At 42.9% G+C, this 230,686-nt stretch carries 220 protein-coding genes and 7 pseudogenes (2 of these 227 only partly in view); 65 read left to right on the forward strand and 162 right to left on the reverse strand.

Annotated elements, in window-relative coordinates; genetic code table 11:
* A protein-coding gene (locus tag UJ203_RS11100) for a TIGR00730 family Rossman fold protein (protein WP_024122955.1) crosses the window boundary here: on the reverse strand, positions 1–416 show its 5' portion. Its footprint begins 160 nt before the window's first position; 416 of the gene's 576 nt are visible here — the first part of the coding sequence; the start codon lies at positions 414–416; its stop codon lies beyond the left edge, outside the window.
* 116 nt (positions 417–532) lie between these two features.
* On the opposite strand from UJ203_RS11100, the gene UJ203_RS11105 reads away from it, so the two are divergent.
* Positions 533–853, forward strand: a complete 321-nt coding sequence (locus UJ203_RS11105) for a MazG nucleotide pyrophosphohydrolase domain-containing protein (RefSeq protein ID WP_003219846.1) — start codon at positions 533–535, stop codon at positions 851–853.
* 27 nt (positions 854–880) lie between these two features.
* On the opposite strand, the gene UJ203_RS11110 is transcribed toward UJ203_RS11105, so the two are convergent.
* The 3 genes from UJ203_RS11110 to UJ203_RS11120 form a co-directional block, all read right to left on the reverse strand.
* The gene (locus UJ203_RS11110) at positions 881–2,491 is read right to left on the reverse strand and encodes a SulP family inorganic anion transporter (RefSeq protein ID WP_105953976.1); all 1,611 of its coding nucleotides are present in this window, start codon (positions 2,489–2,491) and stop codon (positions 881–883) included.
* An 18-nt stretch (positions 2,492–2,509) separates the two neighbouring features.
* Positions 2,510–3,094: a carbonic anhydrase gene (locus UJ203_RS11115; protein ID WP_322010762.1), complete on the reverse strand. Its 585-nt coding sequence runs from the start codon at positions 3,092–3,094 to the stop codon at positions 2,510–2,512.
* A 261-nt stretch (positions 3,095–3,355) separates the two neighbouring features.
* On the reverse strand, positions 3,356–3,523 hold the full coding sequence (locus UJ203_RS11120; protein ID WP_322011469.1) for a hypothetical protein: 168 nt from the start codon (positions 3,521–3,523) through the stop codon (positions 3,356–3,358).
* Between UJ203_RS11120 and UJ203_RS11125 the strand changes: the two genes are divergently transcribed.
* Positions 3,498–4,475, forward strand: coding sequence for a 2-hydroxyacid dehydrogenase (locus tag UJ203_RS11125; RefSeq protein ID WP_095712950.1), 978 nt, complete (start codon positions 3,498–3,500; stop codon positions 4,473–4,475). The two genes, UJ203_RS11120 and UJ203_RS11125, sit on opposite strands and share 26 nt — an antisense overlap.
* A 37-nt stretch (positions 4,476–4,512) precedes the next feature.
* Here UJ203_RS11125 and UJ203_RS11130 read toward each other — a convergent pair whose 3' ends face one another.
* From UJ203_RS11130 to UJ203_RS11145, 4 genes are all read right to left on the reverse strand, one after another.
* Positions 4,513–6,453 carry an FtsX-like permease family protein gene (locus tag UJ203_RS11130; protein WP_105953978.1) on the reverse strand — a complete coding sequence of 647 codons (1,941 nt, stop codon included), beginning with the start codon at positions 6,451–6,453 and terminating at the stop codon, positions 4,513–4,515.
* Positions 6,428–7,207, reverse strand: a complete 780-nt coding sequence (psdA, locus tag UJ203_RS11135; protein ID WP_322010767.1) for a lantibiotic ABC transporter ATP-binding protein PsdA — start codon at positions 7,205–7,207, stop codon at positions 6,428–6,430. Before psdA ends, UJ203_RS11130 begins: the two co-directional genes overlap by 26 nt.
* An 84-nt stretch (positions 7,208–7,291) precedes the next feature.
* A complete protein-coding gene (locus tag UJ203_RS11140; RefSeq protein ID WP_322010768.1) occupies positions 7,292–8,362 on the reverse strand; it encodes a HAMP domain-containing histidine kinase in 1,071 nt (356 codons plus the stop codon).
* A complete protein-coding gene (locus UJ203_RS11145) occupies positions 8,356–9,069 on the reverse strand; it encodes a response regulator transcription factor (RefSeq protein WP_322010769.1) in 714 nt (237 codons plus the stop codon). Before UJ203_RS11145 ends, UJ203_RS11140 begins: the two co-directional genes overlap by 7 nt.
* Positions 9,070–9,217: 148 nt before the next feature.
* On the opposite strand from UJ203_RS11145, the gene UJ203_RS11150 reads away from it, so the two are divergent.
* Positions 9,218–9,427 (forward strand): hypothetical protein, encoded by a 210-nt coding sequence (locus tag UJ203_RS11150; protein ID WP_010331995.1) that lies wholly within the window; start codon positions 9,218–9,220, stop codon positions 9,425–9,427.
* A 35-nt stretch (positions 9,428–9,462) separates the two neighbouring features.
* Here UJ203_RS11150 and UJ203_RS11155 read toward each other — a convergent pair whose 3' ends face one another.
* From UJ203_RS11155 to UJ203_RS11255, 21 genes are all read right to left on the reverse strand, one after another.
* A complete protein-coding gene (locus tag UJ203_RS11155; protein ID WP_322010774.1) occupies positions 9,463–10,218 on the reverse strand; it encodes an arylamine N-acetyltransferase in 756 nt (251 codons plus the stop codon).
* A 10-nt stretch (positions 10,219–10,228) separates the two neighbouring features.
* Positions 10,229–10,486, reverse strand: a complete 258-nt coding sequence (locus UJ203_RS11160; protein WP_024122965.1) for an HPr family phosphocarrier protein — start codon at positions 10,484–10,486, stop codon at positions 10,229–10,231.
* Positions 10,487–10,509: 23 nt separating this feature from the next.
* Positions 10,510–11,460, reverse strand: coding sequence for a DNA-binding protein WhiA (gene whiA, locus UJ203_RS11165; protein WP_024122966.1), 951 nt, complete (start codon positions 11,458–11,460; stop codon positions 10,510–10,512).
* A 22-nt stretch (positions 11,461–11,482) separates the two neighbouring features.
* Positions 11,483–12,436 (reverse strand): gluconeogenesis morphogenetic factor, encoded by a 954-nt coding sequence (mgfK, locus tag UJ203_RS11170; protein ID WP_105954130.1) that lies wholly within the window; start codon positions 12,434–12,436, stop codon positions 11,483–11,485.
* 1 nt (position 12,437) lies between these two features.
* Entirely contained in the window at positions 12,438–13,325 is an 888-nt protein-coding gene (gene rapZ / locus UJ203_RS11175; RefSeq protein WP_105953982.1) for an RNase adapter RapZ, read from the reverse strand.
* A 24-nt stretch (positions 13,326–13,349) separates the two neighbouring features.
* Positions 13,350–13,826 carry an 8-oxo-dGTP diphosphatase gene (locus UJ203_RS11180; RefSeq protein WP_105953983.1) on the reverse strand — a complete coding sequence of 159 codons (477 nt, stop codon included), beginning with the start codon at positions 13,824–13,826 and terminating at the stop codon, positions 13,350–13,352.
* A gap of 318 nt (positions 13,827–14,144) precedes the next feature.
* Positions 14,145–15,095, reverse strand: a complete 951-nt coding sequence (gene trxB, locus UJ203_RS11185; RefSeq protein WP_044159317.1) for a thioredoxin-disulfide reductase — start codon at positions 15,093–15,095, stop codon at positions 14,145–14,147.
* A gap of 218 nt (positions 15,096–15,313) precedes the next feature.
* On the reverse strand, positions 15,314–16,726 hold the full coding sequence (gene cwlO / locus UJ203_RS11190) for a peptidoglycan DL-endopeptidase CwlO (RefSeq protein ID WP_322010781.1): 1,413 nt from the start codon (positions 16,724–16,726) through the stop codon (positions 15,314–15,316).
* A gap of 381 nt (positions 16,727–17,107) precedes the next feature.
* Positions 17,108–18,562 (reverse strand): tetratricopeptide repeat protein, encoded by a 1,455-nt coding sequence (locus tag UJ203_RS11195; RefSeq protein ID WP_322010783.1) that lies wholly within the window; start codon positions 18,560–18,562, stop codon positions 17,108–17,110.
* Between the two features lie 126 nt (positions 18,563–18,688).
* Positions 18,689–20,452, reverse strand: a complete 1,764-nt coding sequence (locus tag UJ203_RS11200; RefSeq protein ID WP_227598865.1) for an ABC transporter ATP-binding protein — start codon at positions 20,450–20,452, stop codon at positions 18,689–18,691.
* 178 nt (positions 20,453–20,630) lie between these two features.
* Entirely contained in the window at positions 20,631–20,990 is a 360-nt protein-coding gene (locus tag UJ203_RS11205) for a hypothetical protein (protein WP_044159330.1), read from the reverse strand.
* A gap of 14 nt (positions 20,991–21,004) precedes the next feature.
* Entirely contained in the window at positions 21,005–22,915 is a 1,911-nt protein-coding gene (locus UJ203_RS11210; protein WP_322010787.1) for a DUF6792 domain-containing protein, read from the reverse strand.
* A 1-nt stretch (position 22,916) separates the two neighbouring features.
* Complete coding sequence (locus tag UJ203_RS11215; protein WP_322010789.1) at positions 22,917–23,645, reverse strand: lipoprotein YvcA; 729 nt, start codon at positions 23,643–23,645, stop codon at positions 22,917–22,919.
* A 249-nt stretch (positions 23,646–23,894) separates the two neighbouring features.
* Entirely contained in the window at positions 23,895–24,515 is a 621-nt protein-coding gene (hisIE, locus tag UJ203_RS11220; protein WP_105953987.1) for a bifunctional phosphoribosyl-AMP cyclohydrolase/phosphoribosyl-ATP diphosphatase HisIE, read from the reverse strand.
* Entirely contained in the window at positions 24,512–25,270 is a 759-nt protein-coding gene (gene hisF / locus UJ203_RS11225; protein ID WP_305934996.1) for an imidazole glycerol phosphate synthase subunit HisF, read from the reverse strand. Before hisF ends, hisIE begins: the two co-directional genes overlap by 4 nt.
* Positions 25,267–26,004 carry a 1-(5-phosphoribosyl)-5-[(5-phosphoribosylamino)methylideneamino]imidazole-4-carboxamide isomerase gene (hisA, locus tag UJ203_RS11230; RefSeq protein ID WP_229149404.1) on the reverse strand — a complete coding sequence of 246 codons (738 nt, stop codon included), beginning with the start codon at positions 26,002–26,004 and terminating at the stop codon, positions 25,267–25,269. Before hisA ends, hisF begins: the two co-directional genes overlap by 4 nt.
* Positions 26,001–26,639: an imidazole glycerol phosphate synthase subunit HisH gene (hisH, locus tag UJ203_RS11235; protein ID WP_202852905.1), complete on the reverse strand. Its 639-nt coding sequence runs from the start codon at positions 26,637–26,639 to the stop codon at positions 26,001–26,003. Before hisH ends, hisA begins: the two co-directional genes overlap by 4 nt.
* Positions 26,640–27,224 (reverse strand): imidazoleglycerol-phosphate dehydratase HisB, encoded by a 585-nt coding sequence (gene hisB / locus UJ203_RS11240; protein WP_322010799.1) that lies wholly within the window; start codon positions 27,222–27,224, stop codon positions 26,640–26,642.
* Positions 27,221–28,504: a histidinol dehydrogenase gene (hisD, locus tag UJ203_RS11245; RefSeq protein WP_322010801.1), complete on the reverse strand. Its 1,284-nt coding sequence runs from the start codon at positions 28,502–28,504 to the stop codon at positions 27,221–27,223. Before hisD ends, hisB begins: the two co-directional genes overlap by 4 nt.
* On the reverse strand, positions 28,501–29,142 hold the full coding sequence (hisG, locus tag UJ203_RS11250) for an ATP phosphoribosyltransferase (RefSeq protein ID WP_322010803.1): 642 nt from the start codon (positions 29,140–29,142) through the stop codon (positions 28,501–28,503). Before hisG ends, hisD begins: the two co-directional genes overlap by 4 nt.
* Entirely contained in the window at positions 29,135–30,310 is a 1,176-nt protein-coding gene (locus UJ203_RS11255; RefSeq protein WP_105990914.1) for an ATP phosphoribosyltransferase regulatory subunit, read from the reverse strand. The genes hisG and UJ203_RS11255 overlap by 8 nt, the downstream gene beginning before the upstream one ends.
* Positions 30,311–30,557: 247 nt before the next feature.
* Between UJ203_RS11255 and UJ203_RS11260 the strand changes: the two genes are divergently transcribed.
* Together UJ203_RS11260 and pelC are read left to right on the forward strand one after the other, a co-directional pair.
* Entirely contained in the window at positions 30,558–31,307 is a 750-nt protein-coding gene (locus tag UJ203_RS11260) for a C39 family peptidase (protein WP_322010806.1), read from the forward strand.
* A 249-nt stretch (positions 31,308–31,556) separates the two neighbouring features.
* Positions 31,557–32,222: a pectate/pectin lyase PelC gene (pelC, locus tag UJ203_RS11265; protein ID WP_010332018.1), complete on the forward strand. Its 666-nt coding sequence runs from the start codon at positions 31,557–31,559 to the stop codon at positions 32,220–32,222.
* Between the two features lie 19 nt (positions 32,223–32,241).
* Here the strand turns inward: pelC and UJ203_RS11270 are convergent, their stop codons facing one another.
* From UJ203_RS11270 to hprK, 5 genes are read right to left on the reverse strand one after another with little or no spacing between them, the layout of a single operon-like run.
* Positions 32,242–32,763: an acyltransferase gene (locus UJ203_RS11270; RefSeq protein ID WP_069486864.1), complete on the reverse strand. Its 522-nt coding sequence runs from the start codon at positions 32,761–32,763 to the stop codon at positions 32,242–32,244.
* Between the two features lie 3 nt (positions 32,764–32,766).
* The gene (gene ppaX, locus UJ203_RS11275) at positions 32,767–33,417 is read right to left on the reverse strand and encodes a pyrophosphatase PpaX (protein ID WP_322010812.1); all 651 of its coding nucleotides are present in this window, start codon (positions 33,415–33,417) and stop codon (positions 32,767–32,769) included.
* On the reverse strand, positions 33,414–34,352 hold the full coding sequence (locus UJ203_RS11280) for a nucleoside recognition domain-containing protein (RefSeq protein WP_322010814.1): 939 nt from the start codon (positions 34,350–34,352) through the stop codon (positions 33,414–33,416). The genes ppaX and UJ203_RS11280 overlap by 4 nt, the downstream gene beginning before the upstream one ends.
* Positions 34,353–34,375: 23 nt before the next feature.
* Positions 34,376–35,185: a prolipoprotein diacylglyceryl transferase gene (lgt, locus tag UJ203_RS11285; protein ID WP_105953995.1), complete on the reverse strand. Its 810-nt coding sequence runs from the start codon at positions 35,183–35,185 to the stop codon at positions 34,376–34,378.
* Between the two features lie 13 nt (positions 35,186–35,198).
* On the reverse strand, positions 35,199–36,131 hold the full coding sequence (gene hprK, locus UJ203_RS11290) for an HPr(Ser) kinase/phosphatase (protein WP_010332023.1): 933 nt from the start codon (positions 36,129–36,131) through the stop codon (positions 35,199–35,201).
* 182 nt (positions 36,132–36,313) lie between these two features.
* Between hprK and nagA the strand changes: the two genes are divergently transcribed.
* Genes nagA through UJ203_RS11305 form a run of 3 tightly spaced genes read left to right on the forward strand, consistent with a single transcriptional unit; the run spans position 36,314 to position 38,974 of the window.
* Positions 36,314–37,504 (forward strand): N-acetylglucosamine-6-phosphate deacetylase, encoded by a 1,191-nt coding sequence (gene nagA, locus UJ203_RS11295; protein WP_322010817.1) that lies wholly within the window; start codon positions 36,314–36,316, stop codon positions 37,502–37,504.
* The gene (gene nagB / locus UJ203_RS11300) at positions 37,501–38,229 is read left to right on the forward strand and encodes a glucosamine-6-phosphate deaminase (RefSeq protein ID WP_322010819.1); all 729 of its coding nucleotides are present in this window, start codon (positions 37,501–37,503) and stop codon (positions 38,227–38,229) included. Before nagA ends, nagB begins: the two co-directional genes overlap by 4 nt.
* 13 nt (positions 38,230–38,242) lie before the next feature.
* Positions 38,243–38,974: a GntR family transcriptional regulator gene (locus tag UJ203_RS11305; RefSeq protein WP_322010821.1), complete on the forward strand. Its 732-nt coding sequence runs from the start codon at positions 38,243–38,245 to the stop codon at positions 38,972–38,974.
* Between the two features lie 19 nt (positions 38,975–38,993).
* On the opposite strand, the gene UJ203_RS11310 is transcribed toward UJ203_RS11305, so the two are convergent.
* Complete coding sequence (locus UJ203_RS11310) at positions 38,994–42,869, reverse strand: metallophosphoesterase (RefSeq protein ID WP_322010823.1); 3,876 nt, start codon at positions 42,867–42,869, stop codon at positions 38,994–38,996.
* A gap of 603 nt (positions 42,870–43,472) precedes the next feature.
* Between UJ203_RS11310 and UJ203_RS11315 the strand changes: the two genes are divergently transcribed.
* Positions 43,473–43,982, forward strand: a complete 510-nt coding sequence (locus tag UJ203_RS11315) for a MarR family transcriptional regulator (protein WP_322010825.1) — start codon at positions 43,473–43,475, stop codon at positions 43,980–43,982.
* Positions 43,983–44,000: 18 nt separating this feature from the next.
* A complete protein-coding gene (locus tag UJ203_RS11320; protein WP_322010827.1) occupies positions 44,001–45,215 on the forward strand; it encodes an MFS transporter in 1,215 nt (404 codons plus the stop codon).
* 26 nt (positions 45,216–45,241) lie between these two features.
* Here UJ203_RS11320 and UJ203_RS11325 read toward each other — a convergent pair whose 3' ends face one another.
* The 4 genes from UJ203_RS11325 to UJ203_RS11340 are packed head-to-tail and all read right to left on the reverse strand — an operon-like array spanning position 45,242 to position 47,252.
* Positions 45,242–45,601 carry a phage holin family protein gene (locus UJ203_RS11325; protein ID WP_010332033.1) on the reverse strand — a complete coding sequence of 120 codons (360 nt, stop codon included), beginning with the start codon at positions 45,599–45,601 and terminating at the stop codon, positions 45,242–45,244.
* Position 45,602: 1 nt separating this feature from the next.
* Positions 45,603–45,800 carry a PspC domain-containing protein gene (locus tag UJ203_RS11330; RefSeq protein ID WP_024122997.1) on the reverse strand — a complete coding sequence of 66 codons (198 nt, stop codon included), beginning with the start codon at positions 45,798–45,800 and terminating at the stop codon, positions 45,603–45,605.
* A 4-nt stretch (positions 45,801–45,804) separates the two neighbouring features.
* Entirely contained in the window at positions 45,805–46,902 is a 1,098-nt protein-coding gene (locus UJ203_RS11335) for a DUF4097 family beta strand repeat-containing protein (protein WP_248338558.1), read from the reverse strand.
* 23 nt (positions 46,903–46,925) lie between these two features.
* A complete protein-coding gene (locus UJ203_RS11340) occupies positions 46,926–47,252 on the reverse strand; it encodes a hypothetical protein (protein WP_322010833.1) in 327 nt (108 codons plus the stop codon).
* Between the two features lie 218 nt (positions 47,253–47,470).
* On the opposite strand from UJ203_RS11340, the gene UJ203_RS11345 reads away from it, so the two are divergent.
* Positions 47,471–47,701: a hypothetical protein gene (locus UJ203_RS11345; RefSeq protein ID WP_322010835.1), complete on the forward strand. Its 231-nt coding sequence runs from the start codon at positions 47,471–47,473 to the stop codon at positions 47,699–47,701.
* A gap of 43 nt (positions 47,702–47,744) precedes the next feature.
* Here the strand turns inward: UJ203_RS11345 and uvrA are convergent, their stop codons facing one another.
* From uvrA to UJ203_RS11360, 3 genes are all read right to left on the reverse strand, one after another.
* The gene (gene uvrA / locus UJ203_RS11350) at positions 47,745–50,618 is read right to left on the reverse strand and encodes an excinuclease ABC subunit UvrA (protein WP_322010837.1); all 2,874 of its coding nucleotides are present in this window, start codon (positions 50,616–50,618) and stop codon (positions 47,745–47,747) included.
* Between the two features lie 7 nt (positions 50,619–50,625).
* Positions 50,626–52,611: an excinuclease ABC subunit UvrB gene (gene uvrB, locus UJ203_RS11355; protein WP_044445651.1), complete on the reverse strand. Its 1,986-nt coding sequence runs from the start codon at positions 52,609–52,611 to the stop codon at positions 50,626–50,628.
* Positions 52,612–52,793: 182 nt separating this feature from the next.
* Positions 52,794–53,024 (reverse strand): CsbA family protein, encoded by a 231-nt coding sequence (locus UJ203_RS11360; RefSeq protein ID WP_003228053.1) that lies wholly within the window; start codon positions 53,022–53,024, stop codon positions 52,794–52,796.
* Between the two features lie 583 nt (positions 53,025–53,607).
* On the opposite strand from UJ203_RS11360, the gene UJ203_RS11365 reads away from it, so the two are divergent.
* From UJ203_RS11365 to UJ203_RS11375, 3 genes are all read left to right on the forward strand, one after another.
* Positions 53,608–56,103: a PEP/pyruvate-binding domain-containing protein gene (locus UJ203_RS11365; protein ID WP_322010842.1), complete on the forward strand. Its 2,496-nt coding sequence runs from the start codon at positions 53,608–53,610 to the stop codon at positions 56,101–56,103.
* Between the two features lie 76 nt (positions 56,104–56,179).
* Complete coding sequence (locus UJ203_RS11370) at positions 56,180–56,749, forward strand: TetR/AcrR family transcriptional regulator (RefSeq protein ID WP_105954006.1); 570 nt, start codon at positions 56,180–56,182, stop codon at positions 56,747–56,749.
* A gap of 29 nt (positions 56,750–56,778) precedes the next feature.
* Positions 56,779–58,113: an MFS transporter gene (locus UJ203_RS11375; protein WP_101859876.1), complete on the forward strand. Its 1,335-nt coding sequence runs from the start codon at positions 56,779–56,781 to the stop codon at positions 58,111–58,113.
* A 49-nt stretch (positions 58,114–58,162) separates the two neighbouring features.
* Here UJ203_RS11375 and UJ203_RS11380 read toward each other — a convergent pair whose 3' ends face one another.
* The 30 genes from UJ203_RS11380 to degS all read right to left on the reverse strand — a co-directional run bounded on the left by UJ203_RS11380 (position 58,163) and on the right by degS (position 84,278).
* The gene (locus tag UJ203_RS11380) at positions 58,163–59,359 is read right to left on the reverse strand and encodes a S1C family serine protease (protein WP_322010847.1); all 1,197 of its coding nucleotides are present in this window, start codon (positions 59,357–59,359) and stop codon (positions 58,163–58,165) included.
* Between the two features lie 78 nt (positions 59,360–59,437).
* Entirely contained in the window at positions 59,438–59,791 is a 354-nt protein-coding gene (swrA, locus tag UJ203_RS11385; protein ID WP_015251121.1) for a swarming motility protein SwrAA, read from the reverse strand.
* A gap of 383 nt (positions 59,792–60,174) precedes the next feature.
* Positions 60,175–61,617, reverse strand: a complete 1,443-nt coding sequence (locus UJ203_RS11390) for a S41 family peptidase (RefSeq protein WP_202852887.1) — start codon at positions 61,615–61,617, stop codon at positions 60,175–60,177.
* A gap of 142 nt (positions 61,618–61,759) precedes the next feature.
* Positions 61,760–62,650 (reverse strand): permease-like cell division protein FtsX, encoded by an 891-nt coding sequence (gene ftsX / locus UJ203_RS11395; RefSeq protein WP_024123007.1) that lies wholly within the window; start codon positions 62,648–62,650, stop codon positions 61,760–61,762.
* Positions 62,643–63,329, reverse strand: coding sequence for a cell division ATP-binding protein FtsE (ftsE, locus tag UJ203_RS11400; RefSeq protein ID WP_010332047.1), 687 nt, complete (start codon positions 63,327–63,329; stop codon positions 62,643–62,645). The genes ftsX and ftsE overlap by 8 nt, the downstream gene beginning before the upstream one ends.
* A 232-nt stretch (positions 63,330–63,561) precedes the next feature.
* Entirely contained in the window at positions 63,562–63,900 is a 339-nt protein-coding gene (gene cccB / locus UJ203_RS11405; protein ID WP_322010854.1) for a cytochrome c551, read from the reverse strand.
* Between the two features lie 48 nt (positions 63,901–63,948).
* Positions 63,949–64,794, reverse strand: a complete 846-nt coding sequence (locus UJ203_RS11410) for a YitT family protein (RefSeq protein ID WP_024123009.1) — start codon at positions 64,792–64,794, stop codon at positions 63,949–63,951.
* A gap of 171 nt (positions 64,795–64,965) precedes the next feature.
* Positions 64,966–66,067 (reverse strand): peptide chain release factor 2 gene (gene prfB / locus UJ203_RS11415; RefSeq protein ID WP_099043490.1). Its coding sequence is split into 2 segments (ribosomal slippage): positions 64,966–65,994 and positions 65,996–66,067, totalling 1,101 coding nucleotides; the frame shifts between segments, so codons are not numbered across the junction.
* A 68-nt stretch (positions 66,068–66,135) separates the two neighbouring features.
* The gene (secA, locus tag UJ203_RS11420) at positions 66,136–68,661 is read right to left on the reverse strand and encodes a preprotein translocase subunit SecA (RefSeq protein ID WP_213418032.1); all 2,526 of its coding nucleotides are present in this window, start codon (positions 68,659–68,661) and stop codon (positions 66,136–66,138) included.
* Between the two features lie 168 nt (positions 68,662–68,829).
* Positions 68,830–69,399, reverse strand: a complete 570-nt coding sequence (hpf, locus tag UJ203_RS11425) for a ribosome hibernation promotion factor (RefSeq protein WP_044159437.1) — start codon at positions 69,397–69,399, stop codon at positions 68,830–68,832.
* Positions 69,400–69,590: 191 nt separating this feature from the next.
* Entirely contained in the window at positions 69,591–69,968 is a 378-nt protein-coding gene (locus UJ203_RS11430) for a hypothetical protein (protein ID WP_024123013.1), read from the reverse strand.
* A gap of 9 nt (positions 69,969–69,977) precedes the next feature.
* Positions 69,978–70,319 (reverse strand): flagellar protein FliT, encoded by a 342-nt coding sequence (locus UJ203_RS11435; protein WP_024123014.1) that lies wholly within the window; start codon positions 70,317–70,319, stop codon positions 69,978–69,980.
* Positions 70,316–70,717, reverse strand: coding sequence for a flagellar export chaperone FliS (gene fliS, locus UJ203_RS11440; RefSeq protein ID WP_305935015.1), 402 nt, complete (start codon positions 70,715–70,717; stop codon positions 70,316–70,318). Before fliS ends, UJ203_RS11435 begins: the two co-directional genes overlap by 4 nt.
* Before the next feature lie 21 nt (positions 70,718–70,738).
* A complete protein-coding gene (locus UJ203_RS11445; protein WP_322010863.1) occupies positions 70,739–72,235 on the reverse strand; it encodes a flagellar hook-associated protein 2 in 1,497 nt (498 codons plus the stop codon).
* Between the two features lie 17 nt (positions 72,236–72,252).
* Positions 72,253–72,582, reverse strand: a complete 330-nt coding sequence (gene flaG / locus UJ203_RS11450) for a flagellar protein FlaG (protein ID WP_105990893.1) — start codon at positions 72,580–72,582, stop codon at positions 72,253–72,255.
* Positions 72,583–72,810: 228 nt separating this feature from the next.
* A complete protein-coding gene (gene hag / locus UJ203_RS11455; protein ID WP_322010866.1) occupies positions 72,811–73,644 on the reverse strand; it encodes a flagellin Hag in 834 nt (277 codons plus the stop codon).
* 147 nt (positions 73,645–73,791) lie between these two features.
* The gene (csrA, locus tag UJ203_RS11460) at positions 73,792–74,016 is read right to left on the reverse strand and encodes a carbon storage regulator CsrA (protein WP_010332059.1); all 225 of its coding nucleotides are present in this window, start codon (positions 74,014–74,016) and stop codon (positions 73,792–73,794) included.
* On the reverse strand, positions 74,010–74,441 hold the full coding sequence (gene fliW / locus UJ203_RS11465) for a flagellar assembly protein FliW (protein ID WP_322010869.1): 432 nt from the start codon (positions 74,439–74,441) through the stop codon (positions 74,010–74,012). The genes csrA and fliW overlap by 7 nt, the downstream gene beginning before the upstream one ends.
* A gap of 20 nt (positions 74,442–74,461) precedes the next feature.
* A complete protein-coding gene (locus UJ203_RS11470; protein WP_322010871.1) occupies positions 74,462–75,037 on the reverse strand; it encodes a DUF6470 family protein in 576 nt (191 codons plus the stop codon).
* Between the two features lie 46 nt (positions 75,038–75,083).
* A complete protein-coding gene (flgL, locus tag UJ203_RS11475) occupies positions 75,084–75,980 on the reverse strand; it encodes a flagellar hook-associated protein FlgL (RefSeq protein WP_095712912.1) in 897 nt (298 codons plus the stop codon).
* Between the two features lie 9 nt (positions 75,981–75,989).
* Entirely contained in the window at positions 75,990–77,513 is a 1,524-nt protein-coding gene (gene flgK, locus UJ203_RS11480; protein WP_322010876.1) for a flagellar hook-associated protein FlgK, read from the reverse strand.
* Positions 77,514–77,531: 18 nt separating this feature from the next.
* On the reverse strand, positions 77,532–78,014 hold the full coding sequence (flgN, locus tag UJ203_RS11485) for a flagellar protein FlgN (RefSeq protein ID WP_322010878.1): 483 nt from the start codon (positions 78,012–78,014) through the stop codon (positions 77,532–77,534).
* Positions 78,015–78,028: 14 nt separating this feature from the next.
* On the reverse strand, positions 78,029–78,295 hold the full coding sequence (gene flgM, locus UJ203_RS11490; protein WP_101859867.1) for a flagellar biosynthesis anti-sigma factor FlgM: 267 nt from the start codon (positions 78,293–78,295) through the stop codon (positions 78,029–78,031).
* A 79-nt stretch (positions 78,296–78,374) separates the two neighbouring features.
* Positions 78,375–78,794 (reverse strand): TIGR03826 family flagellar region protein, encoded by a 420-nt coding sequence (locus UJ203_RS11495; RefSeq protein ID WP_024123026.1) that lies wholly within the window; start codon positions 78,792–78,794, stop codon positions 78,375–78,377.
* A 73-nt stretch (positions 78,795–78,867) separates the two neighbouring features.
* Complete coding sequence (locus UJ203_RS11500; protein WP_142396176.1) at positions 78,868–79,590, reverse strand: double zinc ribbon domain-containing protein; 723 nt, start codon at positions 79,588–79,590, stop codon at positions 78,868–78,870.
* Positions 79,554–79,850 carry a late competence development ComFB family protein gene (locus UJ203_RS11505; protein WP_322010902.1) on the reverse strand — a complete coding sequence of 99 codons (297 nt, stop codon included), beginning with the start codon at positions 79,848–79,850 and terminating at the stop codon, positions 79,554–79,556. The genes UJ203_RS11500 and UJ203_RS11505 overlap by 37 nt, the downstream gene beginning before the upstream one ends.
* A 56-nt stretch (positions 79,851–79,906) precedes the next feature.
* Complete coding sequence (comFA, locus tag UJ203_RS11510; protein ID WP_322010904.1) at positions 79,907–81,301, reverse strand: ATP-dependent helicase ComFA; 1,395 nt, start codon at positions 81,299–81,301, stop codon at positions 79,907–79,909.
* Positions 81,302–81,406: 105 nt separating this feature from the next.
* A complete protein-coding gene (locus UJ203_RS11515; RefSeq protein WP_322010906.1) occupies positions 81,407–82,252 on the reverse strand; it encodes a DegV family protein in 846 nt (281 codons plus the stop codon).
* Positions 82,253–82,348: 96 nt separating this feature from the next.
* Positions 82,349–83,038, reverse strand: coding sequence for a two-component system response regulator DegU (degU, locus tag UJ203_RS11520; protein WP_003219701.1), 690 nt, complete (start codon positions 83,036–83,038; stop codon positions 82,349–82,351).
* A gap of 82 nt (positions 83,039–83,120) precedes the next feature.
* Positions 83,121–84,278 (reverse strand): two-component sensor histidine kinase DegS, encoded by a 1,158-nt coding sequence (degS, locus tag UJ203_RS11525; RefSeq protein ID WP_322010909.1) that lies wholly within the window; start codon positions 84,276–84,278, stop codon positions 83,121–83,123.
* A 216-nt stretch (positions 84,279–84,494) separates the two neighbouring features.
* Between degS and UJ203_RS11530 the strand changes: the two genes are divergently transcribed.
* Entirely contained in the window at positions 84,495–85,148 is a 654-nt protein-coding gene (locus UJ203_RS11530) for a YigZ family protein (RefSeq protein WP_322010911.1), read from the forward strand.
* Complete coding sequence (locus UJ203_RS11535; RefSeq protein ID WP_024123032.1) at positions 85,148–86,326, forward strand: LCP family protein; 1,179 nt, start codon at positions 85,148–85,150, stop codon at positions 86,324–86,326. Before UJ203_RS11530 ends, UJ203_RS11535 begins: the two co-directional genes overlap by 1 nt.
* Positions 86,327–86,401: 75 nt before the next feature.
* On the opposite strand, the gene UJ203_RS11540 is transcribed toward UJ203_RS11535, so the two are convergent.
* The 12 genes from UJ203_RS11540 to UJ203_RS11595 all read right to left on the reverse strand — a co-directional run bounded on the left by UJ203_RS11540 (position 86,402) and on the right by UJ203_RS11595 (position 100,865).
* Complete coding sequence (locus UJ203_RS11540) at positions 86,402–87,478, reverse strand: glycosyltransferase family 4 protein (RefSeq protein ID WP_010332075.1); 1,077 nt, start codon at positions 87,476–87,478, stop codon at positions 86,402–86,404.
* 143 nt (positions 87,479–87,621) lie between these two features.
* Positions 87,622–88,812 (reverse strand): teichuronic acid biosynthesis protein TuaH, encoded by a 1,191-nt coding sequence (gene tuaH, locus UJ203_RS11545; RefSeq protein ID WP_322010913.1) that lies wholly within the window; start codon positions 88,810–88,812, stop codon positions 87,622–87,624.
* 28 nt (positions 88,813–88,840) lie between these two features.
* Positions 88,841–89,599, reverse strand: a complete 759-nt coding sequence (gene tuaG / locus UJ203_RS11550) for a teichuronic acid biosynthesis protein TuaG (protein WP_044159485.1) — start codon at positions 89,597–89,599, stop codon at positions 88,841–88,843.
* A gap of 23 nt (positions 89,600–89,622) precedes the next feature.
* On the reverse strand, positions 89,623–90,303 hold the full coding sequence (gene tuaF / locus UJ203_RS11555; protein ID WP_101859863.1) for a teichuronic acid biosynthesis protein TuaF: 681 nt from the start codon (positions 90,301–90,303) through the stop codon (positions 89,623–89,625).
* Between the two features lie 29 nt (positions 90,304–90,332).
* Positions 90,333–91,799 carry a teichuronic acid biosynthesis protein TuaE gene (gene tuaE, locus UJ203_RS11560; protein WP_322010917.1) on the reverse strand — a complete coding sequence of 489 codons (1,467 nt, stop codon included), beginning with the start codon at positions 91,797–91,799 and terminating at the stop codon, positions 90,333–90,335.
* A gap of 84 nt (positions 91,800–91,883) precedes the next feature.
* Positions 91,884–93,269, reverse strand: coding sequence for a UDP-glucose 6-dehydrogenase TuaD (gene tuaD, locus UJ203_RS11565; protein WP_322010919.1), 1,386 nt, complete (start codon positions 93,267–93,269; stop codon positions 91,884–91,886).
* Between the two features lie 61 nt (positions 93,270–93,330).
* Positions 93,331–94,500 (reverse strand): teichuronic acid biosynthesis protein TuaC, encoded by a 1,170-nt coding sequence (tuaC, locus tag UJ203_RS11570; protein ID WP_322010920.1) that lies wholly within the window; start codon positions 94,498–94,500, stop codon positions 93,331–93,333.
* Entirely contained in the window at positions 94,497–95,948 is a 1,452-nt protein-coding gene (gene tuaB / locus UJ203_RS11575; protein WP_095712899.1) for a teichuronic acid biosynthesis protein TuaB, read from the reverse strand. Before tuaB ends, tuaC begins: the two co-directional genes overlap by 4 nt.
* Before the next feature lie 49 nt (positions 95,949–95,997).
* On the reverse strand, positions 95,998–96,654 hold the full coding sequence (locus UJ203_RS11580; protein ID WP_105990881.1) for a sugar transferase: 657 nt from the start codon (positions 96,652–96,654) through the stop codon (positions 95,998–96,000).
* 229 nt (positions 96,655–96,883) lie between these two features.
* Entirely contained in the window at positions 96,884–98,374 is a 1,491-nt protein-coding gene (gene lytC / locus UJ203_RS11585; protein WP_322010923.1) for an N-acetylmuramoyl-L-alanine amidase LytC, read from the reverse strand.
* A gap of 41 nt (positions 98,375–98,415) precedes the next feature.
* Positions 98,416–100,533, reverse strand: a complete 2,118-nt coding sequence (locus UJ203_RS11590) for a SpoIID/LytB domain-containing protein (RefSeq protein ID WP_322010925.1) — start codon at positions 100,531–100,533, stop codon at positions 98,416–98,418.
* Positions 100,534–100,556: 23 nt separating this feature from the next.
* Entirely contained in the window at positions 100,557–100,865 is a 309-nt protein-coding gene (locus UJ203_RS11595; protein WP_305935026.1) for a hypothetical protein, read from the reverse strand.
* A gap of 183 nt (positions 100,866–101,048) precedes the next feature.
* On the opposite strand from UJ203_RS11595, the gene lytR reads away from it, so the two are divergent.
* Positions 101,049–101,969, forward strand: coding sequence for a transcription antiterminator LytR (gene lytR, locus UJ203_RS11600; protein ID WP_322010928.1), 921 nt, complete (start codon positions 101,049–101,051; stop codon positions 101,967–101,969).
* Positions 101,970–102,009: 40 nt separating this feature from the next.
* On the opposite strand, the gene wecB is transcribed toward lytR, so the two are convergent.
* The gene (gene wecB, locus UJ203_RS11605) at positions 102,010–103,152 is read right to left on the reverse strand and encodes a non-hydrolyzing UDP-N-acetylglucosamine 2-epimerase (protein WP_322010930.1); all 1,143 of its coding nucleotides are present in this window, start codon (positions 103,150–103,152) and stop codon (positions 102,010–102,012) included.
* A gap of 249 nt (positions 103,153–103,401) precedes the next feature.
* Between wecB and galU the strand changes: the two genes are divergently transcribed.
* Positions 103,402–104,280: a UTP--glucose-1-phosphate uridylyltransferase GalU gene (galU, locus tag UJ203_RS11610; protein ID WP_044159515.1), complete on the forward strand. Its 879-nt coding sequence runs from the start codon at positions 103,402–103,404 to the stop codon at positions 104,278–104,280.
* Between the two features lie 110 nt (positions 104,281–104,390).
* Here the strand turns inward: galU and UJ203_RS11615 are convergent.
* From UJ203_RS11615 to tagD (UJ203_RS11640), 7 genes and pseudogenes are all read right to left on the reverse strand, one after another.
* Positions 104,391–105,334, reverse strand: a pseudogene (locus UJ203_RS11615) (transposase); the annotation flags it as partial.
* A 142-nt stretch (positions 105,335–105,476) separates the two neighbouring features.
* Positions 105,477–108,179 carry a poly(glucosyl N-acetylgalactosamine 1-phosphate) glucosyltransferase gene (gene ggaB, locus UJ203_RS11620; protein ID WP_322010933.1) on the reverse strand — a complete coding sequence of 901 codons (2,703 nt, stop codon included), beginning with the start codon at positions 108,177–108,179 and terminating at the stop codon, positions 105,477–105,479.
* Positions 108,180–108,314: 135 nt separating this feature from the next.
* Positions 108,315–109,652, reverse strand: coding sequence for a glycosyltransferase family 2 protein (locus UJ203_RS11625; protein WP_101861409.1), 1,338 nt, complete (start codon positions 109,650–109,652; stop codon positions 108,315–108,317).
* Positions 109,653–109,675: 23 nt separating this feature from the next.
* The gene (locus tag UJ203_RS11630; RefSeq protein WP_322010936.1) at positions 109,676–109,825 is read right to left on the reverse strand and encodes a hypothetical protein; all 150 of its coding nucleotides are present in this window, start codon (positions 109,823–109,825) and stop codon (positions 109,676–109,678) included.
* Positions 109,826–109,846: 21 nt separating this feature from the next.
* Positions 109,847–109,930: pseudogene (locus tag UJ203_RS20905) on the reverse strand (hypothetical protein); the annotation flags it as partial.
* Positions 109,931–110,095: 165 nt separating this feature from the next.
* Positions 110,096–110,230, reverse strand: a complete 135-nt coding sequence (locus tag UJ203_RS11635) for a CDP-glycerol glycerophosphotransferase family protein (protein WP_322011454.1) — start codon at positions 110,228–110,230, stop codon at positions 110,096–110,098.
* 406 nt (positions 110,231–110,636) lie between these two features.
* Positions 110,637–111,024, reverse strand: a pseudogene (gene tagD / locus UJ203_RS11640) (glycerol-3-phosphate cytidylyltransferase).
* 524 nt (positions 111,025–111,548) lie between these two features.
* On the opposite strand from tagD (UJ203_RS11640), the pseudogene UJ203_RS11645 reads away from it, so the two are divergent.
* Positions 111,549–112,113 (forward strand): annotated as a pseudogene (locus UJ203_RS11645) (UTP--glucose-1-phosphate uridylyltransferase); the annotation flags it as partial.
* A gap of 39 nt (positions 112,114–112,152) precedes the next feature.
* On the opposite strand, the gene tagH reads toward UJ203_RS11645, so the two are convergent.
* The 5 genes from tagH to tagD (UJ203_RS11670) form a co-directional block, all read right to left on the reverse strand.
* The gene (gene tagH / locus UJ203_RS11650) at positions 112,153–113,736 is read right to left on the reverse strand and encodes a teichoic acids export ABC transporter ATP-binding subunit TagH (protein WP_322010938.1); all 1,584 of its coding nucleotides are present in this window, start codon (positions 113,734–113,736) and stop codon (positions 112,153–112,155) included.
* Between the two features lie 19 nt (positions 113,737–113,755).
* Complete coding sequence (gene tagG / locus UJ203_RS11655) at positions 113,756–114,583, reverse strand: teichoic acids export ABC transporter permease subunit TagG (RefSeq protein ID WP_024123051.1); 828 nt, start codon at positions 114,581–114,583, stop codon at positions 113,756–113,758.
* Between the two features lie 166 nt (positions 114,584–114,749).
* Positions 114,750–116,918 carry a CDP-glycerol glycerophosphotransferase family protein gene (locus UJ203_RS11660; RefSeq protein WP_305934359.1) on the reverse strand — a complete coding sequence of 723 codons (2,169 nt, stop codon included), beginning with the start codon at positions 116,916–116,918 and terminating at the stop codon, positions 114,750–114,752.
* 90 nt (positions 116,919–117,008) lie between these two features.
* On the reverse strand, positions 117,009–119,030 hold the full coding sequence (locus UJ203_RS11665; RefSeq protein WP_322010942.1) for an alpha-glucosyltransferase N-terminal domain-containing protein: 2,022 nt from the start codon (positions 119,028–119,030) through the stop codon (positions 117,009–117,011).
* A gap of 157 nt (positions 119,031–119,187) precedes the next feature.
* A complete protein-coding gene (gene tagD / locus UJ203_RS11670) occupies positions 119,188–119,577 on the reverse strand; it encodes a glycerol-3-phosphate cytidylyltransferase (protein ID WP_010332101.1) in 390 nt (129 codons plus the stop codon).
* A gap of 418 nt (positions 119,578–119,995) precedes the next feature.
* Between tagD (UJ203_RS11670) and UJ203_RS11675 the strand changes: the two genes are divergently transcribed.
* The 3 genes from UJ203_RS11675 (at position 119,996) to UJ203_RS11685 (ending at position 123,393) form a co-directional block, all read left to right on the forward strand.
* Positions 119,996–120,766, forward strand: coding sequence for a WecB/TagA/CpsF family glycosyltransferase (locus UJ203_RS11675; RefSeq protein ID WP_024123055.1), 771 nt, complete (start codon positions 119,996–119,998; stop codon positions 120,764–120,766).
* 32 nt (positions 120,767–120,798) lie between these two features.
* Complete coding sequence (locus UJ203_RS11680; protein WP_322010946.1) at positions 120,799–121,941, forward strand: CDP-glycerol glycerophosphotransferase family protein; 1,143 nt, start codon at positions 120,799–120,801, stop codon at positions 121,939–121,941.
* A 129-nt stretch (positions 121,942–122,070) separates the two neighbouring features.
* Positions 122,071–123,393 carry a teichoic acid biosynthesis protein gene (locus tag UJ203_RS11685; RefSeq protein ID WP_322010948.1) on the forward strand — a complete coding sequence of 441 codons (1,323 nt, stop codon included), beginning with the start codon at positions 122,071–122,073 and terminating at the stop codon, positions 123,391–123,393.
* Between the two features lie 105 nt (positions 123,394–123,498).
* On the opposite strand, the gene UJ203_RS11690 is transcribed toward UJ203_RS11685, so the two are convergent.
* Positions 123,499–126,141 (reverse strand): glucosaminidase domain-containing protein, encoded by a 2,643-nt coding sequence (locus UJ203_RS11690; protein WP_322010950.1) that lies wholly within the window; start codon positions 126,139–126,141, stop codon positions 123,499–123,501.
* A 130-nt stretch (positions 126,142–126,271) separates the two neighbouring features.
* Complete coding sequence (gene manA, locus UJ203_RS11695) at positions 126,272–127,222, reverse strand: mannose-6-phosphate isomerase, class I (protein WP_322010952.1); 951 nt, start codon at positions 127,220–127,222, stop codon at positions 126,272–126,274.
* Positions 127,223–127,491: 269 nt separating this feature from the next.
* On the opposite strand from manA, the gene UJ203_RS11700 reads away from it, so the two are divergent.
* The 3 genes from UJ203_RS11700 to UJ203_RS11710 are packed head-to-tail and all read left to right on the forward strand — an operon-like array spanning position 127,492 to position 131,176.
* Complete coding sequence (locus tag UJ203_RS11700) at positions 127,492–128,943, forward strand: spore germination protein (protein ID WP_322010954.1); 1,452 nt, start codon at positions 127,492–127,494, stop codon at positions 128,941–128,943.
* Between the two features lie 5 nt (positions 128,944–128,948).
* Entirely contained in the window at positions 128,949–130,055 is a 1,107-nt protein-coding gene (locus tag UJ203_RS11705) for a spore germination protein (protein WP_322010956.1), read from the forward strand.
* Entirely contained in the window at positions 130,052–131,176 is a 1,125-nt protein-coding gene (locus UJ203_RS11710; protein ID WP_322010958.1) for a Ger(x)C family spore germination protein, read from the forward strand. The genes UJ203_RS11705 and UJ203_RS11710 overlap by 4 nt, the downstream gene beginning before the upstream one ends.
* A 46-nt stretch (positions 131,177–131,222) precedes the next feature.
* Here the strand turns inward: UJ203_RS11710 and UJ203_RS11715 are convergent, their stop codons facing one another.
* Positions 131,223–132,596, reverse strand: a complete 1,374-nt coding sequence (locus UJ203_RS11715) for a sugar porter family MFS transporter (RefSeq protein WP_322010960.1) — start codon at positions 132,594–132,596, stop codon at positions 131,223–131,225.
* Between the two features lie 330 nt (positions 132,597–132,926).
* On the opposite strand from UJ203_RS11715, the gene UJ203_RS11720 reads away from it, so the two are divergent.
* Both UJ203_RS11720 and UJ203_RS11725 read left to right on the forward strand, forming a co-directional pair.
* Positions 132,927–133,895 (forward strand): LCP family protein, encoded by a 969-nt coding sequence (locus UJ203_RS11720; RefSeq protein WP_322010962.1) that lies wholly within the window; start codon positions 132,927–132,929, stop codon positions 133,893–133,895.
* A gap of 155 nt (positions 133,896–134,050) precedes the next feature.
* Positions 134,051–134,911: a Cof-type HAD-IIB family hydrolase gene (locus tag UJ203_RS11725; protein WP_322010964.1), complete on the forward strand. Its 861-nt coding sequence runs from the start codon at positions 134,051–134,053 to the stop codon at positions 134,909–134,911.
* Positions 134,912–134,946: 35 nt separating this feature from the next.
* Here the strand turns inward: UJ203_RS11725 and UJ203_RS11730 are convergent, their stop codons facing one another.
* The 5 genes from UJ203_RS11730 to pgsB all read right to left on the reverse strand — a co-directional run bounded on the left by UJ203_RS11730 (position 134,947) and on the right by pgsB (position 139,334).
* The gene (locus UJ203_RS11730; protein WP_322010966.1) at positions 134,947–136,188 is read right to left on the reverse strand and encodes a C40 family peptidase; all 1,242 of its coding nucleotides are present in this window, start codon (positions 136,186–136,188) and stop codon (positions 134,947–134,949) included.
* A 157-nt stretch (positions 136,189–136,345) separates the two neighbouring features.
* On the reverse strand, positions 136,346–136,513 hold the full coding sequence (gene edmS / locus UJ203_RS11735; RefSeq protein ID WP_010332114.1) for an extrachromosomal elements maintenance protein EdmS: 168 nt from the start codon (positions 136,511–136,513) through the stop codon (positions 136,346–136,348).
* A gap of 14 nt (positions 136,514–136,527) precedes the next feature.
* Complete coding sequence (gene pgsA, locus UJ203_RS11740) at positions 136,528–137,670, reverse strand: capsular polyglutamate synthetase PgsA (protein WP_101861396.1); 1,143 nt, start codon at positions 137,668–137,670, stop codon at positions 136,528–136,530.
* A gap of 18 nt (positions 137,671–137,688) precedes the next feature.
* The gene (gene pgsC, locus UJ203_RS11745) at positions 137,689–138,138 is read right to left on the reverse strand and encodes a poly-gamma-glutamate biosynthesis protein PgsC (protein WP_010332116.1); all 450 of its coding nucleotides are present in this window, start codon (positions 138,136–138,138) and stop codon (positions 137,689–137,691) included.
* Positions 138,139–138,152: 14 nt separating this feature from the next.
* Complete coding sequence (gene pgsB, locus UJ203_RS11750; protein ID WP_019715925.1) at positions 138,153–139,334, reverse strand: poly-gamma-glutamate synthase PgsB; 1,182 nt, start codon at positions 139,332–139,334, stop codon at positions 138,153–138,155.
* 798 nt (positions 139,335–140,132) lie between these two features.
* On the opposite strand from pgsB, the gene UJ203_RS11755 reads away from it, so the two are divergent.
* The 8 genes from UJ203_RS11755 (at position 140,133) to UJ203_RS11790 (ending at position 146,893) form a co-directional block, all read left to right on the forward strand.
* On the forward strand, positions 140,133–141,122 hold the full coding sequence (locus UJ203_RS11755) for a LacI family DNA-binding transcriptional regulator (protein WP_322010972.1): 990 nt from the start codon (positions 140,133–140,135) through the stop codon (positions 141,120–141,122).
* Entirely contained in the window at positions 141,115–141,996 is an 882-nt protein-coding gene (gene rbsK, locus UJ203_RS11760) for a ribokinase (protein ID WP_202853585.1), read from the forward strand. Before UJ203_RS11755 ends, rbsK begins: the two co-directional genes overlap by 8 nt.
* On the forward strand, positions 141,993–142,388 hold the full coding sequence (gene rbsD / locus UJ203_RS11765; protein WP_322010977.1) for a D-ribose pyranase: 396 nt from the start codon (positions 141,993–141,995) through the stop codon (positions 142,386–142,388). Before rbsK ends, rbsD begins: the two co-directional genes overlap by 4 nt.
* Positions 142,389–142,402: 14 nt before the next feature.
* Positions 142,403–143,884 carry a sugar ABC transporter ATP-binding protein gene (locus UJ203_RS11770; protein WP_322010979.1) on the forward strand — a complete coding sequence of 494 codons (1,482 nt, stop codon included), beginning with the start codon at positions 142,403–142,405 and terminating at the stop codon, positions 143,882–143,884.
* 1 nt (position 143,885) lies between these two features.
* The gene (gene rbsC / locus UJ203_RS11775; RefSeq protein WP_059292403.1) at positions 143,886–144,857 is read left to right on the forward strand and encodes a ribose ABC transporter permease RbsC; all 972 of its coding nucleotides are present in this window, start codon (positions 143,886–143,888) and stop codon (positions 144,855–144,857) included.
* An 11-nt stretch (positions 144,858–144,868) separates the two neighbouring features.
* The gene (gene rbsB, locus UJ203_RS11780) at positions 144,869–145,786 is read left to right on the forward strand and encodes a ribose ABC transporter substrate-binding protein RbsB (protein ID WP_322010982.1); all 918 of its coding nucleotides are present in this window, start codon (positions 144,869–144,871) and stop codon (positions 145,784–145,786) included.
* Positions 145,787–145,894: 108 nt separating this feature from the next.
* Positions 145,895–146,431, forward strand: a complete 537-nt coding sequence (locus UJ203_RS11785) for an SH3 domain-containing protein (protein ID WP_322010984.1) — start codon at positions 145,895–145,897, stop codon at positions 146,429–146,431.
* A gap of 165 nt (positions 146,432–146,596) precedes the next feature.
* Positions 146,597–146,893, forward strand: coding sequence for a DUF3892 domain-containing protein (locus UJ203_RS11790; protein WP_322010986.1), 297 nt, complete (start codon positions 146,597–146,599; stop codon positions 146,891–146,893).
* A 41-nt stretch (positions 146,894–146,934) separates the two neighbouring features.
* Here UJ203_RS11790 and UJ203_RS11795 read toward each other — a convergent pair whose 3' ends face one another.
* The 3 genes from UJ203_RS11795 to alsS form a co-directional block, all read right to left on the reverse strand.
* Positions 146,935–147,462 (reverse strand): NAD(P)H-dependent oxidoreductase, encoded by a 528-nt coding sequence (locus UJ203_RS11795; protein WP_044159591.1) that lies wholly within the window; start codon positions 147,460–147,462, stop codon positions 146,935–146,937.
* A 98-nt stretch (positions 147,463–147,560) separates the two neighbouring features.
* Positions 147,561–148,328 (reverse strand): acetolactate decarboxylase, encoded by a 768-nt coding sequence (gene budA / locus UJ203_RS11800; protein ID WP_024123078.1) that lies wholly within the window; start codon positions 148,326–148,328, stop codon positions 147,561–147,563.
* Positions 148,329–148,390: 62 nt separating this feature from the next.
* The gene (gene alsS / locus UJ203_RS11805) at positions 148,391–150,103 is read right to left on the reverse strand and encodes an acetolactate synthase AlsS (protein WP_322010990.1); all 1,713 of its coding nucleotides are present in this window, start codon (positions 150,101–150,103) and stop codon (positions 148,391–148,393) included.
* 158 nt (positions 150,104–150,261) lie between these two features.
* Between alsS and alsR the strand changes: the two genes are divergently transcribed.
* Positions 150,262–151,170, forward strand: a complete 909-nt coding sequence (gene alsR / locus UJ203_RS11810) for an acetoin biosynthesis transcriptional regulator AlsR (RefSeq protein ID WP_024123080.1) — start codon at positions 150,262–150,264, stop codon at positions 151,168–151,170.
* Positions 151,171–151,380: 210 nt separating this feature from the next.
* Positions 151,381–152,709, forward strand: coding sequence for an arsenic transporter (locus tag UJ203_RS11815; RefSeq protein ID WP_322010993.1), 1,329 nt, complete (start codon positions 151,381–151,383; stop codon positions 152,707–152,709).
* Positions 152,710–152,774: 65 nt separating this feature from the next.
* Here UJ203_RS11815 and UJ203_RS11820 read toward each other — a convergent pair whose 3' ends face one another.
* The 3 genes from UJ203_RS11820 to cotH form a co-directional block, all read right to left on the reverse strand.
* Positions 152,775–153,452 (reverse strand): DUF2642 domain-containing protein, encoded by a 678-nt coding sequence (locus UJ203_RS11820; RefSeq protein WP_216393931.1) that lies wholly within the window; start codon positions 153,450–153,452, stop codon positions 152,775–152,777.
* A 62-nt stretch (positions 153,453–153,514) separates the two neighbouring features.
* Complete coding sequence (locus UJ203_RS11825; protein ID WP_322010997.1) at positions 153,515–154,840, reverse strand: spore coat protein CotH; 1,326 nt, start codon at positions 154,838–154,840, stop codon at positions 153,515–153,517.
* Positions 154,841–154,967: 127 nt separating this feature from the next.
* A complete protein-coding gene (cotH, locus tag UJ203_RS11830) occupies positions 154,968–156,056 on the reverse strand; it encodes a spore coat protein CotH (RefSeq protein ID WP_322010999.1) in 1,089 nt (362 codons plus the stop codon).
* A gap of 138 nt (positions 156,057–156,194) precedes the next feature.
* On the opposite strand from cotH, the gene cotG reads away from it, so the two are divergent.
* The 7 genes from cotG (at position 156,195) to UJ203_RS11865 (ending at position 162,584) form a co-directional block, all read left to right on the forward strand.
* Positions 156,195–156,782, forward strand: a complete 588-nt coding sequence (gene cotG, locus UJ203_RS11835) for a spore coat protein CotG (protein ID WP_322011001.1) — start codon at positions 156,195–156,197, stop codon at positions 156,780–156,782.
* 163 nt (positions 156,783–156,945) lie between these two features.
* Positions 156,946–157,566: a flavin reductase family protein gene (locus UJ203_RS11840; RefSeq protein WP_322011003.1), complete on the forward strand. Its 621-nt coding sequence runs from the start codon at positions 156,946–156,948 to the stop codon at positions 157,564–157,566.
* A 224-nt stretch (positions 157,567–157,790) separates the two neighbouring features.
* Complete coding sequence (locus tag UJ203_RS11845) at positions 157,791–159,878, forward strand: BglG family transcription antiterminator (protein WP_322011005.1); 2,088 nt, start codon at positions 157,791–157,793, stop codon at positions 159,876–159,878.
* Between the two features lie 11 nt (positions 159,879–159,889).
* On the forward strand, positions 159,890–160,156 hold the full coding sequence (locus UJ203_RS11850; RefSeq protein ID WP_024123087.1) for a PTS sugar transporter subunit IIB: 267 nt from the start codon (positions 159,890–159,892) through the stop codon (positions 160,154–160,156).
* Positions 160,157–160,189: 33 nt separating this feature from the next.
* A complete protein-coding gene (locus tag UJ203_RS11855; RefSeq protein ID WP_322011009.1) occupies positions 160,190–161,455 on the forward strand; it encodes a PTS ascorbate transporter subunit IIC in 1,266 nt (421 codons plus the stop codon).
* A 15-nt stretch (positions 161,456–161,470) separates the two neighbouring features.
* Positions 161,471–162,169: a D-allulose 6-phosphate 3-epimerase gene (alsE, locus tag UJ203_RS11860; protein ID WP_322011010.1), complete on the forward strand. Its 699-nt coding sequence runs from the start codon at positions 161,471–161,473 to the stop codon at positions 162,167–162,169.
* Positions 162,170–162,242: 73 nt separating this feature from the next.
* Entirely contained in the window at positions 162,243–162,584 is a 342-nt protein-coding gene (locus tag UJ203_RS11865) for a DUF4181 domain-containing protein (RefSeq protein ID WP_322011011.1), read from the forward strand.
* Positions 162,585–162,588: 4 nt separating this feature from the next.
* On the opposite strand, the gene ggt is transcribed toward UJ203_RS11865, so the two are convergent.
* The gene (gene ggt / locus UJ203_RS11870; protein WP_322011013.1) at positions 162,589–164,166 is read right to left on the reverse strand and encodes a gamma-glutamyltransferase; all 1,578 of its coding nucleotides are present in this window, start codon (positions 164,164–164,166) and stop codon (positions 162,589–162,591) included.
* A 213-nt stretch (positions 164,167–164,379) separates the two neighbouring features.
* Between ggt and chrS the strand changes: the two genes are divergently transcribed.
* From chrS to UJ203_RS11885, 3 genes are read left to right on the forward strand one after another with little or no spacing between them, the layout of a single operon-like run.
* Positions 164,380–164,856, forward strand: a complete 477-nt coding sequence (gene chrS, locus UJ203_RS11875; RefSeq protein ID WP_024123092.1) for a chromate efflux transcriptional regulator ChrS — start codon at positions 164,380–164,382, stop codon at positions 164,854–164,856.
* Between the two features lie 13 nt (positions 164,857–164,869).
* Positions 164,870–165,463: a chromate efflux transporter subunit ChrB gene (gene chrB, locus UJ203_RS11880; protein WP_024123093.1), complete on the forward strand. Its 594-nt coding sequence runs from the start codon at positions 164,870–164,872 to the stop codon at positions 165,461–165,463.
* Positions 165,460–165,996, forward strand: coding sequence for a chromate transporter (locus tag UJ203_RS11885; RefSeq protein ID WP_095712855.1), 537 nt, complete (start codon positions 165,460–165,462; stop codon positions 165,994–165,996). Before chrB ends, UJ203_RS11885 begins: the two co-directional genes overlap by 4 nt.
* Positions 165,997–166,022: 26 nt before the next feature.
* Here the strand turns inward: UJ203_RS11885 and UJ203_RS11890 are convergent, their stop codons facing one another.
* A complete protein-coding gene (locus UJ203_RS11890; RefSeq protein ID WP_322011016.1) occupies positions 166,023–166,247 on the reverse strand; it encodes a hypothetical protein in 225 nt (74 codons plus the stop codon).
* Positions 166,244–166,789, reverse strand: a complete 546-nt coding sequence (locus tag UJ203_RS11895) for a flavodoxin family protein (RefSeq protein WP_322011018.1) — start codon at positions 166,787–166,789, stop codon at positions 166,244–166,246. Before UJ203_RS11895 ends, UJ203_RS11890 begins: the two co-directional genes overlap by 4 nt.
* Positions 166,790–166,911: 122 nt before the next feature.
* On the opposite strand from UJ203_RS11895, the gene UJ203_RS11900 reads away from it, so the two are divergent.
* Entirely contained in the window at positions 166,912–167,793 is an 882-nt protein-coding gene (locus tag UJ203_RS11900) for a LysR family transcriptional regulator (RefSeq protein ID WP_322011020.1), read from the forward strand.
* An 89-nt stretch (positions 167,794–167,882) separates the two neighbouring features.
* Here the strand turns inward: UJ203_RS11900 and UJ203_RS11905 are convergent, their stop codons facing one another.
* From UJ203_RS11905 to UJ203_RS11925, 5 genes are all read right to left on the reverse strand, one after another.
* On the reverse strand, positions 167,883–168,596 hold the full coding sequence (locus tag UJ203_RS11905) for an endonuclease V (protein ID WP_322011022.1): 714 nt from the start codon (positions 168,594–168,596) through the stop codon (positions 167,883–167,885).
* A 131-nt stretch (positions 168,597–168,727) separates the two neighbouring features.
* Positions 168,728–169,081 (reverse strand): hypothetical protein, encoded by a 354-nt coding sequence (locus UJ203_RS11910; RefSeq protein ID WP_105990839.1) that lies wholly within the window; start codon positions 169,079–169,081, stop codon positions 168,728–168,730.
* Positions 169,082–169,093: 12 nt separating this feature from the next.
* Positions 169,094–170,959 carry a ribonuclease YeeF family protein gene (locus UJ203_RS11915; RefSeq protein WP_322011026.1) on the reverse strand — a complete coding sequence of 622 codons (1,866 nt, stop codon included), beginning with the start codon at positions 170,957–170,959 and terminating at the stop codon, positions 169,094–169,096.
* A gap of 18 nt (positions 170,960–170,977) precedes the next feature.
* Positions 170,978–171,238, reverse strand: coding sequence for a YwqI/YxiC family protein (locus UJ203_RS11920; RefSeq protein ID WP_105954069.1), 261 nt, complete (start codon positions 171,236–171,238; stop codon positions 170,978–170,980).
* Positions 171,239–171,247: 9 nt separating this feature from the next.
* Positions 171,248–171,670, reverse strand: a complete 423-nt coding sequence (locus tag UJ203_RS11925; protein WP_322011029.1) for a YwqH-like family protein — start codon at positions 171,668–171,670, stop codon at positions 171,248–171,250.
* Between the two features lie 329 nt (positions 171,671–171,999).
* Between UJ203_RS11925 and UJ203_RS11930 the strand changes: the two genes are divergently transcribed.
* Entirely contained in the window at positions 172,000–172,287 is a 288-nt protein-coding gene (locus UJ203_RS11930) for a hypothetical protein (protein WP_322011030.1), read from the forward strand.
* Here the strand turns inward: UJ203_RS11930 and UJ203_RS20910 are convergent.
* From UJ203_RS20910 to UJ203_RS11960, 6 genes and pseudogenes are all read right to left on the reverse strand, one after another.
* A pseudogene (locus UJ203_RS20910) lies at positions 172,255–172,419 on the reverse strand (DUF1963 domain-containing protein); the annotation flags it as partial. The gene UJ203_RS11930 and the pseudogene UJ203_RS20910 sit on opposite strands and share 33 nt — an antisense overlap.
* A 168-nt stretch (positions 172,420–172,587) precedes the next feature.
* On the reverse strand, positions 172,588–173,910 hold the full coding sequence (locus UJ203_RS11940) for a UDP-glucose/GDP-mannose dehydrogenase family protein (protein WP_322011031.1): 1,323 nt from the start codon (positions 173,908–173,910) through the stop codon (positions 172,588–172,590).
* 182 nt (positions 173,911–174,092) lie between these two features.
* Positions 174,093–174,857 (reverse strand): tyrosine-protein phosphatase, encoded by a 765-nt coding sequence (locus UJ203_RS11945; protein ID WP_322011033.1) that lies wholly within the window; start codon positions 174,855–174,857, stop codon positions 174,093–174,095.
* A gap of 52 nt (positions 174,858–174,909) precedes the next feature.
* Entirely contained in the window at positions 174,910–175,623 is a 714-nt protein-coding gene (locus UJ203_RS11950) for a CpsD/CapB family tyrosine-protein kinase (RefSeq protein WP_322011034.1), read from the reverse strand.
* Positions 175,613–176,359 carry a YveK family protein gene (locus UJ203_RS11955; protein WP_024123106.1) on the reverse strand — a complete coding sequence of 249 codons (747 nt, stop codon included), beginning with the start codon at positions 176,357–176,359 and terminating at the stop codon, positions 175,613–175,615. The genes UJ203_RS11950 and UJ203_RS11955 overlap by 11 nt, the downstream gene beginning before the upstream one ends.
* 223 nt (positions 176,360–176,582) lie before the next feature.
* Complete coding sequence (locus tag UJ203_RS11960; RefSeq protein ID WP_010332161.1) at positions 176,583–176,726, reverse strand: hypothetical protein; 144 nt, start codon at positions 176,724–176,726, stop codon at positions 176,583–176,585.
* 203 nt (positions 176,727–176,929) lie between these two features.
* Here UJ203_RS11960 and UJ203_RS11965 point away from each other — a divergent pair, with 203 nt between their 5' ends.
* Together UJ203_RS11965 and UJ203_RS11970 are read left to right on the forward strand one after the other, a co-directional pair.
* Positions 176,930–178,540, forward strand: a complete 1,611-nt coding sequence (locus UJ203_RS11965; protein WP_322011038.1) for an SWIM zinc finger family protein — start codon at positions 176,930–176,932, stop codon at positions 178,538–178,540.
* The gene (locus UJ203_RS11970) at positions 178,527–181,301 is read left to right on the forward strand and encodes a DEAD/DEAH box helicase (protein ID WP_322011040.1); all 2,775 of its coding nucleotides are present in this window, start codon (positions 178,527–178,529) and stop codon (positions 181,299–181,301) included. The genes UJ203_RS11965 and UJ203_RS11970 overlap by 14 nt, the downstream gene beginning before the upstream one ends.
* Positions 181,302–181,423: 122 nt before the next feature.
* Here UJ203_RS11970 and UJ203_RS11975 read toward each other — a convergent pair whose 3' ends face one another.
* The 4 genes from UJ203_RS11975 to UJ203_RS11990 form a co-directional block, all read right to left on the reverse strand.
* Positions 181,424–182,281, reverse strand: coding sequence for a Cof-type HAD-IIB family hydrolase (locus UJ203_RS11975; RefSeq protein ID WP_322011042.1), 858 nt, complete (start codon positions 182,279–182,281; stop codon positions 181,424–181,426).
* A 5-nt stretch (positions 182,282–182,286) separates the two neighbouring features.
* The gene (locus UJ203_RS11980; protein ID WP_322011456.1) at positions 182,287–183,063 is read right to left on the reverse strand and encodes a DeoR/GlpR family DNA-binding transcription regulator; all 777 of its coding nucleotides are present in this window, start codon (positions 183,061–183,063) and stop codon (positions 182,287–182,289) included.
* A gap of 227 nt (positions 183,064–183,290) precedes the next feature.
* The gene (ssbB, locus tag UJ203_RS11985) at positions 183,291–183,632 is read right to left on the reverse strand and encodes a single-stranded DNA-binding protein SsbB (RefSeq protein ID WP_024123111.1); all 342 of its coding nucleotides are present in this window, start codon (positions 183,630–183,632) and stop codon (positions 183,291–183,293) included.
* 77 nt (positions 183,633–183,709) lie between these two features.
* Positions 183,710–184,093 (reverse strand): hypothetical protein, encoded by a 384-nt coding sequence (locus UJ203_RS11990; protein WP_024123112.1) that lies wholly within the window; start codon positions 184,091–184,093, stop codon positions 183,710–183,712.
* Between the two features lie 175 nt (positions 184,094–184,268).
* Between UJ203_RS11990 and UJ203_RS11995 the strand changes: the two genes are divergently transcribed.
* Together UJ203_RS11995 and blaOXA are read left to right on the forward strand one after the other, a co-directional pair.
* The gene (locus UJ203_RS11995; RefSeq protein WP_059292379.1) at positions 184,269–184,679 is read left to right on the forward strand and encodes a YwpF-like family protein; all 411 of its coding nucleotides are present in this window, start codon (positions 184,269–184,271) and stop codon (positions 184,677–184,679) included.
* 53 nt (positions 184,680–184,732) lie between these two features.
* A complete protein-coding gene (blaOXA, locus tag UJ203_RS12000; RefSeq protein WP_322011046.1) occupies positions 184,733–185,536 on the forward strand; it encodes a class D beta-lactamase in 804 nt (267 codons plus the stop codon).
* A gap of 100 nt (positions 185,537–185,636) precedes the next feature.
* On the opposite strand, the gene UJ203_RS12005 is transcribed toward blaOXA, so the two are convergent.
* The 3 genes from UJ203_RS12005 to UJ203_RS12015 all read right to left on the reverse strand — a co-directional run bounded on the left by UJ203_RS12005 (position 185,637) and on the right by UJ203_RS12015 (position 193,784).
* Positions 185,637–186,296 carry a class A sortase gene (locus UJ203_RS12005; RefSeq protein WP_322011048.1) on the reverse strand — a complete coding sequence of 220 codons (660 nt, stop codon included), beginning with the start codon at positions 186,294–186,296 and terminating at the stop codon, positions 185,637–185,639.
* Between the two features lie 93 nt (positions 186,297–186,389).
* Positions 186,390–192,371, reverse strand: coding sequence for a SpaA isopeptide-forming pilin-related protein (locus tag UJ203_RS12010; protein WP_322011050.1), 5,982 nt, complete (start codon positions 192,369–192,371; stop codon positions 186,390–186,392).
* A gap of 336 nt (positions 192,372–192,707) precedes the next feature.
* Positions 192,708–193,784, reverse strand: coding sequence for a response regulator (locus UJ203_RS12015; protein WP_322011051.1), 1,077 nt, complete (start codon positions 193,782–193,784; stop codon positions 192,708–192,710).
* Positions 193,785–194,586: 802 nt separating this feature from the next.
* On the opposite strand from UJ203_RS12015, the pseudogene UJ203_RS12020 reads away from it, so the two are divergent.
* Together UJ203_RS12020 and UJ203_RS12025 are read left to right on the forward strand one after the other, a co-directional pair.
* Positions 194,587–195,849: pseudogene (locus tag UJ203_RS12020) on the forward strand (ATP-binding protein); the annotation flags it as partial.
* Between the two features lie 228 nt (positions 195,850–196,077).
* Positions 196,078–197,058 (forward strand): histidine kinase, encoded by a 981-nt coding sequence (locus tag UJ203_RS12025; RefSeq protein ID WP_322011458.1) that lies wholly within the window; start codon positions 196,078–196,080, stop codon positions 197,056–197,058.
* 56 nt (positions 197,059–197,114) lie between these two features.
* Here UJ203_RS12025 and mscL read toward each other — a convergent pair whose 3' ends face one another.
* Positions 197,115–197,507 carry a large conductance mechanosensitive channel protein MscL gene (mscL, locus tag UJ203_RS12030; protein WP_105954080.1) on the reverse strand — a complete coding sequence of 131 codons (393 nt, stop codon included), beginning with the start codon at positions 197,505–197,507 and terminating at the stop codon, positions 197,115–197,117.
* A 71-nt stretch (positions 197,508–197,578) separates the two neighbouring features.
* Complete coding sequence (gene fabZ / locus UJ203_RS12035) at positions 197,579–198,004, reverse strand: 3-hydroxyacyl-ACP dehydratase FabZ (RefSeq protein WP_105954081.1); 426 nt, start codon at positions 198,002–198,004, stop codon at positions 197,579–197,581.
* A 193-nt stretch (positions 198,005–198,197) separates the two neighbouring features.
* Here fabZ and UJ203_RS12040 point away from each other — a divergent pair, with 193 nt between their 5' ends.
* On the forward strand, positions 198,198–199,262 hold the full coding sequence (locus UJ203_RS12040; protein ID WP_322011055.1) for a tetratricopeptide repeat protein: 1,065 nt from the start codon (positions 198,198–198,200) through the stop codon (positions 199,260–199,262).
* 21 nt (positions 199,263–199,283) lie between these two features.
* Here the strand turns inward: UJ203_RS12040 and UJ203_RS12045 are convergent, their stop codons facing one another.
* From UJ203_RS12045 to UJ203_RS12065, 5 genes are all read right to left on the reverse strand, one after another.
* Entirely contained in the window at positions 199,284–200,093 is an 810-nt protein-coding gene (locus UJ203_RS12045; RefSeq protein WP_322011057.1) for a flagellar hook-basal body protein, read from the reverse strand.
* Positions 200,094–200,125: 32 nt separating this feature from the next.
* On the reverse strand, positions 200,126–200,938 hold the full coding sequence (locus UJ203_RS12050) for a flagellar hook-basal body protein (protein WP_105990828.1): 813 nt from the start codon (positions 200,936–200,938) through the stop codon (positions 200,126–200,128).
* A gap of 159 nt (positions 200,939–201,097) precedes the next feature.
* Entirely contained in the window at positions 201,098–202,099 is a 1,002-nt protein-coding gene (gene mbl, locus UJ203_RS12055; RefSeq protein ID WP_014115458.1) for a cell shape-determining protein Mbl, read from the reverse strand.
* Between the two features lie 178 nt (positions 202,100–202,277).
* Positions 202,278–202,559 carry a sporulation transcriptional regulator SpoIIID gene (gene spoIIID, locus UJ203_RS12060; RefSeq protein ID WP_010332180.1) on the reverse strand — a complete coding sequence of 94 codons (282 nt, stop codon included), beginning with the start codon at positions 202,557–202,559 and terminating at the stop codon, positions 202,278–202,280.
* A gap of 14 nt (positions 202,560–202,573) precedes the next feature.
* Positions 202,574–202,684: a protein usd gene (locus UJ203_RS12065; RefSeq protein WP_082687840.1), complete on the reverse strand. Its 111-nt coding sequence runs from the start codon at positions 202,682–202,684 to the stop codon at positions 202,574–202,576.
* Positions 202,685–202,908: 224 nt separating this feature from the next.
* Here UJ203_RS12065 and UJ203_RS12070 point away from each other — a divergent pair, with 224 nt between their 5' ends.
* Both UJ203_RS12070 and UJ203_RS12075 read left to right on the forward strand, forming a co-directional pair.
* On the forward strand, positions 202,909–203,322 hold the full coding sequence (locus tag UJ203_RS12070; protein ID WP_044159667.1) for a MarR family winged helix-turn-helix transcriptional regulator: 414 nt from the start codon (positions 202,909–202,911) through the stop codon (positions 203,320–203,322).
* A gap of 20 nt (positions 203,323–203,342) precedes the next feature.
* Complete coding sequence (locus UJ203_RS12075; protein WP_044159669.1) at positions 203,343–204,539, forward strand: MFS transporter; 1,197 nt, start codon at positions 203,343–203,345, stop codon at positions 204,537–204,539.
* A gap of 91 nt (positions 204,540–204,630) precedes the next feature.
* Here UJ203_RS12075 and UJ203_RS12080 read toward each other — a convergent pair whose 3' ends face one another.
* The 5 genes from UJ203_RS12080 to UJ203_RS12100 all read right to left on the reverse strand — a co-directional run bounded on the left by UJ203_RS12080 (position 204,631) and on the right by UJ203_RS12100 (position 210,368).
* The gene (locus UJ203_RS12080) at positions 204,631–206,040 is read right to left on the reverse strand and encodes a right-handed parallel beta-helix repeat-containing protein (RefSeq protein WP_322011064.1); all 1,410 of its coding nucleotides are present in this window, start codon (positions 206,038–206,040) and stop codon (positions 204,631–204,633) included.
* Between the two features lie 95 nt (positions 206,041–206,135).
* Positions 206,136–207,608: an allantoin permease gene (gene pucI, locus UJ203_RS12085; protein ID WP_095712834.1), complete on the reverse strand. Its 1,473-nt coding sequence runs from the start codon at positions 207,606–207,608 to the stop codon at positions 206,136–206,138.
* A gap of 181 nt (positions 207,609–207,789) precedes the next feature.
* Positions 207,790–209,151: an MFS transporter gene (locus UJ203_RS12090; protein ID WP_322011066.1), complete on the reverse strand. Its 1,362-nt coding sequence runs from the start codon at positions 209,149–209,151 to the stop codon at positions 207,790–207,792.
* Complete coding sequence (locus tag UJ203_RS12095; protein ID WP_322011068.1) at positions 209,148–209,714, reverse strand: hydrolase; 567 nt, start codon at positions 209,712–209,714, stop codon at positions 209,148–209,150. The genes UJ203_RS12090 and UJ203_RS12095 overlap by 4 nt, the downstream gene beginning before the upstream one ends.
* A 186-nt stretch (positions 209,715–209,900) precedes the next feature.
* Positions 209,901–210,368 (reverse strand): hypothetical protein, encoded by a 468-nt coding sequence (locus UJ203_RS12100; RefSeq protein WP_305934321.1) that lies wholly within the window; start codon positions 210,366–210,368, stop codon positions 209,901–209,903.
* A gap of 282 nt (positions 210,369–210,650) precedes the next feature.
* Here UJ203_RS12100 and amtB point away from each other — a divergent pair, with 282 nt between their 5' ends.
* From amtB to bcrC, 3 genes are all read left to right on the forward strand, one after another.
* The gene (gene amtB, locus UJ203_RS12105) at positions 210,651–211,865 is read left to right on the forward strand and encodes an ammonium transporter AmtB (RefSeq protein ID WP_322011071.1); all 1,215 of its coding nucleotides are present in this window, start codon (positions 210,651–210,653) and stop codon (positions 211,863–211,865) included.
* An 11-nt stretch (positions 211,866–211,876) separates the two neighbouring features.
* Entirely contained in the window at positions 211,877–212,227 is a 351-nt protein-coding gene (locus UJ203_RS12110) for a P-II family nitrogen regulator (RefSeq protein WP_010332189.1), read from the forward strand.
* Between the two features lie 183 nt (positions 212,228–212,410).
* Complete coding sequence (gene bcrC / locus UJ203_RS12115; protein WP_105954088.1) at positions 212,411–212,992, forward strand: undecaprenyl-diphosphate phosphatase BcrC; 582 nt, start codon at positions 212,411–212,413, stop codon at positions 212,990–212,992.
* Between the two features lie 36 nt (positions 212,993–213,028).
* Here bcrC and UJ203_RS12120 read toward each other — a convergent pair.
* Together UJ203_RS12120 and spoIIQ are read right to left on the reverse strand one after the other, a co-directional pair.
* Positions 213,029–213,450 (reverse strand): annotated as a pseudogene (locus UJ203_RS12120) (VanZ family protein).
* A 109-nt stretch (positions 213,451–213,559) separates the two neighbouring features.
* Positions 213,560–214,432, reverse strand: a complete 873-nt coding sequence (gene spoIIQ / locus UJ203_RS12125) for a stage II sporulation protein spoIIQ (protein ID WP_024123130.1) — start codon at positions 214,430–214,432, stop codon at positions 213,560–213,562.
* Positions 214,433–214,566: 134 nt separating this feature from the next.
* Here spoIIQ and UJ203_RS12130 point away from each other — a divergent pair, with 134 nt between their 5' ends.
* Both UJ203_RS12130 and UJ203_RS12135 read left to right on the forward strand, forming a co-directional pair.
* Entirely contained in the window at positions 214,567–215,064 is a 498-nt protein-coding gene (locus UJ203_RS12130) for a GNAT family N-acetyltransferase (RefSeq protein ID WP_044159687.1), read from the forward strand.
* Complete coding sequence (locus UJ203_RS12135; RefSeq protein WP_105990822.1) at positions 215,061–215,579, forward strand: DUF5362 family protein; 519 nt, start codon at positions 215,061–215,063, stop codon at positions 215,577–215,579. Before UJ203_RS12130 ends, UJ203_RS12135 begins: the two co-directional genes overlap by 4 nt.
* 27 nt (positions 215,580–215,606) lie before the next feature.
* On the opposite strand, the gene UJ203_RS12140 is transcribed toward UJ203_RS12135, so the two are convergent.
* Positions 215,607–216,044, reverse strand: a complete 438-nt coding sequence (locus tag UJ203_RS12140) for a DUF5392 family protein (RefSeq protein ID WP_024123133.1) — start codon at positions 216,042–216,044, stop codon at positions 215,607–215,609.
* A gap of 243 nt (positions 216,045–216,287) precedes the next feature.
* Between UJ203_RS12140 and cls the strand changes: the two genes are divergently transcribed.
* Entirely contained in the window at positions 216,288–217,736 is a 1,449-nt protein-coding gene (cls, locus tag UJ203_RS12145) for a cardiolipin synthase (protein WP_024123134.1), read from the forward strand.
* Between the two features lie 297 nt (positions 217,737–218,033).
* The gene (locus UJ203_RS12150; RefSeq protein WP_024123135.1) at positions 218,034–218,423 is read left to right on the forward strand and encodes a DUF5362 family protein; all 390 of its coding nucleotides are present in this window, start codon (positions 218,034–218,036) and stop codon (positions 218,421–218,423) included.
* Between the two features lie 37 nt (positions 218,424–218,460).
* Here UJ203_RS12150 and UJ203_RS12155 read toward each other — a convergent pair whose 3' ends face one another.
* The 15 genes from UJ203_RS12155 to fdhD form a co-directional block, all read right to left on the reverse strand.
* On the reverse strand, positions 218,461–219,102 hold the full coding sequence (locus UJ203_RS12155; RefSeq protein ID WP_322011079.1) for an NAD(P)-dependent oxidoreductase: 642 nt from the start codon (positions 219,100–219,102) through the stop codon (positions 218,461–218,463).
* Between the two features lie 67 nt (positions 219,103–219,169).
* Positions 219,170–219,571, reverse strand: coding sequence for an Rrf2 family transcriptional regulator (locus UJ203_RS12160; protein ID WP_024123137.1), 402 nt, complete (start codon positions 219,569–219,571; stop codon positions 219,170–219,172).
* A gap of 133 nt (positions 219,572–219,704) precedes the next feature.
* A complete protein-coding gene (ureC, locus tag UJ203_RS12165) occupies positions 219,705–221,414 on the reverse strand; it encodes an urease subunit alpha (RefSeq protein ID WP_069486802.1) in 1,710 nt (569 codons plus the stop codon).
* Positions 221,411–221,785 (reverse strand): urease subunit beta, encoded by a 375-nt coding sequence (gene ureB / locus UJ203_RS12170; RefSeq protein ID WP_024123139.1) that lies wholly within the window; start codon positions 221,783–221,785, stop codon positions 221,411–221,413. Before ureB ends, ureC begins: the two co-directional genes overlap by 4 nt.
* Positions 221,782–222,099, reverse strand: coding sequence for an urease subunit gamma (gene ureA / locus UJ203_RS12175; RefSeq protein WP_024123140.1), 318 nt, complete (start codon positions 222,097–222,099; stop codon positions 221,782–221,784). The genes ureB and ureA overlap by 4 nt, the downstream gene beginning before the upstream one ends.
* A gap of 101 nt (positions 222,100–222,200) precedes the next feature.
* Positions 222,201–222,902 (reverse strand): urea ABC transporter ATP-binding subunit UrtE, encoded by a 702-nt coding sequence (gene urtE / locus UJ203_RS12180; protein ID WP_322011085.1) that lies wholly within the window; start codon positions 222,900–222,902, stop codon positions 222,201–222,203.
* A complete protein-coding gene (gene urtD / locus UJ203_RS12185; protein ID WP_322011087.1) occupies positions 222,899–223,648 on the reverse strand; it encodes an urea ABC transporter ATP-binding protein UrtD in 750 nt (249 codons plus the stop codon). The genes urtE and urtD overlap by 4 nt, the downstream gene beginning before the upstream one ends.
* Positions 223,623–224,693 carry an urea ABC transporter permease subunit UrtC gene (gene urtC / locus UJ203_RS12190; RefSeq protein ID WP_322011089.1) on the reverse strand — a complete coding sequence of 357 codons (1,071 nt, stop codon included), beginning with the start codon at positions 224,691–224,693 and terminating at the stop codon, positions 223,623–223,625. Before urtC ends, urtD begins: the two co-directional genes overlap by 26 nt.
* 11 nt (positions 224,694–224,704) lie before the next feature.
* Positions 224,705–225,607: an urea ABC transporter permease subunit UrtB gene (gene urtB / locus UJ203_RS12195; protein WP_322011091.1), complete on the reverse strand. Its 903-nt coding sequence runs from the start codon at positions 225,605–225,607 to the stop codon at positions 224,705–224,707.
* 32 nt (positions 225,608–225,639) lie between these two features.
* On the reverse strand, positions 225,640–226,896 hold the full coding sequence (gene urtA, locus UJ203_RS12200) for an urea ABC transporter substrate-binding protein (protein WP_322011094.1): 1,257 nt from the start codon (positions 226,894–226,896) through the stop codon (positions 225,640–225,642).
* A 198-nt stretch (positions 226,897–227,094) separates the two neighbouring features.
* Positions 227,095–227,283 (reverse strand): CsbD family protein, encoded by a 189-nt coding sequence (locus tag UJ203_RS12205; RefSeq protein ID WP_024123146.1) that lies wholly within the window; start codon positions 227,281–227,283, stop codon positions 227,095–227,097.
* Between the two features lie 73 nt (positions 227,284–227,356).
* The gene (locus tag UJ203_RS12210; RefSeq protein ID WP_024123147.1) at positions 227,357–227,836 is read right to left on the reverse strand and encodes a hypothetical protein; all 480 of its coding nucleotides are present in this window, start codon (positions 227,834–227,836) and stop codon (positions 227,357–227,359) included.
* 201 nt (positions 227,837–228,037) lie between these two features.
* Positions 228,038–229,171: a tetratricopeptide repeat protein gene (locus UJ203_RS12215; protein ID WP_059353697.1), complete on the reverse strand. Its 1,134-nt coding sequence runs from the start codon at positions 229,169–229,171 to the stop codon at positions 228,038–228,040.
* Positions 229,172–229,349: 178 nt separating this feature from the next.
* The gene (gene moaA / locus UJ203_RS12220; RefSeq protein WP_322011097.1) at positions 229,350–230,375 is read right to left on the reverse strand and encodes a GTP 3',8-cyclase MoaA; all 1,026 of its coding nucleotides are present in this window, start codon (positions 230,373–230,375) and stop codon (positions 229,350–229,352) included.
* A protein-coding gene (fdhD, locus tag UJ203_RS12225; RefSeq protein ID WP_322011099.1) for a formate dehydrogenase accessory sulfurtransferase FdhD crosses the window boundary here: on the reverse strand, positions 230,372–230,686 show its end. Its footprint extends 492 nt past the window's final position; only the last 315 of its 807 coding nucleotides appear in the window; its start codon lies beyond the right edge, outside the window; its stop codon occupies positions 230,372–230,374. Before fdhD ends, moaA begins: the two co-directional genes overlap by 4 nt.

A 230,686-nucleotide genomic window follows, 5' to 3' on the forward strand; every position in this document is an offset into this window, starting at 1 on the left:
AAATATCCGTTGACATTATACAGTCCGATCGGCTTTTGATGAATGCCGATCTGCGCCCAGCAAAGCACTTCAAATAATTCTTCATATGTACCGAAACCGCCCGGCATGGCGATATAGCCGTCAGCCAGTTCGCTCATTTTTGCCTTCCGTTCATGCATGCCGTTGACTTCAATCAGCTCTGTCAGATTTTGATGGACAACCTCTCCGCTGAACAGGCCGCTTGGCATCACGCCAATTGCGGTGCCGCCGTTTTCCATTAACGCATCGGCAATCGCGCCCATCAACCCTACACGAGAGCCCCCGTATACCAGGCCGATTCCCTGCTCTGCCATATACACGCCAAGCTCTGTCGCTTTTCTTTTATACGCTTCATTTCCCCCCGGGTTTGAGCCCGCAAATACACAAATTGTTTTCATCTCGTCATCTCCGCATCTATATATCGTGTCAACATTCAAAAAACACACTATATATTGTCCCACCTTCATGTGATAATATCAATATGAAATACATAAAGAATGCAGGAGTGATGATGTTGCAGCTGGCTGATGCTGAAAAATGGATGAAAGAGTTTTACGAAAAAAGGGGCTGGACGGAATACGGACCATTTATTCGAGTCGGGTTTTTAATGGAGGAAGCCGGAGAGCTGGCACGGGCTGTCAGAGCGTATGAAATCGGCAGAGACCGGCCGGATGAGAAAGAATCGACACGAGCTGAGCAAAAACAAGAATTGATTGAAGAAATGGGAGACGTCATCGGAAATATCGCCATACTTGCTGATATGTACGGCGTTTCTTTAGAAGACGTGATGAAAGCCCACCAAGAAAAACTGACAAAGCGATTTGAGCATGCATAAAAAAACGGCCGTTAGTCGGCCGTTTTTTCATCCTGTGATTTCATCATGATGATCAAAGAAATGCTGCTTTCCTATTTTGTGAAAGAGGCCTGTTTTATGCAGGAGCTCTTTAGGCTGAGACTGCAGCCCTACGATCATCAGCTTTCCGTTGTGGCGCTTAATTCTGTTCATGATGTTCACAAGCACCGCTTCTGCGGACGTATCCATGTAATGCACTTTATTCATGAGTAAAATGAGGGTCTTCGGCTTTTTCTGTACATGCTCTAACAGTGATGATTCAAGCGAATCAATCGATCCGAAAAACAGCGGTCCTTCTATGGAGTACATGCTGACGGAAGGATCTGTCCCCTGCTCCCTCTTAGCCGCTTTCGCAAGAGCTGGATGAGACTCCTGATTGTGAATACGAGTCGCTTCACTCATTCTTCTGATGAAGAACACAAATGCGAGCAGCAATCCGGTCGCCACACCGACGATTAAATCAAACAAAACCGTCAGGGCAAAGGTAGCGGCTAAAATGAAGGAATCGGCGTTTTTCAGTCTCAGCATATTTGCGACTTCCTTCCGCTCACTCATATTCCATGCGACAACCATCAATATCGGCGCCATACTTGCAAGCGGAACGTGGGAAGCATAAGGCGCGAATACAAGCAGTACAAGAAGAACCACGACGCCGTGAACGACACCTGAGACAGGTGAAACCGCTCCGTTTTTAATATTGGTTGCCGTCCGCGCAATCGCTCCGGTAGCCGGGATTCCGCCAAACAGCGGCGCGGCCATATTCGCAATCCCCTGGCCGACAAGCTCTTTGTTGCTGTCGTGCTTTGACCCTTTCATATTATCGGCAACCATCGCGGATAATATTGACTCGAGGCCGCCAAGAAGCGCGATGACAAGCGCTGCCGGAAACAGCATGACCATTTTATCTATTGTCAGCTCCGGAAACTGAAATTCCGGCAAATGGCGAGGAATTTCTCCATAGGTTGAGCCAATCGTTGCCATACGATCAGGGAAAAACACAACTGCAACAAGCGTAGAAATGAGAAGAGCCAATAAAGCTCCGGGTATCTTTGGCATCACTTTGGCGGATACAAGCAAAATGACAAGTCCGATGACTGCTGTCAAAATGGCATATCCGTTAAAGGTGCCGAGCTTCTGTGCAATTTCAAACATGTTGTGATGAAAGTTCTCATGTTTTTCTACGTTTTTCAAACCGAGAAAATTAGCGATTTGTTCAGTGAAGATTAACACGGCAATTCCAGCCGTAAACCCGACGATAACTGGCTTCGGCACGTACTTCATAATTTTGCCGAGCTTAAACAATCCGAACAGCACCAGCATGACGCCTGCCATAAACCCCGCTATCAGCAGATTTTCCAGCCCGTACTGCATCACGATACCGAATAAAATCGGGACAAACGCGCCTGTCGGACCGCCAATTTGATATTTAGATCCCCCGAACAAAGAAATACAGATCCCCGCCACGACAACAGTATACAGCCCGTATTCAGGCTCGACTCCCGAGGCAATGGCAAACGCCATCCCTAAAGGAATTGCCACGACTCCTACTACGATACCTGCAATTAGGTCTTTCTGAAATTTCTGCAAATTATATCCCTTGAATCTCCCAGAGAATCGCATATTTTGTTAAAACCTCCCTTATGAATTAGTCTTTATGAACTCAGTTTCATAACCGTTAATCACGACATTAAGTTTGCCTGTCTCCGGGTGTATCACAAGCCCGTGAACCGGCAGCTTTTTTGGCAGCAGCGGATGATTCTTGATCATATTGACACTATGGGAAACGCTTTCTTCCACACTGTGAAAGCCGGTCAGCCAAGTTTTTAAATCTAATCCGGCGCTATCAAGCAAACTCAGGCAGCTTGCTTCTACCCCGCGTTCCTTTGCTTTTTCAAGAATCGAGGCCGCATTCAGGCCTGACATCCCGCATTCATGGTGGCCGATAATGCAAACCTCTTCAGCCTGCAATTCATAAATGGCGACCAATATGCTGCGCATGACACTTCCAAATGGGTGAGAAACGATGGCTCCCGCGTTTTTTACAATCTTAGCGTCGCCGTTTTTAAGCCCCATTGCTTGCGGAAGAAGTTCTGTGAGTCTTGTATCCATACAGGTAACAATAACGAGCTTTTTTGAAGGAAATTTTGTCGTTTTGTAGGGTTCGTACTTCTTCTCTCTGACAAACTGCTGATTGTGTTCCAAAATTGATGTTAAAGAAACCATTCTAATTCATCTCCCATCCATATGATTTTGCAAGCCTTCTTACCCAGCTTACAGTAAGGAATTATAGCATAGGAACAGGCCGCGAAAAGGCTTTCAACAAAAGACGATCTAATTGGACTGTAAAATAAAAACTCAAAAATTTATATCTTTCAAAGATAATAAAATTTATATTTATTGAATCCTATAATCCAGGTTCTGCTGATATTTTGGTGATTTGTCTGACAAAAAATATAGGCGAATTCAGATAATTAAAAAACTTATTTAAGCAGAGGCTGCTATTTTTTCAATCACCGCGATCATTTTAAGTTCAAAAGAACCAGAAATTCCAACAAACGCAGCAATATTTCTAACTTCTATTTCTTTCCGATATAATAAAATAGACAACAGCCATAAAGGGGGAGCCTTGTTGAAACCATTTGTATTTATCACCAAACCGATTCCTGAAGAGATTGAAAACATGATCAGTGAGCATTGCCGTTATGAGATATGGCAGGAGGATACACTTCCGCAAGAGGTGCTATTCGAAAAAATGAAAGATGCTGAAGGGCTTTTAACTACTGGAACATCTGGGCCATCCATCAACAGTGAGCTGCTTGAACATGCTCCTAAGCTGAAGGTCGTCAGCAATCAATCCGTCGGCTACGATAATTTTGATATAGAAGCGATGAAAGAAAAAAGCGTCGTCGGCACTCATACGCCTTATACACTGGATGACACAGTAGCCGATCTGGCCTTTTCTTTAATTCTATCATCGGCCAGACGTGTTGCTGAACTGGACCGTTTCGTCCGGGCCGGTAAATGGGGTACGGTTGAAGAAGAAGACCTTTTCGGCATTGACGTCCATCATCAAACATTAGGCATTATCGGCATGGGCAGAATCGGCGAGCAAGCGGCCAGACGCGCCAAATTCGGTTTCGATATGGACGTGCTTTATCATAACCGCCATCGCAAACAAGAAACTGAAGAAAGCATCGGCGTCAAATACGCTGAGCTTGACACACTGCTGGAGCAATCAGATTTTGTTCTGCTGATTACTCCGCTGACTGACGAAACGTATCACATGATCGGGGAACGTGAATTTAAACTGATGAAGGATTCCGCAATTTTCGTCAATATTTCCCGGGGAAAGACGGTTGATGAAAAAGCCCTCATCCGCGCTCTTCAAGAAGGCTGGATTCGCGGTGCCGGTTTAGACGTGTACGAAGAAGAACCTGTCGCAAAAGACAACCCGCTCTTGCAGCTCGACAATGTCACCCTACTGCCGCATATTGGGTCAGCAACAGCGAAAGTGCGCTTCAATATGTGTAAACAGGCCGCTGAAAACATGATCGCAGCTATCAAAGGGGAAACACCGAAAAATCTGACAAGAGAATTTCAGTAAATTAAAAAATCCGGTCTGATGAAGACCGGATTTCATATTACATATGCTGGAGAACAGCACGCTTATAAATATGACGAGTGACGATATAATAAACAGCCTGGAACACAAAATAAATGAAGATGACAATCACGGCCTCAAGAAATAAGTTAGCATTCAGCATGTTGCTTAACGCCACATACGCAAAACCGGCGTGAATCGTGCCCGCGATAAACGGGATGAAGAACAAAAATCCAATTTGTCTTCCAAGGATGGAGTGAATCTCTTTGTCCGTAATCCCCATTCTCTTTAATGCTAACACTTGCACTCTCGTATCTTCTATTTCAGTAAACATCCGCAAATACAGCATGCTTCCTTGAACGATAAAAAACAGCACGCTGACAAACAAACCGATAAACAGCATTAATGCGACTCCCTGCTTCACAACTTGAAAACTCGGAGCACGCGTTTGAAAATCAGATGTATGTTCTTTCGGCACCATGTTTTCAAGCTTCTCAGAGACGTCCACCGTCTCCTGCCAATGCTCAAGCTCGTAGCCTACCACTCTCGTCTGATCCTTCAGCGGCACCTCCTGTGTCAGGCTGTCAAAGCTTTTTTCGCTGACAACCAATAAACGGCTGACTCCTCCGACTGACATCAATATCCCTTTGTTTTGCTGCTTTTTCATGACATAGGAAAGTGATTTTCCTGACTTCATATGAAACGCTGCTTTTTCCCCTTCCCCGAACGTATCTTTCACCATCATTTGAAACGGAACATTGATAAACGCTTCATTTTCTTGTAAATGAATAACGGGAAAACCTTTTTCCTTTGCGACTTGATTATAGATTTTCTCTGAGATCAGCAAGGCCTCTGCTTCCGCTTTCCTGTTTCCATACGGCAAGTCTGATTGAAATGTAACAGGAATACCTGTGGCATTCACCTTATATTTAATCTCAGCATCTGCTCTTTTCAATGTATTCTCAGCCGTCTCAGGCTTCATAACCTGAAAGCGGGAAGCGTCCTTTTCCACCCAGGCAACAGATTGAGGAATGCTCTGCTCCTCCTGCCTTTCTAAATCAGCATAAAACATATAGATCACACCTGTAGCGGTTAAAATGACTGCTGTAATCACAGAGGTTAAAAACAGCATGCGTGCGTGATCTTTCAGCCTGAATATCATGTTGGAACGCACAATGATATTGGTTCCTTTGTAAAAGCTGTGTTTCTTTCTGTACAGCATGCGGAAAAACGCGACACTGCTTTGTGTAAAAAAGAAATACGTGCCGATTAACACTAAAATCAAAATCGGAAAGACACGAAACATCATGTCGATCGCATTGGCTGTGGCAGACAGATAATAACCGCCAGCCAGACAAAGCAAAGACAGCACAGTGAGCCATTTTGAATAGGCCGGTAAATTTTTAGGTTTTTGAGCTGATTTAATCAAATCTATGATTTCGAGCTTGCGAATCTGCCCCAGCGATAAAATAAGCAGGACTTGAAACAATATGAGAAAACCGACCGCCGTCAGCACAAATGCTTTCGGTACAATCGCAAACGAGATCGGCACCTTCACACTGAGCATCCATGTCATGACCATAAAAAAAAGTTTTGAAAATAACAGCCCTGTGCCGATACCGGCCGCAATCGCCGCAAGAGAAATCAGCGACTGCTCATAATAAATCATCTTTCGGAGCTGCTGCTTTGATGTCCCGAACAGCGTAAACAAGCCAAATTCTTTCTTTCTCGCTTGTAAAAATGCTGAATTTGAATAAGAAATAAAGAATATACAAAACACGATAATGACGATAAGAGCCGCGCTCAAACACGTTTTCACAAGGCTTCCGCCATATACATTGTCTTCCGTCACATCCGGGTGAAAAATAAAAGATGTGAAGACGAAAAAAACCGAGACGGCAAACACACAGCTTAAAAAGTAAGCAACATATCTTTGCAGATTCCCAATAATGTTCTTACGGGCGATGGTTCTCAAATTCATGAAAATCGCCTCCCAACACACTCAGGGTATCTAGGATACTTTGATAAAACACCTGCTGATTCGTTCCCCTGCGGATCTCTGAAAAAAATCTTCCGTCTTTAATAAAGACGATCCGTTTACAGAAGCTTGCCGCTGTGGCATCATGCGTAACCAATAGTATCGTTGCTTCCTTTTCTTCATTTAGCTGAGCCAGCGTGTTCATGACCTGTTTTGCAGATTTTGAATCAAGGTTGCCTGTCGGTTCATCCGCCAATATCAGAGCCGGATTATGAATAATGGCTCTTGCACAGGCCGCACGCTGCTGCTGGCCTCCGGACACTTCGTATGTACGGTGGTCCAGAATATGTTTGATTTGCAATGTATCTGCCAGTTCATCTAAGCGGTTTTCCATTTCACTCAGCTTTACCTTGTCCAACGCGAGCGGAAGCAGGATGTTTTCCCGAATCGTCAGCGTATCAAGCAGGTTAAAGTCCTGGAAGACAAAGCCCAGCTCTCTTCTGCGAAACAGAGCCATCTCTTGATCCTTTAACGTTTTCGGTTTTATGCCGTTGATCATCATCTCGCCCTGGGTCGGCTTATCAATGGTGGCCAGCAAATTCAGGAGCGTGGTTTTTCCGCTTCCCGACGGCCCCATGATGCCGACAAATTCTCCTTTATTTACACTGAGGTCAAAATCGCTAAGCGCCTGATATGACATCGTTCCTTTATTTGAATAATATGTTTTTGACAGCTTCGTTGTTTGCAGCACGTTCATGCCTCTGATCCTCCTTTTTTCTTTATTATAAAAAGGAAGTCAGCAGCCTCCCATCGAACTTTCTTTCAATCTCGCTTTCGAACCTTACAATGCTGTCACATTCGCCAGGATGTCACTTGAAAAGACGATTGTCATCACGGTGCCCGCTCCCTCTTTTGATTGAGCGGACAGTTTATGGCCCAGCTGGCTGCACACCTCTTTCGCCAAATATAGGCCCATTCCTGTCGCCTGCGTCATGCTTCGCCCGTTTTCACCAGTAAAAAACGGATCAAAAATCCGGGGAAGATCCTGCGCCGGAATGCCGATACCGTCATCTGCAACTGATAAACGCGTTTCATGGCCTTGCGTTTCAATCCGGATGGTAATATGGTCCCCAACGCCTTGCTTTGAATATTTCAGGGCATTGAAAAGGATTTGCTCCACAACAAAGGAAAGCCACTTTTGATCACTGGAAACCTGGACGGCGTTTGGCGGCACATGTAATTTCGGAAAAAGCCGCCGTTTAATAAACTGCCGTTTTTCCTGATTGATCAATGAGCGGACAAGCTCTGTCAAATCAAAGGTTTCTGGTTTAACATCAAAAGCGAACTCCTCCAGCCGGGCTGTTTGCAGCATCATATCCAGCCCGTGGCGAAACCGTTCATTTTCATCTTCCAGCTCCTCTAAAAATGTCTGAAAGGAAGAAGCGGTCCCGTTCTTTCCTTCCTGAATCATTAAGGAGATGACGGATACGGGTGTTTTCATATGGTGAATCCATTGATTCGTAAATGTATAATGCTGTTTTTGTTTATTGATATATTGTGAGAGCTTTCCGGCATATTGATCACCAAGCGCGTTAATCATTTTTGTCCAGAGGGCTTGCTCTCTTGTTCTTGGCTTGCGGGCTTCAAGTGACCGCCCTATGTCACTTGAAGCGGGTGCCTGGTCGGCCAGTTTTTTCAAAAATGCCAGAAAGGACACTTGCCGGATGTAATCGGCAGTAAAACCAGCCGCCAAAAGGACACCAGGCAGAACCCATATGTACATCATATTTTCTGCAGAAGGCTCGGCACCGCTCTCTATAATGCTTAAATAGGCAATAAACATAGCGGCACCTATGCTTAATAACGAAAAAAGAATAATGGCTAATCGGTCGATTATATAAGTCTTTAACACTCCCGTTCATCCTTCCGATTGACTTCAAATACATAGCCCTGCCCCCTGATGGTTGCAATGGCGTCTTTCAATCCGGCATTCTCCAGCTTTCTCCGCAGCCGGTTTACATTAACCGTTAATGTATTATCATCAACAAAATCGACGTCGTCCCATAATGCCTCCAGCAATTCATCACGCGAGACAATTTTTTTATGCTCTCTTATGAAAATCGAAAGCAGCTGAAATTCTTTTTGTGAAAACGAGATGCGGCTGTTCTTCCACTCCGCTTCATATTGATCTGGATATATCGTTAGACCGCCAAGCTCCACCAGTCTTGATTCCTGAGACAAAGAAGGAGAATACTCACCATAAGTCCGGCGCAGCACGCTTTTGATTTTGGCCATGACGACTTCTAAGTGAAACGGCTTTGTGATATAGTCATCGCCCCCGTTCTCAATCGCCATCACCTGATTCAGTTCATCAGTCCGCGCCGAGATAAAAATAATCGGAGCATTGGAAATGGTACGGATTTGCCTGCACCAATAAAACCCGTCAAAAAAAGGGAGATTAATATCGAGCAGCACAAGATCCGGTTTCATTTCCGTAAATTCTTCCTTTATGTCATTCAGCTTTTCAGCTATTTTTATATGATATCCGTATTTCTGAAGATGGCCGCCCAGCAATGAAGCAATCCGTTCATCATCTTCCACGAGTAAGATCCGATACACATTTATCCCCCTTATATGTCTAGCACGGTGATTTTTCTAGAAGATTCCAAAATTCATTATAGCATGTGGGGGATAGTAAATCGGTCTTTTTCTATTCGTTATGGTAGAATGAAAAAAGGTAAAAATTTCTTAATAAGTAGGTGTCATTATGAAGATAATCATGCTACTTGTAACCATTACGTCAACTCTTTCAGCATGCCAGCCGAACTATACCGGGGAATACATAGAAATTGGAGATTCACTGACTGAATACGAAAAAGAGTGCTTTAAAGAGAATCACATTCCTTATCAATATGAAAAAGGGAAACTGTATATCCCGGAAGATGCATTTGATGTAGTAATCAATACTTGTTCATAAGAAAAAGCTTGCAGTATGTCTGCAAGCTTTTCACATTACAAAAAATAAGTGTTTAATTTCTCTTCAAACTCTGAAGGGGCGATGTCACTTTTTTGGCCTTCTCCGCCGTTTTCATGAATCGTAAAATGGCGGTCTGACATGACCATCCGCCCGTTCGGTGTCAACTTTGAGGCGAGCAGTGATTTGTTAAAAGGAGATTTTTCATGAGAATGAATCAGGTCCTTCATGTCATCTAAATCACCGGGATCCCTCTCTTCAAGGGTAAAGGCATAACCGATTTGCCAGCCTTCTCCTTTGTCCATCAACAGAACATGAGTGCCCATTTCCGTCGCTTTTTCCTTGATTCGGAAGGCTCCCACAGGAGATTGTACCGTTTCTCTGGAAAGCGGTATCGGCTCCAGCGCCAGGTTGATGCCAAAACCAATATCAACAATGTAATCTCCCTTTTCTGCCGACAGCCATACAGCAGCATGGGTTCCTTCTAATGCCCACTCTTCTTGCTTTCCTGCATAAACTGTTCCGCGAATGAGCTTCACATGAAAACCGGCATCGTGTAAGACATAGTAAAGAAAACCATTCAGGTCGTAGCATAGTCCCCCATGCTGCTCTTTGATCAGACGGCGCCAAAGCTCCTCTTTGGTTACCTTATAATTCTCTTTTGCAAGAACTGCCCGGTTTTCAAAAGGGTATCGGTACGCCATTGCTTTTAGAAAAAGGGGAAGATCGTCAAAGCTGACATGATCCTTCTTCCAGCCGATTTTCTTAAAACAGTCTTTCAGAAAATCATTCATTTTGCATCACCTAAACTTCCTCTTGAACATACGCCGAAAGCTTTTCCAGCGCCTCTTGTTCATCTTCTCCCTCGGCAATCAATGTGACTTCTGTGCCTGTGCTTACTGCAAGGCTCATCAGTCCCATGATGCTTTTCGCATTTACTTTTTTCCCATCCTTCTCAAGAAACACATCTGACGTAAACCGGTTTGCTTCTTGTACAAACAAAGCAGCAGGACGCGCCTGCAGTCCTGTCTTTAATCGAACTTCCACTTTCTGCTGAACCATAAGATCTCCCCTTTTCTTTACGGTTATTTTAAAGTGACGGTTTGCCCTGTCCGCAGCTGTTCTGCGATTTCGTCAAGTTTTCTCAGCCTGTGATTGATCCCTGATTTGCTGATTTTTCCGCTCGCTACCATTTCTCCCAGCTCTTTCAGCGTCACTTCCTGGTAATCAATCCGCAGCTGCGCGATTTCCCGAAGTTTTTCAGGAAGCGCCTCCAAGCCGATTCTTTCATCGATGTATTTAATATTTTCTACCTGTCTGAGCGAAGCCCCGATGGTTTTGTTTAAGTTGGCTGTTTCACAATTGACAAGGCGATTAACCGAATTTCTCATGTCTCTGACGATTCTGACATCCTCAAAACGCAGCAGCGAATTATGTGCGCCGATCACGTTCAGAAATTCAGTAATCTTTTCCGCCTCTTTTAAATAAGTGATATAGCCTTTTTTCCGTTCGAGCGTTTTGCTGTTTAAATGAAACTCATTTAACAGGTCGCATAATGAATCGTTATGCTCTTTATAAAGAGAAAAAATTTCCAGATGGTACGAGGAGGTTTCAGGGTTATTGACTGAACCTCCCGCCAAAAATGCCCCTCTCATGTAAGAACGCTTGCAGCATCTCTTTTTGACAAGCTCTTTTGAAATATTTCGCTCAAACACAAAATTCTCGCCAAGTATTTTTAAATCCTCTAAGATGAACTTTGCATTCTCTGAAAAACGCACAATATAGACGTTATTCTTTTTCAGCCGCATTTTCTTTCTGACCAGCAGCTCAACCGACACATCATATTGTCTTTTCAGCAATGTATAGATGCGGCGGGCAATCGCTGCATTTTCAGTTTGAACATCAAGTACGAGATGGCGATTAGCAAATGATAAAGATCCATTCATTCGGATAAGCGCAGACAGCTCTGCCTTAATGCAGCAGTCCTTCACTTCCAGGTTCGTTAATTCTTTTTTTGTTTCCGATGCAAATGACATATAGCCACCTCATTTCAAGGCTTCATTCTTTCAGTAAATCGACAAGAAGAGAAGCCACTTTATGTGTATCGTGACGAATTACGTCATTTTTATGTGTTACGATTTGATCTCTGATAACTTCAAGCCCCATCGCTTTCAGCTCTTCGATATCAAAATCAACAGGACGCGCCGATTCTACTGCGTACTTACGTTTTATTTCGTCAGGAATGTCTTCACTGTTAACAAGTATGGTATCGATAAAGCCGCAGCCCATATGCTGATTGAGCGCTTTCACATGATCGGCAGCGGTATAATGCAGCGTTTCTCCGGGCTGTGTCATCACGTTGCAGATATACACTTTTTTCGCCGGCGCCTTGATCACTTCTTCTCCAATTTTTGGGACGAGCAAATTAGGAAGAATACTGGTATAAAGGCTCCCCGGTCCGATAATAATCAGATCCGCTTCCCTGATCACGTCTATCGTTTCCGGCAGCGGATCAATGTTTTCAGGCGTCAGAAAAACGCGCTTAATACGCTGGCCGTACTCCGGAATAGTGGACTCGCCTGAGACCACGCGGCCGTCCTCCATTTCGGCATGCAGAACAACACTGGCATTGGCTGCCGGCAACACCTTTCCTCTTACATTCAGCACCTTGCTCATTTCTGTGACAGCGTGAAAAAAATCACCGGTTATATTCGTCATCGCTGCCAAAATTAAATTTCCGAGTGAATGCCCCGTTAAGTCGTTCCCTTTATTAAAGCGGTGCTGAAAGAGGTCTTCAACTAGCGGCTCCACATCGGATAAAGCGGCAAGTACATTTCTGATGTCTCCTGGTGGCGGGATTTGCAGTTCGTTCCGCAGCCGCCCCGAGCTACCTCCGTCATCAGCAACTGTGACAATCGCCGTAATATCAACGGGTTTATGCTTTAAGCCCCGAAGCAATACAGAAAGGCCCGTGCCGCCGCCAAAGATTGCGATTTTCGGTTTTTGTCCCATCTTATTTCCGGCTTCTCTTTTCAATGTCCCGGTGAGTAACATGAGTATAGTAATCCTTTTTGAAATAGTCAGCTAAATGCTCGGCAAGTGTCACAGAGCGGTGCTGGCCCCCTGTGCAGCCGATCGCAATGACGAGCTGGCTCTTTCCTTCTCTTTTGTAGGACGGCAGCATGAAGCTGAGTAAATCGATTAATTTTTCATTGAACTTTTGTGTTTCATTCCACTTCATGACGTAAGAGGATACCTCTTCATCTTTTCCGGTCAGCGGCCTCATGCTTTCGATATAATATGGATTCGGCAAAAATCTGACATCAAAGACGAGATCGGCATCAATCGGAATACCGTATTTAAAACCAAATGACATGACATTTACCGTAAATGTCTCTCCTTGGTTTGTCGCAAAATGCTTTACAATTTTCTCGCGCAGATCGCGCGGCTTCATGTCTGATGTATCATAAATCATTTGAGAGCGGCCTTTTAATTCCTCAAGCAGCTCACGTTCCAGCGCGATGCCTTCGAGCGGAAGACCAGTCACTGCCAGCGGATGCGAACGTCTCGTTTCTTTATATCTTGTCACGAGAATCGAATCCTTCGCGTCTAAAAATAAAATTCGCGGTGTAATCCACGGATTTTCCGCCATTTCATCCAGCGCCTCAATCAGCCGGTCAAAAAATTCACGGCCGCGCAAATCCATAACAAGCGCGACCTTGCTCATTTTCGAATTTGATTCCTTCATCAGCTCTAAAAATTTCGGAAGCAATGAAGGCGGCAGATTATCGACGCAGAAATAGCCGAGATCCTCAAAGCTTTGAATCGCAACGGTTTTTCCCGCTCCCGACATACCGGTTATAATGACAAGCTGAATATCATGTGATTCACTAACACTCATCTTTCTCCCCCCTGACTTGTCTTTCTATTTGATGTGCTGCGGATCTAAACGATAACTGAGCAGCTCAAACTCCGGTGTATACGTAAATGTGCCGTGCAGCAGCCCTTGTCCCTTCATCATAAAGTCGAGGATATGGCCGTCTCCCGGGGCCATAGGCAGGTTTTGAATATCCTTCACATTGTGCCACTGCAAAATGCCTTCTTCTGATTCAGACACATTTTCTCCCGTATAGGAATCAGCAACAAACGTAAACATCATCCACTCAGACACAATGTGGTCACCGTCTTTAATAATAAAGGTAAAAACGCCTTTTAGCTGGGGATTTATGATATAGATACCAGTCTCTTCTCTGAATTCTCTGATGACGGAATCCCTGACTGATTCTCCGCTCTCCATCTTGCCTCCCGGCGCGACCCACCAGCCGCGTCTTGGCTTTTGAAGAAGAAGAACGTTGTCATCCGCCTTGAGAACACAATTTGTCACTCTTTGCAAGTACGTCACCTAACCTTCTCGTCCTGTCATCTTCTCTTTATTATACCGTTTCAAGATGCCTCTCACAATGAAGAGACATTGACAATCTTTTCTTCTATTTTACAGCATATTCTTTCCCGCGTTCAGATGATTTTGTTGTGAAAGGAAATTGTCTATTATTTTTGGACAAAAAAAGGACACGGATAACTGGAGAATCCGTGCCAAAAGTGTATTCATTATAAAAAGGGGGTCAATTACTTTATTAATCATAACCGATAAGTTTTACACAACTGTTACAGCGGAATTAAAACCCAGTAACGTTATGTGAAACTCATATGACAACCCTTTTTATTTTAAGGTTTTCAGCGTTTCCTGGAGCTCTTCGACATAATGCTGTACGCTCTGTGCCGCAATGCTTCCGTCACCTGTAGCCGTTACGATTTGGCGCAATGATTTTTCGCGAATGTCTCCGGCTGCGAAAATCCCTTCAACCTTTGTTTCCATTCGGTCATTAGTTTCGATGTAGCCTTCTTCATTTGTGATGCCAAGGTTTTCAAACGGTTTAGACAGAGGAAGCATACCGATATAAATGAATACGCCGTCTGTTGTGAATTCACTTTCTTCACCAGTTACCGTATCCACAAGCGTCACTTTGCCGACTTTGCCGTTTTCCTCATGAATTTCCTTCACGGTTTTATTCCATAAGAAATCTACTTTTTCATTATCAAACGCTCTCGCTTGGAGAATGCTTTGCGCACGGAGTTTGTCACGTCTGTGAACAATCGTTACTTTTGAAGCGAAACGTGTTAAGTACACGCCTTCTTCAACCGCTGAGTCTCCTCCACCGACAACAACCAACTCTTTGCCTTTAAAGAAAGCGCCGTCACATACTGCACAATACGAAACACCGCGGCCGCCCAATTCTTTTTCGCCAGGCACGCCGATTTTTTTATACTCTGCACCTGCGGCAATGATAACAGCACGTGCTTTATATTCTTTTGAACCGGCTTTCACAACTTTGTACTCTTTGCCGTCCACAATTTCTTTAATATCGCCATAAGCGTATTCCGCGCCGAATTTCTTCGCGTGTTCAAACATTTTGTTGGAAAGCTCAGGTCCGAGGATGCTTTCGAAACCTGGATAGTTCTCAACATCTTCCGTGTTTGCCATTTGGCCGCCCGGAATTCCTCTTTCAATCATTAATGTCGATAAGTTTGCTCTAGATGTGTATACAGCGGCCGTCATCCCAGCGGGACCCGCGCCGATAATAATCACGTCATATATTTTTTCTTCTGACACACTCATTCACTCCTTAAAACGTCTTTTCGAGTTGGGCTCTTCCTTATATGATAAGAATCCCCATCAAACGTATTCCTTACCCATATCCTATAAAATCTCATGGTGATACGCCATTTTTTTGCTCATTTTTTTCAAAACGCGATTAAATATATTTCAAAAGGGTATGTATGTTAATAAAGAAAGAGCCTTCTGTCCATAGAAGGCCCTTGTCTTATTTATTATTGAACAACACGTCTTACAACGCCTTTAAATGCTTTTTTCCAGTACACGTTGTTCATAGAGTCAACAGATACACCATGAGATGTATTGTCGTTAAGGAACGTACCGTTTCCTAAGTAGATTCCAACGTGACCATTTGTTTTGTATGTGTCAAAGAAAACTAAGTCTCCGCGTTTCATGTCTGACGCGCTTACAGCTTGTCCTCTTCCAACTAAAGTATCAGTCGTTGTTCCGCCGACAGGTCCAAGGTTGACACCTGCAGAAGCGTAAGCCCAGCGAACGAATGATGAGCAGTCAAAAATACGGTTGTTGATATCAGACTGAGAGCGTCCGCCGCCAAACTTGTACGGAGATTGTCCGACAATGCTTGAACCAACGCTGATCGCGCCTTCAATTCCGCCTGAGTTGCTGATGACAGTGCCGCCTGAGTTATTGCTTGAGCTGCTGCTCTTCTTAGAAGATGAGCCGTTAGACGAACTGTTAGATGAACCTTTAGAAGAGTTGTCTGAAGAATCATCATCAGATGAGCTTGCTTTTGCTGTTTCAGTTGTAGCCGATTGGCTGTCATCTGTTTGTGTTTCATCAGATGCTTTTTGTGCTTCTTCCTGCTTTTTGATCAGGGCAGCCGCAGCTTCTTGTTGTTTTTTGATACGCGCTTGTTCTTCTTCAGTATCTGCTTTTTGGTTTGCAAGGTCAGCTGCTTCTGATTTTAATTCAGAAATCGCGTCAGCTGTTTTCTTCTGGCTGTCCTTTGCTTCGTCGAAAAGCTTGTCTTTTTCATCAAGCTGTTTATCAAGATCTTTTTGCATTGTTTCTAATTTAGCCAGTGCAGCTTGTACTTCTTTCAGCTTATCATTCAGATCTGCTTCAGAGTCTTCAAGCTTCGCTTTATCCTGCTCTTGCTGCTTGATTAAATCTTTGTCTGCATCAACAATAGATGAAACCGCAGTCGCACGTGAGATAAAATCACCAAAGCTCGTTGATCCTAAAAGGACATCTATGTATCCTTGAGATCCGCCGCTTTCCTGTAAAGAACGAACGCGTTTTTTCAGGATTTCGTTGCGTTTTTCGATGCGTGCTTCTGTTTCTTTAATCTCTTTTTTCAGTTTTTTGATTTCTTCTTTTGTTTTATCGTTTTCTTCTTTTTTATCATCAATTTTGTTGCTTGTATCGAGCGCCTTAGCGTTAATGTCTTTCAGTTCTTTTTCAATCTTTGATTGGTTTTCCTGAAGCTCAGTTAATTCTTTTTCCTTCGCTTCAATGCTGGAAGCAACCTCAGATTGCTTGCTTTCGATTTTTTGTTTCTTTTCATCTAATGTTTCCGCCGATGCAGTTTTACTTGTAAATGGGATCAAAAAACTGCTTGTCCCGATGACGGAAGCCAAACCAAGTGTCAATAAACTCTTTCTCACTTTTTATATCCTCCCTTTTACTGTGAACCTGTTCTCATTTGGAATTGTATTTTGAACATCAAGTTTCGTTCCTCATACTCTACGAGGAATGATGATTGTTTATGGTTAATTATTCTGTGCATCTCTTAATCTGGGTGTATAGCGTTTATTTCACATCATATGTAAAAAACACTAATTCCTTATGTACGAGAATCATTATACCATCAAGTTTCGACAAATTAGCGATAAATTTTATTACATTTGTGTTTCAAACAGATGTCAGGTTGCACATCATTTGTCATTTTTCTTAAATTGATAAAAAACCTGTCGATATTACTTTCTTAATATACTTCTTAGAATAAAAAGAGAGTTGATTCTGCGAATCAACTCTCAATCAATATACTATTCTAAAATATCATCAATATATTTCATATATTTCGTCAAAGTAGCCGGAGAGATGCCAAATTGGGCTGCCGTATCTTTTTTGGTGTCATGTTTGCCATGGGCTTCTTTCCAAATATAGTAGATAGCCGCAGCCCATCCGCTCACATTTTTCAGCGGCCCCGCTGCGCGGATTTGCTGTATCACATGGAATACCCAGCAGCTCATGACTTCTGTTTTCATCTCATCTTGTTCTACTTCTTCCAGCAATTTAACCGTTTGATAAGCGAAAAGCGCATCCTCTGACACATCTGCTGCTGCGGAATCTCCGTTTAAGAGCAGCTTAACAAAATGGTTTTCAAAAGGAGCGGTGATGCGCTTCGAGCGTATCACGGCTTCAAGATGCTCCGTTTCACCCTTGGTGCTGCTGATATAATAGGCCGCCAATCGCTGTTCTACTGACGAAGGAAGTACTTCCCGCCGCTCAATCCATGGAGCCGGACGGTCTGCTCCTGGATATTGCGACTCGACTTTTCTCCATACCGTTTCGGCAAATTCTTTATGGCCCGTAAAGTAAGCAGAGCACGAGAGCCAATAGTAGAATGTGTCGTCTCCTTCAAAACCGCTTTTATATAGTGATCTGAGCCATTTGTACCCGATATCATACCGGCCGACAAGCGACAGAGTGGCACCCAGTTTATAGCGCTGTTCAAATAACATCGGATATACATTTGAAAGCTGATCACTCAGCTCTGCCACCTTTTCATCTTCTCTTTCATAATAGTAGAAAACGAGAAGATTACATAATGCGTGAAGATTTCCTTCATTATTATTTAGCACTTGATAAGCCGTTTGTTTCGCTTTCACAACATTGCCGGAATAAAAGTGGGCAAGGGCGAGATTATTATAAGCGGACCAAAGCTCAGGATATTCGTGTGTGATTTCCTCAAGGGCTGCAACGGCTTCAGCAAGCTGACCGCTTTCAAGCAAGGACTTCGCCCGGTCCTGTTTAATAAGCAATTCATCCTGATCATATAAAGAATCCTCAGGCCCGCCGTCTCCTAAATCAAGCAGTTCTAGCAGACTATCATTCTCTTCGGAAAATTCACCGTCCGGATCAGCGTCTGAATAAGCAGCAGCTTCTTTATAAGCTTCCTGAAAGAGTCCCAGATGGGCAAAGTTATTTGCTTTAAAATAATGGCATTCCGGCATTTCCGTCTCAAGATTCGCCAAAATATAATCAAGCAAATCGTTTGATTCCTGGTATTGCCCCATCTCAGAATAAATGACCGCAAGCTGCGAAAGCATCTCTGAATCCTTCGGCTCCAAATGAACCGCGCGCTGGATCAGCTTGCTTGCCCGCTTCAGATTGCGTTCTTTATACGCTTTCAAACCTTTATGAAAAAAATAATGTCCATCTTGAAGCAGCTGGACAATTTGTGCGTGATTTTTATGTTCAGAAGTGTGTTTTCCCACAACTACCCTCCGTTTTATACAATATTACCGTCAGTAGTATACCATAAATCGTAAGCCCCTCAATAGTTCAAAAGGAAGGATTGGGAAAATCCCTCCTCTTTTTTTACTGGCTGAATCGACCAGAATTTACCCGGCTTTGTTTTCTAAATCCGCATTCATTTTAAGCTGCTGTTCAGCAAAATCTCTGTAAAGGTCATGGGAAGCCATTAATTCATGGTGCGTGCCCCGTCCCGTAATTTCCCCTTTTTCAACAAATAATAGCTGATCTGCATCTACAACAGTCGATAAGCGGTGAGCGATGACAATTGTTGTCCGGCCTTCCATCAGCACCTCAAGTGCCTGCTGCACTGATTTTTCAGATTGGCTGTCGAGGCTGGAAGTGGCTTCATCAAGCATCAGGATGCTCGGATCACGGAGAAGTGCCCTGGCAATCGCAATTCTTTGTCTCTGTCCGCCCGACAGCATAATGCCGCGTTCGCCCACTTGAGTATCAAGCTGATTCGGCAGCTCCAGTATAAAATTAAGAGCGTATGCCATCTCCGCTGCTTTTTCGATTTCGGCATCCGTTACCTCACGTTCCAGCCCATAACAAATATTGTCTCTGATCGTCCCCGACATTAACGGACTTTCCTGTGACACGTAGCCGATATGCTGACGCCACGATTCGAGCGAATACGTATCCACCGGCTCGTCTCCCAATCGAATGGTCCCTTCAGTCGGAGAATAGAAACGTTCAAGCAGTTTAAACAGCGTGGTTTTCCCGCCGCCGCTCGGCCCAACAATTGCTGTTACTTTTCCCGCTTCAATCACGGCGCTGATATCCTTCAAGATCATCTGCCCAGGCTTATAGCCAAAGGACACTTGATCAAGCCGGATAGGCAGATGTGCGTTGTCAATTTGGTTTCCTGTGACGGTATCTTCCTCTTCCTCTGCCAAAATCTCAATCATCCGTTCCGTTGCACCGATTGATTTTTGCAGCTGTGTGAAGAACGTTGTAATCTGGCCCATCGGCATAATGATTTGAAACAAATATAAAATAAAAGCCACGAGTGCTCCGGCAGTCAATTCGCCTGATGACACCTGCATACCGCCGTATCCAATAACAGCCACGAGTGCGGCCATTAATACGAGAGAAATAAGCGGCCCGACAAGCGATTGCACCTTCGCTTCACGAACCCCCAGCTGGAATAATGAAGAAATCCCCAGCTTTCCGCGTTTGTATTCGACTTCCTCTGCATTTGAAGCCTTCACAAGCCTGATTTCCGGAAGTATTTGATTGAGCAACCCTGTAAAACGTGCGGTTTCATCTTGAGTTTCCCGAGAAATGGAGAACATCTTCTGGCCGATCGGCACTAAAATCAGCGCAGCTAATGGAACAACAACTAAAACAAGCAGCGTCAGCTTCCAGTTCATAATGAATAAGATGGTGAGTGATCCAATGACCGAAATGATGCCTGTTATAAATCCGCTGATATGGCTGGTGATCAGCTCTTTTACCACCATCGTATCATTCGTGACCCGGCTGACAGTTTCACCGGAAGCGTTAGTATCGAAATAAGATACAGGAAGCTTAATTAATTTCTTCCATAATAAATCCCTTAACCCAGAGATGATTTTTTGCCCGCTATAGTTTAGCGCGTATGTAGCGTAGGCGCTTAAAGCGGCCTGAATAAGAAATACGAGCGCGATCAGCCCGATTTGCGTGCCGGACAGCGCTGACATAGAAAAACCGTCGACAAGCTGTTTCGTTAATAAAGGAATCAGCAGGCTGACCAGTGTTGTCACAATACTGAGAATCAGCGCAAAAGCGAGCTTTCCATAGGATGGGTTTGTCTGTTTCACTAATGCAAAAAAGGCTTTGAATTTTCTTTTAGGTTGCTGTGTTGACATAGTATTTTTCCTCCTGTTTCAATCCCTTTACGCGGTCAGCAAGGTTGAACGGAATATAATAGGATTATTTTTACTCTATCTAAATCATAACAATGGAGAGAGACTTTTTCAGTATATTTTTCTTGTACACTTAAAATAAAAATCCCCTATTCATGACTCGAATAGGAGACGTTTCATATTATAGATCCTTTTCAGGCTTCTTTTTTCGATACGTTAAGGTAACCTCTTGCTGCCTCAGGTCTTCAATGATCATCTTGAACCGGTCAACCTTTGCAGTATGCTCTTCTTTTATCGTTTGAAGTGCAGTTTTCTGCTTTTCGCTTTTCGATTCAAGCTCTTCTTTTATTTTTTTGACAATCATTCCTTTTTGCCCTTTGATTTCTTCTTTTAATGCAGACTCAAATTTTTTAGTCAGGCTGAGAATGTCGTTGATGGGTTTATTGAGACTGCCTGCTTTCCCCTTCATTTCGTCATGGGTTAGAAACATATAGGTGGTTGATACAACTTCTGTTTCACTTTCTGAAAATAAGGAAGTCACTCTGTCTATTCCTCCTAAGGCTGAAAATCGAATAGCTGTGAGATCATTTCTTCTTTTTCAAATAGCTTTTCGATGCTCTCGCGGATATTTTTGATAAAATTCTTTTTTTCCGATGTCTGTTTTTTTAGTTCTGCAACAATTCCGTCATTAGCAGGGAGAGCACCTGTATGGAACGATTCATGAACTGATATTTTCTCTAATTTATCGAATGCGTGACTGAAACCGGCCGCAAGCCGGAATTGAAGATCGAAGGCATATTGCGAAGGGTTTTCTTCCATATGTTGAATCGACGTGATGATTGCCTGTTTTTTGTCTATAAACTCTTCATCGATTTCCTGACGGAATACCTTTTGGTACGCGGAAATCGCATCTTCCATATCTTCAACGATCTTCATGCCGTTTTGATAGATTCTGACAGCGGAAGAGATATTGACTTTAATCTTTTCTCCCGAGCCGCCCTTCCCTGTAAAGTAAATATCGGAGCCTTTATAGCTGAAGCCTTTTTCCTTTGATAACGCGTTCAGCATTTGAACGATGCTGTGGCCGTCGACGATGAGTTTTAATGCGTCTTTTGTTTCTTTGTTTAGTGTTTCAAAAGAAGAAATCATTGATTTTACATACTCCACTATTTCACCAACGTCTTTTAAAGCTTGCGTAAATTGACCATGCTTTAAATGATCAATGAAATGTTCGTATCGTGATTCTATACCTCTCATACTCGCATTAAGATTAGATAACTCTTTTTTGATGACTTTTTTCTGTGTATCATCTATATAACCATTTTCAGCAAGCTGATCTACAATAGGCCCGCTGTTTCCCAACAGGGTATGAAGAAAACCTAAAAAGGCTGGCAGCTGCTCTTTAATTCGGCCATACATTTGCTTAACATCATCAAAATTTTCATAAACAACACTTGCTTTCGCTAAAACGCCGTCTGTATGCTTTACTTTTTCTATCAATTCTATGTCTATCCCGCTTGCAGCCTTTACAAAACCGTTCAAGCCATCTTTTTCATAGTCATCCTTATATTTTTGAAGGAATTCTTGAATCGCTCTCACGTCTTCATCAGGGACCCCATCCATAATATTTCTGATGCCTTTTACACTTGTGTTTGTATCCGCCATCTTCACATCACCGAATGTAATGAAATCCGCCTTGCCGCTCGCACCGTACAGCGGGTCATCCTTTGAGATGCGCTGGGTGATGTTTGCTGTTACGCCTTTGTCTTCATAATATTTTTGGATTTCTTTTTTTAACTTTTCTGGTGGGACAGAATCAATATCTTCGTATTTATAACTAAATTTCCTAATAACATATCTATATAAACTTTCATCAGTTTCAAGTAATTGATCGATATTGACTTGAGCCCCATTTACACCATAAACTTCATCATATTCTCCATTAATCAATTGCACCATTACTTGGTTATTATTAGCAAGGGAATGTCCTAAAGCGAATGTTTTTAAATCCTCAGAGTCACCTGCTGTTTTCTTTGCTTTTTTAGTAAACTCCTTTGTAGCCTCATACTGACTATGATCGATTCCTAAAAAGAGACCAAAAAAGTTATACGACCAATCCTTATTATCAGCACTGCCTTCTGAAATAATATGAAGCTGATCGATATGTTTTTTCTTATCTATTATATGGATTGCCGTCCCATCGTAACCTGATTCTCTGGTCGAACTTTCTATACTTGTATTCTGGTTTACAAGTTCACTGGAGGTATATATTTTAATTTTTGTATTCTCCGGAACATCGTGGTGGGTTTCCTCTTTATAAATTCTCCGTACATCTGCTTCGAAATCCGCTTTGGCTTCCTTAACTTCACTTGCATTGATTGAGGCAAACTTTTGTTTATAGTCATATTCTAAATCAATTAGCCGTAACTTTACGTTCTCATTCTCAAATACATTTTTATTTTCCATCTTATTTCTCCTTTTTATCTATTAAAAAGGTGATAGAATTAATTAATTTCTCTACTTTATTCTTAGCCTTTTCTTCATCTAAGGAGCATGGTTGATTTTCATTTTTGCATCCGAAAGTAAAGGCGTATTCTACTCCTAAGTTATCTTCTTCTATAGATTTCACATACCCGAAGTAACTGTATGAATCATTATATTTTCTATCAATATCGTCAAAGATGTCTTTTTTCTTAGCAAAGTAGATATCCGTTTTCTTTTTGCTACTTTTTTTGTATTCACCTTTATAATCATTTTTTCCACTAACAATATCTAGCATTGTCTCAGGTTCATTCACAAAACTTTCTTCTTTGTAATATGTTACATGGCCATCAAACATTACATTGGTGTCTTTATCATAACTATTAAATCCAATACTTTCTTTGTTTTCCCCAGTTAAAGATGACCTTCTTGATAGATATTTCGCATCCTCCGGAAACAACATCCTAAATCCTTTCAACTTAGACTCAAGCAAATAGTACCCAGGCTCCTCTTCCTTCGTTGACACCATGTATTCTCTCGTTTTCTCGTCCTGAAACGCCGGAACTTGCGGCAGGTCTTTTGGATCCATGTCTTTTGGTTTTACGGCTTCAGTTTTATTTTCATTGTTTTTGCTGTTTTTTTCATTGTCGTTCATACTGCATCCTCCTGTCAGGGCAAGTAATAAGCTGAAGCAAATAAAGATAATCTTTTTCATTACGAACCTCCAAGGGTTTTGTGAGATCATTCTATTTTTCAAAAGTAATACTATTGACCCGGTTGCGGGGTGATTATATTATCCTTTTCCATGTTACATCATGGCGGAATTTGGATAAATAGGAAATCAGACTTGGTTTTGACCTTCTTTTATCAATTCGGAATGTGAAACACCTATTACATTACTAAATACCCATTACATTTTTCTTACAACAAAAAAGAGCCGTTATCCATAGGCTCTTTTCATTTACTATTCAGAATGGCGTTTTCTCAGCACTTCCAGCACATCATCTAGTGGCAATGCTTGTTCTCTGAGCAGGACAAGGAGGTGATACAGCAGGTCTGCCGCTTCCCATTTCAGTTCCTCGTGATCACGGTTTTTGGCGGCGATGATGACTTCTGATGCTTCTTCACCGACTTTTTTCAAAATTTTATCGACGCCTTCGTCGAAAAGGTAAGTGGTGTAAGCTCCTTCAGGCATTTCCGCTTGGCGTTCTGCGATGACGCGCTCCAGCTCGCTTAAGATGTCAAATCGGCCGGAAGTTTGTTCTTCTGTCTGTTCCTTTGTAAAACAGCTGTAGCTGCCTGTGTGGCATGCCGGACCGGACGGCTCTACAAGCACGACCAGTGCATCTTGGTCGCAGTCATATCGGATGCCCTTGACGGCTTGCGTATTCCCCGATGTTTCTCCCTTGTGCCATAGCTCTTGCCGCGAGCGGCTGTAAAACCACGTTTCTTTCGTTTCCAGTGTTTTTTCGTACGATTCCCTGTTCATATATGCAAGTGTCAGCACTTCTTTGCTTGCCGCGTCCTGGACGATGGCGGGGATTAATCCGTCTTCGTTAAAACGCAGTTCATCTGCCTGTTTCATCTCACATTCACCCCGTGCTCTTTCAAATATGATTTCACTTCTTTAATTGATGTTTCTTTATAATGAAAAATGGAGGCAGCCAGCGCGGCGTCCGCTTCCCCTTTTGTAAAAGCCTCGAGCATATGCTGCACGTTTCCTGCTCCCCCTGAAGCGATGACAGGAACCGGAACAGCTTCTGACACGAGCTTTGTCAGCCTGTGGTCAAAACCCTTTTTCTCCCCATCTGAGTCCATGCTGGTCAGGAGAATTTCTCCGGCGCCGCGTTTGACAGCTTCCTTCGCCCATGCTGTAACTTCCCAATCCGTTTTCTTTCTGCCGCCATGCGTGTAAACCTTATACGTGTCAGACTCTTCGTCGTACTTGGCGTCTATGGCGAGTACGATACATTGAGAGCCGAAAAACTCCGCGCCTTCGGTAATCAGCTCGGGACGGAGAACAGCTGCCGTGTTTACAGAAACTTTGTCCGCGCCGGCACGCAGAATCGTTTTCATATCGCTAAGCTGATTGATGCCGCCTCCGACTGTAAACGGAATCGCAAGCTTTGCAGCAACCTGCTCTACGACGTCAACCATCGTTTTGCGGCCTTCATGCGAGGCAGAAATATCAAGAAACACCAGTTCATCCGCGCCTTCCTGATCGTATACTTCCGCCAGCTCGACAGGGTCGCCGGCATCCTTCAGCTCAAGAAATTGAATCCCTTTGACAACGCGCCCTTCTTTCACATCAAGACATGGGATAATCCGTTTTGTTATCATTTCCCCTTCATCCTTTCAAGCGCCTCGCCAAGTGTAAACTGGTTGGTATACAGTGCTTTTCCGATAATGGCTCCAGAAACCCCATTCGCATGATAACGGGCAAGAGCTTCAAGATCCGCAACAGAGCTGACTCCGCCAGAGGCGATGACAGATTTTCCGGTTTCCTTTGCGAGTTCCACTGTGCTTTCGATATTGGGGCCTGACAGCATCCCGTCTGTCGCGATATCAGTAAAAATAAAAACTTCTGCGCCTTCGTTGGCGAGCTCTTTGCCGAGTTCAGCCGCCTTAAGACTTGATGTTTCCAGCCACCCTTCTGTTGAAACAAAGCCGTTTCTTGCGTCCAGCCCGATGGCTATCCTTTCGCCATACTCTTTCAGCATTTTTTTTACAAACGGCGGATCAGAAACAGCAGAGCTTCCCAGGATCACGCGATCGACTCCTGCCGATAAGTAATCGTAGACGTCGCTTTCCGAACGAATGCCGCCGCCGATTTCGACTTTCAGATTGAGCTTTTGTACAATTTCGATGACATGACGGTCATTTACTTTTTTTCCTTCCTTCGCGCCGTCAAGATCAACAAGATGAATCCATTCAGCACCCTCACTCGCAAATAAAGAGGCCATGTCGAACGGTGAATCACCGTATACAGTTTCCTTGCTGTAATCACCTTGAACGAGGCGTACGCATTTGCCGTTTCTCATATCAATGGCCGGGTATAATGTAAAAGCACTCATTTTTTCACCTTCTGTTCTGCTGCCATTTTTGTGAATTGGATTAAGATAGACATTCCGACCGTGCTGCTTTTTTCCGGGTGAAATTGGGCGCCGAAGATGTTCTCTTTTCCGACAACCGCAGGCACCCGCACACCGTACTCGGCGCTTGCCAAAAGCGCGCCGTCATCCATTCCGTCAATATAAAAGGAATGGACAAAATAAGCGTAGCCTTCCTCCACTCCTGCCAGCAGCGGAGATTCGTTATGAAAGGAAAGGCGGTTCCATCCCATATGCGGAACCTTCAGCTTGTTTCCCTCCTGATCTTCCGGCTTCAGCCTGACCGCTTTTCCCTTTAACAAACCGAGGCCTGCAGCGGTTCCATGCTCTTCGCTCTCATCAAACAATAGCTGCATGCCAAGGCAGATCCCAAAAAGCAGTCTCCCCTCTGATACCATATCGTGAATGAATTGATCGAGTTTGGCGTTGCGCAAATTGTCCATCGCATCCCCAAATGATCCGACTCCCGGCAAAATGAAAGCATCGGCTTTCCTCAGCTCCTCTGGCATGCCAGAAACAAAGTATGGCACGCCGACACGCTCCAGCGCCTTTGAGACGCTGTATAAATTGCCCATTCCGTAATCTATCACACCGATCATTTACAGCATCCCTTTCGTTGACGGAATCCCTTTGACACGCGGGTCAATCGTTGTCGCTTCATCAAGCGCGCGTCCTAATGCTTTAAAAACAGCTTCTATCATATGGTGCGTATTTGTGCCGTAATGAACGATCACGTGCAAGTTCATCCGTGCTTCAAGCGCCAGCTTCCATAAAAATTCATGTACAAGCTCAGTATCGAAAGTTCCGACTTTCGCTGCCGGAAAGTTAGCACGCATTTCCAAGTGCGGCCGATTGCTTAAATCAACCACCACCTGAGCAAGCGCCTCATCCATCGAAACAAACGCTGATCCGTAGCGTTTAATTCCTTTTTTATCGCCTAAGGCTTCAAGCAGCGCCTGACCTAAGCAAATGCTGATATCTTCAGTTGTATGGTGATCATCTATATCAACATCGCCTTTCGCGTTAATGGAAAGATCAAATTGTCCGTGTTTCGTGAATAAATCCAGCATGTGTGTCATAAATGGCACGTCTGTTTTGATATCCGCTTGTCCCTCGCCGTCTATTGCGAATGCCAGCTCAATATCTGTTTCGTTTGTTTTTCTGGCGCGTTCCGCTTTTCTCATTTTGAATTCCTCCATTCTCTCGCTTCGATTGATCTCGCATGCGCTTCTAATCCTTCCAGTCTGGCAAAGGCCGCAATGCTATCCGCATGTTCTTCAAAGGCTGATTGGCTATATGAAATAATGCTCGATTTCTTTTGAAAATCCGTGACGTTTAATGGGCTTGAAAATCTGGCCGTTCCATTTGTCGGGAGCACATGGTTCGGTCCGGCAAAATAATCTCCGACCGGTTCAGGGCTGTATCGGCCTAAGAAAATCGCACCTGCGTGCTTGATATTGCCAAGCAAAGCTTCGGGAGACTGTGTGATGATTTCTAAATGCTCCGGGGCGAGCGTGTTGACTGTATTGACCGCTTCATCTATCGTTTCAGCCACATAAATAGATCCATAATCTCTCACTGAAGCTTCCGCAATATCTCTGCGCGGCAAGGTTTTAAGCTGCTCGTTCACCTCGGCTGAAACGGCCTCAGCCAGCGGCATGGAATCTGTGACAAGCACACATGAGCTGAGCATGTCGTGTTCCGCTTGTGACAGCAGGTCGGCGGCAATTTCCCGCGGGATAGCTGTTTCATCAGCCAGGACGACGATTTCACTCGGTCCGGCAATCATATCAATATCGACATCACCGAACACCTCTCGTTTGGCAAGCGCGACATAAATATTTCCCGGGCCTGTGATTTTATCCACCGGCTCAATGGTTTCTGTTCCGTACGCCAGCGCCGCAATTGCCTGAGCCCCTCCCATTTTGTATATATCTTTGATGCCCAGCTCGGCAGCTGCAGCTAAGACTCCCGGAGACAGCCGTCCGTCTTTTCCCGGAGGTGTGACAAGAACAATTCTTTCCACGCCCGCTGTAAGCGCCGGAATGACATTCATCAAAACAGATGACGGATATGCGGCAGTTCCGCCCGGCACATAAACGCCGGCAGAATCAAGTGCAGTCACTTTCTGTCCCAGCATTGTGCCATCCTTTCTGTGATAAAACCAGGAAGACTGAAGCTGCCTTTCGTGATATTCAGTAATGTTTTTGATCGCCTGCCTGATCACCTGCAGCAGCTGGGGATCCAGCAAGCTGTATGCTTCTTCAATTTCTTCTGTTGTGACCAATGCGCTGTCGAGCTTGATGCCGTCAAACTTGGCCGTGTAGTCACGAACGGCCTGATCACCGTTTGCTTTTACATGTTCAATAATGGATCGGACCGCTTTTCTTTGTTCTTCCGTTCCGGCATCAATTGACCGCTTGAGAGAAAGCCGGTCCGCGCCGCTGATCGTTTTGATTTTCATTTTGCCGTTTCTCCTTCCACAACAAGAGATAAACGGGATGCCACTTCGTCGATGACATCGTCCTTCATGCGATAGCTTACTGGGTTGACGATAAAGCGGGAGGTGATATCACAAATATGCTCTGTTTCAACGAGTCCGTTTTCTTTGAGCGTCTGTCCTGTAGATACGATGTCGACTATTCTGTCCGCAAGCCCGATAAGAGGTGCCAACTCGATAGAGCCGTTCAGTTTAATAATCTCGACTTGCTCTCCCTGCTCCCTAAAATAACTGGAAGCCACATTCGGATACTTTGTGGCGATTCTCGGCGCGACGCCGCTCCAGTTTGTATCGGAAAGTCCGGCAACCGCCAGATGGCATTTGCTGATTTTCAAATCCAGCACCTCATATACATCGCGTTCCTCCTCCAGCATGACATCCTTCCCCGCAATTCCGACGTCTGCCACACCGTGCTCCACATATGTGGTGACATCCATCGGCTTTGCTAAAATGAAGCGGAGATTTTCCTCCGGCACGTCGATGATCAGCTTTCTGGAATCCTCAAACTCTTCCGGCAGCTTGTATCCCGCCTGCCGCAGCAGCCCTGCTGCTTCTTCAAATATTCGCCCCTTTGGCATTGCCATTGTGAGTAACTTACCCATTTTGCTCTTCCTTTCTGGCACCGATAAAATAGGTGACATTCGCAAATGATTTTGTCATCTGATCAATATTTTCAATCCCCAGTAAATCCTGAAGAACAACTTTTTTACCTTTCAAACGCTCTTCATTCGCAAAAGCGATGGCCTGCACCCGCTGTTCTTTGCTGAAAATGACAGCATCCATTTCACAAGGTTCGTCTTTCATATGGAGCGCTTCAATCATCCGGTCAATCCGAAGCCCAAAACCCGTCGCCGGCGCCGGTGAATTAAAATGTCCAAGAAGCTTGTTATAACGGCCGCCGCTGCCAATCACAAAGCCTACATTATCCGCGTACACTTCAAATAAAATCCCAGTGTAGTAGCTCATATGGCTGACCATATTCAGATCAAGACGGACATTTTCCGTACATCCGTAGTCCTCAAGAATCTCCCACAGCGCCTTCAGTTCATCAACCACACTTTTTCCTTGCGCTGAATCGACGATTTCTTCAGCACGTCCGCATACTTCTATGCTCCCTCGCAATTCGAGAAGCTCAAGCAATCTGTTTTTATCAATGGAGGAAAGCGGAAGAGATTTGACGTGCTCTCTGTAGCCGACATAATTCTTTTCATATAAAAACCTCCGCAGTACGTCCGCTCGTTCAACATTCCCGAGCACCTCGACAAACAGGGCATCTGCAATGCCTGCGTGGCCGATTGCAATTTTAAATGAAGTCAAGCCGGCATTTTTTAACGCACCGACTACTAAGGCAATGACCTCTGCGTCCGCACTTGTCGTGCCATCACCGATCAATTCCACTCCAACCTGCTCAAACTCGGCAGGACGTCCGCCCTCGCGTTCCTGAGCTCTGAACACATTTGCCGCATAGCCGACTCTGAGGGGATGATCATGTTTCAGCAGCTTTGATGCCGCCACCCTTGCGATCGGCCCTGTCATATCCGGGCGAAGCACCAGTGTCTTTCCATCCTGATCCAGAAGCTTAAACAGCTGCTGCTCTTCAATTGCTGACTGCACACCAACCGTATCGTAAAACTCCAGCGTCGGTGTTTCCATAAATTGATAGCCCCATTTATCTATCATATCGGTTAACGATTGCCTCACCTTTTTTTTTGTTTCATATAAACCGGGCAGTGTATCTCTCATGCCGTGCGGTTTTTCAAACATAAACATCAACCCGAGCACCTCCGTAATCGTTTGAAGGAAAATTCCGAATCCTTTAGTTCGCTAATATGATAATATGTTAGCAGATGAAAGAATGGAAATCAATGCTTAACTTTCGCACGAATCTTTTTCGTTCAGAAATCCTCCTCCTAAATATGAAAAAGTCATGAATAAATGATGAAAGGTAGGTCATATCTCAAATTCTTGATGTTTGGCATGCTATAATACAAATCAAATAGAGAACAAGGAGTTAAAGATGAAAACACTGCGAACATTATGTGTACTGATCATACTTTCTGCTGTCATTTTCTTCGGCATCAAAATATATGCAAAAGATATAGATATTTCGTTTTTCAAAATTGATTTAGGTGCAACGAAGAATGAATCTGAAACAGCTGCAAACAAAGAGAAGAAACTGAAAGGAAGCGCTGAGCCGATGGACGTCACGCTTTTCAATCAGATGGATGCCCCAAAGCTCTATAATGGCTGTGAGGTGACGAGCCTTGCAATGGTGCTGAACTATGCGGGATACAACGTGACAAAGAATACACTGGCAAACCAGATCGCAACAGTGCCTTTGACATACAGCAGCGGATTAAAAGGTGATCCGAATGATGGATTTGTCGGTGATATGGCGAACGGCCCGGGGCTAGGTGTCTATCACGGCCCGATCTATCAGCTCGCTAAAACCTATGCGGGAGACAGCGTTTCTGATCTGACAGGAAAAAGCATCTCTGCTGTTTATGAGCAGCTTGAGAAAGGCAACCCGGTTTGGGTTATCACGACAGCCAACTTTACGCCGGTTGACAACATGCAGACATGGAAAACGCCAAACGGAACGATCGATATCACGTACAGCGAACACAGTGTCGCCGTCACGGGTTATGATGAAAATTACGTGTATGTGAATGACCCTTATGGCTATAAAAACAGAAAAACAGACCGGACCAGCTTCGAAAAAGCGTGGGTGCAAATGGGCAGCCAAGCCATCGTCGTTCAAAAGTAAAGCTGCCCGCTTTCACAAGCTTTTCTTATGCTCTCTCCTGAGCAAATACGCCAATATTCATGCTTGATGTTTAAATCAGGTAACAATGGCGCATTTTCCATTTTCCATCCAAATTTGTCTTTACTTTCAGGCTGGCTATTTTTATGATTAAAACAGATTCAGCCTTGCCCCGATCTATGTGAGAGAAGCCGGTGCAAGATGCTGACGCTTCTCTTACAAAACTAAAGATATCCGGGGAGGATTTTATCATTGAAAAAAATCGTGTCTATCCTATTTATGTTCAGTTTGGTTATGGGCTTCAGCCAGTTTCAGACATCAACTGCTTTTGCAGCTGACAAAGTGGTTCATGAAACAATTATCGTGCCAAAAAATACAACATATGACGGGAAGGGACAGCGGTTTGTAGCAGGAAAAGAATTGGGTGACGGAAGCCAATCCGAAAATCAAAAGCCTGTTTTTCGTGTGGAAGACGGAGCAACTCTGAAAAATGTAGTGCTCGGAGCTCCTGCTGCTGATGGCGTGCACACTTATGGAAACGTTAACATTCAGAATGTGACGTGGGAAGATGTTGGTGAGGACGCGTTAACTGTGAAGAAGGAAGGAAAAGTAACCATTGACGGCGGTTCTGCCCAAAAAGCTTCTGATAAAATCTTTCAAATCAATAAAGCCAGCACGTTTACAGTGAAAAACTTCACTGCGGATAACGGCGGAAAGTTTATTAGACAGCTGGGCGGGTCGACCTTCCATACCGATGTCATTATCGACAGATGCACCATCACAAACATGAAGGAAGCGATTTTCCGTACGGACAGTAAAACGAGCACTGTCACCATGACGAACACAAGATACTCCAACGTCGGCAAGAAATGGATCGGCGTTCAGCACGTAACGGAAAAAAACAATACTCAATTTTAATATACAGAAAAAGCCCGCGCTATTTATTCAGCGGGCTTTTTATTCTTTCCTGCATTTCTTCCCTTGTGTATATGATTTTCATCGGATTTCCGCCGACAAATGCTCCGGCTGGCACATCCTTATGGACAAGCGTTCCGGCGGACACGACTGCGCCATTCCCTATTTCTACGCCTGGCAGAATGGTCGTGTTGGCTCCGATCATCACTTCGTCTCCGATCAGGACTTTACCGGTTCGATACTCCTGAATTAAATACTCATGGGCCAAAATGGTCGTATTGTATCCGATAATTGAATTCGTTCCGACTGAGATCTTTTCCGGAAACATAATATCGGGCATCACCATGAGGGCAAAGGATGTCTGCTTCCCGACCTTCATCCTCAAAAATGTACGGTACAGCCAGTTTTTCATCCCTATAAACGGTGTGTATCTCGCGATTTGAATAATCATGAAATTCTTCACTACCTTCAAAAAAGGCACCGTTTGATAGACATGCCACAGTGAGTTAGCACCTGATACCGGATGCCGGTCTGTTTTTCTCACAGATTACTTCACTCCAACGATTTGTAATAGATCACTCATTTTCTCAAGCATATAGTCAGGCTCATGTTTCGCCAGCGCTTCCGGGCCTTTAATCGTCCAAGCGACCCCGGCTGTTTTTGTGCCGGCGTTTTTACCCGCCAGAATATCATGATAGTTGTCGCCGACCATGATGGCTTCCGCAGGCTCGCTTCCCAGCTGTTTCAGCGCCAGCAGAACAGGCTCGGGATCAGGCTTTGCCATCGTGATGTCATCAAGTGTAACAACGGTTTCGAAAAATTCGCCGATGCCCGTCAGCTTAAGGCCCATATTGACAGTATCTCTTAATTTTGTTGTCACAATTCCTAATGTAAAGCCTGCTTTTTTTAGTTCATCCAGCGTTTCATAAACCGTTTCATATTCGGTGACAAGTGTGTCATGCATCTGGTGATTGTATGTTCTGTACATGCTGATCATATCTTCAGTTTTCTCAGCATCCATTGAAGAAAACGTTTCAAAAAGAGACGGGCCGATAAACGCAAGCACATCTTCACGTTTATAGCGGCTCGGGTAATAATGCTCCAGCGTATGCAAAAATGACGCGATAATTAATTCATTCGTATTAATAAGGGTCCCGTCTAAATCAAACAGAATTGTCGTAACTTGTTTATCAGTCATACTGCTTCCTTTCCAACCGCTGAGGGTTTCCATTTTTTCCACGTATACGATATAGCCATTGTCAGCAGCACAGCCGTAGTGACCCGGATCAGCAAAAGCGGCCAAACTGGAATGCCAAGCGGAATAAAGACAAGTGTATCTTCAACGACGGCATGGCAGGCAACGAGAAAAATAAAGGCCAGTGTCATGTCGCGCCTGCCAACGCCGTCATCTTCGACTGCCTTAATCATGACACCCGCTCCGTAGGCCAGACCGATTGTCAAGCCGGCAACCATTGTCATCGAGGTATTTTTATTCATGCCGAGCATCTGCGTAAACGGAGACAGCCACTTCGAAAACGTGTGCAGCCAGCCTAAGTCTCGCATAAATTGAATGATGATCATCAGCGGGATCACAATTGCCGCCAGCTGCAAAACGCCAAGACCGGCTTTCATGAAAGCCTCGGCCAGCATCGCCAGCCAGCCGTCAGGCGCATCACTCTTTGCAGCGATAAAACCGTACTGCGCCGTTTCCTGCCCGCCATGCCAGATGAGATTAATGACGATTGCAGAAGCAGCTGCCAAACCAATGCGCACTGCCAATATGATGCCAATCCTGATCCCGACCTTTGCTGCGACTGTCGATTCGATAATCAAGTTATGACAGAATGAAAGCATCACCGCTAAGATAAAAACTTCCTTCACGGATAAATCCAGTGTCAATATCCCGGCAATCCCCGCGTACAGATTCAGCATATTCCCAAGAACAAGCGGGATCGCCGCTTCACCGGAAAGCCCGAACAGGCCCATCACCGGTGTAATCAGCCGTACCAGCCAATCCATGACAGGCGTATGCTGAAGCAAAGTGACCACCAGCGTTACCGGAAAAATGACTTTGCCGAGTGTCCATGTTGTTTGAAGACCTGCCGCAATACCGGCCAGAAAAATCTTCTTCATCCCTCATCCCCCTTTGTTACCGTCTACTCTGCGTAACGCTTCGCCGAGTACCCCTTGACGCGTCTGAAGATGATGGCTGCTACAGCCAAAACAATCAATACGATTGAGATCACCTGAGCGATGCGAAGCGAACTCGTCAGCATTAAGCTGTCAGTCCGCATTCCTTCAATAAAGAGCCTTCCGATTGAATACCAAATGATATAGGTTAAAAACAGCTCGCCTCTCCGCAAATTCGCTCTGCGCAAAAGCAGCAACATCATAACGCCGACAAAGCTCCATAGTGATTCATATAAAAAAGTAGGATGATAATATTGGCCGTTGATGTACATTTGATTGATGATAAACTCAGGCAGGTGCAGGTTTTCTAAAAAGGCTCTGCTGACCGCCTCCCCGTGTGCCTCTTGATTGACAAAGTTTCCCCAGCGGCCGATCGCCTGACCGAGCAAAATGCTTGGCGCCGCGATATCCGCAAGCTTCCAGAAAGAAATGTTTTTCACTCTCGAAAAGACATAGCCTGTCAAAATGGCACCGATTAAGCCGCCGTGAATCGCGATGCCGCCCTTCCAGATTTTTATGATTTCACCCGGATGTTCGGCATAATAATCCCATTCAAATGCAACGTAATAAATCCGTGCGCAAATAATCGCGATTGGGATCGCAAAAAGGACGAGATCGATAAAAATATCTTTCTGCAGTCCTCGTTTCTCACTTTCTCTCATGGCAATCCAAAGCCCCAGCAAAGCACCGAGGCCGATAATGATTCCGTACCAATGGACGGCTAACGGCCCCAGCTGAAACGCTATCGGATTGAGTGGTTCTATCGCTTCATTCATTTATTGCCAACTCCTATTCGTCTTGTTCACCGTCTTCAATGACATCCGCCAGCTTGTTGGTAAATTGCTCAGCGGCGTTTAAGCCCATCCGCTTCAATCTGAAGTTCATAGCAGCCACTTCAATAATGACCGCGAGATTTCGTCCCGGACGGACAGGTATCGTGAGTTTTGTAATTTCTGTATCAATGATTTTCATTGTTTCTTCTTCGAGTCCAAGACGGTCGTATTGCTTGCCCTGCTCCCAGAGTTCAAGATTCATCACAATAGTAATTCGTTTATTGCTTCTGACCGCACCGGCACCAAACAGCGTCATGACGTTTATAATGCCGAGCCCTCTAATTTCAAGCAGATGCTCAATGAGCTCAGGGGCGTTTCCGACAAGGGTATCCTGATCCTCCTGCCGAATTTCAACACAATCATCAGCAACAAGGCGGTGGCCTCTTTTCACAAGCTCCAACGCGGTTTCACTTTTTCCGACGCCGCTTTTCCCTGTGATCAGCACTCCGACGCCATATATATCTACAAGCACACCGTGAATGGCTGTGGTTGGCGCAAGTCTGCTTTCTAGGAAGTTGGTCAATCGGCTTGACAGTCTGGTCGTTTTCAAAGGCGATCTGAGGACAGGCACGCCGTTTTTCTCGGAAGCGTCAATGAGCTCCTGCGGGATAGGCATATCTCTAGACAGAATAATAGCTGGTGTTACATCCGTGCATAGAGAGTCCATTCGCTGCTTTTTATCCTCTTCCGGCAGCTGTTCAAAGAAAGAGAGCTCTGTTTTCCCCAGAAGCTGCACGCGCTCCCTGGGGTAATATGTAAAGTATCCGGCAATTTCAATGCCTGGTCTTGATAAATCGCTCATCGTAATCGGGCGGTTAATTCCTTCTTCTCCGCTGATTAATTCCAAATGAAACTGTTCCATTACATCTTTTGTCCGAACCTTTGCCACGATATGTTCCTCCTGTTCCGGGATAACCCGAGCTTGCTCAACAATAATTTCATTTTATCACTTTCGGGCTTGAACCTAAAACAGATTTTATAAAAGATTGGCAAACGTGTCAGCTGGTCTAGATCACTAGTCTGAAAAAGAGTAAAATAAACGTATTCATATTCCAGAAAGGCGGATCATTTATGGCAGATAGTCTTCTTCTCAGCGGAATCAGTATCGTGACAGAAAATGAAGTGATCAAAAACGGCTATGTTGGGGTCAAGGACGGAAAAATCAGCGCTGTCTCAACAGAACGGCCAAAAGAGCAATACTCAAAGGAAATTCAAGGCCCAAAGGATGCCGTATTGCTTCCGGGGCTGATTGATATTCATATTCACGGCGGCTATGGCGCAGATACAATGGATGCGAGCTTTTCCGCGCTCGATGCCATGTCCTCAAGACTGCCTGAGGAAGGCACAACGAGTTTTTTAGCGACAACCATCACACAGGAGCACGGCCAAATTTCTCAAGCTCTGGTAAACGCGAGAGATTGGATGTCTGCGGAGAAATCCTCTTCCTTAGGTGCGGAATTGATCGGAATTCATTTGGAGGGTCCCTTTGTATCACCTAAAAGGGCCGGAGCGCAGCCAAAGGAATGGATCAGGCCCTCAGATCTGGCACTTTTCAAGAAGTGGCAGCAGGAGGCAGGCGGACTGATCAAAATCGTCACGCTTGCGCCGGAGGAGGACCAGCAATTTGAGCTGATCCGTTATTTAAAGGATGAGTCGATTATCGCGTCAATGGGACACACGGATGCAGACTCCGCATTACTTTTGGAAGCCTTTGAAGCAGGCGCCAGCCATATGACTCACTTATACAATGCGATGAGCCCGTTTCATCATCGTGAACCCGGAGTAATCGGGACAGCCCTCGCCCATGAGGGTTATGTCACAGAGCTTATTGCTGATGGTATCCACTCCCATCCGTTAGCGGCAAAGCTTGCTTTTTTAGCAAAAGGCAGCAGCAAGCTTATCTTGATCACCGATTCGATGCGGGCGAAAGGACTGAAAGACGGAGTCTACGAGTTCGGCGGACAAAGTGTGACAGTAAAGGGGAAAACAGCTCTTCTTCCGGACGGGACGCTTGCCGGTTCGATTTTAAAAATGAATGAAGGCGCCCGGCATATGCGCGCGTTTACGAATTGCTCTTGGACGGATATAGCAAATATAACTTCAGCAAACGCGGCCAAACAGCTTGGCATCTTTGACCGAAAAGGCAGTATAACAGAGGGAAAAGATGCGGATCTTGTAATTGTCAGCAGTGAATGTGAGGTGCTTCTCACCATCTGCCGCGGAAACATTGCATTTAAATCCAAGGAGGCTGATCATATATGAAAGTAATCGAATGTCAATCGTATGAGGCATTAAGCCAAAAAGCTGCCGGCATTGTGGCTGAAACAGTCAGGGAAAAGCCTGATGCTGTTCTCGGTTTAGCGACAGGCGGGACACCGGAAGGCACGTACCGCGAGCTGATCCGCCTGCACCAAACAGAGAATCTTTCTTTTCAAAACATCACCACGATTAATTTAGATGAATACGCCGGGCTTTCAGGTGATGACCCAAACAGCTATCACCGCTATATGAATGACCGTTTCTTTCAGCATATCGACAGTCAACCGAGCCGGCATTTTATCCCTGATGGAAACGCAAGTGACCTGGAAGCCGAGTGCAAACGCTACGAACAATTGATTGAATCACTTGGCGGAGCGGACATTCAGCTTCTCGGCATCGGCCGGAACGGGCATATCGGCTTTAATGAGCCAGGTACATCATTCCAGTCCCGCACACATGTCGTGGCATTAAATGAACAAACCCGTCAGGCCAATGCCAGATATTTTCCCTCCATTGACAGTGTGCCAAAAAAAGCCGTAACAATGGGAATTCAAACGATTCTCACAAGCAAGCGGATTCTTCTGCTTATCTCCGGCACAAGCAAAGCCGAAGCTGCCAAAAGGCTGCTGGACGGACAAGTCAGCGAGGAATTCCCTGCGTCTGCTTTGCACCTGCATCCTAACGTTTCGGTTTTGATTGATCAAGAAGCCGCGGGATTCAGGCATTGAAAGGATTTTCGCTATGAATATCGATAAACAATCTCCTATCCCGATTTATTATCAGATTATGGAGCAATTAAAAGCCCAAATAAAGAGCGGAGAGCTGAAACCGGATATGCCGCTCCCTTCCGAGCGGGAATATGCCGAGCAATTCGGGATCAGCCGGATGACAGTGCGCCAAGCGCTTTCTAATTTGGTCAATGAAGGTTTTCTCTATCGCCAGAAAGGCCGGGGCACCTTTGTCAGCAAGTTAAAAATGGAGCAAGCGCTCCAAGGGCTTACAAGCTTTACCGAAGATATGAAAAGCCGCGGCATGAGGCCGAGCAGCAGGCTCATCAATTATCAGCTTATCGATTCGACTGAGGAGCTGGCCGCCATACTAGGATGCGGGCACCCGTCCCGCATCCACAAAATCACACGGGTTCGGCTGGCGAATGATATTCCTATGGCGATCGAAGCCTCACACATCCCATTTGAGCTGGCAGGTGAATTAAATCCGTCTCATTTCAAGTCGTCGATTTACGAGCATATCGAAAGGTACAATAGCGCGCCGATTTCCCGCGCCAAACAAGAGCTTGAACCGAGCGCCGCAACACAGGATGAAGCAAACATGCTTGGCATCCAAGAGGGGGCGCCAGTCCTGTTGATTAAACGAACAACGTATTTGCAGAACGGAACTGCTTTTGAGCATGTAAAATCTGTATACAGGGGCGACCGTTATACTTTTGTTCACTACATGGATCGGCTGTCATAAAAAAATCTCCAACCCCTTTTTAAGGATTGGAGACACGGCGAAAATCAAACTGGTCTGGCGCTGGACGATAGGTTTCTTTTTTCGTCTTGAACTTCCAGATCGGTGATTTCGTTTTTCCGTTAAAGCTGTCTTCCACAATGGTGTACCAATAATAAACAGAATTCGGCTCTAGATTCTCCCAAAGGAATTCGGCGGTTTCCCCGCTTTTCACTTTCTCGCGTTTTCCGAGCTGTTCGTTTGTATAGACATTGCATTCAAAATAATCGGTTTCTACTCTTTTCATTCTTGGCTTCAGATCAAGCTCCAGCGTAAACTCATCCTTGTTGCCGTAACTATCTGTATCATAAAAGTTTTTATCATCCAAATACGGAGAGTATGTGGATACATGCACCACATTGTTTGCCTGGTCAAACTGCATCAAACGCAAATAACCCTGGCCGCCCTCGGGCCCGCCCTGATAATCAGCAAGCATTTGATGTACGAGACGATCCGGTTTTCCGTCTCCGTCATCATCCAGCTCGTCTGTTTTTCTCATCGCGCTGTGATAATGTCCGCTTAACACCATCACGACATTCGGGTTTGGCTTGACAACTTTCTTGAAAATTTTCTCGCCGATCGGGCTTCTGTTTCCGCTTACGAGTAAATATTCATGAAAAGCTAAGACAGCTGTCCTGTCAGGGTGCTTCTTCAGCACTTGATTCATCCATGCGATGTCTTCGTCCGTGATGCCCCAGCCCATGTACAGCATAATATAATCATTGCCGCTGCTTGATATGAGGTCATAATGCCCGCGGTTATTTTTGTACGATTCGCCATAATACAGTCTCTTATCGAAACGGTGGCTGCCAAAGTATTTGCCAAACGCCCTGTAGGAGCCGTCCTTATGACCGACATCGTGGTTTCCGGCCAGCACGCCGTAAGGAATTCCGCTGTTGTCCAGGACACGCATTGATTGATCAGCGTTTCTCCACTGTCTGATATCCGCGGAATCATCTACAATATCCCCTGTATGAAACACGTATTTCGTATTCAGCTTCCTTTGGTTATTTTTGATCCATGCAGTCTGCTTATCAAAAATATGCGGATAGCTTTTTGCATAATACTGCGTGTCTGACATCCAGACAAAGGTATACATATCCTTCGCAGGAGGAATTTCGTCCTGAACAATAATATTCATCTTAGATTTCCGCACATAATCGGAAGCGATGACAGACGCCTTTAGCGTGAACTTTTTGTCATCTTTGGCAACGAAGCTGTCAATCGGCTGCCACTGGCTTGTCCGGTAATTCCAAGCGTACATTGTCACTTTTCTCCCCAGCAGAGAGCTTCCTCTCCAAACGGCTTCAGCTAAATCATTCTCATCAATGGACGGGTCAACCGTCACTTCAAAACGGTGATAAGGAAAAAGCTCCTTCTCTTCAGTTGACACTGTTTTTCCGTCAGCTCCTGACACCCGATTCATTTCTTCATTGGTAAACGGCGTCTCACTTTCCGGGACAAAGCTCTTCGGAGGTTCAGTCAGTGACGCATGCTTAAAAATTTTCACATTATTTCTGTTTTGCGCCGTATATTGAAAGCCTCTGTAAAAAGACACATCCATCGCGTCATTCGTCGGATCTTTCACCCGCACCGAAAGCTTGGCTTTGTGCGTATCGGCATCGCTATTTACGATTTCCGGCTGGTCCGGATGCTCCCGCTCTGTCTTAAATGTCCGCTCAATAACCGTTTTATTGCCAGCCAAATCTGTTGCTGAGACTTTCAGCGTGTGTTTGCCCGGAGACAGCTCAGAAGTTGACGTATGATACGGGAGCGTAATGCTGTCACCATCTAAAAATGCCTCTGTTTCCTCTATTTTGCTCCATTTATCAAACATATCTGCCTGCAGAACCAGGTTTCCTTTATACGTCTGTCCGTCCGTCACATTCGGTTCGATGTGCGGCCCTGAATTATCAACCCGCACTACAAAACTCAGGTTTTCATTCCCGTCGCTTACTGCAATATGATGGGCTCCTTCAGTCAGCTTCTCTGTATCCCACTTCAGCAGCTGTGACGTAAACAGTCCGTCAGGCAAATGAAATTGAAACGGCCAGCTTTTATTTGAGCGCTGATTATCCCCAATAAAAAGCTCCTTCTCGGGAGAAATACGCTCATCCCTGATCACCGTTCCATCCGATAATACCAATCGGGCATTTTTGACTAAAAAGTCATCACGGTTTTCAGCCGTATCAAACGGAGATACCTTTGAACCCGATCGTATCGTGATACGCTGCAGCTGCTTCCCTTTTTGAAGCAGCGTCTCCGGCAAAGGGACAGAGTAGGTGCGGTATTTATTTGTCGTATCATCGAAGACTTTTAGCACCTTGCCGTTCATCGTTACAGCATTTTTAAAGTAAAGGTTCGTTTTTCGGGTATCGAACGCAAAATATACTTCTTTTTCCATGGCGGGCTCTGTCAGTTGTTTTTTTCCGTCAATCCACAGCTTAATGCTGTCAGTCCCCCCATCCGTAGTCGCTTTGAGAAACTGTGTCCCCGAAAGTGTATCTCTGTTTTCTATATTCATCCGCAAACCGTGCGACTTGCTTGTTTGCTTAATATCAATCATTTTGACAGGCGTCTTCGCTTCATTGATCCCGTCACCGGCTACAACGTAATACTCAAGCTGATCCTTCCCGATCAGCTCAGGTGAGTAGACAATATAATGGTACAAATGATCGTTGCGGTCTTTTTCAGCGAAAATGCGTTTGAACGGTTTGTTTTCATCTGTCCGATAATAAAAGGCGGCCGTTTTCACTAAACTGCGATCACGTATGTCAGCCCGCAGTTCAATGCTTTCAGCCGGACGGACAGGCTTGCGGTCTGTTAAATCTTCTATAACCGGCTTTTCTTTATCAAGCCTCATTTTTCGTTTTTGCTCTGGAACCTGCGCCTGTAAAATCGAGCCTGGTGACGGATTTTTTTCTGCTATTGAAATGTTGAGCAGTTCCGCTGTTCCATCGAGAGGATATTTATAAAGCACAGACGACAGGCGGCGCAGCGCATGCTTTCGGTAGTGCGCAACTGAAATATCCTTCCCTGTATTCGTCGATATCGCAACCGCACGCGGCCGGGTATTCGCCATGCCCTCTGTTCCTTCCAGCACCAACAGATTTTCCCCTTCTCTCAAATGTGTCTGATAGTGCCGGTTAAAATCATCCGATGTCAATTCAGGATGTCCGACAGGCTTGAGCCAAAATACACAGGTTTCGCCAGAAGGAATGACGACCCGCTGTTCAGGTCTCCAAATCAGGTCGGAGTCCGGCCCTTCCTTCGGATAGCGATAGCGGATGTGATAGTCTTTAAAATCAATTGTTCTGTCGGTTGTATTATATACCTCAATAAATTCATAACCGTCTGTACGCCCGGTATTTTTTGTATCAACCGCAAGCTCGGTGATCAGCAGCTCCGGGATATGGGCGAGATCAGCCTGAAATCCATCCAGCTTCAGTGTCTTCGTTTCTGACTCCACCCGCTGCTTTCCATTCGAGAACACAATGTAATACTCGAGCTCGCTATTCCAGATTGACCTCTTCGGAATTTGCGCCAAAAACTGGCGGATGGCTCCAGGGGTTGGGTCCATCGGCACCATTTTATAGCCCAGTTCATTGCTTTGTTTATAAAACAAAAAGGCAGAAAACGATTGATACTCACTGTCACGCACATGCGCCTGAATGATCAGGTTGCCCTTCATTTCAGACTTCACTTCAATTTGAGGAGGGTTTTCAAGCAAGGGTATGTAATGAGGCGTTTGGAACGGTTCCTGCTTTATAACGGGCAAGGCCTTCGCTTCATGATGGCCGCCAGACTGAACAAACAGAAAAGACAATAATAAAGAAGCTATGACTGTGTATTTTCTCATCACGACACCTCCCTTTTCACGTATTTTGCGTCTGAACAGGGAAGCTTATGAGTTAATTTTTGTACAAAAAGATCAAAAAGACATCGGCCTCTCAAAATCACCACTAATATCCAGTCAATCGAAGTTAATTAACCGGTTAACGATAAAATCAGAGAGGCAGATTGATGGATAACAGCATTCATAATGAATGATTTCAAGCGATACAAGAGTTCGCATTAAAAAGAGATAAGCACAGTACAGATTCCACCTCATTTACCTCTTAAAATGAGATGGATTATTGATAGACAGCACTTAAAGCTTCAACGGATTATTTTCAGTAATAACCTTTTTCATTTCATAGACGATTATCATAATTAATATTTACCAGTAAACAACGGTCATTCCATCCCTTATTCTGCCATGTGTCAATATCATCAGCTCTGAAAAATTGAAAATAAGTGCAAATTCCATGGTTTCCACACTATTTTTACTGGTCATTTTTCAGCTTCCTTAAGCACCAGCAATTGACAACAAAAACAAGAACAGATAAAATCAAATCGTTCACCAGTAAACAATTTTTATTATTTCCTGGTAAACCATTCATTCAAAGAAAGAAGGTAGCCTATGTCCGGTCTGACAAAACAGATGATATACGACATATACGTTCGGCTTCTGCATCTTAATGAACAAAAAGCGAATACTTCACTTCAGCAGTTCTTTAAGGAGGCCGCAGAAGAAGATGTGATTGATGTTCCCAAAAACATGACTAGCATCCATGTCATTGACTGTATTGGCCAACATGAACCGATTAATAATACGGGAATTGCCAAAAAAATGAACTTATCCAAAGCGAACGTAACGAAAATCAGCACAAAACTGATCAAAGAGGAATTTATCAATCGCTATCAGCTGACTGATAACAAAAAAGAAGTCTATTTCAAATTAACCCGTAAAGGCAGACAGATTTTTGATTTGCATGAAAAGCTGCACAAAAAAAAGGAGCTGGCATTTTACCAATTCCTTGATTCATTCTCACAAGATGAACAGAATGCTGTATTGAAATTTTTAGAACAGCTTACCTCCAGACTTGAAGCTGAGCAAACAGATGATGCTTCAGAGAAACCTGTAAAGTAAAAAAGGGGGTTGTTCTTTATGGCTCAAACGAAATCAAAAGCAATGCTGATCTTATATATTGTTTGTTTCAGCGCATTTTTTGCTTCTTTAAGCCAAAATATGTATTCACCCATCATCCCGATTATTAAAGAATCATTCCATGTCTCTGTAACCCTCGTAAACCTGTCAGTTTCAGTTTTTATGATTGTGACAGCCATTATGCAAATTATCTTGGGCGCCATCATCGATTTTAAAGGCGCGCGTTATGTCTTGCTTGCTGGAATACTGACAACGGCGGCAGCCAGTTTCGGGTGTGCCGTCACCACTGATTTTACTTTGTTTCTTATTTTTAGAATCGTACAGGCAGCCGGTTCCGCAGCACTCCCTCTCATTGCAGCCACCACAATCGGCCAGCTATTTACAGGCAGTGATCGCGGAAATGCCATGGGTACGTATCAAATGCTTCTTTCGGCCGCCCCGGCTATTGCTCCTGTTCTCGGGGGACTTCTCGGCGGGGCTTTCGGACACGAAGGGATCTTTTGGATGCTGACGGTGATCTCTGTTATTTTATTAGCAACAAACAGCATTTTCTTCCCTAAGGATTTTCATAGCGCACCAAAGCAAGATGCAAAATCAGGCAGTTTGCTTACTCATTATAAATCCATTTTCACAAACAGAGCTGGAAATGTCATTCTGACCTTAAGCTTTTTTCTCTTTTTCATTTATTTTGCGGTTATTGTCTATCTTCCGATATTGCTGACGGAACATTATCATATGGATGTACAAATAGCGGGACTGTTATATTTGCCTCTGGCATTAAGCACAATCGCTGGTACCTTTCTGTTTAAAAACATACAGGCAAAAGTTCCTCTAAGTACATTGTTTGTCTACAGCAATGCAATTGCAGCGGTCAGCATCATTTCATTTGCTTTTACCCATTCCGTCTCGATCATTCTCATGGCTCTCACATTGGCGCTGTTCGGTGTCTCGATGGGGGTTATTCCTCCCCTGTATTCCACGATGATCACCAATGAGTTTGAACATAACAGGGGGAGCGCGATCGGAATCTTTAACTTTGTCAGATATACAGGTATGGCGGCCGGCCCGATGATATCAGCTTATCTGTTGACACGAATGCCGTCTTTCATGTCATTTGGCCTTTTGGGTATCGCATTTGCCATATTGAGCTTTTGCCTTCTGCCGTATATGCATCAGGCGAAACATGACATCAAACAAGAAAAACATCCTATGTAAAAAAGCTGCCATTTGCATGGCAGCTTTTATTTTTTTCGAAGCGGTTCTAAAATGCCTTTTTGAATCAGCAAATGGAACACCGACAGGACAACAGATGCCAAGATGGCTGATCCGAAGCCGTCAATTTGAAAACTGTCACCCATAATGGACGCTGTCATCATCAAGGTGATGGCATTAATCACAAACAAAAAGAGGCCCAGCGTCACAACTGTGACAGGCAGCGTAAAGATAATCAAGAGCGGTTTAATCAGCACGTTTAAGATTGATAAAATGAGGCTGGCAATAATCGCTGCCCCGATGCTGCTGATATGAATGGAATCAATGTAACCGTCAATGACGATTAATAATAAAGCATTTACTAAAATGCTGACTGCCCATTTGACCATGTTACTTCATATCCCTTTCTGACGGAACAATAAAAATCCAAATGATATAAATGAGCAGAACAGGAATAACGCTTGTCATAACGGCTAAAATGACGGTTATCACTCTGAGGAGTGACGCATCCCAGTTGAAATACTCCGCCAGGCCGCCGATGACGCCGGCCATTTTCCTGTTTTTTTCTGAACGATATAATCTATTCATTCGATCACCTCTGTGTATACTTTAATTTGATGGCGCCAGTTAATGATTCGGAGAAAACGGCGATGTTTTGATCATGTGCTTGATTAGAAGTGAACATCATTTCTTTTTGAATGGTATCATTTTTTTCTTTCAGCATGTCAACATCTATTAATTCGTGGGACAGCGAACCGAGATTGCTTTTCAGTTCAGCCTTCACCGCAAGATCATCCGGAATCGACAGCTCCACATTTCCAGTCGTCGTTTTTGTGTAAATCGAGCGGCAGTCTGATTCTGTTACAGTAATCGCGATATTTCCGTTAAAGCTTTGAACATCAATGGATTCGCTTTTTCCGCGCAGATCAATCAGCCCGTTAATGGTTTCCGCTTCTATTGTGCCGCAATTGTGATTGGCTAGCTTAATTTGGCCGTTCGCCGTTTCTGCCGAAGCTTTTTCAGCCGTCAAATTCGAGAACGACAGCACGCCATTAGTCGTTTTCGCCGAGAACTCTTTTACATGTAAATGTTCCCCTCTGATCGGTCCGTTAAACAGCTTCACCCGAATCTTATCATACTCCTTCTGAGGAATATACAATGTGACATTGGTTTTCATCGTTTTCTTTTCTGTACGGATAAAAAACTTATTTCCTTTGATTTCACATTCAATATGCTGAAGAAAAGCGTCCCTTGCTGCTTCTTGGCTGTCAGTGCGATATACCTTCGCCTGGCATTCCGCTCTGATATCCTCGTCTTCCCACGGAACAATATTTACGCTGCCGTTTGCGATCTGGAGCTCTACACTGGAAAAATCAGTATCCTTAAATTGAAAAATATGCTGTACGTCAAACGAGTGCCCGAAGTTTAAATCAAGATCAACTTCTTTAACCTTTTTCACAGCAGAATCAATCCAATCGAACAGCTTCGCCCCTAAAGACGGCTTGTTGCCATCTTTTTTGGCCGCTGTGAATGGCTCATCCTCTTCATGAACGTTAACTGACAGAGCCGTGATTTTTTCTTCTTTTTCCTTATAGTCGCTGTCGAGCTTTTCAATCAGCGTCAGTGCTTCCTGTGCCGTCAGCTTTCCTTCCTCCACAAGCTTGAGGATTCGTTCCTTTTCCTGCTTCATTCGATCTCCTCCCTATGATCTACTTATGCTGCACGCAGCACCTTAATGCCCTGAATGACGTTCCAAATCATAATGCCAATCACAACTAAGAAATATACGATTACGCCGCCAATCATCACAAATACAGGCATCACACTGTCCCCATCAATGGCAATAGCCCCGCCAAGAAAAGCGATAAATAAGACCAGCCAGCCGGCAAAAGGAACAATGTGAGAAAGCAGAGAACGTATCGCGTGACGTTTTGTCTCTTTCTCATCAACAACAAAATAAGCGACAATCGGCACAATGACCGGCGCAATAAAGACGCTGAAATAACAAAGTGATGCAATTATGGCTTGATTACGGTTCAATTTATTCAACTCCCATCGTTAATCATCCGTGACAATAAGTCAGGACGTTTTACTCAGATAGATATACGTATAAAACCTCCAGAGGTTTCAAAATCATCCTTTAGACATGCTTCCATTTACGGAAATTGGATTTTAAAAAGTTTTAGAAGTAGAATCTTTCATCCGTACCGATTACAATATGTAAAAAGCTTACGGCAATCAAGGAGGCTGGACAAGCAATGGAGAAAGATCCCAGTGACTATACAGTAACACAAGAATCCGTTTTAAAACTGATTCTTGAACAAAAAAGAATGAACCGTGAAATGTTAGCCGAGCTTGAACAGATTCACGGGCCTCTTCCCATCTCTCATGACATTCAATATATAAAAGTTCTCCTGGACAGCAGCAGCACTCATATTGTTCAAGATTTAATGAATGTGAGCCGGCAGCTGTATAAGAAGACGTTTTAATAAATACTGCAAAGAAAAGTGAAAACCCTCTGAAAAGAGGGTTTTAAGATGTTGCAGTTTCTTTCGCTTCCAAGAGTGACTTCATGCGTTTTTTGTCACGCTCCATAACAGGCTTCAAATAACGCCCTGTATACGACTCTTCGACTTCAGTGATTTCCTCCGGTGTTCCCGATGCGACAATGGTGCCGCCTCCGGCTCCGCCTTCGGGCCCCAGATCAACAATATAATCAGCCGTCTTGATGATATCAAGATTATGCTCAATGACAAGCACTGTATCCCCATTATCAACCAACCGCTGAAGCACGACAAGAAGTCTGGCGATATCGTCGACGTGCAGACCTGTTGTCGGTTCATCTAAAATGTACAGCGTGCGCCCGGTTGAGCGTTTGTGCAGTTCAGATGCAAGTTTTACCCGCTGCGCTTCACCGCCCGACAAAGTAGTTGCCGGCTGGCCGAGCGTAATATAACCCAGACCAACATCGTGCAGGGTTTGAAGCTTGCGCTTAATTTTCGGGATATTTTCAAAGAAAGAAAGAGCATCTTCGACCGTCATATCAAGCACGTCAGAAATGCTTTTTCCTTTGTACGTCACTTCAAGCGTTTCCCGGTTGTAGCGTTTGCCGTGGCACACTTCACATGGCACGTATACGTCAGGAAGAAAGTGCATTTCAATTTTTATAATCCCGTCACCGCGGCAGGCTTCACATCGGCCGCCCTTCACGTTAAAACTGAAACGGCCTTTTTTATAGCCGCGGACTTTCGCTTCATTTGTCTGTGCGAACACATCGCGAATATCATCAAAAACACCGGTGTATGTCGCAGGATTTGACCGCGGCGTTCTTCCAATCGGCGCCTGATCGATATCAATGACTTTGTCTAAATGTTCGAGGCCTTTGATTTCTTTATGGCTGCCTGGCTTCGCTTTTGCTTTATGAAGCTTTTGCGCTAATGCCTTGTGAAGTATTTCATTGACGAGGGTGCTTTTCCCCGATCCTGAAACGCCCGTAACCGCTGTAAACGTCCCTAGCGGAAACTTGGCATTTGCCTTTTTCAGATTGTTTTCTGAAGCGCCTTTAATCTCAATATAGCGGCCGTCCGGTTTTCTTCTCTCGGGAGGCAGCGGGATAAATTTCTTCCCTGATAAGTAGCTGCCTGTTAACGAATCTTGATCTGCCATGACTTCTTCCGGAGTTCCCGCGGAAATAACTTGTCCTCCGTGGATGCCGGCACCCGGGCCGATATCAATTAAATAATCGGCTGCCATCATCGTATCCTCATCATGTTCTACGACGATCAGTGTGTTCCCCAGGTCTCTCATGTTTTTCAGCGCGCTGATTAAACGGTCGTTATCACGCTGGTGCAGACCAATTGATGGCTCATCTAAAATATAAAGCACACCGGATAACCTCGAACCGATTTGAGTGGCCAGCCTGATCCGCTGCGCCTCTCCCCCGGACAATGTTCCCGCTGCCCGGCTCAGTGTCAGATAATCAAGTCCGACCTTATCCAGAAAGCTTAAACGCTCCACAATTTCCCGCAAAATCAGATCGGCAATCTTCATATCCTTCTCAGATAGCGTAAGGCCTTTGAAGAAATCAAGGGCATTTCCGACAGACAGCTCGGTAATTTTTCCGATGTGACGTCCGTCGACCAGTACCGCAAGCGCCTCTTTCTTTAGCCGATAACCTTTACAAGTCGGACAAGCCTTTTGGGACATATATTGCTCCATCTGCTCACGGATGAAATCCGAGCCTGTCTCCTTGTAACGTCTTTCAATGTTGCGCAATACGCCTTCAAATTGGATTTCACCTTCGCGTATTTGCCCGAAATCATTTTCGTAACGGAAATAAATCAGGTCATCTCCGCTTCCATAAAGGACTTTATCCAGCTGATGCTTCGGCAGATCCTTTACCGGCACATCCATATCAATGCCGTAATGAGTGCAGACCGCTTCAAGAAGCTGCGGATAATATTGTGAGCTGATCGGCGTCCATGGGGCAATTGCATTCTCTTTCAATGACAAATCTTGATTGGGAATAACAAGATCTGCATCAACTTCGAGCTTCATACCGAGACCGTCACACGTTGGACACGCTCCGAATGGGCTGTTGAATGAAAAAAGCCGCGGTTCAAGTTCACCGATTGAAAATCCGCAATGCGGACAGGCATGATGCTCACTGAACATCAGCTCTTCCTCACCGATCACATCAATCATGACACGCCCTTCACCTAATCGAAGCGCTGTCTCCAATGAATCCGACAGACGGGCTGCTACGCCTTCTTTTACCACAATCCGGTCAATGACAACCTCAATTGAATGTTTTTTATTCTTTTCTAATTCGATCTCATCAGAGAGCTCGGCCATCTCGCCGTCAATTCTGACTCTGACATAGCCTTGTTTTCTGATCTGCTCAAGCACCTTTACATGAGCGCCTTTTCTGCCGGACACAATAGGCGCCAGCACCTGAAGCTTCGTCCGCTCCGGATATTCCAAAATCCTGTCCACCATCTGCTCAATGGTCTGTGACGTGATTTCGATTCCGTGCTCCGGGCAATGCGGCTTTCCTACTCTCGCATACAAAAGACGCAGATAATCATAAATTTCCGTTACCGTACCGACAGTAGATCTCGGGTTTCGACTCGTTGTTTTCTGGTCAATGCTGATGGCAGGAGAAAGCCCTTCAATCGCATCGACATCAGGCTTATCCATTTGCCCTAAAAACTGGCGGGCATAGGCGGATAACGACTCGACATAGCGTCTCTGCCCTTCTGCATATATGGTATCAAAGGCAAGGGAGGATTTCCCTGATCCAGACAGTCCTGTAACAACGACAAGCTGATCTCTCGGAATGGTCACATCAATATTTTTCAGGTTGTGCGCCCTTGCTCCCTTCACCTCAATCCGATCCATAGCCATTCTTTCATCATCCTTCCGCTTTTAACTCTAAAAGTAAATCGCGAAGCTCCGCGGCTCTTTCAAAATCAAGCGCCTTGGCGGCTTCCTTCATTTCGTGCTCCATTTGTTCGACGACTTTTTGACGCTCTTTCTTCGTCATTTTCGACAGCTTCGGCGCAGCTTTTGTTTTATACTCCGCTTTGTCCTCAGCAGCCACAGTCGCACGAATCACGTCACGAATTTCTTTATTAATCGTTTGCGGCGTAATGCCGTGCTCTTCGTTAAACCGCTCCTGTTGCTCGCGCCGGCGTTTCGTTTCATTAATTGCAATTTCCATAGACTTCGTCATTTTATCGGCGTACATGATGACACGGCCTTCTGCGTTCCTCGCCGCCCGTCCGATCGTCTGAATAAGCGAACGCTCCGAACGCAGGAAGCCTTCCTTATCCGCATCCAAAATCGCAACCAGAGATACTTCCGGAATATCAAGCCCCTCTCTCAGGAGGTTAATGCCAATGAGCACATCATGCTTGCCGAGACGCAAATCACGGATAATTTCGATCCGTTCAAGCGTCTTAATTTCTGAATGCAGATAATTAACTTTGATGCCGATTTCTTTTAAATAATCGGTCAAATCCTCTGACATCTTCTTCGTCAAAGTCGTCACAAGCACCCGTTCATTCCGTTCAACTCTCGCTTGAATTTCACCGATTAAATCATCAATCTGCCCTTCAATCGGCCGCACGTCAATAAGCGGGTCAAGAAGCCCTGTCGGACGGATGATCTGCTCTATCATTTCATCGGTATGCTCAATCTCATATGGCCCTGGTGTTGCTGACACATAGACGATATTGTGCATATGCTTTTCAAATTCTTCAAAACGGAGCGGGCGGTTATCAAGCGCTGACGGAAGACGGAATCCGTGATCCACAAGCACCTGCTTTCTCGCCTGGTCTCCGTTAAACATGCCGCGCACCTGAGGAATCGTCACGTGCGACTCGTCCACGACAATCATAAAATCGTCAGGAAAATAATCGAGAAGCGTATACGGCGTTGAACCCGGCGGGCGAAGCGTCAAATGTCTTGAATAGTTCTCAATACCGGAGCAGAATCCCATTTCTCGCATCATTTCAAGATCATATCTCGTCCGCTGCTCTAAGCGCTGCGCTTCCAGAAGCTTGCCGTTTTCATGCATGACCTTCAGCTGCTCCTCAAGCTCCTTCTCGATATTTTGAATCGCTTTTTCCATTTTTTCGGCCCGCGTAACGAAGTGGGATGCCGGGAAAATCGCAATATGTTCACGATCGCCTAAAATTTCTCCGGTCAGGGCATCCACTTCCCTGATCCGTTCAATTTCATCTCCGAAAAACTCGACTCTTACACAGTGTTCATCACGGGATGCCGGGAAAATTTCCACTACATCTCCGCGCACACGAAACGTACCGCGCTGAAAATCAATGTCGTTGCGGGCATATTGAATGTCAACAAGCTTTCTAAGCAGCTCGTTGCGCTCAATTTCCATTTCAGGACGCAATGACACAACCATTTCACGGTATTCTTCAGGCGAACCGAGACCGTAAATACAAGACACACTTGCAATGATAATCACATCTCTCCGTTCAAACAGAGACGATGTAGCGGAGTGTCTGAGTTTATCAATTTCATCATTAATGCTGGCATCTTTCTCTATAAATGTATCCGTTTGAGGCACATACGCCTCCGGCTGATAATAATCATAGTAGCTGACAAAATACTCGACAGCGTTGTTCGGAAAAAACTCCTTAAACTCGCTGTAAAGCTGTCCGGCAAGTGTTTTGTTATGGGCAATGACGAGTGTCGGCTTATTGACTTCTTTAATCAAATTGGACACCGTAAATGTTTTGCCCGTTCCTGTTGCACCCAGCAGAGTCTGATGCTTCTTGCCCTCCTGAATGCCTTTGACAAGCTTTTCAATGGCTTTCGGCTGATCTCCCTGGGGCTGGTATTTTGAGACTAACTCAAAGCGATCTTTCACAAATAAGCCTCCGTTTCTTTAACGAAATCTTCCTATAGATATAGTAACACAATGGAAAGCAAAATCACCAAAAATACGAACTAAAGTTCGGTGGTTTTTTATTTCCAGCTATTTTCATGTATAAAAAACCTGCTTTTAAAACGTAAAAGCAGGAATTCATCTTTATATTCATTATGTCCGGTTTATTCTTCTTTTTTCTCAGCAGCTTTTTTGGCCATGTAAAGTCCGCCGGCCACAAGAGAGACAACATCTAATCCTACAATAAAATACGTTTCTGTATAGCCTTTTAAATAAGAGGCAAACAGCAATGCAGCTGTAAGAGCGATCGCCACGTAATGGTTAAAGGTCACTCTCGTAAATAGGACGACAAGCATAAAAGGGAAAAATAATGCAAAAACGGCTTTTGTAATCACAAAAACCCTCCTCAGGGATTCTTCATCTGATTTGATTATAGTAAAAAATGAAGAATCGGACAATCGTGCAATGGTTCCCTCTTTCTACACCATACCCTTTTTCAGTTCAATTCAATCATGGTTTCTGCCGCAAAACTCTTCTCTTAAACAAGCTATGATGATTTTACTTATTCGGTTCAAAAATTAACAAATCATCTTCAGGCAAAAGGGACGGTATCAAATATAAAGAGAAATTGATTTTAGTGCTGCTGAATGAGAGCTGAAACTGTACCGATTGTCAAATCAGCAGGAAGATAGGTATTAAGTCTCGTTTAATGAAGGAAGCTTGGCGAACAGTGATCTGAAAGCTCAGTGAAACGATTTACGAATACGAAAAAATAAGCAAACAGACCCGCTTCAGTTTTATTTTTCATGATCATCTAACTAACTTAAATATTCATTTTATTTAGGGCTTTTTGCGTTTGACAGCATTTTCCTTTAAACCTACAATTGATTGATAGTGTTCACTATCATTTTTTTTGAACATTGGCTCCCAAAAATAAAAGATAGAGAGAAAAATACTAAGGAAAGTGGGGTTTTAAACATGTACTCTGTGTTATTTCGCCAAGCTGAAGAATCCAGTCAGCTGGCTGGAGCAAAAGGCATGAATCTGATTAAACTGACCAAACACGGACTTCCTGTTCCAGATGGGTTTATCATTCAAACGAACGCTCTCGCCCGTTTTATGGAGGATAATCAGCTTCATGATTCAAGCGAAAATATCGAAAATACCATTATTGCCGGAGCATTTTCAGATGAGCTAAAGAATGAGCTGACGAGCTCCTTTTACGAGCTGAGAGAATCATATCGTTCCGTGGCCGTCCGCTCATCATCAGCCTCAGAAGATTTAGAGGGGGCTTCATTCGCCGGTCAATATGAAACCTATTTAAATATAAAAACAGAAGAAGAATTTCTGGCTAAGGTGAAAGAATGCTGGGCCTCCTTTTTCTCAGGCAGGGTCAGCCGCTATAAGAAGAAAATGAACAATCAAATCGCAGAGCCGTTAATGGGTGTTGTGGTGCAGGGCCTGATTAATTCAGAAATATCGGGTGTGATTTTCAGCCAAAATCCCGTTACCCATGATGAGAGAGAGTTATTAATCAGCGCCAGCTACGGCCTGGGAGAAGCGGTCGTATCAGGAAGCGTCACTCCTGACACGTATATCGTTCATAAAGCTTCATTTGAGATTCAGAAAGAAATGGGTTTAAAAGAGATCTACATGGAGTCCGCAGCAGAAGGCATTGCCGAAAAAGAAACGAGCGAAGACATGCGCAGCCGTTTTTGCCTTACAGATGAACAGGTAATTGAGCTGACTGAAATCACCAAAAAAACCGAAGCCCTATACGGATATCCTGTTGATTTAGAATTCGGGATCGCCGATCATAAACTGTACCTTCTGCAGGCACGGCCAATTACCACCATTGAACAGGATAAAAAAGCGGCTGAGGAAGAACGGAACTTCATGATCACCAACGAGGATATGGATGATTTTTGGCTCAATATGGAGTCCAACATCGAAGGCCCGGTCAGTCCGCTATTTTCATCTTTTATTGTGCCCGCACTTGAATACGGCTTAAAGAAAAGTATGCAGCAGTTTCCGATCGGTGTCATCGTCGATGAAGTAAAAGTTTACCGGGGACATATTTATTCAAAAAATCAAGGCGGACAACAACAGCCTCCTGAGGACAGTGCCGAAGAGCTTTTTCCGATATTGGCCGAGCGCATGTACGACATCATTCATAACACGTACCTTCCGTTTTACCGGACATTGGACCAACTCGCACAAACGGAACACACTCCGGAAAGTGCGCTGGATGCCTTTAAAAAACTGAAGGCCTTTTATCTCACGGCCTATGAGGAACACTTCAATATCGTTTTCCCGCAAATTCTGTTGACGAACAAACTGCAAGCAATGTATCAAAACATTCAGGGTGAAGCTGAAAACTCACATTTTTATGAAATGCTGACAGGAGTCATGAACAAATCGCTGGAAACAGACCGCCGCCTATGGCAATTCTCCGTTGAAGTGCGAGAAAATCCGAGTCTGACAGCCATTTTTGAGCATACCGAGCCGCAACAGCTGCAGAAGAAATTAGAACAAATCGACGAGGGCAGACGTTTCCTGCAAAAAGTCAATGAATTTTTACAGGAATACGGATGGCGATCTGTAAAAAGCCACGATCTGATTGAACAGACTTGGGCAGAGAATCCATATTACGCATTGACTCATATTCAAAACTACGTCCGCAATGGCTATCATTTTGACAACGAATTTAAGAAGACCATTGAAAAACGTGAGAAGTTGTACAATGAATTCTTGCAAAGCATTGAGGATCCCGTTTTGCAGAAAGAATTTGAACGTTATTATCAATGGACGCTGAATTCGTCCAATATTAAGGATGATCATCATTTTTACATTGATGCTATGCTGGATGCCAAGGCGAGGGTCTTTTTGCTGAAGGTAGGAGAATTGCTAGCAAAAAGCGGTGTGATCCGAGATCGAGAAGACCTTTGGTTCTTATATGATGACGAGGTGGAAAACGCGCTCCTTCATCCCGTACCCCTTCAAGAGAAGGCTGAAAAACGGAGACAAATCTTTCATGAGTATGAGCTGGCACAGGCGCCTGCTTATCTCGGTACACCGACAAAAGCGCAGCTGAAAGCGGCTGAAGAAATTGTCGGTGCTGTCATAGAAGATGAAAACAACACGGAGAATGATATTTTCGGAATTGCAGCATCAAGCGGTATCGCAACAGGGCCGGTTAAATTGATTCGGGATGCCAGTGAGTTTTCTCGATTCGCGCCTGGAGACATCCTGGTTTGCAAAATGACGACACCGCTATGGACCAGCCTGTTTCAAGATGCCAAAGCCATTATTACAGACACAGGAGGAATCTTGTCTCACGCAGCGATTATCGCACGGGAATACGGCATTCCCGCTGTTCTCGGCACACGTGCAGCGACAGAAAGGCTTCGAGATGGAGACATCGTCACTGTAGACGGAAACAGCGGCAAAATCACAGTTGTCAGCCGGTCCTGATGCGCCCACCCTCTTTATTATACAAGCGGGGCAGGTGTATACTTGTCCTGCCAGTATATTCGTGAGGTGAAACGTATTGAGACCGACAAACCGCAGAATCCTTGACGCTGCCATGCAGCTGCTCGTCAAAAAAGGATATCGTTCAACGACGACAAAAGAAATTGCAGAAAAAGCAAACGTAAGTGAAGCGACGATTTTCAGGAATTTTAAAAACAAACAGGGGCTTGTCGAGGCTCTGCTTTCTCAGCATTCTGCAAATCGAAATCGCATCTTTGAGCAAACAGAGGGTGATTTGTATAAAGACCTGCTGCATATCGGAACCTGTCTGCTGGAAGAGCTTGAACAAAGAAAAGATATAATTAAAATCAGCTTTCGTGAACCGGCCATGTTTCAGGATGTCATCAACCATGTGACTGAATATCCCCAATCAATGAAACAGCTTTTAGTTGATTACCTCACAAGCATGGGTGAGAAAGGGGCTATTCAGACAGGAGATGAATCGGAACATGCCGATGTCTTTATTTCGATGATTTTCGGTTACTTTGTACACCGTCTTCATTTAGGAGACAGAGTGATTTCAATGCCCCAGGAAAAAATGCTGGAGCATAGTACAGCTGTATTCGTCAAAGGAATTACTGCCCGTTAGCTCCTTGGCAAAACAAAAGGAGGATCCCAATGAGCTCAAAAAAAGAATGGGCGCTGATCGTCTCACTTTTATTGGGGGCCATCCTGGTTCCCATTAACTCAACGATGATCGCAGTCGCGCTTTCATCTATATCACATACGTATAACGAATCCATCGCAAGCATCACTTGGGTGGTTACTGTTTATTTAATCGTCATGGCCGTCACACAGCCGATAGCCGGAAAACTCGGTGACATGTACGGCAACAAAACCATGTATTTATGGGGCGTCGGCCTGTTTCTGATTGCTTCATTAGGCTGCGCTCTATCGCCGAGCCTGTTTTTGTTAATTGTATTTCGGGCTTTGCAGGCTGTCGGCGGGGCACTGCTCACGCCAAACAGCATTGCCATTATCCGGCACGTTGTATCAGAGAAACGCCTTCCGAAAGTATTTGGCTATTTCGGGCTCGGCGCAGGTCTGGGCGCCGCTCTCGGGCCGTTTATCGGCTCTCTTTTGATTGACAGCTTCAGCTGGCATTCGATTTTTTGGGTCAACATCCCGTTTCTCGCCATTGCTTTATTTACAGCATTGACCATGTTTCCTCAATATAAAGAAAACAAATCAGAGGCGCCGCTGGATATCATCGGCTCTCTCTTGCTGGCAGGCAGCATCGTTTCGATTATCCTGCTGACGAAAAATGAGTCTTCATGGGGCTATGCATTATACAGCATATTGATACTGCTCTTTGTCCCGCTTTTTTTCAGACGGGAAAAACGCACAAAGCACCCAATCATTGATTTTGCGCTGTTTAAAAGCTCAACCTTTACAAATGCCAATCTATCCGTATTGTTAAGCAATCTAATGATGTATGCCGTCTTATTGATTATGCCGTTATTCATGACAAACCAGTTTGGGCTAAATACGTCTAACAGCGGCATGGCGCTTTCCGTCTTTTCGATATTTATGTCGGCGAGCAATTGGGCAGGCGCTCAGCTCCATCATAAATGGGGTGCGAAAAAAATCATATTTCTCTCATTTGCGATGATGGCCGGAGCCAATTTGTTATTTTTGCTCTTGAGCAGCTCCCATTCCGTTTTCTTCCTGATGATCTCTCTTATTCTCGGAGGGCTTGCATCCGGAGTCGGACTGACCAGCATGCAGGTGTCATCCCTTGCCACAGTGGAGCCCGCGATGTCCGGAGTGGCTTCCGGTATTTTCTCGACCTTCCGTTATTTCGGAAGCATTATTTCGTCAGCCTTAATTGGCCTGATTTCTGGGTATCACACGTTATTTATTATTCTCTTCGCGGTATCCATCATTGGCGTTTTTGTTTCGTTAGGCATCAAATCTGACGAAACGGCACGCATGGAACAAAATTCAGCGTAAAACAAAACAGCCCGGCGCCACACAAAATATGTGGTGCCGGGCTGTTTTTTTATGATCCAGGTAAAGCGGCTGCCTCATCTTCACGGTCATCCTTTACGAACAGAATGCCCAATTCATGATGTTCTCCCTCATAAGACGCACGCTGATCAAAGCGAATCTCCCCGTTCAGACCGATAATTTCAAGCTTCACATACGCACGGTTGCGCTGGAGCGCTTCATAAAAATCAGATACGTGCTTAACGGGCACGCCGTTGACTTTCGTAATAATTTCTCCGATTTTTAATTCCAAGTCTTCAGCCGGTGTATTTGGTATAATGCCAAGCACCATTAAGCCTTGATCACGCTTGGAGAAATAAAACGGTGCTGCATTGTCGTTTACCCTTTGCTTCACGGACAAAAAAATACGTCCTAATACAGCCGCACAGACAGCTGCACCCGCAAGCGGCGTCCACAGCAAACTCGCTGCACCGAGAGCGGAGACAATAAGCCCGAGTATACAGACTCGCTTCGCTGTGACTCTTATACTGGTTTCAGGAAGGGAACCCTGCACCCTTTGGCCGAATCCGACAAAGTAGGGTATCCACAGAAAATGGAATGACCCTCCGGGGACAGAAAACACAGGCCACCAGCTGAGGTGTGATTCTAATCCATTGCCAGGTACAAGAATAAACAGCGGCAAAAGCCATATACGGTTTGCAAGCTGCTGACCGATCGGCAAACCGCGGCTGCTGACGACCAATCCCGGTGATGTTTTCACATGGGCAGAACGATATGCAACCGCTCCTTCAGCGATAACCAATAAACCCAAAAACACCGCCAGGGCCGGCCACACGACCGCAAAGCCTTGCTGAAACCGATCCAGAAAAGGTTCAGCCTGATTCACTTGCAGTCCAAAACCTATCAGCATACTCACACTGACGATATATGCAGCAGACATCCAGTTTGCGCGAAGAGTGAGCGCTGCCGCTGCAGTCATAACGGCAATAATTGCAAGCATACCGAGAGGAATAGAAATTCCGAGTACCCCTAAAACAATAGACAAAAGGATACCGGGAATTAACCCTTTTGTATATGTAAATTTCAGTTCATCATAAATGTCTGCTATTCTTGTATGAAAGGTTTTTCGCTCACGCTTGATCCTTACATATCCGAAAGCCAGACTTACAATGACAAAAAACCAGAATAGCGGGTGCAAAAAGAACAGGCCCGCACTTTTTAACAGTTCAAATCCCCATTGAACAGACACTATCTTTCACCGCCTCAAGCCAAACATATTACTCATATTCTATCAAATATTAAATGGCTTGGATATCCTCAGGAGGGTTTATCTCTCTTGCGTCATCCACAGCGTGACATTCGATAGTGAAAAATCCTTTAAATAATGGTTTACATCAACGTCCAATAACCCGCTGATCAGGTGCATCGACCTCTTTATATCTGTCAGATTGATTCCTAATCGTTTATGGTTTTTCATTAAGTAATTAAAATAATGCTTGGCACATTCTTCATTAATGTCATTGACCGATTCAACATTTGTGTAATTCACTAGGTACCTGCTAAACAGCATAAGAAGACTTAGTGCTTTTGTAGCTGAAAATGTTACGTCTTGTGTTCTGTCTTTTAATTGTTCCACTAATTCATAATATTTTTTTTCACGCACAATACTTGCCCTCTTCAATTGTGAACCCCCATTTTCTTTGTACAGATAAGCACGGGCCAGTATAAGCAGCAGTACTGGAGTGCTAACAAGCATTCTCGCTAACGTTTCTCTTTTAAATACTGTAGTTCAGCTGCCATAAACCTGATTACTGTTCTTTTTAGAACCTTCTTATATTGTATGAAGTAAACAAAGACTAGGCAACTTGCAAAAGTTTCATTTTAAATGCATATTTTCTCGTTAGAAAGTCTCTCTCATATATTGATATCGGGTAATCTCGGTCCTTTATAAATGTTTATTTGTGAAAAATTTTTTAATATCTTGTCAAAAGCTCAATTTTTATGTGACTTATGGATTATTTATTCATTAAGCACAAAGAAACAGGAGATGGAACACCATCTCCTTTAATTGACAAATAATGATTTAAGCGCCGTTTGAAGCTGCAAATCATTTTTTTCATCTGATTTTTTCATTTCAATTAAATGATTTATTTTCTCCGCGGTGCGATTGTCAATCACACCCGTTTTTGCGAGCTTGTATTGATCCTGAAAGGCCAAAACCGCTTTTTTCATTTCTTTGCTGAAATAGCCGTCTTCCCGACCCGGATCAAAACTGAGTCCTTTCAGCAAAACCTGTGCATGTTTCACATCTTCATTGTTCATATCAGCTTTAAGAGGCTCTTTTAGCTGCAATGGACCTGCGGAGAAATAATCAGGCTGCTTTATCGCAATGGTCGGCTTAACACCCTTCTTATGAATCCAGTTCCCGTTTGGCGTCAGCCACTTGTAAAGCGTCAGTTTAATATTGCTGCCGTCTCCCATCGGTACAGCTTGTTGAACAGTTCCCTTTCCGAACGACGTGTCACCTACAACATCATAATGTCCCGCTTCTTTTAATGCGCCTGCAAGAATTTCGGAGGCAGAGGCGCTCCCCTTATCTGTGATGACATTGACCGGGTATGTTTTTTTATGGGTCAATGTTGAAAAATAACGTTTCCTATCTCCATTGCGTTCAGCAATCTGAATGTACGGCTGATCCTTTGTAATGAAATGCTTTAGAATCTCTTCAACACTTTGAAGATATCCTCCCGGGTTTCCTCGAACATCCAGCACGAGGCCTTCAATTCCTTTTTTCTCGAGCTTGCCCAATGCTTTTGCAAAATCCTCCGCAGTATGCTCAGAAAAAGTAGAAATGGCGATATACCCGACAGAATGCCCCTGCACTTTTTTCTCTGAAGCAAACACCGTTTCAAGCGGAATTTCAGCTCTCTTAATGCGGAATGACAATTGCTTCTTCGTCCCGGGCCGCTGAATCTTTATTGACACGCTGGAACCTTTCTTTCCTCTTATTTTTAAGACAGCGTCATTTAAATCCTTGCCCGCCATCGATTCTCCATCAATACTGATGATTTCATCATTCGGCTTCAGCCCGGCTTTTTCCGCAGGAGATTGTTTAAATGGCGACACAATAATGATTTTGCCTTCTTCCACTCCAACCTCAGCCCCGATGCCTTCGAAAGAGGAATCAAGAGAATCAGAAAATTGCTTTGCCGTCTGCTTGTCCATATAGACGGAATAAGGATCGTTTAATGTAGACAGCATCCCTTGAATGGCTCCTTCAAGCAGCTTTTCTCTATCAACCTTTTCTACATATTCATTCGAAATCAATTCATATGCTTTTTCAATTTTATCCATAGCTGCAGCCCGATCAGAGTCAGCTTGGGCCGTTGCGGCAACAGCTGCGGCTTCCGGCTTTTCGGCTTCCAGCAGGTTCATTCCCGCATATACGCCGGCGCCTCCGAACAGCATGCTCCCCGCCGCTATCACAGCGATTATTTTTTGATTCATCCTTTACTCCTCCTGTATGCCAGACTGTCTTTGCAAAACCTAGAGATAGTATATGTAAAGGATGGAGATTTCATGTAATCATAGAAGAAAAAGAAGGCAAAAGAAAAAAGCCGTCCCGCAATCGGGATGGCTTTTCTTATGTTTATACCCGCAAAAACTTGCGGATGGAAGTCAGGCTTCCCCATACTCCAATCACTGCGCCGATCGCAATCAATACAAGCGAGACTTGGAATACAAACGGATTATATGGAAGAAGAGAGACAAATGATCCTTGAACCTTCGGAACGACCCATCCGATAACATATTGATAAGTGCTCAATACAAGCGCGATCGGAATGACTGAACCGAATACGCCGAGCAGCAATCCTTCAAGGAAAAACGGCCAGCGGATAAACCAGTTCGTCGCACCAACAAGCTTCATGATTTCAATTTCTTTTCTTCTTGCAAAAATCGTAATTTTGATGGTGTTGGAAATTAAGAACATCGCCGTAAACAATAAGCCGATAATTAACGCGATTCCGATGTTGCGGGAAACGCCGACCACTTTAAACAAACGGCTGACCTCTTCTTTTCCGTAAGTAACTTTATAAACATGATCCATTTTTTCTATCTTTTTCGCGACACTTGGCGTATCATGCGGATCGGTCGTTTTCACGACAAACGCGTCATTCAGCGGGTTTTCCTGATCCTGCATCGTCAGGGATTTTCCGCTGTCCCCAAAACTGTCAACTAACTGGTCAAGCTCTTTTTCTTTAGATGAAAAAGTGACACTTTGAATGCCGTTCAGGTCTTTTATCTCGTTCTGCAGCTTGTCCTGTGCCTTCTTATCTGCAGTCAGATCAACCAATACCTTGATTTCGACTTCTTTTTCAGCATTCGTAGCCATGTTATTCAAATTCAGCATAATCACTAAAAACACGCCGACTAAAATCAGCGTAACGGTTACTGCACTAATGGATGCAAACGTCATCCATGTGTTTCTCCCGAGAGATTTAAAACTCTCACGCAAATGGCGCCCGAGAATTTTAATCATAAGAACCATACTCCCCTCTTGACTCATCACGCACAATGATACCATCTTCGATTGCAATGACACGTTTCTTAATGGTGTTTACGATTTCTTTATTATGTGTCGCCATTACGACTGTTGTTCCGCGGTTATTAATCTCCTCCAGCGTCTTCATGACTTCCCAAGACGTATCCGGATCAAGGTTTCCCGTAGGTTCATCAGCAATGACAACATCAGGGCTGTTCACAATTGATCTGGCTATAGAGACACGCTGCTGCTCCCCGCCTGAAAGCTGGTCAGGGAATTGTCTCGCTTTATGCTTCAGCTGCACCAAATCAAGCACTTCAAGCACCCGTTTTTTAATGACAGACGGCTGTTCTCCAATTACTTCAAGGGCAAAAGCCACATTCTCAAACACAGTAAGTTTCGGGAGAAGCTTGAAGTCCTGGAAGACTACACCTATTTTACGCCGCACGAAAGGAATCTCTTTTTCTTTAACCGATGCGAGATCTTTATGATTGAGTAAAATTTGCCCTTTTGTCGGCTTTTCTTCTCTGTATATCATTTTAATAAAAGTAGATTTACCCGCTCCGCTCGGTCCGACAACATAAACAAACTCTCCGGGATGAATGGTAACTGAAATCCCGTTTAGCGCCTTTACACCGTTCGGATAGGCTTTGTATACTTCTTTCATCTCTATCATGAAATCACCTAATCTTTTATATCATTTTATGTCGCACGGTCATACTCTTCGAAAGCATTCGACAGTTTATGACCCATTCATTTGTAAAAAGATGAAAAATCTGAAAGTTTGATTTTCAACACACTTCATTATACGTCAAATTTAGACATAATACTATTACAGTTTCTTTTCATTCATCATGATTTCGGCATAAAAAAATCCTTGCCCGAATCGCGGCAAAGATTTTCTCATCTTACCTTTTCTCTGACAGCCATTTGGCAATTGAAGCGGCTTCCTTATCATCTACAAGCCCCTTCGGCATATTGCCCCGTCCGTTTTTAATAATGCTTTCAATTTTTTCTTCGTCGTATTTGCCCCCAACCTCTTGGAGATTAGGTCCTGACACACCTTCTAAATCCTTGCCGTGGCAGCCTACACAGCTCTGCTGATATAATTCTTCCCCTTCAGACGCAGAGGCTTCTGTTTTGCTGCCGTTGTCTGTCTTCTCTTCTTTTGCATCGTTAGAACCGCAGGCAGCCAGCAGGGCAGAAATGGCAAATACAAGCATTAGTATCGATAGTTTTGATTTCATGTTGAGAAGCACAACTCCTTTACGATCTCTTCCATATTATAACCTCGTTTAAGCGCGTTTGAAACCCTCGCCCAGCACCTCGCTTGCATCTGCTACAATCACAAAAGCAGTCTCATCAATCTGTTTGACGATTTGTTTCAATTTCGTGAATTCAGTTTGGCCAACCACGCACATTAAAATCGGTCGTTCATCGTCAGTATATCCGCCGACTGCAGAAATTTTCGTAACGCCTCTGTCAATTTTTTTAAAAACAGCTTCCTTCACGGCCTGTTCCTGTTTTGTAATGATAAGCGCCATTTTAGAGCGGTTGAAGCCGACTTGGACGACATCAATGGTTTTGCTTGATACATACACCCCAAGCATGGCATACAGTCCCTGCTCTATATTAAATACGATCATCGCCGTAACAACAATTAAACCGTCAATGATCGCGAGACAGGTCCCTAATGAGAGACCTGTGTACTTATGAATGATTTGAGCCGCTAATGCCGTTCCCCCGGTTGATCCTTTGCCTAAGTACACAATGCCGATTCCAATCCCGATGCCGACTCCGCCAAAAATTGCCGCCAGAAGCTCATGATGTGTAGCAGGCTGAATGTCTCTCGTCAAAAACACAACAAGCGGCAAAAAGACAGAACCCGCGAGTGTCTTGAGTCCAAATTTACCGCCAAGCAAAATGATACCGGCTATAAATAAGGGAATATTAATGATCCACTGCACATAGGCCGCTTCAAAACCATATGACTGTAAAATGGTACTGATCCCGCTGACACCGCCTGCGGCTATTTTGTTAGGAAGCAGAAAGACATTAAAGGACACTGCTGTAATTGCTGCCCCTATCAGTATGTATACATAATCCCTTATAACCCGAAGACTTTTATTCCGTACATCCATCATTACAACCTTCCTCCGTTTCTTCCTATGCTCTCCGATAGCATTTTAATCCTTCCCCGTTTAGATGTAAATAACACCCAAACACAGTGGTAATATGCTAAAGCAGCAGTGAAAGCAAGGATATGCAGCCAATAAAAAAACACACCTGTAGATGCCAGGTGTGTTTCCTGCTTATGAAAGTTTAGAACGAAGGTATGCGTCAATAAATACGTCAATATCTCCGTCCATTACGGCTTGAACATTACCCATTTCTGTATTGGTCCGATGGTCTTTTACCATGGAATACGGATGGAATACGTAAGAGCGGATTTGGCTTCCCCAGCCGATCTCTTTTTGCTCACCGCGAATTTCATCCAGCTCGGCCTGCTGTTCTTCAATTCTGCGCTGATACAGCTTTGCCTTCAGCATTTTCATCGCTCTTTCACGGTTTTTAATTTGTGAACGTTCTGTTTGACATGTCACAACCACGTTTGTCGGCAAGTGGGTAATCCGAACAGCTGAGTCTGTCGTGTTGACGTGCTGTCCGCCTGCTCCGCTTGCACGGTACGTATCAACTTTAATATCCTCCGTACGGATATCAATATCGATCTCATCGTTGAATTCAGGCATAACTTCACAAGATACGAATGAAGTGTGGCGGCGGCCTGATGAGTCAAACGGAGAAATCCGCACGAGACGATGGACGCCTTTTTCCGCCTTGATATATCCATAAGCGTTGTGCCCTTTAATCAGTAATGTGACTGACTTAATACCGGCTTCATCACCAGGAAGGTAATCGAGCGTTTCCACTTTAAAGCCGCGGCGCTCAGCCCATCTGGTGTACATTCTGAGAAGCATAGAGCCCCAATCCTGTGACTCAGTACCGCCCGCACCCGGATGCAGCTCCAAAATTGCGTTGTTTTTATCATACGGCTCACTGAGAAGAAGCTGAAGCTCAAACTCATTGAACTCCTTCGTTAAAGCCTTTAGCTCTTTTTCAAGCTCAAGCTGAAGATCTTGATCCGGCTCTTCTTTCAGAAGGTCATGAGTCATTTGCAGTTCTTCATGGGATTCATTCAATTTTTTATAGGAATTGACATAATCCTTTAAACCATTTGCTTCATTGATGACCGTTTGAGCTTTCTGCTGATCATTCCAGAATTCCGGATCAGCCATTTGCTCATCTAGCTCAGCAATGCGGGTCTCCTTTGATTCGAGGTCAAAGAGACCCCCTAAAGTCCGCTAAACGAGAAGCCATATTTTCGAGCTCAACTCTGATTTCTGATAATTCCATTCCATTCACCTCATTAAAAGATCCGCGGGCGCTCAAGGCGCCGCGGTCAGCAAACTTGCCCGAACGAACTATTCAGTCCGGCCGCAGCAATTTTTATATTTTTTTCCGCTTCCGCAGTGGCATGGCGCATTTCGGCCGATGTCAACCACTTTACGAACCGGCGCTTTCTTTGCTTTTTTGTTTTCATCGCCTTCTTGCGGCTGATGAGCCGTGGTTTGGCCTTGTACAACCTCTTCACGCTCCAGATTATTTTCAATCTCAGCCTTCATCACAAATTTGGCAACCTCGTCCTCGATGGATTCAATCATATGCTCAAACATCGCAAAGCCTTCCATTTGATACTCACGCAGCGGATTTGTTTGCGCGTAAGCACGAAGGTGAATCCCTTGGCGAAGCTGATCCATTGCGTCGATATGATCCATCCATTTTGAATCGACGGCGCGAAGCACGATGACTTTCTCAAATTCGCGCATTTGTTCTTCGCCGAATTTTTCCTCTTTGTCATTATATTTGGTCTTGATGCGATCCATAATGAGCTCAAGCATTTCATCCGGCTCTTTGCCGAAGATGTCGCTCTTTTCAAGCGCGCCTTCGTCAAGGTAAGTCGTGTTAACAAGCTCAACAAGACCGTCAAGCTTCCACTCCTCAGGAAGCTCTTCTCTTGGTGTATAGGCCGCAATTGCCCGCTCGAGAGAAGATTTGATCATATTTTCTACGATTTCACGCAGGTTTTCAGAGTCGATGACTTCGAAACGCTGCTTATAGATAACCTCACGCTGCTGGCGAAGAACATCATCATATTGAAGAAGCTGTTTACGTGAATCGAAGTTATTTCCTTCAACGCGTTTTTGAGATGATTCAACCGCACGGGATACCATTTTGCTTTGAATCGGAGTGGAGTCATCCATACCAAAGCGGTCAAGCATTGCCATTGTCCGCTCAGCACCAAATCTTCGCATCAATTCATCTTCCATAGAAAGATAAAATTGTGTGATCCCCGGATCACCCTGACGTCCTGAACGTCCTCGCAGCTGATTGTCAATCCGGCGTGATTCATGGCGTTCCGTTCCGACAACGGCTAGTCCGCCAAGCTCTTTTACTCCTTCGCCAAGCTTAATGTCTGTTCCGCGCCCCGCCATGTTTGTCGCAATCGTCACAGCGCCCTTCTGACCGGCCTCTTCAATGATTTGCGCTTCTCGCTCATGGTTTTTGGCGTTTAATACCTGATGCGGGATACCCTTGTTTTTGAGAAGCTTTGAAATCAATTCAGACGTTTCAACTGCAACTGTACCGACAAGAACGGGCTGTCCTGTCATATATCGCTGGGCAACATCTTCAGCAACGGCCTTAAACTTTCCTTCCATTGAACGGTAAATTAAATCAGGACGGTCATCACGAACAACCGGCTGGTTTGTCGGAATCGTCACAACCTGCATGTTGTAGATGTTGCGGAATTCCTCTTCCTCTGTTTTAGCCGTACCCGTCATACCGGCCAGCTTTTCATACATCCGGAAGTAGTTTTGGAACGTAATCGTCGCCAAGGTCATGCTCTCATTTTGAATTTCAAGCCCTTCCTTCGCTTCGATCGCCTGGTGAAGCCCTTCGCTGTAGCGGCGGCCTTTCATTAAACGACCCGTGAAAGAGTCAACGATAACAACCTGACCGTCTTCTACTACGTAATCAACGTCCTTCTGCATGGCAACGTGCGCTTTTAAGGACTGGTTGATATGGTGGTTGAGCGCCACATTTTTCACATCAAACAGGTTGTCGATGCCGAACGCTTTTTCAGCCTTTGTCATTCCTTCTTCTGTGAGCTGTACACCTTTTGTTTTCACATCATACGTATAGTCTTTTTCTGCTTTTAACGTTCGTACAAAAGCATTTGCCTGTACGTACAGTTTTGTCGATTTTGCAGCTTGTCCTGAAATGATAAGCGGTGTTCTCGCTTCATCAATCAAAATAGAGTCGACTTCATCAATTACCGCAAAATGAAGCGGACGCTGCACCATTTGCTCTTTATAAAGAACCATGTTGTCTCGCAAATAGTCGAAGCCGAGCTCGTTGTTTGTAGAATAAGTGATGTCAGCCGCATAAGCTTCCCTTTTTTCATCTTTCGACATTGAGTTCAAATTCAGTCCGACAGTTAAGCCGAGAAACTCGAAAATTTTCCCCATTTGCTCTGCGTCACGGCTCGCCAAGTATTCATTGACTGTCACGACGTGCACGCCTTTTCCAGATAAGGCATTTAAATAAACAGGCAGAGTAGACGTTAATGTTTTACCTTCCCCTGTTTTCATCTCCGCGATATTTCCGTCATGAAGAGCCACGCCCCCCATAAGCTGGACTTTAAACGGGAACATGCCGGTTACGCGGCGAGAAGCTTCCCGAACCACTGCGAATGCTTCAACAAGTAGATCATCAGTTGTCGCCCCTTTTTCAAGGCGCTCTTTAAATTCAATTGTTTTATGTTTCAGCGCATCATCCGAGAGATTTTCATAGTCTCCCCGAATCGCATCAATATCGTTAGCTATTTTTTCGTATCTATTCAGCGTACGTTTTGTTGGATCAAACATTTTATTTAAAATTCCAAGCATTTATAACGCTCCTCTATCATCACATGCCTGTTTGACAAGCATGTATCAATAATTTACTAGTCCATGTATACCTCTCATTATCATATCATACCTTCTCTTATTTCCAAAGAATTTGCAAATAAGAAAAAACAAAAACCTTCCGCGAAAATCACGGAAGGCTGCTCTTCATTATTCAGTCGGTTCAATCAGGCCATATTTCCCGTCATTTCTGCGGTACACGACGTTTGTAAGGTTTGTTTCCGCATTTGTGAAAACAAAGAAGTTATGGCCGAGCATATTCATTTGTAAGATCGCTTCTTCATTATCCATCGGCTTTAAATTAAAGCGCTTCTGACGGACGATTTCTAAGCTTTCATCTTCTTCTATTTCGTCCTGAACCGCAATATCTGTATCAGAGCCGAGGCCGTTTGCCACTGAAGATTTCGGAAGACCCTGCTCACGGAATTTGCGGTTTACCTTTGTTTTATGCTTACGGATTTGACGTTCCAGCTTGTTTGTAGCGAGATCAATTGCATTGTACATATCCTCGTTATGCACTTCAGACCGAAGCGCCAGATCTGTCATCGGAATCGTAACCTCAACCTTGGACTCCTTGTCATTGTAAAACTTCAAGTTGACGTTCACATCGGCATTTACACTATGCTCAAAATAACGCTCCAGCTTGCCGATCTTCTTCTCGACATGATCCTTTAACGCGGGTGTCACTTCAATATTTTCTCCTCTGATGTTATAGTTCATCAAAGAACGCCTCCCTTTTATTAAGGATATGTATCTATTTCTCCTTTACCCTTTACAATTCCTGCTGAAACGTAAACCTTTTGTGAAAATTCAGTGAACTTTGTCGAATTATGCCGTTTTATGCTGATGTTCCTATGGTTACGGGAGGTATATGTATATGCTGGCAATAAGAAAAAATGCCTTACACAAAGTCAATTAATCACAAAGGGCTCCATACATCGATGAATGGACAGCATCCATTTCCTATAGTGAATCAGAAAATGTCCTTTTAAATACTCGCAGAATTCATGAGAGGGGAATGAGAAAGAAACCAATTGATCAAATTCTGCAAAAATCTCGTCAAAGGCCTTAACGCATACTTCTGCGCACCGTGTGTTCATCACGAAAAGAAGAGTTGAATGGGTTGAATCCAAATAAAAAAAGGCTTGGATCAGATCTTGGTAGATCCGATCCCCTTCTGTTTTTGATAAATTCTGTTCCGCCTCTATCAAATAGCACAGCCCTTCCTCAATGGTAAAAAGAAGATGATAATAAGCTGATAAAAGCGTATAATCCTCAATGCTCTTCAAGGCACTCACCTATTTACGCTTGTCATAATATCTGCCGTCAATCGTGATGTTGTTATAAGGATTTAAATACGTCGTATGCATCGCACGTTTTCTTTTCACCTGCTGAAGTTCTGCTGCGATTGACTGCTTCAGTCTTTCCATTTCCTTCACAATAAGCTGATCCCATGTCAAGACAAGCTTCATCTGCTTTCGCTCTTCTTCTGAAAGCGGCAGAGATATCCCCTGAATAAGTTCAGACCGTTTAGACACAAAGTCTTCAATTTGCTTTAAAAGTTCATCGCTTTCCGGTGTATTTTGTATGTGTGACAGCATACTCTCCGTCTCAGTGTATAGTTGATCTATGTTTTTCATGCGATCCCGCCTGATCCGTGCCGGTCCTTTCGTTCACTTTGCATGGCTTGTTTCCAAGCATCGCGAAAATCTTTTACATAGCCCTCTACCTCAGCCAGCATGCTCGTATCATTTTTGATATTTGCCTGTACCAATCTTCGATACATATAATCGTACATCGCACCCATGGAAGCAGAAAGCTCTATGTTGCGGTTAAGTGTAAAATTTAATTCCTGAATGATATTTTGCGCTTTAATCAGATTTTCATTTTTACGTTCCATATCATCATTCTCAATGGCCTGAGATGCAAGTCTTATAAATTTCAAACAGCCATTATACAGCATAAGTGTCAGCTCACCGGGTGTAGCAGTGTTCACTGAATTTTGCTGATAGGCTGTATAAGGATTTTGGATTGCCATGTGTCATCCTCCAAATTACATTTATTGTACAAGAAGCTGTGATAAATAGGACGCTTGTTCGTTCATTTTTTGAATCGCAGAATCCATTGCACTGAATTTTTTATAATAACGGTTTTCTACTGTGTTCAATCGGTCCTGCATATCGGTGATTTCAGTACTGATGGAACGCAAATTCTTCCCAATTGAATAGTCGCTTGCTCCCATTGTTGAATTGCCGGCTTTTGCTTCAATGCTTTTCACTGTACTTTTCAGTGTGTCACCGATACGTTTCATAATCCCTTTATCACTATAGGCACTGCTGTTCGTTCCGTTTGTAAATAAGGCGGCAACACTTTGTGGATCTTCTTGTATTTTTGCTTTCAGTTTGTCTTCATTAATCTCTAAATGGCCCCGCAATTGATAAGTACTTGAGGTTGTGATGCCAAATTCAGTTAATTGATAGGTTTTCCCATCTGCATTAACTTGAGTATAAAAATCAGTGCGCATTTGGTTCGTGCCGGTGCTGATGCTGGAATCATTTCTCAGCAAACCGCTTTTTGCCTTCTTCTCCCAGAGTTCTACCTCTTTATCAGACATTGCTTCTTTTTGTTCACTCGTCAGCGGAGTATAGTCTCTGTATTTTTCTTCCTGAAGCTTTTCATTCAGGCTGTCAACTAATTCATTGTATTTATCTACAAACTCTTTAATTTGGTTATAAATCCCGTCAACATCATTAGAAACAGATGTGGTAACAGGGCCTGTGGCTGCAGTTGTATTTTTGATCGAGTAGGTAACGCCGTTAACCGTAAAGTTGTTTGTCAGCTTCTCCATTTCAAAGCCATTAATTGTGACCTTTGCATTTGTTCCTTCTTTGTAAGCAGTGAGCTTATTTTCAGCGTCTAAAGAAAAACCAAGCTGACCGGACATAAAGTCGGATGTAGCAGAGTCTGCTGCCTGTATGCTGCCTCCTGCACCTGTTGCTTTAGAAGAAAACGCAATCGTTTCTACATACTCTGTACCGTTCCATATTTTATCTTTAAATGCTGATACTCCTAGATCTGAGCTGTTAAGTTTAGAAATCACATTATCAATGGTATCGGCGCTCGTCACACTGATGTTCACTGTTTTTGCCGTTGTCTCACCAGGTGCTACAACGTTAAATGCCAAATTATAATCGCCTTGTGTGTATCCCGTATAATTATTTGCCTTATACGTTGCTGCAGTTGCCAAACTCGCTACTTCAACAGTAGAAGACGAATTTGGCGCACTTGCGCTTCCTGTAGCAGTTAACACAGACTCATTGGAGCTGGTCACAGTTTTGCTCTGATACGTGCTCGGATATGTCAACGTATTTTTAGACATATAATCTTGTAATTCTTTTATTTTTGAGTTGACTTCACGATAGCTGTCACGCTGCCATTCTAGCGTCTGTTTTTTTTGGGTCAGCTTATCAAGCGGCGCTCTTTCTGTTTGCATCAGCTTTGATACGATATCATCTATATCCATTCCTGACGCAAGACCTGTTATTCTCGTGACCATTTCAAACCACTCCTCATCTACTTTTTTTCATCTACAAATAACCCAAGAAATTCAGTCATAGCCGCATAAAAATCAAGCCACCGTTTCGGCGGAATTTCGCGGATGACTTCATTTGTAGAGTCCTCTATTACTTTTACATAGTATTCATTTAACTTCTCATGGAGCTCAAACTTCAGGTGAACTTGCGAAGGTTCCAAAAGCTTGTTCATTTCCCCTACCATTTCAGCAAGATTGGTATATGAAACTTGATGAACAGGAACCTCACTCTCATGATCTCTCTGATTATGTATTTGAGTATCATAACGATCCCAAACAGGTTGTAACGTAGTGAGTCTTTCAATGTTCAATTGATCATCCCCTATGTCCCAATCTATCGTTTATATCGACTAAGTCGAGATAAGATTACACATATTTATGGAAAAAAACTCATCTGTTTTAGAATTCTTGTTTGGAAATACTTTTATAGGTTAGTGGAGAATCCCTTATTATATCACGAGTTATAGATAGCCAGGGGGAAGATGTGGAGTTAGGAATATAAAAAAAGACCCCGGCAAACGCCAAGGTCTTTTTCAAAATTAACGTAACAATTGAAGTACGTTTTGAGGCTGTTGGTTCGCTTGAGCAAGCATAGCTTGAGAAGCTTGAGAAAGAATGTTGTTCTTTGTGAACTCGCTCATTTCTTTAGCCATGTCAACGTCACGGATACGAGACTCAGCAGCTGTTAGGTTTTCAGAAGAAGCACCAAGGTTGTTGATTGTGTGCTCTAGACGGTTTTGTACCGCACCAAGTTTACCACGCTCAGAAGATACAGTATTAATTGCAGCATCAACTTTATCTAAAAGTGCATCTGTGTTAGCTGCTGTAGCTGCTGTTACCTTGTAATCTGCTTTTGCAATGGCAAGACCTGTAGTACTCATATCACCAATGTTAACAGTTAATTGTTGAGTTTTGTTAGCACCAATTTGGAAAGTGAATCCATCCGTTTGCGTACCATCAAGAAGGTTTTTACCGTTAAAAGCTGTACGTTGAGAAATTCCATCTACCTCATCAAGAAGGTTATCAATTTCATCTTGAATTGCTACAAGGTCTGTCGTTGCATCTTGAGTACCAGTGTTACCCGCTTGAACAGTTAACTCACGAACACGTTGAAGAATAGAGTGAGTTTCAGTCAATGCACCCTCAGCTGTTTGGATAAGAGAGATTCCGTCTTGAGAGTTTTTAGAAGCCATTTCAAGACCTCTGATTTGTCCTCTCATTTTTTCAGAGATCGCAAGACCTGCAGCGTCATCTCCTGCACGGTTGATACGAAGACCAGAAGAAAGCTTCTCCATGTTCTTTTGGCTAGCACCGTTGTTTGAAGACAAACGGTTTAGTGTGTTAAGTGCTGCGATATTGTGGTTAATTCTCATTGTTTTGTTCCTCCCTGAATATGTTATTAAGGCACGTCCTTGTGCCTTGTTTTTTTGTAACTGGCGGAGTGTTTGCGTCTCCTCCCGGCTACATCATTAATATCGGATTGTCTCTGATTTTGTTAATACAAAAATAAAAAAAAATCCTCACTTTTTTTGTGAGGATAATGCGGAGATCACATCGCTGGATAACGCTGCCGCACGGTTATTTTCTTCCTGAATGGTCAAGTAAATTTCTTTCCTGTGAATATCAATATGCTTTGGGGCTTCAATTCCAATTTTCACTTGGTCACCCTCAACCGCAATCACTTTCACTTCAATATCAGCACCTATTTGAATCGCTTCGTTTATTTTCCGCGATAAAACTAGCATGATTCTCCTCCAATCGGATGCTTTGTCGTATATGGGGAGTCGTGTAAAACGACTTGCTTAGCCAGCATGTTCTTGCGATTCACAATAATAGGAGCCAATAAATTAGCAGTAGTTTTTTCGAATGGCTCTGCCATGGTCAATAATGTCATCACTTCTACGTCTTCAATATTATCGATATCCAAAAGTTCAGCAGTTGATTCATCAAGGTCAAATTCATAATTCTTAAAAAAGATAAACGGACTTACAACGATGAACGCAAGATTCTCTGAAGTGACGGACTGCAGCGCCACTAATGGAGAGTCTTCTGAAAGCGGAAGAATGACGAACTGTTTTTCTTCTAAAAAGCCCGGAATCCCGTTTTCAAAAAGAATGATTTGTTCTTCTTTTACATTCATTTGGCCATGGTATTTAGTATGAATGATCATTGTTCACGATCCTTTTCTTTTTACTTTTCGAGTGATTCTTTTAGGTTTTCTACCTCTATATTTAAATCAGGGTATTGGAGCATGTCAATCTCAACATTTCCAGGCGTATATTCAACAATTGGTTTATGCGGTTCAGCCTGAATAACAGGCTTTCGCGGCGTAATCTGAATATCAAGCTGTGACGGGGTATATTGTATTTTCACCCTTGAAAGAGAAGGAGCATAATGTTCGCCTAGTTGAATTTGGTGCATCTCAGAGTTCCTCTTTGCTTGTGAAGCGATTGGGTTCCCCATATTTTCAATTCTCATAAGCTCGTCTCCTTCTTCTGCGGTACGGGCTATCCCCTCCATTACATCCTCATGCCCTTGTTGGGCAGCTTCTTCGATTCTTTTGGATATATGCTTTCTGTCTAATTCTTCCCATGCTTGCGTCTGGTCAATCGTGAGTTTTCCCGGGGTCACCGATATTTCCATTTCCGCGCTTGGCTGTTCAATTTCCAAGTCGGCTTGCGGCTGCTCCATTTTTAAGCTGGCAGGCGTCGTTGTTAAACCAATTTTCCCTTGAACACTATGCATAATCAATCTGGGAATTTGCATCACTCTACCTCCTAAACTATAAAAAAAGCGAACTCCTGAGAGCCGCTTACTTTAAAAAGTCGATCAATGTAGGCTGAACAATTTGCGCATTTACAGCCAGAGTAGCCCTGTGCACGCTTTGCTGCGCAATAAATTCAGTTATTATTTCTTCCAGTTCTACGTCTTCATTGTCTGACAACACTTTTGTAGCTGTTTCTTCTTGAGCTGAAAGTCTTGTATTAATCAGTTCAAGACGATTATATCTCGCTCCAATATCAGATCGTTCTGCACTCATACCGTCAGAAAATTGATCAATATCATCTAAAACGCTGTCCACATCGTCCAAAGAGCCTGAATTAAGTGCTGTCTCAAATGAATTTAGCATTTCAAACACATTTTGTCCGCTTCCAGAAGTACCGCCAAAGGCTGCCTTCGGATCTGAGTTTACCTTTAATGACATATTATCCGATATATTGACAATAACGTCAGCCGTATCAGAAATCGTATAAGTTCCGTCACCGTTGTCTTTAACTGGAGGAGTATCTGAATTAGTGCCATTGAAGATATATCTGCCGTTCACTTGTGTATTAGCAATATTTAAGAGCTGTTCTTTTAATTGTTTTACTTCTACACCAATAGCTTGCAATTCTGCTCCACCATTTGTGTCATTCTTAGCTTGAACAGCTAACTCTCTGACCTTTGACATAATGTCAATTCCTTCAGTAATGTTTGTTTCTGTGTTTTCAAGCCAAGTAAAGGCTTGAGAAGCATTACTTTGGTATTGCTGAACTTGAGATAATTGCGTATTGTACTTTAAGCTTTTCATAGCTACTACTGGATCATCGGAAGCTTTTGAGATTTTTTTTCCGGAAGAAATCTGTGATTGAAGTTTATCCAGCTTTGAGTAGCTTGAACCGATATATCTCAATGAGTTTTGCTGTATCATCCCTTGTGTTACTCTCATTTGATCTACCTACCTTCCCCCGACACCCATGCCATTAATTACTTTATCAAGGATTTCGTCTTGTAACGTTACCATTCTTGCGGCAGCATTGTATGCGTGTTGGAATTGAATCATATTGGTCATTTCTTCATCTAAAGAAACAGCGCTCATTTGCTGACGGTTTATGTCTGCATCATTCAGCTGTGTTTCTGTATTAGATGCCAGCCGATTCGCCTCTTGAGCTTTGATCCCCAACTCGCCAATGAGACCAGCATAATAATCTAGCACACTCGTTTCTTTTCCGTTAATAGTGATGTCCCCGGTTAACACATTTGCTAAATTCGTTGCGTTTGAATTATCGTTTGCTGCTCCAGTAAGTGAGAAAGCGATATTCGCGCCTTTTGAATCTATTATGCTGTCAGTGACTTTAATCTTACCTGCTGCGCCTTTTGCCGGCTCAGTTTCACCTCCGGTAAAATCAAAAAAGTCCCCGCCTTGTTCACCGCTCTCTGTCAGACCATGTCGGTGTACTTTATTGAAAGCTTTTGCAAATTCGAGCGCCATATGATCAAGATCAGAAAGCATCTCCGGATATATGCCCTTTTCTTTGCCGTCTGCCGTGACATATCCATAAGACTGTATAAATCCTAACAGTGATCCATTGCTGCTGAACGACTCAGCTTGAACAGCAGTGTCTCCAATTGAAATACTTGTCACTAAGCCCGTTTCATTATCATAGTTAGCTTTCAGCTCTGAAACCTCATAATTTTTTCCGTCCAGAACAGTTCCCAGCGACTGTTTATTTTTATCCAGGATTTCGATCGATACAGTTCCTTCCGAAGAAGCAAGCGCATTCCCGCCTGATTTGTTGTAGCTCACTTTGACATCAACAATTGAAGATAATTTATCAATCAGCAAATCACGTTGATCGTATAAACCATTCGGAAGCAGACCGACTGGTTCTACCTGTGCAATTTGCTTATTGAGACTGTTTAATTGAGATAGCAGTGAATTAACATCTAGTACACTAGTATCTAGTTCTGCTTTTAAATTCGATTGAACTTTTGTAAGGGACTCAGAAATATGATTAAACGTATCAGCAACAGCCTGTCCTTTTTGAGAGACAACAGAACGCGCACTGTCCTCATTTGCATTATTGGATAGTTCTTGCAGAGAATTCCAAAATGAATTTAGCACGCTGTTTAATCCGCTGCCACCAGTCTCATTCATAATTCCTTCCATTTGGGACAAGGCTTTAGCCTTCGTATCATAATATCCAGAACTGCTGTTTTGGAGGCGGTATTGGTAGTCTAGAAAGATATCTCTTATTCTCTCAACTGACTTCCCTTGAACGCCCGTTCCCATTTGCCCCGCGGTTTTTTCTGCGTTTTTTGATACAGCAGGGAAGTAGTCAGTTGCCTCCAGCGAGACTCGCTGTCTTGTATAACCGTCAGTGTTGGCATTTGCCACGTTATTTGCAGTCGTGCTTAACGCTGCCTGCTGGGCGCTTAACGCCCGCCTTGCAGTTTCAAGCCCCATAAAAGTAGATGTCATATTCTGAATTCCTTTCTGCTAAGCTTTCGAATCGAATAGTTTCATTCGGCTGTTCTTCGGAAGCTCAGCTTTAATCTGTTTGCTGTAATTAAAGTTATTATCCTTAGGAACCAGCATATCGTACGAAATAGAGATGAATTGCAGCGCATCTCTTGTCAGCTGTCTATTCAGCTTATTCACTTCTTTTAGACGCCCGAGAACTTTAGTAAGAGATTCGAACAAAAGTTCAAGCTCTTCCTTTTCACTGCCTGAAGTTTTGGCGATACAAGCAGAAATGGTGTTATTTTCGCTGAATCCGAGAAAGGCGGAAGCCGCTTTGATCCGGTCATCTTCTGTCTGCCCGATAGCTTGAATATACTTTTGTTCCTTTGTCAAAATGTTAGAAAGCTCTTTTGTTTTGCCGGCTTTGAGCGCTTCCGTTTTTTCCTCAGACAGCTTGAGCAAATGCTCATGCAGAACGCAAAGTCGCTTCAATTGTTCGATAATTGGCTTTGCTGACATGGCTTTCTCCTTTTTTACTGCTTTTTATAAAAATTAATTATATTTTTTGCTATATGATTTGTGTCTATTTTGTATGACCCGTTTTCAATTTGCGCTTTTAGCTGCGCGATTTTTTCCTGGCGTGAACCAGTGACTGCGTCGGATGCATTTTGCAGCTCTTTAGCCTGCGATGAAATTTCGATTTTATCTTTAGGCTGTGCAGCATTTTTTTGCACTGCTTGCTTTTCGTAATTTTTTTGGTATGGATTAACGGATTGTGTTCCAAATTGATTGATTTTCATAGGATTCCTCTCGCTTTCCGTTGCAGTCTTTAAACAATCTAACCCTTTTATCGACTGCGTTTTCAGTTAGTTTAGGGAATCAGCTGTTTTTGGTATTATAGGCATAGTATGTGTCTTTTTTACTATTTTCCCGTTCTGTTTTCAATGCGGATTCTTGGTTCAGATGATCTATTTGATCCTTTATATCGGACTGGCAAGCCTTGCAGAACTTGCCTTCCCTAATCGATGTCCCGCACCTTTCACAAGGGTATGCCAAATTCGGCAGATGAGTGATTTGGATTCGCTTTTGCCTGATGAATTTTAAAATCAGCTCTTCCTCCACACCTGTTTCCTCAGTTATGCGGCTCAGTGTTGATTGCCTGTTTTCCTGTTTCCTTAAAAATTTATACACAGTCTCAAATGATTTTTCTTCTTCCTTAATACACGCCTGACACACGGTTTGCAGCTTTGTTTTTAAAAATAAAGCATTGCATTTCGGACAATTCGCCAGTTCACCCATCATGTTTACTCCTTATTCATTAATATGCCTGCAGTAATTTCTAGACATTATATCGGCACAAAAATTGAATCATTTAGCTTCTCACTAAGGTAAAAGATGACACAGAACCAGCTTCGCCTTTCTCCAATAAACAGCGGGCAGCATAGTGCAAAGTGGCGCCCGTAGTATAAAGATCGTCGATTAAAACGATATCCATACCCTCAACCGAGCTGTTTTTTGTTTCAAAAACATGCTCTGAAAGCAGGCGCTCCGTTTTCTTTTTCTTAGACTGCTTTTCATTATTCAGGCGGATGAGAGGATTGAGGATGGGCCGGTTTAAGCATTCAGCAAGCATTTGTGACTGGTTAAAGCCGCGTTCAACTTTCCGTTCTTCGCTTAACGGAATGGGAACGAGCACAAGGCGTTTATCTGGATAGACAGCAGAGAATTCTGAGGAAAAGTCATTTTTAAAAGCGCTTATTATCGCTGCATCTCCCCTGAATTTCATTCGGGCGAGCGTTTCTTTCATCATGTCATTATATAAGTAAACAGAACGGTTTTGACTGAGCCTTAAGCCGTCATCTATTCTTGATTTCCATGCCTCGCAATCCGCGCACACTTCATGAGCGGTTTGAGGCCTGCCGCAAAGCGGACAGATGGCCCCTTTGATGATCTGTAATTTGTTTCTGCAGGACTGACAGACCCTGTCGTCAGGTTTTAATAAGAATAGTGAGCACCATGAAACAGCTTGAGAAAATTGTGAATCACATAATAGACAGATCAGTTTTTTAGAGCCTCCTCCTGTCTCGTTTCGCATTGATCACTCGGATTCTCCGATACCACAGCAGCTGATTCAGCCAAAATCACAAGCATAGCCGTGTTTTTCTGTTTATCTACCAGCTCAGCTTTCGTATATGCAATCTTTTTTAAATCAGTGACGTAAGCTGGTCTTACTTGGTTTAAAGAAAGTGCAAGTACATCATTTTTGCATACTTGGCAAGTGCAGGTCATATGAAGCTGACCCATATATCGGTCAAGAAGTTCTTGCATCATGATTTCTTTTGAATTGACAAGCATTTTTACAGCTCCTCATTAGTTATATGAGTATACTGTATCATGTTTTTAAATATTAACTAGTCTATCAATTTATTTTTTAAAGCCAATTCATTCATTATTTTTATATGTTTTCTAGCCTCTATCATACTCTTTGTTTTTCCGAAGTGAAAATAAATGACATCGCCGTCTGCATGTTCTTTATGCCGCCCTGTCCTTCCCGCGATTTGCACAAGCGCGCTTTCCGTAAAGATGGGCGATTCTGCCCCTAAGATGCCTGTTTGGACCATAGGAACTGTGACACCTCTTTCTAATATTGTTGTTGTGATTAACAGATCAAACTGACCGTCTCGAAATTGCTGCACTTTTTCTTTTCTGAGCTTATCTTCCGCATGTACAGCCGCTGTTCGATAATTCATGTTTTTAAAACAGGAAGCAGCTTTTACCAGAACAGAAATGGAAGGAACAAATAAAAAAACGGGCCTTCCTTCTTTCACATGCTGTTCTATCCATCTTTTTACCGCATTTGGGATTTTGTTTCGGGTTAATTTCTTTTTCCAGTTTCCGCACCACTGAAAGCGCGGTTCAGGCAATGGCTTCCGATGGTATCTGGCCGGTATGCGAACGGATTTTAACTCACCTTTATACGTTTTTCTTTTTAATTCTTTAGGAGGTGTTGCGCTTAGATAAACAAGAGTGCTGTTTTTCTTTCTCGCTTTTTGAACAGCGAATTGAAGAGTTTGATCAGCGGAATATGGAAAAGCATCCACTTCATCAACGATCATGACGTCGAATGCGTCTTTATAGCGCAAAAGTTGATGAGTTGTGGAAATCATAAGCGGAGATAAACGCCCTTTGTCATCACTTCCTCCGTATAGAGCTGAAATATCAGCATCCTTAAATGCAGCCTTCAGTCTCGGAGCAAGCTCTAATACAACATCGGTGCGCGGGGTTGCAATACAAACACGCAGTCTTAGATTTAATGCCGATTCTATACCCGGGAATAATAATTCAGTTTTACCTGCGCCGCAAATAGCCCAAATAAGGAGCTCTTCTTGCTTCGAAATTGCTTCAATTAAGACGTCAGCGGCCTTTCGCTGTCCGATTGAAAGCTTTCCATCCCAAGTCAGTTTTATAGGCTTCCAGTTCGCCTCTGCCTCCTTGCACCAGGAATATAAAGAAATATCCTCACTCACTCTGCCCATCATGACACAAGAGTGGCAGTATACTTTATCTTCTCCTGATGAATGATACGAAGAAAAATACTGTTGATCATTTTGACCGCATCTATTGCATCTATACCCCCATTTATTTTTTGATATAGACTCCTCGGCAGATATATAACCATGCTCGATATGCCAATCAATGATCTCGTCAGAAAATGGGATTTCTGTTCTAAGCAGATGACGGCCCTGAAGCTGCTGCTGCAGTTCTATAGAGAATAGGCTGTTCGTTTCTGATGTCTTAGTCTGCATAGTACGGCCTCCTTGCGAGATATTATGCCGGAATGAAAATATTCTGTCTAACAGCTAAAAAGAGAATATAAAAAAATCTCCGCTTCTAAAACGGAGATTTCATCTTTATTTAAAACACCAGCAGATTCCTATTGCACCTTCACCAAGATGAGTGCCTATAACCGCACCAAAGTAGCTGTTATAAAATTCAACATGCGGATATTTTGCAGAGAGCTCTTCAATAATACTCGATGCTTCTTCTGCTCGATTAGCGTGAATAACGGCAGCTTTCATCGGCATGCCCTTACTCGCGTCTTCATCTAAAAGCTCGTAAATCCGCGAAATTGCTTTTTTGCGTGTGCGGATCTTCTCAAAAGGCACAATTACCTTATTGTCAAAATGCAGAATAGGCTTTACCTTGAGAAGACTCCCAATAAAGGCTTGAGCACTGCTTAATCGTCCGCCTCGCTGAAGATGTGTTAAATCATCCACCATAAAATATGCCCGAACGGTTTTTTTCATTTCTTCCAGTTCTTTTATAATATCTTCCGGCGATGACGCTCCAATTCTGATCAATTCAGCTGCTTTCAGAGCATAAAAACCTTGAACCAGACAGCTGATCTCTGAGTCAAACGGGTATACTTCAATATTATCGACCATTGTATTCGCTGCAGCTGCACTGCTGAACGTCCCGCTAATTCCGCTAGAAAGATGAATACTGATCACCGCATCATATGTCTTGCCGAGCTCTTCATACAAAGCAACCAGCTCGCCGATCGCAGGCTGAGAAGTGGATGGAAGCTCTGTATGCTTTTTCACTTCTTGGTAAAAGCTTTTCCAGTCCATTTCTGTTTCTTCATGATATGTTTCATCCCCAAAAACAACCTGGAGAGGAATCATGTGTATATGATTTTGTTCACGCATTTCTTTTGGAATATATGCCGTACTATCTGTTACTACTGCAATATTCATAGCTTCGTTACCTGCCTTATCACTTTATGACTCTATTGTAAGGGAAACAGAAGCCTAAAAAAAGACCTGCCTCAAAAAGGCAAGTCCAATTTCATGCTATCTCATTTCTACCCAACCATTTTTAATGGCGACCACCACGGCTTGCGTCCGGTCGTTTACATTCATTTTTTGTAAGATATTGCTGACATGGTTTTTAACAGTTTTTTCACTGATAAACAATGATTCACCGATGCCGCGGTTGCTTTTTCCGTCTGCAAGCATTTGCAGCACTTCACATTCCCGTCTTGTTAAAATATGTAATGGTCTGCGAATCTCTGGATAGACCTCATGCTGAGGATGAGCAGAAACTCCGCTTGTTGCAAGACGTCGGAATTCGTTGACGAGGTTGTGAGTAACCTTCGGGTGAAGGTAAGAACCGCCCTCGGCAACTACTTTAACCGCTTCAATCAATGTATCAGCATCCATCTCTTTCAGCAGATAACCTCTTGCACCTGTTTTCAGGGCATGTGTTACATAATTCTCGTCATCGTGAATCGATAGAATAATTACTTTAGATTCAGGATACAGCTCTACAAGCTGCTTTGTAGCTTCCACGCCATTTACGTTCGGCATATTGATATCCATGATCACGACATCAGGATGATAGTGCTCAACGATACGAGCCGCTTCATCTCCGTCGTCTCCTTCCGCTACCACTTCAAAGGTAGGTTCGAAATCCAATATCCGCTTCACACCTTCACGAAATAACTGATGGTCGTCGATAATAACAATGTTTACTTTAGTCACAAGCCACGCCTCCTTGTATTATTGTTCTATATACTCTGGTATTCGGTCAATATGCCTTTTGGCTCTATTTTACAAATCATAGTCAAAGAGATAACGGAACCTTAATCATGATAAATGTCCCAAGACCTATTTTTGAATCTATCGTTATGGTTCCTTCCAATAAATCTACTCTTTCTTTCATCCCAAGCAAGCCGAATGATTTGTTTTTCTTCTCTTTCGCTTCCTTCAGGTCAAATCCTTTGCCGTTATCTTTTATCATTAAAATCACAAAATCCTTTGTAATCTCAACTTTGACTGTAATTTCTTCAGATCCAGAATGCTTTAACGCATTGGACACAGCTTCCTGTGCGAGTCTGAAGAGCGCAACTTCAAACTGAGGCGCGAGTCGTTTTTCCTCCGTATCGCCGATGCACTGAAAGTGTATTTTCACCTTACCGTTATATTCTTCGGTTGTATATAGATATTTCCGCAAAGTTGGAATCAGGCCTAGGTCATCAAGGGCCATCGGTCTTAAATCATATATAATCCGTCTCACTTCGTAAAGGGCATTCCGCACATTTTGGCGGAGATTTTTGATTTCCTGGAATCCGTCCTCAGCGCCTCGGTCTCGGAATATCCGTTCAATTAATTCCGATCTCATCATAACATTTGCCAGCATTTGTGCAGGACCGTCATGAATTTCTCTCGAGACTCTTTTTCTCTCTTCTTCCTGCGCTTCAATAATTCTCAGGCCAAAATCTTGTTTTGCCTGCGCATCGGCAAGAAGCAGCCCAACCTCACGAAGATCCTGATTCAGATAGTTCAGCACGACCGTAATCTGGCTCACTAGTGATTCTGAGCGTTCAATGATTTCCTGAAGGCCTAACAGTCTGCGTTCCAAATCATCCCGGCGTTCGCGCAATTGCTTTTCACGCTGCTGGATCATCGTCAGTTCTACTTGCAGCTTATGGGCTTTTTCATAAGCATTGCGGATTTCTTCTTCACTGAATCTATGAAAATTGCGGCTGACCTCGGATAAACGGTTTCGTGCATGGCGGGTTTGCACTTCAAGTTTATCACCAAGCTCGATGACTTCATAAACCTGCTGTTTAATTTGTTTCAGTTCTTCGACCAGCTGTTCATACTGCTGGCGTGACTGCTCCCCGATTTGAAAAACCTCATCCTTGCTCCCGTCAACGGTTTTCAGCATCTTCATCAAAATAGAATCCAGAACTTTGGAATCCATCTTTGTTTTATTCATAATTTCCCTCCGTCACGGTGTTGTCATATATTTTTATTATAAATGTAATTGATCTGCAAATTGTGTCGAATTATAATGAAAGAATGCGTATATTCTAGAAAAAAACAATTTTATGTACCTTCTTACTCTTTATGATAACAAAATACGCACAAAAATTCTAAAGACTGTACGAATTTGTATAGGCGGTCTTTTATGCTTAGCAGGGGGTCAGCAAGCATGCTGCACAGCTATTTTACTGTGAAAGAAGCAGGAGAACACGAGATTGTTATAGAAAAATCGCGTTTTATCTGTCATTTAAGCCGTGTTTCTACCGAACAAGAAGCACAGGAATTTATACAGAAAATAAAGAAACAGCACTGGAATGCAACTCATAATTGCTCAGCTTACGTAATTGGCGAAAACGATCATATCCAAAAAGCCAATGATGACGGAGAACCGAGCGGCACCGCAGGAGTACCTATGCTCGAGGTGCTAAAAAAACGCGGACTTAAGGATACTTGTGCTGTTGTTACGCGTTACTTCGGCGGCATAAAGCTGGGAGCAGGCGGTTTAATCCGCGCTTATGGGAAGTCAGTGTCTGAAGGATTAAACCATATAGATGTTGTAGAACGGAAGCTTATGAGGGTTATGCATACTTCCGCAGATTATACTTGGCTTGGCAAGATTGAAAATGAATTAAGGGAATCACCTTTTCTATTAAAAGAAATTCATTATGCAGAAAACGTAGAATTCGAAGCATATGTAGAAGAAAAAGAAACACAATCGTTTTCTGAGTGGATGACAGAGTTAACAAATGGAAAAAGTGATATTACAGAGGGAGAGTTGACGTATCTTGAAAAAGCCGTCAATCACATAAAGGAGACTGAATAATGGCTGAACGCGTTAGAGTGCGTGTGCGCAAAAAGAAAAAGAGCAAACGCAGAAAAATTTTAAAAAGGATTATGTTGTTGTTCGTCCTTGCATTATTGGTAGTTGTAGGTCTCGGAGGATATAAACTATATAAAACCATTAACGCTGCGGATGATTCATACGATGCGCTTTCCCGCGGAGATAAATCAAATCTTCGCAGTGAAGTTGTAGATATGAAGAAAAAACCATTTTCTATTTTATTTATGGGAATCGAAGATTACGCGACAAAAGGACAAAAAGGGAGATCTGACTCTCTTATTGTAGTTACCCTTGATCCAAAAAATAAAACCATGAAAATGCTGAGCATTCCGCGAGATACACGTGTGCAATTAGCAAGTGACACAACCGGCAGCAAAACAAAGATCAATTCCGCTTACAGCAAAGGCGGAAAAGATGAGACTGTTGAAACTGTTGAAAACTTCTTGCAAATCCCCATCGATAAATATGTAACAGTCGATTTTGACGGATTTAAAGATGTTATTAATGAAGTTGGCGGTATTGATGTAGATGTACCTTTCGACTTTGATGAAAAAAGCGATGTGGACGAAAGCAAACGTATTTATTTCAAAAAAGGCGAGATGCATTTAAATGGCGAAAAAGCCTTGGCGTATGCCCGCATGAGAAAGCAGGATAAACGCGGAGATTTCGGCCGTAATGACAGACAGAAACAAATTTTAAACGCGTTGATCGATCGGATGTCCAGTGCAAGCAATATTGCAAAAATTGATAAAATCGCAGAAACAGCCAGTGAAAACGTAGAAACCAATATTCGCATTACTGAAGGTTTAGCCTTACAGCAAATTTACAGCGGCTTTACCAGCAAGAAAATTGACACGCTGTCAATTACTGGTTCTGATTTGTATTTAGGGCCTAACAACACGTATTATTTTGAACCGGATGCTGCGAATCTGGAAAACGTCAGAAAAACGCTTCAAGAACATCTAGATTATGTTCCTGATACGAGCAGTTCAAGCACTGACAGCTCCAGTACCGATGGCTCAACATCAGACAGCACTGGCAGTTCAAGCACTGACGGAAGCACTGCAACAGACGGCACTACGAGCGGAAGCGGCTACACAAATGACAGCAGCACAAGCTCAAACGGCACAACAAATTCAACAACTGACTCATCATATTGAAAAAAAGCCCGGTCCTTTAACGGATCGGGCTTTTTTGCGCAGAAAAAACACCGGCTCATAGTAGAACCGGTATTTTTAATTTCTTTTCACAAGACGTTTATAGAATTTTGTAAATGGCTTAAAACGTTCATTCACGAGTCCCGTAACTTCTGCTATTATTTGCATAAATATAATTAAGATAAAGATAATAAACAGGGAAAGCCAAATTGTAGCGCTTTTCAGCACGATTGCACTGATGCTGAAAATAAATCCAATCAGGTAGATGACAATGACCGACATCCGATGTGAAAGGCCAAAGGCCATCAGCCTATGGTGGATATGTGATTTATCGGGCGCCGAAATCGGCTGTTTGTTTAGTATCCGTCTTATGATTGCAAATGTTGTGTCAAAAATCGGCACGCCTAATATAATAATCGGAATGACAATACTGAACAATGTTACGCTTTTATACAGCCCTAACAATGAGAGAATGGAAATGACATACCCTAAAAACAGTGATCCCGTATCCCCCATAAAGATTTTTGCCGGATGAAAATTGTAGAACAAAAATCCGAGCGTACTTGCGATAACAACTAATGAAAGTGACAGAATGAGTACTTTTCCGCCAGATAGCGCCATAACTGCAATCGTGGACAGGCCGATAACAGAAAGACCTGCTGCAAGGCCGTCCAATCCATCAATCAGGTTCATCGCGTTTGTGATGCCGACAATCCATAATACAGTCAGCGGATATGCCATCCAGCCCAATTCAAATCGCTCAGCTAAAAAAGGTACTGAGAAAAAGTCCATTTTTAAGCCCGTGCTTACAATCATAATAGCTACGGCTAATTGAATGATAAATTTAACTTTTGCGCTTAATTGATATTTATCGTCAAGAATTCCCAACACAATAATGATAAATGCCCCGACTGTGATAGCCGTCATTCTTGTTTCTGTGTATATACCGGATACAAGCACACCTGTAACCACCCCGATAAATATGGCCAGCCCGCCCATTCGGGGCATGATTTTATCATGTACTTTTCGATTGCCGGGCTGATCAACTGCACCTATTTTAATCGCAATCCTTTTTACGATTGGGGTTATGATTAAAACCGTTAGCAGCGAGACAATAAACGCAACAACAATGCGAATCATGCGTTCGTCAAGCATAAAGAAGTCTCCTTTGGAATTATATGAAGTCTTTATTTATATAGAGAACCGTTCCTTCCATTATACCTTCTCCTTAGTTATTATAACAAGCTTCATCAAAAAGAAACACGTATAATCAAAAAACACGCATCCCAATTAAAGGACTACGCATGTTTTTGAATACCTGTATATTTCATGATTTGTTTGAATAAAACATCCCAATCTTGTGTGCGGGCAATGTTTCGCCGCATCTCTTTGTATGTCTCGTCTCCGTCTTTTTCAAGCACTTTCTCGCACGCAGCTATAAAATCATTATGGTCATTGCCTTCCATATATTCGTAAATATACGGTTTTTGCATTTTAGAAGTTGACGGAAGGTTAGAGCCGACGACCGGCTTTCCTGCTGCTAAAAATTCAAATAGCTTAAGCGGGAAAACCGCTTGGTTATAGGATGACTTTTTATAAGGCATAATACCGACATCAATCAGTTCCATAAAGTGTGGAACTTCTTTCGGATCTGCCGGCCCCGTCCATATCACATTGGAAAGCTTCAGAAGCTCTTGAAACGCTGTGTCACCATTGGTGGCGTCCGGGCCGACCCATAAAAATGTCCAATCGGGTTTTCTCAGAGCCGCTTCTTCAATCAATTTAAAATCCAGCTTTGGTTTAATCCCGCCGATAAACCCCAGTACAGCCCCCTCTCTTCCCTGCAAGATGCTTCGATCGGGAACCGCTTTATGTTCTGAAAACAGGTCATATTCAACACCGTTTTCAACGGTATGAACCTTTTCTTGTCCCGCTGTCAGCTTTTTGTCAACTTCATTGTGCAGGTACTCCGATGAACAAGTAATGGAATCGGCACGCTCGATAATTCGCAGCTCCGCTGTTTTGATGACTTTCCGCCTGAACTCGGAAAGCATATTGGAACGTCCGCTGATCGGCGCTGCCCACAAGTCACTGCAATCATAAATCACCTGATCCCAAGGATACAGTGAAGACAGCAGCGGGAATCCGGGAAACGTGTACCATAAGCAGCAGCGTTCACCTCTGGCTGAAGCGGATTTCAGCTCTTCTAATAAAGGTGAGAGCTTATGCTTATAAAACACATCGGTATACCGTCCGAAGCGAAACATTTTCTTTTGCAGCAAGTCCTTTACGGCAAACTGCCGGATGCCGGATTGAACTTGCTGAAATTCCATCCTTTGGGTGCGCGGAGCCGGGCATACCCAGATGACTTCCTTTGTTTCTTCCTGAGCAGCTAAAAATTCAGCCAATCGATGCCGTCTGTACCTCAATTGATCTTTTCCCCATTCAGCAGTAGCCACGATGACGTGAATCATTGCTTTTGTTTCCACCTTCATCACCTTTTCTCTCTGTTTGCGGTTACAGTCTTTTTTTCACTGCGTTTTTTGCATATTGAACAAAACACCATGTCGCTTTCATTAAATGGAGCCGTTCGATCTCTCTGTAGACAAACCATGTTTTTTTTGCAGCCTTCCATTTGTTGCTTGAAATCGAATTATTGACAAGCCGGTATTCAGCTAAACACTCATTCATTCCGTATGCTGTGAAACCCTTTTTTAAAAGAGACAGCCATGTTGCCAAGTCTTGCCTCGTTCTAATATTCGGCATTTGGATCTGTCCCGTCTGTTCCCTGTCAATCATCACCGTTAGACAGCCGATAATGGTATTTTTAAGAGCATCATCATATGTCAGGCTTTCGGGAGCATGAATGAATTTATCCATCGGCACCCCGTCCTGCGACATTAAACTGTAGCCTGTAAAGGAAAACGCACAGGACCGCTCCATCATAAAATTAAGCTGCTTTTTCAGTTTGTCTTTTTTCCATTTGTCATCACTGTCCAAAAATGCCACATAACGTCCTTGGGCATGTTCCAGCGCTTTATTTCTTGCTATCGCGGCTCCGCTGTTCTCTTCCAGAAAGATCACATGAATTCTTTCATCTATCTTCTCATACTGCTTTAAAATGTCGCGTGTGCCGTCTGTTGAGCAATCGTCCACGATAATCATTTCCCAATGAGGATGGCTCTGATCTAACACTGAATGAATCGTGTCTTCAATATAGTCACGCGCATTATAAGAAGGTGTAATGACAGATACGAGAGGTTTCCAGTTGGTCATGATCACATCTCCATCGTATGATTTTAAAAGGACTCTCTGAAAAATTCAGGAATGACAACGAACATAAAGGCAATCGTTATGCCGATCAGAACACCCAGAACCGCTTTCTTTTTCGGGGACATTCCTCCGCCTGATGCCTCACTTACGGTTTCAGAATCAACGGCACTGGCCGCTTTCAGATTAAGCTGTGTGTTTTTCAGCTCATACAAAAATCTTTCTTTATCCACCTTGGAATCCTCGCTCACCGTTTCACCTTCCAGCGCGTCTATGCTGCGGCGGATAACGGCTTCTCTTTCCTCAAACAGCTTTTGGTCGTTTTTGAGAAAGGTGGAGGAAACAGCGTTTAACACCGATTCGGTTCTTTCCTGATCCTGGTCGGCATAGCTCAAAGACAGTAAAGACTTAGACTCCGATTTCACGGTGAGCTTCTCTTTGATCTCCGCAAGATCTTCATCTTTTTCGTCAGGAAGCGCCTCCTTCAAAAAAGCATCACTCCTCAGCAGGAGCGGAATCTCTTCTGTACTGTTATAAACCGGATGATCATAGCTCCCCACAGCTAAAGTAACCTCAGCTGTGTAACTCTTTTTATCCGCGATTTGGGACGGCAGTATATATCCCGCCGCACCTAAAATAAGCGGCACTAATATAATCCAGATGATATTTTTCTTTATGCGCCGGGCTAATCTTATCACTATATCCTTCATATAAGTCTCCCTGCTTTTTTGTAGTCTGTTTACCGGTATATGGGCTCAAGCTGCTGCCTGGATCGCCTTAAGACATTCACCGCGGCGATGACGAGCGCCAGAAATACCCAATGGAAAAATAAATTTGAGACAGAGCTTGGGCTGATGCTGGATACCAGGAAACTGACCATAGCTGTGATGAGCCCTTCTATGATCAGTTTTGACTGATTTTCCATTTTTCTTTCATAAAACTTGTAAAGCACCCATATCAGGTATAAATAAATGGCCAGATAGCCGAGCATGATAAGCAAGCCGAAGTTTGCCAGAATCTCTACCAGCCAATTGTGCACCTCTGTCACATTATCAGTATCATATAAAGCATGATGCTCAAGATAATAAGACACATTTCCTGCGCCCACTCCGAATCCGTATGAGTCAAGGAAGAAGTGCCATGCGTTTTTTAACAGATTGGCCCTGGCCACATTGGACGGGAGTGTCTCTTGGAATGAATGAGACGTCTGAGGAGCCAGAAACAGCTTCCAAAACACTGCGAAAATCCGGCTGGCAAAAAGAGCCGCAAAGACCGCAATTCCTGCTGCCGACAGCCAAATAGCGATTTTTTTCAGAACAGGCGGCAAGACAATAAAAATGTAGACGGCTATTCCCGCAAAAACGCCCAGCAGGCTGGCTCTGGAACCAGTCGCAAAGATTAAATACAATGCACCAAGCGAGAGCACAAGACCAATTCCCTTTAAGTAACCGTTCTTTATGTTTTTCACCATTGCGATGTAAAAAAAGAAACTGATAGACAAAAATGTCGCAAAATCATTTTGATTAAAGAAGACTGAGGTCGGATAATGCTGCTTATATTCCGGTCCGCTGTACAAAGTCGAACTCGGGAGATGATGATGCGTGATATGATTGTAAAAACCGATGATCATCAGAAATACCGTCATCACCAGCCAGATGGAATAAATAATCATCAGACGTTCCATTTTTTGCACATACATCACAATAAGATAAATAAAAAATATCCCCATCGCCAGCAGTGCTAAATATTTCAGACCGTCTGTAACTGATTTGGCCCATAGCAAGGAAACAAGGCCATATAAAAACCAAAAGGCGAAAAAGAGCAAAATCCCTTTTACTTGCAGCCCGCTCCACCTTTCAATATGTGTTCGGCTCCGCAGTACCCCCACAAGATGGAGGCAGCCGGCGGCAATGAGCAAAAGCCGATAAAGAAACAAACTAAAGAATCCAAGATGAATCGCGAAAAAAGCATTATTTAAAAAAGTGCAGGCAATCAAAATATAGATGACGGCCATAAACAGCTGTTCTTTTGTTGTAAATGATGCTGCAAGCGTCAGCGCAAACAGGCCGATAGCCAATACAGCGAGAACGGCAGCCATCTGCATAATACCTGTATCTGTGCGGATGGCTCCCAGCAATAGGACGATCCCCAATATGACAGCGGCCAGTAACGCAAGCGTATGAACCGCTGAACGTTTGATACTCACATGCTTAACCCCTTTCCTGATGTTTCAGGAGCCGGCGGCCGAGCCTAAGCAGCCGGCACTTCAAACAAGTAACCCTTTTTCTTTTTATAAATTGACACTCCCCAAATCCTTAGCCAGTTCTTCCATTGGCAAAGCCGGAAAGTAGCGGTCGGAAGGTTCTGTTCCCCGAACCGCAGGACGGCCGATGGAGTGATAAATGTATCCCGCAGCCTGCATTTCTTCGAGTGAAAATATATTTCTGCCATCGATGATGATTGGCTGTTTTAAAAGCATTTTTGCTTTTACAAGCTCCATTTCTTTTACTTCCGGCCAATCGGTCAAAATAAGGCATGCGTCGGTTCCATCCATCGCAGCATACACATCTGTGTAATACTCGGTCTGGTCGCCAAGGACTGCTGATGCCTCCGGAATGGCAATCGGATCATATGCTTTCACTTGTGCGCCCAGCTGCTGCAGCATTGGAATGATATCGAGAGCTGGAGCGGACCTCACATCGTTTGTATTTGGTTTGAAGGCCAATCCGAGCACGGAAATGGTTCTCCCTTTTATGCTTCCCATCACAGTTAAGAGCTTATCTACAATGTGAACGCGCTGCTTTTCATTTGTCTCAATGACGGCTTCTATGAGCTTAAATGGATAACCGGCCGTTTTGGCAATTTGAAGCAGTGCGGTTGTATCCTTAGGAAAGCAGGAGCCGCCAAACCCAATACCCGCTTTCAAGAACTTTCTGCCGATCCGGCTGTCGAGCCCGACGCCGTCAGCAACGTTTGAGACGTCCGCGCCGACTCGCTCGCAAATGTTCGCGATATCGTTAATAAACGAAATCTTTGTAGCCAAAAATGCATTTGCAGCATATTTAATCATCTCTGCACTTTCTAAATTCGTTTTAATAACAGGAGCATGAAAAGGCTGATGCAGTTCCTCTATGATGGAAGCGGCTTTATGACTGGTTGACCCAATGACGGCACGCTCCATATTCATCGTGTCATGAATCGCTGAGCCCTCCCGAAGAAATTCAGGGTTGGATACAACATCAAAGGAGCATCTTCCCTTCGAAGCTTTTTGAATGATAGATTGAACCAGTTTTCCGGTACCGACTGGGACTGTGCTTTTATTGACAATGATTTTGTAGCCGGTGAGATGTTCACCGATCGTTTTCGCAGCCGCTTTGACGTACGTTAAATCAGCTTCGCCTGTTTTAGACATCGGGGTCCCGACTGCAATATAAATAATGTCTGAAGCCCGAATGGCAGACGGAATATCGTTAGTAAAAAACAGACGCTGTTCTAACACATTTTTTTCAACTAAATCTGCAAGTCCTGGTTCATAGATTGGGATTACTCCGTTTTTCAGACTTCTGATTTTTGATTCGTTGATATCACAGCAAATCACTTTATTTCCGATTTCCGCAAAGCAGGTGCCTGATACGAGTCCTACATATCCTGTTCCAATGACAGCAATTTTTTTCACAGCCCTCATCCCTCTCCTGTAAATTCATCTTCCTATTTATATTGGTCGCAGTTACTTACGATTAAACAGGTGTTTTCAGAACCATCTGATACTGATCATGCAGCGCCCTAGCATTTTTCCCGGCGTCATATTGAGTGTGAATGATTTGATATAATTCATCTGCCACTTCCGGCTGCCATATTTGATCTTGTGCGTATAAAGAGATCGTGCTTGCTAAGGCTTGAGCTGATTTCGGTTCAATCAGCAAATGCCGGTGCTTTCCGAATAATGAAGCCACTCCACCGACATCTGTACAGATGACAGGAACCCGCAGTGCCAGCGCCTCGATCACAACTGTCGGCATTCCTTCGCTATAAGAAGGGAGCACAAACATATCTGCGGCGAGCAAATACTCTCTCACCCTGTGATTCGGCACTTGGCCTGTTACAATATGTCCCTTTTGCATCAGCAAAGATTTTGCAGGACCGTCTCCGACAAAAACGGCTCGAGGCGCTTCGTCCATCATCTCAATGGCTTCTGACAATTCAAAAATGCCTTTTTCCTTAACGAGCCTGCCCACATAGACAGCAAGGCGCTGGTCAAGCGGGAGCCCGAGGTTTTTTCTGATTTCTTCTTTTGTCTGATCATTTTCCTGAAAACGGCTGAGCTGTATGCCGATCGGCAAAACCGTACTGTCAAAGCCAGAAAGTTTTTTGGTTTCTTCCTGAAGCTTTTCGCTGACTGCAAGAACTGCGGATGCGGAACCAATCGCAGTTTTGAAGGCTTTAAACGCGCCTTTGCTGTAGTGAGGATAGACATTCACATCACTTCCATGCAAAGTTAAAATATACGGAATCCCGATTGTCTTTGACACGACTGCCGCAGCCCCGCCCGATGGCATAGCAAAGTGCGCATGGATCAGATCAGGGTTCAAGTCATGCTGTTTAACGGTTTTTAAAACAGCTGCCCCAATGCGCCGGTGTGGCTGAGCCCATTTCAGCTGGCCGGGAACAGCGGGATAGAAAGGCCGGTAAACCGGGATTCCTTTCCGTATTTCATATTCTGGTCTGGCATCCTTTTTTCGGTATGCCTTTTTCAGCATACGGACAGGCGCAGGGTGAAAAGGTCTTGGGCATATCACAGTGATATCCAGCCCGAGCTTCAGCAGCTCTTGCACCTGTGTTTCATGAAACACACCCTCGCCGGGTTTCAGACTGCTTGGATATACGCTTGTGATCCACAAAATCTTCATGACAAACGTCCTTTTCTTAGTAGTTTGCTTTTCATCTGAGGGTACGCTTTACCCAAAAGAAAGAGATAGCAGAGCGCCCCGGCAGCCACTGAAATTGCCAGCCTCATTTCCGCCTGCAAGCTGAAGCGTTCTGTTCCTAAACTCGCGCCGAACGCGATAACGGCCATACCCGCTGTGATCAGAAACGGCTTCATAACGGCTTTAAAATAAGCTGAAAGATTGAGCTTAATGACATATGCCAGCAGCCAGCGACCGATTAGAAAATTGAAAACGCTGATGACGGCATATACCCAAGCGACAGTCAGAAGATTGCCCGTCTGAACAGCTGCAAACAGCGACAAACCATACAGCAGCATGACGCCGGAGTCCCAATAAAAAGCCAAATCCGCTCTTCCTTTAGCAAGAAGCACAGAACCATTCGGATTCATCAGCACCCTGAGTATCCCGACGATGGCAAGAACATTCAGAACAGGGACAGCAGCAAGCCATTTTTCTCCGAAAACAGCTGCGATAAAGGCGTCTGACACGGATACGAGCCCGATTAACAGCGGGAACGATACAAGCGCAAGCATTTTTGTCATATTTAGAAAGCCTTCTCTGATCACGCTGTTTTCGTATTTGTTTTTGGCGAAAATGGGAAACGCGACCCGTGTCACAATCGGATTAATTTTCAAAACCGGAATGGTGACAATCTGGTAGGCAAGATTATAAATGCCCAGCGCTTCGGCACCGATAAACCGGCCGATTAAGATCATATCGATGTTCGCCCCCAGCCTGTTCACAAGACGGGATGAAAGCTGAAAGGCTCCAAAGGAGAAGAACTCTTTCATTCCCCTTAGATCAAAAACAAAGGATGGACGCCATTTTTTTTGGTATACAGCCCAGAATAAAATCCCTTTACTGGACTGCAGCAGCACCTGAGAAACCACGTACGCCAAAATCGCATCCGTCATAAAAACCGCTATCGCTAAATATCCGAAGGACAATACATTTGAAAAAATCTCTATTTTGCTTAACGTATTAAATTGCAGCTCCTTCTGCAGCATATACTGGTACTGCTGTCCGATCGGAGCTACCAAAAACATAATCCCCAAAATCCTGATGAGAAACACTAGCTCTTCTCTTTGATAAAATCCCGCAATGACGGGACTGCACACATATAAAAGCACAAACAGCAAAATGCCGGTCATAATGTTCAGCCAATACAATGTTGACAGCTGGCGCTCCGTGGCGTCATCTCTTTGAATTAACGCGGCGCCAAAACCCATATCAAGCACAATCTGGGCGAATATTGTAACCGTTGTGATCATGCCGACGAGTCCAAATTCCGTTAAGGTCATCATATTTCCAAGCAAGGCAAACTGAACGATTTGAATGATTGTAATACAGATTGTTGAAACACTTGTCCACTTTGCGCCGCTCATGATTTGTTTTGTAATACTTGGCATCATATTCCCTACTTCTTTTTAAGCTCAGTTTGATGGCGAATGCAGATGTTTATCTTGCACCATCACCTGTCAAGACTACTTTACAAGTTTTTAACATAATTTTTAATTCCAACATGAAAGTCAGATTGCGAATGTAATATAAATCAAATATAAGCTTTTCCTTCGGCGTCATGTCGTAACCGCCGTTCACCTGCGCCCAGCCGCTCAATCCCGGTTTGACAGCCAGACGCTGTGTAAACCCCGGAATCTCATTCTGGAACTTTTCCGTAAACACTGGACGTTCCGGGCGAGGTCCAATCATGCTCATATCGCCTTTCAGCACATTAAACAGCTGAGGAAGCTCGTCAATTCGCGTTCTTCTGATAAATGCTCCAATTCGTGTCACCCGCGGATCCTGCTTCTGCGCCCAAACCGCACCAGACTTCTCGGCATCTATTTTCATGGAACGAAGCTTATAAAGCTTAAAAGGTTTCCCGCCTTTTCCTACACGCTCCTGCGTATAGATGGCAGGCCCCGGCGTCTCCAAACAAATCAATATTGAAAATACCGCAATCATTGGCAGCGCAACCACCAATCCAATCAGCGCAAACCAAATATCCATCACGCGCTTTACTGCCAAATAACGAGCCGTTTTTTCAGATAATGCAAATGATGCTTGCTGCACTGAGAATTTGCGACTCACATTCATGCTTTTTTCTGCACCCACTGACACACACCTCACGATTTGTTTGGGATGTTATGATGACCTATGCCAGTCAGTTTAGCAGACGGATGTTAATTGGTTGTAAATGGATTGTTAAGAAGTGTGAATTACGTGTTTTTTCTGATAAATTATATTAATGTTCTTTATCATTTTATGTACAAGCCCTTGTTTTAATCATTTAAACGATAAAAAAAAAGAGACAAATCTGTTATTTAGATTTGTCTCTTTTTTTTTATCTATAATATGAAACTGTACCATCATGAATAGCTTGGGCGGCTTTATCTTTATAAACTGCTTGTTTCAGTTTACTTGCGTCGGCTGCATTTGTGATGAAAGCAGTCTCAACTAAAACGCTTGGCATTTTAGAATATTTGATAACATAGAATCCGGCTTGCTTGACTCCACGGTCTCTTGTCCCGAGATTAGCTGCAAGTTTCGGCTGAATTTGATCTGCTAATCGTTTGCTCTTTGTTGCCTGATATGTTGTGTCATAATAGGTCTCACTGCCATTTGGAGATGAGCTATCGTTGGCATTCGCATGAATACTGATGAACAAATCAGCTTGGGCAGAGGCTGCCTTACTTACTCTTTCCTGTAAAGAATAAAACGTATCATTAGATCTCGACATTACCGGAAGAGCACCAGAAGCATTTAGCTTCGTATTGACTCTTTTCGCTATATCAAGGTTTACCTCTTTCTCAAGCAGTCCATTTCCTACTGCTCCCGAGTCTTGATCTCCATGGCCTGGATCAATAAAAATTGTTTCACCTACAACAGGATTCTTTAGCTGATTAGCTACTTTAGTGCTTATAGCTGGAGTGTTTCCGATAATCGTAAAGTTTGACATGTTTTTGCTGCCGATAATTTTTCGTGCGCCGCCAGATAAATTTTCACCATTAGTCAAAATAAGAGATTGCTTGTTCTTTGCTGCCAGAGTGGCTCCTGCAATTGAATCTGGATAACTAAAACCATTACTTACATATACTGTGCTCGTTGACAGGTTTAGTTTTTGTACAATATTAGCAGCAAGCTCGTACCTGTTTGAACCGCTAATTCTTGTAGGAGAAGGCAACTTGTTATACACCGTATTATTAATACTTCCGGTACCTCCTGCAACCACAGTACTTGTAATTCTCTTATCTTTCATCACTGCTGTTGTCGCACTATTTATAGAGGTTTTGTTTGTAAACAGAATAGGATAGCCATTTTTAGCTGCATAAGGGATGATCCCTGGAGCATCAGCATATAAAAACCCATTTAAAATGACAGCTTTTGAGGTTGCGTTCATTGCTCTTGCGACCCGTGCAGCTGTATCATAGCGATTACTTCCAGCAATTCGTTTAATACTGATGCCTAAGCTTTTGATCTGATTGGCAGTATTAGAGGAAACAGCTGGCGTACCACCTACAATAATCACATTTTTTGTTCGCATTTCTTTTAGCCTTGTTTTCGTCTCAGAAGAGAGCTTATCAGCATTTGTGTAAAGCAGCGGTGCATTCTTCTGATAAGCAAGAGGTGCCGCTGAAATGGCATCTGCGTATGAACTTCCGCCAACAATAACCGCTGTACTCGCTGTTGAGTACATCTGCTTTGATATTTGAACTGCAGTACCGTACCTATTACTTCCTCCGACTCTTTTAACCGAATTATCGGCCAATGCTGTTGGTACAAAAAGAATGAGTCCCAGAAAACACATTGTTAGGACTTTTATATAAGAGCGCAATTACTTTTCCTCCTTAAATGGCCTTTAGCACCTTAAAATAATTAATAACTTGTCAGAGTTGTCCCAGGATAGTAAAATTTCAAAATTGAACTATATGAATCTCCTGCTTCTGCTCTTGCCTTAGCTCCATATTGACTCATTCCGATGCCGTGACCGTAACCTTTGCCGCTGATTGTGTACTTTGAATTATCTTTTTTTACAGTCACATAAGTACTTTTAAAAACAGTTGCACCAATCATTGTTCTTAGCTGAGTTGTCGGAACAGTGATGGTTGTAATTTTACTTAAGTTGTAGGAGCCAGTACTGCTTTTAACAAAATACTTAACTTTCATAGATGCTGTTTTTGCACGTTGCCCCTGTGTTGTACCGCTAAAGCTCAAATCTTCTATACTCGCAATTTTTACAGAAGCTGCTCCTGTTTCTTTATTTTTCAAGATCCAATTTTTAACTCCGGATAACCTCGCAGCATCAGTTTCAGTTGCTGAAGACCACCAAGAAGATGGCTTATTTAAGTCAAGCGAATTCGTGTCAAGCTGTTGTTTTGAGAGTGCAAGCGTCCAGCCTATTTGAGGATCCTTAGAATCTTTCTTCGCAATTAAGTAAGGTACACTTGATGACCAGACTTCGTTGCTCGCTTCTGTATAACCCCCATTGCTTGAAGAATAAGTTGCTGTTATAAGAGATCCGTTATATTTCAGAACTTTTCCTTTTGTCTGCTCAACCGCTTTATTGGTGTTTGAATTCCAACTATATCCTCCATAAACTTGAAAAGCTGTTGTATCAGGTACAGTAGTTCCCGTTTTTGTTATGGAGTAGGTTCTCGCAGCCACAGTCTGTGCTTTTAGGGCTTCAAGTGACCAGCTTGCAGGCATTTCATTTGGAATAACCCCTTTTAAATAATCCTCAAATGGAATATTTTCGTTAACCGGTCTGATATATTTAGTAGATTCAATAGAGAAATTAACCGTTCCAAGATACTGATTCCCGTTAAGACTTATTCTGTTAGAAGTCGAGTACTTTTCAGGTTTAATCCTCAGAGAGTTACTATATGTTTTTATATTTTCGAGATTTAATTTCCCATTGTTGATTTTCAGAGTATAGTTGCTTCCGCCGGCTAAATAAAATTCATCGGCAAGTGAATTTTCGACTTCTGCAGAAATTGAACTGGTGCTTCCAATAAAGTCGTATGCATATGTGGCTTTTTCTTTTGTTATGCTTTTAGCTGCCGCAGGAACACTATCTTGTTTAATAAATAAAATTTGGCTGTTTTTCTTCGCAGCAAGCGAAGCACCTACTAATACGTCTGCGTACTTTGTTCCGTTCGTCATTACGACTTTATCAGCCTTCAACTTTAATTGTTTAATAATATTTGCTGTGAGTTCATATCTGGTTGATCCAGGTATCCTCTGTACAGTTGAAGTTTTTTTTATTTCATTTTCTACACTGTCACTGACACTAAATGAACTGCCGATTATAATTACTTGTTTTGGCAAATCATAATCCGGAAGTTTATCCTTGTCAGTAAGCAAAATAGGATATCCCTGTGCTGCAGCATAAGGAGCTATGGCTAACGCATCTTGAAATACCTTTCCGGTTACAACGATAGCTTTATCATAGCTGCCCATCTGTTTAGCGATATTCTCAGATAATACATATCTATTTTTTCCGCTTATCCTTTTAACTGAGCCATATGTTTTCAGCTTGTTTTCTACATCTTTTGAAATGCTGCGTGCTCCCCCAATGACTAAAATATTGTCCGGGTTAAATTTAGCGATTTGTTTTTCAGTAGTTTTCGTTAACGTATCAGGCTGAGTAAATAAGATTGGTGCATCTAGTTTTTTTGCTAATGGGATAACAGGCAATGCATCAATAAATATATCCCGATTTACCAAAATAACTGTATTAGGATTTTTCCACTGACTGCCGGATGCAAGAGTCGCGGTTTCATATCGTGAAGCACCTGCAAAACGATCTGTTACAGCAACATTATCTCCAGTTACTTTATAAAATCCTGTTGGGGATAGACTGATACTTGATTTATTACCGATATAGTTTGACAATTTGACTGAAATGTTTGAGTCTGCTGCAAAAGTTACTGTTGGAATAAATAGTAAGATTGCAGCAAGTGAACATACGATCAAGCGTTTGCAAGAATTCAAGATTTCAGGTTCCTCCTCATATCTTAGTTGGTACGTTCAATATCTTTTAACAGAAGTTGACCCTCGCCATTTTCTTCATATTTCACCGTAACTTTATCGCCATTATTGAATTTTTCAAGCTCACTTGTTGATTCTTCAGTAATATCAAGAACAACTGGCTCGTTATCTACAGTTACTTCAATTGTGTGGGTATCTGCTAAACCTACATAAACACCCTCTGCTGTTTCGATGTTACTGTCTGTTGACACATCTTCACCTTGGCTCTTTTGATTATCAGCCCCGCAACCTGCAAGGAGCAGTATAAAGAACATTAAACCAATCAATTTTTTCATTTTTCTCACCTCATTATGTTTTATCGTCAGTCATTTAATATTTTAAAGAAAAATTAAGAAACAGTGAAACTTTTTTTTATAAAAATCGACTATTATAGGATTTTGTTTCTTCTATTAAAAAGAGTTGTATTTACTGGAAATTTCAATCATAATCAAATTAACTGAACAGATGGGGTGCAAAGAATGAGAAGTAAACGCAGAAAAAAGAAAAAAACTTTATTACTGACGATATTAACCATTATTGGAATCCTTGTGTTAGGGACAGGCGGTTATGCATACTACTTATGGCATAAAGCCGCTTCAACCGTGGCAAGTATTCATGAAAGTATTGATAAATCCAAAAAGAGGGATACAGAGGTTAATATTAATAAAAAAGACCCGTTTTCTGTTTTAATTATGGGGGTGGATGAACGTTCAGGCGATAAAGGACGCGCCGACACGCTCATTTATATGACCGTTAACCCAAAAACGAACACCACAGATATGGTCAGTATTCCCCGTGATACATATACAAAAATTATCGGAAAAGGCACGATGGATAAAATCAACCATTCGTACGCATATGGCGGTACACAAATGACAGTTGACACGGTTGAGAACTTCCTCGATGTTCCGGTCGATTATTTTGTAAAAGTCAACATGGAAAGCTTTAGAGACGTGGTTGATACACTCGGCGGCATCACAGTTAACAGCACATTTGCGTTCAGCTATGACGGTTATTCATTCGGCAAAGGAGAAATCACACTGAACGGAAAAGAAGCATTAGCGTATACACGAATGAGAAAAGAAGATCCAAGAGGAGATTTCGGACGTCAGGACCGTCAGCGCCAAGTGATCGAAGGAATCATTAACAAAGGGGCAAATATTTCTTCCGTTACAAAGTTTGGAGATATGTTTAAGGTCGTTGAAAATAATGTGAAAACCAATTTGACGTTTGATAATATGTGGGATATCCAGTCCGATTACAAAGGCGCCCGAAAACATATCAAGCAGCACGAACTGAAAGGCGAAGGCACAAGAATCAAAGACGTCTATTACTATAAAGCAGATGAGAGCGAGCTAGCAGACATCACAAATGAACTGAAAGAAAGCTTAGAAAGCTAAAACAAAAAGAAGCTTCGCACCTATGTGCAAAGCTTCTTTTTTATTTACCCGTAAAAGAGTCCGGATGTTCATTCCGATATCCGTAGTGAAACAGCAATTCCTCTACAATCCGGCGGGAGGCCTGTCCATCACCATACGGATTTGAAGCATAGGACATTTTCTGATACTCATCCGCGTCAGTTAAGAGCTCTTTTGCAAGCTGATAAATGTTCTCCTCATTTGTCCCCGCAAGTTTAAGCGTTCCTGCTTCCACTCCTTCAGGGCGCTCAGTCGTATCTCGAAGCACAAGAACCGGTTTCCCGAGCGATGGCGCTTCTTCCTGCACTCCGCCGGAATCAGTCAAAATGAAATGGGATTTTGCCGCAAAGTTATGGAAGTCAATCACTTCTAAAGGCTCAATCAGATGCACTCTGTCAGAGTCGCCAAAATGCTTTTGAGCCGCTTCCCGGACAACAGGGTTAAGGTGCACAGGGTAAACGACCTGTACATCATTATATTCCTCTACAATTCTGCGGATGGCCTTAAACATGTTTTCCATCGGCTCGCCTAAGTTTTCACGGCGATGAGCCGTCAGCAAAATCATCTTATCCTCACCAACCTGGTCAAGGACAGGGTGTGAATAACCTTCCCTAACTGTTGTGCGAAGCGCGTCAATCGCTGTATTGCCCGTTACAAAAATAGAATCGGCTTTTTTGTTTTCTTTTAACAAGTTGTCTCTTGCCTGTCCTGTCGGTGCAAAATGCAAATCAGCAATAGCACCGGTCATTTGGCGGTTAAGCTCTTCAGGAAACGGAGAATATTTATTGCCTGTGCGAAGACCGGCCTCTACATGCCCGACAGCAATTTGATGATAAAACGCGGCAAGGCTTCCGGCAAATGTCGTCGTCGTATCACCGTGGACAAGCACTATATCAGGCTTGATGTCTTTAAACAGCTCGTCCAATTTCACAAGCGCATTTGACGTAATTTCTGCCAGCGTCTGCCGCTCCTTCATAATGTTCAAATCGAAATCAGGTTTTATCCAAAACGCTTCAAGCACCTGATCCAGCATTTGTCTGTGCTGGGCAGTCACCGTTACATAGGACTCTATTTCAGGATATTTTTTTAATTCAAGCACGAGCGGCGCCATCTTTATCGCTTCCGGCCTGGTTCCGAAGACGGTCATGACTTTTAATTTTTTCATAATTGTCACCTGGTTTCTGCAAAAATAAAATCATACCCCTTATTCTACATGAATTTGTTTCATTTTAAATCATTTCCTATTCACTTATTCATGGTCAAGTGAACTTTATTGCTAGGGAACTTAAGGATAAAACTTGTTTAAAATTGGTTTATCCTATATCATAAAAAATGTGTGAAAACACAATGAACAGGGTAAATAGAAAATAGTTTTAGTCATAAATATTTTCGTTAATAAGGAAGGTGCCTTTAAATGAAAAAAGTACGTAAAGCGATAATTCCAGCAGCAGGACTAGGAACGCGTTTTCTCCCGGCTACGAAAGCAATGCCGAAAGAAATGCTTCCTATCGTAGATAAGCCAACCATTCAATACATAATTGAAGAAGCTGTTGAGTCCGGTATTGAGGACATTATTATTGTAACAGGTAAAAGCAAGCGTGCGATTGAGGATCATTTTGATTACTCTCCTGAGCTTGAAAGAAACCTTGAAGAAAAAGGAAAGATTGAACTCCTTGAAAAAGTGAAAAAATCTTCTAATCTGGCTGACATCCACTACATCCGCCAAAAAGAGCCTAAAGGACTTGGACATGCTGTGTGGTGCGCGCGTAACTTTATCGGCGATGAACCTTTTGCTGTTCTGCTTGGAGACGATATTGTTCAGGCGGAAAAACCAGGATTGCGCCAGTTAATGGATGAGTATGAAAGAACACTTTCTTCTATTATAGGTGTTCAGCAAGTGCCTGAAGAAGAAACTCACCGCTACGGTATTATCGACCCGCTGACAAGTGAAGGCCGCCGTTACCAGGTGAAAAACTTTGTTGAGAAGCCGTCTAAAGGTACAGCACCTTCTAACCTTGCCATCTTAGGCCGTTACGTATTTACGCCTGAGATCTTTATGTACTTAGAGGAGCAGCAGGTTGGCGCAGGCGGAGAAATTCAGCTGACAGACGCCATTCAAAAGCTGAATGAAATTCAAAGAGTGTTTGCTTACGATTTTGAAGGCAAACGCTATGATGTTGGTGAAAAGCTTGGCTTTATCACAACAACTCTTGAATTTGCGATGCAGGATAAAGAACTCCGCGGACAGCTCGTTCCGTTCATGGAAAACTTATTAAACAAAGAAGAAATCTAAACAAAAAAGCTTGTAGAGAAAACGATGTTTTTTCTACAAGCTTTTTTGTTTTGTAATGTTTCTTTAGATTTTTAGCTGATTTCAAAAACAGAAAAAGAGCCCCCATCTACCTAGCCCTGCTTGGCTAGGTAGGTGGCAATCTTCTTCATGTTCTGGCATGTGGCTGTGAGGAGAAATTGTTCGCCTCACATTCCGTTTTCCCCTCAACCACAATAGCGAAGCCCGTGCAGCTGTTTTGAATTTGCAAAGCTGAGCTCTATTTTTTCCTGAAACAGACACACGATTTTGTCTGACCTTTTATTTGTGGCCCTCCCATACATGTCGGGTGATGACCTTCTGGCTATTCTTTGACCTTGTGCATTGTTCAAGCAATGGGCATCCGGAACAGGTTTCAGGATTTGATTTATGTGACCGGTAGCCTTTTCGGTCAGTTATTGAGTATGTAAGTGTTTTTTGATTTGGACAAATGTATCTGTCTTGTTCACTGTCATAATGAAATTTCAATTTTGGAAACAAGCCGATGGCAGGGTGATAACGTCTATGTGCAATCACACCAAAGATTCTGCCGTTCAGATAATCCTTTACAGATCGGAATCGTTAAATATCCGGAATCAAGGGCGACGGCTTCTACTTGAAAACCAAATCGTGCGATTTGGTGATCTAACCGGTCAAGACTAAGGCACAGAATCATGGACATTTCCAGGTGTGACATAGGCATCGGTGATCATGTTGTATTTCATATCCGTTGTGCGTTTGTTTTCCCGATACAGATATCCACTATCCGGATCAGTTGTACTGTGGAGGATCTCTTTTTCAGCTCTAACCTCCTCTTTGGCCATCAGTGGCTTTTTTACGTGTTCCTCCCGACCTTCTTGGATGGCTTTATTTAAATCTTTGATATAGTTTTGTATATCCTGTTCAATCGTTTTTCTAGTGTATTTATGCTTATTGGCATTTGCTTTAAGCTGAGTGGAATCGGCATAGGACAACGTCCGCCCACCATGTCATGATTGATGGCCTAAAGAACGATCTCATCAAAAATGTCTTGAAAGATGGAACCTTTCTCGGTTAAAGAAATTGAAAGAACTGGTGAATATTGTAACAGATGTTAAGTTTTTTCACTTTTAAAAAGTAAAGAGAAGTTCCGCAGAACTTCTCCCAACATTTTGAAGTGTCAATATAGAGCAAAACCAAGCTTATTTAGCAACTTTACTTTTGTCTAATTGCAAAATAGCATTATAAATACGATTCCGATTATTTTTATCAGTATATGCAAAAAAGTTATCTACTCTTTTTCTATACTTATCTTCCATACGACTATCATTTTTCATATAATAGATAACTTTATCAACTAAACTATTATGATCTTCTATTACATCACCAAAGCCCATTTTCTTATAATCATAGTAATCAAGTTTAAAATGGTATGACTTTTCGTATTGATAATAGATCACAGGCTTTTTCTCGTATGCAAAATCAAATGCAACGGATGAAAAATCAGTAATCATTATATTAGAAGAATTAAATAACATTTGATAGCTGCTATTATAATCTGCAAACTCTACATAATCGTGCTTTTCAAAATCTACAATCTGTTGTTGAATGTCCGGGTGCGGGAAAAAGGTTATCTTATAATTATTATTCTTAGCAAATTCGATTAGCCGTTCATCATTAATCAAAGCATTATACCTAGCAAAGTATTCACTTTCTTTAAATTTCGGATTGTACGGTCTTACTCCTTTTGCCTGATCTTTAGGTAATACAATATCTTTTCTCCATGTAGGCATTATTAGAAGCTGCTTTTCCCCTTCACTCTTCTTAAGATTATCGTATCTCGGAAATCCACCCAAAAAGATATTTTCTTTTTTATAATTGTAATTTCCTTTCACAATAGACCGATATTCAGGTTTCGCTGAAGTGACTAATAATTTGATATTCTTACTGTATTTGTTTAACCATTCAGAATGATCTGCCATTGTTATTCCATGCTGTAAAAAGACAAACTCAAAATTAAATAAATCTCTAAAATAAATTTCCATATTAAAAAATGGATTTACAACCCATATATCTGCATGTGTCGATATTACCTTGGAAGAGGATAAGGTTAAAATTTTATGTCTAAAAGATCTGTATGGTATAACCTTTCCGTATTTTTTAATTCTGCCATAATCCTTGCTATCTTTTTTTATTACAAAGTATTTTTTTACCCCATCATTCTTGTTGATTGCATATTTAAAGAGGTGCTCGGCATTATCATCAGCTTTATCTTGTCTGTCTATGAATAACCATACTGGTTTTCTGTTAAATATAGTGAAAACATGGTGTGCCATCCTTGCCACCATTGCCTTCTTAATAGCTGATTTTCGTTTCTTTGATTTCCCACCTGATTTATGAAGGGATTTTAAGAAACGAAACTCTTTTATAAATCTATTTTTAACATTGTTTTTTTCGAACATTAATTTTTTATAATTATAATAAAAGATATAATCTTTTTTAGCTGCATAAGAATTATATAGAACATTTGACAAACCTGAATACTTGAAAAAGCGAAGTTTTGTCATCTTTCTTTTTTTACCCTTTGTTAGAAAAAATTCGATATGCTGATTGTCTGCTAGATAGCTTTTGGGAATATCTATAGAGAAACCAGGATATTTTTTTATTACTTCTCCTAAACTTATATAATCATTATGCTGTCTTTTTATATTCTTTGCTTTTATTTTTGTTTCTCCAATTTTAGCATAAAAATTAAAACCTTTAGAATTAAACAGAGAGCTCCAAAAACCTTCTATGTGAACAGAATCCTCATTTTCTTCTAAAATCTCAATAGTTAGTGTTTGATCCGATAATTTCGAAACAATTTTTCCTTCTCTGTATAAATAATAATCCTGTTCAGTTTCTCTTTCATATACATACCTACTATAATTTTCACCGTGTTTTATTTTTAAAGCATGATATAGATAGAAATGGCTGACGCTTTTTGTATCAATGATGACATCGTCGTCAATATACGACAATACCTCTCGAATCAATGTTAAAAATTCGCAGTATTCATTTTCATCTAAAGGTGTTTCACTAATATCCTTAATCAATAATTTCCACTTCAAATCATGCATAACCATGTATTGAAGAAACAAAGGTATTTTCTGTTCATTATTTTGGGTGATATCGATTAAATTCTTGGAGAAAGTGATAAGTGAATGGTTAAACCAATTCTTATTTGCTTTAGCAGTCTGCATGGCAGACGATCCATCTTCTCTAACTCTATAATGGTATTTTGCCTCCTTAACCAGACCATACTTTTTCTTGTGCGATATAATTAAATTAACTAGTTTGGCATCTTCACCTATTTTACAATTTTCATCAAACCTGATATTTTTCAAGGCATCTTTTTGTATAAATGTAGAACAGCAATGAGTTATTATATGATGTGGTTCTTTTTCTACATCCAATATTCTCGTAGAAGAGAACTTATTATTTAGATTATGTTCTCCAGTTCTTCCTTCTTCAAAAAAAATAGGGATTGCTACAATATCAATTTGATTCTTATGTTGGTTAAAGAAGGTTAAAACATTTTCGAATGTTTCTTCTGAAACTAAATCATCCGGATCCAAAAATTGAATATATCTTCCTTCAGCATACTTTAAACCATAATTTCGGGCACTGCTCACTCCACCATTCTGTTTCTTTACATATACAATGTTTTTCGGGTATTTTTGAGCATATTCTTTACAAATGACTTCACTTTTATCTGGGCTATCATCATTCACAAGTATTAACTGAATATTCTCGAAACCTATAGTCTGGTTAATGACGCTTTCTATAGCATCAGTTAGATATAACTCAACATTATAAATCGGCATTATAACACTGAAATCATAGTTAAAACTCTTTTCGTTCATAAAAGATTGCTCCTAACAAAATGTTTATATGAATAAGAATCCGGGTAAATAAATGTAAAAAACAAAGATAGTGCAGTGCTAAATTTTCGAAAAAACTTGATTAATTTAGTAAAATTTATAAAAAGCATTCCTTACCTATTTTTTAAAAATCCTTGTAAACAAACTTTTAAAAATGTTTACATGGTTAAGTTCTAAAGCATCATTTGGTGTTTTTAGGACAAAGTCAAATGCAAAGGCCCAAATTGGTATTTCAACAACAAAACCAGCATGTCTAAAATCTCTTAATTTATATCCCCATACTTCAATTGTTTTTTTAAGTTCTTCTCGTTTGCATTTTTTTAATCTATTAAAATATTTTATATATACTCTGTCATTTTCTTTCATCTCATAATACTGGTTAATAAAGTGCCCTGTTAATTCAAGCCTAAGCCCTTTTATTTTTGTCGAAGTAACAGTACATGAACTTTGTAATACTCTTTCTTTTTTTATATTTTCAAGAGGTTCTATATTCGCTTCTAATAAGTGAAACATAAATTCTTTATAGTACATTGGCATATCTTGTTCTTTTATAAATTGCGGATCAATAAATTTTAAAATTTTAATAAAGTCATCAACAAAAACTTTTTGTTCTTGTTGATCTAAAACAGACTTATAAATATCTCTATAGTTCGGATATAAAAACAGTTTCATATGATATACAATTAAAAATTGCAAATAAGGCAGAACTATATCATATTTTTTTATTGAATCCATCAACAAAGTCATGTAACATTCATTCAACAAATATGTGTACCTTTTTTTGTTAAACCATGAACGATCAACTAATGAGTTCTGTTCTTTTCGTTTTCTATAAAAATACTTTCCTTCTGCGACTGCTCCGTATCTTTTTTCTTTCAGCAATAACTTGTTAAAAAAGATAGCGTCTTCCCAAAACTTTATAGATTCATCAAACAGGGCGATACTATTTAGTATACGTCTTCTGTAAAAAGTGCCGCCAATATAAAAATGAATAGCCTTATAATCGTTGAGAATATTTATAACCCTTGTTCCTTTTTCAAATCTATTATTTAATTTATGTTCGCCTTCTTTTTCACCTGTGTAATAAACAGGTAATACCGCAACATTTACATCTTCGGAATCGCAAAAAAAATTATAAACACTTTGCAGCGCATTTTGAGAGAATGCATCGTCTGAATCAAGAAAACCAATGATCTTAGATTTTTCACTCACATTTGATAACCCACAATTTCTTGCAGTAGAAGGTCCGGAATTTTCAATTCTCAAGATTTTAATATTATTAGGGTATAGATTTTTAAAGAATTCACAAATTTGAGGACTGCTGTCAACGCTGCCATCATCTATTAATATCAGTTCTATATTTTCCTTAAATCCAATTGACTGGTTAATGACACTCTCTATTGAGTCCCTTAAATAATACTCAGAATTATATATTGGTATTATGATAGAAAACATGTTAGTACCTCTTTATTTAGAAGTTAAAGGATCGTTTCAATTACTCTTTTAGAAGCCTTGCCACCTTCTAAATTACAAAATTCATTATAAAAATCCTCATTGTTATGATCTATATAAGGATTAAGTAACAACTCTTTTACTGTTTTTATAAGTTCTTCACTTGTTTGAACCAAGTTTCCTGGCGCTGTTGAAAATTAAAGTAACAACCTCTGATGGAGTCTCAATAGCCGGAAGATCATATACAAAAAATACAATGGTTTTTTTAGATTCATATAATCAAAAAAGACAGAAGAATAATCCGTAAATCAAGAGAGACCTTTAACAAAATCTTTATATTTTCCTAAATTAAATTGTTTTGAAACTAGATAATGCATTCTTAAAAGAATAATCACAGAGTCCCAAGTTCCCTCTTCATTTCCTCTAAATCAAATTGGAGTTTAAATTTATACTGGCCAACTTTCATAAAATTCATTGTCCCTCCAAGTTGGTGCATATAAAATAATTTTTTTATCTTCCCCAATTCCTAACTCTTGTTTTATCTTTTTGATTAATGATTCTTTATTTGCAGAATAAAGAATGTCATTTCGCGGTTAACCAGTTTCCAAAATTTGTTTTTGGATTAAAATGCCCTTTTAAAAATCTCAGTGGAGTATGATTTGGGGAAATTAAATAATCCCATTTGCTGGCTTCCTGCACAAAATTCTGTTTATACTTTTCAGTTGTGGTACCGTCGTAAATTGCTCGGGGATTGTAGCTAAACTGTTTTCCAAGAATAGCTTTCAAATAAAATTAATTTATTGTTTATCGGCAGAAGAGCAAATATCTTAAACAGAACTGAATAAGTCCTAACTATTAAACTTCTGCATTTGGTTATAATAAAAGATTTCATCATTAACTCCTTAAAGACTGAAGATTTATATTTGTGCAAACAAGAAAAAAAGAAGCAACTGAATTTATTTTTCAAGCCTCTTTTAGTTAGTGCGTCTATAAACTAGCCATGTCTTTTTTGCTTTGGATAGTTGAGATGCCTTCTGTTCTCGGAAGGTAAATGACCTCACAATATTCCTTTAAGAACAAATTTCCCTTTCCAGTCATCACCGATGACGAATGTATCTATATTGTACTTTTTAATATCTGAGATTTTTTGTTCCCAGTTTTTTTCGGGAATGACTTCATTAACAAAATCGATTGTTTCCAAAATAAATTTCCGATGTTCATAAGAATAATGCAATTTTTTTTGTTTTTGCAGATTCAATTCAATCTGTAGATAATCCTACGATTAAGAAATCACCCTGATTTTTCACTCTTTCCAGCAACTTCATATGTCCGTAGTGAAATAAATCAAATATTCGTACGTTATCACTTCCTTCATTAGATAACATCACCTTCCAACCGTTTTCAACTGAGAGTACCAGAAAAAAATCAAAAAACTAACAGATTTTTAATCATTTCGACATATTTTTTACGAACCATTAATAATGAACAATAATAGCATAAGTTCCTATAAAAGTTAAGGCTCTTTAAAAATGTCAATCAACAGCATTTTTTGGTATCTACGTTGTATTGATGTATAAATTTTGCAGGCCTAATGTCTCGTCCATACTCATTATAACAAGTTTTCTTTTTGGGAATAATCGATTCTTTTGTCGCATTTTTAAGTAAAACGATTTTCTTTATGTGCATCATTTATTTTGTACGCTCTCCTCATATTAATACATCGTCAAAACGTGAAGGAATTGTAATGTGAATGTTAAAAGTCCCAAAAAATTTTTGTGGTAAGATAGAGTAAAATGTTTTCAGGCAAAGAGACTTTAATCAAACTATACGAATGAGACGTGTTTTTTATAGACATCTAGATGAAAAGGAGGGTTTATACAATACAAAAGCAAACCCATTAATCAATTAGATAAAGGAAAAACCGAACTTCTTGAAAAAGTGAAAAATGCTTCTAATCTGGCTGGCATTCACTAATATCCGCCAAAAGGAGACTAAAGGACTCGGACTCGCGGTCTGGTGCTCGCGCAACTTTATCCGATATGAGCCGTTTGCTTGCTTGGAAACGATATTGTTCAGGTAGAAACACCAGGATTGCGCTAATTAATGGGGGAAAACGAGTGAAGGCCGCCGTTATCAGGTGAAAAACTTCGTTGAGAAACCGCCTAAAGGCACTTCACCTTCTAATCTTGCCGTCTTAGGCCGTTACATATTCATACCTGAGATTTTCATGTGCTTAGAAGAACAGCAGGTTGGCGCAGGCGGAGAAATTCAGCTGACAGACGCCATTCAAAAGCTGAATGAAATTCAAAGAGTGTTTGCTTACGATTTTGAAGGCAAACGCTATGATGTTGGTGAAAAGCTTGGATTTATCACAACAACTCTTGAATTTGCGATGCAAGATAAAGAACTCCGCGGACAGCTCGTTCCATTCATGGAAAACTTATTAAACAAAGAAGAAATCTAAACATAAAAGGCTATTGGACATTCATCCAATAGCCTTTTATTATTTCGACATCAAGGTCAACGTATGCTCTTCATTATCAACTGCAAAGATCTGATTTGCTGTATTCACAAGAAAACGATTCTTGCTGCTGTCATACAATACATCTCCATCACTTAATGATAATGACGCTGGAGTAACGGGAGAAATGTTGTGAAAGATAAGCTGTGAAGCTTTATTATCTTCCAATACATAGCTGATCTTTTCATAATCAAAATCCAAAGTCTTTCTGCCGTCAGCTGTTTCTCCTTCTGTAAAGCCGTTCAGTTTCGATTGAATACTGTCACTGCTGTCTCCGAGGAACTTCAGGAAGTATTCATAGGAAGCTGCTGCGTTTTGCTGGACATGAGGTGTAAAAGCAGAAGCCGGCAATTCCGCCTTCTTCACATCAGTCGCAACAGCATTCTGCTTCACAAAATAAGAATGTCCGTCAAACTTAACTTTTGCTGCTTGTTTGCCTTTTGCGCTTACCGTCACTGCAGTACCGAAAGGCAGTGTAACACCGGCCTTCTTTTTCAGATCTTGGTCTTTATAGACTGTCACTTCTTCATCAGCTATAAAGCCTTTTTTATTCATTGCAGTTAGGCTTTCCTCCATCTTGCCCTTTGCATCGCTATGGTGATTCTTGACTTTATTCTGCGGAATAGCGCCAAACGAAGCAATCGTTCGAAGCGGAGCATCAAAGAACATCGTTCCCGCCATGAAGACTGTCAGAATAGACAAAATAACGATTTGAATAGCATTAGCCAGTGATTTTGGCTTTTTCTTCTTTTTGCGGAAACGGGCAAAAGCTTCAGGATCTTCTTTCTTGCGCTCTTCCGTCTGCTCTTTTTTATATGTTTCTTTTTCTTTTTTCGAGAGCTTATTAAACCAGTCAATAAATGCTTTGTACTCTTTCACAACGGTTTTTGTATCATCAAACATCCGAAGTTCGCCGTAATGCATCCAAGCAACGCGGTCACACATTTTCTCAATCTGGCCGATGGAATGGCTGACAAAGAAAATGGTTTTTCCTTGTTTTTTAAACTCATTAATTCTGTCTACACATTTCTGATAAAACGTTTGGTCTCCTACGGAGAGCGCTTCATCAATAATTAAAATATCCGGATCAATATGAACGGAAATCGCGAAACCGAGTCGCGATTTCATCCCGCTGGAATAGTTTTTAACCGGCTGATTAATAAAATCGCCAATCTCTGCAAATTCAACGATACTGTCATACATGTCATCAATTTCTTTATTGGTTAATCCCATCATCAAACACTTGAGCCGGACATTGTCCCGGCCCGTTAATTGATTATTTAAACCGGCCGCAATCGCAATCAGCGACGGCTGGCCGTTCATTTCAATTTCACCGCTGGTCGGCGGAATAATTTTAGCCAGCAGGTTAGACATGGTCGATTTCCCCGACCCGTTTATCCCTACAAAGCCGATTGTTTCTCCCTCATACACGTCAAAGGAGACATTCCGCACAGCAAAAAAACCATTATCCTTAGCCGGAAAAAACAATCCTTTAATCTTGTCCGATTGTTTTTTATACAAATGATACTGCTTTGAAACATTTCGAAACGAAACTTTTAGTTTCATCGTACAATCTCCTTACGTATTAAAGAAAGTCAACAAACTTGTCTCTGAATTTCATGTGCAGGATAGAACCTACTAACAATAAAAGGAACGTCATCAGCCAGAAATACAGCGTGTACTTCATATCTTGGAAAAACCATTGGCCGTCTAAGAAGCTGTTGCGGAACCCATCAATAATGTAGAATAGTGGATTCAGCTTCAAAACAGGTAATAATTCTGGATGATTCTGACCGAGTTTTGAATTGATATCCCAAAAAATTGGTAACAAGAAAAACAAAAGCCTTGTTACAGCTTGAAGTAAAAACTGATAATCCCTTACCAGCACGCTGATTGTTGAATTAAACAAACTAAAAGAAAACATAAAGGCAATCAAGCAAATAAAGTAGTAAATATATTGTAACCAATGCAAACTTGGATATATTCCGTTAACTAACAGTACAATGATATAAATCACCATCATAATAAAATAGCTAAATAAGTTAGAAGCAATGGCCACTGAAGGCAGAGAACTAATCGGAAAATTCATTTTAGCTACCATCTTAATCCGCTTAAATACACTGTTTGAACCATCAAGTATAGTTGGACTGATAAAAAACCAGGGAATTAACCCTGCCAGCATCCAAACAATAAAAGGCACTTCACCGGCTCCGGTCGCGACAGGCCCACCTTTTCTAATTCCCATGCCAAATACAAACCAGTAGGCAAGCATTTGGATAAGCGGGTTTAAAAACTGCCAAAGAACACCCAAGTAATTCATTTGATATTTAGATTTCGTTTCATAAGCCGCCAATCTTAAAATTAAAGGAAATGACGTTATTTGCTCTCTCAGTATTCGCAATAAATCATTCATTTTTTATCTTCCTTAGACTTAGTTGATTTTTGGAAATCTTTCTGTTTAAGAAATTGAAAGCACCGCTGATAATTGTAACAGATCCTGCATTTTTTTTCACTTCTCAATAAGTGTCAAAAAGCTGCCGAGACTTCGACAGCTTTCAGATCTTAAAAAATGCCAGAATTTATTCTTCTCTAAATACAGTATTTACTACTTTTTCAGATGAACGTCCTGATTCTAAGTAACAGAACTTATCATAGAAAGGTCCGAATGAAATTGGTAATTTGTAATTAGGTGATGCAATTTCCTTAATAGCCTCAATGGTTTCTTCAGTTGTTTTCACTAATGGACCCGGTGCATCCTTTTCAAAATCAAAGTAGAAACCTCTCAGCTTATCACGATAAGTTTCAATATCAGGTACAAAGAAAAGCATTGGCCGTTTTAAATTTGCATAATCAAAGAATACAGAAGAATAATCAGTAATCAGCAAATCAGAAATCATATACAATTCACGAATATCCTCATAAGCAGAAAAATCAAACGCAAAACCTTCATAAGGCCCCAAATCAAAATTCTCAGCTACAAGATAATGCATTCTTAAAATAACGATATATTCATCTCCAAGTTCTTGTCTAAGCTGATGCAAATCTAAATCAAGGTCAAATTTATAGCGTCCTTTTGCATAGAATTGATCATCTCTCCATGTAGGGGCATATAAAATTACTTTTTTATCACTTGGAATGTCCAATCTGCTTTTAATCGCTGATATTGTTTCTTCATTATTATCATTATGAAGAAAATCATTTCTTGGATAACCAGACTCAATCATCGTTTTGTTAAACTGAAACGCCCGGGCAAAAATTTCAGATGAATATGCATTAGGGGAAACTAAATAGTCCCAATTAGAAGCTTCCCTTATAAAATTCCTCTTATATTTCTTTGTATTTGTTCCAGGCATATGCACTTCTTCCATATCCATTGCCAGTCTTTTCAACGGCGTTCCATGCCATGTTTGTACATATGTTGTGTGTTCAGGTTTTGGAATCCATAATGGAAGCCTGCTGTTAACAATCCAGTACTCCGCCCTCGCCATAGCAAAAAGCCATTTTATCGAAAGTCGGTTGATATAAGGAATTTTCTTTTCATCAAATGGAGCTGAATATTGTTTGTTTACACTCCAGTACATTTTGTACTCCGGGTGGTTTTCCCGCATATACTCATAAATTGCTCTCGGATTACAACTGTATTGTTTTCCGTTAAAACTTTCAAAAATAATTGTTTTTCGTTTAACGGGCATCTTGCTGGCCATCATAAATAGTGATTTGTAAGTTTTAGTGATGAACCTGTTTCTCAACTTTGTTAGTTTTTTGATTTTTGATACAAACCGTTTCTTTTTGCCTTTAACAAAGTACTTAATCCTTGTGTTCATGCTATAGTCGTTTACTCTGATACATACAGTTTGTTTCTTTTTCTTCTTGAAAATCTCATAACGAATCGGTCCGTTTTCCGATTTCACAACGCTCACTAAACCTTTTAGTTTATTTTTTCGGTCCCCTAAAACCAAAGCAGTACTGTTAAACACAATTTCCGTTTTTTCTTCATCAGTACATACATACTCCATAAATAAACGGTAAACAAAACGTTTTTCGATGGAGAAAGGAATTTCTTTTAAAGGAATTTTCACTTCAAAATGATATAATTGCGGCATAAAACCGTCTTCTCTGATTTGGTCAATCCCTTGCTTTTTTCTTTCAAGCTGCAATGGAAACTTTTCCTCAACCGGCCTTTCTCCGCCCTTTTTCATGATAAGATTCATGTCTTTTATTTGATATTGATTTTCAGAACTCAGATAACCCGCATAACCCTTTAGGGTAATTTCTTCAGAATTAATCCCTATGTCGTCAAACCTTACAATTTTGGCTTCCCTTTTTACCTTTACTGAAAAATTGCCTTTATCAGTTTTATATGGTAAAACCAAAAGTCCGGTTGTTTGATCAATATGAAATGCAAGCTCAACCGTATCTACTACAGCAGAAAGACGCTTTTCTTGCGGCTGTTGCGGTTCTGTATCTTCGTTTTTTTCGCCAAATACTACATAAAAGTCATACGTTTGGCCCATTTCAAGCGGCATAGGCAAAAGATGAACATCAATATCTGCTTTGTACTCCAATAAATCAGTATTTTGAAGCATAAATTCAGCTTCTGTACCTGAACGTCTCTCTTTTAACTTTAAAAATAACTCTTGATTCTCTAAAAGTTGTTGTTCAGTATCAATAACAATCGACAATTCCAGTTTACCTAATCTGTTTTTCAAGCTTTTCAAAATACATTTAATCACAGTATTTTCACTCATTACTATTGTCTGCTCCTCTGTATAAAAGCTCTTACCTTACTGCTTCCTTATATAAGGTTCACAATAACAGCACTGCATCCTTTAAGGGTATTAACCTTCTTTCAGCTCCGTTAATTTCCAAGAGAAATTACCTTTTACAGTTGTATAGGGTTCTATGCAATAACCAAGATCCGTCATCACATGATTCCTGTCAATCTTTATTTCCTCACTCGAAACCCTGCGCATGATTTTTATATGATTAGTTCCAATAAAACGAATATAAAAATCAATGACCTGAGTTTTGTTAGCTGCTATTTTTTCAATATTAATATCTTTTTTCAGGTCAATTCTAAAATGACTGTCATTTAGTAAGGGAATATTAATAATCTCAGCCTTATTCTTTCTGTCCAAGCCCACTAAGCTTATTTGTTTAACTAAGTCTTCCTGAGCGTGAGGGTCAAGTTCAAGTTCAACCTCATCCTGATCCTTAGTATATGAACTGATTGGCAGCTCTTTTTTCCCTATCTTTTTAGAGAGCATTGCTTTTTCTTCACGAACCTCAATCATTCGGTTCAATGCATAACCCCAATTTCCAATATAGTTGGATCTTGAATATTTCTCAGCCATTTTAAAAGCTTGTTCTGAGAATTCCTGATGAGTTTTTTCATCTCTCATTAAAGTGATGATGCCCTCAGCCAGTTTTTCTATATTATACTGCTCAATGACATATCCATTAACCCCGTCACTTACAAGACTTCTTGCTCCATAATCATAATCATACGTTACAACAGGACACCCATTGCTTAGTGCCTCCATATTTGAGAGGCCGAATCCTTCAAAGTGGGAGGTTGATATCGTAAGCCACGCTTTCTGAAACTCCAAATCCGGATTATTTGTATAACCTTTCAAAAAGACGTTATTCTGAAGTTTATGCTCTTCAATCTCTTTTTTTATTTTTTCAAAATCTTCACCAGATCCGAATATATCTAGTTTAGCTTCGGGAATTTCTTTCACTACTAAGCTAAAAGCTTTTACTGCATGTGTTAGATTCTTCATTGATGCAAGTCTTGAAATAATGACAGCTTTGTATTTTTCACTCGGCACATTCAATACATTAGGATTAAGCGGCTTATCGATTGTATGCGGAGTAAAGAAAAACGTCTCTTGATCTCCTGAGATTAATCTGAAATCGTCTATTTGTTCTTCCGTTATAAAAAAGATGGCATCCAGATTATACATTTGACTGAATACTTCTTTGTAACGGCCTTTGATTTGGTATTTATTATTGCCGTAATGTTTATTATGAATGATAGCTCCATAATAAGCAGAAGGTGATTTCTTCACTTTGAAAACATGCTTATCCTGAGGCCGGCTATCAACTAGGAACAGTTTCGGTACTTCGTTTTCATTTTGTAAATAATCTATCCAAAATTGACGCAATTCCGATTCGTCTTTAACTTTTTTCTCGCCCTCTAAAGAATACCAAGTGAAATGTGAGAATTGAACATCCTTCTCTTCACTGTTCCATACATAGTGCTTGTCTAAATAAACTTGATTTTTATTATTGACATATTCCTGCAAAAACATCTTATTTAATTGCTCATCATAATGAGTAACAAGTGCTAGACCGCCGTTTTTTGTATATTCTTCTCGCTTTATAAGCTGACTTTTGTCATTCCAATAATCAACATAACGGATTGTCTTTCCGTCAGCATAATAAGTTACGGAAAGTTCACTGTTTCTTTTGCCAAATAGCCTCGATACAGTTTTGGCGAATTTCCCCATACCAGCTTGCTTTTTTATCTGTTCAAGCCCTAATTTTTCCTCATATGATCTTTTCCCATTTGTTTTCACACTTAAAAAATCATCATATAGATTTATAACGCTTGTATATTTTTCATCGATCTTACCGTTTTTATACAAATCCTGCTTTTTAGAAGCCCATTCAAGATCAAAGCGAAACGTTAAAAAAAATGTTTTTCTGTTACATTCTTCTCCAAATAATTTTGAGCGCAATAACAGTGACTTTGTCAGACCTCCATAATTACTCGGCAGGCCACCAGAAATAAAATAATAATTCATGTCAGGTATTTTTTGTTTTATATTAAATTCACTCACCGCATGTAAAGACATTTCTTACTCCCTTCGGCTCCTAGAATGTATGCTCATTGAAATTGATATCTTTCCCGGATACATTTGTATAAAAATCAATGTAAGCATCAAAAAGTACTTCTTATTTCAATAAGAAGTACTTTTTTAGATATTAAGCCAATGATATCAGGACCCCAAATTATATACCAGCAATTTCCTCTTTAATCTTTGTTGTAGAGATGCCTTCAGTTCGAGGAAGGTAGATAACCTCACACTGATCTTTAAGGAAGTCGAATTTACCTTCCCAGTCATCCCCCATAACAAAAACATCTATATTATGATCAATAATGTCCTGCTTTTTTTGTTCCCAGCTTTTTTCAGGAATCACTTCATCAACATACCGAATAGTTTCTAAAATTAATTTACGGTGCTCGTAGCTATGATAAGCCTTTTTTTGCTTTTGTAAATTAAATTCATCCGTTGAAATAGCAACAACTAAATAATCACCAAGTTGCTTTGCACGTTCAAGCAATTTAATATGACCCCAATGCAATAAATCAAAAGTTCCGTAAGTGATGACTTTCTTCATTTAGAGAAACTCTCCTTCCTAATGTTAAAAAAACAATATTAAAAACACTACCGTCGTTAGCGATTGAATTCTAAATACCCTGGGCAACTATTTTGTTTACATTCCTTATATCGACATATTTCTCGTATGTCTTCACTGATCACTAATTATAGCATACAGCCCACAAAAGGTTAAGTGCTCATGCAGAGAAAAACAATCCAAAATATGTAAACAAACTAAAACTCCTTTGGTAGCAAGGATTATCGTTCATTCGTTCATCCAATTGTAAAAATGGAAACATATTTAAATTTAATGTAAAGATAATGTTAAGCCATTGTTCGGGTTTTATGTTAAAATATACGGTAGGTTATTTTGTTTTTTTATCTCTTGGGATTTTAACTATATAAGTAGATTTTATTAAGGGAAGGAGGATCCGGACATGCAAACTGAAACTATTCATCATATTTCTTATGTAAACAGCGACCTCACATCCTTCATGAATCACCTTGAACAACATTATATTGATCAGGAAATCGGGGCATTTATTTCTACGGTAAATCCCGAAATAGGATATGCGGCTATTAAAGATAGAGATTACTTTAATGTATTGTCCTCTTCAAACTTTATTTTGCCTGATGGCATTGGAGTAGTCATGATGTCCCGATTGACTAACAGCAGACTTCAATCCCGAATCGCAGGATTCGACGTGTTTAAAGAGTTGCTCGGCATTGCTAACAAAAAGAAAAAACGTATATTTCTATACGGTGCGAAGAAAAATGTTATAGAGAATGTCGTATCCAAAATTTCTTCTGAATATCCAAATATACAAATCACGGGCTATTCAGATGGATATGTCCAAGACAGAGCCAAAGTAGCAAAACACATTGCAAATGCAAAGCCAGATATGGTATTCGTAGCATTAGGATACCCTCATCAGGAAAAGTTCATTCATAACTATAGACATTTATTCCCTCAGGCTGTTTCAATAGGACTCGGCGGAAGCTTTGATGTGTTTAGCGGCAATGTCAAACGGGCTCCTTCCTGGATGATTCGTTTGAATTTGGAATGGCTTTATCGTTTAGTGACAAATCCGTGGCGCTGGAAAAGAATGCTCAGCATTCCAAAATACGCTTTAGCTGTTTTAAAGGAAGAAAAAACCGGAAAGACTTTTTATCCAAAACCTGAAAAAGATCATACAAAACAGTTATAAACGAAAATATATAAACAAGTGGATTGATAAAAATGAAAATAAGATCATTATTGGCGAATTGCTATCTGTATTTGTTATCAGCAATCGCCTTTTTTCTGCAATGGGTTAAACCTAGGAATAATGTAACACTTCTTATCTCGTTTGAAGCAAACGCAAAAGCGATCTTGGAGGAATATGAACGAAAACAGTACCCATTTACTTTAAACATTTTGTATACACAGCAGGCATCCTCTATAGCTGAGAGATTTTCTCATATCCAAACATATTCTTTAATAGAAAAAAGTCCTATTCATCTTTTTAGAGCCGTATATCTCATGTTTAGCAGTAAAATCGTTCTTACAGATAATTACTTCTTGTTAACAAGCGTGTTAAATAAACGGCCTCAAACCAAGTGTATCCAAGTCTGGCACGCAAACGGCTCTTTAAAAAAATTTGGTTTAGAGGATATAACAAACCTGCAACGAACACCAACTGATTTGAAAAGGTTCAAAAAGGTATACAGGTCTTTTGATTATATAACCGTTGGCTCTGAAGAAATGGCAGATATCTTTAAGAAATCTTTTGGAGTAAAGGATCATCAATTATTAAGAACAGGTGTGCCTTTAACTGATCCATATTACACTGATAGCAAAAAGAAGAATGCTGATTTTCAAAAAAACAAAAAGAAAATCATTCTCTACGCACCGACTTTTAGAGATTATGATATGAACACAATACAATTGCCTTTAACCGAAGAGCAACTCATTCATCAGTTAAACGGAGAATATGTTTTATACGTAAAACTGCATCCCGCAGTTCAAAACAATATAGCCTTTACCTCTTCTAGTCATTATATTAAAAATGTTTCAGATTACTCTTTGTATGATTTGCTTTTAACGGCAGACATATTAATCACTGACTATTCCTCCGTTCCATTTGAATATTCTATTTTAAATAAACCGATTCTTTTCTACACATATGATTTTAAGAAATATAATGAAGAACGTGGGTTGATTGATAATTATCTTTCAGTCATACCGGGAAGAGCCTGTTATGAGAGTGAATCATTGCTGAATGAAATCCTCAGAGCTTCCTTTAATATTCCCGCAATTAAAGATTTTTCAGCAAAGTGGAATATGTATTCTAGAGGAAATTCCAGTAAGAACCTATTACAATTTATAAAAGATCAAATATAATACATTTGTTTAACACTTGTTCAAAAACAGAACAAGTGTTCTTTTTTCTCTTGACTACCGAACATATGTTTGTTTTAATATAAATAGTTGCTTCTGGCGGCAACAAAAATTGATAGAGGTGATGAACATATGGCCCAAAAAGAACTGTTTAATTTCACAAAAATAACTCCAAAATTATTTACTGAACTTCGTGTTGCTGACAAAACGGTCCTTCAATCATTTAATTTCGACGAAAAAAATCATCAAATTTATACGACACAAGTGGCAACCGGGATGGGAGGCGGTAGCCCTCAAAGCTTTCGGATAACCCGTCTTTCTTTTGAGGGATTGCAATTAGACAGCATGCTATTGAAACATGGAGGACACGGTACAAATATCGGGATTGAAAACCGAAACGGCACCATTTATATCTGGTCACTATACGATAGACCGAATGAAACAGATAAAAGTGATTTAGTTTGTTTTCCATATAAAGCTGGTGCTACTTTAGACGAAAATTCCAAGGAACTTCAGCGCTTCTCTAATCTCCCTTTAAATCATAGGGTTACACCTGCACTTGATATGAAAAATAGACAGCTGGCACTCAGACAATATGATACAGTCAATAATAAACAATGGGTTACAGTCTTTAACCTGGACGATGCAATAGCAAATAAAAATAACCCTCTATATACGATAAACATTCCTGAAGAACTTCATTACTTACAAGGGTTCTTTTTAGATGACGGCTATTTATATTGGTATACAGGAGATACTAACAGCAAAACGTATCCTAACCTCATTACTGTGTTCGATACTTCCGGTAAGATTTTGTTACAGAAAGAAATTACTGTTGGCAGTGACCTTTCTTATCGATATGAAAATAATTTCCGTGAACCTGAAGGGATTTGCATGTACACTAATCCCGAAACTGGAGCAAAATCTCTGATGGTAGGAATCACCAGCGGTAAAGAAGGCGGTAGAATAAGCAGAATTTATGCCTACCACTCTTATGAAAATTTTATGAATCACGTACCTATCATTCGGACTCCTTTATTAAAAACGGTCGGTCATCAAGAGAAATCACCAGAGAGATTCCAACCTTTTATTCAAACATTCATATTAGAATATAATGCCCAAAATAAAAAATGGGTGGTTCCAGCTTCAGGTTATTTACCATCATACACATCAAATTTAGTCCAAAATATTACTATCAATACTGGGGGAAACCTCCAAGTTAATTTAAATGAGCGCTATATCAGTTTACTTCATCAAGCAATAGAGGGAGATTTTCGTTTAAAACAGAAGGATATCCGCATGGGGTCTTGGTATTTTGCCGGCGGTGAAAAATCAAATGTTCTTGAGATAGGTTTTATCAAAGGAAACACAAAAATCAGACCTGATGATGCTGCCATTCCAAATGGTTCAAGAATGAGCGTATTTATGATTGTTGCTGACAAGATTGAAGTATGAAATTAAAAATAGGCTGAAGCATCCAGAGCTTCAGCCTATGTTAGAAAAAGTAAAAAGATAACAAATAGAGATTACATACCGGTTCATAAGTTTTTCAGTTGTTATTTATTGATACTCCGGAACATCATAATACAGTGTGTATCCATCCAGTAATGAATACAGGCTGTACATCCGGTTTACTTGTTTGTACGCCCAGCCGATGTCTGTTGCGTATTGGTGTGCAGCTGTGGCTGACCATCTCATCTTGTATAACGTGTCTTGATTGTAGGCTGTGTTATGAATGTAAGATGATCCTATGAACTTGGCGCCCCCGATAATGGCGGCTTCTGGTGTGAACCAGCCTTGCTCGTATGCGTATTTGGCGCCGTAGTAGTTCGGGTTGCTATCGTATGCGCCGATTCCGTACATGTTATAAACGGTTCTTCCGTTATAGGTTAAACCATTGGCCAAATCGGATGTTCCGTTTCCTGTTTCAAGGAGAGCGTGTGAGATTAAATATAGCTCGTTGATGCTGTACTTAGTTGCGGCATCGATAAATGCCTTAGCTTTCCCTGTCAGGATGCCTTTGCCCGCAAGCACTTTCTGATTGACCTCGGCAACGCTGAGGCCGGCTGTCTGTGACAGCTTAAGAAATTGGAAGTAGTATTTGCTGCCCTTGGAAAAGTTGTTCGGGTCAACGTATTGCCCTACTTCATCGCTGCTAGCGTTTCTCCACCCCATATTGATTTTAGCCCAGCCGTTTGTCTGGCCGATGATTTTCACTTTATCACCTTTTTTTAATTGGCCGATGACGTTCGTCGGACTGACTGCCGGCGTTGACCGGATGTTGAGTACATCAGCTGTAACCGTTGAGATTGCTGTATTGATATACGCGAGTGATACGTAAGCTGCACCATCGGTTTGCGGGCTGACTTTCATTTGTTTTTGAACCATTTCACGAAGCGAGAGATTATAATTTGTTTTCATAATTTGCGGACCGTTTTTTATTTTTACAGTGGATGATGTCCATCCATATAATTGTTTCAGCTTCGCCGATGCCGCTGAAGCTGCGCTATTGCCTGTGAATTGCTCGTTAAGGCTAATTTTATAAAGCGTGTTGCTTTTGGTCGTGTAGTTCGCGCTTAACTGCTGAGCTTTAAAATAGTTCAGTCCATTGTTCAATGCTGTTTTGCTGCTGAGCTGAGATGTCAGGATTTTGTATTGTGTATATGCTGTCGCGCCTGTTTTCGCGGCTGTGCCAGAGGCGTTATTTTTTTTGAAAAAAGCAAGTACACGATCGATGTCCTCTTGGCTGATGATCGCCTCAGTGGTGATTTGATATTTACTTCCTGCTGTCTGACCCGTTTTTTTGCTTGCGGCTGAAATCTGATTTGATTTAAAGAACGTTATGGCTTCATTGACTTTTGCAGCATCCAGCAGAGATTCAGTTGTCATTTTAAACGTTTTGGCAGTTTGTTTTTTTACTGTTTTTGCTGCAGCACTTAGCTTATTTTTCTTTAAAACGTTCAAACCTTTTGTAACTTTTGCTTGGTCTGTTGTTTCTTCAGAAATGAGCTGATATTGGTTTTCGGCTTTTTTTCCAGTCGCTTTTTTCGTTGCCTTTACTTTTTTCTGTGTGAAGAAGGCCGCAGCTTTGTTGGCCTGCTGCTCACCTAAAATCTGTGCAGTCGTAATTTGATAGGCAGATGATGTTGCCGTTTTTTTCACGGCAGATGACGTGTAATGCCATTTTTTCTTTTTGAAGAATGCATCGACCTTTTGAAGCTGCTGTTTTGTCAAATTCTTCATGTTTACCGTATATGATGTGCTTTTGCCGACCTTTTGATAATAGCCGGACACCCCAGTGTTTTTCTTGATTTGACTGATGGCATCCTTCACTGTATTCAGCCCTTTGAAATAAGCCGATTGGACATTGTATACGTCTGCTGTTGTTTTTTGATTGATTGACTTGTAGCTTCCCGTAATTCCGGTGCTTTGTTTCAGCTGCTGTAACAAAGTCTTAGCGTTTGCTTCACCTGATATAGAGGCTGTTGTAAACGTGTAATAGGCTTGTCCTTTCGCTGTTTCTTTTAATGATGCCTTCAGTCCCGATTCTTTTTGGAATGCGTTTTTGACTTGGGCAGCCTTGCTGTCTCCGATAATAGCGCCGGATTGAATGCTTGTTACAGACACTTCATGAGTAACGGGCTGGTACGTGCTTTTTATCCCCGTTTTCTTTGTCAGGCCTTGGATAAGCTCCTTTACCTTCATCTCATCTGCTATTTCCGAGGTAACCACGTTCATGTAAAACTGGGCTGTGCCGGACATCTTCACAGCGCCGGATACCCCTGTTTCCTGCTTAAGTTTGGCCAGCAGGGTGTTGGCCTGTTTTTCACTTGATATTGCGCCGGATGTGATGGTCATATACGGCTGTTTGCTGCCGACTGGACTGGATGTGCCTGTAATGGCTGTCTGTTTTGTCAGTCCGCTCAGCACGGTTTTAGCTTGTGCTTCGCTATGTATGCCTGTAGCGGTAATTTGGTAGGTTGCTGTTGTGCCTGAAGCCTGATAGGAGGCATCCCAGCCTGTGTCTTTTTCCAATTTGGCGGCGGCCTGAGAGGCTTGGCTTTCTGTACTGAATGTTTTTGCCGGCTCCACCTTATAAATCGAGTAATCCGTATACGCTGCAGCCTGTGCAGAGCCGGTTATGGTAAAAAAGGCAAGGGACGCAGCGGACAGAAGCATCGGTGCGATTAATCTCTTTTTCATTCCTTCTCCTCTTTCTTATTCAATGAGTATATAAAACTAGTTTATTTATCGGCACGCGTATGCTCTATTTATAGGTCAATCCATTCCATTTTTGAAAAATAAAAAACTTAATCTCTAAGTGAGATTAAGTTTACATGTGTGACACAATCAGTGTGCATGTGCCTTTAATTGTGAAGTCGGACATATTGTAAGGCAAAATAAAGTGATCGCCCTTTTTAAGCGGGCATGTTTCTTTTCCATACGTAAGCGAACCGCTTCCTTCTATTACACTGCATATCAAGAAGCTCTCATCCTGCGAAAGCTCAGCCTCTCCATTAATGTCCCATTTATAGACGGAAAAGTATTCCCCTTGGACAAACGTTTTAATTGTTATTCCTTTTCTTGATTCGGTTGATTCGTCTATATATCCGTCCACATGGGGAACGGTCGCCGCGTTAATGGCTTTTGCAAAATGAAGCTCCCTTGGCTTGCCACTTGTTTCGAGACGGTCATAGTCGTAGACCCGATATGTGGCATCTGAATTTTGCTGGGTCTCTAACACAATCGTCCCTTTACATAAAGCATGTATCGTACCGCTCGGCACATAATAGAAATCACCCGGCTTAATCTTGATTCTTCGCAGCAGGCCTTCCCAGTCACCGCTGTTAATCATTGTGACAAGCTCAGTTTTTGAGCGGGCCGTATGTCCGTAAATGATTTCTGCATTTTCTTTGCAGTCAATAATATACCAGCACTCCGTCTTGCCGAGTTCTCCCTGTTCGTTCTCTCCAGCGTAATAATCATCTGGATGGACTTTAATCGACATATCTTCTTTTACGTCCAGCAGCTTCGTCAGTAACGGGAACCGGTCTCCCTCCACGCCTCCGAACAATTCCCGGTGCTCATCCCAAAGCTCGGTCAATGTCTTTCCTTTATACGGGCCATTCGCAACAGTGCTCGGTCCTTTTGGATGAGCGGAAATGGCCCAGCACTCCCCTGTTGTTTCTGATGGAATGTCATACCCGAAGACATCGCGTAAAGCGGTGCCGCCCCAGATTCTTTCTTTAAACACTGGCTTGAAAAAAATCGGTGATTGCGTCATGATCCGTACCCCTCCCCTTTTAAATGGCTGATCATTATTTTCCCGATGCGTGCCCCTTACAAACGCCCCTATGTCTGTCTGCTTTTCACTGACAACATATGTACAAAGCATTATGTATCTATGACCCCTTTTTGAGAAAACGCTTCCTTTTTATTATATCACTTTCAAAAGAAGGTTTGTTTCAGCCTTTTCCTTATGAAGAATAATTCTCCTTTTTTGATACAAATTAAGAAGAACCGTCAATCTGTTTTATAAAGGGGAGAGAAACTTTGCAAATCGACTCTGATCTCCAGCACAATATAGAAACACTGAAAAAAAAATTGGGGCAAAACGACGATATCATATTTTATACGTTTTCTTTCGGAGACAGCAGACAGAAGGCTTGCCTGCTGTATATTGACGGTTTGACAGAAAATAAGCTTCTGGCACAATACGTCATTTCTCCTTTACAAAAAGAATCGTTAGCTCAAAAAGAAGGCTTGATTGAAGATTTATCCGCTTTCTTTTTCGGCTATCATCACAGCGTTGTTTCTACAATAAAAGAAATACAGCAGCTCATTTTTACCGGACATACCATTTTGCTGGCCGATGGTTACAGCGCGGGGCTGGCATTTGATACGAAAACGTTAATGACGCGCAACCTTGAAGAGCCTTCATCAGAAATCGTGGAACGCGGGCCGAAGATTGGCTTTATTGAAAAACTGCGGACAAACACGGCGCTTTTGCGAGAGCGGACGAGTGACCCTAATCTCGTCATAAAAGAAATGACAATAGGCAAAAGGACGAAAAAAAAGATAGCTGTCGCTTATATTCAGGATATTGCACCTGATTATGTCATAAAAGAAGTGTTTAAACGGCTGAAATCCATCACGACAGATGATTTGCCGGAATCAGGCACACTTGAACAGCTCATTGAAGATGAACCCTTTTCAATCTTTCCCACGATTTTAAGCACAGAACGTCCTGATCGTGTAGAAAGCTCATTGTTAGAAGGAAGAGTCTCCATATTAGTAGATGGTACACCATTTGCATTGATTGTACCGGCGACGGTGGATGAATTTATTCATTCACCGGATGATTACAGCCAGCGCTGGATTACAATGTCTCTTATTCGTTTGCTTCGTTATTCAAGCATCCTGATTACCATTTATTTGCCCGGCTTATATATTTCTCTCGTTTCCTTCCACACCGGTCTTTTGCCGACGAGAATGGCCATTTCGATTGCGGGCAGCAGGCTGAATGTACCCTTTCCGCCTTTTGTCGAAGCTTTTATTATGATATTTACGATAGAACTGATCAGGGAAGCCGGTTTAAGACTGCCAAAACCGATCGGGCAGACGATTGGGCTTATTGGAGGCGTTGTCATTGGACAGGCAGCCGTACAAGCGCAAATCGTCAGCGCACTGATGGTCATAGTTGTATCAATTACCGCATTGGCATCCTTTACCGTTCCTTCATACGCCTATAACTTTCCGCTTCGGATTATTCGCATTGCGGGCATGATAAGTGCCGCGATGCTCGGCATGTATGGCGTCATCATGGTCTTTCTGTTTGTGATCGGCCACTTGATGCGACTGAAAAGCTTTGGCCAAGATTACATTATTCCCATAATGGCACAGCCCGGACAAGATTTAAAGGACACTGTGATTCGCATGCCTACTCTATTTTTAAAAAGGAGACCTACCCGTAAAGACACAAAAGATAAAATCAGACAAAGGTGATGGCTATGATGCAATCAGAGGACAAGCTTACATTTATGCAGACGCTTATTATGGTAAGCAGTACAATGATCGGTGCCGGTGTCTTAACCCTTCCCCGCTCAGCCGCTGAAACCGAAAGTCCGAGCGGATGGATTATGATCCTGCTTCAGGGCGTTATTTTTATTACTTATGCTCTGCTTTTTTTGCCTTTTCTTCAACGAAACAGCGGAAAAACGATTTTTGAGCTCAACAGCATTGCAGCCGGAAAATTGATTGGTTTCTTTTTGAATTTATTTATCACCCTTTATTTTATCGGTATCGTATGCTTTCAAGCCCGGGTCTTGGGAGAGGTTGTCGCATTCTTTCTATTAAAAAACACGCCGATGGCGGTTGTCGTCATTATTTTTCTGGCGGTTGCCATCTATCATGTGGCCGGAGGCGTTTACCCCATTGCGAAGGTATATGCGTATATCTTTCCTGTCACTATTATTATTTTTCTGATGCTTCTGATGTTTAGCTTTCGTTTGTTTCAGTTAGATTTTATCCGACCCGTCTTTGAAGGCGGCTATCAAAGTTTTTTCTCTTTATTTCCTAAAACCCTGTTATATTTTTCAGGATTTGAAGTCATTTTTTATCTCATTCCCTTTATGAAAGATCCGAAGAAGGTTAAAAAAGCTGTCGCTTTGGGCATTGCAACCTCAACTGTTTTCTACAGCATTACTCTGTTTATTGTCATTGGCTGTATGAGTGTGGCTGAAGCTAAAACAGTGACGTGGCCGACCATTTCACTCATCCACGCATTAGAAATCCCAGGGATTTTTATTGAACGATTTGACCTGTTTTTACAGTTGACTTGGACAGCTCAGCAATTTGCCTGTATGCTCGGCTCCTTTAAAGGCGCACATATCGGATTAACAGATGTCTTTCACCTAAAAAATAAAAACAATCCGTGGCTGCTTGCTGCACTGCTGGCTGTTACATTTTTCTTCACAATGCTTCCTGACGATCTGAATGCCGTGTTTTATTACGGTTCACTTCTCGGATATGCATTTTTAGGTGTCATTATCATACCATTTCTCATCTGGTTTTTGAGCTGGGTACAGAAGAAGCTGGGGAGGGGTCAGCTGCAATGAAGACAATTATAAAGCTTGCAGCAATGGTTCTGATGCTGCAGCTGCTCTGCGGATGCTGGGATGTCAAAAATATTGAAAAACTGTCTTTCGCCAGGGGACTTGCTATCGATGAAACTGATGACCATCAGTATAAATTAACCTATCAAAACCTTCTTCCCCAAAGTGAAGACAGCCAATCATCAGGAAAACCGGAATTTGTCAATGTGACCTCCCGCGGGAAAACCATTCTCGAAGCGGTCAGTGATGTATCCATCAAGGACCCTCCTATCTATAGCGATCATTTGAAAGTGATTCTTTTGGGAGAAAAGCTAATGAAAAATCAAAATATGGATCAATTGTTCAACCATTTTATTCGGGATGATGAGCTGAGGAGAAGCAGCTATTTGATGGCAGCCAGAGGGGAAGCTGGAGACATTTTCACGGAAGGAAGTCCAAAGCAGCAGCTGCCGATGCCTTCCGAAAAGCTGATTGATCTGACAAATAACAGCGGATATAACGGGAAAATTATGATGCCGCTTCGGATCGGAAGAGCTTCTATCTATTGCCAAAACGGCTACAGTTTTCTCATTCAAGCCGTGAAAAACCAAAAGGGAAAAGCAAAGTATGACGGGGCTGGCATTATTAAAAGCGGCAGCAATAAACTCGTCGGATTTCTTTCAGCGGATGAAACACAAGCGCTGACATGGGTAATGGGGACGATCCAAGGCGGCGTCATGCCGGCGGAAGAAAAAGGATCTCCGATTACATTTGAGATTAAGAAGTCCAAATCAAAAATCAAACCTGCCATTCAGAATGGAAAGCCTGTCTTTCATATTTCTGTCAAAACAACAGGCATTCTGACAGAAGATCAAAGTCCAAGAGAAAATTCTTTTAGCGAGAGCTATTTGCGTAAGCTGGAAAACATTTTTGAGAAAAAGCTGAAACACGATATCAAGCAGATTATGGATCAGCTGCAGCATACGTATAAAGCAGACCCTATCTTTTTATCTGACTACGTTCGGATTCAATACCCGGATTACTGGAATAAAGTAAAAGGGCATTGGGATGAAACGTTCACTGAGGCAGAGTTCACATACGATATTTCGTTCAAAATCATTAATTTTGGAACAGTTGGGAGGTAAGCAGCAAAAAGGGTGCGCCTGTTGGCAGCACCCTTTTGAATATGATTTACGTTCCCGCTGTCTGCTGTTTACCTGCCGATCCTCCCTGACCGTTTTTATCGCGCAAATCCTGCTCGATTTCTTCAAGGCTTTTTCCTTTCGTCTCTGTTACTTTAAACCGGACAAATAGAAACGCCATAATGCCGATCGCAGCATAAATCAGGAATAAATAGCTGATGCCGATCGCTTCCATTAAAATTGGATAGGTTAGTGAAACAATCAAAGTTCCAGCGTGCAGCATCAAGGTGGAGACTCCAGTCCCGATGCCTCTCACATGAAGCGGAAATAGTTCAGGAAGCATCACCCAGACAACCGGGCCCCAGCTGACGGCAAACACAACGATAAACACGCCTAAGCAAATGACTGTCGTCCATGATGCGGCCGGGGTGTTATCGAAAAAGAGATTCACCATAGCCAGGACAATCAAGCTGATCACCATCCCGGCATTCCCAAATAACAGCAGCGGCTTTCTGCCGATTTTATCAATGATTTTAATGGCGAGAAGAGTCATAAGAACATTCACTGTTCCGATTCCGACCGTTCCTAAAATAGAGGCGGAGTTTCCGAACCCGACGTTTGTAAAGGTCTTCGGCGCATAATAAATGATTGTGTTCGTACCGATAAATTGCTGCAGAAACGCCAGTCCCAATCCGGCAATCAGCGCCGGGCGCACCCACGGATCGAACAGCTCCTTCAGACCGCCTTCGTCCTCTTTTTCCGCTTCTTTAATATCATGGATTTCCTGATCAATATCCTTTGTTCCCCGCAATCTTTGAAGAACTTTCTTCGCTTTGTCCTCTTCACCATTTGTAAACAGCCAGCGCGGGCTCTCAGGCATAAACAAAATACCAATGAGCAGGAGCAATGATGGTACGGCAGCCAATCCAAGCATCCAGCGCCACGCTTCCGCATCGGCAAATATGTAATTGACGATATAGGAAAGCAGGATGCCGACCGTAATCATCAGCTGGTTGAGGGACGACAGCGCACCCCGTTTCTCTTTTGGCGCCAGCTCAGACAAATACAGCGGCACGATCGTTGTCGATGTTCCGACTGCCAATCCCAGAATGATTCTAAAGAGGACCATCACTCCAGTATTTGGCGCAAACGCAACTCCCAATCCTCCTATACAAAACAGCAGCGCGGCAGCCATAATCGCTTTTTTCCTGCCAAAACGGTCCGTCAGCTTGCCAGCCGCTCCGGAACCGAGTATCGCTCCGATTAATAAAGAGCTGACAACAAGTCCCTCTGTAAAGGCGTTGAGGCCTAAATCCTTTTTCATAAATAAAATGGCTCCCGAAATGACGCCGGTATCATAGCCGTATAAAGCGCCACCAAGAGCGCCGAAAAAATAAAGCCATATATTTGACTGCTTCTTCATAGAAATGACTCCCTTTCTCCAATCAGTGATCCAATGGTACTGTCCACGGAGTTTTTTAGAAATCTTTTAGCCTATTTTTCCGGCAAATAAACCTATGCAGACGTACAGACATCTAATATCCATTAATTTACTGGCGCTTTTTTCAACTGCACCGAAACATTTTTTTCCCCAGTGGCGTCCAATAGAAGGTGATTCAGCACATCATCATAAATCTCTAAAAACAAAAACATATAAATATAGGAATTTTTATCGAATATTGTCTTATCAGCAGTTGCCCTATGGCAAATTGAATGGTACGCTTCAAATATTAATGAAACGTGAGGTATTGATATGGAAGAACGATCACAACGTAAGAAGAAAAAGAGACGCCTACGAAAATGGGTAAAATTATTAGCCGGTGTAATGGCTTTTCTCATCATTGCCGCAGGTTCTGTCGGCACATACGCTTATGTCAAACTGAACAACGCTTCTAAAGAAGCTCACGTCAGCCTTGCCCGCGGAGAACAATCTGTAAAACGGATTAAAGAGTTCGATCCTGGAAAGGATTCTTTCTCTGTATTGCTCTTAGGTATTGATGCCAGGGAGAAAAACGGTGAGACGGTAGACCAGGCCAGAAGTGATGCGAATGTACTGATTACCTTTAACCGCAAAGAAAAAACAGCCAAAATGCTGAGCATTCCACGCGACGCCTATGTAAATATTCCAGGCCATGGCTATGATAAGTTTACGCATGCCCATGCCTATGGCGGCGTAGATCTAAGTGTGAAAACAGTTGAAGAAATGCTTGATATTCCCGTTGATTATGTAGTAGAAAGCAACTTCACTGCGTTTGAAGACGTGGTAAATGAGCTGAATGGCGTCACAGTCAACGTAAAAAGCGATAAAGTCATCCAGCAAATCAAAAAGGATACAAAAGGAAAAGTTGTCCTTCAACAAGGCATACACACGCTTGATGGAGAGGAAGCGCTGGCTTACGTAAGAACACGTAAAGCCGACAGTGACCTTTTACGCGGACAGAGACAAATGGAAGTGCTGAAAGCCATTATCGATAAATCAAAATCACTTAGCTCCATTCCGGCTTATGATGATATTGTGGATACAATGGGAGAAAACTTAAAAATGAATCTATCTCTTAAAGATGCCATTGGCTTGTTCCCGTTTATCACTTCACTGAAGTCGGTTGAATCCATCCAGCTGACAGGCTATGACTATGAGCCTGGCGGCGTCTACTATTTCAGATTGAATCAGGAAAAACTGCAGGAAGTAAAAGAAGAGCTGCAAAACGATTTAGGTGTATAATGAACGGGATGGCGTGCAGCCATCCCGTTTTACATATTTCATTGTTGAAAAATAGGATCGTAAGGTTTAGCCTTGTCCTATATGGTTTATGTTTCGTATGAAAGCTGAACATACTACACGAAGCAGCTTCATTATTAAGGAGGTTTCCCCTACATATGAAATTAATAGCGATTGATTTAGACGGTACATTGCTGAATAAGGAAAGCATCATTTCTAATGAAAACAGAGCGGCTATCAAGCGGGCGCTTGATGCGGGTATCCTCGTTACCATTTGCACAGGAAGAGCGACGTTTGATGTTAAAGCGCTGCTGGAAGGCTTGGATATCCCTATCATCGCGGCAAATGGCGGAACGGTTCATGACAAAGGCTACCGCCTGATCAGCCGGACATTAATGGATCAAGAGGCCGGCAAAGCGATCGCTGATTACCTGCTCTCAAAAAATATTTACTTCGAGGTCTATACAGATGACCATCTGCTTTCTCCTTTTGACGGCGAATCTAAGCTTCAAGCAGAGCTTGACATTTTAAGGAGCGCCAATCCAGATGAAAACATGGATGAATTGTGGAAAGGGGCCATGACCCAGTTCAAGCAGTTCGGCATCAAACCGATCCCGCATATCGAATCGATTTTCGACGGCAGCGAAAACATTTACAAGCTCCTTTGCTTCTCCTTTGATATGGAAAAACTGAGACATGCGAAGGAAGAACTGAAGCACCATAAAAAACTGGCGCAAACCTCTTCAGGAAAGCACATTATCGAAATTCTCCCAGCCTCTTCCGGCAAAGGGCACGCGCTGACCGAGCTTGCCGGCAAATACGGAATTGAGACGCAAGATATCTATGCGATTGGTGACAGTCCGAATGATTTATCCATGTTCGAAGTGGCAGGACACCGAATCGCCATGGAAAATGCGATTGATGAACTGAAAGAAAAAAGCACTTACGTGACGAAAAGCAATGATGAAAATGGTGTGGCCCACTTTATAGATCAGCTTCTATCCGGCCAATATGCATAAAGAAAAGACTCCAGAGATTCTGGAGTCTTTGTTTTTTATTGCACCCGAATACTTCCCGCGTATTTATCTTTCCAATACGTGCTCGTATTCATATTGGTAATGGTTACACCGTTTGTTAATGTGACATGAACGACTTGGCCATTTCCGATATAGATGGCCGGGTTTAAGCTTGTTGATTGGAAAAAGACCATGTCCCCTGGTTTCAGGTCAGCCTTATCAACCTTTGTTCCCGCTTTATACTGGCTCGTCGCGTATCGGGGCAGTGAAATGCCTGCCGCTTTCTGGTAAACATATTGGATAAAGCCAGAAGTATCGAATCCTGTTTCTGGAGAAACCCCGCCCTTTTTGTAAGGAACTTCCCCGATATAGAGCGTCGCCTCCGACACAATCGGATTTTCTTTCGGAATCGTCAGGTTGTTAAACCGGCGGATGCCTGTCATCTTAGATTTCCAATAATCCTCTGATAAGTAGGAAATGGTTACTTTTTCAGACCGGCTCGCCTGAATGAACCTTCCGCCTCCTGCATAAATGCCGGCATGCGAAATTCCTGTTTTATACGTATTGCTGAAATAGATAACATCACCAGGTTTAATGTTCTGAAGCGCCACCTTCTCGCCTACTGCCCACTGCTGCTCTGCTGATCTCGGCAGATAGATGTCAAGCGCCTGTTTAAAGACATATTGCACAAGCCCTGAGCAATCGAAGCCCTCTGACGGTGTGCTTCCGCCAAAAACGTACGGAATGCCGAGGTATTTTTCGGCCTCCTGCACAACAGCCACATCAGCAGTCTCCGGATCGGCAGCGACTCGTTTCGCTCCAATGTAAGAGCCGTTCCAATAGCTGCTTTTTTTGTAGTTTGTGACGATAACCCCTTTTGATAGGGTGCTGTGAATCATTTGCCCGTCTCCAATGTAAAGAGCGGCGTGTGTCGGTGCAGTCCCGCTGCTTCCCTCTTTTTTGAAAAATAAAATATCACCTGGTTTTAGATCTGCCGGCTTTACTGCCGTTCCGACTTTTGACTGGTCGTTCACAGATCTCGGCAGATGAATATCAGCCTGACCGAAAACATATTGAATCAATCCAGATGAATCGAAGCCTTCTTTCGGTTTTTCACCGCCGTATCTATACTTATACCCAAGCAGTTTCTTTGCTTCACTGATGATCAGGTCAGATTTTGCATCAGCCTCCGCAATATCCGCTTTTGTCATAATAGGAACCAAAAAACAAATCATAACGGCCACAAGCAAAAACTTCTTCCAGTTTGCCAGTGTGTTCACTTTTATTATCTCCTCCTCTATTTGCAGTTTTAACATCGGTATTTTTCTAGATATGTTAAGAGACTTTTTCGTATTTTTACAGAATGAATATGCTGGCTTTCGAAATGGCAAATAAAAAAAGAGAATGTCTCGTAAGACATTCTCTTTTTTTTGTGTGTTATTTAGCGGCGTTTGCCGTTTCTTCCTGCTGTTGAATTTTATGAATTTCTGTATCGATTTTCTGCTTTTCCTGATCAGTCAGCTGATCATTGAATTTGAAAGCTGACATAAACATAAACACGACTGCAACGGCAACAAACGGCCAGATGGCTTTGACAAATTTCATCTTATATCACTCCATTATTTAGATTTTAGTTTGTCACTGTGATCGACATCAAAAGTCAGTTTTCCGTCTTCTACTTTCCATGCAAAATTAGAGTCTTTCGTCAGTTCGCGAATAATTGTTTTCTGTTTCAGACTGCCTTTTTTAACCGGAGCAGGTGTCGCTTCATGGATATCAATCGGCGTTACCTCAAAGTGTCCCGTTCCGTTTTTCTTCAAATGATACTGCACCAGCGCACTGTCTCTGGTTCTTGTCCAGCCTTGGTCAAACACAAAGTTCCCCAGACTGTAGAAGATGACGGTCCCGTTATAGACTTCGATCGGTTCAAGGACGTGCGGGTGATGGCCGACGATAATATCGGCACCTGCATCAGACATAGCTCTTGCCAATTGGCGCTGACGGTCATTCGGATCATTATCATACTCTTGTCCCCAGTGTGACTGTACAACTACGACATCAGCATGTTTTTTCGCTTCTGAAATCATAGGGATAAAGACTTCCGGATCTGCGGGAAGCACGCCCGGTGTATTCTTTTTAGCCGCGAAACCTTTGCCGGATACATCCGTGAATCCAAGGGTTGCGATTGTTACCCCATTTACTTCCTGATATGAGATATTCTTTTTCGCATCGCTCAAGCTGTATCCAGCCCCAACGATATCGAGGTTATGGTTCGAAAATTCTTCAAGTGTATCTTTCATACCCTGTGCGCCGTAATCCATGGCATGGTTATTCGCGCCGTTAAGGACCGTGAAATTCATATCCTTCAGGACTTTTACGGATTCCTTGTTTGTCTGCAGATGAATTTCTTTTTCTGCTTCCTTATAGTTCTTTTTATAAGTTACCGGGTTTTCAAAGTTTCCGGCTACGTAGTCTGATGCTTTAAATATAGGCTCAACGTACTGAAAAATACTGCTTACCCCTTTTTGTTCCGTTACTCTCTCAACATAGCGCCCCATCATAATATCGCCTACAAATGAGGCTGAAAGAACGTCATCTGAATAGGTTTTAACCTTTGGCGTCTCTGCTTTGCCTGCCCACATAAAAGCAAACATGAGGACAAAAACGATCGGAATCGCGATAAATACGTGCTTATTGGTTTTCTTTTTTTGCTGTTTTGTCAGCTTCAGCAGCTTTTCATGAAAGCTCAGTTCTTTTTTCATCGTTTGACACACCTTACATTAAATTAAGTAGTAAACAAACATGATAGCAAAGGTCGCTCCGCTTAATAGCAGCGTGCTTCCGAACGTAATTGTTAATCCTTGTTTCTGAATGGTATTGGCAATTAAACCCGGCACGATAATGCCGATTCCTCGAAATTCTGCGATTTCAAATGGTACAATCGGGTATAGAAAATCAAAGGCAATTTTCAGGACGATCCCTGTGATCAGCATGGCAGCGAATTTTCTGCGTCCATACAAAATCATAAACTTGGATAAACCGAATTTCACAATGACATAGGTGAGCAAGCTGACTAATAATACGAGTAAAATAAAGACCGGCTGATTAAACACAAGTCCTAAATACCCCGGTACAACAAGCCCTGCCGGCACAATCCCTGTTTTTTCCGCAAAAATTAAACTGAGTAGTACACCTAAAATTAGTGCAATGTATAAATCTGATCCGAACATGTCTGCATTTCCTCCTAGCTTACGAGCTGCTTAACCTTATATTCGTGGATTTTTTCAATTAACGGCTCTGCGGCACCATGAATGTTGCCGACGCCATATATGACACGGTTGTGCATTCTTTTCTTTAACAATTCCATAATTTCTTCCGTTGATTTGTACTCTAGATCATGCAATTTGTCTGCAGGAATCTTACCTTCTTCATAAGCTTTGACGATTGGTTCTGTTGTTTCACCGATTAAGATCAGTTCACTTGCTTCAATATAAGGCAATACGTCATTTGCGAATTGCTGTGTCCGATCCACACGGTCTGCGCGGCAGTTCATAATGATGATCGGATCATCGGTCGGATAACCGATTTCTTTTACACGTTTCCATATATTCAAAGTAGAAGAAGCGTCGTTTGCGGCAAACCCATTAACAAAGTGCCCAGGCTCGCTCGGACTGATCAGCGGAAGAATTCTCATTGCTCCCGGATCTGGCGGCGCATTCAGCATTCCTTTAAACGCTGTTTCTTCATCAATGCCGAGTGCTTGAGCCACACCCAGTGCGAGAGAAGCGTTATCAGGGAATACCATATATTCAAATTTACGAAGATATTCATCAGTAATTTTCGAGTTATCAGCAATGATGACTTTTGTGTTTCGCTCTTTGGCTTTTTGTTTAAAGAACTCGGTATATTCACTATCTGTAATGACAAGATGGCCATTATAAGGAATAGTAGCGGTAAACGCTTCTGCAATTTCATCAAGCGTCGGCCCCATGACATCCATATGATCTTCCAGCACGTTTACGATGACACCGATATTAGCTTGAAGAAGTTCTTCCTGAAAGATAATTTGATAGTCCGGATTAACGGCCATACATTCACTGACGAGGGCGTTGGCTCCTCTTTCTACCGTTTCTCTCATGACTTCTTTTTGTTCGCCGATATTCGGTCCCTGAGGTTTCCGTTTAATCGGCTTTTCCTCCGGTGTATCCCAATAGATCATTCTTGCGTCCGTTCCTGTCGTTTTTCCGACAGTTTTGTAACCGGCTTCTATTAATATTCCGGTTGTCAGCCTTGTCACAGTGGACTTTCCTCGGATGCCGTTAATATTCACTCGAACAGGGAGGGCATCAATGTTTTTCTGATGTCGCCGTTTTTCTAATATTCCGATGACCAGTATGACAGCACAGGCTATAATGAGTAACCACATTGCTTATCGACATCTCCTTCTATATTGTTGTAAATTCATTCATCAGTATATAGAATCACTATGAATTCTCAATCGGCATTATGTAACATAATCTCCCCTAATCTACTGAGCCAAACTTCTCTTTTGAAAGAGATTTTGTACCTACAAAGTGTTTTCTATTTTTGGAAATCGACAGGACTTACATCTTATCGATTTTTTCAATACTGAAAACGAATGCGCTTTCATTTACCAAATGATTTCCTTCTGGACGTTTAGTCACACCTTGGATGTTCAGTTTAATATGCATTTCAAATCAATCTTTTTTCCGGCCCGGTATATCAGGCTTTTGCTGATACAATGCATGTTTCCGGTTCTTATGAACATAAAATTATTTCTGCCTGTTTCTTAAGGATAAGGTCATAATGTCATCCTTTCTGCACGGAATAGACAATATTAGTCCCATTCCAAATTGACTAATGGCCCCTGCAATAAAAACGGCAAACAAACAGGTCCAGGTTCTCTAACATAATTAAACATTTTCTGGGCGGATAGTCTAATCTGTTTTATCCTATTTACAGGTCTAAACGCATGACTTTGAAACAATTTTAATAAAACTTAATATTCGTTCATGAAATGTTCATCCAGATTTGTGAAGACTTTGTCAAAAAAAGCGTGATTATCTTTAAATTCTCATATTTATACACCATTTACAGTTCGGTTTGCTATATCGCCATGTTTTATTTTTTTCTTATTGCCAATAACGGAATGTTCATGATAATCTATCTATGTAAACGGTTACACAAATGAGGAGGAGCTGTGTTGGCTACAATTAAAGATGTCGCGGGAGCCGCAGGCGTCTCAGTTGCAACGGTTTCCCGCGTCCTGAATGACAACGGCTATGTACATGAAGAAACGAGAACACGTGTGATGGCCGCCATGGAGAAGCTGAACTATTATCCGAACGAAGTCGCCAGGTCTCTTTATAAAAGAGAATCCAGGCTGATCGGGCTTTTGCTTCCGGACATTACAAACCCTTTCTTCCCCCAGCTTGCCCGCGGCGCGGAGGATGAATTGAACCGGGAAGGCTATCGGCTTATTTTCGGCAACAGTGACGAGGAATTAAATAAAGAACTTGAATACCTTCAAACCTTTAAACAAAATCATGTCGCAGGTATTATTGCTGCAACAAATTATCCGCATCTTGAGGAATACAGCGGCATTGATCAGCCAGTCGTTTTCCTGGACAGAACGCCTGAAGGCGCTCCTTCTGTATCCAGTGACGGACATACCGGAGGAAAATTAGCAGCGGAAGCAATTGTTCATGGAAAAAGCAAACACATTACGCTCCTGAAGGGCCCTGCTCACCTGCCGACTGCCCAAGACCGCTTTCACGGCGCTTTAGAGGTATTACAGCAGGCAGGTGTTGATTTTCAGATCATCGAGACGGCGTCCTTTTCTTTTAAGGATGCACAGGCACTGGCAAAGGAGCTGTTTGTCTTATATCCTGAGACAGACGGGGTAATTGCCAGTAATGACATTCAAGCAGCGGCTGTTTTGCATGAAGCTTTGCGGCGCGGGAAAAAAGTGCCCGAGGATATTCAAATTATCGGCTACGATGATATTCCCCAAAGCGAGCTGCTGTTTCCGCCGCTGTCAACGATTAAACAGCCGGCATATGACATGGGTAAAGAAGCGGCTAAACTTCTTTTGAGCCTCATAAAAAAACAGCCTCTCGCAGAAACGGCGATTCAAATGCCCGTCCTGTATATAAGAAGAAACACGACAAGAAAGGAAGAAAACGATGCGTAATATTTGTGTGATTGGAAGCTGTTCTATGGATTTGGTGGTCACCTCAGACAAACGCCCAAACGCGGGCGAAACCGTACTGGGTACTTCATTTCAAACTGTGCCGGGCGGTAAAGGCGCGAATCAGGCTGTTGCCGCCGCCAGACTCGGCGCCAATGTTTTTATGATTGGCAAGGTTGGTGACGATCATTATGGAACAGCCATCATGAATAATTTAAAAGCAAACGGTGTTCGCACCGACTATATGGAACCGGTTACACATAAAGAAAGCGGCACCGCCCACATCGTGCTTGCCGAAGGTGATAACAGTATTGTCGTCGTTAAAGGCGCAAATGATGAGATCACCCCATCTTATGCGATAGACGCTCTTGAAAAACTTGAAAATATCGATATGGTTCTGATTCAGCAGGAAATCCCGGAAGAAACGGTTGATGAGGTGTGCAGATACTGCCATTCTCACGACATCCCGATCATGCTTAACCCGGCACCGGCCCGCCCGCTGAAGCAGGAAACCATTGACCATGCCACCTATCTTACGCCGAATGAACATGAGGCGGCGATCTTATTTCCGGAGCTGACGGTTTCTGCAGCATTGGCGCTTTATCCGGCGAAGCTCTTTATCACTGAAGGCAAACAAGGCGTGCGCTATTCATCCGGCAGCAAAGAGCGGATCATCCCTTCCTTCCCTGTTGAGCCTGTCGATACAACCGGGGCGGGTGATACGTTTAACGCGGCTCTTGCAGTGGCCCTGGCGGAGGGAAAAGATATTGAAGCTGCATTACGGTTCGCAAACCGCGCCGCCTCCCTATCTGTATGTTCTTTCGGCGCTCAAGGCGGAATGCCGTCCAGAAAAGAAGTAGAGGAGCTGCTGTCATGAAAAGACACGGTATACTGAACAGTCATCTTGCCAAGCTATTGGCTGACCTTGGCCATACTGACAAAATTGTCATCGCTGATGCAGGGCTGCCCGTTCCTGACGGCGTCCTGAAAATTGATCTCTCACTGAAGCCGGGTTTCCCGGCTTTCCAGGATGTAGCCGCAGTGCTGGCAGATGAAATGGCGGTTGAAAAAGTAATTGTCGCATCCGAAATAAAGGTGTCCAATCCAGAGATTGCGAGTTTTATAGAAACACTTTTTTCTGAAGAGGCAGTTGTCTGCCTTCCCCACGAGGAATTTAAGGAGCTGACTAAAGAAGCTAAAGCTGTCATACGAACAGGAGAATTCACACCATACGCCAACTGCATCCTGCAGGCGGGTGTGCTTTTCTAGAAAGGAGGACCGATATGCAAATCGAAATGAATGACATTCATAAAGCATTCGGAAAAAACCAGGTGCTTTCAGGTGTGTCCTTTCAGCTCAAGCCCGGCGAAGTTCACGCACTGATGGGAGAAAACGGCGCCGGCAAGTCCACCCTGATGAACATCCTGACTGGTCTGCACAAACTGGACAAAGGACGGATCACCATAAATGGTAACGAGACGTATTTCTCCAATCCGAAGGAAGCTGAGCAGCACGGAATCGCCTTCATCCATCAGGAACTGAATATCTGGCCGGACATGTCCGTACTTGAGAATCTATTTATCGGAAAAGAAATGTCAACGAAATTTGGTATTTTACAAACCAGAAAAATGAAAGCGCTATTAAAAGAACAATTTGATAAACTATCCGTCTCTCTTTCACTTGATCAAGAAGCGGGTGAATGCTCCGTCGGACAGCAGCAGATGATTGAAATCGCAAAAGCGCTCATGACAAATGCCGAGGTAATCATTATGGATGAACCTACCGCGGCTTTGACTGAACGGGAAATCAGCAAGCTGTTTGACGTCATTACAGCTTTAAAAAAGAACGGTGTTTCCATTGTATACATCTCACATCGAATGGAAGAAATTTTTACGATTTGCGACAGAATCACCATTATGCGTGACGGAAAAACCATTGATACAACAAACATTTCAGAAACCAATTTTGACGAGGTCGTGAAAAAAATGGTCGGACGTGAGCTGACGGAACGGTATCCTAAACGCGTCCCTTCACTCGGAGACAAAATATTTGAGGTGAAAAACGCCTCCTCAAAAGGAAGCTTTCAAGATATCAGCTTTTATGTCCGTTCCGGTGAAATTGTCGGCGTTTCCGGTTTAATGGGAGCCGGACGAACAGAAATGATGAGAGGACTGTTCGGCATTGACCGGCTCGATTCGGGTGAGATTTGGATTGCAGGAAAAAAGACTGCTATTAAAAATCCGTATGATGCTGTGAAAAAAGGGCTCGGTTTTATTACGGAAAACCGCAAAGATGAAGGACTGCTGCTCGACACATCGATTCGGGAAAATATTGCGCTGCCCAATTTGGCCAGTTTTTCTCCAAAGGGCATCATTGATCACAAGCGGGAAGCAGAGTTTGTAGACCTTCTCATAAAACGCCTGACCATCAAAACGGCTTCATCAGAAACGCACGCGCGCCATTTGTCCGGCGGCAACCAGCAAAAGGTCGTGATTGCCAAATGGATCGGTATCGGCCCAAAAGTGCTCATATTGGATGAGCCGACAAGAGGCGTGGATGTGGGTGCGAAACGGGAAATCTATACGCTGATGAACGAGCTCACTGAACGCGGTGTCGGCATCATTATGGTGTCATCAGAGCTGCCGGAAATACTCGGGATGAGTGACAGAATCATCGTCGTCCATGAAGGCAGAATCAGCGGAGACATCGAAGCGCGTGAAGCGACGCAAGAACGAATTATGACACTTGCCACGGGAGGGCGGTAACATGAAAACGGAACAACTGAAGCAATCAGAAAAAAAACAGATTCACTTCGATGGCATCATGCAGAAGCTCGGCCCGTTTCTCGGTTTATTTATTCTCGTTATGATCGTATCGATTTTAAACCCGAGCTTCCTTGAGCCTTTGAATATTTTAAACCTGCTTCGGCAGGTAGCGATTAACGGATTGATCGCATTCGGCATGACCTTCGTTATTTTAACTGGCGGCATTGATCTTTCTGTCGGGGCTATTCTCGCCCTATCCAGCGCCTTAGTCGCGGGTATGATTGTATCTGGTGCCGACCCGATTCTCGCCGTCATCATAGGCTGTCTGATTGGCGCTCTTCTCGGGATGATCAACGGACTGTTAATCACAAAAGGGAAAATGGCCCCTTTTATCGCGACGCTTGCGACCATGACTGTCTTCCGCGGACTTACCCTTGTGTATACAGACGGAAACCCGATCACAGGGCTAGGCACTAACTATGCCTTTCAGCTGTTCGGCCGCGGTTATTTCTTAGGAATTCCAGTACCTGCAATTACAATGGTTCTCGCCTTTGTTATCCTTTGGGTGCTGCTACACAAAACGCCGTTCGGGCGCCGAACATACGCAATTGGCGGCAATGAAAAAGCGGCACTCATCTCAGGCATAAAAGTCACACGTGTAAAAGTCATGATTTATGCTTTAGCCGGTCTATTATCCGCCCTTGCCGGCGCGATTTTGACTTCCCGTCTCCACTCAGCACAGCCGACAGCTGGAGAATCGTATGAACTGGATGCCATCGCGGCGGTTGTCTTAGGCGGAACGAGTCTCTCCGGGGGCCGCGGGCGCATTGTCGGAACGTTAATCGGGGTGCTGATTATCGGCACACTCAATAACGGACTCAACCTGCTTGGCGTCTCATCATTTTATCAGCTGGTTGTTAAAGGGATTGTCATTTTAATCGCGGTATTATTAGACCGCAAAAAGTCAGCATAGGAGGGTTTTACATGAAAAAGGCTGTATCCGTCATTTTGGCACTGTCACTGTTTGTATTGAGCGCCTGTTCGCTCGAGCCTCCCCAATGGGCGAAGCCGTCAAACTCAGATAATAAAAAGGAATTTACCATCGGCTTGTCGATCTCAACGCTTAACAATCCCTTTTTTGTTTCTTTAAAAAAGGGAATTGAAAAAGAAGCGGAAAAGCGCGGAATGAAGGTCATCATCGTCGATGCACAAAATGATTCCTCCAAGCAGACAAGTGATGTGGAGGACTTAATTCAGCAAGGCGTTGATGCCCTGTTAATCAATCCAACTGATTCTTCGGCTATTTCAACGGCAGTAGAGTCTGCAAATTCGATCGGTGTGCCTGTCGTCTCCATCGACCGGTCCGCTGAACAAGGCAAAGTAGAAACCCTCGTGGCTTCAGACAATGTAAAAGGCGGAGAAATGGCCGCAGATTTCATCGCAGACAAGCTTGGAAAAGGTGCTAAGGTGGCAGAGCTTGAAGGCGTTCCGGGTGCCTCCGCTACACGGGAACGCGGTTCAGGCTTTCACAAAATCGCAGATCAAAAGCTGGACGTTGTCACAAAACAATCAGCTGACTTTGACCGTACTAAAGGCCTGACTGTCATGGAAAACCTGCTCCAAGGACACCCGGATATCCAAGCAGTTTTCGCTCATAATGATGAAATGGCGCTTGGAGCTCTCGAAGCGATTAACAGCTCCGGCAAAGATATTTTAGTCGTCGGTTTTGACGGAAATAAGGATGCGATTTCTTCGATTAAAGACGGTAAGCTCTCAGCCACTGTCGCTCAGCAGCCTGAATTGATTGGTAAACTGGCAACGGAAGCAGCGGTTCAGATTTTACATGGAAAGAAAGTTAAGAAAACAATATCAGCGCCTCTGAAACTGGAAACGAAAAAATAATGCAAAGGATCAGATCTTTATCTGATCCTTTTTTATGTTTAGCAACCGGCCAAAACGTGAAAGGAATAATAGAAATGATTATTTCTCTTATGTGAGGAGAGGAACGCAATGAACAAACCCACGAAAATACTGTCTACACTTGCACTTGCAGCCGGAATAACTGCGGCTTCTGCCGGCGGCGCAAACACAATTCATGCACAACAGCCAGAAACAAACGTAAGCATTGATGATTTATACAGCTATCCGATTGATTCCTACTTGGTTTCAGCAGAGGCTCTGAATGTCAGAACAAAGGCCTCCGCTTCAAGCGCTAAAGCCGACACACTTCATCTGGGCGACAGCTTAAAGCTCATTTCGTTTTCAAACGCTGATTGGGCCAAGGTTCATTACAAAAACGGAAAGACAGGCTTTGTCTCCACTCATTACATTGTAAAGGCAGCAACAACAGTAAAAACCAAAACAAAGACGAAAGCATATACATCCGCTGAAGGAAAAAGCATCAAGACACTCCCGGCTAACACAAGCGTATCTATTTTAGGCTGGAGTAAAACAAAAAAAGGCGGCTTTGACTTTGATTGGGTCTATGCAGATTACGGCGGTAAGACAGGTTATATCAAAACAAAGGACCTGCAAATGTCAAAATAACCGAAAGGGATTCCGTTTACAGAACGGAATCCCTTTTTTCTTCGCTAATTATGGATTGAATTGTCGCATTCAAAATATTTCTCAGGAAATATTGTCGTATGCCGTGTCGAAACCTATACATGATCAACAGCATTTTTGTTTACGTTAAAGGATGGAGGTGGAAAAATGGATCAATTTGAAGCGGCATATGAATCGTATAAATCCAAACAAACAAATATCGATCAGTCATTTGATACGTCCGGAAAAGAAGAAATTGTCGCGGTCAGAAGAAATGAGGAAGACAATATTATCGCGGTGAAAACGAACACAGGAAGAGAACTGGACTATCCCACTGCGCTATCAGAAGCAAAAACGGGAAAGATCGCTCACGTTGATGTATTTCATAAATACGGACGTGACATTTTACGAAGTGAACCAGACGGCATAAAGGATAATAACCTATCTGAATTACCTGATTTTTAATAGAGAAAGCCCTGTCCCAATCCGGACAGGGCGTTTCTTTTTTAAGAAAAAGGCTGCTGGATATAATCAGCTAACCGTTTTGCACTGATCGCAATATCCTCAGCATTTGCGTATTTCACGCCATAAAACACATATGGCGGGAGATATGTCATGCCAATCAAATTGCTTGTCGCCTGAAACGGCTTCAGGAGCTCACTGATTGAATAATGATTCCCTCCGCCCGCCTGATACTTTTCCGCTTCGCTTCCTGTGGAAACAGCCAGCATCAGCTCTTTGCCATGCAGAGCTTTCCCTTCTGACCCGAAGGCCCAGCCGTATGTCAGCACAAGATCCTGCCATTTTTTAAGAAGCGGCGGTGAGCTGTACCAATAAAGCGGGAATTGGAACACAATGCGATCATATTGCTCGCACAGCTGCTGCTCTTTGGCAACATCAATGGCTTCATCCGGATATTCCTTATAAAGCTCCCGTACAGTGATATTGTCATGTTTACTTAATTCCTCTGCCCACGCCTTATTGACGACTGAGGTTTCCATTTGAGGATGAACAGCCAAAACCAGTATTTTCAATGAGACCCACACCTTTATCATTTTAATGTTATTTTAACTAAAATCAGGTAAAGTGCCAAATAAAAAGCAAGCCCTGCACATGTGCGGGCTTGCTTTTTTTATTCTGGGCTTCCTTCAGTCGTTTCGATATCTTTGGCGAAATCCGGGTTATCCAGATTGGCATTAAAGAAATCTGGTGTATTTGGAAGTCTGAGATTCATGTTCATTTTTTGAGAAATCGTAACCGTGCAATCCTCAAGCACATAATCAAAGACGTGTCCGCCTGAATTTCGTCCTTCGTCAATGAAGTGCAGGTGATAGCCAGAAACGGCGATTCCGTTCGCATAAGCAGGAGTCAAGAAACCAACGATTGTGCCTCTGATGTTGTCGAAGTTGAAAATCGGCTGTGTTTTGACCGCTTCAATCATTGGCACATATGGTTTTTCTTGCAGTTCTACCGTTCTTGTCTGCACTTTTTTAAACAATCCGTCAATACGGATGGCATAAAATAGGTTTTTACTTGGCAGAATGCTGTTGATTTCTTTTTCAAATTCTTCACGTGTCATTTTCGCATCAATTTTGTGCGTCATATCCGGTGTAAAGAACGTAAATGAGCAAAACGGAGAGCGGTCTCCGCTTTGCACAGGCGTCGCAGTGCCGTCGGAACGAAGACGGTAAAATTCGCCGTCAAATCCAATCAGCTCTCCATCAAGCTTGTTAAAGGTTCCGATACCGAAGTCCCCGTATTTCGGAATATCTGACAGTTCAAAATCGCCGTCATATACTCCGTCTAAAAGAGAAGTCATTGTTGATACTTGATAAATTTGGCTAACGGGCTGTTCTTTTTTGCCGCGGCTCAGCATTTGAATGTTGCTTTCTTGTTTCATATTCCCTTCACTCCTTTAGTAATGTGCTGTTCTTCGAAAACAGTGTCTTGGTGCGCAGAGTGCTAGAGAGCTTTTGTTTTCATCAGTTCTCCAAATTCTTTTGGGAGCTTGTCACTCGCTAAATTAACGTTATCACTGTAGTCAACTGGGACATCAATGATAACAGGGCCTTCAGCATTCATGGCTTGACGCAGAACATCTTCCAGCTGGTCTGGTGATTCGACACGCAAACCGGTTGCCCCGAAGCTTTCCGCATATTTCACGATATCGATGTTTCCGAACTCGACTGCAGATGTACGATTGTATTTTTTCAATTGCTGGAATGCAACCATGTCATATGTGCTGTCGTTCCATACAATGTGTACAATTGGAGCTTTTAAGCGCACCGCTGTCTCTAGCTCCATTGCCGAGAATAAGAAACCGCCGTCACCAGAGACAGAAACGACTTTTTCTCCCGGTTTCACCAATGAAGCACCGATTGCCCACGGAAGCGCAACACCAAGTGTTTGCATACCGTTACTGATCATTAATGTTAACGGCTCATAGCTGCGGAAATAACGGGACATCCAAATCGCGTGCGAACCGATATCACATGTCACTGTGACGTTATCATCGACTGCGTTTCGTAATGCTTTAACGATTTCAAGAGGATGCAGTCTGTCTGACTTCCAATCTGCAGGCACCTGCTCTCCCTCATGCATATATTCTTTTAGATCAGACAGGATTTTTTGCTCACGTTCCGCAAAATCCACTTTTACAGCATCATGTTCGATATGATCCAAAGTAGATGGGATATCCCCGATCAATTCAAGCTCAGGCTGGTAAGCATGATCAATGTCAGCCAGAATCTCATCCAGATGGATAATCGTCCGGTCTCCATTGACATTCCAGAATTTCGGATCGTATTCAATTGGGTCATAGCCGATTGTCAGAACAACATCAGCCTGCTCAAGCAACAGATCGCCTGGCTGGTTGCGGAATAAACCGATACGGCCGAAATATTGATCCTCTAACTCTCTTGTAAGAGTCCCGGCAGCCTGATATGTTTCTACGAATGGAAGCTGAACCTTTTTCAAAAGCTTGCGAACCGCTTTAATCGCTTCAGGTCTTCCGCCTTTCATTCCGACTAAAACAACAGGAAGTTTTGCTGTTTGGATTTTTGCGATAGCCGCACTGATTGCATCATCTGGTGCAGGGCCAAGTTTTGGCGCTGCCACTGCACGCACGTTTTTGGTGTTTGTGACTTCATTCACAACATCTTGCGGAAAGCTCACAAAAGCGGCCCCAGCCTGACCTGCTGACGCTGCTCTAAATGCATTTGTAACAGCTTCCGGTATGTTTTTTACGTCTTGAACCTCTACACTGTATTTTGTAATCGACTGAAATAACGCCGCATTATCCAATGATTGATGAGTCCGTTTTAAACGATCGGCACGGATAACGTTCCCAGCAAGCGCAACGACAGGGTCACCTTCAGTGTTTGCAGTCAGCAGTCCCGTTGCCAGGTTAGAAGCACCCGGTCCTGATGTGACTAAAACGACTCCCGGTTTTCCAGTTAAACGGCCTACAGCCTGCGCCATAAATGCCGCATTTTGTTCATGCCGTGCAACAATGATCTCAGGCCCTTTATCTTGTAAAGCGTCAAATACCGCATCAATTTTTGCACCTGGAATGCCAAATACATGTGTGACACCTTGCTCCACTAAGCAATCAACAACAAGCTCCGCCCCTCTGTTTTTCACAAGGGATTTTTGTTCTTTTGTTGCTTTTGTCAACACCCTCACTCCTTATTATGCATTTTAAACATAAAAATTTAAATAAATCTTGTGATACGTTTCACTATACACTCTTTGTAAATTGACCTCCAATATCAATTCGACTTATGATTAATATGTATTACGAATTATTAACCTAAGAAAGGAATGCATGATTGATGGAGCTTCGCCACCTTCAATACTTTATCGCAGTTGCCGAAGAGCTTCATTTCGGGAAAGCTGCGCTTCGGCTGAACATGACACAGCCTCCTCTCAGCCAGCAGATCAAACAGCTGGAAAAAGAAGTCGGGGTGACGCTTCTGAAGAGGACAAAACGATTTGTGGAACTAACCGCAGCCGGAGAAATATTTTTAAATCACTGCCGCACGGCTTTGATGCAAATTGATCAAGCGATTGAATTGGCACAGCGGACGGCTCGCGGCGAGCACGGCCATCTCGTTATCGGTTTTGTCGGATCAGCTACATATGAATTTCTGCCGCCGATTGTCCGGGAATATCGTAAAAAATTCCCATCAGTAAAAATAGAATTACGTGAAATATCCTCGTTTAGGCAGCAAGAGGAGCTGCTAAAGGGCAACATTGATATTGGTATACTTCATCCTCCTTTACAGCACACAGCATTGCATACTGAAATCGCCCAAAGCAGCCCTTGTGTTTTAGCACTGCCTAAACAACACCCGTTAACATCTAAGGAAGCCATTACAATTGAAGATTTGAGAGATGAACCGATTATTACTGTAGCCAAGGAAGCATGGCCTACTTTATACATTGATTTCATCCAATTTTGTGAGCAGGCTGGCTTTAAGCCAAACATTGTACAAGAAGCGACTGAATATCAAATGGTCATTGGATTAGTCAGCGCCGGCATCGGGATTACATTTGTACCTTCCTCAGCTAAAAAATTATTTAACTTGGATGTGACTTATCGAACAATAGATAAAATACAGCTGAATGCCGAATGGGTTATCGCCTATCGCAAAGACAATCAAAATCCGCTTTTGAAGCAATTTATTAATATTTCAAATTGTCAGCAGTTAAGAACTAAAGAGAGTGATGCAAGTACCTGAAATGATACTTGCGAACTCTTTTTTCTTTTGGGATTCTCATGGAATTTTAATTAATATAATATAATCGCTTAGTACAACTTCATATCAGTATACGTATACATACAGTACAAATAGTTGGCAAGGATACTAGTAAGCGTATGACAATCGTTTGATTTTAGAATGATAGATAGAGAGGTGAAATATATTACACAGTTCACGAGTATATTAACATTGCTCGCTTTTTTCATAACAATGATTTTTATTTTCTGGAGACCGAAAGGATTAAATGAAGCTATCCCCGCAACAATAGGCGCTTTAATGGTGTTATTATGCGGAAGTGTGTCATTGACCGACTTAGGAGAAATAGGATCAAAAGTCACGGGTGCATCGGTCACAATTCTTGCCACAATGATCATGGCCATTGCATTAGAAAGTTTTGGGTTCTTTTATTGGGTGGCTGCAAAGCTGCTCCAACAATCCAGGGGATCAGGCATCAAGCTTTTTTGGTTAACCAATTCACTTTGCTTTTTAATGACCATTTTCCTAAATAATGATGGGAGCGTTTTGATCACAACCCCCATCCTTTTGCTGGTTTTAAAATATTTAGGTTTGAAAAAACATCAAAAAACCCCTTATCTAATAAGCGGCGTTTTAATAGCTACAGCCTCCAGCGCACCGATCGGCGTAAGTAATATTGTAAATTTAATTTCTCTCAAAATGATTGGAATGGATCTATACCTGCACACTGCCATGATGTTTGTCCCTAGTATGATGGGACTCATTTTTATGGCTTGTCTACTGTTTATTTTCTTTTATAAACGTCTTCCTAAAAGCCTGCCGGATATACCGAACCATTTTCAGTCTCTGCGACACAGAAGGTACCATCCCCTTCATTCGCCATCAGCTCCATTCCCAGAACGAAATCAAACAAAAATAATGTTATTTGTACTCGCATTTGTTTTTCTCGTCAGAATCAGCTTATTTGCCGCGTCATATACCGGTATCTCCGTTCCTCTTGTCGCTGTCATCGGATCAATTATCCTTTTGGCCTGGAGATGGGTTTATTTCAAAACCTCTCCCAGAGACTTGTTCTTCAAGGCACCTTGGCACATTTTTATTTTTGCTTTTACTATGTATGTCCTCATTTATGGGCTGCACAATATAGGATTTACTGAATTAATTGTAAATTATTTCAAACCGATGGTTTCTGGAAGCCTCTCCTACGCTACTTTTGTATCAGGTATCTCTACCTCTGTTTTTTCGAATCTATTCAACAACCATCCGGCTTTAATGATCAGTACTTTTACTTTAACAGAAATGAGCCTGAATCCTTCAACAGCAAAAATCATCTACTTGGCAAATATTATCGGCAGTGATATTGGTTCCTTATTATTACCTATAGGAACATTAGCAACACTTATTTGGATGCATATTTTAAAACAGCATGATGAAAGTATTTCTTGGGGTGAATATTTAAAAACAACCATTTTAATCATTCCGCTGACTGTTCTTTTTACATTAACATGTTTATATTTTTGGATCAGTTGGTTATTTCTTTAGCAGTATATGAAATAAAAAACTGCCTTCTGCTATTCGAGGGCAGTTTATTTTCAGTAGAGGCTACGCTAGGGGAGATGCATTGTCTTTAGATGATTTAACTTCCAAATGATTGACTTTCCACTTGCGTTAATAAGCTCAATGATATTATTAGATACATCTTTTAATAGGCCGACTTTTTCTGGCACTTCCCCCATATCAAATATAACCAATTGGCCAACATATTTTTTGATCTGCTCCTCAAAATTACGTACAAGTGAAACACTGGAAGGTACGACAGGCAATTGAGAGTTGTCAAGAGTGTACGGCGTTTGCTCTGTTGAATAAGGGGTAAACCATTTTAAGTGATGCATAGATATAAAAAGTGTTTTAAATACAGGTGAAAAAAATACAATATAATCATTTAAAACACTGGTAACATATCCATGTATCGACCGATCCCCAGTTACATAAACTTCAATAAATTTGCCTTTCACATTGTTTAATGTGTTTCTGTAAGAAAAACTATTATTTTCCGCCTGCATTATTGTATCTTCCGGTTCTCTTAAAATTGGTTTCTCAGTATTCGTATTTATTATTGCTTTATTCATTTGATGGAGATGCAGCAAGGGAATATAAAGATAATTGCAGCCATTAAATATAACAAAAATATCCTGTCCAATATCTATAAGTGTGCCAACAAATCTTGTATCTCCTGAAATGACAACATCAACATCTGTGTCAAGAAATTGATTCAAACCTTTCACCATTCTCCCCCTTTAATTGAATGAAAAAGGGCATCACTTTATTGATGCACCTTCATTATCTATTAAAATTTGCGCTTCCAATGATAGTCTATCGTTTTGACAATCGTTTCATAGCTATAATCTTCCTTTTGGCTTCCGGTGCTATGATAATCTGAAGATCTTGGTGACCAATATGATTTGGATGAACTTTTGGTGTCTGATGAACGATCATATGTTGACGATTGATAATCTGAAGATCTTGATGACCGATATGATTTGGACGAACTTTTGGTGTCTGATGAACGATCATATGTTGACGATTGATAATCTGAAGATCTTGGTGACCGATATGATTTGGACGAACTTCTGGTATCTGATGAACGATCATATGTTGACGATTGATAATCTGAAGATCTTGATGACCGATATGATTTGGATGAACTTTTGGTGCCTGATGAACGATCATATGTTGACGATTGATAATCTGAAGATCTTGGTGACCGATATGATTTGGACGAACTGCTGGTGTCTGATGAACGATCATATGTTGATGATTGATAATCTGAAGATTTCGGTGACCGTTTATTTGATTTGGACGAACTTGATGAGCTATGTGATTTTGAAGATGTTAACGAGCTACTGTCCCCCTCTTTTTCTTGTTTTTGGTCTATATCATTTTTGCTTTCTTCTTTATCATCATGTTCTTTCTTTTGATCACCTTTTTTGTAAGAGCCTTTTGGGCCTAAGCTGATGCTCTTGATATGAAAAGGATATATGCGAAGCACTTCTTGATTTTTCACTAAAGTATAATGACCGTCCGCATTATCTACGAGGATACCTTCAATTGCTTCTGGTCCTCCTCGATTAATCGAAACCCATTTATGAGTTAAACTCTTAAAAACTTCGTTTAGGTTATCAGCTTCCAAGACACTTGGCGTATGTCCTTCTTTATTTAAAGCGGACTCATGTTTACTTATGCTTTTTATGTGATGAATATTAAAATAAACTACTCCATCCTCACTTGTGTTTAACGCAGCGTAATCATCTCCTAGCCACACCAAACTTCCTTTTTTAGATTCCGGACCGCCTTGATTTAATTGAACGGATTGGTTCATTAATTGTCCGATTAAGCTGTGAAAATCATCAGCATCAGCCATTTCTGCCGTCTCAATTGTTGTTGTGCTATTATTGGTATCCTCTGTAATACTTTTTACATGATCCAATTGATAATAAATGGTTTTTTTTTCAGTTTGTAAAGCGATATAATCGGATTTTACAGCTACCAATTTTCCTTTTTTAGATTCGGGACCTCCTCGATATACAGTGACAATTTTATCTTGCATTGAATGCAAAAAATGATAGTAAGATATATCATGATTTGAATGATTTTTCATTCTCCTCTTGCTCATTCATTACCCTCCTAGTCATTTATACATAGATGATAAATATATTGCATATATACGTGTCACAGTTATTTCTTGAACTAATTCAATAGCCTAATTGTCTGATTTTCAGCGAATACCTATAATCATGGATTCACAAAATACTTAAATTGCTTTTGATGTATTGTGAACGGTTTTTAATATACTCAAAAATTACTTCCGGCTCACGGTCAAAACGTTCAATATCACTCTTTTTATATGGGTCCATCAGGACAAACGGCCTGATTTGATCATAAAGCGCCAATATTTTTGGTTTCATATATTCAATTGTAAAAAGAGATTGGAGCGTTTTTTCTAGGAGATGCTTATAGGATTTGCGAAATTCGGGTTCATCCAAAATGCGGGCGGTCAATGTATTAAATCCTTGAATTCTTACGTAATCTGCAGCCATCCGCTCTCCATGGATATCCCTGCCCCAGGTGGCATCATAGTCCCAAGGAATCACTTCAAATAATCCGGTTTCCCCGCTTCTGTACAAAGCGTAATTATGGACAAACCCGTCATAGTTTGAGGTGAACACAATGCCGGCCAGCCAGCGCAAATACTTATCGATATTCACATGCTTTGTCACTTCTGATTTAAATTTGGCTTTAGGGACAGTATTAATTTTAAAAATCATATCCTGTAAATAAAAATCGTCTTCCTCGGTCCCTGTCTTCTTTTCATACCCATGCTCAAGCGACTTCTTCGTTTCCCTCTCCAAATCACTCACGAGAGAAAAATTAGCATCATCATCAACCGCGTAAAAAATCGCTCCGTCCGCCAGCTTCCTTTTCCTTAAATAATATTCATCCACGGATTCAAGCTCAAGATACACTCCTTCATTCTTCCCATTTACCTTTAAAAACACAAATTCTGCCCTTGGAGACAGCGTCCCCAGCTCTGAGAAAAAATCGAGAGACAATTTGTTTCTTACCATGGAAGGATCTTTATATTCCGCATTCAAGTGAACCTCGCGGGCGCCGCGAAATGTTTTCGGCTGATAATAGGAAATATGGTACGACTTCTTTTTGAAATCTCTAATATGAGATCCGCGATAAGCGATGTCGATATCAAATCTTTTCTGATTCACTTTCAACACAGCCGGAACCGGTTCATCGTCCCATATATCCTTTTTTAATTCCCTTAAGTCTTTTGGATGAATAAACAGCTGATACAGAGGCAAATTTGATTGATTCTTCATCCGTAGTCCCCCTTCAAAATTAGGCTTTTATTTTTGTGAGATCTCAGCGGAACACTTATACACTTTTTACAATCGTGCGTACTATGTGTGTAGTAAGGATCTTCATCCTTAAACAAATTAAAAAAAGGAGGATTTCAATTGGGCCACTATTCCCATTCTGATATCAAAGAAGCGGTGAAATCCGCAAAAAAAGAAGGTTTAAAAACTTATTTATACCAAGAGCCTCGTGGAAAAAAACGCAGTCATAAAAAGTCGCACCGCTCTCACAAAAAATCTCGCAGCCATAAAAAATCTTACTGCTCACACAAGAAATCTCGCAGCCATAAAAAATCTTACTGTTCTCACAAGAAATCTCGCAGCTACAAAAAATCTTACTGTTCTCACAAGAAATCTCGCAGCTACAAAAAATCTTACTGTTCTCACAAGAAATCTCGCAGCTACAAAAAATCTTACTGCTCACACAAGAAATCTCGCAGCTACAAAAAATCATTCTGTTCTCACAGAAAATCCCGCAGCTACAAAAAATCATTCTGTTCTCACAAGAAAAGATCACGCAGCTACAAAAAGTCGTACCGTTCTCACAAAAAATCTTATTGTTCTTTTAAGAAAAAACCTTACAAAAAACACTGCAAAAATGACCATCACCGCAAAAAAGATGATTACGACAGCAAAAAAGAGTTCTGGAAAGACGGCAATTGCTGGGTAGTCAAAAAGAAATATAGATAATGAAACTGTCATCATAGGCTCCGGCATACGTACGGTAGCCTATTTTCTAATTCCCCTATATCAGTTATATGTCATGACATAGCATATGCAACCCGCATCATTTGGTTTCCTTGAATGGATTTCGTTATAATCATGGTACTCTTACAATAAAGGCGGTGTTGTTGTGTACATATTTCAAGCAGAAGAGCTTAGTGCCAAAGAGACGTATAAGCTGCTGTCAGGAGCCGTTATTCCGCGCCCGATCGCATTTGTTACAACACTTTCTTCAGGCGGGGCAATCAATGCGGCACCTTTCAGTTTCTATAACGTGGTCAGCTCAGATCCTCCGCTACTCAGTATTTCTGTTAACCGATCAGAAGGCCGGCAAAAAGACACAGCCAGAAACGCGATAGAAAACGGTGAATTTGTCGTCCATGTCAGTGATGAAGCCATCATTGAAGACATCAATGAAACGGCGGCAAGTTTAGGGCCGGACGAAAGTGAAATGACACGCACCTCTCTCCATTCTGTAGAGAGCACGGCTGTTTCAGTGCCCGGCATTCAAGAAGCCCGCATTCGTTTTGAATGCAAGCTCGAACGGCATATCACCTTCGACAATGATCATGGTGTGACCACAGCTGATCTGCTTATTGGCAGAGTTGTCTGTTTTCACCTCGATGAGAAGGTGTATGAAGCAGAAAAAGGGTATATTTTGACGAACGAATTAAAGCCGGCTTCCAGATTAGCCGGAAACCATTATGCAAAACTCGGTGAAGAATTTACATTGATTCGTCCGAGTTCTTAAAAGGACTATTTATATAGAAGAAACTAGTCAAAAAGACACCGTTATTTAAAAAAGCCGGCGCAGCATGTGCCTGGCTTTTTTTGTTTGCAGGAATCATATTTGCACAAACCGTTTGCACTGATTTGGTCTTATAAATTCAGATGCCCCCCATTACAATTGAAATAAGCCCGCACGAAGAGAAGGACGGCAGACTGATATCACCTGCACATAAGGAGCTGATGGGCATGCCTTTAGACCAAAGAAGATCAGCCATTCTTCATCAGGTTCTCAACACAACCAGCTATGTTACTTGCGGCGAATTAACGGAGCAATTAAAAATTTCAAGGAGAACACTGTATTATGACATTGAAAAAATTAACGGCTGGCTGAAAGAGACCGGACTGACACCGATCAAAAGAAGGCGTTCAGCAGGATTTTATTTAGAAGACCAAACGAAAAAAATGCTGACATCAGAAATGAAAACGCTGACAAATTCAAGTTATGAATATTCTCCCTCAGAAAGGCAGGCAAGAGTGATCCTGCGCATTTTAACGAGAAACAGACGGTTACTTTTGCAGAACTTCATTGACGAAAATCATGTCAGCCGCAACACCGCCATTCAGGATATGAAGCATATTCGCGAAAAGCTGAAGACATTCGGCATCGTTCTTTCCTTTACCAAAGAAAAGGGGTATTTCTTCTCAGGATTAGAGCTGCAAAAGCGAAAACTGCTGGCAGAATACGCAAATCAGCTCATGCAAAAAAGCAGCAGCACTGCGGCCGTTACCGATCTTTGTCCCGATCCGGCTGCTTGTGAACAGCAGATCCAAACCATGCGGTCTATGCTGCTGACTTTCGAAAAGCTTCTTCACATGAAATTTGCTGATCATGTTCTCGCGGGCTTAAGTGTGCACTTTACGTTATTTCTGATCAGATTAAAGGCGGGAAAAGAAATCACTCTAGAACAAGAAGAGCAATACGCCATCAGGCAAACGAAGGAATATGAAGCGGCCGTTCGGGCGGCGGCCGCGGAACTGCCGGAAAAAGCCTTTATTTCTGATCAAGAGATGTGCTACTTCACGATCCATCTGTTAGGGGCTAAAATCAGTCAGTTCCCCGCTTCAAGTCTCATTGCAGGTGAGCTGGATGTGATACATGATATCGCGGACAAAATGATTGTCGATTTCCAGCGTTACGCCTGCGTGCTTTTTCAGGACCCGGAAAATCTAAAAAAACATCTGGTGCTTCATTTGAAATCAGCTTATTACAGGATTAAATATGATATCACCCCTCATGAGAGTGATGTAGCTGCCTCCATCAAAACGAAATACAGTGATATTTTCTGCTTAACAAAAAAAGTCGTTCATCACCTTCAAAAAGAATTAAGAAAACCTGTCAGCAGTGAAGAAACAGCTTTTATCGCCATGCATTTCGGAGGCTGGATGAAACGCGAAGGGGTCGCGCCCTCACATAGAAAAACAGCGGTTATTGTCTGTCCGGGCGGCATCGGCACTTCAAAAATTTTGCAGAGCCAAATTGAAGATCTTCTGCCGAATGTCGATATTCTGAAAACCGTATCAAGCCGTGTCTATGAAACCATGACGCTTGAAACGGATGTCCTGATCTCAACTGTTCCGCTGCCAGACAGAGGGGTGCCTGTGCTCATCGTTAATCCCATACTGAACAGCAAAGAAAAGATCAGCCTGCTGAAAAAAGTAGATGCGCTCTCAAACAGCGCTTCCCATTTCCACCCAAGTGTTCATGACATCATGAGCATCATCGAAAAACATGCAGAAGGCATTCATAAAACAGAGCTGATGCAAGAACTGACCGAGTATTTAGGACAGCCGCACAAACATGAAAAGGAGGCGAACCGCAAACCAATGCTTGCTGAATTAATGACACCTAACCATATAACGATGGCCGACTCTGCCCCCTGTTGGGAGGATGCCGTCCGCATGGCGGCAAAGCCGCTTTTGGATGACGGGTCTGTTACCCCGCAATACGTCGATGCCATGATTGCCACGATTCAGACACTGGGCCCATATATCGTCATTACGCCGAATGTAGCCATCCCGCACGCGAGGCCTGAAGACGGTGTGAATCAAATCGGCATAAGCTTTCTGAGACTGAACCAAGCCGTTTCCTTTTCAGACCGGCCCGAGCATTCAGTCCAGCTGATTATCGTGCTCGCGGCAATCGACAATGACACCCATTTGAAAGCCCTCTCCCAGCTCACGAATATGCTGGGTGATCCGGAAAACATTCAATTGCTGATTAACGCTCAATCGGCAGAAGATGTGCTGCCAATGATTCAAAAATACTCAAACTAGGAGTGATTCAAATGAAAAAAATCTTAATTGTTTGCGGAAACGGACTTGGATCAAGCTTTATTGTTGAAATGAATGTGAAAAAAATCATTGATGAACTGAACATCAGCGCTGATGTTACACATACAGACCTCACTTCAAGCAAAACGGAGCAAGCGGATCTGTATCTAGGATCAGCCGATATTGTGTCAGGTCTTGACGATGGAACGCGTAACGTTGTCGGACTCAAAAACCTGCTGGACCAGAAAGAAATCAAAGAAGCCATCCTTACCAACTTGTAACACACAAAAACATAGACGACGGGGGTGCATCTGATGCTTGATTTTTTGATTAACGATTTCCTGGGAACTCCTGCTATTTTAATTGGACTTTTTGCCTTAGCCGGTCTGCTTCTGCAAAAGAAAAAAAACGCTGCGGATACCGTATCGGGCACACTGAAAACGGCAATGGGATTCGTCATTCTCAGCGCCGGGGCGGCGATTGTCTCAAATTCACTAGCCGTGTTCGGCAGCATGTTCGAAAAAGCATTTCACATTAAAGGCGTCGTACCAAATACAGATGCAATATCAGCCATTGCTCAAAAAACGTTTGGTACGGAAACGGCACTCATTATGATCTTCGGAATGATTGTTAACATATTGCTGGCGCGTCTCACGCCATTTAAATATATTTTCTTAACCGGCCATCATATTCTCTACATGGCTTCATTGATCTCCGCCGTGCTGATTACCGGCGGCATCAGCGGTGTTCCTCTCATTGCTGCGGGCGCCATTATTCTTGGGGGGCTAATGGTGCTGTCACCCGCCATCCTTCAGCCGTACACAAAAAAAATTTCAGGAAGCGATGATCTCGCTCTCGGCCATTTCGGTTCTGCCGGCTATTTTATTGCTGGATTCATCGGCAAACATGCGGGCAATCCATCTCATTCGACTGAGGATATCAAAGTTCCGAAATCATTAGGATTTCTGCGGGATACGTCAGTCTCCATTTCTTTAACGATGGCACTCCTTTTCTTTATTGTTGCTCCTTTCGCCGGAAAGGATTTTATTGAATCATCGTTGAGCGGCGGAAGCCATTTTCTCGTTTATTCCTTTATGCAGGCCATTACGTTCGCTGCTGGGGTATATGTCATCTTGGCGGGGGTTCGGATGGTAATCGCGGAAATTGTCCCTGCTTTTAAAGGCATCGCAGAGAAGCTAGTGAAAGGCGCCAAACCCGCTCTTGACTGTCCGACGGTTTTTCCTTTTGCGCCAAACGCTGTGATTATCGGATTTTTATCCAGCTTCCTGGCGGGTATTGTGTCCATTTTTCTTCTTCCAGTCTTCGGTCTCAGTGTTATTGTCCCGGGACTTGTACCGCATTTCTTTACAGGAGCGGCGGCGGGAGTTTACGGAAATGCAACCGGCGGAGTGCGGGGGGCTGTACTCGGTGCGTTTGCCAATGGCATTCTCATTTCTTTTCTGCCTGCGCTTCTTCTGCCGGTTCTTGGCTCGCTCGGATTTGAAGGCACGACTTACGGCGATTCAGACTTTGGCATTATCGGGATTCTTCTTGGCTGGATCATACAATTCTTCAATTAAAGTGAGGGATGCGTCATGAAACATTTATTTTCACCTTCTCTGATGTGTATGGATTTAACAAAATTCAACGAGCAGATCACCATTCTAAACAGCCGTGCCGATATGTATCATATTGACATCATGGACGGCCATTTTGTCAAAAACATTACGCTGTCTCCATTTTTCATCAGCCAGCTCAGAACGATGACAGCTCTCCCGATTGATGCCCACCTGATGGTTGAAAGGCCGGAGGATTTTATCAATATGACAGCAGAGGCCGGCGCTGATTACATTAGCGTTCATGCCGAAACCATTAACCGTTCGGCGTTTCGGCTGATACACAACATCAAAGATCATGGCGCAAAGGTCGGGATTGTATTGAACCCGGCCACTCCGCTAGAGTGGATCAGCCCTTATGTGCATTTGATTGATAAACTGACGATTATGACCGTTGATCCGGGTTTTGCCGGGCAGCCGTTTATCGCAGAAATGACTGGAAAAATCCGTGCGGCTAAAGAGTGGAGAGAAACAAATCATTATACGTATGCCATTGAAGTTGACGGCTCCTGTAATGAAAAAACCTTCCGCATGCTTGCGGAAGCTGGGAATGACATTTTTATCATCGGCAATTCAGGCCTCTTTGATCTCGATGAAAACACAGAAATTGCATGGGATAAAATGAAAACCATTTTTCAGCAGCAGACACATCCTGTAAAAATGCAACACCCGGAGTAATCCCCGGGTGTTTTTCTATGAAACATTTCCTCTCCCCCGGACGTATAAAGAGATGAGTTTAGGAGGGGTTAGTATGAGTACTCATTTTTGGCTGTTATTTCTGGTCATAGTATCGTTCAGCACAGCACTGCAATTTCTTATCAAGAAAAAGTTCGGTATCCATAAATCAGGCTGGCTGTACAAGCCAGTCAGCAGCACACAGAGATTAATAGAAATCTTTTTACTTATTTTGTTTGTTTTTTCTATGATCTTTTTCCCTGTGGGATATATGCTTCTTTTATTTTTTATTTCGATTGATTCTCTACGCTTATTTATAGAATGGAGGTATAGACCTGAAGATAAACAATATATGTACCACCTGATTGATGCTGGCCTGTTTCTTGCTCTCTTAATATACATAAGTTTATTTTTTTAGCTTGTCAAATCCCAACAGCCGCCCCATCCCCCCTTGGATCGGCTCCTCCCTGGAGAAAGCCCTCCTCATCCACTGCGATTGCTGCGGCGTGACCCATCAGCGGGTCATAATCACTGACTGTCTCCACGAGATGGCCGCTTTCTTTTAGCATGTCGACCGTCTTCTCTGCGATTCTGTTCTCAACTCTGAGACCTTCATAATCCTCGCCCCACGTTCTGCCCCATACCCAGCGCGGTTCGCTGATTGCCTGCTGAGGATGCATTCCATAGTCCAGCATTCTGGTGATAATCGCGGTCTGAGTCTGCGGCTGGCCTTCGCCCCCTTGCGTACCGTACAAAATCTTCGGTTTCCCGTTCTTACAGACCATAGCCGGCATCAGCGTATGGAAGCTACGCTTTCTCGGCTCAAGTGTGTTGACATGATTTTCATCCAATGAGAAAAATGAGCCGCGATTCTGCATGAGAATGCCTGTATCCCCGGCAGTAACAGCCGAGCCAAATTCAAAGTAAAGGCTTTGAATGAACGACACCGCATTGCCATCCGAATCCATCACAGCCGCATAGGCGGTATCACTGCCAATCGGTCTGCTTTCCGCCGGTTCAGCTATATAACCGATTTCTTCCGCCAGCTGCTTGGCGTAGCTTTTGTCCAAAAGCCTTTCCAGCGGAATATCAGCAAACGCCGGATCAGTCAGAACGGCATTCCGATCCAGAAAACTCTTTTTCAGTGCCTCCACGAGCACATGATAATAGGTAAATGAACCATGTTCAATTTGGCTGAAATCATAGTTTTCCAGAATATTCAGCGTCAGTAAACCCGTAAAACCTTGGGAATTCGGGGGCGCCTGATAGACGCTGTACCCCCGGTAATCACAGGATATAGGCTTCATCCACTCACCTCTGTGTGCTGTAAAGTCATCAAGCGTCATATAGCTTCCATTATGCTGTAAATACGAGACAATCCGCTGAGCGATATCACCTTCATAAAATGCGCTTCTTCCTCTTTCAGCAATCAGTTTCAGGCTGTTCCCAAGCTCTTTTTGCACAAACCGTTCACCGGGGACCGGTGCTTTGCCGTTTTTGGTGAAGATATCAGCAGTGTAAGGTGTTGACGCCAGCAGTTCAAGATTCGCCGCTGTATGCCGGCACTGATCTGCAGATACAGGAAAACCATTTTCAGCATAATTGAGTGCAGGCTCCAATACATCAGAAAGCGACATCCGTCCGTATGTCTTCAGCACGGCATCCCAGCTATCGACCATTCCCGGCACGGTAATTGCGCTGTCGATCCCCCGCAGCGGGATCTCATTTTTCTCCTTATACACGTCTCTCGTCACATTTTTTCCTGAACGGCCGCTGCCATTGTACACTCTTACCGCCTTTGTTTTTTGATGAAAGGTCAGCCAAAAGGAATCTCCTCCAAGCCCCGTCATATGCGGATAGACAACCGCCAGACAAGCGCTCACGGCGACAGCGGCGTCAAATGCGTTTCCTCCCTTCTCCAGAATGCGGTTTCCCGCTTGTGATGCGAGGTAATGCGGACTGACGACCATTTGCTTAGTGCCGATAATAGATCTGTTCATCACAAGTCTCCTTTGCAAGAGATTTTCTTCAGTATAGAGAGCCTGAGTTTTCGCATCTACTGCCCCGGAAGAAAAGCTGACGAACTTTCTCCTTTTCGTAAACATAAAAATATTTACTCGTTCATTGTGAAAATAAATTTAAATTATCTCTTACGAAACGAAACTTATATGATAAAATATTGACTAAAAGTCAAACGAAAGCAGGTGGAACAAATGGGCAATGAATATCAAATCCCCAACCTTGTTCTTGATGAGATAGACAAACAGATCCTTACCATTTTGCATGAGGAAGGAAGGATTTCTTATACGGATCTTGGCAAAAGAGTCGATTTATCACGTGTTGCAGTTCAATCACGTATTAATCAGCTGATTGAAGCAGGCGTTATTGAAAAATTCACAGCGGTGATCAATCCAGCTAAAATCGGCATTCATGTATCCGTGTTTTTTAATGTCGAGGTAGAGCCGCAATTCCTGGAAGAAGTCGCTCTAAAGCTTGAAGAAGAACCCGCGGTCACCAGCCTTTATCACATGACTGGCCCGAGCAAGCTGCACATGCACGGAATCTTCGCGAATGATCAGGAAATGGAAGAATTTTTAACGAAACGGCTGTATCCGCTTCAGGGTGTCGTCAGCGTTGATTGCCAAATGCTGATCAAACGGTACAAAAGCCGTATGGGAATGAAGCTGTAAAGGAGAGAAACGAATGAAAAACCACCCTTATCGGGATATGACGGCCGCAATGGTGCGCACCGGAATCTTAGGCTTCGGGGGCGGGCCATCGGTGATTCCGCTGATCCGCCATGAAGCGGTGAATAAATATAAATGGATAGATGATGATGAATTTGGAGAAATATTAGCCATCGCCAATGCACTCCCCGGACCGATCGCCACCAAGATGGCGGCATACCTGGGATTCAAACTAAAAGGCACGCTAGGCGCAATTGTCGCTACTCTTGCCCACATTTTGCCTACATGCCTTGCGATGGTTGCCTTATTTGCGGCTGTAAACGTCTTAAGCCACTCGGCGGTTGTCGCCGGCATGATTGGCGCCGTGACGCCGGTTATCGCCGTTATGCTCGGTATTATGGCATATGAGTTTGGACAAAAAGCGCTCAAAGGATTTGGCTGGGTCACCGGAATCCTGTTTTTTATCATCGCTTTTATCGGACTGCAATTGTTACAGATCAACCCCGGCATTGTCATTATCATATTCCTAGCATACGGAGCATTTCATTTTAAACTGAAAGACAAAATCACAAATAAACATTCAAAAGATAAAGGAATGTCCGCCTCATGATCGTTATGTTTTTATTCACAGCATTTTTTATCGCAAACGTTCTGGGATATGGCGGCGGCCCAGCCTCTATCCCGCTGATGTTTGAAGAAGTCGTAAACAGATACGGCTGGCTGTCAAACGACCAATTCTCTAACATGCTCGCACTTGCGAATGCATTGCCGGGCCCGATCGCAACCAAAATCGCCGCTTATGTCGGCTACAGCGCAGGCGGCTGGCCCGGCTTTCTGATTGCGCTAATCGCAACTGTTGTGCCGTCCGCGTTCGCGCTGATCGTCCTGCTGCGCATCATTCAGCGCTTTCGCCAATCACCTGTGATCAAAGGCATGACGCTGTCTGTTCAGCCTGTTATCGCTGTCATGATGCTCATTCTCACTTGGCAAATCGGCGCAGACGGCATCAAAGCCATCGGCTGGATTCAATCCTTAGTGATTGCGGGCATTTCCCTCCTTTGCATGACAAAATTCAAACTGCATCCGGCTTTCCTGATTATCGCGGCATTTTTATATGGGGGGCTTGTAGTTCCTCATTTATAGAAAAAAGCACCCTCAAAGGGTGCTTTTTATTTTGGGCCAGAAATGCCATTTGTCATATAAATTGCTTCTTTGCCTGCATCATTTTTGATCACGTTTTTGATTTGCAGCGTGTTTCCTGACATTCTGGCAAATTGCTTATCTTGAAACGAGTTTGTTTTGACGTGTATCCATTTCTCAGACCGCGGCATTTTCCAAGATAAAAAGAATCCTAGAATAAGCATTCCAACAATGACGGACAACAGCAGCTTCACACGGCATCACTTCTTTTCAATAGCCTGCCCGCAGTTTCTATTGCCTGCTGATCAAATATAATATCGCCGGGACGATTGCCTTCTCCCAGCACATAGCCTTCAAATGACATTCCCATAAAATCAAAAATGTGACCAAACTGTTCTATCAGCGGCAACCCCTTTATCTTTGGATTATCTCCTCCGGCTGCTATCACATATGCCTGTTTTGCCGACATTTGCTCTTTAAAATCAGGAAATCGCGGATCTCTCAACGTCTGTGACCAGCGATCAATAAACAGCTTTAATGTCCCTGACATGCCAAACCAATAAATTGGGGTGGCGAATACGAGAATATCGCATGGCAATATCCGTTCAATGATAGAATCGTAGTCATCTTGAACAGAACGGAAACCGCCTTGAGCGTGACGCAGATCTTCAATTGGCTGGATCTGATATTTCCGCAAATGAATGTATTCCGCATCGAATCCTTGAACAGCCTTCTCCGCGAGAAGATCCGTATTTCCGCCAGACCGCGTTCCGCCATTAATGACCGCAATTTTCATAAAGCATCTGCTCCTTTGTTTACGAATGATTTTCTTCATCATATAATGGATTCATCAATCAATACAGACGATTATTTCGATTAATTCAATCGGAAAAACCGATTTAGAAAGGAAGAGAACAGGTGGAATTGAAGCAGCTGATCACCTTTATTACGGCGGCAGAACATGTAAACTTCACCCTTACCGCCAAGATGCTTAATTATGCACAATCAAGCGTAACCTCCCAAATCAAATCACTTGAAGAAGAAATCGGGACTCCTTTATTTGAACGGCTCGGCAAGCGGCTCATCCTGACAGAAGCCGGCAAAACATTCAAATCCTATGCGGAGAAGATTATTGCGTTAACAGAAGAAGCAAAAATGGCCGCAAATCAAGTAAGAGAAACAACCGGAACCTTGAAAATCGGGGCGACGGAAAGCCAGTGCACATACCGCCTTCCGCCTATCATAAAAGAATTTAAACAGGCTTTTCCCCAAGTAAAGCTCATATTCAAACCGTATATTTCAAACGACCAAGCGAAAGAACAGCTCTTACAGGGCCAGCTAGATATCACATTCATCTTGGATGTAAACCGGCCGGATGACGCATTACACGTTGAATCTTTGATTCAGGATGAGATCAAAATGGTGGCTGCTAACGACCATCCTTTTCCTGCAGATTTACCAGTAACATTGAAGGATCTTCAAAACGAAACCCTTCTGCTGACAGAGGACGGCTGCTCATACCGCATGCTCTTTGAGGACGCCTTACACGACGCCGGTGTCTACCCTAACAAATTAGAATTTGTCAGCATAGAAGCCATCAAACAATGCGTGATGGCCGGACTTGGAATTGGACTATTGCCTGAAATGACAGTAAAAGACGATATTGCCGAAGGTCGGATGAAAGAACTCCACTGGCAAAACGACTGTCCCGTTTTTACTCAACTAGCATGGCATAAGGACAAGTGGATGTCTGCACCATTAAAGGCTTTTATCGATTTGACGCGGAAAACATTCAAATAAAACCTCTCTGCAAGGAAGACAAGGTTTTTGATAAAGCAGGAAAGCACACAGCATACAAAAAAACACTTGATGGCTTAGAGCCCCAAGTGTTACCCGTGATTTTTCTGATAAAACGTTCGTAAGACATGTGTTTCAAGGTCAGCCAGGCGGACAGGAATCGGCAGCCTGCTTTCTTTATTAAGCAGGCTCATCGTGATTTGATAGCTGCTTTCTAAATCAATGTTATGTCCGCAAGACAAGAAAATAGGCTTCACGTCCCGCCGCGTCCGCAGCGCCCGGCCATATACCTCGCCGTCAATGATAATATCTGTGTATGAACCGACTTCATTTTCAGGCATTACGAAATCACAGCTTTTGATTTTGAGATAGGTTTTCGCAATCCCAATTGTCGGCTTACCCAGAAAAAAAGCCGCATGGGTGGCAACGCCCATATGGTTGTAATGCAGATACCCGTTGCCATCAAACAAAAACACATCCGGTTCTGTCTCCAGCTTTTTGGCCGCCTCGATGATCAGCGGCAGCTCGCGAAACGCAAGGAAACCAGACACATATGGCACACTGATTTTCCCCATGCTGTGCACTTTTTCAATGACTTCTTTTGTATCAGCATCAATCACGATGATACTGCACACCCCGTATGGTTCGCCGTCCTGTTCCCAATAAGCGAGGTCGACGCCTGCGCAGGTGTTGATGGAGTCTGGGGTGATGGTAGGTGATAGGTTGATTTTATGTTTAAGGGATCTTTGTGTTTTTACAAATTCTTCTCTGTTTAGGTTGAAAAGATGTATTTGTTTAACATGCATCTAAAATCAATCCTACCTTTTGTTAACTAGTATCTGTTTTTTGTTGTATTCATTTCTCTTAAAAAATCCAGTTTAAAAACTTGCAACTTAGGTTCTGCAAACTTTTTTAATAGTTTTAATTAAATGATTAACTACATTTCATTATTCGTAACTTTGTTTAATATAAATTCTATATTTTTAACTATTTCATTATGGCTATTTGATTGAAACTCATACATGGGTTGATCCCAATCCTCATTTTGTATCATAACTAGTTGATAAAATCCATTAGCATCCGCATCTGGATACCAACCTAAATCAAGTAAGTAATTTTTACGAGTGTATGTTAATTGCAATAAATCTTGTGAAAAAAATAACCACTTTTCATCGTCTGGTGCTAGGTTTTTCGGATCAATTTCTCTAAAACTGTTTTGATTTATGGTCCATCCTTTTGGAATCCTTAAGGATTGTAAACTTATTTCTGGCATTTTTTTTATCTTTCTCATAAAAGCCTCCTATTACTTATCAATACCAAGTTGTTTTAAATACTTATCTAATCGACTTCCAGCAATCGGATGACCATGATATTCACCACCAGAAAACTCCGCTCTAATCCAGCTTGTTGGTGTACCTAGATCATAACCGACTGTTTTTCCTGCATCATAAATGAAATAATAGTTATTATTTCCATTATCAATAATATGACCTTTTAGAAGTGCCTCTTTTTCTAAAGCTTTGTTATTCACATCTGGTAAGTACTGAGCAGCTTTTTTACCTGTCATACTAAAACGTTTTGCTTCTTCAGGTGTTTTAGCCTTAACATGTTTATGTCCATGTGGAGTAAACGAAGCATTATTAAGCATGGTTCTAAATTTTTTACGACCATAATATCCATCATGTGCTACTTTATCGTGATTTTTAGAAATGTTAGGACTATGAGATCTTCCCTTACGGACGCCATCACTAACCATCTTCACAATCCCAAGGTCCTTCACAGCAGTCGTTTCAACATTTACACGAACTGTTGGAATTCCGTACGTAAAGCCATTCGTTGTTACTGGGCGTTCTGCGTACACGCGGACATTTGTCGGGACTTTGAATTGTTTTACTTTTTCGAGAGTCTTGTTTGCTTTTTGGACTTTTGAATGGGTTGCAAGCGGGATGCCTTTATTAATGTGTTTCGCCAATGCACCTGCGCCAACCAAGCTCAACGCCGCTTCCAGCGCACCCGTCTTTCGCTTCTCCTCAGACACTTTGTTTCCAAACATATCTTTACCTGTGACAGCTTCAGAGAATCCGTTTGACGCAACAAGGCCGTATGCGCCCATTTCTGTCATTTTGAGAATGTCTAAGGATTTGCCTGTTTTGTAGGCGTCTAAAGCGTGTTCAGCCGCGATAACTGCTTTTCCGGTTTTGTAGATGGCTTTTCCGCCTTTGAAGGCGCGGCCTGCCCAGCCGACGACCGGTATGAATCCGGCTGCAGCCATTGCTCCTGCTGTCACACGTTCTGCGGCGGAGAGTTTTTCTCCGGTAACCGGGTCAACGCCTTCGGTTGCTCTTTTATAATCATAATAGCCGGAGACTTCACCGGTAAAGGTGCAAATCCCGTCCCATGTTTTTTCGTACCACGGTTTGTTCGCTTCTTCTTCCGCTTTTTCCTGAAGCCGTCTTGCTTCGGCTTGCTGGGCTTTTGCGTCAATATAGGTTGTTCCCTGTTTTTCAACATCAATCACGCTTTTATAGACTTCATTGCTGTGGAAGGCTTTTTTGTCATAGTACATAGGGGATGCGCTTTTCCCATTGCTGGTGGCCTGCATAAGAACAGAATATTTGCTGAGCACTGCGTTGTCCAGAGATTCTAAATTTTGATATTCAGTGGTCAGGGATTCATCAAGCTTATCGACTGCCGTGATCGTGTCGCGTCTGATTTTCTGGGCATCGTCCATCTTATCTGCATAGTCGTCAAGCGTGTACATGTCGAGATCAATAATATCGCTGATGCCTGACAAAATAGAATCGATTTCTGCTTTATGAGCGGAGACAATTTCTGAGGCTTTTAAGTCTCCATTAGGGAGCTCATGATCCAAAAATGACGTCTCCACATATGAATCACTGAGTTCTTGATCTTTAATATCACCGGAAATGCCGTTTAAAAACGCAATTTGAGCAGAGACAAGCGTCAGCCAGCTGTCGGCGATTTCCGCCTGTCCCTGAAAAAAGTCCTTAATATTGTCCGCGCCTTTTCCTTTAAAATCGTCACCTAAATCAGCAACTTCCTGAAACGCCTTTTTTAGCGTGTTCAGCTGCTCTTCCAGCGTCTCATATTGCTTTTTTCTATTTTTCGCTTCATCGATTAAAGATTGTGATTCAAATACTTTACTCATCGCACTGCCCTTTCTCTTCTATTTTACTGCGATCGCCTCATCCTGCTCTTTCAGTGAATCAACATTATCCTTCGTATCCTCGATATTTTTCTGTACCGCTTTTTTATAATCTCCGAGCATGGTTTTGATGTTCTCCTCACGCTCATGATATTTTTTCGTGTAATCGAGGTTGTTTTTTCCATTGGATCCTGCTGCGCCGATTGATACGTCAGCCAACGCGTCTTTGACAGAATCCAATGTTTTGATGACTGTATCGTACTTCAGCTTAATTTCTGACATAAAAAAAGATCACCACCATTTCAGTTGACTAATTGTATTTCCTACTTCTTCCGCGAACTCTTCTCCCTTTTTAAGAAGATTTGCTGCACCATTTGCTATGACCAATTCTCCTGCATAAGTGGCTTTTTGGATTTCAAGATCTAAAATTTCACCACTAATAGACGCCATATAATCGCTATATTTATCATTCACAATCTTGAATGCTTCCGATTTTGCCTCTTCTCTTCCTTTATCAAAATCATCCGCTTTTGTTCCTGTCCAGTGCTTGCCCAATTCCGGTTTTACGATTTCTTTGATTTCAGTAATTGCCTCTTCTTGCAGTGTGTCTATATCCTTTTTTGCTTTTTTCAGCTTTTCAATCTTGTCTTCAACGTCTGAAATTTTTCCGTTAAGTGAACTTTTGATATTTGCTAATACACTTTCATAACCCATCTGTATCACCTCTTAATACTCAAAAAGTCGTATGGAGGGGCTGATGAAGATAGACTTTTCCATACTTTATTTCCATATATTATATTTTAAAATAGCCGGAAGGCGGCTTAAATAGGGTAAACGGCTTAATTTAGGCTTATAATGCTCCGAATACGAAGGTCTAAAGTCTCTTTTTTGTTCGTTATAAGGTCAATGCGAGCGTTTTATATGGTGACAAATTCTAAAGTCGTAGTCAAAAAGACACTTGAAAGAGGCAGATTTGATGATCTGTTCATTTTCTTATGTGGTAAAATCTTGTAAAGACTAAGAGGTGAAACGGAGGGATGACAATGAGTTTTTTCAGTCCGATGATGTTATTTTTCGTGGTTTTTCCTTTTCTGTCCTTCTTTGTATTTGGAATGGCAGGCACTTTATTGTTTAGAAAACACGGCCTTTGGTCAATGCCTCTTACAGTGCTCTGCTTATTGGTCATATTTATGTTCTGTATTGACTCAGCCTCACCTGATTTTATTGTTTGGCTTATTTTATTTCCGCTTCTGACCCTATTGGCGGCTATGGTGACCCTTTGGGATCAAAAGCTTGTATTAGCTGCAGTCCCCATTGTACAGAACGTTTGAAAAGTCTTTTCCCCTTACATCATCAGGTGTGATGAAAAAATTTGCGATGCCGACGTCTCCCCACAACAAATCAATATCATCGTCTGAATCAATTTGTAAAAGCATGATGGTATGTTCTTTATACGCGTATTCCAACCGAATTAATCAAAGAATTCCACTGTCCCCATGCCCGACTATTACTCAAACTGAAAATCTGTAGGCAGCACCCACTAGTTTCAAACAATAGGTAAACCTTAGCGAATATATCCATCGTATAAATACAAAAAAAAGACCGGCATCCCGCCAGTCTTTCCTTTACATCTATGACATTGTACCTGCCGGAACAACCGCTTTCCGGCCTACAGAATAGTATTCCACTCCGGCGGCGGCAGCCTCTTCTAATGAATAGCAATTTCGGCCGTCAAAAATCAGCGGCTGCTCCATCAAATCTTGATAATCTGCTAATGAAAATTGTTTAATCTCATCCCAGTCCGTTAAAATCATGACGGCGTCTGCCCCCTTAACGGCTTCCGCAATCGTTTTTTTGTATTCAACAGCCTGCGGCAAAATATGCTTCGCGTGGCTGACGGCAATGGGATCGAAGGCTTTGATATGGGCGTCTAGTGCGGCGAGGCGGTTAGCGATGACAATCGACGGCGCGTCTCTCATATCGTCCGTGTTCGGTTTAAATGACAGCCCCAAAAGGGTGATCGTTTTTCCCGTTACTCCGCCAAGCCTGTTCAGCGCTTTATCAACCAGCATCGCCTGCTGATTGTTGTTGACCCTGATGACCGATTTCAGCAGCTCAAAATCATGCTCGACATTGCCCGCAATTTGCACAAGAGCGTTCGTATCCTTTGGGAAACAAGAACCGCCGTAGCCAATGCCCGCTTTTAAAAACTGGCTCCCGATCCGCTTATCCTGCCCCATGCCGTATGCGACAGATTCAATATCAGCGCCGACCTTTTCACATATATTCGAAATCTCATTTATAAAACTGATCTTAGTGGCCAGAAAGGCATTTGAGGCATATTTGATCATCTCGGCGCTTCTGATATCCGTTTGGTAAATCGGGATATTGAGCGGAAGAAAGAGCTCTTCCAGTTTTCTGGCGGTGTCCTGATCAGCTGTTCCGATCACAATCCTGTCTCCATGAAACGTGTCATGGATGGCTGACCCTTCACGTAAAAATTCCGGGTTGGATGCGATCGATATGCTGACAGGCTCCGCAAGATGTTTGGTAATCAGCTCGTAAATCCAATCATTTGTTCCGACAGGCACTGTGCTTTTCGTTACGACAATCGCATCTCGCGTCACGTGCCGGGCAATACGCTTGGCCACATCTGTAATATGCTCCAGATTCGCATGTCCGTCGTTTTTTTGCGGTGTGCCGACCGCTATAAAAATAATCTCTGCCTGGTTTAAGCCTTTCTCGTAGCTCGTTTCAAAGCTCAGCCGCCCATCAGCTATATTTTTTCTCATCAGCTCTTCAAGACCCGGTTCAAATATAGGGGAAATCCCTTTTCTCATTTCTTCAATCTTGTGAGCGTTAATATCAATGCAAGTTACATGATGGCCAATCTCAGAAAGAGAAACACCTGTCACAAGACCGACATAGCCTGTTCCGATGACTGTTATATTCATTGTTTCCCTCCAACAGTTAAATTGCTGCTTTACAGCTTCCGTATTATCGTATGAGAATATCCTGACATGAATGCGGATGATCTCCCGGAAACAGCCTGTACAGATTTCTGAAATATAATTCAATCATACAATATACTATTATATCGTTCTCACAAAGAAAGTGGGGAAATGAGAATTGCAGATCAAAAGAGCCCGAATCGTTTTCTTCTTTTGACCGGCTTCGGTTCCTGCCTGTAAATCGCATGATTTTGCAGAAGAAGCTCAGCATTTTCTGTCAGCATATAAGAATATTCCGTACCGAATTCTTTCTCAAGAACACGGAGAGCCTCCTGATAGCGAAAGTCTCTTGTTTTCAGATTATGAGCATCTGAGGCTAAGAAGTGTATCAGATTGGCTTCAGCCAGCCGCAGCGAAAATGCTTTCATCTGTTTCCCGAAAACTCCTGCGAGGCTTCCGGTTGTCAACTGAGATGCCGCTCCTTTTTCTATAAGATGATACAGCAAGGACGGATTTTCGCGAATTTCGCTATTGCGTTCGGGATGCGCGACAACCGGAACGTATCCTTTCAGCTGCAAATCATAAAAAAGCTGCTCGGCATATCGCGGAACATGATCAAACGGAAACTCAATCAGGATATATTTCGTGTCATTCAGTGACAGCAGCCGCCCTTCAGCCAAATCCTGTTTCAAGTCCCCGTAGATTCTGATTTCCTGTCCCGGCAGTACGGTGAGCGGGATTTCCTCTTTCATTAAACGTTTGTTTAACAGGTCTGCCGCTTCTCTGACAGCGATTTGCTCGTTTTCATATGAACCATTCTTATGATGCGGGGTTGCAATGATGGTTCTGATTCCCTCACGAACAGCCGCCCTGGCCATTTCGATGCTGTCGTCCAGGTGCCTTGCCCCATCATCCATTGTCGGGAGGATATGGCAGTGAATATCAATCATTTCTAAGCCTCCTTTTTTCGCAAAAATAAATAACGGGCAGTATGCACGTTATTTATTTTTGTATGAAATTGTCTTCATGTCCGTAGTATCCGTAGTCAGAGTGCTTCGAGCGTTTCTTGCCGTTCATAATGGCTCCGAGAAGCTTGCTGTTGCACGAATCGAGCGCCTCTTTTGCTTTTGCGGCTTTTTCTTTTTCCGTCTTTCCGCTTGAAATAACCAAAACGGAACCGTCTGCGACGTTCCCTAAAATTTGTGCGTCTGCTACAGGGAGAATAGGCGGCGTATCGAAAATCACCATGTCATAGGCCGCACACGCTTCATCCGCAAGCTCCTCCATCCACTTGGAGGAAAGCAGCTCGGCCGGATTCGGCGGGATCGGGCCGCTCGTCAGCACATCAAGATTTTGTTCCTGAGACGTTTGCACAGCCTGTTTCAGTGAGGATTTTTTCAGTAAAACGGATGTTAAGCCTGTCATATTTTCTAGTTGAAAAGTGGTATGTACTGTAGGTTTTCGCAAATCTGCATCGATGAGCAAAACCTTTTTTCCCTGCTGTGCAAATACGACAGCAAGGTTAGCAGCTGTGGTAGACTTCCCTTCTCCAGGGCACGCCGAAGTGATCATCACAGATTTCATTTGGCGGTCCACTGAAGAAAATTCTATATTTGTTCGAATCGTTCGATATTGTTCTGAATTCATGGATTTCGGCTCTGTCAGCGCAATGACATTTTTGCGACTCCATGAACCCTTGCTTTTTCTAAGCGCCAAAATGTCCACTCCCCGCTTTATCAGATTGAATGCCTTTTAAGCTCTTCGCTGTTTTCTGTTCATTCGCAATGGTGGAAACCGTCCCTAATACCGGTATGTCCAGCAACGTTTCGAGCTGCTCTTCCGATTTGATCGTATTATCCAAATGCTCAAGCAGGAAGGCCAGCCCGATGCTTCCTGCCAATCCTGCCGCAAACGCGATGGCGATGTTCAGCAGCGGTTTTGGCGATACAGGCGACGGATGTCCGGAAACCTCAGCTTTTGACAGAATGCTTACGTTATCAACATTCATAATCGAAGTGATTTTGTCTTTAAAGACAGATGCGACAGTGTTGGCAATGTGAGCCGCTGTTTCCGCGCTCCCGTCTCTGACAGAAATATTGACCACTTGGGAATCCTGCTCGCTGGAAACAGTAATTTTTTCATTCAGCTCCTGGGATGTCATCGACAAGCCCATCTCTTTAATCACTTCGTCTAAAATAGCAGGGCTCTTAATGATGACATTGTACGTATTGATTAATTGAAGATTGGTTTGGACATCGTTAAATTGGACTTCTTTTTGGTCGTTTTTCGATTGATTGACCAAGATCTGAGTTGAATTTTCATAGATGGGTGTAAGTGCGAAGAAACTGATGAATCCGCCGGCAGCAGTCGCAGCTGCGGTTACAATCATAATCAAAAGTATGCGTTTTCTTAACGTTGATAGTATGTCTTTTAAACTAGTAGATTCTCCCATGATACCTCCAAATCAGCTTATAACATCCTTTTCCATACGATTATACAACGTTAAAACAGCATTTCTCCATCTTTTCACATGACAATATTCGACAAAAATTTACAATAACAGTTTTTCAGCTTCCATCTTGTAAGCGCTCTATTTATTGTCTTGCCAGAGCTGAATCTTTTTCTCCTTCCGGTCATTATTCAGAAAAAAATCCCGCTAAAAACCTGCGGGATTTTTATGTTGCGTATCCATTTTTAATATGAGAAATCAAATTTTCAAGCATTTCCTTTGTGGTCATCTCAGATGACTGCTCACCAATATCATGTGCATGCATCAAAATTTTCAGAAATTCTTCTTGATTCAATTTCTTTTCACTCATCATTTTATTCCTTTCAGCTTCCATTAAGTTGAAAACACGATTATTATATGATGCCGGCTCTCGTTTTGCAATCTCTAATACATCATTCGACACATCCCATTTTTTATGTCCTATTTTAGGAAAAACTTTTTCATGCCGTTGTGTTGCGATATAATAGAGAAATTGGATCTTTTTATTACGTGACTCGGTTAGGAGCGATAATCATGCTTCAGAATATGATTTCTAAAGACGATGTGCTGGCATCGGCTGAACAATTAAAAGAGCTTCTTCCTTACAGCGAGGAAAATGTTCAGCTGATCAAAAAAGCCCTTATTTTATATCGGCAGGATTCAGTCTATCGTTTACAAGCAGTGAGTCCGACGGAAGTTACGGCTTACGTGCAGGATGTTGTGCCTGTGCGGGTCACATTGAACTTATTTGTCATAGCCAAAAGCGGCTGTTCATGTCCGTCTGGGAGAATCTGCCGCCATAAGCTGGCTGTTTTTTTATATGTATATGCAATGTTTGAACGAGTGGGAACTTTTACAGAGCACTGGCTGGAGAGGGAAAAGCTTGAAGAAAGCAAAGAGCTCGTCCGGCGTCAATTCCAAGAGAAGGTGCTGCCTAATGAAGAGTCGCTTTCAAGCTGGCTTGCTTTTTTCGATTCAGAGTTTTCTCTTTGGCAGGCACGCACGGCTGAAGGCAGCCAAAACATGCAGGGCCTCTATTACGGCTATCTGTCCGCTTTGAAAAAGCATGCCCCGAACAAGCCGGAGCTGAAAAGCCTGTATCAGATTCATTCAGCGATCGCGGTGTGGCTTCGCATGTTTACATTGATTGAAGAAGAAAAACTGGACCCCGAGCATGATTTTTACTCCCTCAATCCTTATGTCGAACAGCTGATGGACACGATCTACAGCTCAATTGATAAATTAAAAACGTATGCGCTGTCGTTTGCACTCGATCCCTTTCTGGAGAAAACGCCGGATGTCATTCGGGATCTCTTATTGAAGGAAGATATTTTTCAATATGAACGCATCCGCATTTTCGGTGAAATTTGGAGTGCGCTGCTGCCGCGGCCGAAATGGGTGGCGCGTGAGCAAGAGATCCTGCAAAAAGAAGCCGGGCGGCGGTTTTCTCCTGAATTGCAATTCGGGCGTCTGCATTTAGAATTTTTGCAGAAACATGATGACGCGATTTTTGCGGAAACCGGCCAATTTCCGCCGGAAGCGCTGCCGTATACGTTCCAATGGCTGAGTGAAATCACCGCGAAAAAGGATTGGAAACGGCTCAAAGCATGGTACCTCCGGATTGAATCGATTGCGATTGGTTATACGAAGCTGGATAAGCCTTTTAAAGAAATTCGCGATGTGATTGGCGAGCTGTTTCTTCTGCTGAACGCGTATGTGAAGCAAACCAATGACCAGGCGCTGTTTGAACGCTATGCGGCAGGCTGTCTGCCGTATACTTTCACAGAATACAGCCATCATTTGTATGAGAAAAAGCGTTATGCCGAGTGGATCGAAATCCACAGCCTTGTTGGCTTTTCAATTTATGAAATGGATAAAACGATGCTCAAAGAAATCGCGTCGAGCGATCCCGAGGCCCTTATACCCGCTTACCACAGAGAAGTGGCCTTTTTTATCGACCAGAAAAACCGCAGCTCTTACAAGGAAGCAGCCCGGTATTTGAAAAAACTGCGGACGCTCTACAAAAAAGCGAAAAAACTGAAGGTATGGGAACGCTATATTCAGCAGCTGAGCTCACATTACAAGCGCCTGCGCGCCCTTCAAGAAGAACTGCAGAAAGGAAAGTTGATTGATGGCGAGTCTTAAAGAAATACTCATTCACGTCGAACAAATGGAAGACGGGTCATTTACGCTCTCAGCCTTTGATGAGAATGAGCAGCCCCTTCCCTACAGCCACATGAAAAAGCATTTGTTTCAATGGCACGAATCCTCATTTTACGGAACCTTCCTTGAGGATGTCAGCTTCATCGGGACAACCGCGGTTTTGCTTTCTCCATGGATGACTGTAGAGCTTCTCGGCAAAAACTCGTTCAACTCATTCAGCTCCGTGCAGCTTACAGAAGAAACGGAACCGCTGATTGAGGCAGCGTCCACCATTTACGAATTTATCGCGGACGGCGATTTCCTGCCTGACTACGAAGCATGGACAAACGGTGTTTTCCGCTGGAAGGATCGGGACAGCATTCTGGATGGCTTTACTGCGGAATGGTTTTCAGCCGCGGTGCAGGATTATATTCAATATGACGACGAACTGCGTGAAAAATGGGAAAATATCAAAGAAAAATCACCTGCGGTCACAACATTTCGCGGACATTTTCTGGATGAAGAGGATTTTCTCGAAGGCATCGGCTGGGTTGACGATCAAACCCCGTTTACGGTTGGCCTCCGCTTGAATGAACCAGACTTTGACGGCGATGACTGGAAAATCGAAATGTTTTTACGCGATAAAAAGAGCGGCGCGGTTGTATTTTTTGACGGGCTGAAAAGCCTCAAAAAATCGTGGCAGGCCTACAGCGATAAAATCGCACGCGAGCAGGACCGCTTTCATCGAACGGTTCCGTGGCTGTCATTTGATTCCGGCACCACGCTGATTTCAGAGGAAGAAGCCTGGATTTTCCTGACAGAGGCAAGTGAGACGCTTGTCGATATGGGCGTTGAAATCCTCCTGCCATCCTGGTGGCAGATTGTCAGAGACAGCAGCATGATGCTTAAAGCAAAGGTGTCTTCCGCCCCGCGCGGCGAGTCATTTGTCGGCATGAATGCGCTGCTTGATTTTAACTGGCGGTTTGCGACAAACGGCATTGAGCTGACAGAGGATGAATTTAACGAGCTTGTCGCGAGCAACAGACGCCTCGTCAATATTCGCGGGCAATGGGTGAAAATAGATCCGCAATTTATCAAACAGATGAAACGGCTGATGGAGAAAGCGGAATCAGAAGGGCTCCATATGTCTGATATTCTGGCACGCGAGCTGATGGATCAGCAGGAAGGCGGGCTTGAGGACTCAGACATCATGGATACATCCGCTTTTGCCGGTATTCAATTCGACCTGTCAAAACAGCTCAGATCACTTATTCGAAAGCTGACAACAGCGGAAAATCTGCCGGAGCATGAGGTCAGCCCCTCCTTTCAAGGCACGCTCCGCCCGTATCAGAAATACGGCATGAACTGGCTGCTGTTTCTGCGGCAAAGCGGTTTTGGCGCCTGTCTGGCCGATGATATGGGGCTTGGGAAAACCATTCAGATGATCGCCTATTTTCTTCATGTGAAGGAAAGCGGACGGCAAAACACACCGAATCTGATCATCGCGCCGACATCCGTACTCGGCAACTGGCAGAGGGAGCTTCAAACCTTCGCGCCCAATCTGTCGGTCGCTCTCCATTACGGCCCGCGCCGTCCGAAGGGTGAAGACTTCACCGGCTATTATGAAAACGCGGATGTTGTCTTAACCTCCTACGGGCTGTCGCATGCCGATTCTGAAGAGCTTTCTTCGGTGACATGGAACACAATTTGTCTTGACGAAGCACAAAATATTAAAAACGCGCACACGAAGCAATCACGCGCAATCAGAAAGCTGAAGGGCATTCACCATATCGCGCTGAGCGGAACTCCGATGGAAAACCGCTTGACTGAGCTATGGTCGATTTTCGACTTCATGAATAAAGGCTACCTTGGCAGTCTGACCGGTTTCCATAAACGCTATGTATTGCCGATCGAAAAGGACCGGGACGAAAAAAGAATCGAACAGCTTCAGCAATTAATCCGGCCGTTTCTGCTGCGGCGGACAAAACGGGATGAGGACGTCGCATTAAACCTTCCCGACAAGCTGGAGCAAAAAGAATTTATTCCGCTGTCAGCCGAACAGGCGTCCCTCTATGAGCAGCTGGTGAAAGACACTTTTGAACATATGACGTCACTGACAGGCATGCAGCGAAAAGCACTGATCCTCAGCATGCTCGGACGGCTTAAACAAATATGCGATCATCCCGCGCTTTATTTGAAGGAAGATCAAACCGAGCTGCTGGCCGGACGTTCGGTCAAGCTTGAAAAATTGCTTGAGCTGATGACAGCGATCCGCGCCCAAAACGAAAGCTGTCTCATTTTCACGCAATATATTCAAATGGGGAACATGATGAAGCGATTGCTTGAAAAAACCTTCGGCGAACCTGTGCAGTTTTTGAACGGGAGTCTTTCTAAGCAAGACCGCGATGCACTCGTTGAGAAATTTCAAAAGAAAGAATACCCGACACTGATTCTGTCGCTGAAAGCGGGCGGCACCGGGCTCAATCTGACAGCCGCCAATCACGTCATTCATTATGACAGATGGTGGAATCCGGCTGTTGAAAACCAAGCCACTGACCGGGCATACCGCATCGGGCAGGAGCGGTTTGTCCACGTTCATAAAATGATTACAACGGGAACAATTGAAGAAAAAATTGATATGATGCTTGAAACGAAGCAAACGCTGAACGACCAAATTATCCAAAGTGAAAACTGGATTACCGAGCTGTCTACAGATGAGCTCGAAGAATTATTTACATTAAGCGCCTCAGCGCAGGCACAATAACCACAAAAAAGCTGGCTCCTTAAAAGAGCCAGCTTTTTTCCGTTCATCGCCGTCACGCCGAATTTCACAGAATCCGTTACGCCGGTTATGTACAGGATGCACTTTTTTTCAAAAGATAAACCTTACAGCAAGTGCCGAATCATATGGGCAACGCCATGTTCATCATTGGTCAGGGTTACAGCGTCGGCTATCGCTTTGATGTCCTCCCGCGCATTGCCCATCGCTACGCCTTTTCCGGCAGCCTCCAGCATAGATCTGTCATTTAAGCTGTCACCCACGGCCACTGTTTCATTCATTGGGATGTTAAGCCGCTTTGCCAGCCTTTCCAGCGCCTGCCCCTTGGATGCCTTTTTGGAGGAAAGCTCAAAGTTATGATCAGCAGAGCTGACAAGTGTCAGATCTTTATCCTCCTGGTATCTTTTCCACCCGGCCTCCAGCTTTTCTTTGAAGAAAGAAAAGCCAAGAATGTTGTAAAAATCAATCTGTTTATCCTCCTCAAAGAGCTCTTGAAACGTGTCGATATAAGCGAAGCCCGATTGACTGTATTGCACCTCGGCTGCCTGCATCAGAACAGAAAGGTCAGCCTCTGGATTCGCACTTTTGACCCGGTCAAGCTCAACATCAAGGAGCTGCCTGCCGTTTTGCGGCGTATAAATAGCTGAGTCTGTAAAAACCTCATAATAATAGTTTTCTGACTCAAGCCACGAGAGAATGTCATACGCCCGTTTTTTATCGATTGTTTCCGAATGATAAAGCCTGCCGTTAGGGTCGTGAATGACAGCGCCGTTCGCACTGATGACCCACGTTTTGATCCCGAGCGGTTCAAAAATTGACACGACATCAAAATAAGCGCGTCCCGTTGATACAACAACCTCAATCCCGTCCCGCTGCGCCTGCCGCAGAGCATTTTCATTTTCTGAGCTTACTTGATGCTTGCTGTTCAGCAAGGTTCCGTCTAAGTCGATCGCAATCAATTTCACGTTTATCAGCCCTTTCTTTCATCCTGCTCTGTCACGAGAAGTTCGACGCCATTAAGGTCAAGCAAGTCGCAAAACGCCTGATCCGGCAGCCGGTCTGTGATCAAGAGATCAATTTCACTCAGCTCAGCGTACTGATAAAAACCGGTGCTTCCCAGCTTCGAATAATCCGCAAGGGCGATCACCTGCTTCGCCTGCTGAATCATTTTTCGCTTCACCAGCCCATCTTCTTCATGCGCGATCGTAATGCCGTGTTCCGAAATGCCGACTACACCGATCAGCGCTTTATCGACGTGATAGCTTGAAAGCTTTTCAATCACAGAGGCGCCGTACAAGAAACGGTGCTCCTTTTCAAGCTTGCCTCCGAGAAGATAGATCTCAATATCATCTTTGTCTGAGAGCACTTCCGCGAGATTAATGGAGTTGGTGATAACCGTACAGTCGTCTGCATTTAAGTGTTTAGCGCACGCCTGAACGGTTGTAGACGCGTCTAAAATAACCCGGTCGCCATTTTGGATCAGTGATGCTGCGAGTTTGCCAATTTTGTTTTTTTCCTCGGACACTGTTTTCAGCCGGCCGGAATACCCTTGGATTTTCTGGTGCACAGACGGCAGAATGGCGCCGCCTCTTGTGCGAATAATGGCATTCTGTTCCTCCAGCTTCACAAGATCCCGCCGTGCTGTATCTCTGGACACCTGAAGGAGCGTACAGATCTGCTCGGTTGTAATGCGGTTATGCTCCTTTAGATAATCCACAATTGCTACTAATCTTTCTTCTTGGTACACGCCCTCATTCCTTTTCATATGATGTTATCTTTAAGTAATTATAAGTTTTTATATATTAACAATCAATATTATTAAGTGAAATTAAGTAAAAATGCATCATAAGAACCAATTTTTCCTATCTCAAACAGAAAGAAAAAACCAGTCTGGTCGACTGGTCAATACAGAGGGGGATGATGCGAAGAAAAGTAATCGTGAATGGGATTTAAAGCGGGAGGAACAGGGGGATGTCAATCGGCAGCTTTTTCCCTAGGTTTAGGGTCCATAAAACGAACAGTATCAGCCATCACTTCAGTTACGTACACTTTGACACCTTCCGCATTTTCATAGCTCCTTGTCTGAATCCGTCCGCTTAGGCCGACGAGAGAGCCTTTTTGGCAATATAACGCCGTGTTTTCGGCCGTTTTTCTCCAAAGCGTGCAATTGACGTAATCCGCTTCAATTTCTCCTGAAGCATTTTTGAAGCTGCGGTTAACTGCAATCGTAATGTGTGTGACTGCCGCGCCTGCAGAAGTGTACCGAAGCTCAGGGTCTTTTGTTAAACGTCCGACAAGCATGACCTGATTGAACATTGCGATTCCTCCTCTCCTTGCGGTTACACGTATTGTAGATGATGCAACGAGAAAAGAAAAACGCTCAAAATCGCATTTCAGCCTCTGTTTTTATCTTTCGTTTTCATTTTTCCCTCAGCTAAAAACAGCTTTTGTTTTTTCCCTCTAAAGAAATATGTATTTTTTAAAAACCGGAAAAACAATTTAGATGTCAGCCAATGCTGCGTATTCATACAGACATAAGAAGAGCCGTCCCATGCAAACCACTGAAAGCTGAGTTTCTTTTCCGGGAGCGACAGCTGGATTTTGTACTGTTCCATCCCATCATAAGTTTCGTATAAAAAAATCATCCTCTCTTTCCTATATAGATGAACCTCAAAAATATCTTTACGGCTTAACATATAAGCTTCATTCGTTTGAATCAAACGCTGATCCGCCGGAGTGCCGTCAATATAAATTTCCTTTAAATGAAATCGATTCATACACACCTCTCCGTAATCCATAGTCAGTTACAGTATAATGAAAAAATAGAAATTATTAAATGTTGTGCCAGTACAAAATAAATTGTCCGCGGCATTACAGCGTTTTCACGGAAAAATGAATATGTGTTATAATTCATTTTAAGAATTCTTTGTAAGTAAATGGGGTGAGATAAAAATGAAAACCTTTAAACTGGTTGACCTGAACGTGGAACGAGTGGACAAGGAAGAAAAGTCAATTGAACAGTTTCCCCTTATTGACGGACTGATTATCAATAAAGAAGACGGCGAAAATCACTGGCTGATTGAAGCGCTTGTTCCGAAGGAGCACTTGTCTTTTTTTGACCAGCTTCAAAAAAAACAAGCTGAAGTCAAAGTGTTTGTGACGATTACGAAAAAAAGCAACCGCCCCGCCCAGCTGACTGCAGCTGTGAAGAATATTGCTGAACTGGAAGAAAGCATCTCGGTTTTAATTTACGGACAAATGGTGACAAGAAAACAGCAAGGCACTGAAACCATTCTGGAATCTCTTGTAAAAGAGGGCTATACAGGAGCGAAACTGATCGAGGCGTTTAAGCAGAAGATATAAAAGAGAGTGGAAATCATCCCCTCTCTTATTTTACATTTACTGAGGTGACACGTATGAATAAGCGAAAAATTCAAGCGGTTGTTTTATCACTTATCGGCGCAGCTGTCCTTTTGACATCAAGTTTGCAAACACCTAGAGAAGCTGTTGCTGCCGGGAAGAGTCCCAATCTAAAGAAAATGAATGTCGATGAGTTTTTCACTGATCACGACGGAACTTTTATCTTACGTGATCTGAAAAACGAAAAAACATTCGTCTACGGCGATCAACGCGCGACACAAAGATTTGCGCCGCAATCGACTTTTAAAGTCCCAAACGCGCTCATTGGATTACAAACAGGCGCCGTTAAAGATGAATATGACATCAAATACTGGGACGGTGTAAAACGTGAGCTCGATGTATGGAATCAGGATCACACGCTAGGATCTGCCATGAGATACTCTGTTGTTTGGTATTATCAAGCGATGGCACGAGACATCGGAGAAGAGCGAATGAAGGAATGGATTGATAAAATAGCGTACGGCAATCAAGATATCAGCGGCGGTATTGACCAATTTTGGCTGAGCAGCACGCTTAAGATTTCTCCTCTGGAACAAACGGACTTTATGGAAGCCTTATACAAAGAAAAACTGCCATTTGATAAAAGCGTTATGAAGACGGTGAAGCGGATGATGATTCAGGAAGATGAGGATCATTATACCCTTTATGGAAAAACCGGTTCAGGCTCAGGCATCGGCTGGTATGCAGGCTTTGTCAAAACCGAAAACGGAGTGTATAGTTTCGTGACGAACATTGACGGTACCGGCACAGAAGCGAAAAGCATGACAATGGACATTTTGAAAAAATATGTTCTGCATTAGAAAAAAGACTGCCTTTTCATAAGGCAGTCTTTTTTTATTCTCCTGTAATCAAAAGAATAATTTGAAGCGGTTTTGGAAAATTGCTCATACACACACATCATCACATTCCGCTAATCGATTTGTCATTTGTATGACCGACAGTCTCAATCAAATTTCCTTTCACTGCGAGACGCCCTTCGGTTTCCACAGCTTTGTCGCATGTGATTAATGTAATTTCCTTTTCTTTTGTATCCTGAATCACATCTGCATCTATTTCAGAAATCATTTTTATTGATGTCACAGAGTAAATATAATCTTTTTTGAAATCTGTGATCACAATTTTGGCGCCTTTTTTTATGTTGGCCAGTGGTCCGAATAAAAGGTTCTTCTGCTTCAGGTGATGGCCTGCCAATGGATAGTTTCCCTCGCCCATTTTCTGATCCGGGCGCATTGTTGCCGCTCCGATCAACAGGTTTTCATTGGTGGTGCCTTTTAATATGGGGAGCTCCAGATCCACACTTTCAATGGTGATCCTGCCGATTATTGTCTTCGGATCCCGATCGAAGCCCGCCTTTATAGCTTCCGATAGCGTGGGCGGCTGTATGGAATCGAAATCAAATTCTGCTTCTTCCTCATTATTTTCTTGCAGCTGCTTCACAGTCAATTCCGACTCATACTGGTTTTTGCTAAGGTAAGCGATGAGACTTCCTTTTATGAAAGGAGAAAAGATAAGCAGCAGGCCGGAAAGAATAAACACCGCAATGATTATCTTTTTATACATGCAGTCCATTCCTTTCTTATGCGTCATGCTATGAGGGATGATCTGTTTAAAAAAGCACCTGATCGAATCTTCAATGATCAGGTGCCATCACATTTATGCCTTTCTTTGTTTCTTTCTTGAGACATGTGCCAAAGTTCCGCCTGCTAAGAGCAGAAGAATGCCGATCATAACCGGCACCGTACTGTCTGTATCACCGGTTTTTGGAAGAGAATTGTCTGTTTTTGTGTGACCAGCTGTATCATCGGCTTTTGGATGTGAATTGTCTGTTTTCACATGACCATCTGTACCATCGGTTTTTGGATGCTGTCCATCTCCCTTCACATTTTTATCCGGTGTATCATTGCTCGGCGTTGGCGTTTTTAATTTTTGATTAGAGGCGATAACCTCAACAGGTTTTGACTGTCCTTTTTCAATGGTGAATCCAATTGGTGTGTCATCCAGTTTATAGCCATCGGGCGCCTTCGTTTCGATAAGCTGGTAGCGCCCCGGCGCAAGGCCTTTAATAGTGAATTGTCCATTTTGATTTGTTTTCCATAATTTGGAGATTCCTTTGCCGTTACCATCAGTTGTTACAGGCTTGCCGTTGGCGTCCAATAACTTGAATTCAGCACCCTCTAAAACGGCTTTTTTATCGTCTTGATCCACTTTTGTCAGTTTCACGTCGCCTGGTGTCAGTATATTCTCTGCGGTGATTTCGACTGGCTTTGTTTCAGTATTGGTGATCTTGAACGGTATTGGCGTTTTATCCAAACTGTAATTCACTGGCGCTTTTGTTTCGACAAACTGATACTTGCCTGCTTTAAGACCGTGTACGGTAATCTGTCCCTTGTCATCAGTTGTCAGGCCGGATTTCAGAACTTTGCCGTTGGCATCAGTCAGATTAAACTCCGCTCCTTGAAGAACTTTCTCTTTATCATGTTGATCCACTTTTGTGAGAACGACACGGTTCTCGGTGTTGACAGCTGTTACTTCAACTTGTTCTGGTTGGCCGCCATGTTCAGCCTGAATCGTGAACGGCACCGGGCTTTCGGATAGGAGATAGCCGTCTGGCGCCTGTTTTTCAACAAATTGATAACTTCCCGGAGCCAAACCTGCAACCTCAATTTTACCGCCTTCTTTTGAGACAAGGTCAGCTTTTACTGTGTTTCCGTTGTGATCAACAATTTTGAAAACTGCACCCGCTAATCCTTTTTCGTCTTGATCTACTTTCGTCAGTTGAACGGAGCCTTTATAGTTAACGGCTATCCCGGCATCTGCTGATTCCGGCTTTCCTTCTGCTGATTCGGAGATGGTGAACTCTTTTCTCTCCGTGTTCAGTACATAACCCTCAGGCGCTTTCGTTTCAACAAAAGCGTAACGTCCCGGTGCGAGGCCTGAAGCTATGATCTTTCCGTCTTTATCCGAGGTCAGCTCTTCTTGAACCGTATGGCCCTCGTCATCGACAATCTTGAAAACGGCCCCTTCAAGTTTCTGCCCTTTTGCATCTTCCTTCATCAGCTGAACGGAGCCTTTATCGTTAACGGCTATCCCGGCATCTGCTGATTCCGGCTTTCCTTCTGTTGATTCAGAGATGGTGAACTCTTTTCTCTCCGTGTTCAGTACATAACCCTCAGGCGCTTTCGTTTCGGCAAAAGCGTAACGTCCCGGTGCGAGGCCTGAAGCTATGATCTTTCCGTCTTTATCCGAGGTCAGCTCTTCTTGAACCGTATGGCCCTCGTCATCGACAATCTTGAAAACGGCTCCTTCAAGTTTCTGCCCTTCGGCATTCTCCTTCACCAGCTGAGCGGAGCCTTTATAGTTAACGGCTATCCCGGCATCTGCTGATTCCGGCTTTCCTACTGCTGATTCAGAAATGATAAATTCTCGTTTCTCGGTGTTTAATACATATCCGTTCGGGGCTTTCGTTTCGACAAAGGCGTATCGTCCCGGCGCAAGGCCTGATGCCTCTACTTTTCCGTCTTTATTCGAAGTCAGCTCTTCTTGAACTGTACGGCCTTCGTCATCGATAATCTTGAAGACGGCTCCTTCAAGTTTCTGTCCTGCGGCATCTTTCTTCGCTAAATAGGCCCTTCCTTGATAATTGACCATTTCTCCCAATTCTACGTCAGACACTTGATTCTTATCATTCTTTGCGATTGAGAAATGAATCGCCTTCGTATTCACGATAAAGCCAGCAGGGGCTTTCGTTTCTGTCAGGCGGTAATAGCCCGCCGGCAAACCATTCATTTCGATTTTTCCGTTTTTATCGCTTTTGATATCCGTTTCTATCAAAGTATAGGTGCCGTTGCCCACCTTTTTCTCCAGCTTGAAAACAGCACCAGCTAAAGGATTTTTTTGTTCGTCTTTTTTGATAAGCGTCACCTTGTTCTGTTGATTTACGACTTTGTACAGCGCTCCTGTCTTGGATGAGTTGCTGTCTATCTTAACAGAGACTCCTTTTGCATAAGCATCGCCGATGGTATATCCGTCAGGCGCTTTTACTTCTTTTAATACGTAAGAGCCGTAGCGAATATTTCCGAATGTAAGCTTACCATCGGCACCTGTTGTGCCATTGCGCAGGAGCTGCTTGGCGTCTTCAGACCATAACTGAAACTCTGCTCCTCCAAGAGCTTTATCGTCCTCTCCTGTCTTTAAAATCGTCAGGCTTCCTTTTTCTCCAGATCCGGAACCGTCGCCGCTTGAAATGGCAACAAAGATCGAGCTGCTGGTTTCTTGGGTCTGCTCTTTCACATTTGTCCCAGAAATGGACACCTTATTTTTAACGTGCCCGTTCGTGCCGGCTATGTTAATCAGAGACCGGTATTTGATCACATAGGCACGGTCAATTTGCTTATAGCTGCCTATGAATTGCAGGACAAACGATTGTTCACCTGTTGTATTGTCGGTTTTGATGTCTACCGTGTAGTCTTTGTCTTTTTGGAGCTCGACATCGCCCGCGGTCAGATTTCCGCTGCTGTCTTTGACCACACCGTTTTCATCATATTTTGCTTGATATACTTTAAAAGAATCTGCATCTAGTATTTGATTATCATCTGGCGTGTCAGTAACTTTCACGTCATCCAGCGTTGATTGGCTGGAGTTGACGTTGATATTCCAATCAATGTAGCTGCCATTTTGTTTGCCGCCTTTGAAAACCAGGTTTCCTCCGTTCGCAACTGAAACAGAACCCGTCAACGTGCGGTCTGCATAACCGTCATTATAGTATGTTGCCTTGTTTGTGTACTGGTTCTGATCAATGACCTGCCCCTTGAGAGATGTCTTAAACTCAATCAGATATGGTACAGAATCGCCTGTTTTAAGGTGTACCGTCAGAGTGCGTTCATTTTTCTCTGAAGGCTCTTCGACATCATACTTGGAAGGGTCAAGCGCGTCTCCTTCTGTGATGGAGCCGTTTTTATTGATCGTATAGCTCTTTACCACAACGGAACCCGGCACAAATTGCTGAGGATCTGTTATGGCATCTTTTATATAAGGGTTTTTCATCGGCTCGCCATTATAATTGACGCCGATTTTCCACGTGATTTCCTTTGAAACTGCGTTGTATGAACCGTTTTTGAAACCATTATTTGAAGTCTGATGATTCGGCGTAAAACCGCTTGATACCTTATTCGTGCGCTCATTGCCGTTTTGATCAGTCCATGTCGACTGAGCTGTATTCTTAACACTTTCGTTAGAATAATCGGCATTGAAAGTTGTCGTATAAATGATCTTAAACTGACTGTCTGTTTTTTTATAATCCCCGATCAATGCCAAAGTAAAGCCTTTATGATCCGGTTTCTTTGTGAAATTGTAGTCTTTGCCTTCCTGCAATGTTTTGTTATTGGTTGTGTCTTGAATCTTGAATGACCCGTCAATTAATGCCAGACCGCCGCTGTCGAATTGATCATCTAAAGTCCAATTGTTCATTGTATAGCGGTTTTTATTAACTGTGATCGTCCAATCAACCGTCTTCTTCTCATAATCAACGTTTGAATATCCTTTGATGAGATTCTGCTGAATGGCTATGCCAGAAGCTTCTTTTGAATCCCCTGTTCCGGTCACCACGCTATTGGTGTACGTTGTCGATTTATCAATGATGACTCCGCTGTTGACCTTTGTTTGATATGTGATTTTGTAAGCGCTGGTAACGGTTTTATTAAATTTGATTTCAAATCCGCTTCCATTATCGGTCAGCGTGTAGTCCTCGCCTTCCTTTAAAGGCGTTCCCGCTTGCTCGCTCCCGTTCTGTCCAAAGGTAATAGGAATAACCTTCAAAGAATCTTTTACGAGGTGCAAATCGCCAGTTCCAAAAGAATCCTTAATGCTGGCCTTGGATTGATCGATCTGTTTCTCACCGTAGTTGTATGAAAGAGCCCAGCTGAATGTTTGAGATTCTCCATCATATCCTGTTGATGATTTCGCGATCATTTTTCCATATTTGGCTGCAACAGTGGCTTCGGCAGAGATGGGTTCCAGGTCATCTCCGCTGAATGCTGCCTTGTTCGTCAGCGTTAGATTTCCACCTTCACTCGGCTTCGCACTATTATCAATGTCAGTTTCATATACAAGGCGGTAGGCTGAATCGATTGTCCCGTCAAATGTGACATTTCCTTTTGAATCAACGCTGTAACCGGAAGAAACTTCATTTCCTTTGCTGACAGACCCATCAATGTTCACATTGAGTTCATACACTTTAACTGAACGGTAGATTAAGCCCTCTGGAAGGCATTCCGTGAGTTTGGCATTTTTGACTTGATCCAACTTTTTATTGACATCGACCGTCCATGTTACTTTACCGGGGTTGATGCCTTTATCCAGTGCACCTGATTTGTCAATGGTTTTACTCACATTTGGTTTAAAATAAACTGTTGTTTCAGGAGTATCGGAACTCACAGGGAATGGAATCTTTTGTGTTGTCGAACCCGTTATTTTTTTCTCGTTGAACTGTGTATTGATAACCAATGTGCCTTTGACATTAGAACTTTCTTTTACCTCGCCGTTAAATGTCATCACCACATGTCCGTTCGTATCAATAGAAAATGTCCCGTAGGTGGTGTCTCCGGCGCTTAACGGCAGGTTCAAAATGTCATTATGCATAATAAATTCTTTAGGCAAATCAAATTCATATTTATCGCCGGCATTGATTGTTTTTCCCAAATCATCAGGAATGGCCCAATCAATTGAAATTTTCACCGGAGAATTCGTATCGGCGCGATTGCCCTTGTCATATGGCTTTCCGTTTTCATCCGTCAATGTCACGCCGGTTAAAATATGTTGCGTGATTTGTTTTTCTTCAGTTTGCAAGCTTTTGAAAGCTGATTGACTTGAGGATGACACGTTTTTTGAATCATCGCTCTTAGGAGAATCACTGCTCTTAGAGTCTGCCGATGGTTTTGGTTCCTCTTCTTTTTGATCCTTGCTGACTGAAGGTGCAGATTTGTCATCTGTCCCTTTCTGATCACCCGCAGTATCAGAAGAGTCGTTTTTTGGCTCTTCCGCCTCGTTATCTGATGTCTCATCTTTCTTGACAGGGATGATTACCTGCTGGGTTTTGTCCCCCCCTAGCTGAAAAAGGGCTGTTGCTGTATCTTCATCGTCTTTCACATCTGCGGTAAACGCGGCTGACAGTGTAATGGTTCCCTTGGCATCAGGAGAATCCGCGGTTGCACTTTTTAATTTCACCGTCAGAGTGCTGCTGCCCGCTGGCACTTGATAGCTGCCGATGACCTGATCAGCAGATTTGATCTCACCTTCTGCACCTTTATCAAATGTAAAGCTTTTAGGTATCTCCACATTGATGTCCTGTTCGCTTACTGCTTCTTTATCATGTTTTAATGACCATTCATATGTCAGTGTCACTTCATCCCCCGGCTTTAATGCCGGTTCGTTTCCTTTTGACCCGTCAACAATCTGCTGATTGCTGTCTTTTACCGTCACTGAATCGAAGAATTGGCTGTCGCTTGACGATACGCCCACAGCCTCCGCTGTAAGAGTATAGCTGGCAATCTGGCTGAAAAAGAATAAGATGGCCAGACTGATGATCATAACGATCCGCCCGCTTTTTTTCAGCCCTGAGGGAAAGCTCCTCTTTCTCAACTTTTCATTCCTCCCTTTTCATATCTATTTTTCACTTGCCGATTGATCCGCGAGACCATAACTCATGTCTCATCCCAAAAAATAACTGTTCATGCCGAATGAGTGTAACAACTAAGATTTGCCATCCGAACCAAACTACATTGTATGAAATGAAACTATACAAATTCTGTACAACTAAAACATCATGTATGATTCAAGTGAATGTGAGATTTGAAGTTTCAAGCGGAGACATATGGAGAGGGACTGCCCTGAGGATGACATGTACAAAAAGCGTATCCAGCCAGTGTGCATTGATAGGGCACACTGGCTGGATACGCTTTTTGTTATGAACATTTTTTAATTAATCTGATCCTTTATTTGTTTGTAGCGCTGATATTCTTTTATCGCCTCTTCTATTTTCCCGTTTTTGTTAAATAGCTTCAGCTTAAATTGCATAATGTTATGATCGAAAGGCTCAATTTTCTCGGCCTGCAGGCAGATGTCCATCGCTTGATGATCGTTCCTTTCACGAATGAGATAATCGATCAGTTCATAAGCCTTTCCAAGCCAAAGCTGGGCAAGACGCGCTTTTTCCGGTTCTGCCCACAGATAGCCGTGCTCCATCAGGTAATGATTTTGATAGGACATGAACATATCCATGTGCAGATGTAATGTAGATGTATTTAGCGAGGGCGCCTCTTTTAGTGACTGTTCCCATTCCACAACATCGATTTTTGCGCCTGAGAGCCGTAGAATATATCCTGTTTCGGTCTTCTCGATTGTTTGGCTGAAAGGGATTTGGCTGATTACTTTCCGTATCTGATATATGGTAGAGTAGAGTTGGGTGCTTGCTTTTGTGACATCATAATGAGGCCAAAACAGATCGATTAATGAGTCTTTACTGACTACACGCCCTTGGTTATGAAGTAAAAAGGTGTATATTTCGCGTGCTTTAGATGTTCTCCACTTGACGGAAATGTTTGTTTTGACACCTTTTAAAATCTGATGAAACTGCAGGTTTCCAAAACATTGGATCAAATAATGCGCCTCGTTATTTTCTACAGATGCTTTAAGCATGTTATTCGTTTTGATTCGCTCAACAGTTGTTTCGAGCCGCTTGTAAATAACAGGCTTTAGCAAATAATCGATAGCATTAATCTCAAACGCCTTAATAGCAAACTCATTATAGGCCGTGATAAAAACGACTTGGATGTTCTCATTCAATGATTGAATCGCTTCAGCAAGTTCAATGCCATTTACCCCCGGCATTTCAATATCAAGAAACACCGCATCTACAGCAGCAACCTCAGGTGACTCCAGAGCTTCAATCGGATCTTGATACGCCATAATCGATTGAAAGGCGTTTGTCCGTTCAAGCAAATTTTTAAAGTGAAGCAATGCCAGGTGCTCATCATCAACAATTAACGCTTTCACAAAACATCCCCCCCTATATGTAGAATCAAGATATTAGTAAATAACTTCTATTATATCATGCCAAATAGCCCCTTTAATTGGATTCTTTTTCTTTCTATTGTAGCTTTTGAAAGTTTGCATTTACAATATTTATAAAAAATAGGAATGTAGAATGATCCTATTATAAAGGAGCATTGATATGAAAGAAAAATTCATTTTCATTTCGATTATTTTCGGTTATGCCGCTTTTTTTATGGCTTTTATAGCGATTGATCATTTTACTGGATCAACACTTCCTGAAGCAAAGCATGGGGTCATGAACTTGGAGAACTGGGATTTTCAGAAGGATGGGAATATACAGCTGAACGGAAAGTGGACATTATATCCAAATCAGATTTTATCGCCAAAAGAGATTGCTTCAGCAAAAGGAAAAGATCCCCTCTTCGTTGATGTCCCCAGTAATGTGAAGCTGGCCAAGCAAGGTATCAACGTGGATTACGGAACGTACAAGCTGACGATCAGATCAAAGCTAGACAATCAGGTATTCGGGATCAGCACGTCGTTTATTTACAGTGCAAATCGCATCTATTTTAATGGACAAACCATAGGGCAAAGCGGCAGCCCCTCAAATAAGCCTGATTTTACAGCACAAAACAGACCGTATACGAGCTTTTTTTCGCTTCACAAGGGTGATAATGAACTTGTCGTACAGTTTTCGAACTTCGGAAAAACGCCGGGGTGGGGAATCGCAAAGCCGATTACCTTTGGAATCCAGGACCAAATAGTGCGTGAAAATAAAATTTCCTTTCTTAATGATACGGTCATGATTACGGCTTTTTTCATTACCGGATTATATTTTCTGGGCTTTTACCTGCAAAGAAAAAAGGATAAACATTTGCTGTTTTTTTCTGTTATGTGCCTTCTGTTTTCATTCATTATTCTGATGATCGGAAAAGAGCGGATTATATTCCTCCTCTTTCCGTCCATTTCATTTTCATTGTTAAATTCAATGAGGGCAATCTCAACTGTGTTTGTCAGTATAGCGGTCTTTCTCTATCTCTATTTTGCTTACAGAGAGATTGTGTCAAAACGTTTTATTCTCATAGCCACTGTTTCTTGCGGGCTGGTCTTGATCATAGATTTTTTAACCGTTGGGTTTATCGGCCACTCCTCATACATATTACATTCTGTGTTAGCCGTTTCGACCCTGGTTTATATCACATATATTTTTACGATCGCAGCGATCCGCAAAATGGAAGGAAGCCTGTATCTGACAATCGCTTCTATATCAATGAGTGCTTTTGTCATTTTAACGACCATCTCCGCTTACACAGGAAAAACGGCTTTTTCTTTTAATTCGATCTACTCATTGCCGACAGTCATTGCGTTGCTGGCGATTGTTCTTCTAATGGCACAGCAGTTTGCCGGTGCATTCCGCGAAAATGAAGTGCTGTCGTGGAAATTACTCAGGGTTGACCGGCTGAAGGATGAGTTTATAGCGAAGACATCGCATGAATTTAAAACACCGCTGAACAGCATTATTAATATATGCCAAACGTTGCTGGCCGGGAAAGGGAAAAGAACGATAGAAGAAGAGAAAGAAAACATGCAGCTTGTTATCCGCATGGGTTATAGGCTGTCCAATCTGGTAAATGACATCCTGGATTTAGAAAAAATAAAGCAAGGCATGCTTCAGATTCACCCGGTTCCTGTTGATATTTATACTTTAGTTTGTTCGGAAATGAATTTCTACAATCTCTTATCAAGACATAAAAACTTAAATATTAAGAATGTTATTCCAGATGATCTTCCTTTAGTGCTCACAGATGAAAACCGTTTTCGTCAAATATTGACCAATTTAGTAGACAATGCAATCAAGTATACAGCGGAGGGTCAAATCACACTTTCTGCTTCAAAGCTGAACGATAACATGATCAAGGTGACAGTTACCGATACCGGAAGCGGCATTTCCAAAGCCGATCGCCAAACCATTTTTGAGTCTTTTCAGCAAGCAGAAACGAATAAAGACGACGGAGCCGGTCTTGGCCTTAGTATTGTCAAACAGCTGGTCCAGCTCCAAAACGGAGACATTTGGGTTGAATCAGAAGAGGGAAAAGGTTCGGCGTTCCATTTCACATTGCCCATTGTCCATCATGAATCTGTGCCCGAAACCAAAACAAGTCTTCCAGAATTACAGTCCGGGCTAGAGATGTCAGGTATCTCTTTAAGCACGCCCTATTACTCTGAGAAAATTGACGCTCCAACCATTCTGATTGTGGATGATAACATTGACAGTTTAAAAATTTTAAGCGATATGCTTGAAGGTGTCCCCTACAATGTAATTGCTGCAAAAAACGGAACGGAAGCATTAGAAGTGGTTTCTTGCACGAAGCTTGATTTGGTGATTCTGGACTTGATGATGCCGGATATGACTGGTTTCGAAGTCTGTACGAGAATTCGTGAACGATTCAGTATGGTCGATCTTCCGGTTCTCATCATTACAGCAGCCATTATCGGCCATGACAAATACAAGGCTTTTCATTCCGGAGCGAATGACATTTTGCAAAAACCTTATCATTACTCTGAATTTATGGCGCGTATCAAAAACCTGATTATGATGAAGCATACAGCAAATCAAGCCACAAGAATGGAGATGGCTTTTCTCCAGTCGCAAATTAAGCCTCATTTTCTTTACAATGTATTAAACACAATTATTTCGCTCAGTCATTTGGATATTGAAAAAGCGCGAGAGATAACAGCTGAATTTACCAACTATTTAAGAATGAGTTTTGATTTCCAAAATACATCAGCCATCAGTTCATTCAGAAACGAGCTTTCTATTATCAATTCCTATCTCTCCATAGAAAAGACGCGCTTCGGCAATCGGCTGGACATTCTTTTCGATATAGACAAAGACATTGACTTCATCCTTCCGCCTTTAATGATTCAGCCATTGGTGGAGAATGCAGTTCATCATGGCGTCAGCAAGAAAAGAGGCGGTGGATGGGTCAAGCTGACAGTTAAAAAACAAAGCGGGAATGAGTATTACATTAGAGTAGAGGACAACGGCGTCGGTATGCCTCCGGAACAACGAGAAGATCTCCTATCCTCCGATTTCGATCGCAGCGTCGGATTAAAAAATATCAACCAGCGGCTGAAACATTTTTGCGGAAGTGAATTGAAGATCAAAAGCACCCCGGATATCGGCACCTCTGTTTCGATGCTTATTCATCTTGCTGAAACAATAGAAAGCCACGAAACATTAAACGAAGTGAAGGGTCCAGAACTGACCTGAAAGAGAACTCTCCCTTTCCAAACAAAAAGACCGCCGTTTTAAACGGCAGTCTTTTTTTATTCCGGCGATTTTATTTGCTGCTTCAGCAGGTCTCTGATTTCTTTCAGCAGCTCTTCTTGCGCATCCGCCGCTTCCGCCTCAGCCTCTTCTTCCGCTTCTTTCTTGCGCTTCAACTGATTCAAAGTCCGAATCACAATAAAAATAGAGAACGATATGATTAAGAAATTTACAATGGTTTGAATGAAGCTGCCGTATTTGACGACCGCATCACCGAATGTAAAGGACAGCCCCGAAAAATCAAGCCCGCCCAGAAGCAAGCCAACTAAAGGCATAATGATATCATTAACGAGCGATGTGACGATCTTACCGAACGCTCCTCCTATTACAACACCAATTGCAAGGTCAACAATGTTCCCGCGCATGGCAAAAGTCTTAAACTCTTTCCACATACAATCACCTGCTTTTTTTGTTTTGAAAGAAAAAAAGACAAATGTGCCGCTGCCCATCTGTCTCTTTTCACTTACTCGCCGAGGGCAAAAGTCAGTTCAACTTCGCAAACCACTTCGCCGTCAACTTGAGCCACGCCTTTTCCGCGCCCGATTGTACCGCGCGCACGTGTGATTTCAACCTCAAGGTGAAGCTGGTCACCAGGTTTCACTTGTTTTTTAAACCGGCAATTGTCAATGCCGGCAAAGAAAGCCAATCTGCCGCGGTTTTCTTCTTTAATCAGCATCGCAACAGCCCCGACTTGAGCAAGCGCTTCTACAATTAATACGCCGGGCATTACCGGATACTGTGGAAAATGTCCGTTAAAGAACTCTTCATTAGCAGTTACATTTTTATAGCCTTTCGCCCGTTTGCCCTCTTCAACTTCCGTAATCCGATCTACGAGCAAAAACGGATAGCGGTGAGGAATAATTTCTTTAATTTGCTGAGTATCAAGCATTCTCTTGACATCTCCTTCATCTGCGTTAGTATGTATAGCAATCATGTATGATCTAATCTGTACATTTGAAAAGTATATTATGAATTAACCTCTTTTTCAACCGGCGCCCAAAGTGTAACCAACTGTCAATGAGAGCCGTCAAAAGTTGTGATATGATAATTATAGATTTTACCATTAGCAAAGAGGTAGGAAAATGATTTCGAAGTTTATTGAAAAAAGAATTCAAAAAATGTTAGACGAGTGGTATACCGCCATTGGCAAACGTAAAATGGATGACGCAGCAGCACTTAAAGAGAAAATCGACCAGCACCTTCCGAAACTGAAAAAGAACACAAAACTTTGGATGCGTTATCAAATGTTCTTCGCACGCCACCAGCTCCTTTTTGAAAACCAGGACGGGATGGATTCATTATTCGATGAGTTATATGAACAGGAAGACAAAATGGATGATGAATTGAAATATTATCTGCATTTTTTCTCAGGGTTATATGAAATGGTCAAAACCGCTCCGAAGCATGCGGTGAATGGTTTTAAAAAAGCTGAGCAGTACCTGCACGCGATTCAAAACGCATTTGAAGCCGCTGACTTTTATTATCAAACCGCCGGCGCCTATTACTTGATGAAATCACCGCCGCTTTCCATCCAATATGTTGAAAAAGCATTAAATATCTACTTGCATCAATTCGGCTATGTCAAAAAGGTGATCAGCTGCAAACTGCTCCTCGCTGTAAACTATATTGATCAAGAGCGCTATGATGAGGCTGAACAGCTTTTCAAAGAAATCATCAGGAAAACCCAGCAGGTAAATGACGATAATCTGCTGTGCCACGCTTATTATAATTTGGGCTTTTTAAAAGCAACCGAAAAGAAGGACCATGAAGCGCTTCTCTACTTTAAAAAGGTATTGAAGAATCATGAATTTGAAACCAATTCTCCAGTATCCTATCTGCACTGCGTGTATGAATCCGTCAGAGCTCTTTTTAAAACAGAAAAGATCTCAGAAGGAAAAGCGGTTTTGCAAAAAGGGAAAGAATTATCTGAAAAGGTAAACATTCAAACAATTCAATTGAAACTAAAAACACTTGAAGCGCTCTACACGTCTGCTGAAGATCCTTATGATACCTTGCTTGAATATGTGCTTGAATTAGAAAAAATCGAAGCTTGGGTGGATTTAGAGGTGCTTTTGGAGGACATCACGGAATACTACAAAAAAAAGGACGATTTCGAAAAAGCCGCCTTTTTTATTATGCGCGGCTGATTGAAAACGCCCATCTTTCTATTATCTGACAGAATTAATCAAACCAAGCATCTGATCACCCATTGTGATCGTTCTGCTGTTCAGCTGATAAGAACGCTGAGACGCAATCAAATCTGTCATTTGCTTAGAAATATCCACATTTGACATCTCAAGTGCACCCTGCTCCATGCCGATGTTTTGTCTGTTTGCGCCATTCAGCTCTTCAAAGGCTGCCGCATTATCAATGGAGAAAAGATTATTTCCTTCGGATTTCAGCTCTTGAGGATTGTTCACTTGGACAACCCCGAGATTAAACCGCTGCACCGTATTCCTGTTAGATGCGGTTAAGGTCCCGTTTTCATTGATCGTGATTTTTTTCATTGAGCTGTCTATGTTTACTGTATTGCCGTTTTCATCAAGCACGGGATGACCGTTGCCTGTCACGAGCTGAAGCTGGTTGGCATTATCAGCGGAAGGCGATAAATAAAGCGCTCCGTCCCTTGTATATTGGCGATTGCCATTCACGTTAACCTGGAGGTATTGGTAAGGAGACGTAAAAGCGATATCCAGATCGCGCTCCGTCTTCTTAATGCTTCCTTGATCGGATACGAGACGTGAATTCATCATCGCTCCGACGCCAAGGCGCAAGCCGGGCGGCGTTTTTCGGGATTGTGCCACTTCTTCATTTTTTTCATCAACCTGATCGAATTGCTGTCTGACGAGCTCAGAGAAATTCGTATCCTTAGCCTTATAGCCGGTTGTGTTGCTGTTGGAAAGGTTGCTGCTGATTGTGTCAATCTGCTGCTGCAGCTGGTTTAAGGTTGTTGATGCCGTTAGCATTGACCTGAGCATAGTTGATGTCCCCCGTTTTTTCTTCCGTTATCTTATATTTTTCCGATTTCATTGGCTGCTTTGTCCATACTTTTGTCATACGCTTGAATGACCTTCTGGTTTGCTTCAAACGATCTGTACGCTTCAGTCATTTCTGTATAGGCGCTCGTTACATCAACATTCGAAAGCTCGGAAACGCCTTGTTTTAATGAATAGGATACTTGGTTATTGCCAGCCGCACTCGGCAGGTCATTTCCGTCAGCCGTGCTGTACAAATCATTGCCATCTTTTTTCAGATTTCTGACGTCCTCTGCCATTCTGACATCAATCTGTCCGGCTGTCCGTCCGTTCGCAGTAACAGTACCGTTTTCAGACACAGTGAAATTTTCATTATCCACCGTAATCGGCTGTCCTGTCGTTGATAAAATGGTATTTCCGTTGATTGTCAGCTGATTGTTCTCATTTAAAGAAAACGTGCTGCTTTTGGAATAACGGACACCATTCGCCGTTTGAACCGGATAAAAAAGGGCCGCATTTTCATTTGTTTCTGCATTTACCGGAACTTGATGTTCAATCAATGTGATGTCTGTAGGCTGATCCGTTGACTTAAGGCTTCCCTGTGTGAAAAGAGGCTTAAGCTCCTGCATATATACACCGGTATTAACGGAACCGATTTCTGTTTTCGATGTGCCGGCCGGAGATTTTGCTTCAATTCTGCTGAGAAGCATCTCAGGGAACGCACGCATCGAGCCTTGTTCTGCTTTATATCCGGATGTATTTGCGTTTGCGATATTATTTGAAAGCATTTCCGTTCTGCGCTGCTGGGCAATCATTGCGGATGTTGCGGTATATAATCCTTTTAACAAGTTTTCCACCTCTAAAATGGCATTTTTTCCAGTTGTCATGTAGGAACATTCGTTCTATAATACAAATAAGTATTTTATCCTATTATCGGCATTTCTCATCAATTCGTGAAGAGTTTTCATAAAAAAACCCCATTCTTTTTCAGAATGAGGTTTGAGTGATCAGCTTAGTTTGCGTTTAGGAAGCTTGTCCATATTATCAAGCATAACACCTGTGCCGACAGCCACACAATCCATTGGATTTTCAGCGACAAGCACCGGAACCTTCAGCTCTTCAGCGAGCAGCTGGTCGAGGCCGTTTAAGAGCGCGCCTCCGCCGGTAATGATAACGCCGCGGTCAATGATATCAGCGGACAGTTCAGGCGGTGTTCTTTCAAGCACTTGTTTCGCTGCCTGCACAATAACAGCTACAGATTCACGAAGGGCTTCTTCTACTTCTTTGCTGTTTACTGTAATTGTTCTTGGAAGACCGGAAACCATGTCCCGTCCGCGAATGGAAATTTCTTCTTGACGTGCGTCTGGGAAAACTGTTGCGACTTTAATCTTAATATCTTCCGCAGTACGTTCGCCGATCAGCAGCTTGTACTCGCGTTTGATGTAATTTAAGATTTCCATGTCAAACTTGTCCCCAGCCATTTTAATAGAAGAGGAGGTGACAATATCGCCCATTGAGATGACTGCGATATCCGTCGTCCCGCCTCCGATGTCTACAACCATGTTACCGCTCGGCTGGAATATTTCCATACCCGCGCCAATAGCGGCAACTTTCGGTTCTTCTTCAAGGTACACATGTTTACCGCCGCTTTTTTCAGCAGCTTCTTTGATTGCTTTTTGCTCAACTGATGTAATATTCGTCGGGCAGCAAATAAGCATGCGCGGTTTTGAGAACAGGCCTTTTACGTTCAGCTTGTTAATAAAATGTTTCAGCATTGCTTCTGTTACTTCAAAGTCAGCAATAACTCCGTCTTTCAGCGGGCGAATCGCAACAATATTCCCAGGTGTACGTCCAACCATTCGTCTTGCCTCTTCGCCAACCGCCAGCACTTTGCCGCTGTTTTTATCAAGTGCAACTACGGAAGGTTCATTCAGAACAATTCCTTTACCTTTAACATGGATCAGTACATTTGCAGTACCGAGGTCAATACCAATATCCCTTGCAAACATCTATTTATATCCTCCTTGAAAATCTGTTTCACAGTAAATATCCACATTGTGCCCTAATTATATATATTATCATAAAATATAGAAAAAAAGTTGGAAGCACATTAAGTTCTTTACAAATTTTTGCGGATGATCTACAAACGATTTCCGGAAGACAATGCAGTTGATTTTTCCTAAGTGATTATGGCTGGCGAACGGGCTCTCCTTCAAGAATTTCATCCTTTTTATACTTGAGTTTTGTTGCTTCTCCTCCTCTTAAATGCCTGATGGATTTATGATAATCGAGTATTTCTTTCACTTCGTTTGCCAAGTCAGGATTGATTTCAGGCAGACGCTCTGTTAAATCCTTGTGTACTGTACTTTTGGAAACACCAAATTCCTTCGCAATGACACGAACGGTTTTCTTTGTCTCCACGATGTACTTTCCTATCTTGATTGTTCGCTCTTTGATGTAATCGTGCACACCACTCGACCTCCCTAAAATGGATGTGAGAAGTGTGAAATGAGATCCGTATTCTGTAAAGAGTCATTCATTATGCAGCTTCTTTGTTGTATGGTTTTAAAAGTAAGTTTGTGAAATATGCCCACGATCCCTCACCTCAAACACTCTCTTTGTTAGGTTTGTAACAGTGTATTAGCATTCTTGTGGGAATATGCTAAAAACTCAATAAGGACAAGGGGCGAAACGAACTTTTCGACTTCGGCTAATTATTTCGCGTCACTAAATTTATATCTTTACATCCTTTCATCGCTCCTGTAAAATGAAAAAAGCAATTAGTTACTTAGGTAAGTTTTTTTAGAAGGAGACCGAAATGACCTACGTCAACAGACACCTCATTCATCAAATCAACCAAAGCGCCCGCCTGATTGCCAAAAAAGCCAATGAACAGCTGGAGCCATTCGGCCTTTACTCATCTCAATGGTCAATTTTATATTGTTTGCGTACGATCGGACCAATGACTCAAAAGGAGATTTGGTCCTATTTAAATGTGGAAGCGCCAACGGTGACCCGGACGATCAAACGCCTTGAAGAAAACGGCTGGGTACAGAGACGGCAAGGTGAAGACAAACGGGAAAAACTCGTTGTCCTCACAAAAGAAGCAGAGAAAAAATATGAAGAAATCAATGTGAAAATGCTTAAATTTGAGGAAGAACTGCTTGCAGATTTCCGTGATGAAGATAAAGAAGCGTTTTCTCATTTATTTCGTTTGTTTTTACAACAATGAAATAAGGAAGTGACATACATTTGAAAAAGTCTGAACCGATTTGGACCAAAGATTTTATTATGGTCGTTCTCGTGAACTTGTTTGTTTTTGTGTTCTTTTATACATTTTTGACTGTTCTGCCTATCTATATGATGCAGGAGCTGGGAGGTACTGAATCTCAGGGAGGGCTGTTGATCAGTCTGTTCCTGTTATCCGCCATTTTCACACGTCCTTTTTCAGGAGCTATTATAGAACGGTTTGGGAAAAAGAGAATGGCGATTGTATCGATGGCGATTTTTGCCCTTTCGTCTTTTCTTTACCTGCCAATTCATAACTTCTATCTGCTGCTTGGATTGCGGTTCTTCCAAGGAATCTGGTTCAGTATTTTAACCACTGTAACCGGCGCGATCGCAGCTGATATCATTCCAGTTAAACGCCGCGGCGAAGGGCTTGGATACTTTGCCATGTCTATGAACCTCGCAATGGCTATCGGTCCGTTTCTCGGATTGAGCCTGGTGAAAATTGTGCCTTTCTCTGTCTTCTTTACAATTTTTGCGGTGTTTATGATTGTCGGGCTGTTTGTTACATTACTCATTAAAGTGCCAAACAGCATCAGCAGCGGAACGACTGTATTCCGCTTCTCTCTGTCGGATATGTTTGAAAAAGGCGCGCTTAAGATTGCGATTGTAGGGTTGTTTATATCATTCTGTTATTCAACAGTTACCGCATTTTTGTCCGTTTTTGCTAAGTCTATTGATCTATTAAATGTCAGCGGCTACTTCTTTGTATGCTTTGCCGTTACGATGATGGTCGCGCGTCCGTTTACAGGCAAACTGTTCGACAAAGTCGGACCGGGGATTGTGATTTACCCTTCAATCCTGATTTTCTCTGTCGGACTTTGCATGCTTGCCTTTACGCACAGCAGCTGGATGCTGCTATTATCCGGAGCGGTGATCGGACTCGGATACGGCTCAATCGTGCCGTGCATGCAAACGCTGGCGATACAAAATTCACCGGCACACCGTTCAGGATTTGCGACAGCGACGTTCTTTACGTTCTTTGACAGCGGAATTGCCGCTGGATCGTATGTGTTCGGATTATTCGTTGCTTCCGCAGGCTTCTCATCTATTTACTTAACAGCGGGTCTATTCGTTCTGATTTCTCTTCTCCTCTATGCATGGAGCCAGAAAAAAACGGCTGTAGCCGAACCTGAAGGAAAAGTGTCGATTGCAGAATAGCTTGTCAGACTGCCGGAGTTTGCCGGCAGTTTTTTTTGCATAAAAAAAAACGGCATTCTGCTCCGTTGAACGGAATAGAATGCCGCTTTTTTCATGATTCAATAATCGGACGGGCAGGTGAATCCGGATCTAATGTAAAATCAAAAGACTCTTCGTCACGATACATCGGATCTGCATAAATAGAACCGACATCATTTTTCGCTGCTTTTTGATAAGACGAAAATGAGTCGTATTCAGTCTTTTTCCACATCCATAAGCCGTCCTTACCTGCTTCCTTATGGTAAACGTTATGATTGACTGTATTTCCTTCATTGGTTTTAAATTCGTTGGCAATAAACAGCCTTGAATCACTTGCCGTCATGATGTTCTTTTCTATTACGTTGTTTTTTGTATCGTGCTGCAGCAATAGCTGTCCGCCATACAGCTCTTTTGTATCGTTGCGGAAAATAATGTTGTGAGCAATCACAGAACCGGTGGTGCCGCCACGCTCTTTGTCATATCCGCCGATTGAAATACCCGTGTACGCATTCTGGTACACTTTGTTGTCGGTAATGTTTATATCCTCAGCATATTTTCCTTTGTGCTCAGAGGTTGCTTCAATACCGATATCGTTTCTGTAAACCGTGTTTTTCCTTATGTCAATATTGCGTCCTCCGTCGACATATATTCCGCCCGCTGAGTACTCATCTCCATAAGCGGGATTTCCGAAAGTTGAATGATGATAGACAGTATTGTTTTCTACGACACCGTTTCGAACATAATCGTTTTGATCTGCCGTTCCTTCATGTCCGATAAGATCGATGCCAATATTGTTATTATCACGGACCAGATTGCCTGCAATCGTAAAGCCGTCAATGTTTCCGTTCAGCACAACCGCTTCACTCGCTCCGAGTGTCAGCTTTTCAACGGTATTATCCGTAATCTTAATGTCTTTCATGCTTCCCGTCCCATAAACTGCAATTCCGTGGGCATTGCCCTCATCCGCCGTTGTTTTGATATTCCGAACATGATTATCCTTAATCGTGATATGGCTGCTGGATCCAGTCACATAAATTCCCATGGCGGTTGCTTCTTCAGATGAAACAGAGAGATTCTCAATCGTTAAACCGCTGATTGTGATGTAATGTTTATTGTCTATGCGGATTAACGGCGTTTCATATTCTGCGCTCGTCATCGTTTTCCCGGTAATGACCGCTTTCTCGTCCTGATAGTTTCGAAACGTGATAGGCTTTCCGTCCGCGCCGCTATGCTTCACATCAAGCGGTTCATCATACGTGCCTTCCCGGATGATTACGGTTGTTCCGGCAACAGCTTCCTTAGCGGCATGCGCCAGTGTACGAAATGGCTTTGTTTTCGTCCCTTCATTTTGATCATTGCCGTCAGGAGAAACATATAAGCAGTTCACTGAGTCTTGTTCATTTGCTGCCGTCTTATCATAGGTTAAAGCGATAATAACAGCAGTTAAAACGGCTGCCGCAGAAATAAAAAATGATATTTTCATATTGGATTCTCATTTCTATTTAGAATGGATTTTCTTATATCATTATAAGTTATCCATTTATGGAAAACCATCTCAAATTTCACCTGCATAAGTTCTTATTCAGCTCGACGCACCTGCCCAGAATCATACTTTCCAATAGCCGATGATATCGGCGGGTGAATCCGCATCAGAGCAATATAGACAAGAAATGATGTCAGCACACCTACAAACCATGAGATGTCATATAAGCCTTTTAATGCGGGGACATACATTCCGATTAATGAGATCAGTGCGCCTAAAAGCGTGGCTGCGAATGCCCGGTAGTTATACCCTTTAAAATACACATACCGTCCGGTTTCGGAATAAAGGTCATCAACCGAAAGCTCCCGCTTGCGAATAATAAAGTAATCAGCCATCATGACGCCCGCCACCGGACCGAGCATGCCGCCGATTAAACCGAGAAACGCATAAACGCTGGTTGCGCTCTCCATGAGCTTCCACGGAACCGTAAATAAAGCGAGCAGGGCTGTAATAAAGCTGCCTCGTTTAAAATTAATATATTTCGGCAAAGCATTCGCAATATCATAAGCCGGAGAGACGATGTTTGCTGCGACATTAACTGATATGGTGGCAATACAGAGTGTAATCACAGATAATACGATGACATAAGGATTATCAAACCTCGCTAAAATATCAACCACGTCCCAAATCGGCTCGCCGAAAGCAACCTGCGAACCGGAGGTCACCGTAATACTGGCAAACGCAAATAATGCGAAGGTTCCAGGCAAGCCGTAAAACTGGCCTTTAATCTGCTCTTTTTGCGTTTCAGCAAACCGTGTAAAATCAGGTATGTTTAAAATTAACGTCGCCCAAATGCCGATAATGCCGGTGACTCCGGCAGCAAACGGCCAAAATGTTTCTGAAAACGTATGAAATTTTCCAGGCTGCGAATAGATCGGCCCGAGTCCTCCGGCTATATCGACCGCCCACCATACCATTCCGCCAAACACCACATATACTAAAGGACCTGCCCATACCTCGAAACGCTTAATCGATTCCATGCCGTGATGCAATACGAGTAAATGCACAGCCCAAAAGAATACGAAAGAGAGGAAACCAGACAAGTGGATACCCAGAATATTCCACTCCCCGCCAATCTCTCCCCAGCCGGGCCACATATTTAACAGCAAAATGTTCAGCGCCGTGCTTCCGGCAAAGGTTTGAATGCCAAGCCACATAATGGCCGTAAAAGCCCTCAGAAGCGCCGGAATGTTTGCGCCGTAAATTCCATATGAAGCCCGGATAATCACAGGAAACGGCAGCCCGTATTTTGTCCCTGCATGCCCGTTTAAGGCGAGTGCGCCAAACAAAATAAGCGAGGCCGTAATAATGATCGCCATCACCTGCCACGGTGAAAGCCCGATTGCAATTAATCCGCCCACTGTCGCGTAGGTCGGTATATTATGTATGCACCCCATCCAAATCGAGGCAAAGTTCATTGCTTTCCAAGTGCGTTTTTCCTGCCCCAAAGGCAGCAGATCCTCATTGCTCAGCCTGTTTGATTGCTGCTGACTCTCTTTTAACTCCATAGCCGGCTCCCCTTTCAGCATTGTCTATCTTCCGTTATATGTATTGTTTCCTAACATCATATGTTACGTAATATAACTGAAAAGTCAGACAAATACATTGGCTATGGTACACAATCCTTTTATTCATTTTTGAGCATTCTAAACAAGAAAAAGAGACAGACTCGCATATCTGTCTCTTTTCTCATGATCTTGTTTTCATTAAGGCGGTGAATCTCAAAGCCATGAAGAGACTCAATGCGCCTACAGCAATAAGGATCATTCCCATGATATCAAAATGAGCCGCTGTAATCTCTTTACCGAACAGGAGGCCCAGAATCACAGAGGATAAAATTGAGCCGAGGTAACGGCACGTTTGGAACAGGCCCGAGGTCGTTCCCACCATGTCTGAAGGGCTCGTTTTCAGCATCGCCGCCTGAAGCGCCACGTTTCCAAGTCCGTAACCGATGCCGAGCAGCGACAGGATCAAGCCTTTCCCGATGACCGGAACGCTGATAAAAAAGACCGTTAAGAGTACAGCGCCGGCCGTCATCAGAAGCGCCCCCGCCAAAATCGGCTTGATGACTCCCGATCGGTCAATCCACTTGCCTGTAATGGGCGATACAGCGATGCTCATTCCTGACATGAACAGCATAAACAGACCGCTCGTTTGGACAGAAAGATGCATTTCATCCTGAAAATAACTCGGCAGGCCGAAAAATAAACAGTAGAAGAATACATTGAGTAAAATAAACTGAACGTATACCGCTGACAGGCTTCGCTGCGTTTTAAACAAACGGACATTAATAAACGGCTTATCCGCTTTCAGCTCACGCCAGATAAATGCGACAAGCAGAATGATACCAATCACACCTTCTGACGCATGCGGGGATGTGCTGAATGAAAGCAAAAAGGACAAAAGCAAAATAATCCCTCCGGCAAACAAAAGGATTCCCGGAACATCAAGCTGCCGGATAACCGCTCTGATCCCCACCCCTTTTTTCTGATCCTTCGGGAACATGTACATCCCCAATAGGAAGCTGAGGATAATAAACGGCAGATTGACGATAAAAATCGCCGGCCAGCCGCCCCACACAATCAAAAAGCCGCCAACTGTAGGCCCCAGCGCCGTCATTGCAGACGCAAATATAGACAGCACCGCCAAGGCTGAAGCCTGACGCTCATGTATGTGACTTCGTATCAGCCCGACTCCCGACGGATAAATCGCACTGCTCCCCACCGATTGAAACAGCCGCATGACCAATAATGTCATAAAGGTTGGCGCAAAGGGCGCCCCGATGGCAGAAACCGCCACAAGAATAAGCCCGAATAAAAACAAACTTTTGCGCCCAATCAAATCGCCAAGCTTTCCCGTCACGGGCTGGGCCACAGCACTCGCCAAATAGAACGAGGAGATCAGCCAGGAAACCGTTGTAAATGACAGGTGAAACTCATGCTGGATGCTGTGGAGCGCCAGAGAAATCATAGACGAGTTCAGCGGATTCAGCATCGTTCCTGAAGCTACCGCCGTTAAAAAGACAGCACGGCTCTTTTTTGATATTTTCATTTCACTTGTGATAAAAATTCTTCTGTTGTCCGCGATTTACCGATTCTCGGAAAAATAAAACGCAGTGTGGCTTCATGCTCTTCCTCACTGAACGTGGACATCGCGTCAGTAATAAAAATCTGCTGATAGCCAAGCTGAAAGGCCTCGCGAGCCGTACTTTCCACTCCGATATTTGTGGCAATGCCGCACAGTACAATGGTATCAATGCCGCGGCGTCTCAGCTGCAAATCTAAGTCCGTGCCGAAAAATGCGCCCCATTGGCGTTTGGTCACTGTGTAATCTCCGTCCTGCACACCGATTTCCGGAACAAATTCCGCCCAATCCGCCGGCATTTCACCTGAACCTCCCTGCGCCTGTTCATCCGTTTCCGTCTTTAGCGCATCCGCTCCGTCATGGAAGGCTACATTCACAAAGCTGATAAAGCCGTTATGTTTCCGGAATTCATCAACAAGCTTTTTCGCATTCGGGACAACCTGTCCGCTTTTATCTATTGGCACGATTCCTTTTTGCAGATCAATGATAACCAATGCTGTGTTTTGAAAATGAATGTTAAGTGTGTTCATTTGCGTTTCCTCCTGATGCTGTTAGTGTTTCTCGCATTCCATATTTTACTCTTCACTTCACATGAATTCTTGCAAGACGCTTGTGAAATTCTTAGGAGAATCGCTTAACTCACGATTTTTCTTTTATATAAAAATAAAAGGTGGTGCATACAAACATACCGGCAAGCACTGTGATCATAAAAGTTGTCATAGCTTCGTCACCTGCCTGCCGTTAATCGGCTGCTGATTAAACATGCCCATAAATTTGCGGCGGTCAATCCAAAGCAGAATCAAACACATGAACATTAATATCGTACTGAGATCCTGCACGCCAATATCAAAACAATAGTTAATCATGACGATGTTCACAATAATCGGCATAAATACAACGGCACCTAACGCAGATGTTCTTGGAATCAACAGCAAAACCGCAGCAATGATTTCTCCAAAGCCTATAAATACTTCATAGACATGAGAATAACCAAAAAATGTCCACGCAATTGTAAATCCCTTTCCCTTTCCCACCGCAGCTGCAATTTCAGGTGTTACTCCCCCAAACTGCCCTATGACCACTTTCGCCAGGCCGTACACAACAAAATTAAAGGCCAAAAACAACCGGAATGTCGCCGGAATGGACTTTCTTAACGCTCTCAGCAGCCTGCTGCCTTTATTCATATCGCATCCCCCTTAGTGTATTATATTGACTAGTACACTTAATACACTATACATAATTCTATTTATTGTCAATTCCCTTTTTTCTCATAAAAACAGAATTATTTTATAGACATAAAGTCTTGTATGGCAAATATCGTTTTTTCTTTCTTCGCCCGCATCGATAACACACACTAAAAAAACATGTTAGGAAATCTCACATGAAAATGTTTTATCATTCTTTTTTCTCTATAATGAAGAAATATAATAATTGCTTTTATTCTGAAAGATACGGAGGAATGAGACATGCAAATGGGCGATACAGTATTTATGTTCTTTTGCGCTTTACTCGTGTGGCTGATGACCCCGGGGTTAGCGTTATTTTATGGAGGAATGGTAAAAAGCAAAAATGTGCTGAGTACAGCAATGCACAGTTTCTCTTCCATTGCCATCGTTTCCATCGTTTGGGTGCTGTTCGGATATACACTTGCCTTCGCACCAGGCAATTCAATCATTGGCGGACTGGATTGGGCCGGTCTGAAAGGGGTTGGATTTGATCCGGGTGATTACAGCGACACGATTCCCCATTCATTATTTATGATGTTTCAAATGACGTTCGCGGTTCTGACAACTGCTATCATTTCCGGGGCTTTCGCAGAACGGATGCGATTCGGCGCTTTTCTTTTATTCTCGGTTTTATGGGCTTCATTGGTTTACACACCGGTTGCTCACTGGGTATGGGGCGGCGGCTGGATCGGCCAGCTTGGCGCACTTGATTTCGCGGGCGGAAACGTTGTTCATATTTCCTCCGGGGTGGCCGGCCTTGTTCTGGCTATCGTGCTCGGCAAACGGAAAGACGGCACAGCGTCTTCTCCGCATAACCTCATTTACACCTTCTTGGGAGGCGCCCTGATTTGGTTCGGCTGGTTCGGTTTTAACGTCGGCAGCGCCCTGACATTAAACGCTGTGGCCATGTACGCCTTTATTAATACAAACACGGCAGCCGCAGCGGGGATTGCCGGCTGGATATTGGTTGAATGGATCATCAACAAAAAACCGACGATGCTCGGCGCAGTATCCGGAGCAATCGCAGGGCTTGTGGCCATCACACCGGCGGCCGGGTTTGTCACACCGTTTTCTTCCATTATCATTGGCATCATCGGCGGAGCGGTTTGCTTCTGGGGGGTCTTCTCGCTTAAACAGAAATTCGGGTATGATGACGCGCTTGACGCCTTTGGCCTGCACGGCATCGGCGGCACATGGGGCGGCATCGCGACGGGATTGTTCGCAACAACTTCAGTCAACTCCGCTGGTGCAGACGGTTTATTCTACGGGGATGCAAGTTTAATCTGGAAACAAATCGTAGCGATCGCTGCCACTTATGTTTTTGTATTTATTGTCACTTTCGTTATTATTAAAATAGTAGGCCTCTTCCTTCCCCTTCGCGCAACCGAAGAAGAAGAATCCCTTGGGCTTGACTTAACAATGCACGGGGAAAAAGCATATCAAGATTCTATGTGAGGAGTGACGTTATGAGCGGTCAAATGTTCAAGGTAGAAATTGTAACGCGTCCGGCAAATTTTGAAAAGCTGAAGCAGGAACTCGGAAAAATCGGGGTCACCTCTCTGACCTTCTCCAATGTTCACGGCTGCGGGCTTCAAAAAGCACATACGGAGCTTTATCGAGGGGTAAAAATCGAAAGCAATGTATATGAACGTTTAAAAATCGAAATCGTGGTCAGCAAGGTTCCTGTTGATCAAGTAACTGAGACCGCTAAGAGGGTTCTGAAAACGGGATCACCGGGTGACGGTAAAATCTTTGTCTATGAAATCGGCAATACAATTAATATCCGCACCGGCGAAGAAGGACCTGAAGCGCTGTAATATCGTTAAGAGATTCGGACACTCCGGATCTCTTTTTTTCGCGCGGAGAAAAAACCCCCAGAAACCGTGATGCCCATTCGAATCCTCTTCAAGCGCCATGATTTCAGACAATCTCTATTTTTATTTGAAACTTTTTCTGAGTAAGATGAGTCTACTTAATATAAAAATGTAAAAGGTGATTATTTGAATTACGAAATATTTAAAGCTATCCATGGATTATCTCATCACAATTCTGTTCTCGATTCCATTATGGTTTTCATAACGGAATACGCGATCGTTGCCTATGCGCTTATCTTATTGGTGATGTGGCTGTTCGGGAATACACAAAGCAGAAAGAACGTGCTTTACGCAGGAATTACGGGAATTGCGGGTCTTGTGATCAATTACTTGATTACACAAGTTTATGTTGAACCGCGCCCTTTCGTCGCTCACACGGTTCATACGCTGATCCCGCACGATGCGGATGCTTCTTTTCCAAGTGACCACACAACGGGAGCGCTAGCCATTTCGATCGCAATGCTTTTCAGAAACCGCAAAATCGGCTGGCCGCTCGTCATCTTCGGGCTTTTGACCGGTTTTTCACGAATTTGGGTAGGACATCACTATCCGGTAGATGTGTTGGGCAGCCTTGTTGTCGCGATCATTATCGGGTTCCTGTTCTTTAGATTTTCAGATCTTCTTCGCCCGTTCGTTGATTTCATCGTTCGAATCTATGAAGCGATTATCAACAAGATTACGAAAAAACCAACCGATCAAAATTTCTAAGCAAAAAAGCCGGCCTCTGAATGCAGAGCGCCGGCTTTAATATTTTTCATACACCTCATGTTTATTCCGCTTTGCGATAACAAATAATCCAAGAAACAGGGCAATCCCAACACTGTCAATGAGCACATCCCGGATACAGCCGTTTCTGCTGAAGAAAAGCTGAATGATTTCCGTAAAAACGGCAAACACAAATGCTCCGGCCGAGGCCCATTTTATACGGCTCCATTGCTTCCAGAGCAAATATGTCAGCACGAAAAAAGAAAACGCGTGCCCGATTTTTTGAATCACAGCTTCGGGCGTAGTCAGCTGAGTAAAATCCATGTCTAAAAAACGGGTTAGATCAGGATGCGGATTCAGTGAAATGCCACTGTCTGCGACACCACCATATCACTGAATCTTTCTGTACAGACAGAGAGTAAAATGAAGAAGATCCAGCCTGCGAGTAATAGACGATGCATAAAAACAGCCTCCTTTCCAGCGGCAGCTTGTGCATGTAAATACATAGACGGCACAGTGAAACAAAAAGTAACAAAAAAACGCCTATCACACCGATAGACGTTTTCTTCATTAGGACTGTTCAGTGCCTTCTGTTGTGCTGCTTTCTTTGGAACCTGATTTGTCAGTTGAATCATCCGTTTTGTCCTCGGATTTTTCGTCAGTTCCTTTTTCAGTCGAACCATCCTTTTTTTCTGATGATTGCTGAATGGATTCTTCTGTTTCCTCAGTTGCAGCTTTTTCTTCTGCAGCTGCCGCTTTTTCAATAGAAGAAACCGGCTTGTCCATAAAGTTCAGCGGGTTCATAGCAACTCCGTCTTTACGGATTTCAAAGTGTACGTGGTTGCCGCTTTCTTCGCTGTAAAGGTTCTTGCCAGACTTTCCGATGACCTGGTTTTGCTTCACCTTATCGCCTTGCTCAACACCTACTTCAGAAAGTGATTGATACACAGTAGATAACCCATCAGCATGTTCGATTTCCACAACATATCCCAGCACTGGATCTTTTTCAGCTTTCACAACCGTACCGCTTAGAGAAGCAGAAACATCGAAATCTTTTCCGTCTTTCTCAGCTAAGTCAATTCCTTTGCTTAGGCTGTACGTGTTATTATAGGTAACGAGTGCTGCTTCTTTTTCTTCTTTTGCGGCATCAGTTTCATAGAACTTTTTCACAACAGAAACGTTTTCAGAATCAACAACCGGCATTGCGACATTTTCCATAGACTTTCCTACTTCAACTGCATCGTCGTTGTTGTCATACGCGGAGCTTCCGCCGTTATCAGCTAACTGATCCTTTACCTCATCATTTGATACAGATTGATACCAAAGGACAGCTGTTAAAATGACGGCCGCACTGACTAAGTAAATTGCAGGGAACACCCAGCGTTTACGAAAAAACTGCTGAAGTTTTTTGACTTGAGAAGTTTTCTTTTCTTCCTCTCTCATTGTTTCATCACCTCAGCAACATTCTGAACACTTTTCTGAAAATATATACACCGATATAAAAAACTTTTTTAGATATAGTTTGTGCAGGCTGATAAGAAAGTATGTCATTTTTTTGAGAGGAGAACCAAATACGTATGAACTTAACATTACGTCTTGCTGAAAAAAAGGATATAGAAGCAGTTGTAGCGATTTATAACTCTACGATTGCCTCACGAATGGTAACAGCCGATACTGAACCGGTAACTCCGGAAGACCGGATGGCATGGTTTTTGGGACATACAGACGAACGGCCGCTATATGTTGCTGAGGATGAAAGCGGTGACGTGGCTGCCTGGATCAGCTTTGAAAGATTTTACGGCAGGCCTGCTTATAATAAAACAGCCGAGATCAGCATATACATTCATGAATCATGCCGCGGCAAAGGCGCCGGAACGCATTTGCTTCAGGAAGCGCTCCGCATCGCGCCGGAGCTCGGCATCCGCTCGCTTATGGCCTTCATTTTCGGACATAATAAGCCTAGCCTGAAGCTGTTTGAAAAGCACGGTTTCAAGGAATGGGGGTTATTCCCCGGCATTGCCGAAATGGACGGCAAGCGATATGACTTAAAAATATTAGGGAGAGAGCTATCATGATTAGTCTTGATAAAGATGAAAACCATATTGAAAATCACCACGAGGAAAACAGCGTGATCGAGCAGGAGAACAACAGCACAGAGGGCGAAAAACGGGAGCTGAGCGCTGCTGCTGTCAAATCGCTTTCAGACATTGCAAAGTGGGGCAAAATAACAGGAATTCTTTTGATTGTCATGGGCGCGCTGGCTGCCCTGTCGGCTTTAATGACAGTTATAGGCGCTATTCCAGGTGTTCTGCTCATTATTTCAGGCGTATTTCTGATGCGGTCAGCAAAATCAGCAAAAGAGGCGAGCGGAAATCTGACCGGCAGTGCGGGTGAAAGCATGCTGGAGAACTACGGAAAATTTATTAAAATGCAATTATTCTACGCTGCATCAAGTATCGCCGCAGGCCTTATCGGAATCATTCTGCTCATTTTCTTCCTCGTATTTGTCGGCATCGCCGCTTTTGAGGATATGGATACGTATGAAGACCCGGATTCCTATTATTATGAAGATGAGCCCGTATTTGAATAAAAAGAGCTGACCCATGTCAGCTCTTTTTTAATACAGCATTTTCTTGCGTCTGTCTTCTTCAGTCAAAAACTCAACAAAGCTCCGCATCGCAAACGGTTCTTCCTTGATCTGGCGCGTATACGTGTTTTTGCGCTCTTCTGAAAGAATTTCGCTCTTTTTGATTCTGTTCAGCATATAGATATGAACGGTCTTTTGAATTTGTTTATGCTGATAGCCCGCTTCTTTAAAAAATGCTAATCCAAGTGCAGCAAGAAGCGCAAAAAGTCCGGCGCTGATCAGAGACTCTCTGTCTGCTGAAGCATGAAAAAGGAAAGCAGCCAAATTAAAGAGAGAGAATGCAGCAAGCGGAACAGCAAGAAAACGGTAGATGACAGTTTTCTTCATTAAAGGTTGTACAGCCTTTTGAATTTTTTGCATTTCTGTTTTAATGAACCCCGGCATTTGTTCAATTCTGTAAAAGTTCATGTAATTCTCCCCCTTTATTTGATTTTGCAAGGCTTCACGAACGTTATCATATGAGTTTATTTTAACGCAGGTGCAAGCTGGTTTTAAAGAAATCTGCCCGTGTTTTTCGCGAAGAATCTGGATCAACACACTTTATTCTTTTAAAAAGTCAGTGTTATAATTTGTAATGGGAATCAGATTGCTGTTATTCATGGAATACTAATGGCAATCTTCTTGATAAATATGAATTAGCGGGGTTACAAAGTGAGTATTTCTTCCATCCTTTTGTCACTTTTTTTCATTTTGAATATTCTTTTGGCCATCATTGTCATATTCAAAGAACGGCGCGATGCCAGTGCATCATGGGCTTGGCTGCTTGTTCTTTTCTTTATTCCCGTTTTAGGCTTTATTTTATACCTATTATTCGGTCATAATCTCAGACGCAAGCATTTGTTTCAATGGGAGGATCGAAAGAAAATCGGAATCGAAAAGCTGCTGCAGCATCAGCTTGAAGAATTAGAAAACAGGCAATTTCAGTTCAACAACCGGGCAACCTTTGATAATAAGGATTTAATATATATGCTCATCATGAATAATCACGCTGTCTTTACAGAGGATAATTCAGTTGATGTCATAACAGACGGACGTGATAAGTTTCAGCGGCTTTTACATGACATATCAAAGGCAAAGGATCATATCCATCTACAATATTATATTTACAAAGGTGATGAATTAGGAAAAAAATTGCGGGACGCCCTCATTCAAAAAGCGAAAGAAGGTGTTCAGGTCAGGGTTTTGTATGATGAGCTCGGGTCCAGAACGCTGCGCAAAAAGTTTTTTAAAGAACTGCGTGAGGCCGGCGGGCATGTGGAGGTCTTTTTCCCTTCAAAGCTCAGGCCGATTAACCTTCGGCTGAATTACCGCAATCATCGAAAGCTCGTTATCATAGACGGCATAACCGGTTATGTCGGAGGGTTTAATGTCGGGGATGAATATCTTGGCCTCAATCCGAAGTTCGGCTATTGGCGCGATACCCATATTCGATTGCAGGGAACGGCCGTTCACGCCATTCAGACACGATTCATCCTTGACTGGAACCAAGCCTCACATCATCATACGCTCACCTATATCCCGAACCACTTTCCCGATTGCAGCCCAAAGGGAAACGTCGGGATGCAGATTGTTACGAGCGGGCCCGATTCCGAATGGGAACAAATTAAAAACGGCTACATCAAAATGATTTCAAACGCCAAGCGGAACATTTTGATACAGACACCTTATTTTATTCCGGACGCAAGCCTGCTGGATGCATTGAGAATCGCGTGCCTGTCAGGCATTGATGTTAACATTATGATACCGAACAAGCCTGATCATGCTTTTGTATACTGGGCCACGCTTTCATATATCGGTGATCTTTTAAAAGCCGGAGCCACCGTCTATATTTACGATAATGGCTTTATCCATGCGAAAACAATTGTTGTGGATGACGAAATTGCGTCGGTCGGTACAGCGAATATCGACGTCCGAAGCTTCAGGCTGAATTTTGAGGTTAATGCATTTATTTATGATATCAACATTGCCAAAAAACTGGTTTCTACATTTAAAGAAGATTTGCTCGTATCCAGAAAATACACCTACGAGGAATATCAGCAGCGATCATTATGGATCCGCATCAAGGAATCCGTGTCACGGCTGCTGTCGCCGATTTTATAAGATATGCCAATCCCCCCGGCCTTTATGGCCGGGGTTTTTCAGCATGGTCATAATCTATCATCACGCACCCCGTAAAAACGCGCGTGACCTTTCCCATATAGCGTGCAACCGTAATAAAAAATCACTAATATGATCACGGTATTAATCAACAGCGGCTTGCACCTCCGGATCGTCAGGCCAAACTCCATTCACTCCGCGGCAAAATCAATTCACTATTTTTATTTCTTTATACAAAACTTCTCACAAATAGTGTATAAAAGAAAAGTGAGTATTTTTTTGTAAAGGGGACCCGTGTCAATGAATCCGGAAACGGTCAACAAAACCCTCATCAGTATTTCAAAATGGGGAAAAGCAACAGGCATTTTATTTATTATTATGGGCGCTTTTACTGCGCTTTCAGGCGCTTTCTTTTTTCTTATCGGCGCAGTGCCGGGCGTACTGCAAATCATTTCAGGCATCTTTTTGATGCGGTCAGCAAAAGAAGCAGGCTTAATGGCTGAAAAGCATAGCGGGCAATCTGAGGATTTAATGCTGGAGAACTATGCGAAATTTGTAAAGATGCAAGGGATTTATTTAATCGTGAGCATCGCTGTATCGATTCTGGCGATCATCGCATTCTTCATCTTTCTCATGCTTGGAATTGCCGACGGCATATTCAGCGATTATGATACGTACAGCACCTATTAATTAGAAAAACCCGGAGCGTCCTCCGGGTTTTTTCTTGTTATTCCGCTTCGCTTACTACTGTGAAGCGTTCATTTTTGTGTGACGGATGTTCAAGCTCATCCAAAACAGCAATCGCATAATCGGCATAGCTGATATAACTGTCGCCTTTTGCGTTTACGATCACATTGTCTTTTCCTTTTTGGTAAAATCCCGTCCGCTTTCCTGCCGGATCAAAAAACGCCGCCGGGCTGAGGAACGTCCAGGAAATTGAGTCTGCCTTTTGCAGGTCTTTCAGGTTCTCTCCTTGATTTGATGCAGTCGGAAGATATTCTTTCGGGAATTCTGGTGTATCCATTAAACGTGTTGTTTTGGCTTCATCAACGAACAGGCTTCCCGCTCCGCCGACGACAAACAATCTTGTATGTTTTGCATCCTTTAGCAGGCTGATTAATGTTCTGCCTGCTTCAACATGAAGATGTTCCTGGCCAGGCGCAGCTCCAAAAGCGTTCACGAGTGCATCGAAAGGCTTGAGATCTTCCGCTGTCAGTTCAAAAACATCTTTCTCCAAAATCGCTGTGTCCTGCTCCTGCACTTTAGATGCATTTCGGACAATGGCCGTTACCTCGTGGCCTCTTTCCTTCGCTTCTTTCAAAATCAGACTTCCCGCTTTTCCGCTTGCACCGATAATTCCTATTTTCATTTTTGATTTCCTCCTTATTTGTAACAATTTTAGTTACATGTCAGTGGTGAGAAGTCATCCCTTTTGATCAAAAGAGATGATTCATTACATCTTTTAATGACTTGCTTGCCAGCTCATTTTCCATCGCTTTTTGCACACTTTCAAATGTCTCATCCAGCGCGCACTGAATTTTTTTGCCTACCGGACACTTCGGGTTCGGGTTTTCATGAACCGCAAATAGTTCCTCTTGGTTTTGAACAGCCCGATATACTTCTAAAAGAGAAATATCAGCCGGATCTTTTTTGAGGCTCGCGCCCGGCACCCCGGCGCGTGATGTGAGAATATCGCCCTTTTTCAGCAGGCTGATCATCCTTCTTACAACAACCGGGTTGGTGTTGACACTGTCAGCGATGATTTCCGAAGACGCTTTTTCATCCATCGAAATGAGAGATAAAATATGAATGGCGACAGCAAGACGGCTGTTAATCATGTTTTTTCACCACCGTTGTAACTATAATAGTTACATTAAATTCGTTTGTCAACATATAATATACACTAAATTTGCGCTTCTTGCGCATCCGTTAAGTCAATAAAACGGCCGGATGCACTCCGGCCGTGTCTTGTCAGAATAAGAAATATCGCTGTCCCAGCGGAACATAATCGACAGGCTGGCAGGACAATTCTTCTCCGTCAGCAAAGACCTGATACGTTTTCGGATCGACTTCAATCTTCGGCAAAGCAGCATTTAATTTCATATCCAGCTTGCTCAGCTTGCGGATGTTTTTCACAGGAGAAATTCTTTTTTCCAGCCCTAACCTTTCCGCCACACCGCTTTCAATGCCCGCCTGGGACATAAATGTGATGGAAGTTGAGCGGTTGGCTTTACCATAGGAAGCATACATTTGGCGCATGAACACCGGTTCCGGAGTCGGGATAGACGCGTTCGGATCCCCCATTTGCGCGCGTGCTATCATGCCGCCCTTTAAGACCAATTCCGGTTTCACGCCGAAAAATACAGGATCCCACAGGACAAGGTCAGCGAGCTTTCCTTTTTCTACAGAACCGACTTCATGGCTGAGGCCGTGAGTAATTGCCGGATTAATCGTATATTTGGCAATGTAGCGTTTCGCACGTACGTTATCGTTTCCGTTTTCTCCAATGAGAGCGCCGCGCTGTTTTTTCATTTTGTCAGCCACCTGCCAAGTGCGGATAATGACTTCGCCAACCCGCCCCATTGCTTGGGAATCCGATGATGTCATGCTGATCGCGCCGATATCATGGAGAATGTCCTCTGCCGCAATCGTCGCAGCCCTGATTCTGGAATGGCTGAACGCCACGTCCTCGGGCACCTTCGCATCTAAATGGTGACAGACCATCATCATGTCAAGGTGCTCATCCATCGTATTGACGGTGTAAGGAATTGTCGGCGTTGTGGATGACGGCAGAATGTTCGCGTAAGAGGCGAGCTTCATAATATCCGGAGCGTGGCCCCCGCCTGCTCCTTCAATGTGATATGTATGAATCACCCGGTCTCCGATTGCATCAAGCGTGTTTTCCAGGAAGCCCGCTTCATTGATCGTATCCGTATGGATTGCGACTTGAATATCGGCTTCATCCACAACTTCCATACACGTTTTGATAGCGCTTGGCGTCGTGCCCCAGTCTTCATGAAGCTTCAGGCCGATGGCGCCGGCTTCCACCTGTTCGATCAGCGGCGCTTTATCGGATGCATTCCCTTTTCCTAAGAAGCCGACATTGATCGGGAATTCCTCGGCCGCTTCCAGCATCCTTGCCATATACCATGCACCTGACGTACATGTTGTCGCTTTGCTTCCTGTAGCAGGTCCCGTTCCGCCTCCAAGAAGAGTCGTCACTCCTGAAGAAAGCGCAACTTCCATCTGCTGAGGACAAATAAAGTGAATGTGCGTATCCACTCCTCCAGCCGTTAAAATTTTGCCTTCACCGGAAATCACCTCTGTACCCGCACCGATGACCATATGCGGATCGACTCCATCCATGATATCGGGGTTGCCGCTTTTTCCGACACCCACGATCCGGCCGTCCTTTACACCGACATCCGCTTTAACAATGCCTGTGTAATCCAATAACACGACGTTGGTGATCACCAAATCCAAAGCGCCGTCTTTTCCTGTGATGCTGCCGTTTTGGCCCATGCCGTCACGGATCGTTTTTCCGCCTCCAAAGATCATTTCTTCACCATAAACAGTGAAGTCCTTTTCGACTTCGATCCATAAGTCCGTATCGCCCAATCTGATTTTATCGCCCGTTGTCGGACCAAACAGCTCCGCGTATTGCTCCCGTGACATTTTCATCGAATCACACCCTCCATCCAGCCGGCTTTCTTTAAGTTGGCTAACGTTTTTTCTTTCCCGCGTTCATCGATATACGTATCGGCCATTCCGTTCAGTCCTCTTACTGTTTTTCGTCCGCTGAATTCAACAAGCGTGACCGTTTTCTCCTCACCTGGCTCAAAACGGACCGATGTGCCTGACGGAATGTCGATACGCATGCCGATGGCTTGTTCGCGGTCAAACGATAGCGCACCATTGGCTTCCGCAAAATGAAAATGTGAACCGACCTGAATGGAACGTGATCCGGTGTTTTTCACCGCTATCTCCCGTGTCTGGCGGCCTTCGTTAATCGTAATGGTCCCCTCAGCAATCTGAAATGCTCCCGGCTTCATGACTTCACCTCCGCAGAAATCGGCTGGTGTACTGTGACAAGCTTCACTCCGTCAGGGAATGTAGCTTCCACCTGAATGCTGTCCAGCATCTCAGGCACGCCCTCCATGACATCTTTTTCAGTCAATACATGGCGGCCGGCTTCCATCAGCTCCGCCACTCCCTTTCCGTCACGCGCGCCTTCCATGATAAAACAGGTGAGATAAGCGGCAGCCTCGGGATAGTTCAGCAGAACGCCGCGCGCCTTTCGCTGTTTGGCTAATTCTCCCGCTGCAAAAATGAGCAATTTCTCTTGTTCAACCGGTGTCAGTTTCATCTTAGGTCCTCCTTATTATCGTCATTCATAAAGCGGATTGCGTTACATGAATCTCCGGAACGATGCAGGCGGGCCATCACCTCCCTTTCTCAGGATGCTGATCATACGGTGAGATGCCTTTCAAAACAGCGAGCCGTCTCTTCGTCAGCCTTTCCGTGAGCGACGACCGTTCCCCTGTCCATGACGTAAAGATAATCAGCGCACGTTAAGGCGTTCTCTAAGCTGTGTTCCACCAAAACAATTGCAGTCTCTTCTTTTCTGGAAATTTCTAAGATGACTTTTTGAATCAATTCCACGATTGAGGGCTGAATTCCTTCCATTGGTTCATCAAGTAAAATAATTTTTGGATTTCCCATCAGCGCTCTGGCAATCGCAAGCTGCTGCTGCTGTCCTCCGCTTAAATCGCCGCCTTTCCGGTCGAGCATGTCCTTCAAAACAGGAAACCACTGAAAAATCTCCTCCTTGATCCGCCCTCTCCGCTCCTTCTTAGGAAGCGGTTCTTCTCCGAGCAAAAGATTGTCGCGAACAGTTAAAGCGGAGAAGATGTCTCTCCCCTGGGGCACGTACGCAATTCCAGCTCTTGCCCGTTTTTCCGTCTTTTCGTTTTGAACAAACGTTTGATGAAAACGGATCTGCCCCTGTTTGGCCGGGATCAGGCCTATGATCGTTTTCAGCAAAGTGGATTTGCCGACTCCGTTTCGGCCTAATACAGCGACGATCTGCCCGGGGCGGACCTCCATACTGAGGTTATGCAAAACCATGGATTGATCGTAACCGGATGTCACATTACTGACCGCTATCATGACGCTCCGCTCCTTCCTAAATACACCGCTGCCACCTCTTCATTGCTTGTAATCTCATCCATCGATCCTTCACAAAGCACTCTCCCTTCATGCATCACCGTGACTTTTCTGGAAAACGAGCGGACAAATTCCATATCGTGCTCCACAATTAAAACGGAACACGTTTTGGCAATCTCCTCAAGGAGAGCCCCGGTTTTATCACGCTCTTTTCCCGTCATACCGGCGATCGGTTCATCCAGCAGCAAAAGCTTCGGCTCCATGGCGAGCTGCATGCCGATTTCGAGCCATTGTTTCTGCCCGTGTGACAGGCTGCCGGCTTCTGCATCCCGCTTCTCTTCTAACCCGATCAGCTTCAGGATGTCTGTCACCCTGCCACGCTGCTCTCTTGTCATACGCGCCATCAGCAGAGAGAGAATCGTTTTTTTCTGCTTCATGGCAAGTTCTATATTTTCAAACACGGTCAGCTGCGAAAAGACACTCGGAGCCTGAAACTTTCTGGCGATGCCCATTTTGGCGATCTGATATTCCGGAACCTTTGTCAGTTCAGCCGTTTCCTGAAACACAATCTCGCCCGAATGCGGCTTTGTTTTCCCGCAAATGATATCCAGCATGGTTGTTTTCCCGGCGCCATTCGGCCCAATCAAAAAGTGAATATCACGTTCCTGTACACTGATATCTGCCCCCTGCAGCGCCCAAAACCCGTCAAACTGAACCTTCACGTCACGGCAGATAAGTATCGGTTTCATATGCAGCCGCTCCTTTCTTTTTAGAGAAGGAAAACTGGGTTCCAAGCTTTTCAAACAGTCCGACAATCCCTCTTGGCAGATAAAGCACGACGATCATAAACAGCGCACCGAGGAAATACAGCCAAATGTCAGGATAATATTCGCTTAAATAGCTTTTCATGCCGTTCGTTAACAGCGCGCCCAGCACAGCTCCGAAAATGGAGTGCCTGCCGCCGATCGCCACCCACAGCACCATTTCCACTGAAGGGATGATGCCCATCATTTCCGGCGAGATCATCCCGTCCTGAAGCACAAACAGCATCCCGGCAATTCCCGCCATCGCAGCGGACACACAGTAAATAAACACTTTAAAAACGGTGGAATGATAACCGAAAAAACGCATCCTGTTCTCTCCGTCGCGAACCGCCTGCAAAAGCCGGCCAAAGCGGCTTCTCGTAAGAAACAAAGCGAACACAACAGTAAGGCCGAGAAAAAAGACTGTGGCAAAATACAGGATCTGCTTCAAGGCAGGATCAGCCAGAGAATATTGAAAAATCGTATAGAAGCTGGTAAGTCCATTGGTGCCGCCGGTGATTTCCTGGCTGCCGATGAACAGTGTGACCACCACAACGACGACAGCCTGTGATATCAAAGAGAAATAAACTCCCTTTATATTGTTGCGGAACGTAAAATAGCCGAGCAGAAACGCCAGTAGCACAGGCACAGCGACAGCCGCCGCAATTGCAGCGAAAGGGTGCCTGAACAAAGCCCAGATCCACGGCAGTTCGCTGACACCCGCCCACTCCATAAAATCAGGAATGCCGGACGGTGAGGCTTCTATTTTTAAATACATCGCCATGCAGTAGGCGCCCAATCCGAAAAAGACGCCGTGCCCCAAGCTTAAAATGCCTGTATATCCCCAAATCAGGCAAATGCCGACCGCCACAATCGCAAAGCATAAAAACTTCGCCAACAGCCCCAATCGAAACTCCTGAAGAAAGAACGGAGCGGCGATAAAAAGGGCAAACATCACAACATACGGACTGAATTGCGAAAACCGCTTCATCCGGCACCCCCCTAATCAAGTAATCTCGTTCTGACGCTTGTGAGACCCGAAGGCCGCCATTGCAGAAAGAGAATAATAAACGCAAACACCACAACCTTGGCTATGGTGGCGCTTGTCGAATACTCTACAAATGTGCTGAGTAATCCCACCATCACAGCCCCGATAATCGTTCCTTTTAATTTTCCGATCCCGCCTAAAATGACGATCATAAAAGCATCGACCAGATAAGACGAACCGAGAGTAGGCCCGATTGACCCAAGCAATGTGAGTGAGCTCCCCGCAATACCAGCCAGCCCGCTTCCGAGCGCAAAAGCCAATGTATCTGTTTTTCTCACAGATACACCAAGACAGGATGCCATACTCCGGTTCAGTGCAACAGCCTGCATCCTCCGCCCCGCCGGAGTTTTAAACAAATAGAATCCCAGCAGCGCAAGCGTAAAAAGAACAAGCGCCAAAATAAACAGCCTTTTATATGGAAAGGTGACCGAAAACAGCGTCACTCCTCCCGACAGCCACTCAGGAGACTGAACAGCGACATTCGGCGCGCCAAAAATCGATCTGGCCGCCTGCTGAAGGATCAAGCTTACCCCCCATGTTGCCAAAAGGCTGTCGAGCGGACGGTCATATAATCGTCTGACAATCATTTTTTCAATGACAATGCCAAGCAGTGCCGCAACTGCAAACGACATGATGACCGCAATAAAAAAGTAATAGGAAAAGAGAGAAGCCGGCAAATAGCTTAAAAACAGCTGCTGAATGACATATGTCGTGTAGGCTCCCGCCATCATCAGCTCACCGTGCGCCATATTCATAATGTTCATCAAACCGAATGTAACGGCCAATCCAATCGCAATGAGAATCAAAATAGAACCGAGACTGATCCCGTTAAATAATTGAGTCACGACGGCCGACATGTTCCGCCTCCTCTCCCGCAAACGGCTTTCATTTATTTAGATAACCCCTTTGCCCAGTCGTACGTTTTTAAATACGGATCAGGTTTTACCGGATCACCTGAGTTCCATACTTCTTTAAACTGTCCATCCCCCGTGATTTGCCCGATTCTAACCGTTTTGTAAAGATGCTGTGTATCTCCATCAATTTTCACTGTGCCGCCCGGGGCCTCGAATGCAATCCCGTCAGCCGCTTTCTTCACTTTATCGATATCAAAGGACTTGGCTTTTTCAACGGCTGCCGCCCAGAGATACACCGCATTATAGCCGGCTTCAATCGGATCACTGGTCACCCTCTTATCTCCGTTCTGCTTTTTGTAATTCTTCACGAATGTATGATTTTCTACTGTATTTGTTGTTTGGAAGTAATTCCACACCGCAAAATGCCCTTTTAGCACATCTGTCCCGATCCCCCGAATTTCTTCCTCTGCGACATCCGCCGACATGACAGGAATATCATCAGCTGTCACGCCCGCATCTTTCAGCTGTTTGAAAAATGCCACGTTGCTGTCGCCGTTTAATGTGTTAAAAATCACATCCGGCTGCTTTTCTTTGATTTTGCTGACCAGCGTACTGTAATTCGTGTGGCCGAGCGGCGTATACTCTTCACCGGCAACTTCTCCCCCAGCAGCTTTTACTTGCGCTTTAATGATTTTATTGGCTGTTCTCGGGAACACATAATCCGAGCCGATCAGAAAGAATGTCTTGCCTTTATTCTTCAGCAGCCAATCGACAGCCGGCACGATTTGCTGATTCGTCGTTGCTCCGGTATAAAAAATATGAGGTGATGACTCCATGCCTTCGTATTGCACCGGATAGAACAGCAGCCCGTTATTTTGCTCCACAACCGGGAGCATCGCCTTGCGGCTCGCTGATGTCCACCCTCCGAATACAGCCGCCGCTTTGTCCTGCTGAAGCAGCTTTCTCATTTTTTCGGCATATGTAGGCCAGTCAGAAGCCCCGTCCTCCACGACGGGTTCAAGCTTTTTGCCGAGAACGCCGCCTTTTTGGTTGATTTCATGAATAGCCAGCAGCTCTGCATCATGGACGGATACCTCGCTGATTGCCATTGTCCCGCTTAATGAGTGAAGAATCCCAACCTTCACTGAATCCCCGCTTGTGTTAATTTCAACTGTTTTTTTCGCATCTCCGCTGGCTTCCGACACTTTCTTCGGCGCCGTACATCCCGTGATCAGAATCGTGATAAGAAACATCAGAAAGACAGCCTGTATTCTAACCCCTTTGCTTTTCATCCAGAACCTCCTTTGTCTGATTGAGTCAACTGATGTCATAAAAGTTAACAACTTATGTCATTTATTATATAGAACAGGCGCATTATTTTAAAGAATATTTAAAAAATTTAGATACTTTAACCAAATCGATTGTCTTTTTTGTCATATTTATTCACATAAAAAAGGCAAGAAACAATGTTTCTTGCCTTGCCGATCTGATTAATCTTTATCTGTGAATTTATCCTTCGCTTCACCGATACCCTTTTGGACCTCGCCTTTTGCCTTATCTTTTTTGCCTTCAGCCTGCATGTCCGTTTTGTCGGTCATATCTCCAACTTTATCCTTCACTTCTCCCTTGGCTTTATTTAAGCCGCCTTTCATTTTATCTTTTACACTATCGTTACCCATGTATCATTCTCTCCCTTCATTTAAGTGTGTACTTGTTACCTTCCCGATCTGAGCAGCGATAAACATTTGAATATTATTTATCGATTTCATAACGCTCTCCGTAACGGAGCACCTTGTAGAGCGCCAGCCCGTCAGATGATTTATTTTCTGAGTAACGGACCGGCAGCAGGGCAAAAAACACATAATACGTAGAAAAGTAGACAAACTGATAGAAAAACACATTTGGCTCCAATACACTGTGTATAATGAGCAAATTCACTGCGAAAATGGTTATTAAGTTAAACAGGCAGCCTCCGGCATAAACGAGTGCGTGTGAGAATCGGTTGTCGATCTTCAGCTCACCGTACCGGCAAAACGAATCCATAAAATAAATGGTTCTGACCTGTATCGGCCCGATCTTGAACAGTTTTTTGCCCATTCCGATATCCAATGAACCCTTCCCGCCAAAAACAAAAGCCATAAAGCTGTGCCCGGCAACATGTATAATAGATACAAGCGGCAGAACGATGAGGAAAGACCATAGAAACTTCACCATATCATCAAATCCAAACATTGAATTCCCCCTCACGCTTGTCATAAACAACAACACATATGCACTCCGCCTTTTCTCTGTTTCACAAAATCGCGGCTTTCCATTCGTTTGTGTTCAAAAACAGTATGTAGCGATTTTTCCTGTTCTCCACGGAAATAAACGTCCCGATGCTCCCCTTTTTTTGTATAATAAAAAAACCATCCGGCATCAGATGGTTTCGTCTTACACTTGATATAAACAGTCTTCCTTCAGAATCAGCGCTCTCATGCTGACCGCTTTTTCATAGAAAAACACCGCATCTTTATAGTTTTCATGAAGGCTGGAATATGCAGCCGCATCCAGAGCAAATTCCTCAATATACACATACAGGGACTTGGCTTCCATATAATCAAATACCTCTTGAATCATATCCATATTAACGGATTCCACATATAGAGCCTGCAGAAATTTATATTTTTCCAGACTGAAGCTGTCGTTTCGTTTTCGGGCGATGGCAATCCCTTTTTCATAATAATGCATAGCCGCCTGTTCTGCCTGTTTTTTGAAGAGTACACGCGTTAAGCTGAACAGCGCTTTCGGGAGCTGCTCCAGCTGGTGTTCTTCAAAGACAGGAAGCGCTTTTTCAAAGTATGCAGCCGCCTGGTCCAGCTCTCCTTTTTCATCGTAACAGTTCCCCATGTTGTAGAGGGCTGATCCGATCAAGCGGGGCTGTCCTTCCAGTAAAGCCAAACGATAAGCGTCATCGAGATGCTCGAGCGCTTTTTCATAATTTCTGTAGTCTATATAGTTTCCTGATATGACAAAATGGCATTGAATTCTTCTGACCCTGTAAAAATCATGAGCCTTGTAGGTCTCAAGCGCCTGTATCGCATGATTCATGGAAAAGTGGGTCTGCTTCATAATATAAAATACTTCCGCTACTTTAAAATGAAATTCCGCTCTTTCAATATCATCCTCTACAAACGCAAGCATTTTCTCAGCTTTCCGATAGAAAGATATGGCTGAGATGTAATTGTTCTGCTCAAATTCATACATCCCTCTGAACAAATGAAAATAATACTCAGATAATCCCGAGATGCTGTCCTTGCTGCTTTCCAGCCTCTCGATCAATTCACGATATTGGAGCTGAGATTCCTCGTGCAGGTCGGGCTTTACATAATCAAGCATAATTTGATGACGGTAGCTGATCAGCTGATAGTACAACAGAAGCAGCTGATCCTCTTCCATATGTTCTATATCATGATCAATCTCTTCCTTCAGCTGAACGGCATCAGCCACTTGAAATGCTAAAATGTGCTTATACCACTGATTGATTTTCACTCCTACTTGAGATGACGGGATCTCGTAAGCGGCCATGCCTCTCCAACCCTTTCTATGAACTAGTGGTTATATTTTATCATATTGTATGGCTTTAGAATTAAAATTTCTTCCAGTGATTCCTTCTTTTTGCCTATCCTTATATTTTTCGGTTTCTGATTGGATTTTTTGCACTTTTAAAAAGCTTACCGGACTTAGCCGATAAGCTTTTATCATATTAACCGCCAATATAAGACATTTCCACTTTCTTTTTGCCTGCTGTTTTTGAAAGAGTCCGGTCAACTGAATATTGGTCTATCCGATTCTTCCACACTGTGCCGATCATCGCTGTCAGCTCGCCGTCACTTAATCCCTGCCGAACCGGCGCTCTGAGGTCATATCCGCTTGAAGCGAACAGGCAAGTAAACAACTCACCGCGCGCAGACAGGCGGGCCCTGTTACACGAGCCGCAGAACGCATCAGATACAGAAGAAATCACGCCGATTTCGCCAGATCCGTCCAAGTAGCGAAACCTTGAAGCAACTTCCCCTTTATAATTGGGCGCGATCGGCTCAACAGGCATGTATTCATTGATTACATCAATGATTTCCGCCTTTGTCATGACGTCTTTCTTTTCCCATTGGTTGGTGTTGCCGACGTCCATAAATTCGATGAATCTCAAGATATGCCCTTTTTCTTTAAAATAGCGCGCCATAGGCAGGATATCTTTTTCATTGACGCCCCTTTGGACGACCATGTTGATTTTAACGCCGAGCCCTGCTTGTTTCGCCGCTTCAATGCCTTCAAGCACCTTGCTGACAGAAACCCCTCGCCCGTTGATCATTTTAAAGCGCTCGTCCTCTAATGAATCAAGGCTGATGGTCACCCGTTTCAAGCCGGCTTCTTTGAGCTTCTCGGCATAAACAGGCAGCAGCGACCCGTTTGTGGTCATCGCAATATCACGGAGACCCGGAATGCGGGCCAGTTTTTTGATTAATTCGGGCATGTCCTTTCTCATGAGCGGCTCTCCGCCGGTCAAGCGGATTTTCTCAACTCCGAACCTGGTGACAAACAGCGTCGCAAGCCGTTCCAATTCCTCAAATGAAAGCAGCTCCTCTTTCTTTAAAAAAGGATAATCCGGGCCGAATAACTCGGCTGGCATACAGTACGTGCATCGGAAGTTGCAGCGGTCTGTAACAGAAATGCGAAGATCTCTGAGCGGTCTGTTCCTTTTATCTAACATCTGGCGAGATTCTGTATTCATTGCTGCAGCCCCTCCTGTCCCCCAATTCTCTCGGGATGTGTATATACATTAAAAGATCCGTTTCTCACAAAACCGATCGCTGTGATATTTAATTCTTCTGCCATTTGAATCGCAAGCTCTGTCGGGGCCGATTTTGAAATCACAATTGACACGCCGATTTTTGCCGCTTTTAACAGCACTTCTGATGAGATCCTCCCGCTGAAGACAATCAGTTTATCGCGGACCGACATTCCATTCAGCAAACAATGTCCGTATAATTTATCAAGCGCGTTGTGACGGCCGATATCTGTTCGCATCAAAAGCACTTTCTC

Source organism: Bacillus sp. V26, from assembly GCF_034296245.1.
GTDB classification, from domain to species: domain Bacteria; phylum Bacillota; class Bacilli; order Bacillales; family Bacillaceae; genus Bacillus; species Bacillus halotolerans.

Coding starts and splice junctions, on each gene's coding strand:
- UJ203_RS11110 (WP_105953976.1), bottom strand. CDS start 2,491: ATGCGATTCTCTGGGAGATTCAAGGGATATAATTTGCAGAAATTTCAG.
- UJ203_RS11115 (WP_322010762.1), bottom strand. CDS start 3,094: ATGGTTTCTTTAACATCAATTTTGGAACACAATCAGCAGTTTGTCAGA.
- UJ203_RS11130 (WP_105953978.1), bottom strand. CDS start 6,453: ATGAATTTGAGAACCATCGCCCGTAAGAACATTATTGGGAATCTGCAA.
- psdA (WP_322010767.1), bottom strand. CDS start 7,207: ATGAACGTGCTGCAAACAACGAAGCTGTCAAAAACATATTATTCAAAT.
- UJ203_RS11150 (WP_010331995.1), top strand. CDS start 9,218: ATGAAGATAATCATGCTACTTGTAACCATTACGTCAACTCTTTCAGCA.
- UJ203_RS11155 (WP_322010774.1), bottom strand. CDS start 10,218: ATGAATGATTTTCTGAAAGACTGTTTTAAGAAAATCGGCTGGAAGAAG.
- UJ203_RS11160 (WP_024122965.1), bottom strand. CDS start 10,486: ATGGTTCAGCAGAAAGTGGAAGTTCGATTAAAGACAGGACTGCAGGCG.
- whiA (WP_024122966.1), bottom strand. CDS start 11,460: ATGTCATTTGCATCGGAAACAAAAAAAGAATTAACGAACCTGGAAGTG.
- mgfK (WP_105954130.1), bottom strand. CDS start 12,436: ATGGGACAAAAACCGAAAATCGCAATCTTTGGCGGCGGCACGGGCCTT.
- rapZ (WP_105953982.1), bottom strand. CDS start 13,325: ATGAGTGTTAGTGAATCACATGATATTCAGCTTGTCATTATAACCGGT.
- UJ203_RS11200 (WP_227598865.1), bottom strand. CDS start 20,452: ATGTCAACACAGCAACCTAAAAGAAAATTCAAAGCCTTTTTTGCATTA.
- UJ203_RS11210 (WP_322010787.1), bottom strand. CDS start 22,915: ATGGAAAATAAAAATGTATTTGAGAATGAGAACGTAAAGTTACGGCTA.
- UJ203_RS11215 (WP_322010789.1), bottom strand. CDS start 23,645: ATGAAAAAGATTATCTTTATTTGCTTCAGCTTATTACTTGCCCTGACA.
- hisIE (WP_105953987.1), bottom strand. CDS start 24,515: ATGAAACAGGCAGATGAACTGCGTTTTAACGAAGACGGATTAATCCCC.
- hisF (WP_305934996.1), bottom strand. CDS start 25,270: ATGATAACAAAACGGATTATCCCATGTCTTGATGTGAAAGAAGGGCGC.
- hisA (WP_229149404.1), bottom strand. CDS start 26,004: ATGAGTGCTTTTACATTATACCCGGCCATTGATATGAGAAACGGCAAA.
- hisH (WP_202852905.1), bottom strand. CDS start 26,639: ATGATCGGTGTGATAGATTACGGAATGGGCAATTTATACAGCGTCTCA.
- hisB (WP_322010799.1), bottom strand. CDS start 27,224: ATGAGAAAAGCGGAACGCGCCAGAAAAACAAACGAAACAGATATTGAG.
- hisD (WP_322010801.1), bottom strand. CDS start 28,504: ATGAAAATCAAAACGATCAGCGGCGCGGACCGGCTTTCTCTCAAGCGG.
- hisG (WP_322010803.1), bottom strand. CDS start 29,142: ATGGGTAAGTTACTCACAATGGCAATGCCAAAGGGGCGAATATTTGAA.
- UJ203_RS11255 (WP_105990914.1), bottom strand. CDS start 30,310: ATGTTTATGTTTGAAAAACCGCACGGCATGAGAGATACACTGCCCGGT.
- UJ203_RS11260 (WP_322010806.1), top strand. CDS start 30,558: ATGAAAACACTGCGAACATTATGTGTACTGATCATACTTTCTGCTGTC.
- ppaX (WP_322010812.1), bottom strand. CDS start 33,417: ATGACTGATAAACAAGTTACGACAATTCTGTTTGATTTAGACGGGACC.
- UJ203_RS11280 (WP_322010814.1), bottom strand. CDS start 34,352: ATGAAGAAGATTTTTCTGGCCGGTATTGCGGCAGGTCTTCAAACAACA.
- lgt (WP_105953995.1), bottom strand. CDS start 35,185: ATGAATGAAGCGATAGAACCACTCAATCCGATAGCGTTTCAGCTGGGG.
- nagA (WP_322010817.1), top strand. CDS start 36,314: ATGGCAGATAGTCTTCTTCTCAGCGGAATCAGTATCGTGACAGAAAAT.
- nagB (WP_322010819.1), top strand. CDS start 37,501: ATGAAAGTAATCGAATGTCAATCGTATGAGGCATTAAGCCAAAAAGCT.
- UJ203_RS11305 (WP_322010821.1), top strand. CDS start 38,243: ATGAATATCGATAAACAATCTCCTATCCCGATTTATTATCAGATTATG.
- UJ203_RS11310 (WP_322010823.1), bottom strand. CDS start 42,869: ATGAGAAAATACACAGTCATAGCTTCTTTATTATTGTCTTTTCTGTTT.
- UJ203_RS11315 (WP_322010825.1), top strand. CDS start 43,473: ATGTCCGGTCTGACAAAACAGATGATATACGACATATACGTTCGGCTT.
- UJ203_RS11320 (WP_322010827.1), top strand. CDS start 44,001: ATGGCTCAAACGAAATCAAAAGCAATGCTGATCTTATATATTGTTTGT.
- UJ203_RS11325 (WP_010332033.1), bottom strand. CDS start 45,601: ATGGTCAAATGGGCAGTCAGCATTTTAGTAAATGCTTTATTATTAATC.
- UJ203_RS11330 (WP_024122997.1), bottom strand. CDS start 45,800: ATGAATAGATTATATCGTTCAGAAAAAAACAGGAAAATGGCCGGCGTC.
- UJ203_RS11335 (WP_248338558.1), bottom strand. CDS start 46,902: ATGAAGCAGGAAAAGGAACGAATCCTCAAGCTTGTGGAGGAAGGAAAG.
- UJ203_RS11345 (WP_322010835.1), top strand. CDS start 47,471: ATGGAGAAAGATCCCAGTGACTATACAGTAACACAAGAATCCGTTTTA.
- uvrA (WP_322010837.1), bottom strand. CDS start 50,618: ATGGCTATGGATCGGATTGAGGTGAAGGGAGCAAGGGCGCACAACCTG.
- UJ203_RS11365 (WP_322010842.1), top strand. CDS start 53,608: ATGTACTCTGTGTTATTTCGCCAAGCTGAAGAATCCAGTCAGCTGGCT.
- UJ203_RS11375 (WP_101859876.1), top strand. CDS start 56,779: ATGAGCTCAAAAAAAGAATGGGCGCTGATCGTCTCACTTTTATTGGGG.
- UJ203_RS11390 (WP_202852887.1), bottom strand. CDS start 61,617: ATGAATCAAAAAATAATCGCTGTGATAGCGGCGGGGAGCATGCTGTTC.
- ftsX (WP_024123007.1), bottom strand. CDS start 62,650: ATGATTAAAATTCTCGGGCGCCATTTGCGTGAGAGTTTTAAATCTCTC.
- ftsE (WP_010332047.1), bottom strand. CDS start 63,329: ATGATAGAGATGAAAGAAGTATACAAAGCCTATCCGAACGGTGTAAAG.
- cccB (WP_322010854.1), bottom strand. CDS start 63,900: ATGAAATCAAAACTATCGATACTAATGCTTGTATTTGCCATTTCTGCC.
- UJ203_RS11410 (WP_024123009.1), bottom strand. CDS start 64,794: ATGGATGTACGGAATAAAAGTCTTCGGGTTATAAGGGATTATGTATAC.
- secA (WP_213418032.1), bottom strand. CDS start 68,661: ATGCTTGGAATTTTAAATAAAATGTTTGATCCAACAAAACGTACGCTG.
- hpf (WP_044159437.1), bottom strand. CDS start 69,399: ATGAACTATAACATCAGAGGAGAAAATATTGAAGTGACACCCGCGTTA.
- UJ203_RS11435 (WP_024123014.1), bottom strand. CDS start 70,319: ATGAAAAACATAGATCAACTATACACTGAGACGGAGAGTATGCTGTCA.
- fliS (WP_305935015.1), bottom strand. CDS start 70,717: ATGGCAATCCAAAATCCTTATACAGCCTATCAGCAAAATTCAGTGAAC.
- UJ203_RS11445 (WP_322010863.1), bottom strand. CDS start 72,235: ATGGTCACGAGAATAACAGGTCTTGCGTCAGGAATGGATATAGATGAT.
- hag (WP_322010866.1), bottom strand. CDS start 73,644: ATGAGAATTAACCACAATATCGCAGCACTTAACACACTAAACCGTTTG.
- csrA (WP_010332059.1), bottom strand. CDS start 74,016: ATGCTAGTTTTATCGCGGAAAATAAACGAAGCGATTCAAATAGGTGCT.
- fliW (WP_322010869.1), bottom strand. CDS start 74,441: ATGATCATTCATACTAAATACCATGGCCAAATGAATGTAAAAGAAGAA.
- UJ203_RS11470 (WP_322010871.1), bottom strand. CDS start 75,037: ATGCAAATTCCCAGATTGATTATGCATAGTGTTCAAGGGAAAATTGGT.
- flgL (WP_095712912.1), bottom strand. CDS start 75,980: ATGAGAGTAACACAAGGGATGATACAGCAAAACTCATTGAGATATATC.
- flgK (WP_322010876.1), bottom strand. CDS start 77,513: ATGACATCTACTTTTATGGGGCTTGAAACTGCAAGGCGGGCGTTAAGC.
- flgN (WP_322010878.1), bottom strand. CDS start 78,014: ATGTCAGCAAAGCCAATTATCGAACAATTGAAGCGACTTTGCGTTCTG.
- flgM (WP_101859867.1), bottom strand. CDS start 78,295: ATGAAAATCAATCAATTTGGAACACAATCCGTTAATCCATACCAAAAA.
- UJ203_RS11495 (WP_024123026.1), bottom strand. CDS start 78,794: ATGGGTGAACTGGCGAATTGTCCGAAATGCAATGCTTTATTTTTAAAA.
- UJ203_RS11500 (WP_142396176.1), bottom strand. CDS start 79,590: ATGCGAAACGAGACAGGAGGAGGCTCTAAAAAACTGATCTGTCTATTA.
- UJ203_RS11505 (WP_322010902.1), bottom strand. CDS start 79,850: ATGCTTGTCAATTCAAAAGAAATCATGATGCAAGAACTTCTTGACCGA.
- comFA (WP_322010904.1), bottom strand. CDS start 81,301: ATGCAGACTAAGACATCAGAAACGAACAGCCTATTCTCTATAGAACTG.
- UJ203_RS11515 (WP_322010906.1), bottom strand. CDS start 82,252: ATGAATATTGCAGTAGTAACAGATAGTACGGCATATATTCCAAAAGAA.
- degS (WP_322010909.1), bottom strand. CDS start 84,278: ATGAATAAAACAAAGATGGATTCCAAAGTTCTGGATTCTATTTTGATG.
- UJ203_RS11530 (WP_322010911.1), top strand. CDS start 84,495: ATGCTGCACAGCTATTTTACTGTGAAAGAAGCAGGAGAACACGAGATT.
- UJ203_RS11535 (WP_024123032.1), top strand. CDS start 85,148: ATGGCTGAACGCGTTAGAGTGCGTGTGCGCAAAAAGAAAAAGAGCAAA.
- UJ203_RS11540 (WP_010332075.1), bottom strand. CDS start 87,478: ATGCTTGACGAACGCATGATTCGCATTGTTGTTGCGTTTATTGTCTCG.
- tuaG (WP_044159485.1), bottom strand. CDS start 89,599: ATGACCAACTGGAAACCTCTCGTATCTGTCATTACACCTTCTTATAAT.
- tuaF (WP_101859863.1), bottom strand. CDS start 90,303: ATGAAGGATATAGTGATAAGATTAGCCCGGCGCATAAAGAAAAATATC.
- tuaC (WP_322010920.1), bottom strand. CDS start 94,500: ATGAAGATTTTGTGGATCACAAGCGTATATCCAAGCAGTCTGAAACCC.
- tuaB (WP_095712899.1), bottom strand. CDS start 95,948: ATGCCAAGTATTACAAAACAAATCATGAGCGGCGCAAAGTGGACAAGT.
- UJ203_RS11595 (WP_305935026.1), bottom strand. CDS start 100,865: ATGAAAAAATTGATTGGTTTAATGTTCTTTATACTGCTCCTTGCAGGT.
- lytR (WP_322010928.1), top strand. CDS start 101,049: ATGAGAAGTAAACGCAGAAAAAAGAAAAAAACTTTATTACTGACGATA.
- wecB (WP_322010930.1), bottom strand. CDS start 103,152: ATGAAAAAATTAAAAGTCATGACCGTCTTCGGAACCAGGCCGGAAGCG.
- galU (WP_044159515.1), top strand. CDS start 103,402: ATGAAAAAAGTACGTAAAGCGATAATTCCAGCAGCAGGACTAGGAACG.
- ggaB (WP_322010933.1), bottom strand. CDS start 108,179: ATGAACGAAAAGAGTTTTAACTATGATTTCAGTGTTATAATGCCGATT.
- UJ203_RS11625 (WP_101861409.1), bottom strand. CDS start 109,652: ATGTTTTCTATCATAATACCAATATATAATTCTGAGTATTATTTAAGG.
- tagH (WP_322010938.1), bottom strand. CDS start 113,736: ATGAAACTAAAAGTTTCGTTTCGAAATGTTTCAAAGCAGTATCATTTG.
- tagG (WP_024123051.1), bottom strand. CDS start 114,583: ATGAATGATTTATTGCGAATACTGAGAGAGCAAATAACGTCATTTCCT.
- UJ203_RS11660 (WP_305934359.1), bottom strand. CDS start 116,918: ATGAGTGAAAATACTGTGATTAAATGTATTTTGAAAAGCTTGAAAAAC.
- UJ203_RS11665 (WP_322010942.1), bottom strand. CDS start 119,030: ATGTCTTTACATGCGGTGAGTGAATTTAATATAAAACAAAAAATACCT.
- tagD (WP_010332101.1), bottom strand. CDS start 119,577: ATGAAGAAAGTCATCACTTACGGAACTTTTGATTTATTGCATTGGGGT.
- UJ203_RS11675 (WP_024123055.1), top strand. CDS start 119,996: ATGCAAACTGAAACTATTCATCATATTTCTTATGTAAACAGCGACCTC.
- UJ203_RS11680 (WP_322010946.1), top strand. CDS start 120,799: ATGAAAATAAGATCATTATTGGCGAATTGCTATCTGTATTTGTTATCA.
- UJ203_RS11685 (WP_322010948.1), top strand. CDS start 122,071: ATGGCCCAAAAAGAACTGTTTAATTTCACAAAAATAACTCCAAAATTA.
- UJ203_RS11690 (WP_322010950.1), bottom strand. CDS start 126,141: ATGAAAAAGAGATTAATCGCACCGATGCTTCTGTCCGCTGCGTCCCTT.
- manA (WP_322010952.1), bottom strand. CDS start 127,222: ATGACGCAATCACCGATTTTTTTCAAGCCAGTGTTTAAAGAAAGAATC.
- UJ203_RS11705 (WP_322010956.1), top strand. CDS start 128,949: ATGATGCAATCAGAGGACAAGCTTACATTTATGCAGACGCTTATTATG.
- UJ203_RS11710 (WP_322010958.1), top strand. CDS start 130,052: ATGAAGACAATTATAAAGCTTGCAGCAATGGTTCTGATGCTGCAGCTG.
- UJ203_RS11715 (WP_322010960.1), bottom strand. CDS start 132,596: ATGAAGAAGCAGTCAAATATATGGCTTTATTTTTTCGGCGCTCTTGGT.
- UJ203_RS11720 (WP_322010962.1), top strand. CDS start 132,927: ATGGAAGAACGATCACAACGTAAGAAGAAAAAGAGACGCCTACGAAAA.
- UJ203_RS11725 (WP_322010964.1), top strand. CDS start 134,051: ATGAAATTAATAGCGATTGATTTAGACGGTACATTGCTGAATAAGGAA.
- edmS (WP_010332114.1), bottom strand. CDS start 136,513: ATGAAATTTGTCAAAGCCATCTGGCCGTTTGTTGCCGTTGCAGTCGTG.
- pgsA (WP_101861396.1), bottom strand. CDS start 137,670: ATGAAAAAAGAACTGAGCTTTCATGAAAAGCTGCTGAAGCTGACAAAA.
- pgsC (WP_010332116.1), bottom strand. CDS start 138,138: ATGTTCGGATCAGATTTATACATTGCACTAATTTTAGGTGTACTACTC.
- pgsB (WP_019715925.1), bottom strand. CDS start 139,334: ATGTGGTTACTCATTATAGCCTGTGCTGTCATACTGGTCATCGGAATA.
- rbsK (WP_202853585.1), top strand. CDS start 141,115: ATGCGTAATATTTGTGTGATTGGAAGCTGTTCTATGGATTTGGTGGTC.
- rbsD (WP_322010977.1), top strand. CDS start 141,993: ATGAAAAGACACGGTATACTGAACAGTCATCTTGCCAAGCTATTGGCT.
- UJ203_RS11770 (WP_322010979.1), top strand. CDS start 142,403: ATGCAAATCGAAATGAATGACATTCATAAAGCATTCGGAAAAAACCAG.
- rbsC (WP_059292403.1), top strand. CDS start 143,886: ATGAAAACGGAACAACTGAAGCAATCAGAAAAAAAACAGATTCACTTC.
- rbsB (WP_322010982.1), top strand. CDS start 144,869: ATGAAAAAGGCTGTATCCGTCATTTTGGCACTGTCACTGTTTGTATTG.
- UJ203_RS11785 (WP_322010984.1), top strand. CDS start 145,895: ATGAACAAACCCACGAAAATACTGTCTACACTTGCACTTGCAGCCGGA.
- UJ203_RS11790 (WP_322010986.1), top strand. CDS start 146,597: ATGGATCAATTTGAAGCGGCATATGAATCGTATAAATCCAAACAAACA.
- budA (WP_024123078.1), bottom strand. CDS start 148,328: ATGAAACAAGAAAGCAACATTCAAATGCTGAGCCGCGGCAAAAAAGAA.
- alsR (WP_024123080.1), top strand. CDS start 150,262: ATGGAGCTTCGCCACCTTCAATACTTTATCGCAGTTGCCGAAGAGCTT.
- UJ203_RS11825 (WP_322010997.1), bottom strand. CDS start 154,840: ATGAGCAAGAGGAGAATGAAAAATCATTCAAATCATGATATATCTTAC.
- cotH (WP_322010999.1), bottom strand. CDS start 156,056: ATGAAGAATCAATCAAATTTGCCTCTGTATCAGCTGTTTATTCATCCA.
- UJ203_RS11845 (WP_322011005.1), top strand. CDS start 157,791: ATGCCTTTAGACCAAAGAAGATCAGCCATTCTTCATCAGGTTCTCAAC.
- UJ203_RS11850 (WP_024123087.1), top strand. CDS start 159,890: ATGAAAAAAATCTTAATTGTTTGCGGAAACGGACTTGGATCAAGCTTT.
- UJ203_RS11855 (WP_322011009.1), top strand. CDS start 160,190: ATGCTTGATTTTTTGATTAACGATTTCCTGGGAACTCCTGCTATTTTA.
- alsE (WP_322011010.1), top strand. CDS start 161,471: ATGAAACATTTATTTTCACCTTCTCTGATGTGTATGGATTTAACAAAA.
- UJ203_RS11865 (WP_322011011.1), top strand. CDS start 162,243: ATGAGTACTCATTTTTGGCTGTTATTTCTGGTCATAGTATCGTTCAGC.
- ggt (WP_322011013.1), bottom strand. CDS start 164,166: ATGAACAGATCTATTATCGGCACTAAGCAAATGGTCGTCAGTCCGCAT.
- chrS (WP_024123092.1), top strand. CDS start 164,380: ATGGGCAATGAATATCAAATCCCCAACCTTGTTCTTGATGAGATAGAC.
- chrB (WP_024123093.1), top strand. CDS start 164,870: ATGAAAAACCACCCTTATCGGGATATGACGGCCGCAATGGTGCGCACC.
- UJ203_RS11885 (WP_095712855.1), top strand. CDS start 165,460: ATGATCGTTATGTTTTTATTCACAGCATTTTTTATCGCAAACGTTCTG.
- UJ203_RS11895 (WP_322011018.1), bottom strand. CDS start 166,789: ATGAAAATTGCGGTCATTAATGGCGGAACGCGGTCTGGCGGAAATACG.
- UJ203_RS11905 (WP_322011022.1), bottom strand. CDS start 168,596: ATGCATGTTAAACAAATACATCTTTTCAACCTAAACAGAGAAGAATTT.
- UJ203_RS11910 (WP_105990839.1), bottom strand. CDS start 169,081: ATGAGAAAGATAAAAAAAATGCCAGAAATAAGTTTACAATCCTTAAGG.
- UJ203_RS11915 (WP_322011026.1), bottom strand. CDS start 170,959: ATGAGTAAAGTATTTGAATCACAATCTTTAATCGATGAAGCGAAAAAT.
- UJ203_RS11920 (WP_105954069.1), bottom strand. CDS start 171,238: ATGTCAGAAATTAAGCTGAAGTACGATACAGTCATCAAAACATTGGAT.
- UJ203_RS11925 (WP_322011029.1), bottom strand. CDS start 171,670: ATGGGTTATGAAAGTGTATTAGCAAATATCAAAAGTTCACTTAACGGA.
- UJ203_RS11930 (WP_322011030.1), top strand. CDS start 172,000: ATGAGTTTTTTCAGTCCGATGATGTTATTTTTCGTGGTTTTTCCTTTT.
- UJ203_RS11940 (WP_322011031.1), bottom strand. CDS start 173,910: ATGAATATAACAGTCATCGGAACAGGCTATGTCGGTCTTGTGACAGGT.
- UJ203_RS11945 (WP_322011033.1), bottom strand. CDS start 174,857: ATGATTGATATTCACTGCCATATCCTCCCGACAATGGATGATGGGGCA.
- UJ203_RS11955 (WP_024123106.1), bottom strand. CDS start 176,359: ATGGGAGAATCTACTAGTTTAAAAGACATACTATCAACGTTAAGAAAA.
- UJ203_RS11960 (WP_010332161.1), bottom strand. CDS start 176,726: ATGAGTGAAAAGAAATTGAATCAAGAAGAATTTCTGAAAATTTTGATG.
- UJ203_RS11965 (WP_322011038.1), top strand. CDS start 176,930: ATGCTTCAGAATATGATTTCTAAAGACGATGTGCTGGCATCGGCTGAA.
- UJ203_RS11970 (WP_322011040.1), top strand. CDS start 178,527: ATGGCGAGTCTTAAAGAAATACTCATTCACGTCGAACAAATGGAAGAC.
- ssbB (WP_024123111.1), bottom strand. CDS start 183,632: ATGTTCAATCAGGTCATGCTTGTCGGACGTTTAACAAAAGACCCTGAG.
- UJ203_RS11990 (WP_024123112.1), bottom strand. CDS start 184,093: ATGAATCGATTTCATTTAAAGGAAATTTATATTGACGGCACTCCGGCG.
- UJ203_RS11995 (WP_059292379.1), top strand. CDS start 184,269: ATGAAAACCTTTAAACTGGTTGACCTGAACGTGGAACGAGTGGACAAG.
- blaOXA (WP_322011046.1), top strand. CDS start 184,733: ATGAATAAGCGAAAAATTCAAGCGGTTGTTTTATCACTTATCGGCGCA.
- UJ203_RS12005 (WP_322011048.1), bottom strand. CDS start 186,296: ATGTATAAAAAGATAATCATTGCGGTGTTTATTCTTTCCGGCCTGCTG.
- UJ203_RS12025 (WP_322011458.1), top strand. CDS start 196,078: ATGCTTGAAGGTGTCCCCTACAATGTAATTGCTGCAAAAAACGGAACG.
- mscL (WP_105954080.1), bottom strand. CDS start 197,507: ATGTGGAAAGAGTTTAAGACTTTTGCCATGCGCGGGAACATTGTTGAC.
- fabZ (WP_105954081.1), bottom strand. CDS start 198,004: ATGCTTGATACTCAGCAAATTAAAGAAATTATTCCTCACCGCTATCCG.
- UJ203_RS12040 (WP_322011055.1), top strand. CDS start 198,198: ATGATTTCGAAGTTTATTGAAAAAAGAATTCAAAAAATGTTAGACGAG.
- UJ203_RS12045 (WP_322011057.1), bottom strand. CDS start 200,093: ATGCTCAGGTCAATGCTAACGGCATCAACAACCTTAAACCAGCTGCAG.
- mbl (WP_014115458.1), bottom strand. CDS start 202,099: ATGTTTGCAAGGGATATTGGTATTGACCTCGGTACTGCAAATGTACTG.
- UJ203_RS12070 (WP_044159667.1), top strand. CDS start 202,909: ATGACCTACGTCAACAGACACCTCATTCATCAAATCAACCAAAGCGCC.
- UJ203_RS12080 (WP_322011064.1), bottom strand. CDS start 206,040: ATGAAAATATCATTTTTTATTTCTGCGGCAGCCGTTTTAACTGCTGTT.
- pucI (WP_095712834.1), bottom strand. CDS start 207,608: ATGGAGTTAAAAGAGAGTCAGCAGCAATCAAACAGGCTGAGCAATGAG.
- UJ203_RS12090 (WP_322011066.1), bottom strand. CDS start 209,151: ATGAAAATATCAAAAAAGAGCCGTGCTGTCTTTTTAACGGCGGTAGCT.
- UJ203_RS12095 (WP_322011068.1), bottom strand. CDS start 209,714: ATGAACACACTTAACATTCATTTTCAAAACACAGCATTGGTTATCATT.
- UJ203_RS12100 (WP_305934321.1), bottom strand. CDS start 210,368: ATGAATAAAGGCAGCAGGCTGCTGAGAGCGTTAAGAAAGTCCATTCCG.
- amtB (WP_322011071.1), top strand. CDS start 210,651: ATGCAAATGGGCGATACAGTATTTATGTTCTTTTGCGCTTTACTCGTG.
- UJ203_RS12110 (WP_010332189.1), top strand. CDS start 211,877: ATGAGCGGTCAAATGTTCAAGGTAGAAATTGTAACGCGTCCGGCAAAT.
- spoIIQ (WP_024123130.1), bottom strand. CDS start 214,432: ATGAGAGAGGAAGAAAAGAAAACTTCTCAAGTCAAAAAACTTCAGCAG.
- UJ203_RS12130 (WP_044159687.1), top strand. CDS start 214,567: ATGAACTTAACATTACGTCTTGCTGAAAAAAAGGATATAGAAGCAGTT.
- UJ203_RS12135 (WP_105990822.1), top strand. CDS start 215,061: ATGATTAGTCTTGATAAAGATGAAAACCATATTGAAAATCACCACGAG.
- UJ203_RS12140 (WP_024123133.1), bottom strand. CDS start 216,044: ATGAACTTTTACAGAATTGAACAAATGCCGGGGTTCATTAAAACAGAA.
- UJ203_RS12150 (WP_024123135.1), top strand. CDS start 218,034: ATGAATCCGGAAACGGTCAACAAAACCCTCATCAGTATTTCAAAATGG.
- UJ203_RS12155 (WP_322011079.1), bottom strand. CDS start 219,102: ATGAAAATAGGAATTATCGGTGCAAGCGGAAAAGCGGGAAGTCTGATT.
- UJ203_RS12160 (WP_024123137.1), bottom strand. CDS start 219,571: ATGATTAACAGCCGTCTTGCTGTCGCCATTCATATTTTATCTCTCATT.
- ureC (WP_069486802.1), bottom strand. CDS start 221,414: ATGAAAATGTCACGGGAGCAATACGCGGAGCTGTTTGGTCCGACAACG.
- ureB (WP_024123139.1), bottom strand. CDS start 221,785: ATGAAGCCGGGAGCATTTCAGATTGCTGAGGGGACCATTACGATTAAC.
- ureA (WP_024123140.1), bottom strand. CDS start 222,099: ATGAAACTGACACCGGTTGAACAAGAGAAATTGCTCATTTTTGCAGCG.
- urtE (WP_322011085.1), bottom strand. CDS start 222,902: ATGATAGCGGTCAGTAATGTGACATCCGGTTACGATCAATCCATGGTT.
- urtD (WP_322011087.1), bottom strand. CDS start 223,648: ATGAAACCGATACTTATCTGCCGTGACGTGAAGGTTCAGTTTGACGGG.
- urtC (WP_322011089.1), bottom strand. CDS start 224,693: ATGAAGCGGTTTTCGCAATTCAGTCCGTATGTTGTGATGTTTGCCCTT.
- urtB (WP_322011091.1), bottom strand. CDS start 225,607: ATGTCGGCCGTCGTGACTCAATTATTTAACGGGATCAGTCTCGGTTCT.
- urtA (WP_322011094.1), bottom strand. CDS start 226,896: ATGAAAAGCAAAGGGGTTAGAATACAGGCTGTCTTTCTGATGTTTCTT.
- UJ203_RS12205 (WP_024123146.1), bottom strand. CDS start 227,283: ATGGGTAACGATAGTGTAAAAGATAAAATGAAAGGCGGCTTAAATAAA.
- UJ203_RS12210 (WP_024123147.1), bottom strand. CDS start 227,836: ATGTTTGGATTTGATGATATGGTGAAGTTTCTATGGTCTTTCCTCATC.
- UJ203_RS12215 (WP_059353697.1), bottom strand. CDS start 229,171: ATGGCCGCTTACGAGATCCCGTCATCTCAAGTAGGAGTGAAAATCAAT.
- moaA (WP_322011097.1), bottom strand. CDS start 230,375: ATGAATACAGAATCTCGCCAGATGTTAGATAAAAGGAACAGACCGCTC.